A 223,731-nucleotide genomic window follows, 5' to 3' on the forward strand; every position below is an offset into this window, starting at 1 on the left:
TCGAATGGGCCCGCCAGGGCGTGACATGGCCGAACTGGCGCATGTGGATGGCGGCGGCCGGCATCAACGATTTCGACGACAGCCGCACCGTGGTCTTCGGCACATCGACGGATGCGGTGCAGGCAGCGCTCGACGGCAATGCCGTCGCGCTCGCCGATTTCGCCATGGTGGCAAACGACCTGTCCGAGGGCCGGCTGGTGCGGCCCTTTGAGCTCAGCATCAGGGTTGCGCCGGAATACGCTTATTTCCTGGTTTATCCCCAGGCCATGGCCGACGATCCCCGCATTGTCGCCTTCCGCGAATGGATCCTAGAGGAAGTTTCCAGGACACGGACAGCGGACAAGGTGTAGTCCCTCAGGACCGGGCGTTGTGGCCGAAGATCATGCGTCGGTATTTCTTCACGTTCCATTTCAGCTTCTTGTAGAGCAGCGGCTGCATCTTGCCGGCGACGGAAGTCTGGAACGCACCGTTTTCGCTGCCTTGCTCGACGATTGGCCGCTCGAACCACAGCATCTCAACGCCCAGCTTTTCGTCCATCTGTTCGATCTGGTGGTCGATCACGGTGTAGATCTTGTGTTGATCGATCCAGGCACAACGGGCTTCGGCGACCGAACGGGTGATGAGATAGGAATCCGCGCACCTGGCATGCAGTGCCGGGTAGAGCCTCTGGCCCCTGCGCAATTTCCAGCTCGGCGTGTAGTAGTTGCTGCCGTTGCCGAAATAGATGACGGCCTTGCGCATCGGGCTGCCGAGTTCGGCCAGCCCTTGCCGGAATTTGGCGACGAAGTCGCGCGCGAGGAAGACGTCATCCTCGAAGACCAGGCAATAGGGCAGGTCGGTTTCGAGGAAGTCGCGCCAGATGCCGACATGCTTCAGCGCCAGCGAGACCTGCGCCGGGTGGACAAAATCGGGAGCGACCAATTCAGCACGGATTTCCGGGGTGATATCCGCCCTGTCCCAGTCGGTGTAGAAGGTGACCGGCACGCCGCGCCGGTCGAACTCGCGCACGATGTGCCGGCGCCGGTCGTCGTAGCCCTGCTTGACGTGACAGATCCTGGTGAACACCAGGTCGCGGGGAAATCCGGACTTATCCGCCATCGTCAACGCACCGTCAGCTTGCAGCGGCGCCGAACCAGCCGATCACCGCGCCGATGATCAACAGCACGCCAAGCCAGTGACCGCCGTCAATGACAGTCAGGTCCCAGCCGAAATTCTCGTAGCGATGGTTGACCGACAGCGTCGTGGCGACAAAACCCAGCCAAAGCACGAAACCGAAGATCAGTCCGGCCAGCCAGGTCGGCTCACCACCCGTCATCGCGCCGACGACCAGGGCCATGATGTAGGCCATCAGCAGTTCGGCGATGAAGGAGATGACGAAGGGCAGAGGCGATTTCTTCATCGTCGCCGGATCGAGCCTGGCGGCCTTCAGCCAGGGCTTGCTCAACGCCATGTACCAGGCGGCGCCGAACAGCCAGGCCACGACGGCGGCGGCGATCACCGCCAGCCAATTCACCGCTGAAAAATCCATGCGTTCCCCTCCTGTGCGGTTTTATGGAAACGCCTGTTCGGCGATGGCGTCAAGCAGTCGCCATACCGTGGTGCGTTTGACTTCGGCATCCTCCAGCGCCCTTGTCACCGGCACCTGATAGACGGCAAGCGGCTCCAGCCCCGATCGCGGCAGATAGGACCGGCCGGGATCGCCGACCAGAATGTCGGCGCCACGCCGTTTGAGCGTCGAAAACCACGGCATCAGCCGGTCGGCGAAGGGTTTGTCGTAGAAGACGTCGCCTGCCAGGACCACGTCCCAGCCCGCATCGGTGCCCACACAGTCCGTGCCGAGGAACGCGATGCCGACGCCGTTGGCCTCGCTGTTGAGGCGGATCGCGGTGGCGCAGAACGGGTCGATGTCGGCGGCGGTTACCTCGGCAGCGCCCGCCTTGACGGCGGCGATGGCGACGAGTCCGGAGCCCGAAGCGAAATCGAGCACGCGCTTGCCTCGGACCATATCGGGATTGTCGATGACATAGCGGGCGAGGCCCTGGCCGCCCGCCCAGGCAAACGCCCAAAAGGGCGGCGGCAGGCCGATCTCGACAAGTTCGTCCTCTGTTCGCTGCCAGAGATCATGCGCTTCGTCGGCGAGGTGAAGGCGAATTTCTGGCACATGCGGCGGCGCCATCAGCGCCGTGTTGTCGAGAATGAATTGCTTGGCGCTATCGGGTGTAAGTGCCGTCACGGCGCAGGCATCAGGCCGCCCATGCGGCAGACTTCCTTCCATTCGGCCGGGGTCACCGGCTGCACGGAAAGCCGTCCGAGCCGCACCAGCGCCATCTCGGCCAGTTTCGGATTGGCTTTGACTTCTTCCAGCGTCGGCGGGTTCGGCATGTCCCTGACGGCGCGGATGTCGACACACTCCCAGCGCGGATCATCCGACGTGGTGTCGGGATGGGCCAGCGCGCAGACCTCGGCAATGCCGACCACGTTCAGGCCGTCGTTGGAATGGTAGAAGAAGCCGAGATCGCCGACCTGCATGGCCTTCATGTTGTTGCGGGCGGCGTAGTTGCGCACGCCGTCCCATTGGGTGCCGGCCTTGCCCTTGGCCTTCAACGCCTCGAAGGAGAAAACCGAGGGTTCGGATTTGAACAGCCAGTAGTTCATTTTCTCTCCTCCTTGCGGCCCAGTCGCGGGCGCCGCGAATTAACTAGCCGCCGGCTTGTTGAACGTCCAGTTCCACTGGCGGATTTCGACGCTTTCGAACAGGCCGGCCTTGGCGTAGGGGTCGGCGGCCGACAGAGCCTGCGCGCTGGGCAGATCGGGAGCCTCGACCACCACGAGGCTGCCGTTGGGCTTGCCGTCGGCGTCGAGGAACGGACCGGCAAAGGCCAATTTCTTGTCGCCGTTCAGCCCTTCGAGAAAGGCGACATGCTCGGGCCGCGTGTCGAGGCGCACCTGCAGGCCTCCGGGCTTGTCCTTGCAGATCAGAGCAAACAGCATGGTCTTTCTCCTGGGTGGTTGGATCAGAGTGTGGGATCAATCGTTGGTTTCGGTCTTCAGCGGCCGGGTCATCAGCGCCGTCACGGCCTGCCCGATGGTGATGGTGCCATCCAGTATGGCGGCGACCGCGGCGATGATCGGCGCATCGATTCCGCGCTCGGCGGCGATGCGGGCGGCGATCGCCGCGGTCGGCACGCCCTCGGCCAGCGGCAATCCGGAAAGTGCCTTGCCCTGTCCGAGCGCCAGCCCATAGGCGAAATTGCGCGACTGCGCCGACGAGCAGGTAAGCAGCAGGTCGCCAAGCCCGGAAAGCCCCATCAGGGTCTCGGGCCTGGCGCCGAAGGCGGCACCGATGCGGCGCAGTTCGACAAAGCCGCGCGTCACCATGGCCGCCTGTGCGCTGGCGCCGAGCCCGGCCCCGGTGACAGCGCCGGCGGCGATGGCGAAGACGTTCTTCAAGGCGCCGCCGATCTCGACGCCGATCAAGTCGTCGCTCGAATAGCAGCGCAGGTTTTCAGCCGAAAATCGGGCGGCAAGGTTGGCGGCAAGCGCCTCGTCGCCGGCGGCCACCACCACCGCCGTTGGCAGGCCGCGGGCGACATCGCTGGCAAAGCTCGGCCCCGACAGCGCTGCGACCGGGTTTGGCGGCAAGACTTCGGCAGCGATTGCCGACAGCAAGGCGCCGGTGTCGCGCTCGATGCCCTTGGCGCAAAGCACAAGCGGAATGCCGGCCGGCATATGGTCCTTCGCGGCAGCCAGCGTGGCCCGCAACGCCTGCGCCGGTGTCACCGTCAGCACGCAATCGGCCCCAGTGAGGGCTGCCTCCATGTCGCTCGTCGCCTCGATGCCGGGCGCGATGGCGATGCCCGGGAGATAGCGTGGGTTCTCGCCCCGGCCGATCGAGGCCACGGTTTCAGGGTCACGCGCGAACAGCCGCACCGTATGGCCGGCGCGCAGCATGGCCAGCGCCAGCGCCGTGCCCCAAGCGCCGCCGCCCAGCACGGCGACATGCCAGCCGCTTTTGCCCGGCCCCCCGCTGTTCATGGTTCGATCGGTCATGCCTTGGCTCCGCGACGGCCGGAGCCGACCATTGGCGCCGAGACGCTGTCCAGCGGCCAGCGCGAGCGCGGCACGAAATCGAAGCCGTTCTCCTGCGCCATGCCTTCTCGCAGGCGTTCGATACCGGCCCAGGCGATCATCGCCGCGTTGTCGGTGCAAAGCTTCAGTGGTGGCGCGACGAAGCTGAAACCGGCGTCAGTGCAAAGCCGCTCCAGCGTTGTCTTGACCGCTCGGTTGGCGGCGACGCCGCCGGCGACGACCAGCGCCGGGTTTTTCGTGCTAGGGAATGTTTCGCGAAAGCGTTCCAGCGCGCGAGAAACACGGTCGGCGAGCGCATCGGCGACGGCCGCCTGGAACGAGGCGCAGATGTCGGCGACATCCTGGTCGCTCAAGGGCTCGATCGCTGTCGCCGCCTGACGCACCGCGGTCTTCAGGCCGGAGAAGGAGAAATCGGGCTGCGCCGAGCCTTTCATCGGCCGTGGGAAGGCAAAACGCGACGCATTGCCCGACAGCGCTGCCTTCTCGACATTGGGACCGCCGGGATAGGGCAGGCCGAGCATCTTGGCGGTCTTGTCGAAGGCTTCGCCGAGCGCGTCATCGATGGTGGTTGCCCAGCGCTGGTAGTCGCCAACGCCGCGCACGGCCAGAATCTGCGTATGGCCGCCGGAGACCAGCAGCAAGAGATAGGGGAATTCGAGCCCGTCGGTCAGCCGCGCCGTCAAGGCGTGGCCTTCGAGGTGATTGACGGCGATCAGCGGCTTGCTGGCCGCCGCGGCGATCGCCTTGGCCGTCATCAACCCGACGATCAGTCCGCCGACGAGGCCTGGTCCGGCGGTCGCGGCGATCGCATCGAGCTCGGCCAGCGCCACGCCCGCATCGGCGAGTGCGGCCTCGATAATGCCGTCCAGTGCCTCGACGTGGGCGCGCGCGGCGATCTCCGGCACGACGCCGCCGAAGGCGGCATGTTCCTCGATCTGGGAGAGCACGATGTTGGACATGATTTTCGGCGCGGCATCGCCCTCCAGCGCCACGACGCTGGCGGCGGTCTCATCGCAACTCGTCTCAATGCCCAGAACGCGGATCAATTCGTCGCTGTCTCCAGAGATTGTATGTCAGGGCGTTCCTCGTTAGGAGAGTGCCCGGAAACGCAAAGCCAGCCGGGGGTTATCACGGACCGCGCGCCATGCAAACAATCTTGAAAATCGGAACACGCGGCAGCCCGCTGGCATTGGCGCAGGCGCATGAAACACAGGCGCGCCTGATGGCCGCGCACGGCATGCCGGCGGAGGCGTTCGAGGTCGTCGTCATCTCGACCAGCGGCGACCGCATCCAGGACCGGCCGCTGTCGGAGGCTGGCGGCAAAGGCCTGTTCACCAAGGAAATCGAGGAAGCCCTGCTCGCCGGCGCGATCGACATCGCCGTGCACTCGTCAAAGGACATGCCGACGCAATTGCCGCCCGGCCTGGAACTCTCCGCCTTCCTGCCGCGCGAGGATGCGCGCGATGCCTTTGTGGGCAGGGCGGCGAAGACGATCGCGGAACTGCCGCAAGGGGCGAAAGTCGGCTCCTCGTCGCTGCGGCGGCAGGCGTTGATCCGCCGCATGCGGCCGGACCTCGACGTGGTGATGTTCCGCGGCAATGTGCAGACGCGGCTGCGCAAGCTCGACGAAGAGGTCGTGAGCGGCACCATCCTTGCCTATGCCGGCCTGAAGCGGCTGGGCCTGGAAGATGTTGCCACCGATTTGATGCCGCTAGACAGCTTCCCGCCGGCACCAGGCCAGGGTGCGATCGGCATCGAGACACGGATCGGCGACCGCGATGTCGGGAAGATGCTGGTGGCGATCCACGATGTGGCGACAGGGCAGGCACTCGCCTGCGAGCGCGCTTTCCTGGCGGCGCTCGATGGTTCCTGCCGCACGCCTATCGCCGGCTATGCCGCGATCAAGGCCGGAAAGCTCTCTTTCGCCGGGCTGATCATCTCGCCCGACGGCACGCAGTCGCACGCGGTCGAGCTACAAGGGCTGGCACAGGACGCCGCCCGCATCGGTGATGAAGCGGCCCGGACGGTGCGTGCCAAGGCCGGCGAAAAGTTCTTCCACGGCTGGCTCTGAAGATGCTCCGCGTGCTGGTCACCAGACCGGAGCCGGGTGCGTCGCGCACCGCGCGAAAGCTGGAGGAGATGGGTTTTGAGCCTCTTCTCCTGCCCTTGACGGAGACGAAGGCGTTGCCGGTCGATGCCAAGGCGATTCCGGAAGACGTGGCAGTCGTCGCCATCACCAGCGCTAATGCGGTGCGCCACGCCCCCAGAGATCTGATTGCGGTGCTGTCCAATCTGCCTTGTCATGCTGTCGGCAGGAGGACCGCGGAGGCCGCGCGCAAAGCCGGCTTTCTCTCGGTCAATGAGGGGCTCGGCGATGCCGAGGCGCTGGCCGACGGCATGGCAATCGCGTTTTCCGGCAAAACAATCGTCTATTTCTGCGGGCGCGTGCGATTTCCCGCCTTCGAGCAGAAGCTGGAAGCAGCTCACGCCCAGGTCCATGCCGTCGAGACTTATGACACGCTTGCGGTGAGCTATTCGGACGAAGCGATCCTTCCTCTGATATCCGGTCAATCCGTCGATGCGGTGCTGCTCTATTCGGCCATGGCCGCTGCCGAAATGCAGACACTGGCCAGGCGACTTACCTTGCAGCAGGCCTTTGAAAAGACCCGTTTTTTTGCTCTTTCCGCGCGCATTGCCGCCGCTTTCGGCGACGGCACCGGCAAAGCAATGCACGTTGCCGCGCGGCCCGACGAGGAGGCGCTGCTGGCACTTTTGCGGGCACGGCCCTGACCCGCGTCATCACACCGCCCCTTTTCACCGCTTGGTGATGTGCTAGACCCTTTCTGAACCATCACGCGCCGCCAGGCGTTGAGACGAAGCGAATTTGCGGAGCCCCTGCATGGTCAAGACGCCGAAGATGCGACACTCGAAAGGCCGCCGCGAGCCGGTGACCATCGATCTCGATCCGGGCGCCGTCTCACGCATCGTCGACGAGGATGCCGCCAAGAATATCGCCCAGACCGACGAGGCGAAGGCCGAGGAAGCGGCGAACGCCTCGCGGTCAGAGCCGCCGGACGAGCCGGTACATGCCGATCAGGCGGATCTCGAACCTTGGGAGCATGGCGATGCAGCCGCCGGGCAGCCTGGCACCGACGCGTCACCGCAAGCCGAGGCCAAATCCACTGAGCCGGAAATGCCTTATCCCGGTTCGGATACATCCCCCAACCGCGCCAACGCTTCCGACTACAATTTCGAGGATGCAACCGCCAAAACCGCGGAGACCAAGGCGGCTTCCGGTAAAACCGACGCAAGGAGCGAACCGATGGCCACGCAGCCGAAGCGGGGCGGCCTCAACGGCATCGCCGCCGGTATCATCGGTGGTGTCATCGCCCTGGTCGGCGCCGGTGGCCTGCAATTTGCCGGCCTGCTCGGTGCGCCGGGTGCCGCTCCCGGTGTCTCGCTCGACGGCGTCAATGGCGAGATCGCCTCGTTGAAAAGCGAAATCGCGGATATGAGGGAAGCCGGCGGCAGCGGCGGTGCATCGGCCAAGGTCGACGGCCTGTCGTCGGCGCTGGATCAGGTCAAGAGCGATGTCGCGGCGCTGAAATCAGCGGTCGAACAGGGTGGCGCGGGCGACAATGCCGGGCTTGCCGCGATGGGCGACAAAGTCAAGCAGATCGAAACCTCGGTGGCCGCCCTCGGCAAGGCCGGCGGCGCGGCGCCTGTCGATCTCGGCCCGCTCAACGAAAAGCTGGCGGGTCTCGATGCGCTGGTGAAGTCGACGGGCGAGGCGGCGAAGGCACAGGAAGGCCGTCTCTCCGCGTTGGAGCAGTCGGTGTCGCAGCTTTCCAGCAAGGTCGATGCGCAGGCGTCGCAGCCAAAGATCGCACTCGCCATCGCGGCCTCGGCGCTGAAGGCGGCGCTCGATCGCGGCGCGCCGTTTTCGGCCGAACTCGATACGCTGGCCGCGATTTCGCCTGATGCGCCCGAACTCGCGACCTTGCGGCCCTATGCGGAAAAGGGCGTGCCGACCCGTACCGAGATCGCCTCGCAGATGGACGCCGCCGCCAATGCCATGGTCGCCGCCGCGACCCCGGTCGATCAGAATGCCGGCTTCCTTCAGAACCTGATGTCGAGCGCTGAATCGCTGGTCAAGGTCCGGCCGATCGGTGCCGTCGAAGGCCCCGGCGCACCGGAAACCGTGGCGCGCATGGAGGTTGCGGTCACGCAGGGCGACTATGCCAAGGCACTCAGCGAATATGACACGCTGCCGGAAGCCGCGAAGGCCGCGGGCGCCGACTTTGCCGGCAAACTGAAGGCGCGCATCGAGGTCGAAACCCAGGTCGACGCGCTGATCTCCGGCGCGATGAAGGCATGAGGGCAACACGATGATCCGCCTGCTCGCCTTCCTCATCGTCGTCTTCGCGCTCGGGCTGGGCTTTGCCTGGCTGGCCGATCGGCCGGGCGACATGGTCGTTACGTTCAACGGCTATCAGTACCAGGTGAGCCTCATGGTGGCGGCGGTTGCCGTCGTCGCTGTCGTCGCCGCAGTGATGATTGTCTGGTGGCTCATCAAGTCGCTGTGGAACAGTCCCTACACCATCTCGCGCTATTTTCGCGTGCGCCGCCGCGACCGTGGCTATCAGGCGCTGTCGACCGGCATGATCGCCGCCGGCGCCGGCGACGGGGCGCTGGCCCGCAAGAAGACCAAGGAAGCGGCCAAGCTGATCCGCTCCGACCAGGAGCCGCTGATCCATCTGCTCGAGGCACAGGCATCGCTGCTCGAAGGCGACCATGAAGGCGCGCGCCAAAAATTCGAGAGCATGCTCGACGATCCCGAAATGCGGCTGCTTGGCCTGCGTGGGCTTTACCTGGAAGCCGAACGACTGGGCGACCGCAACGCCGCCCGGCACTATGCCGGCCGTGCCGCCGCAGTAGCGCCGCAACTGGCCTGGGCGGCCGAATCGACGCTGGAGGAACTGACCGCGCGCGGCGACTGGGATGGCGCGCTGAAACTGGTCGACGCGCAAAAGTCGACGCGGCAGATCGAGCGTGACGCCGCCAACCGCCGCCGCGCCGTGCTGTTGACCGCCAAGGCGCAGTCGCTCGCCGACAGCGATCCCGCGGCTGCCAGGACAGCGGCGATCGAGGCCAACAGATTGCAGCCGGATTTTGCCCCCGCCGCCGTTGCCGCCGCCGCGGCGCTGTTCAAGCAGAACGACGTGCGCAAGGGTTCGAAGATCCTCGAAGCAGCGTGGAAGGCCGACCCGCATCCCGAGGTTGCCGAGCTCTACACCCATGCAAGGCCGGGTGACGCCGTGCTCGATCGGCTCAACCGGGCAAAGAAGCTGCAGGAGATGAAGAAGAACCACGCTGAATCGTCAATGACGGTGGCGCGTGCCGCGCTCGACGCGCAGGATTTTTCAACCGCCCGCCGCGAGGCAGAGGCCGCGATCCGGATGGACCGACGCGAGGGCGCCTATCTGCTGCTCGCCGACATTGAGGAGGCCGAGACCGGCGACCAGGGCAAGGTGCGGCAGCTGCTGTCCAAGGCGGTGCGAGCCCCGCGCGATCCGGCCTGGGTCGCCGACGGCGTCATCTCCGAGCGCTGGGCGCCGGTCTCGCCGGTCACCGGCCGGCTCGACGCCTTCGAATGGCGCGCGCCGATGGAGCGGCTTGGCCAGCTGATCGACAGCCACGATGAGCCGGACGTCCCGGCAGTGGCCATCGAGGCGCCGGGCAGGCCGGAAAGGCCGGTCGAGGTGATCGATCACGCCGCACCGGGCGACGAGGCGACGGGCAAAGACGCCGAAAGCCGCGAGGATCATGTCGCCCCGGTCACGGCCGCCGCCTTTGCCGCGGTGCCCGCCGACGCCGAGGCCGTCGAGCCGGCGGAAGAACTGGCGCGGCTGCCGGACGATCCAGGCGTCGATCCGGACGACGAGGTGGAAAAGTCGCCCCGCCGGTTCCGGCTGTTTTGATTTTGGGCAGGCCGTTGGGCCGTTTGGGAATGAATTGATGTTCGAGCGCGTTCTGTCGTTTCTCAGGGATTTGCCGGCCGGCTCCGGCAGCCATGCCAGCACGGACGATCCGCGCGTCGCGGCCTCGGCGCTGCTCTATCACGTGATGAATGCCGACGGCGTGCGCCAGGATGTCGAATGGGAGCGGTTCAAGGCGGTGCTGGCGCAAAGCTATTCGATCAGCGGCGCCGAACTCGAAGCACTCGCCGCCGCCGGCGAGCGGGCCGACAACGAGGCAATCGACCTCTACGCCTTCACCAGCGTGCTCAAGCGCCACCTCGACGCGGAGGGGCGCAAGGCGTTCATCGGCCTGATGTGGGAGATCGTTTATGCCGATGGCGAGCTGCATGAGCTGGAGGACAACACGGTGTGGCGTGTCGCCGAGCTGATCGGCGTCGAACGCCACGATCGCGTCGAGGCGCGCCGCAAGGCGGCGGCGCACGCGCCGGGCGCCACTGGAACATCCTCGGACGAATAGGATTTTCGCCGTCCCATGCCGCGCCAGACGAGGTCGAAACCAAAAGTCCTGATCGTGCTGCATCAGGAGAATTCGAGCCCCGGACGCGTCGGTCACATGCTGCTCGAAGAGGGCTTCGATCTCGACATCCGCCGCCCGCCGCTCGGCGACGCCTTGCCGGAAACGCTGGATGGCCACGCCGGCACGGTCGTCTTCGGCGGTCCGATGAGCGCCAATGACGAGGACGAGTTCGTCCGTCGCGAGACCAACTGGCTGCAGATTCCACTCAGGGAGAACCGGCCACTGCTCGGCATCTGTCTTGGGGCGCAGATGCTGGCCAATCATCTCGGCGGCAAGGTCGAGGGCCATGGCGAAGGGCTGGTCGAGATCGGCTGGTATCCCCTGAAAGCGACCGAGGCCGGCAAGAAACTGATGCACTGGCCAGAGATGGTCTACCAGTTCCATCGTGAAGGCTTTTCGCTGCCGAGCGACGCGACGCTGCTGGCCACGAACGAGACCTATCCCAACCAGGCCTTCCGCTATGGCGATAATGCCTGGGGCATCCAGTTCCACGGCGAACTGACCCGAGTGATGATGCAGCGCTGGGTGGTGCGCGGCGCCCACCGCTTCGAGCTGCCCGGTGCGCAGCCCGGCCGCGACCATCTCGGCGGCCGGCTGATCTGGGACATGCATTTGAAGCGCTGGCTCGACGAGTTTTTGCGCACGATTTTTGGCGAGCCTGTGGCGCGGTAGTGCCGGGCCGGTGCTCTGAACCGCCGACGCCTAAAAACTAGTCCGAAAACGTTACGCTCACGCCGCGCTGCCGAAAATAAGCCTGCATCAACTTGCGGCCCGAGCGGTTGCTCTGCGCCAATTTGGCAGGATCGAACACCGCCTGTTTTATCCCCTCTCGCGCCAGCGCTGCCTTGAGCGTCGCGATATGGGCGTCGATGTCGGCATTGTCCGCCCTGAGCGACGCGTAGATATTTTCGGTCGCTTCGGCCACGGTCGGTTCGCTCACTTGTGTCGTCCTTTGGTTGGTTCGGCGGCGGCTTAGCATAGATTCGCTGCCCCGTCAGTTTCGTCCTTTGAGGTGCCTCACCTTGCGCAGCGCCGGGAACAGATAGGCCCACAGGCCGGCAACCGCGACGGCGCCGATGCCGCCGATGACCACCGCCGGAACCGTGCCGATCAGCGCCGCCATGGTGCCGGCGCGAAATTCGCCGACTTCGTTGGAGGCGCCGACGAAGACCTGGTTGACGGCGTTGACGCGGCCGCGCACCTCGTCGGGCGTCCACAGCTGGATCAGCGTCTCCCTGATGTAGACACTGAACATGTCGGTGGCTCCGAGCAGGGCAAGTGCTACGATCGAGAGCCAGGTGAGCGTCGACAGGCCGAACAGCACGGTGCAGGCGCCGAACGCCGCCACGAAGCTCAGCATGATCTTGCCAGCACGGTCGCGGATCGGATGGCCCGCAAGCCAGACGGCGACGCAGGTGGCGCCGATCCCCGGTGCCGAGCGCAGCAAGCCGAGGCCCCAAGGTCCAAGCTGCAGAATGTCACGCGCATAGACCGGCAGCAGCGCCGAGGCGCCGGACAGAAGCACGGCGAAGAGGTCGAGCGAGATGGCGCCAAGCACGATCTTCTCGCTCCAGATGTAGCGGAAGCCGGCAAACAGCGTCTCCATTGTCGGCTTGTCGGTGGCGGTCTGTTGCGCGGGCTTGGGAATGGTGAAGATCAGCAACGCGGCGGCGAGCATCAGGACTGCGGCCGTCGCATAGGCCACTTCCGCCGACACGCCATAGAGCAAGCCGCCGGCGACCGGGCCGACAATCGTCGCGGTCTGCCAGGCGGAGGAGTTCCAGGCGATGGCATTGGCGAAATCGCGCTGCGGCACGAGATTGGCGAACAGGGAGGACGAAGCCGGCCCGTAGAAGGCGCGGGCAATGCCGAACATGACCAGCACGGCGAAGATCGGGAGCGGGGTTGTAAGGCCGCGCAGGGTCAAAAACAGCAGAGCCAGCGCGCAGGCGCCTTCGACCAAGGTCGCCAAGGTCATGATGAGCCGGCGGCCGAAACGGTCGGCGACGACACCTGTAACCAGCACCAGAAGCAGCGACGGCAGGAACTGGACGATGCCGACAATGCCAAGATCGAACGGATCGCGCGTCAGATCATAGACCTGCCAGCCGACGGCCACCGAAACGATCATGGTCGCGAAAGTGGTGAGAAAGCGCGCCGTCCAGTAGCTGAGGAAGGCTCTGTGCCGGAAAGCGGCATAGCGCTGCTCCGGCAAGGTTTGTTCTGGTATCATGAAGTGAGGCCCCGTTGCGGTGGGCATCGGCTCGCGGGGCACTTCCCGAATGGGCGCTGTTCGACCAATGGAACTTGGTAAAGTTCGGGGCGGATATGCTTTAAAATCAGATCCGGATCAAGGGACTTTCGATCCGCACCACCGATAGCACGCGGAATTTACTGCCGCAGCGCAGCTGAAATCGCGTCCAGCCCGCCTTTCAACTCGGCCTCCGTCGGCCAGCCGAAGCCGACGCGGAAGAAGCGCTTTTCCATTTCGAACCAGTGGCCGGGCCCGACATAGGTGCCGTGATCTTCCAGCAGCCTGACATAGAAGCGGTCGAGGTCGAAACCGGGCTCGACATCGAGGCGCGGGAAGCCGACGACACCGCCTTCGGGCCGCACCCAGTGGACCAGCGGCTCGCGGTCGATCCAGGCCTGGACGATGTCCCGGCGCCTGGCCATTTCGGGCAGCAGCTTTGCCAGGAAAGCGTCCCGGCCCTCCAGCACGCCGCGCGCTATGCCTTCGTCGATGACGCTGCCGCAGATGCCGATCTGCTCCTTGGCGGCCAGAAATGTCTCCTGAAGGGCCGCATCCCTGGTGATCAGCCAGCCGATGCGGATGCCGGGAATGCCGAAGGCTTTCGACAGCGACGAGACGCTGATGGCTTTTTTGCTCAGCGAGGCCGCCAAAGGCAGGCGCCTGCCATAGGAGAGATCGCGATAGGTTTCGTCGACCAGCAGATAGCAGCCGCTGGTCTCGGCGAGCGCGACCAGCGCGTCCAATTCGGCACGGCTCATCATGGTGCCGGTCGGATTGTGCGGGCAAGTAACGCTGATCAGCTTCGTGTTCGGCCGCATCGCGGCCCTGACGCGCTCGACGTCGATGGCGAAGCCTTCGTCGAAGGCGAGGTCGACAAAGCTGATGGCGCAGCCGATCGCCCGCGGCGTTTCGATGTTGGTGGCGTAGTTGGGCCTGATGACGACGAGGTGATCGCTGGCCGAGAGCAGCGAGGTGGAGATGATGAACAACGCGCCGGCCGCACCGGCCGTGACCAGCACGTCGTCGGGCGCGATGCCGGCATTGTGCGCGGCGATCAGCGCGCGCAATTCCCTGTCGCCGCGATGCTCGCCATAGAAGAGGGTCAGATCAGGCAGCGAGAGGCCGATGTCGGAGAGTTTCTGATCGGCGATCGAACTTTCGGAGAGGTTGTAACGGATGCGGTCGTAACCGTACTCCTCCGGCGCTTCTTTCTCGATCACCATCCTGGTGTAGTTCATGGCTTCCCCCAGATCGTCTTGTCCCAGGTTATCCAAGCCACAAAAGCACGAAGCCTGCCAAGGCGAATTCGCCGGCAGGCTTCTATTCCAGTCGTCCTAACAATTGGCTCAGCGTCCAAATCGCCTCAGGCCGAGACTTTGGCCTTTCGGCCCTTGCCTTTGACGGGGGCGACCACGGCGGCCTTGCGGCCGAGGCCGATCGACTTCGCCAGTTCGGAGCGCGAAGCCGCGTAGTTGGGGGCAACCATCGGATAGTCGGAAGGCAGGCCCCATTTGGCGCGATAGGCGTCCGGCGTCAGGCCGAAATGCACGCCGAGATGACGCTTCAGCGATTTGAATTTCTTGCCGTCCTCGAGGCAGATGATGAAATCCGGCGTCACCGACTTCTTCGGGTTGACGGCCGGGACCAGCGGTGCCGCCACCGGGGCGACCGGCTGGCCGAGCCCACTGATCGAGGCGCTGACGCTGGCGATCAGCTCGGGAAGGCCGGACGCAGGCAGGCGATTCTTCTCGACATAGGCCGATACGATATGGGCCGTCAGCTCGAGAAGGTCGAGTGTCTTGCTGGCGTGGCTGTTTTCGTCGGTCAATCTATTTCCTCCATCCATGGCGCATAACCTCGAAAATGGGGCCGTTTTCAAAAAGGATGATGCGCAAAATTAAAGTGGGTCGTCTTCGTGCGTCGCGCGCGACGCGATGTAGTGGGGCTGACTTCCTAGTCGGCAAATCTGCGCAATGCAATCTATCGCCGCGACATAACACGGCATTTTGAACAACTATACTAAGCTGTAATAATATCAGACGATCAGCGCCTTGTCGCGCCACAGACGAAATCCGCCTTCAAAGGCGCGTGTGTTGTCACCGCGCCTGGAGTCGGGGGGCAATTCGTCGAGCTTGTCGACATTGCCGCCGCCGATGACGACATAGTCTGGCTGCAGGGCGGCGCGCAGCCGGTTGACGACGTCGAAGACATGACCGCGCCACTTCTTCTTGCCGCGCTTTACGAGGCCACGTTCACCGACATAGTCCTCGAAACTCTGGCCTTTTCTGTAGGGAAGGTGGGCGAGTTCCATCGGCTGGCCGACATTGTCGAGGACCATCGCGGCACCGAGGCCGGTTCCGAGGCCGAGGAACAGCATGCGCCCGCCCTCATAGCTGCCGAGGGCCTGCATCAGCGCGTCATTGACCACCTTGACCGGCTTGCCGAACTCAGCGGTGAAATCTAAGCCGGCCCAGCCCTTGCCGAGATTCATGGGATCGAGCACCGGCTTGTTTTGACGCACGGGGCCCGGATACCCCATCGAAATGACGTCATAGGACAGGCCGTCGGCGAGCTTCTTCACCTTGTCGATCATCTGCCTTGGCGTCAGGTCAGGCCCGGAATCGGTCCGGCGCTCGGTGCCACCGTCGCTGGTCAGGATCTTGACGTGCGACCCGCCAATGTCGATCGAAAGGACTACCTGCCCGGTGTCCGACGCAGCCTTCTTAACCACCTTGGCCATCTCGTCCCCTCCACTCATGCGACCGGGTCGATCCAGCCATTGGGCGGCCCGAAGCCGGCCATGGCGTCCGCTGGCCCCCACGTCTTCGGCTCGTAAAGATGCGGCGGCGTGGTGTCGCCGAGCACCCGACCGACGATGCGCCAGGCGAGTTCGGCGGCGTCCTGGCGGGTGAAGAGCTGGCCGTTGCCGTTCATGGCGTCGCCGATCAGCCGTTCATAGGGCGGCATGTCGCCCTTCGAATCGTCGAGCGCGGTGAGTTCCACCTGCTCGCCAATCATGTCGTCGCCCGGCGCCTTGCGCTGGGCGCCGATGGCGATCATCACCTGCGGGTCGATGCGGAAGCGGACGTAATTCTGGTCGGCGGGCTTGATCGGGTCGAAGACGTCGAGCGGCGGCCGTTTCAGCCGCACCACCACCTCGGTGACATGCACCGGCATGTTCTTGCCGGCGCGGATGAAGAACGGCACGTCCTGCCAGCGCCAGGTGTCGACGAAGAAGCGCACCGCCGCGAAGGTCTCCACCGGCGAGTTCGGCGCCACGCCGGGCTCGGCGAGATAGCCGGTGAACTGGCCGCGCACGACATCGTCTTTCGTCAATGTCCGGATGGCGCGCAACACCTGCACCTTCTCGTCGATCAGGTCGTCGGCGGAGCGGCCGACCGGCGGCTCCATGGCCAGGAGCAGCAGGATGTTGAGCAGATGGTTCTCGATGACGTCGCGGATGGCGCCGACATCGTCATAGAACCGCCCGCGCCCCTCGACGCCGAAATCCTCGGCCATGGTGATCTGCACGCTCTCGACGTAATTGCGGTTCCAGATCGGCTCCAGCAGGGAGTTGGCGAAGCGGAAATAGAGCAGGTTCTGGATCGCCTCCTTGCCGAGATAATGGTCGATGCGGAAGATCGACTGTTCGTCGAACACCAGGTGCAGCACTCGGTTCAGCCAGCGCGCCGACTGCAGATCGTGGCCGAACGGCTTTTCGACCATCAGCCGCGCGCCGTGCGCGGTGCCGGATTGCTCCAGCCCTTGCACGACGGTCTCGAACATGGACGGCGGCACCGCCATGTAATGCAGCGGCCGCTGGGCGCTGCCGAGTGCCGTCTTCAGCTTCTCGAAGGTCGTGGGATCGCGATAGTCGCCGCTGACATAGCGCAGCAGCGACGCGAACTTGGCGAAGACCGTCTCATCGATGGCGCCGAGGGCATGGACGATGCCGTCGCGGGCGCGGTCCTGCAACTGCTTCAAATCCCAGGCGTCGAAGGCGACGCCGATCACCGGTTCGGTGAGCGTGCCCTTGGCGACCATCTGGTAAAGCGCTGGAAATATCTTCTTGTGGGCGAGGTCGCCGGTCGCTCCGAAGAGCACCAGCGTATCGGACCGTTCCTGGCTCATGCGTGCGTCTCCCCTGTCGCCGTCACTTGCCGCCCTTCGGCTTTTCGATGTGCCCGCCAAAGGCATAGCGCATGGCAGACAACAGCTTGTCGGCGAATTCGGATTCGCCTTGCGAGGAGAAGCGGTCGAACAGGGCCGACGACAGCACCGGTGCCGGCACGCCGGTGTCGATCGCCGCCTTCAGCGTCCAGCGGCCCTCGCCGGAATCCGAGACCCGGCCGCCGAATTGCGCCAGACCCGGATCGCTCTTCAGCGCACCGGCGGTGAGATCGAGCAGCCAGGAGCCGATGACGCTGCCATGCCGCCACACCTCGGCCACCTGCGGAAGGTCGATGTCGAACTGGTAGTATTGCGGGTTTTCCAGCGGGCTTGTCTCGGCGTCCGCCGTCCGCTGCCGTTTGCCGGCATTGGCCGACTTCAGGATGTTCATGCCTTCGGCATAGGCGGCCATGACGCCGTATTCGATGCCGTTGTGCACCATCTTGACGAAATGGCCGGCGCCGCTCGGTCCGCAATGCAGGTAGCCATAGGGCGCGGTGCTGGCGGTCTTGTCCGGGGTGGGCGCTCCGGCATCAGCGCCAGGCGCCAGCGTGGCAAAGACCGAATCGAGGTGCTGCACGGCCACGTCGGGACCGCCGATCATCAGGCAGTAGCCGCGCTCCAGCCCCCAGACGCCGCCACTGGTGCCGACATCGACAAGATGCATGCCCTTGGTGGCCAGTTTCGCGGCCTGGTCGACGGCGTCGTGATAATACGAATTGCCGCCGTCGATGACGATGTCGCCGGGCTCCATCAGCGCCGCGACCTGATCGATGATCCTGCCGGTGATCGCCGCCGGCAGCATCAGCCAGACACAGCGCGGCTTGGCCAGCTTGCCGACGAATTCCTCCAGGGATGCCGCCCCCAAGGCGCCGTCGCTCACAAGCGCCGCGACGCTGGCCGGGTTGATGTCATAGACGACGCATTCGTGGCCGTCGCGCATCAGCCGCCGCACCATGTTGGCGCCCATCCGGCCCAGTCCCATCATTCCGATCTGCATGGTTTCGTCCCTGTTCCTAGAGATTTTCTGGCGTTGTCGAGGAAGGATCTACTGGCTGTCCTGAGTGCCTGACATGATGGAGAAGTCGACATTCTCCCAATCGCCGGTTCCGGGCCAGAAAAAAGTGAAGATCAGCGTGCTTCCGTTGGGGAGGCTGGCCGTGGGCAGATCGACAAGATGAAGGCCGAAAGCGTTTTCCGCTGTCCGGCTGTCGTGGGCGGTTGCCCAATTGTCCGTGCTCCAGTGGATGGTGGCCGCCGTCAGCAGCTCGACGCGCAATGTCTTGCCCTCGGGCAGTGCGCGGATCTTGTTGTTGAAGCGCCATGCCCTGAACGACGATACGGTCTTGTCCTGGATGTAGCGCTTCACGCCTTGCGGCGGCATATCGAAGACGGCGCCGTCGCGTAGCGAGCGCAGCAGCTTGATGTGTTCGGAATGCGCCCAGACCAGTGGCATGGCGCTCCCCGATGGCTTGCCATGCAGAAGCTCGCGTTCGGGAATATCGGCGCCGTCCCACACCTGTTCGGGCAGCAGGCCGCCAGGCCCGGCCGACCGCTCCAGCGCATCGAGCAAGCTGGCCGCCTTGTCCTTGCGCCCGGCGGCCAGCTCGTAATGCGCCCTTTCGCCGGCCAGCAGGGGCCACGGCCGGCCCTGGCCGGTGCCGTCGAAGGGCGTGCCATCCTCGTGCTCGCCATAGCCGTCGCTGTTATAGCGGTACCAGAGCGGCCCTTGCGGCAGTTCGCAGCGCAGCTGCGCGTCGATGATCTTGACGGTGTCGACGATGCGCGGATCGTCGGCGGCTCTCAGGCCAAAGCGCACCAGGGCCAGCGCGTCAGGGCTGACGATTTCCTCGGCCGGTCGGTCGGTGTCGCCGGGTGGCCGGTTCTTGATCGGCACATAGCCGTCCTTCGGCGAGCTGGCATCGGGGTCGTCTGGCGGCGCAATGCGGACGTAATAGCCGCCGACGCCGACGGCCTTGCAGATGGCGGTGCCGCTGACATAGGTCCAGCGCTCGACCTGGTCGTTCCAGCAGTCGGCTGTTTCGCGCAGGTAGGCCGCCTCCGCCGCTTTGCCGCAGGCATCGAGCAGGTCGGCGCCGGCAAGCAGTGCCGCGATCTCGACGGCCAGCGTGAACGGGCTGTAGCCGGCGTCTTCTTCCCAGCGGTCCTCGCCGGTGACCGGACCATTGCGCACGACATAGGAGGCGGCGCGCTCGATCATCGGCAGGAAGGCCTTCAGCCTGGCACGCGGCAAGTTGCCAGCGCGATGCAGGGCATCCGCCAGCAGCAAGGGAAAGGCGCATTCGTCCATCTGGATGCCGGGCCAATAGGCGGAGCCGTCGAGCCAGGCGTTCTGCGGCCAATGGCCGTCCGGCTGCTGGATGGAGCGGAGATATTCCAGGATCCGCAGTGCCGAGGCGGCATCGCCGGCGGCGAGAAAGCCGCCCGCTGTTTCGACCAGGTCGCGTGGCCAGACAAGATGGTAGCCGCCGAGATCATCGTCGCCTTTGTTGAACCCCCATGGGATCGACAGGCTGGCCACCGCCGCGCCGGGCATTGCCGACGACCGGTGGGTTGCCAGCACCGCGGTGGAGACGCGGTAGCTGTTCACTCCGGGGACCGCGTGGCGGTCCAGTGGCAGCAGCCCCGCCTGCCATTCGCGCCATTGTTCGACGTAGGATTTCGCCGCCGGTTCAAAACCCCGCTTCAGGCTGGCGAAGGCGTTTTCGGCGGCTTCGTCCGGTGTCGTCCCAAAACCCAGCGCCAGCACGGTTTTTGTGTTGGCGGCGGTGAAGCCGATCTCGCCGGTCAGCGCGACATTGCCGTCCTCGGCACGCCGGCAAGCCGTATCGAGCTTGCCGGTATTGTTGAGTTGCTGCCAGCCGTCGGAGAAGCCGACATAGCCGGCCGAGCAATCCCGCCAGGGCAGGGACGAGGCCAGCGCCAGGCAGGTGCCGCGCCCCGAGGCAAACAGGACGGGTTTTCCCTGGTACTCGCCGATCCAGGCGGTGTTGCCCATGCCGGCATTGACCAGATGCGGCGCCAGAAGCGCGTAGACGCGGTAGTCGGCCGCGGAGCCCTTGAGCGGACTGAAGGTGATTTCCTGCAGCACGGTCGGACGCGCCGGATCGGCCACGATGCGCTTCTCGATCCGGTAGGCGCCGTCGTCGGCTGTATTGACCAGCCTGTAGGCGGGCACGCCGTCCTCGAACGGCTCGATGCCGTGCGAGGCATCGCGCTTCTCCTCGGAGAAATAGCCATCCATGCCGGTGACGATCAGGCCGAGGTCGCGCGTGCAGGCGCTGTCGACGCGCGGATAGTACACCTCGTTCAGGATGCCGTGGCTGATGGTGAACCAGACGCGGCTGGACGGCGAAAGCGCCGAGCCGACTCCGCTCTTGGCGCTAGAGGTCCAGCGCGCGGGAATTCCCGGTGCGCCCGGCGGCACAGTCGGCGTCACTGCCATGCTTGTTCGCTCTCCTGGCCCGCATGCCTAGCCATCAAACGAAGCCATTTCAATCAGCGCACCGCAAGTTGATCGCCGGCGCACATCGGATTGCAGTTGACAGCCCGCCGGCCTTCTGCACTTTTGTCTGACAATAGATAAAAAACAGGATCTCAATCGCGAAATTCGTCGACAATCAAACTGATCAGCAACTCTCGGGAGGAGTATCACATGAAGAAACTATTGGTTCTCAGCACGCTTGCGGCGGTGCTCGCGGCCGGTACGGCTTTTGCCGACACCAGCGGCAAGAAGATCGCGTTCTCCAACAATTATGCCGGCAATTCGTGGCGGCAGGCGATGCTCGACAGCTATGGCATCGTCACCAAGAAGGCCGTCGACGACAAGATCGTCGGCGCGGCTGATGTCTTCACCACTGCCGACAAGGAGGTGCCGACCCAGGCCGCCCAGGTGCAGAACCTGATCCTGCAGGGCTATGACGCCATCGTCATCAACGCCGCCTCGCCGGATGCGCTCAACGGTGCCATCAAGCAGGCCTGCGATGCCGGCATCACCGTCGTCTCCTTCGACGGCACCGTCACCGAGCCCTGCGCCTACCGCGTCGTCGTCGACTTCAAGGACATGGGCAAGCAGGAAGTCGAGCAGATGGCCAAGTTCCAGCCCAAGGGCGGCAATCTGCTTGAAATCCGGGGGCTTGCCGGCACCTCGATCGATGATGCCATCCATGCAGGCATCCTCGAAGGCGTGGCCGCGCATCCCGAATTCAAGATCGTCGGTTCTGTCACCGGCGACTGGGACCAGACCACGGCTCAGAAGGCGGTGGCGACCATCCTGCCGTCGCTGCCCGACGTCGTCGGCATCGTCGACCAGGGCGGTGACGGCTATGGCGCCGCGCAAGCCTTCGCCGCCGCCGGCAAGCCGCGCCCGACCATCATCATGGGCAACCGGCAAGATGAATTGAAGTGGTGGAAGGAACAGAAGGACAAGGACGGCTACCAGACCTGGTCGGCTTCGATCGCGCCGGGCGTATCGACGCTCGCCTTCTGGGTGGCGCAGCAGGTGCTCGATGGCCGCAAGGACATTCCGCACGATCTGCTGGTGCCGTATCTGGCCTTCACCCAGGACGATTTCGAGGCGGCCCTGCCCAAGATCAAGGAGGGCGGTGTCGCCACCCACGAATACACGCAGGAAGATGCCATCGCGGCGATCAAAGCCAATATCAAGTGAAAGTCGCAGACGCGTTGCCGCGGGCATCACCGAGCGGATATCGTTGAGCATGGCTGCAGGCGACACGGACATCATCAGACCGGACGGCGCCGAAAACCAATTCGGCGCCGCCAGTGTTGACATCGTAAGACTTGACGGTGCCGAAAAGCATTTCGGCGCCGTCAGGGCGCTGGGCGGGGTGGATTTTCATGTCGGGCCCGGCGAGTGCGTCGGCCTCGTCGGCCATAACGGCGCCGGCAAGTCGACGCTGATGCACATGGTGGCCGGGACCTCGACGCCCGACAGCGGCACGATCACCGTGCATGGCGGCATCGAGGACAACTACTCGGTGTCGCGGGCGCAGCAGCGCGGCATACGCTGCGTGTTCCAGGAACTGTCGCTGTGCCCCAATCTCAGCGTCGCCGAAAACACGCGTATCAACCACGCGTCGCTTTCCGGCTTCGGCTGGCGGCGCAAGGCGGCAGAGCTGATCGCCGCCAAGCTGGACGAAATCTTTCCGGACCATGGCATCTCGGCCTGGGACATTGTCGGCGATCTGTCGATCGGCCGGCGCCAGATGGTCGAGGTGGCGCGTGCCTTCACCGTGACGCACGACCGGCTCGACCTGGTTATCCTCGACGAACCGACCTCGTCGCTCGACGCGCACACATCGGGCCAGTTGCTGGCCTTCGTGCGCCGCTTCGTCGCTGGTGGCAAAAGCTGCATCCTGATCTCGCACGTGCTGGGCGAGGTGCTGCGGAACGCCGACCGGATCGTGGTGATGCGCGACGGCAAGGTGGTGGCGTCGGACGCGGCTGGTGCCTTTGATCGCGACCGGCTGGTAGCCGTGATGGGCGGAGCCGAGGCGCGTGCGAAGACCGCCGCGCAGGCCGCCGCCGCCAAGACAGGCGCCAATCCGCTGCGCGTGCGGGCGCGGCCGGCCGGACAGGCGGATGGCAAGGACCTCGTCGCGCGCGCGGGCGAGATCATCGGCCTTGCCGGGCTGGCCGGTCACGGACAGACCGACTTGCTGCTGCGCATCTTTGATGCCGCCGCACGCGCCAAGACCGGCATCGAGGTGACGGCGCCGGTGGCCCTGGTGGCAGGCGACCGCCAGTCCGATGGCATTTTCCCGCAATGGTCGATTGCCGAAAACATCGGCATCCGCTCGCTGGCGCGCTTGCGCAACGGGCTGTTGATTTCACCCCAGCGTGAGGCCGAATTGGCCGCGTTCTGGCAGAAGAAGATCGGCATCCGCACGCCTGACATGAACAACAATATTTTCTCGCTGTCGGGCGGCAACCAGCAGAAAGCGCTGTTCGCCAGGGCGCTCGGCTCCGATGCCCAGATCGTGCTGATGGACGACCCGATGCGCGGCGTCGACATCGGTACCAAGCTGGAGGTCTACGATCTCGTGCGCGAGGAGGCGGGCCGCGGACGCACCTTCCTCTGGTACACGACCGAAACCGAAGAGCTCGACAATTGCGACCACATCTATGTCTTCAAGAACGGCCGCATCGTCGCCAATCTGACGCGCGACGAGCTGACCGAAGAGAAGATCATCCAGTCCTCCTTCGGCGATGCGGCCTGAGATGACGGCGACGCCAATCGACAATGGCTTCAAGGGATCGGCGGCACGCAATGCGGCGGCGCGGGCGCGGCTGTTGCGCGGCCTGCTGCCCGCGCTATCGCTGGCGCTGGTGTTGCTCGCGATCGCCTGGCTCAATCCGCGCGCCATCAGCTATTTCGGCTTCAGCCTGATGTTGAACCTGGCGATTCCGATCGCGCTGGCGACGATCGCGCAGATGTTCGTCATCGCCGGCAACGAGCTTGATCTCTCGATCGGCACCTTTGTCGGTTTTGTCGGTTGCGTCACCGCGACCTGGCTTAAGGATGCGCCGCTCATCGGCATCCTCATTCTCGCCGGATCGATCGGCATTTATGCGCTGCTCGGCGCGCTGATCCATCTGCGCAACCTGCCCTCCATCGTGGTGACGCTCGGCATGAGCTTCGTCTGGCAGGGCCTCGCCATTCTCGTCCTGCCAAAACCGGGCGGCAAGGCGCCGGACTGGCTGCTGGCGATCATGTCGTTCAAGCCGCCTTTCATTCCGTTTCCGATCATCGCCGCGCTGCTGATCGCGGCCGTCGTGCATTTCGGCCTGATGCGTACCTCCTACGGGGTGATCCTGCGCGGCTCGGGCGGCAATCCCGCGGCGCTCAAGCGCGCCGGCTGGTCGCTGCTCAAGACCAAGATCGTGCTGTTTGCGCTGGCCGGCCTGTTCGGCGTTCTGTCGGGCATGGCGCTGATCGGCATCACCACCTCGGCCGATGCCAATATCGGCAATGGTTACACGCTGCTGGCCATCGCCGGCGTCATCCTCGGCGGCGGCGAGTTCGTCGGCGGCCGGGTCTCGCCGATCGGCGCCGTCATCGGCGCGCTGACGCTGGCGCTGGCCGCCTCGCCGCTGCTCACCTTCATGCACATTCCGCCCGACTGGCAGGTGGCCGCCAACGGCGCCATCCTGATCATCGTGCTTGCGGCGCGGGTGCTGATCAGCCGCAGGGAAAGGTGAGCGATGGCTTCGCTGAAAACCCTGCTCACAAAACCCTGGATCTGGTCGTTTGTCGGTGCGCTGCTGGTGTGGTTGGCGACGATCGCCTTCACCGGGGGCTATGGCGGCGGCGGCATGGTCACGGCGGCATTGTCGCTTGCCGTGTTTACCGTCATCGTCGGCGTCGGCCAGATGTTCGTCATTACGCTTGGACCTGGCAATGTCGACCTGTCGCTGCCGGCCAATATCGGCCTCGCCAGCGCGGTCGCCATGAAGGTGATGGGCGGCAGCGATGCCATGATCCTGGTCGGATTGCTGGCGGCGCTCGCCTGTGGCGCCGCGATCGGGACCATCAACTATCTCTTGATCTGGGCGCTGCGCATTCCGCCGATCATCGCCACGCTGTCGGCGAGCTTCATCATCCAGTCGGTCGACATCAGCTATGGGCGCGGACTGCAGATCAAGCCGCCGCCTGGCTTCGCCGATTTCACCAACTGGCAGGTGCTGGGCGTGCCCGTGCTGGCGATCCTCACCGTGCTGTTCACCATCGGTGCGGCCATCGCCTTACAGCGCATGATCTATGGCCGCTCGGTGCTGGCGATCGGCCAGAACATCCGCGCCGCCTGGCTCGCCGGCGTCAATGTCGGGCGGATCCGTTTTCTCACCTATACGCTGTCGGGCGCGCTCGGCGGCATCGATGGCGCGCTGCTCGCCGGTTATTTCCGCGGCGCCAATGTCGACATCGGCAACGAATACCTGCTCGCTTCGATCGCCGTGGTCGTCATCGGCGGCACGTCGGTGGCGGGCGGCAAGGCGAATGTGCCGGGCGTCTGGGGCGCGGCGCTGTTCCTGGTTCTGCTGCTCACCATGCTTAACACATTCGGCGTCAGCGCCGGGGTGCGTCTCCTGCTGACCGGGCTTATCATCGTAGGGGTGATCACGGCTGCGGGCGGCGAGAAGGCGGTGCGCTGACCGCAACGTCTCCGGCGCGACCGCAGCCTGTCCGCCAACCATTGGACCAGCCGGTTTCCATTCGCGGCGTGGCCTTGTAAACCGGTCCCCAATCTCAGCCGGTCTTGGGAGGCCTCCACTTGTCCAGTTCTGTCAGCGTCGCGAACGAGGGTGGCGTCGCCATCGTCACCATCGACAATCCGCCGGTAAACGCGCTGAGTTTCCACGTCCGCGAACCGCTGATGCAGGCTCTGGTCGCTTTGCGCGATGACGCATCGGTCGCCGCCATCGTCATTGCTTGCGCCGGCCGGACCTTCGTTGCCGGTGCCGACATCACCGAATTCGGCAAGCCGATGCGACAGCCGGAATTGCGTTCCATCGTGGCGGTGCTGGAAGCCATTGCCAAGCCGACGGTCGCTGCCATCCACGGTACCGCGCTCGGCGGTGGGCTGGAATTGGCGCTCGGCTGCCATTTCCGGGTTGCCGATCAAGGCGCCAGGCTCGGCCTGCCCGAGGTGAAGCTCGGCATCCCGCCCGGTGGCGGCGGCACGGTACGGCTGCCGCGCCTAGTTGGCGCCGCCAAGGCATTGAAGATGATCGTTTCCGGTGCACCGATCGGTGCCGATGAGGCTTACGGCGCCGGCCTGGTGGATGCCGTTTTCGAAGGCGATCTGACCACCCACGCCGTGAATTTCGCCCGCGAAATGGCCCGCAAGGGCGGTCCGTTCACGCCGGTGCGCGACCGCGACGACGTCCTGAAGGAAACCGACCTTGCCGCCTTCGATGCGGAGGCCGCGGATATTGCCCGCAAAGCGCGTGGCCTCGAAGCGCCAATTGCCTGTGCGCGGGCGGTGCGCAATGCCGTCACGCTGCCCTTCGACGAGGCGCTGGCGGAGGAGCGGGCGCTGTTCGTCAAGCTTGTCGCCAGCGACCAGTCGCGCGCCCAACGGCACCTGTTTTTCGCCGAACGCGAGGCGGCCAAGCTTCCCGGCAAGGACGTCGTCAAGCGCAGGATCGCCCGCGTCGGCGTCATCGGCGCCGGCACGATGGGCGGCGGCATTGCCATGGCCTTCGCCAATGGCGGCTTTCCCGTCACCTTGCTGGAAACCAGCCAGGAGGCGCTGCGGCGCGGGTTGGCGACGATCGAGAAGAATTACACCGTCTCGGTTGCACGCGGCTCCTTGAGCGAGGATGCCAAGCGGCAGCGGCTCGCCCAGTTCAAAGGCACGATCGATCATGCCGATCTCGCCGAGTGCGACCTGATCGTCGAGGCAGCGTTCGAGGACATGGCGGTCAAGAAAGAAATCTTCGGGAAGCTCGACGCAGCGGCGAGGCCGGGCGCCATCCTCGCCACCAACACCTCTTATCTCGACATCGACGAAATCGCCGCCTCGACCTCGCGGCCGCAGGATGTGCTCGGCCTGCATTTCTTCTCGCCGGCCAACGTCATGAAACTGCTGGAGATCGTGCGCGCCGAAAAAACGGCGCCTGATGCGCTGGCGACCGTGATCGACCTTGCGCGCCGGATCGGCAAGGTGGCTGTCGTCGTTGGCGTCTGCCACGGCTTCGTCGGCAACCGTATGCTGGCCGCGCGCGGCTCGGAATCCGAAGCGCTGCTGCTCGAAGGCGCAACCCCCAGCCAGATCGACGAGGCGTTCACCGATTTTGGCTGGCCGATGGGTCCGTTCCAGATGGGCGACCTTGCCGGTCTCGACATCGGCTGGCGTAACCGCAAGGCGCGGGGCCTCACGGCCCCCATCGCCGACACGCTCTGCCAACAGGGGCGTTTCGGCCAGAAAACCGGCCGCGGCTTCTATCTCTACGAGAACGGCTCGCGCACGCCAGTGCCCGATCCAGAGGTCGAGGCGCTGATCCGCGACAAGGCGGCGGAAAAGGGCATCGTGCCGCGCACGATAGGCGCCGACGAAATCATCGAGCGAACACTCTATCCCCTGGTCAACGAAGGCGCGAAGATTCTGGAGGAGGGCATCGCGGCCCGTGCGTCCGACATCGATGTCGTCTGGGTCAATGGCTACGGCTTTCCCATCGGCAAGGGCGGCCCGATGTTCTGGGCCGGCCTCGAAGGCGCGGTCAGGATCGTCGGGCGACTCAGGTATTGGCATGAGCAGACGGGCAAGGATGTCTTTAAACCGGCGCCCTTGCTCGAGCGGATGGCCGAAACCGGCTCATGGAAGCCTGATCCAGCGTAGTCAGCGGCCTGTGGGAATCACCGGATCCGCGCGTCGATGATCTCGACAAAGCGGGCGAAAAGGCCGGCCTGCGACTTGATGTTGAGCTTGCGGTAGATGTTGCGGCGATGAACCTTCACGGTTCCCGGCACGATGCGCATGGCCCTGGCGATCGATTCCGTCGAATGGCCCTGCAGCACCAGATCGACGACGTGTTTTTCGCGCGGCGTCAGCGACAGGCTTTTCCAGATATGGGCGCGGTCGAACTCGTTGACCTCGGTGATTTCCTCGTCCTGCTTCGTCTCGGCCGGTTCGTCGGCGGGAAGAGTTGGCCAGCGCAGCCTGGTGAAGCTGATCACCGCCGGCGCCATGTCGCGCAGCAGCCTGGCATCGGCGGTGCCGAACGGACCGGAAGCGCTGAGCCGCATCAGCGACAGCACCAGCGCGTCCTTGCTCGGCAGCGGCACGAAGAAGCCGACTTCCTCGGCCAGCCTGGTCTGGCTGTAATAGGAGCGAAAATATTCGCTGGCGTAGAAGCGATCAGGAGCCAGTTCGCGCATGCGCCAGAACCCTTCCTTGCGCTCGACCGCCGCGTGATGGAAGGGGTCGAGCAGATAGGGGCCTTCCTGATAGAGCGCGACGAAGACGTGGCTTTCGGCCGGCGTGAAGGTCTCGAACAGCAGTGGCGGGCGCGCGGCACCCCGATAGCCGAAGATCACGCAATGGTCGAAGCCGACATGCTGCCGCAGCCAATCGACCATCGCTTGGCCGAAGAGATCGCCGCTCGTCTCCCGCGTCGCCGCGACAAGCGTCGCGAGCCGGCTGTATTCGTCGCTGCGGGAAGCGCTCAATCCAATACCCCCTTAAACGGGAAAATAGATCAGATATACCACCTGCGAGGTATATACTAGCTGCCATTAGCTCTGGTAGCGTCTTGAAATCGCATCGTCCTGGAGCCCGCAGCCTTGACCGCAGTGCCCGACATCGAATTTCGCGGCGTCGCCAAGCGCTATGGCGCGGTGACCGCGGTCAGCGGCATCGACCTTGCCGTGCCGCCCTCCGCCTTCGTTGCGCTGCTTGGACCGTCCGGCTGCGGCAAGACCACCTGCCTGCGCATGATCGGCGGGTTCGAACAGCCGAGCGAAGGCCAGGTGTTCATCCGTGGCCAGGACATGGCCGGCACGCCGCCCTACCGACGGCCTGTCAACATGGTGTTCCAGCAATACGCGCTGTTTCCGCATCTCGATGTCGAAGCCAACGTTTCCTACGGGCTGCGCCAGGCAAGGCCACGGCTGTCGTCGCGCGATATCGGCCGGCGGGCTGGCGAAGCGCTCGAAATGGTGCGGCTCGCCGGCTATGGCGGCCGCAAGATCCACGAACTGTCCGGCGGCCAGCAGCAGCGTGTCGCGCTGGCGCGTGCATTGGTCAACAAGCCGGCGGTGCTGCTGCTCGACGAACCGCTTGCGGCGCTGGACAAGAAGCTGCGCACCGACATGCAGATCGAGCTGCAGAACCTGCAGCGCGAGATCGGCATCACCTTCGTGCTGGTGACCCACGACCAGGAGGAAGCGCTGTCGATGAGCGATTTCGTCTGCGTCATGAATGGCGGGCGCATCGTCCAGCTCGGCCAGCCGAGCGAGATCTATGACGAGCCGGCCGACCTGTTCGTCGCCGATTTCGTCGGCAAGACCAATCTGTTGAGCGGCACCGTCGCCGGGCACACGGGCGACCTGGTGGACGTGGCGCTGGCGGACGGCACTGTGGTCGCGGCGCGCAAGCGAACCGCGCTTCGACAAGGCGAGACCGTCTCGGTCAGTCTGCGTCCCGAATCACTCAGCCTTGGCGCTCCCGAAAGCGGTCCGCTCAAAGGCATCGTCCGCAACCGGATATTCCTCGGCTCGACCGCGGAATACGCGATCGAAGTGCAGGGCATCGGCACTTTGCTCGCCAAGGCCGATCACCTGATCGGCCAAGGCAATCTCTTCAAGCCGGGTGAACCCGTCGCCATCGGCTATGCCATGGGAACGCCGCTGGCGTTTCCGGAAACCAAGAACAACGGGACCAACCAGAGGGTAAACAAACATGTCGAAATCATATCGTGACGGACTGCCGATAAGCCCCGAGAATTTCGTCGACCAGCTGATGCGCCTGAAGCGCGGCTCGATCGGCCGCCGCGACTTCCTTGGCCTCACCGGCCTTGGCATCGCAACGGCGGTGATGGCGCGCGAGATCGGCATCATGCCGACCCCTGCCTTCGCCGCCGAAAGCCTTGGCGACCGCATGTCGATCGCCACCTGGCCGAATTACCATGACCCGCAGACCTTCGAGAACTTCAAGAAGGACACCGGCGTCGCCGTCGAGGTCAACGTGTTCGGCTCCAACGAGGAGATGCTGGCCAAGCTGCAGGCCGGCGCCTCGGGCTGGAGCCTGTTCGTGCCGACCAACTATACGATCTCGACCTACAAGAAGCTCGGCATTATCGAGCCGCTGGAGATGGCGAAGCTCCCGAATTTCGACGGTACGCAGGAAGATCCGCGCTTCACCTCCGAGGGCACGATCGACAAGGTGATCTACGCCGTGCCGAAGAACTGGGGCACCACGGGCTTTGCAGTGAACACCAAGAAGCTGACCAAGCCGATGACGAGCTGGAAGGAGTTCTGGGATACCGCCGTGGCCGAGGGCGATGGCCGCACCATGGTGCACGACTACCAGCTCACCACCATCGGCAACGCGCTGAAATATTACGGCTATTCGTTCAATTCGCTGAAGCAGGACGAGCTCGCCAAGGCAGAGGAACTGCTGCTGAAGGTCAAGCCGCATCTGTTCGCCGTCTCGTCCGACTACCAGCCGGGTATGCGTGCGGGCGACGCGTGGATGACGATGTGCTGGACCAATGACGGCGCGCAACTGCATCGCGACATTCCCGAGATCGCCTATGTGCTGGGCAAGGAAGGCGGCGAGATCTGGACCGATTTTTATGCCATCCCGAAGGACGCGCCCAACAAGCCCGCCGGTTATGCGCTGCTCAACTATCTGATGAACCCGCAGGTCGCAGTGAAGGAGCACCTCGCCAACGGCGCGCCTTCGACGGATGCGCGCGTCAACAAGCTGCTGCCCAAGGAAGTGCTCGACAATCCGATCCTCTATCCGGCGGCGGAGCTGTTGACGCCGCTTGAATTCGGCGCGGCGGCAACGCTGACCGACCCGGGCCGTGCCGAACTGATGGCGCGCTTCAAATCGGCTTGAGACTGGCCTGGATAAAGACAATCGACCGGCGGGCCCATGCCCGCCGGCACCGGGGCGGTTTCGATGCACGGCAACAGATTTCGGCGTAATTTCCTGACCGCCTTGCTGCTCGCGCCGGCGACGGCATGGCTGGTGGTGTTCCTGGTGCTGCCATTCATCGCCATCGCCGTGTTCAGCGTCGGCGAGCGGGCGCCGGAGGGCGGCTACCAGGCAGCCTTCACGCTGGCGCAATATGCCAATCTCCCGGCACGGGCGACCGCGTTCTGGAACACGATGGTGCTGGCGCCAGTGGGCGCGCTCGCCTGCCTGCTTGTCGCCTATCCGGTCGCCTATTACCTCGCCTTGCAGGCGCCGCAGCGCTGGCGGCTGATCCTGCTCGCGCTGGTCGTCATTCCGTTCTGGACCAGCCTTCTGATGCGGACCTATGCGTGGATGTACATTCTGGGTGGACGCGGCATCCCTGCGCTGCTCGCCTTTGCCGGCATCGAGGATGTCAGGTTGATCAACACGCCGGGCGCGGTCCTGCTCGGCATCGTCTACGGCTATCTGCCGCTGATGATCCTGCCGATCTATGTCAGCCTCGAACGGCTCGACCGAAGGCTGCTGGAGGCCTCCGCCGATCTCGGCGCGAGGCCGTTGTCGACCTTTCTCGGCGTGACCCTGAAGCTGTCGCTGCCGGGCGTGATGACCGGCTTCTCGCTGGTCATGATCCTGCTGCTCGGCGAATACCTGATCCCGACGCTGCTTGGCGGCGGCAAGGTGTTCTTCATCGGCAACGCGCTGGTCGACCTCTTCCTGCAATCGCGCAACTGGCCGTTCGGGTCGGCCATCGCGATCACGCTGGTGCTGGTCTCGGTGGTGGTGCTGATTGTCGCCAACCGCATTTCGAACCGCGTTGCGGGCGCTCGCCGGGTGGACCTCATCTGATGCGCGCCTTCGTCATTGCCGTCTTTGCGTTCCTTTATCTGCCGATCGTGCTGGTCGTGCTGTTTTCCTTCAACGCCGGCCACCATGCCAGCGAGTTCACCGGTTTCTCGGTGCAGTGGTATGGCAAGGCCCTGTCCAACCCGTTCCTGGTCGAGGCGCTGAAGAACAGCCTGTTCATCGCCACCACCAGCGCCCTGCTGGCGGCGGTGTTCGGCACCGCGGCGGCGCTTGGCCTGGCGCGTGTCGGCGCCAGAACCCGCGCCGTCTTCGACGGGCTGCTTGGCGCGGCGATCGTCGTTCCGGGCGTCGTCATCGGCATCTCGACGCTGGTCGCGCTCGTTCAGCTGTTCGCGGTCGTCAATCCGTTCCTCGCCTCGGTCTGGCCGGGCGACCAGCCGCCGCGCCTGTCGCTCGGCTACGGCTCGATCATCGCCGCGCATGGCCTGTTCTCGATGGCGCTGGTGACGATGATCGTCGGCACGCGGCTCGGCAGCCTCGATCGCAATCTGGTCGAGGCCTCCAGCGATCTATACGCCACGCCGTTAACGACCTTCCGCTCGATCGTCCTGCCGCAGATCATGCCGGCGGTGGTCGCCGGTTTCCTGCTCGCCTTCACCTTCTCCTTCGACGACTTCATCGTCGCCTTCTTCGTCGCCGGCGCGCAGACGACGCTGCCGATCTATGTCTTTGCCTCTATCCGGCGCGGCGTAACGCCGGAGATCAACGCCATCGCGACGATCGTGCTCGTCGCCTCCGTCCTGCTCGTGGTGCTTGCCCAATGGCAACTGCGCCAGCGCAAGCCGTCAAACTGAAAGCCGCTCCATGATCCTCAAAGACCGCATCGCCGTGGTGACAGGCGCCGGCTCCGGCATCGGACGTGCCGGAGCCATGATCATGGGCAGGGAAGGCGCGGTGGTCGTTATCGCCGACAGGGATGGAGCCGCCGGCGAGGCAACGGCCGCGGATATCCGGGCGGCGGGCGGCCGGGCCGAGGCGATCGCGACCGACGTCTCGAACGACAATGCGATCGACCAGCTCATCGTCGGAACGCTCGACAGACATCAGCGCATCGACATCCTGCATAATCATGCCGGCATCCAGGTCGGCGGCACGCTGACCGAGGTCGAGACCGCCGGCATGGACGCCTCCTGGCGGGTCAATGTGCGGGCGCAATTCCTCGCGGCGAGGATCGTCATGCCGTCGATGATCGCGCAAGGCGGCGGCGTCATCCTCAACACGGCTTCGAATTCGGGTGTGTTCTACGACCGCGAGATGATCGCCTATGCGACGTCGAAACATGCCGTGGTGGCGATGACCAGGCAGATGTCGCTCGACTATGCCCGGCACAATGTGCGCGTCAACGCGCTCTGCCCGGGCTGGGTCGACACTCCATTCAACGAGCCGTTCATCGCCCAGATGGGCGGACGCGAGGCGATCGAAACCTATGTCCGCACCAAGATCCCGATGGGGCGCTGGGCGGTGGCCGAAGAGATCGCCGAGGCGATCCTGTTCCTGGTCTCGGACCGTTCATCCTTCATGACCGGGCAAGCGCTGGTGATCGACGGCGGCGAGAGCATCGGCTGACGCTGCTTTGATCGATCGACCTTTCCCAGTTCAGCCCCGCTTTTTCTGTCGTTTCGCGGGATGCCGGACGGCACAAGACCATGGTCTGGCGGGCATGGGACTTCAGTGCCAAGCCAGGTCAAAGCGGTATATTTCCTTGTCTTTTCAATTGGTTATTGATCCGATGCAGCGCGCGCTCTCGGATTGAGACCGCATTTGTCTAAAGTTTACCGGGTATGATTAGTGATTTCTCATACGCAGGTGGTTCAGCGGTGGGCGAGTGCGGCGATTCCCGAGGAGATTAGCATGACAAACCGGAAAACACTGTTCGCGGCCGTGGCCGCATTGGCGCTTCTGGCGTCTCCGGCGCTCGCCGGCAATGGGCATGGCAATGGCGGCGGCAATGCTGGAGGCAATGGCGGCGGCAACGGCAATGGCGGCGGCAATGGCGGCACCCATGGGAATGGCAACGGCAACAGCGGTGCTTCGCACGGCAAGTCATCGTCGGCACCGGGACGGGCAGCCAAGACGGACACGGACACAACGGCCGACGCCACGGTCGATACGAACACAAAGGTCTCGTCCGTGCCCAAGGAGAAGAATATCCACGCCAAGCTTGGCCGGCTGAATTCGCTGCAGCGCAACGTCAACGCCTATATGAACTCCAAGAGCAAGAAGTTCGCCGCCGTTCAGGCATTCGTGACGCAGTCCGCGAAAGCCAAGAACGCGCAGACCGCGGCTGCGGCGGCCGCTGCCACAGCTGCCGCGGCCCAGGCTCAACTGGATACGCTGAATTCGCAGTTGAGCGCACTGACGTCGCTGTCTCAGGCCGAAATCGACGCCATGACAGCCGAACAGCAGGCGGCCCTGCCCGGCCAGATATCGGCTCTGCAGGCTGACATCACTGCCCAGCAGGCGGTGGTCGACGCCGACAATACTGCGGCCGATGAGGCTGCGGCCGCGGCTGCGGCGGCAGCGGTCGGCACCGATGATGCATCGCTCGATGCGGCGCTGACCGACATGGCCAACAAGCCGGTCGACGCCGAGGTCACGGCCTGGGCCCAAGGTGTTCTTGCCGGCAAGATCGACCAGACGGCGGCCAAGCTTCAGGCGGGAACGACGCCGTAGCGGTTCGTCGCTGAAAAGGCAGTAGTCACCAAAGGAGATGCCGCTGGGCTTGGCCCGGCGGCATTGTTTTCCTCCTGGAGCCCTTCCGTTCAACCACAACGCAGAACCGCTCCTCGCTTCGACCTGATTGTCGGCGAAAAAAGCCGAGCGCGGCTTGTCGACTGGCTGGTGGCCCACAAGACCGGTGGTGAGCGCATCAGGGCGGGCCTGCCGAGAGGCTGGAAATGCGGCGACAAGACCGGACCGGCGAGCGCGGCAGTACCAATGAGCCGTTCCGGGTCATGCATCAACGTCTTCCGGCCGAAGCAATCGTTGCGCGAGCACCTCAATACACTCGACCATCTCGACAACCGGCGATATGAAATGGGTGCCGATCTGTTTCGCATCCACCTGCGCCTCTCCCGCAGCCGGCGGCCGCAGGCGGCTAGGCACGGGGCCGCACTGTTCGGCGTGATCAGCCGGCCGGATTGAAGAGGATGAATTGACGCGTAAAGCCAGCCCGACCATCGCGCTGTTTTCCAAGGCGGGCTCTGGCGCCGCGCTAAACTGCATTGGCATCGCACAGGCCTTGCCCGCCCGGGGCGCCCAGCCTTCATCCACCACGGCGGCAATAAAAGCTTTTGCGAGGCGCTGCGCTTCGGCGTGCCGTCGCTGATCATGCTCTATTGCTGGGACGACAATGCGCAACGCGCCGGAGAGACCGGCGATCATATCGGCTGCGACGGCTGGACCGAAGGGGGATTGAAGAGAGCCATTCTCGGCCTGCTGGCCGATGACGCCACGCCCGCCCGCCTCAGGGACAATTCAGCCGAGACGGCGCTGAAATCCGGAACGGACGTGGCCGCGCAAGCCATTCTCTCCCCGATACGGACATGAACGAAATGCTTGATAAGAACACGAATACCGCAATCAACGACCCCAAGGCCTGGCTCACGCAGCACGGCATCACCGAGGTCGAGTGCCTGGTGCCCGACATGAACGGCGTGTTGCGCGGCAAGGCGCTGCCGACCGCCAAACTCCTCAAGGCGCTGGAAGACCGCGCGCTCTACCTGCCGAGCAGCGCCTTCCTGGTCAGCATCGACGGTCGCTATTCCGGCTCTATCGACGAGGGTTTTGCTTATTCGGACCCCGACATGCGCATGGTGCCCGATGTCTCGACGCTGTGCCTGGCGCCGGGTGCGGGGGCGGGCAAGGCCTATGTCTTCGCCGACGCCTTCCACATGGACGGCAGGCCATGGATGGCCTCGCCACGCCATGTGCTGCGCGCCGTGCTCGATCTCTATCGCCAGCGCGGCTGGGGCGCGGTGGTGGCGCCGGAACTTGAATTCTATCTGACCGCACCGAATCCCGATCCGGACAAGCCCCTCACCGCCCCGGTCGGCGCCAATGGCCGCGCCGAGGGTGTGCAGCATCCCTATGACATGGCCGCGCTGGAAGAATTCGAGCCGGTGATCCGGCGCATCTACGACTATTCAGCGGCGGCCGGTCTGCCGCTCGATACGCTGATCCATGAATCGGGCACGGCGCAGCTGGAAATCAACCTGCTGCATGGTGACGCCCTGCCGCTGGCCGACCAGGTGCTTTTGTTCAAGCGGTTTACGCGCCAGGCCGCGCAGCAATGCGGCATGCATGCGACCTTCATGGCCAAGCCGATCGCGGCCCAGGCCGGCAGCTCGATGCATCTGCACATGTCGGTCGTCGACGAGGCCGGCAATGCGCTTTTCGCCAGCGGCGACGATGCCGACACCGGGATGTTCGGCCACTTCATCGGCGGATTGCAGAAATATGTTCCGGAAATCATGCCGCTGTTCGCGCCAAACGTGAACTCTTTCCGCCGCATAAGGCCCAACCACAGCGCACCCGCCAATATCGAGTGGTCACATGACAACCGCTCCTGCGGCCTGCGTGTGCCGGCGGGGGGACGCGCGGCGCGGCGGGTGGAGAACCGGCTGCCTGGGGCGGATTGCAATCCCTATCTGGCGATCGCCGGGTCGCTGCTTGCCGGCTATCTGGGCGTCGAGCAGAAATTGGCGCGCTCGGCCGAGGCGTCGGGCAATGCCTACAAGATCAGGAGCACGCTGCCTAAGACCATGGAGGAGGCGCTGGATCGTTTCGAGGCTTGTGCCCCGGTGCGAGAGCTGCTCGGCGAGGACTTCTTCCAGACCTATCTGCGCGTCAAGAGCGTCGAACTCGACCTATTCCAAAGCGTGGTAACGAGCTGGGAACGCGACCACCTCTTGCTGAAGGTGTGATCATGGCATCTTCAACGGGTTTCAATTCCGGTCTCGACATCGGCAAATCCTACTACGTCGCCACCGCCAATCCGGCGCCCGACCATCCGGCGCTCGTCGGCGATGCCGAAACCGACCTGGTCATCGTCGGCGGCGGCTGCACCGGGCTGTCGGCCGCCCTTCACGCCGCCGAACGCGGGCTGAAGGTGGTGCTGCTCGAAGGCGGCAAGATCGGCTGGGGCGCATCGGGCCGAAATGGCGGCCAGATGATCCCCGGCCTGCGCAAGGGCGCCAAGGGCCTGGTCAAGCTCTATGGAGCCGAGCGCGCCAAGGTACTGTTCGATCTCGCTTTCGAGGCGCGCGGCCTGGTGCTCGACATCATCGAGCGCAATGCCATCGAGTGCGATCTCAGGCTGACCGGCCATCTGGTCGGCGCGGTCAACGGATCCGACCTCAGGGATCTGGAAGAAGAGGCCAAGTGCCTCGAGAGCGTGATGAAATTCCGCGATGTCGAGATACTCTCGGCGGCGGCGGCTCGGGCCAAGGTCGACACGCCTTATCATGGCGCCATGTATGAGCCGCTCGGCGGCCACATGCATCCGCTCAACTGCACGCTTGGGCTTGCCCGAGCGGCTGTCGCGGCCGGCGTGGTCATCCACGAAAACTCGGTGGCCGTGAAGCTGGAGCGCGAACCCTCGATCCGGGTCTCGACGGCAAAGGGATCGGTGCGGGCCAGACATGTCGTGCTGGCGGGCGACGCGCTGCTCAACGGGCTGGAGCCGCGCGTCAACAGTCGCATCATGCCGGTCGGTAACTACATTGTCGCCACCGAGCCGCTGGAGGGCGCGCGCAACGTCATCCCGGCCAATGTCGCGGTGTCCGACACACGCTTCGTCGTCAACTATTACCGGATGTCCGCCGATGGACGCCTGCTGTTCGGCGGCGGCGAGCGCTACACGCCGTCACCGCCGGCCGACATTGCCGGCTTCGTGCGGCCGCACATGGAGAGCACCTTTCCGCAACTCAAGGGCTGCCGCATCGACCATGCCTGGGGCGGGCTGGTGTCGGTAACGACGTCGCGGCTGCCGCATGTCGGGCACTATGGCGAGGTCTATTTCGCGCACGGCTATTCAGGCAAGGGCGTCATCCTGTCGACGCTCTCGGGCAAGCTTTTGGCCGAGGCGATCACCGGCGATGCCTCACGGCTCGACCTGTTCTCGACGCTGACACCAATGCCGTTCCCGGGCGGCACGGCGCTGCGCGGGCCGCTCTATGTGCTGGGCATGCTGTGGTATGCGATGCGGGACCGGATCAAGCATTGAGGGCGCTATTTAGACGCTGGCGGGCCAACGCCAGGGAAGCCTAACAGGCCTCTATTAGACGACAAAGAAATCCTCGACACGCTGTCTGGCCTCAAGCAGCGCAGGCAAGATCTCCCGCTCCATATCCGCGACGGAAAACCGTGCCGACTGGGTCGAGACATTGATCGCCGCGACCGTGCGCCCAGCGCGGTCGCGGATCGGCACGGCGATGGAGCGCAGGCCGAGTTCCAGCTCTTCGTCGACGATGGCGAAGCCATCCGTCCTGGCTTTGGCAATGGCCTTTGCCAGCAACGGTCTTTCAACAATTGTCTTCGGCGTCCGCCGCTCGACCGTTGCTTTACGGAAGAAGGCGTCCAATTCCGCCGGTGTCAGCCCCGCCAGCAGCATCCGCCCCATCGAGGTGCAATAAGCGGGTAGCCTGGTGCCGACATCGAGCGATACGCTCAGGATCCGCCGGCCGGGAACGCGGGCGACATAGACGACATCTTGGCCCGACAGGATCGCTGCAGAGCAGGCCTCGTTCAGTTGCGCGGCGATGGCGCGCATGATGGGCGCGGCGAAGCTCCAGAGCGAGGCGCCGCCAAGCCAGCTGCGCGCAACGGTCAGCAGGCGCGGGGACAGGGAGAACAGCCGGCCGGATTGCGTGGCGTAGCCGGTCGCAACCAGCGTCAGCAGGAAGCGGCGCGCGCCGGCGCGGGTCAGGCCGGCTTGTTCGGCCATTTCGGTCAGGGTCATGCCGGAGGGATGGCGGGCCAATATCTCCATCACGCCGAGTCCGCGCTCGAGCGAGCCGACATGGTCACGGGAAACGGTCTCGTCGTCCATCTCATCTCTCGGTCCGGGCGATCTCGCCACGATTGACACCCCGGCTCAACGGAGTTTAGAAAGTATCGCATTCAATACATATGTTCGCAATACGAACTTTTGGACTCAGGGAGTCGCCGCGATGGTCAAGTTCCTGCCGCTCAAACAGGCCGTGGCGGAGAACCTGAACGATGGCGACACCGCTGCCTTCGAAGGTTTCACCCACCTGATCCCGACGGCTGCGGCGCATGAGGCGATCCGCCAGGGATATCGCGACCTGACCCTGATCCGCATGACGCCGGACCTGATCTACGACCAGATGATCGGCATGGGCATGGCCCAGAAAATCGTCTTCTCCTATGTCGGCAATCCCGGTGTCGGCCTGCTGCGGCGCGCCCGCGATGCGATCGAGAACGGTTTTCCCCGCTCGATCGCGGTCGAGGAACACAGCCATGCCGGCATGGCCAATGCCTATGAGGCGGGTGCGGCCGGCCTGCCCTGCGCGGTGTTCCGCGGCTATCGCGGCACGGGGCTGGCTGATGTCAATTCGAACATCAAAGTGGTGACCTGTCCGTTCACCGGCGAGATGCTGGCGGCCGTGCCTTCCATCCGGCCCGATGTCACTTTCATCCATGCGCAGAAAGCCGACCGGAAAGGCAATGTGCTGGTCGAAGGCATCATCGGCGTCCAGAAGGAAGCGGTGTTGGCGGCGAGGCGCGCGGTGGTGACGGTGGAGGAGGTGGTCGACAATTTCGACGATCTTCACCCCAATTTGACCGTGCTGCCGTGCTGGACGATCGCGGCGATCTCGGTCGTGCCCGGCGGTTCGCACCCCTCCTATGCTCATGGCTATTATGCGCGCGACAATGCCGCCTATCTCGAATGGGACGAGGTCGCGGCCGATCGCGAAAAATTCCGGGCCTGGATGCAGGCAAACGTGATCGAGAAAAGTCCCGACGATTTCGCGGCCCGGGTCTCGCATCTGCGGAACGCGGCATGAGCGACAATCAGCTGGGCTTCACCCCCAACGAGATGATGACGATCGCCGCGAGCCGGGCGCTGAGGAATGACGATGTCTGCTTCGTCGGCATCGGCGCGCCGTCCGCGGCATGCAACGTCGCGCGGCTGACGCATGCGCCCGACATCACCTTGATCTATGAGAGCGGCACGATCGGTACGGCGCCCGACGTGCTGCCGCTGTCGATCGGCGATGGCGAATTGTGCGAAACCGCCGTCACCACCGTCGCGGTGCCGGAGATGTTCCGCTACTGGCTGCAGGGCGGCCGCATTTCCATCGGGTTCCTCGGTGCGGCGCAGCTCGACAAGTTCGGCAACATCAACACCACTGTGATAGGCGACTATTTCCATCCCAAGACCCGACTGCCCGGCGGCGGCGGCGCGCCGGAGATCGCGACGTCGTCGAAGGAGATCTACATCACCATGGCGCAGACCAAGCGCGGCATGGTCGAGAAGATCGACTTTGTCACCTCCTTCGGCTATGGCGAGGGCGGCGATCATCGACAGCGGTTAGGCATCGAGACCGCTGGCCCCACGCTGCTGATCACCGATCTTGCCATCTGGAAGCCCGACCCGGTGACCAAGGAATTCACGGTCGTGTCGCTGCATCCCAGGGTCACCCGTCAGCAGGTGCAGGAGAGCTGTGGCTGGGTTGTCAAGTTCGCCGAGGCGCTTGACGAAACACCCGCGCCAAGCGAACTCGAACTGAAGACATTGCGCGACCTGCAGGCCCGCACCAAGGCGGCGCATGCGGGAACCGGAAAAACAAAGGCTGCATGAAATGGCCGAGGCCTATATCTGCGACTACATCCGCACGCCGATTGGCCGCTTCGGCGGTTCGCTGTCTTCGGTTCGTGCCGACGATCTTGCCGCCATCCCGCTGAAGGCTTTGCTCGAGCGGAATCCCGGCATCGACTGGCAGCGGATCGACGACGTCGTCTATGGCTGCGCCAACCAGGCCGGCGAGGACAACCGCAATGTGGCACGCATGGCGTTGCTGCTAGCTGGGCTGCCGAAGGAGATACCAGGCTCGACGGTCAATCGCTTGTGCGGCTCGGGCATGGACGCGCTGACCATCGCGGCGCGTGCCATCAAGGCCGGCGAGGCGGAACTGATGATCGCGGGTGGTGTCGAATCGATGAGCCGCGCGCCTTTCGTTATGCCCAAGGCCGACACCGCCTTCTCGCGCAATGCCGAGATCTATGACACCACCATCGGCTGGCGCTTCGTCAACCCGCTGATGAAGAAGCAATACGGCGTCGATTCCATGCCGGAGACCGGCGAGAATGTGGCGGAAGACTTCGCTGTTTCTCGCTCGGACCAAGATGCCTTTGCCGTGCGCAGCCAGGACAAGGCGGTCGCGGCCCAAGCCAATGGCCGGCTGGCGAAGGAGATCACCCCGGTGACCATCCCACAGCGCAAGGGAGATGCGGTCACTATCAGCAAGGATGAACATCCTCGCGCCGGCACAACCGTCGAGGCGCTGGCCAAATTGCCGACGCCGTTCCGGCAAGGTGGCACCGTGACGGCCGGCAATGCGTCGGGTGTCAATGACGGCGCTGCGGCGCTCATTGTTGCCTCGGAAGCGGCGGTGAAGACATACGGGCTGACGCCGATCGCCCGTATTCTTGGCGGGGCCGCCGCCGGGGTCGCGCCGCGCGTCATGGGCATCGGTCCGGCGCCGGCGACGCAGAAACTTTGTGCGCGGCTTGGCCTGACGCCGCAACAATTCGATGTCATCGAACTCAACGAAGCCTTTGCCTCGCAAGGCATCGCCGTGCTGCGCCAACTCGGCATTGCCGAGGATGCGCCGCACGTGAACCCGAATGGCGGTGCCATCGCACTTGGCCATCCCCTGGGCATGTCGGGCGCGCGCATCTCCGGCACGGCGGGGCTGGAGCTGCGCGAGCGCGGCGGCCGCTATGCGCTGGCCACCATGTGCATCGGCGTCGGCCAGGGCATTGCCATCGCGCTCGAACGGGCCTGAGCAATCGCTCTTCCTGGCAGGCCAGGAGAGTGGATATGCTCGATCCTGCCAAATTTGACCATGTGGACAAAAGTCCGGACCCGTTCCATAGTTCCCCGTCTGATTTCAGGAACGGCCGGCTCGACACGGCTGTCAAACAGAGGGGCACTTCAATGGAAGACCGGAAGAACAGATCTCATTCGATGCGCGAAGGGCTGTCGCGACGCAACGTGCTGGAGCTGGGCGCGCTTGGCCTGGCCGCGACGATGCTGCCGGGTGCGGCCTTCGCGGCGGGCAAAAAACTGAAGGTGGCGGCGATCTTCGCCACGCCGATCGAGGAACCCTGGGACAACCAGATCCACGTCGCCCTGCAGAAGGCGGAGAAGGAACTGGGCATAGAATATAAATGGTCGGAGAAGGTCCAGACCGCCGACTTCAGCCGCGTCATGCGCGAATATGCGCAGGGCGGCTACCAGCTGGTGCTGGGTGATGCCTTCGCCGCCGAGCGTGAATCGCGCCGCACGGCCAAGCAGTTCCCCAAGACAGCCTGGCTGTTCGGCTCCGGCGCCGGGCCGGCCGAGCCGAATTTCGGCGTGTTCGACAACTGGATCCACGAGCCCGCCTATCTCTCCGGCATGATCGCAGGCAAGATGTCGAAATCGGGCACGGTCGGCGCGGTGGCGGCGATGGGCATTCCGGAAGTGAACCGGCTGGTCAACGCCTTCTTCGCCGGCGCCAAGGAGGTCAACCCGAACGTCAAGAAGAAGGTCGCCTTCATCGGCTCCTTTTTCGATCCGCCGAAGGCCAAGGAAGCCGCGGTGGCGCAGATCGATGCCGGCGTCGATGTCATCTATGCCGAACGCTTCGGCGTCATCGAGGCGGCGGTGGAAAAGAAGATCTTCGCCATCTCCAACATGTCCGACCAGTCGAGCCTCGGCCCCGATACCGTCATCACCGGTCCGGTCTGGGACATGTATCCGACGGTCGAGCAGGCGATCAAGCTGGTCAAGGCCGGGGTCTACACCGCGCAGGACTATGGCGATTTCTCGCGCATGGCCAAGGGCGGTTCGTATCTGGCGCCCTTCCACAAGTTCGACAAGACTTTGCCCGCCGAGGTCAAGGATCTGGTCGAGAAGAAGAAGGCCGAGATCCTGGAAGGCAATTTCCGCGTCGACGTCGACGAGAACACGCCGGTTTCGGATTGACGCCATGATTGAGGGCTGGCGCGTGGCGCCCCCCTCTGGCCTGCCGGCCATCTCCCCCCTCAAGGGGGGAGATCAGATGTCACTTCGGTTTTCGCCAATCGCCGACCTTGAAACATAAGCGAAGTCGGCGAAGCTGCCAATCTCCCCACTTGAGGGGGAGATGTCCGGCAGGACAGAGGGGGGTACAGCGCCGCCCTCCGCAGCTAAGGCCGGATCGGAAAAATCAGGAGCATTCTTGTCCGCCCCTCTCATCGAAATGCGCGGCATCACCAAGAGCTTCGGCGTCGTCAAGGCAAACGAGGCTGTGGATCTCAGCGTGGCGCCGGGGGAAATCCTCGGGCTGCTCGGCGAGAACGGCGCCGGCAAGACGACATTGATGAACGTGCTGTTCGGTGCCTACGCGCCGGATGCCGGTGAGATCCTGATCCAGGGCCAGCCAGTCAGGATCACCAGCTCGGCCGATGCGCTGGCCGCGGGCATCGGCATGGTGCATCAGCATTTTCATCTGGCACCACGGCTCACCGTGCTGGAAAATCTGCTCATTGGCATTCCGGGCAAATCGGGACGGATCGACCACAGCGGCGGGCTGGCGCGGCTTGCTGAAATCAGCAGCCGGCACGGGCTGACGCTCGATCCCAATCTGCCGGTCTCGGCGCTGTCGGTCGGCGAGCAACAGCGGCTGGAGATCGTCAAGGCGCTGTTTCGCGGTGCCAAGCTCTTGATCCTTGACGAGCCGACGGCGGTGCTGGCACCGAGCGAGGTCGACGGGCTGTTTTCGGCGTTGCGGTCGATGGCGGCGCAAGGCCTGGGCATCATCTTCATCTCGCACAAGCTCAACGAGGTGCGGGCGCTGACGCATCGCTGCACCGTGCTGAGGCACGGCCGCGTCGCGGGCCGTGTCGACGACCCCGCCAACACGACGTCGGCTGCAATGGCTGAACTGATGTGCGGCCATGAGATCGTGCCGCCGGCAAGGGGATCGTCGACGCCCGGCGCCGATGTGCTGACGCTCGACGGCATTTCAACCTCGAAGCATTCCGGCACGGCGTTGCGCGACGTGTCGCTTGCGGTTCGTGCAGGCGAAATCCTCGGCATCGCCGGCGTCTCCGGCAATGGCCAGCGGGCGCTGGCGGAGATTATCTCGGGCACGCGCGCGCCCGACAGCGGTCAAATGACGATAGCCGGCAAACAGGTCGTGCAATTCTCGCCGCGCGAAGTGCAGGCACTCGGCCTTGGCCGCATCCCGGAAGATCGCATGACGACGGGGCTGGTTACCAATTTGCCGCTCGCCGATTCGATGGTGCTGCCGCGCATCGGCACTTCAGCCTTCTCCGCCAAGGGCTTGCTCAAGCCGGATGCGATCCGCGCTTTCGCCGAAGAACAGATCAAGGCCTATGACATCAGATGTCCCGGGCCGATGACGCGCGCCGGCGCGCTGTCCGGTGGCAATCTGCAGAAGGCGCTTTTGGCGCGCGAGCTTGCTTTTGATCCGAAGGTGCTGATCGTCTCACAGCCGACACGTGGCCTCGACATCGGTGCGGCGCGCTTCATCCATGAAAAATTCCTCGACATGCGCGCGAAGGGGTGCGGCATCATCGTCATCGGCGAGGATCTGGAGGAACTGCTGGTGCTGTGCGACCGCATCGCGGTGATGTATGAGGGCCGCATCGTCGGCACGCTGGACAGTGCCGATGCGACCGTCGCCCGGCTCGGCCTGCTGATGACCGGCGCGGAGGGCCACTGATGTTCCGCCTCGAAGTCCGCACGTCCACGCCCGCCTGGTTCAACCTCGCGCTGCCCTTGCTGGCGATTCTCGCCACGCTCATCCTGTGCAGCGGCCTGATCGCGCTGGCCGGGGCCGGGGTGTCCGAATCCTACGGCGTGATGTTCACGGCCTCGCTTGGCGACAGCTACGCCGTCACCGAAACGCTGGTCCGCGCCGCCCCGATGATCTTTACCGGGCTGGCGGTGGCGGTCGCCTTCCGCGCAAAGTTCTGGAACATCGGCGCGGAAGGGCAATTGCTGGCCGGCGCGGTGGCGAGCTGTTTCGTTGGTGCGATCCCGATGCCCGGACCGCTTGCCATGCTTTTCATGGCGCTGGCGGGGGCGGCCGCAGGCGCGGCGGTCGCGCTGGTGCCTGCGACGCTGCGGGTAAAGTTCAAGGTCGACGATGTCGTGAGTTCCTTGCTGCTCAACTCGGTCATCTATTATGCCCTGATGGCACTGATCGAGGGACCGTGGAAGGACAGCTTCAGCGGCTATCCGATCTCGCCGCCGATCGAGGATTCGGCGAACTTTCCGGTGCTGATCGAAGGCACACGGCTGCATCTCGGTGTCGTCGCGGCGCTGATCGCGGCCCCGGTTATCTGGTTCCTGATCGTGCGCACGACGCTGGGCTTCCGGATCAGGGTCACCGGCGAAAACCCGGAAGCGGCACGCTATGGCGGCATCCATGTCGAGCGCGTGCTGCTGTCGACGGCGCTGCTGTCGGGCGCGTTGGCGGGGCTGGCCGGCGTCGGTGAGGTCGGCGGCGTGCATTTCCAGGTGATGAGCGATATTTCGCCGGGCTACGGCTATTCCGGCATAGTCGTCGCCATGCTAGCGCGGCTCAACCCGCTCGGCGTCGTGCCGGCGGCGATCTTCCTTGCAGCCGTGATGACCGGCGCCGAGGCTATGTCGCGCGCGACCGGCGTGCCGGCCTTCCTCAGCGACGTCATCCAGGGCACGGCGCTGCTTGCCATGCTGGTGGCGCTGCTGTTCACGGCCTATCGCATCCGCCGCGTCGGAGCCATCGGATGAGCGCGGTGTTCGAGCAGATTTTTCAGGTCGGCTTTCTCGCCGCCATCATCCGCATCGCCACGCCGCTGGCCTTCGCCACGCTCGGCGAAATGTTCTCCGAACGGGCCGGCGTGCTCAATCTCGGCATCGAAGGCATCATGCTGCTTTGCGCCATGACCGGCTTCACCGCCACCAGCCTCAGTGGAAGCCTGTGGCTCGGTGTGCTGGTGGCGGTAGTGACCGGCATGCTGATGGGCGCGCTGCATGCGTTGTTCACGGTGGTGCTCGGTCTCAGCCAGCATGTCTGCGGTATCGGCGTCACCCTGTTCTCGTCGGGGCTGGCCTATTTCCTCTACCGGCTGATCTTCGGCCAGCAATCGGTGCCGCCGAGCATCAAGGGTTTTCAGACGCTGCCGATCCCGGTTCTCTCGGACATTCCCGTGCTGGGTCCTGCGGTGTTCAACCAGTTCGCGCTGGTCTACATGGCCATCCTGGCCATTCCTCTGGCGGGCTTCATCCTTTACCGCACCCCGTGGGGGCTGTCGGTGCGCATGGTCGGCGAGAACCCGCGCGCGGCCGACTCCGCCGGCGTCAGCGTCATCGCCACGCGCTTCCAGGCCGTCATTCTCGGCGGCGCCCTGATGGGGCTCGCTGGTGCTTTCCTGTCGATGGCGCAGTTCAACGCCTTCACCTTCGGCGTCGTTTCCGGCCGCGGCTGGGTGGCGATCGCGCTGGTCGTCTTCGGCCGTTGGGATCCCTGGCGCTCGGCAGGGGCCGCGCTGCTGTTCGCCTTCGTCGATGCCTTGCAATTGCGCATGCAGGCGAGTGGGCTTGGCCACATCCCCTACGAGGCGTTCCTGATGCTGCCGTTCATCTTCACCATCGTCGCCATGGCCGTCATGTCGCGCAACGCGGTGGCGCCCTCGGCGCTGCTCAAGCCGTTTCGGCGGGAGGAGCGATAGACGAGTAGGATTTGGTGCCCTTCCTATCCCTCCGGGACAGGAGAGGAAGGCGTCAAGCTGTCCCGGAATGAAGAAGCTTGACCTTGGGACGCCTCACATCGATGCCGCCGCGCTCTTCCGATCGGTGGCCGGGGCCTATGCCAACAGCAACTTCACACCAATTTTTGGCCATTTATGAGAAAATAATTCTGCCACTTGCACAAGAATAGCAATCGACAAAGTCTACAAGTTTTGTAGATTAAGCGGCGAGACGGAGGTCGACATGTCCTATTTCCAGAACGCCCAGACCGACAGCAACGGCCAGCGAGTGGCCAATGCCCAGGGCTTTCGCCCGGCCTATGCCGGCGCTTTCGCCTATCTCGTCTTTGCCCTTGCGTTCGTGTTCACCGGGGCAGTCGTGCTGGGCCTTATTCCCTAAGGCGCGGGATCGAAGGGGCTGCTGCCCCACAGCTTTCAGGCAATCGGAGTTGAACCGAATCCCGGGGCGTTTTCGCGCGCCTGAGGATTCGCATTTCACAGCATCAGTGATTCCAGTGATGGAGGAGATGACAATGCCGATCGAATTCACGCATGTACCCGGCAAGACCGCCGACGCGGCGGTTCCCTTTTTCTATGACTTCGCCGAGACCTCGACCAAGCTCGGGCTGATCGAGGACGGCGGGTTCCAGAAGATCGTCGTCGACGATTCGGCCGGGCTGCTGACCAACATGGATCTGGCCTCGCAGGTGCTCAACCGCACCGCTTCGCTGGAAGTGGTGCTCACCCACTGGGCCGGCGTGATCGAACCCACGGTCGCTGCCCGCCAGCTGGCGTCCATCGACAGGGAGAGCGGCGGACGGCTGACGCTCAGGATGATCAGCGAGCCCTTGAACGACGACGATGCCGAGACACGGCCGGTCGGACATGGCGTCGTCTGGCAGCGCATCGACGAATATCTGGTGCTGTTGAAGCGGCTGTGGTCGAACGACCGGCCCTTCGATCACGAAGGCGCGTTCTACAGCATCAAAAGCGGTTATGTGCCGCGCAAGGGCCCGCATGGCGCCGACCTCGTGGTCCGCATGGGCGGGCAATCCGGAACGGCGCTGAAGGTGGCCGGCCGGCATGCCGATGTCTTCGAACTGGCGCCGGGGCCGATCGACGATATCAGGCAATTGATGGAGCGGGCACGTGGCGCCGCGGCCGAACATGGCCGTGCGGGCAAACTGCGCTTCGCGCTTCCGGTCAGGATCCACCAGGGTGTTTCCGCCGCCGGCCACAAGGCGGTCGACTTATCCGGCCCGCCTGCTCAGGCCGCGCTGTCGCTGCTCGCCTATGCCGGGCTCGGGATCGATGAGTTCATGATCGTCGGCGTCGACACGCCGCGCGAGATCGCGACGGCCGGCCGGGAAACATTGGCGCTGCTGCGCAACTCCCTGGCGCGCCGGGAGGCCAGCGAGTTCCAGCCTGGAGCTTATGCGCCTCGCCCAGGATTGGAGACGCGAGCAGCGGGGTGAAGCCCATCAATCGTCTGCTGCTTCAGGCTGTCGCCAAGCCGCGACAGGCCTTCAATGACGGCGTCCGAATCGGCCAGCACGCCGAAGACGCCGTCCTCGACCGTCACCATGTGCAACGCCGCTTCATGCGCTTGTCTGTCGCCGCTGGCGCAGGCGTCCGAAATCGTCAGACACTGGAAATTGCGGTCACAGGCCTCGCGCAGCGTGGTGTGAACGCAGACATCCGTCGTGCATCCGGAAAACATCAGATGCGTGATGCCTTGCGCCCGCAGCACAAGCTCGAACTCCGTATAGGTGAAGGCGCTGTTGCAGGTCTTGTCGACGATGATGTCGTGCGGCGCGACGTCGATCTCCGGGACGATCTGGAACCCAGCGCCTGAGCGCAGCAGGACGTCGGTGCCGTCGAGGCCGGAACGCTTGCGGCGCCATTTCTCGTAGGGCGTCATGTCCGCCATGTCGGCGCGGTAACCCTGTCTTGTGTGGATGACCGTGACGCCGGCTTTGCGCGCGGCCGCGATCAGGCGGTTCACGGCGGGCAGGATCGCCCGCAGCGGCGAGGGGTCATACCCCTTCCTGGCGAAATAGCCCGATGTCGACAGGAAATCCTGTTGCAGGTCGATGACGACGAGCGCGGTGTTTTCGGCAACCAGCCTGCCGTCATAGGGGTAGTCGAAGGGTGTCGCCTTGATCATCCGGAGCTCCTTGCCGCCGGCTCACCCTAGCGTGTCCGCATCGATGCGGCGACATCGGATGCCGACATCGTGTGGCCCGGGACCGAGATCGCCGGCGCGGATCGGCCGGCTGCGCGGGTGAGGGCCCGTACGCGGCAACAATGGCACCTGCCCCGGAGCGTTTCAGGTTTTGCGGTGCATTCCCATCTTAAATCTTGACTAGTAATATCAAGTTTCATAGTCAACCGGGGACCTGCCTCCGCAGACAGGATCGGAATGCGGCGGCGGGGCTGGAGAAATGCCGTGACCATGGCCGAAGCCGATAGCCAGACCGCATTCGATATCGATGCCGTGCGTTTCGCCGTCGGCGAACGGACGCTGCTCGGTCCGGTCTCGCTCGAATTGCGGCGCGCGCGCGTCTACGGGCTGATCGGCCATAACGGTTCGGGCAAATCGACGCTGATCAAGCTTTTGGCGCGCCAGCAGCCGGCAAGCTCCGGCGCCATCACTTTCGCCGCACGGCCGCTATCGCAATGGGGCGCGCGCGAGCTGGCGCGGGCTCTTGCCTATCTGCCGCAGACGACGCCGGCGGCGACGGGCTTGACCGTGCGCGAGCTGGCAACGCTCGGACGCTATCCATGGCATGGTGCGCTTGGCCGTTTCGGCGCCGAGGACAGGCGCCATGTCGAGCAGGCCCTTATGCTGACCGACATGGAAGGATTCACTGAGCGGCTGGTGGATGAATTATCCGGCGGCGAGCGCCAGCGCGCTTGGCTGGCCATGCTGGTGGCGCAGAATGCCGGCGTCATGCTGCTCGACGAGCCGATCTCGGCGCTCGACATCGCGCATCAGGTCGAGGTGCTGGGCCTGGTCAGGGAGCTCAGCCGCAAGCGCGACCTGTGCGTCGTCGTGGTGCTGCACGACCCCAACATGGCGGCGCGCTACTGCGATGAGCTGATCGCGCTGAAGGACGGCAGGCTGCTGACGCGCGGCACACCGGGCGAGATCATGCTGAGCGATGTGCTCAAGGACATTTTCGGCGTCGAGATGGGTGTGTTCGCGCATCCCGTCACCGGCCAACCCGTCGGCTATGTGCAGTGAAGTCGTCGCCAGGGTTGCAGGAACCGGCGAGCGGCTGGCCGCCGTGAGAACAAGGAAGAAGCTCATGTCGAGATATGGTTTGTTGGCGGCGTTGGTCGCATCGCTTGTCCTGGGGGCGACCGGCGCCACGGCCCAGGAGCAACCGGCCGGCTCTTCTCCAGCGGTTGAGGCCCCTGCCGCGCCGGCACAAGCTGCACCGGCTGCCATGGCGCCCGCGCAACCAGCCGGCCAGCCGAGCGCGACAGCGCCGGCCGAGGCCGCGCCTGGGGGGGCGATGGACCTGAACCTGCCGCATGACCTGTCGCCATGGGGCATGTTCAAGGCCGCCGACATCATCGTGAAGGCGGTGATGACTGGACTGGCCTTCGCGTCGCTCGTCACCTGGACGATATGGCTGGCCAAGTCGCTGGAGATTTTCGGCGGCAAGCTGCGCCTCCGCCGTGCCGTCCGCGCGATCGGCGATGCCGCCACGCTGAAGCAGGCGAGCCGCGCGCTCGACCGCGGTGGCGATCCCGGCGCGCTCCTGGTGCGGGCAGCGGAAGAAGAGGCCGCGCTTTCGGCCAATGCGCTCGACCACGTCGGCGGCGACGGACTGAAGGAACGGGTCAGCTCGCGCCTGTCGCGCATCGAGGCGGCTGCGTCGCGGCGCATGTCGCGCGGCACCGGCCTGCTGGCGACGATTGGTTCCACCGCGCCTTTCGTCGGCCTGTTCGGCACCGTCTGGGGCATCATGAACGCCTTCATCGGCATCTCGCAGGCTCAGACCACCAATCTCGCCGTGGTCGCGCCGGGCATCGCCGAAGCGCTGCTGGCCACCGCGATGGGTCTCGTCGCGGCAATCCCAGCGGTGGTGATCTACAACGTCTTCGCCCGCTCGATAGCCGGCTACCGGCAGATCCTCGCCGACGCCTCGGCCGGCGTCGAACGGCTGGTCAGCCGCGACCTCGATTTCCGCACGATAGCGCCGGCGACAGCCTTGGCGGCGGAGTAGCGGGAGCGACGCCATGGGGAGCAGAATTCGACAGACCCTGGACGACGACCTCGAGGAAAGCCACGAGATCAACGTCACGCCCTTCATCGATGTCATCCTCGTGCTCCTGATCATCTTCATGGTCGCCGCACCGCTGGCGACGGTGGATGTCAATGTCGACCTGCCCGGCTCGACCGCGACGCCGGCGCCGCGACCGAAGACGCCGCTGTTCCTGACGCTGAAGAACGATCTCAGCCTGGCGATCGGCAACGATACGGTGCCGCGCCCGGCTTTTGCCGCCACGCTCGACAGCCGCACCAAGGGCGACAAGCAGACGCGGATATTCCTGCGAGCCGACAAGGCGGTCGCCTATGGCGAGCTGATGGAGGCGATGAACCTGCTGCGGGCCGCCGGCTACCTGAAGATCGCGCTGGTCGGCCTGGAGGCCGCGCCGGCAGGTGATATCGCCGCACCGGCGCCAGGCAAAGCGGCCGCTCCATGACGCCATCCGCCGCCTCGCCCACGGTGGTGCTGTCGCGCTTCGACTGGCGCGACCTTGGCCTATGGGCATGCGCGGCGGTGCTGATGCTTGGGGCTCATGTCGCGGTCGCGTATGCCGTGCAGAATTTCAATCCAGTCGACCTGTCGGATGGCGGACCGCCGCCGGCCCTAGTGGTCGAGATGGCGCCGATGATGGTGACGCCGTCGGTGCCCGAACAGGCCGCGATGCCCGACGCGGCCATTCCCGACCGGGCCGAGCCAGTCGAACAGACCGAGAAGGCCGCCGAGGCCGAGCCTGACAAGATGGTCGAGCAAGCGGAGCCTGTTACCGAGGCCGTGATGGTGCCGCCGAACGAGCCTACGGAGATGACGAAGGCCGAACCGGTCGAACAGCCGCCGCTGGAACAGGTCGTCCCCGATATTGTCGAGACCGTCGCGCCGGAGGCTGTCGTTCCGCTGCCGCGGGCAAAGCCGACGGAATGGCGCAAGGAAAAGAAACCGGCCGAAGCCAAGGTTAAAAAGCCGGTCGACAAGCCCAAGCCAAGGCCGAAGAAGGAAAAGGCCGAGCCACCGAAGACGGCAAGTGCCGCGAGAGCCGAGGCCAAGCCTGCCGCCAAGGCGGCGGCGCCGAGATCGGCGGCCGGGTTCTCGGGTGTCAGCCCGGCCAAATGGGAATCGCGGCTGACGGCGTGGATCAATCGCCACAAGCGCTATCCGAGCGCCGCGAAATCCCGGCGCGCGCAGGGCAATGTGAACGTGACTTTTACAATGGACCCATCCGGCCGGGTCCTGTCGGCCCGGGTCGCCCGTTCGTCCGGCGATGCCGAACTCGACCGAGCAGCACTTGCGGTGCTGCAGGGCGCGACCGTGCCGGCGCCACCGGCGGAACTCGGCCCGCGCGTCAGCCGTACAGCGCCATTCGTGTTCAGTTTGCGGGACTAATGCCCCTCAAATCCGTGCCAGCCGTCCCGCAAGCCCGACAATTGCATCGCGCTACGCTGTTCTTGGCTGAGCGTGGTTGTCTTTCGGGTGTGCCTTGGGGTGCATCGGATTGCCGCTGAGCTGCGCGTGTCGTGCCGGCCGTGCGCCGCGCAAGACGTCGAAGGCTTCGGCATAGGCCATACCGAGCAGATAGGAGATCATGGGGAAGCGGCTCGCTTCGGCCATCTGCACCAGCTCATTGGTCATCGTCGCGATATATTGGAGACTGTCGAGCTCTGACTGACGTAAGGCCTGATTTGACATGTTCTGCTCCTGTCATCGAATGAACTTTAGGGAATGCGTACTGGCTGCACTAGATGTACTACGCCGGCTAATTGATCGATCGACCGGCCGAATGCGGATCAAGTTCCGGGATTGAGAGGGTCAACGCATAGATGGGCGCGTCGGTGAGGCGGTCGACGCCCAGAAGGCGCTTGATCGCCGAATGGCTCAGCGCCGCCGTGGGGCAGGCCGACAAGCCGTACCTGGTTGCCGCCAACATCATGTTCTGGCCAATGTTCACTTTCTTGGTCATTTTCGTCCCGACCCCCAGGGATCTGTTGAAAGATCCCGGAAAGGGATCCGCGGGAAGAAAGGTAAGGTCGGAAGAGTTACTGGTTTGTTAAAACTGTAGTAAATCAGCTATGAGCTAAAATATCTTTCTTGGCTAGAAAGTCTAAAAAATCGATTTTACTCGGATATGGAGTAGGCAGTCGCTGGCATACGCTTTTTCGGGATATTCTTGTTCTTATTCAGCGTAAGCAAGCGGCTAACCCAGCCCGTCCCGAGCGAGGCTGACGACGAGCTGGTCGAGGCTGGGATCATCGAGCCTGACGACATGCGCCATGCGGATCGCATGCCTGGGCCGGATATTGGACCTATCCTGCCGCATGATGACCGACACGAATGCCGGCCCGGCTTCGGTCAGAAGCATGGCCTTGCCTGTCAGCACCGGTTCGGAGATAGGCGCCCATTGCACCGAGATCAGCGACGGCTCGCCTGTCTGGCGGCGGTTGACGCCGCTGAAATAGATCCAGTTAAGGCGCGAGATCGCCACGCCATAATGATTGCCGCGTGCCCGCGCCCATGTCGAGCCATGATGCTCCGACCATCCGGTGACCCTGCGGAACGTGACCAGCTCGGCTTCGCGACGCACGAAGGTGATCGCCCGCACCAGCAGATCGGATCTGCCGGGGATCGAAAAATAGGTGAAATAGGTGCCGCCCGCAATCGACGGAGCGGGCGGCCGGATCATCTGGGTGAACAGGCTTTCGGAGATCGGCGGCAGACCGGGAGCCGCGGGCGAGGGGGCGCCGGGGTCCCGGTACAGCTCGGCTTCGTCGACGCGGAAATAATCGCAGATCAGCTTGGCGGTGGCCTTGTTGGGCACGGTCTGCCCTTGCAGGTAACGCTCGAATTGTGTGCGGTTGATGCCAAGCTCGCGGCATACCGCGCTGACAGAAGCATGGTCCTTGCAGAGCCGCCTGAGATTTGCAGCAAGATTCTGGCGAATGGACACTAGTTTGCTTTCGCAGGCGGATACTTCATTTCGACTCGGAATCCGTATAGCGCTTTCGGTCGCCCCCGCCGAAACGCCCTGTCACAACACACAGAAAAAACTGATTTGAGAACGCCACTCTAATGGGACGGCTTCCAAAAAAAATAGCGCCAACCGGACACCGGCCATCGCCATAAGTCCAATTGACAACCATTTCGCCTTGGAAACGGCGAAATGCCATTTGGCCATTTTTGGGGGGATCGGGGCTACGCCTTGCATCGCGCCGTGGCGGATGCCGGTCGCGCCTTGCAGGAAGGGCCAAAAGCGCGACGATTATTCCGCTGGTGGAGCTGAGGAGGATCGAACTCCTGACCTCGTCATTGCGAACGACGCGCTCTCCCAGCTGAGCTACAGCCCCGTCCAGCGGATGGCGCATTTATCGGGCGCCGCGGTTTCCTGTCAAGGCGGCGCTTCACCGAAAACCGGCTGCCGGTCGCGTGGCGGAACCCTGCCCTTGCCGGTTTGGCGCGTAATGGCTACATGTCGGCAACAATCGGAGTCCGGCATGCTCGCCCTCATACAAACCATCGTCATGGCGCTCGACCTCTATTGGTGGGTGATCATCGCCTCGGCGATCTTTTCCTGGCTCTACGCCTTCAATGTCGTCAACTCGCGCAACCAGTTCGTCGGCAGCATCGGGAACATGCTCTACCGCCTGACCGAGCCGGCGCTGCGGCCGATCCGCCGCTTCATGCCCGACCTTGGCGGTATCGACATCTCGCCGATCATCCTGTTGCTGATCCTGTTCTTCCTCAGGCAGTTCATTCTCACCACGGTCGCGCCGCTGCTGCTGGCCTGACGATCGCATGAGCGCGCCGTTCCGCATGCGCGAGAACGGCGTCGATCTGTTCGTGCGGCTGACGCCGAAGTCTTCCGTGGACCGGCTCGACGTTGTCGAAACATTGGCGGACGGACGAAGTCACGTGAAGGCGCGGGTCCGCGCCGTGCCGGAAAATGGCGCCGCCAATCAAGCGCTGGAGAGGCTGGTCGCCAAGGCGCTGGGTGTTCCGGCATCGGCCGTTTCGGTCGTCGCCGGCGGTACAGCCCGCCTCAAGACGTTGCGAATATTGGGTGATCCGGAGGCGCTGGTAACAGGTGTCGAAGCGCTTTTCCAAAATTGAGATGCAGGCAGGACAGCGCTCCCCTCTGTCCTGCCGGACCCGGTCCTGCGCTGTCGCTCCGGGTGGTCGTCGTTCGGAAAGCCAAGCAATTGGCTTCCCGTCCGCCGCGCGGACCACTCCTTATCCCCGCTTGGGGAGAAATTGGCGGTTTCGGCGCCGGCTCGTCAATCGCCCAGCGGCAAACGCGGGTCGTCGACCTTCAGCGTGTTCACGCTCTGCTTGATGCGGCGCAGGTTCTCCAGCACCTTCGGTCCGCGTGTCTCGGCGACCGAGGTCACGATCATGTCGACGATCGCCAGCAACGCGTAACGTGACGATGTCGGCTTGTAGATGTTGCCGTCCTCGAACGGCTGCAGGTGGATGACAGTGTCGGCGACCTTGGCCAGTGCGGAGTCGGGCGCGGTGACCGCCACCGTGGCGGCGCCATATTGTTGGGCGACCTGCACCGCCTCGATGACCGAGCGCGCATAGCCGGAGACCGAGAAGGCGACCACCGTGGTGTCTGGCGTGGCAACGGCGGCATACATGCGCTGCAACTGTCCGTCGATCTGTGCCAGAACCGGCAGGCCGAGCCTGAACAGCCGGTTCTGCATTTCGGTCGCCATCATCGAGGAAATGCCACCCGAACCTATGCACAGCACATTGCCTGATGCCGCAAGGCGCGCGGCGACGTCGACCAGCGTCGTCATGTCGAGGTTCTCGCTGGCGCGCTGGATGGCTGTAACCGCCGCTTCGGTGATGGTCGAGGCAATGCGCTGTTCGCGGGCGTCGCGGCTCAGTGGCTCCGGCGACAGATACTGGCCGCCGATGGCGATGGCCTGGGCCAGGTAGAACTTGAAGTCGCGCAACCCCTCGCAGCCGAGATTGCGGCAGAAGCGGGTGACCGTCGGTTCGCTGACGCCGACCCGCGCGGCGATCTCGGAGATCGCGGCCTTGGAGGCGAAGTCGAGGTCGGACAGGACGAGGCTCGCCAGCCGGCGATCCGACTTGGTGCCGTCCTGCGACATCAGCTGCAGCCGCGTGATGATATCGGCCGGCGTCTTCATATCCGCGTTTCCGTCGTCATCTCAGCGGCAGGCCCGTCGCCGTGTCGAACAGATGGATGTTGCCGGGGTCGACCGAGACCGGCAGCAGGTCGCCTGGCCGCACCGGCACCCGGTCGCGGAACACGGCGCGCACCGTATCGGTGCCAATGGCGCCGTAGACATGGGTTTCGGAGCCGGTCGGCTCGACCACGTCAACCTTGAGCGTCATGGCGTCGGTGGCTTCACCGACGATGAAATGCTCCGGCCGGATCCCCGCCTCAACGGCACTGCCTGCCGGCACCGGGTCGCCGGCAAGGGCAAGCCGGCCGCCGCCGACCGACTCGAACCAGGTCGTCCCGGGCGTCGTCTTCAGTGCCCCGGATACAAAACTCATGGACGGCGAGCCTAGGAAGCCGGCGACGAACTTGTTGGCCGGCCTGTCATAGAGCTCCAGCGGCGGCCCGACCTGCTGAATCCTGCCGCGGTCCATCACGACGATGCGGTCGGCCATGGTCATGGCCTCGATCTGGTCGTGGGTGACGTAAACTATGGTGGATTTCAACCGCTGGTGCAGTGCCTTGATCTCGGTGCGCATCTGCACGCGCAACTGCGCGTCGAGATTGCTGAGCGGCTCGTCGAACAGGAACACCGAGGGTTCGCGAACGATGGCGCGGCCCATGGCGACACGCTGGCGCTGGCCGCCCGAGAGCTGGCGGGGATACCGGTCGAGATAGGAGAACAGGTTGAGGACGCCGGACGCCTTCTTGACCTTCTGGTCGATGGCGGCGCGGCTCTCGCCCCGGATTTTCGGACCGAAGCCGATATTGTCGGAAGCCTTCAGGTGCGGGAACAGCGCGTAGGATTGGAACACCATGGCGATGTTGCGCTGCTGTGGCGGCAGGTCGTTGGCGCGCGTGCCACCGATCAGGAGGTCACCGGAACTGATGGTCTCCAGGCCCGCCAGCATGCGCAGCAAGGTCGACTTGCCGCAGCCGGACGGGCCGACGAGCACGACGAACTCGCCGCTCTTGATGTCGAGGCTGATCTCCTCGAGGATCTTGTGCTGGCCGAAGGATTTCGAGAGGTTGCGAAACTCGACGTCGGTCATGGTCACGCTCCCAGTATGTCGTCGATGAACGGCAGGCAGCCGGCGGTCAGTCCCGCATCCACGGGCATCACCACGCCTGTTACGCCCGAGGCGCGGTCCGAGGCAAGGAAAGCCACCGCTTCGGCGACTTCCGAGGCGTTGACGATGCGGCCGAGCGGATAGAGCCGCTGCAGCTTGCCGATTATGTCAGGGTTCTTGGCAAGGCGATGGTCCCAGGCGGCGGTGCGAATCGATCCGGGGCAGACGACATTGGCGCGCACGCCGCTACGGCCGAGCTCGACGGCGATCGACTTGGCATAGGCGTTGATGCCGGCCTTGGCGGCGGCGTAGGCCGGATTGCCGAAATGCGCGATGGCGTTGACGGAAGAAATGAAGACGACGCTGCCCGAACCGCGTGCAGCCATCGCCTTAACCAGCGGGTCGGCGAAAGTCATCACACCGGTCAGGTTGAGGTCGAGCTCATGTTCGATCGTGTCCGCCGTCAGCGCATCGAGCGTTTCGGCGCGCGTCCAGCCGGCATTGTTGACCAGGATATCTGGCACGCCGTCCCGATCGAGAACGGCGGCGATCCCCGCCTCGATGGAAGCCCGGTCGAGAAGGTCGAAGACATGGCGCGAGGCAAGGTGCGGGCTCGCCAGCGCCTCCTCTGATTGGTCGCAGCCGACCACCCGCGCGCCCCTGCCGGCCAGCAGTGTGACGATCGCCGAGCCAAGGCCGCCACCGGCGCCGGTGACGACGGCGGTCCTGCCTTCGAATTCGGCTCTCGAAACCACGGCGCTTGCTCCTCCCGCAGGTCAGGCAGATGCCGGAGAGGCTAAAGAACAGGATGTAATTAAGCAACATATTAATCCGCTTGCGCGCGGCGAATTCATCGATAATGTAGGAAAGTCACATAAATCTTGTGCCGGCACCGGCTCAAGGAGCGCGAATGCGCGAAACAAATGGGAGAGATCGGATGAACCTTGCGAAATGGACTGCCGGCCTGATGGCCGGAATGGGCATTCTGGCCTTCGCGGCGCAGGCAGAGGCCGGCGAAGTGCGGGTTACCGTCGCCGAATACAGCGCCAAGACCGGTCCGTATTTCGAGCAGGTCAAGAAGGAATTCGAGGCGAAGAACCCTGGCATCACGGTCAAGTTCGAGGTGGTGCCGTGGGATGTGCTCTTGCAGAAGCTGACCACCGACATCACCGCCGGCACCAACGCCGATCTCTCCATCATAGGCACGCGCTGGCTGATCGACTTCGTCCAGCAGGACGTCGCCGAGCCGCTCGACAGCTACATCACGCCCGAATTCAAGGGTCGCTTCATCGACACCTTCCTGTCGCCCTCGATCATGGGCGGCAAGACCTACGGCCTGCCGATCGCCGCCTCGGCGCGCGCCATGTATTACAACAAGGAGCTGTTCGAGAAGGCCGGCATCGCCAAGCCACCGGCAACCTGGACCGAATTGCAGGAGGATGCTCGCAAGATCAAGGCGCAGGGTGCCTTCGGTTTCGGCCTTCAGGGCAAGGAGATCGAGACCGACGTCTATTACTACTACGCGATGTGGTCGCAGGGCACCGAGATCCTCAACAAGGACGGCACGTCGGGCCTGAGCACGCCGGGCGCGCTCGAAGCGGCCAAGCTCTACAAGTCGATGATCGACGAGGGGCTGACGGAGCCCGGCGTCACCTCCAACAATCGCGAGGACGTGCAGAACCTGTTCAAGCAGGGCAAGGTCGGCATGATGATCACGGCGCCCTTCCTGTCCAACCAGATCAAGGACGAGGCGCCGAGCCTCAAATATGGCGTTGCCGCCATTCCGGCCGGTCCGACCGGTGCGCGCGGCACCTATGGCGTCACAGACTCCATGATCATGTTCAAGAACTCCAAGAACAAGGACGAGGCCTGGAAGCTGATGGACTTCCTGTTCACCACGGAACAGCGCGCCAAGTTCACGCAGGGCGAAGGCTTCCTGCCGGTGAACAAGGAAGAGGCCAAGATGGACTATTACGTCAACAACGCCGACCTGGCCGCCTTTACCGCCCTGCTGCCGGATGCGCGTTTCGCGCCGGTCATCCCAGGCTGGGAAGAAGTTGCCCAGATCACGTCGGATGCCATGCAGAAGATCTATCTCGGCGGCGATCCCGAGGCAGGCTTGAAGGAAGCGGCGGCGAAGGCCAACGCTGTGCTGAAGAAGTAGGGGCCGCGCCCCACAAATAGGGCGTATCTCCCTGCGCCCGTGGCGCGCCCCCGACTCAGGTGGGGCGCGCCACATTTCCAAACAGACATTTGGCTGCGCTCCACGTAAATAACGAAGACTGACAAGCAACCACTTTGGACGAATTGTCGACGTCAGCGCCGCCCCTCATTGCCCTGCCGGGCATTTCTCCCCGTATAGAGACGGGGAGAAAGGGCGGCCGGCATCTCGGAGCCCTTTCTGGACGCTGGTGACTGGCGAAAGCGGTGATGAAAGCTCCCCTCTTCCCGTCTCTATACGGGAGAGGATGCCGGCGGGCAGGTGAGGGGCGGCGCCGACGCCGGGGAAGAGTTCGAAACCGAGCGCCTGGGAAGAACAGGTCAACTGGCCAACCAGTGCTACTGATGCCTCGCAACGCGGTGTAAAATCAGCCGATGCAAAATCGCTTCCTGCCTTACCTCCTGACCTTGCCCAGTCTGTTCCTGGCGGCGGTGGTCATCTTCTGGCCGGTCTGGGACCTGATCCAGATCGCCACGCATGACGTCAATCGCTTTGGTCAGCTGCGCGAGTTCAGCGGTCTTGCCAATTTCGCCGCGCTGGCCGCCGATCCCGACTTCGTCGCCGCGCTCTGGCGCACGGGGCTGTGGACGGTGCTGGTGGTCGGCGGCGCGCTGCTGCTCTCGGTCCCGGTGGCGATGATCCTCAACACCGATTTCTATGGCCGTGGCGTTGCCCGCGTCATCATCATGCTGCCATGGGCAGTGTCGCTGACCATGACGGCCGTGGTCTGGCGCTGGGCGCTGAGCGGTGAAAGCGGCATGCTGAATTCGGCGCTGATCGGACTTGGCCTGATCGACCATAACATCCAGTGGCTTGCGAGCGCCGAGACGGCGTTTCCGATGCAGGTGCTGATCGGCATATTTGTGACGGTGCCGTTCACCACGACGATCTTTCTCGGCGGTCTGTCGTCGATCCCGGACGATCTCTACGAGGCGGCGGCGCTCGAAGGGGCAACGCCGCTGCAGCAGTTCCGCGAGATCACCTTTCCGCTCCTGAAACCCTTCATCAACATCGCCATCGTGCTCAACACCATCTACGTCTTCAACTCGTTCCCGATCATCTGGGTGATGACGCAGGGCGGGCCGGCCAACTCGACCGATATACTGGTCACCCACCTCTACAAGCTGGCATTCCGCATCGGCAAGCTGGGCGAAGCCTCGGCGGTCTCGCTGGTGATGTTCGCCATATTGCTGATCTTCACCATGATCTATGTGCGCCTTGCCATGCGGGAGCAACGCGCATGAAGGCCAAGCTGAAGCGCACCATCATCGCCTGGCTGCTGCTGGCGCCCTTGATCGTGGTGACGATCTTTCCCTTCGCGGTGATGTTCCTGACAGCGGTCAAGCCGCGTACCGAAGTGCTGACGCCGACCTGGTGGCCGAGCGAGTTCCGGTGGTCGAATTTTGCCGACATGTGGGTGGCGACCGGCTTCGGCCGGGCGCTGGCCAATTCGCTCTATGTGTCTGTCATCGCCACCGTTGGCGCCATCCTCATCTCCGTCCCGGCGGCCTATGCCATGTCGCGCTTCCGCTTTGCCGGATATGGAGCGTTCCGCCAGTTCCTGCTGATCTCACAGATGATCTCGCCGATCGTGCTGGTGCTCGGCCTGTTCCGGCTGATGGCTGCCTGGGGACTGGTCGAATCGACCACCGCGCTCGGCTTCATCTACATGGCCTTCAACGTCGCCTTCACCGTGTGGATGCTGCAGAGCTATTTCGACACCATTCCGCGCGATCTCGAGGAAGCCGCCTGGATGGAAGGCGCCGGCCGCTGGCTGACGCTGCGAAAAGTGTTCCTGCCGCTCTGCCTGCCGGCGATCGCGGTGACGGCGATCTTCACCTTCATCAATGCCTGGAACGAATTCGTCGTGGCGCTCACCATGCTGCGCAGCCAGGAGAGCTATACGCTGCCGATCCAGGTGTTCTCGCTGGTTGCCGGGCGCTACACGATCGAATGGCACCATGTCATGGCGGCGACGCTGCTGGCGACGCTGCCGGTGGCGATCCTGTTCATCTGGCTGCAGCGCTATCTTGTCCGGGGCTTGGCGCTCGGGGCTGTCAAATAGCAATCCCAGCAATTCCAGGAAAAGTGCCCAGCGGTTATCCGTCCGGAATTGCGAAAACAAGAAGTCCACGGAGTTTTCATGCGTATCTTCACCGCCTCGCTGGCGACGGAAACCAACACCTTCTCGCCGGTGCCAACCGACCGGGCCTCTTTCGAGATGGCGTTCTATGCCGGGCCGGGCAAGCATCCGGAAACGCCGACCCTGTGCTCCTCGCCGATGGTGGCGCTGCGCCGCCGCACGGCCGCCGAAGGCCTGACCGTGATCGAAGGCACCGCCACCTGGGCAGAGCCCGGCGGCCTCGTGCAGCGGCAGACCTATGAGGCGCTCCGCGACGAAATCCTCGGCCAGCTCAAGGCCGCCTTGCCGGTCGATGCCGTCATTCTGGGCCTGCACGGTGCCATGGTGGCGCAAGGCTATGACGACTGCGAGGGCGACCTGCTTGAGCGCGTGCGTGGCATTGTCGGGCCTGAGGTGGTGATTGCCTGCGAGTTCGATCCGCACAGCCATCTGACACCGAAGCGCGTGGCGGCGTCCGACATCATGGCCTATTTCCTCGAATTCCCGCACACCGATTTCTACGAGCGCGGCGAGCATGTCGTCGAGCTTGGCCTGGCTGCGGCGCGCGGCGAGATCAAGCCGGTCATCTCGACCTTTGACTGCCGCATGATCCAGGTGCTGCCGACCAGCCGCGAGCCGATGCGCTCCTTCGTCGACCGCATCAAGGCGCTGCACGGCAAGGACGGCGTGCTGTCGGTCTCGGTCATCCACGGCTTCATGGCCGCCGACGTGCCCGAAATGGGCACGCGCATCCTTGTCGTTACCGACAATGACAAGGCCAAGGGCGATGCGCTGGCGGAGCGGCTTGGACGCGAGCTCTATGCCATGCGCGAAACGGCCGCGATGACGATGCTGAGTACGGCCGACGGCATCGATCGGGCGCTGGCCGTGCGCAAGGAAAGACCGGGCAAGCCGGTGGTCATTGCCGATATCTGGGACAATCCCGGCGGCGGCGTTCCCGGCGACGGCACCTTCGTGCTGCGCCAGATGCTGGCGCGGGGCCTGGACAAGTTCGGCGTGGCGACGATCTGGGATCCGATCGCGGTGACTTTCTGCCAGGCGGCCGGCGAGGGTGCCGTCATCGACCTGCGTTTCGGCGGCAAAGCCGGCCCGCAGGCGGGCGAACCGATCGATGCACGCGTCAAGGTACTAAAAGCGGTTGCCGAGGGCTGGCAGAGTTTTGGCCCGAGCCGGGTGACATTGGGGCCATCAGCGGTGGTGCGCATCGAGGGCACGGAAGTCGATGTGATCCTGAACACCAATCGCACCCAGACCTTCGAGCCGGATGTCTTCTCCAACATCGGCGTCGATCCGCTGTCGAAAGACATATTGCTGATCAAGTCGACAAACCATTTCTACGCCGGCTTCGAGCCGATCGCCGCCGAGATCATCTATGTCGCGGCGCCGAGTTCCTATCCCAGCAATCCGGCGGCGACGAATTACACGAAGCTGACGCGGCCGGTGTGGCCAAGGGTAAAGGATCCTTGGGTCGGCAGCCAAGGGTAACGAGGTGGACGTCGGCGCCGACTTCGGCGATTGCCTACACCAATCCGCGCTTGACCATCATCGCTTCCGGCGACGGCATTTTGCCGCGAAACGCCGTGTAGAGCTCTTCCGGATCCTTCGAGCCGCCGGCGGCGTAGATGTTCTTCCTCAGCCGCTCGGCCAGCGCCGGGTTGAAGGGGTCTCCGGTTTCCTCGAAGGCGGCGAAAGCATCGGCGTCCAGCACCTCCGACCACATGTAGGAATAGTAGCCGGCCGAATAGCCCTCGCCGTCGAAGACATGGCCAAAATGCGGGGTGCGATGGCGCATGGCGATCGTATCCGGCATATGCAGCGTCGCAAGCGTTTCGGCCTCGAAACGAAGCGGCTCTTCCGGCGCGTCGGGCCGTGCATGGTAGGCCATGTCCATCAAGGCAGAGGCGGTGAACTCGACGGTGGCGAAGCCGGCGCCGAAGGTGCGCGTGGCCAGCATCTTGTCGAGCAGCGCCTTCGGCATCGGCTTGCCGGTCTTGACATGCAGCGCGTGCTTTTCCAGAACCGCCGGCACCGTCAGCCAGTGCTCGTAGAGCTGCGAGGGCAGTTCGACAAAGTCGCGGCTGACCGAGGTGCCTGACACCGACGGCCAGGTGACGTCGGTCAGCATGCCATGCAGCGCATGGCCGAATTCGTGGAACAAGGTCTTCGCTTCGTCGACCGACAGCAAAGCCGGTTCGCCCGCTGGCGGCTTGGCGAAGTTCATGATGTTGTAGATCACCGGCTTCGAGCCATGGCCAAGCTTGTAACCGGACTTCAGCGCGCTCATCCAGGCGCCGGAGCGTTTTGACGGCCGCGCGAAATAGTCGGCGAGGAACAGGCCGCGCTCACTGCCGTCGGCATTTTTGACCACGAAGACGCGCGCGTCCGGATGCCAGGCGGCGATGCCTTTCTTCTCCTCGAACGTGACGCCGAACAACCGTGTCGCGACGTCGAAGCAGGCGTCGATGACGCGGTCGAGCTGCAGATAGGGTTTCAGCTCCGCCTCGTCGAAAGCGAACTTCTCGGCGCGCAGCTTCTCCTGGTAGAAGCGCCAGTCCCAGGCGGCGAATTTTTCGTTGCTGCCGGCCTCGGCAGCCAGACGCTCCAGCTCCTTCTGGTCGGCGGCGGCTTTTTCCAATGCCTTTTCCCAAACCGGGTCGAGCAGCGCGTGCACCGCCTTCGGTGTCTTGGCCATGGTGTCGTCGAGCTTGAGCGCGGCGAAGGAGGCGTAGCCGAGCAGCTTCGCCTTTTCGGCGCGCAGCTTCAGCATGTCGCGCACCACGGACGTGTTGTCTGACGCTCCGCCGTTCTGGCCGCGCATGGTGAAGGCGCGATAGGCGATCTCGCGCAGGTCGCGGCGTTCGGAGAAGGTTGTGAACGGCTCATAGATCGAGCGCGACAGGGTGACGGCGTAGCGGCCCTTCTGGCCGCGCATCTCGGCGGCCTCGGCCATCGAGCTTTTCACGAAATCCGGCAGGCCGGCGAGATCGGCCTCGTCGAGGAACAGTGCCCAGTCGCGCTCGTCGGCCAGCACGTTCTGACCGAAAGTCGTGCCGAGCGACGACAGCTCCTCGTTGATTTTGGCCAGCCGCGTCTTGCCGTCCGCGTCGAGCTTGGCGCCGGAACGGACGAAGCCTTTCCAGGTCTTCTCCAGGACGCGCAGCGTCTCGGGATCGAGGTCAAGGCTCTCGCGGCGCCGGTAGAGATCGTCGATGCGGGCAAACAGCTTCTCGTTCATCGAGATGGCCGAGAAGTGCCGCGACATCTTCGGCGAAATATCACGCTCCAGGGCCTGGATGGTTTCGTTGGTGTGAGCGCCGGCGCGGCACCAGAAGATCGATGAGACATGATCCAGCGCCTCGCCGCCGAGCTCAAATGCGGCAAGCGTGTTCTCGATGCTCGGCGCATCCTTGTTGCCTGATATCGCGTCGATCTCGGCCTCATGCGCCTTCAGCGCGGCGTCGAAAACGGGAGAAAAATCACCGTCGCCAATATGGGCGAAATCGGGCAGGCCGAGCGGCCCTCGCCACGCGGTCAACGGATGGGCGGCGAGATCGACGGCTTTCGGAGAGAGCATGGAGGGTCTTTCGCTGGCGTCAGGAAGGAGGGTGTCACCGATGTAGGGCGCGGTCCGCGGGCCCGCAATATGCCAGTTGGCCGCTCCGCCTCAGTAGCCCTCGCAGTTTTCAGCGATTGCCGCCTGCGAACTGGCGGTGATGCGGTTGTCGCTCACCGCGAAGGTCTCCTGCATCAACATATCATTGTCGGGGAAGTCGTAGCAGGCGATCACGGTGGTGACCCCGCCTTCGGTCTTCTCGATGCGGTGGCGGATCGCGGCTCCCGCAACCGCACCTTTCCATTCGTCGAGCGAGGCGATGAATTCCTGCTTGCTCTGGACAACGCCGAGGTCGTCGAGCTTGATGCGGACGTCGTCGGCGAGCAGGTCCGCCAGCTCGGTGCGATCGGCGACCAGCAGCGCCGAATACCAGCGGCTTATGATGGCGCGGTCATCGGCGCGAGCGGCAACGATCGCTATCATCAGCGCGGCCGCCGTGAAAACGACCGGCCGGACACTCATCGCCTGCCGCGCCGTACCGTTCATTCCAGCACCGGCCGCTCGAAATCGCCGGTCTCCTTGTTCATCACCCAGAGCTCGCCGGTCGAAATGTCGAACCAGGCTCCGTGCAATGACAGCCGCCCCTTGCCCTCAAGGATTGAGACGCAGGGAAAGGTCCTGAGATTGGCGAGGGAGTAGCGGATCGAGATGCGCTCCAGGGCCGTCTGGCGTTCCGTCGCCGTCATGAAGGTGCTGGCCGACACCGTCTCGGCGGCCGGCGCGATCAGGCTCATCCACTTGCCGATGAAGTCGCCGGGAGACAGCGGCGCGGAGTTGGTGTCGAGCGCGGCCCGGATGCCGCCGCAGCGGCCGTGGCCCATGACAACGATATTCTTGACCTTGAGGCTCTGCACCGCGAATTCGAGCGCGGCCGAGGTCGAATGGAACTCGCCGTCCGGCTCGTAAGGCGGCACCAGATTGCCGACATTGCGCAAGACGAAGAGTTCGCCGGGGCCGGCGTCGAAGATCGCCTCGGGCGCGGATCGCGAGTCGCAACAGGCGACGATCATGGTCTCGGGCGCCTGGCCTTCGCGGGCGAGCTCGCGATAGCGGCCGCTCTCGGTGAGGTAGCGGCCGTTCATGAAATTGCGGTAGCCGGCGAGGAGGTGTTCGGGAAGATGAGGCATGGGCGGCTAAGGCCTTTCCGGGTTGGAGGCGGCAGCTCGTTGCGGTCGAGGAAAGCCTCTAACGGCAAAAACCCGTTACGAGCAATGCAGAATTGTAGGGGCTAGCTATAAATGCCATGCGCCAGAGCGGGACGCCCGCCGACATTGTCACGCCCAAATGGCGACCGGTATGCCAAAACCGTCAGCGCGAGGCGGGTCGGGAAACGGCTTCGCGTCGCCGCTGGCGATGCGGCCGGCAATCAGCATCATGGCCGCCGCATCGAGGAAATCGTCGGCGGCCGCACCACGTGGCGGCAGCTGGTCGAGGAAATCCATGTCATAGCCGTGCCGGCAAAGCAGCGCCTTGCGCTCCGCCATGCCGGCCAGATTGACGCTGCCCTTGATCTTCTTCGGCAACCGCATGGCCTGATCGCCGTTCAGGCGACAGAAGGCGACTTCCGGATGCGATTCGAAGATGCGGCCGCGCAGTTCGGGCCGCGCGATCAGCAATGTGTCGATCTCGCGGATTTTCGAAAAGATGCCGAAGGCCTGGATGGAAACGCCGCGCGGCGGGTTGGATGTGGCCTTGGCCGCTTCGCTTGCCCTGATATGCGCCGCGTACCAGGCTTCGATCGTGGTGAAGCCGCTGGTGTCGGCATAGAGCGCGGCACGGGACGGAATCGAGAAGACGCTGGACTGGCGAGGGCCAAGCAGCGGCCGCACCAGCGCTTCCGGCCCGCGTCCGCCCTTTTGCGAAAATTCCGGTAGACCGATCGGCATGTCGACGGCGACGATCGCGTCATCGGGGATCGCCGCCAGCAGGGCGGCGAACGAAGGGAACACATCGACCGAAGGCGCCGTGTCTGGGTCACGACGTGTCGAACCGGGTTCGCTCCGCACGGCGATCCAGCCGGCCTTGCAGCCATCGGCGCCGACGAGCACGACCTTGGCCGGGGTCACGCCCGGCGGTCCCGCCCCGGATGCGTGAGGTGGCGAAGCTGGACCATGGCCATCGGGTGCGACAGGCTCTGCGCGTCGGTTTCGAGCTGCAACTCGTCGCCGCCGCGTTTTGCGGTGCGCGCCAGGATTTCGTAGACCGCCGCCGTCGTCGACTGCAGCGCCTTGATCGCCGGCTGGCCGGACAGGATGCGCGCCAGGTAGACCGCTGCCGTCAAGTCGCCAAGGCCGTTCGGCGGCTTGTCGATCAGGCGGTGTTCGGCCAGCAGCGCCTGGGTGCCGTCGAGCAGCAGATTGCCTGTGCCGCCTGACATCATCGACGGAGCCGAGGTGACCAGCATGGTCGACGGTCCGGCATGGAGTGCGGCCGAGATCACCGATTTCAGATCGGGCAGCGGCGCGCCGGCCATCCATTCCAGCTCATAGCGGTTGGGCGTGGCGATGTCGGCGATCGGCATCAGCCGGTCGCGCATGGCGGCGGCGGTGGGCTCGGGCACGTAGAGGCCGCCGGAATCACCCATCACCGGATCGCAGATATAGACGGCATCGGGCGTCCTCGCCTTGACCGCGGCGACCAGCGAGGCGACCGCCTCGGCCTGGCCGGCCTCGCCGAGATAACCCGACAGCACGGCCCCGACCTCACCCAGCCACGGCGCGCGCTCCAGATCGGCCATCAGCGCCTTGAACTGGTCGAGCGGCGGCACGATGCGGGTCGCGCGGCCATGGCCGGGATGCCAGGGCAGGGTGACCGTAGGTACGGCCCAGACCGGAAAGCCCAGTGTCTCCAGCGCGAAGACGGCCGCGCGGTTGCCGACGGAGCCGCGGGCGACATGGCTGGATATGACGATGACCGCGCGCGGCGCGTCGGCTTTTTCGGCGCTCATTGTCTCTTGATTCCTAGCTGCCCCGGGTGAGGAAAAGCACGAGCCAGACCATCAGGCCCAGCGCCAGAAGCAGGCCGAGTATCCTGCCAACACGCGTACCCCAGACTTCGATCGGATCCGTGCGATCGGCATCGGCCGCGGAGACGTGGTCGCGCATGCCTTTCGTCGTCCGTGCCACGAAAGAATTGCCGGCCGGATCGGTCTCCTGCGCGACGCGCTGGAGGATACGGCGCGATTCGCTGTCGCTGTCCTGGCGTTTCGCCATGATGATATCCCGTTCTGATCGAACCTTATCGCGTTCACCGGGCCAATCACAGGGCCTTGCGCGGGCACAATTCATGCCGAGCCTGCTTCAGAGGCCGAGGCCGTTTTCTTGCGCGCCGATTGTGGTAATGCTTCGGATGCAACTTCTATCGAGGGATCCCTTCATGCTTGCCCAGCGCCTTGCTCGACCATCGACATTTCGCACGTTGCCCGCCTTCCTGATGATGGCAATCGTGCTGCCGCTGCTTGCCGGCTGCGGCTACAACACGATCCCGACGGCGGAAGAAAACGCCAGGGCGGCATGGAGCGAGGTGTTGAACCAGTATCAGCGCCGCGCCGACCTCATTCCCAATCTGGTCGAGACGGTCAAGGGCTATGCCTCGCATGAAAAGGACACGCTCGACGCGGTTGTCCAAGCGCGCGCCAAGGCGACGCAGATCACGGTGACGCCCGAAACGCTGAAGGATCCGGAAGCCCTCAAGAAGTTTCAGGATGCCCAGGCCGGGCTGACCAGCGCGCTGTCGCGGCTGATCGCGGTGTCAGAAGCCTATCCCGACCTCAAGGCCAACCAGAATTTCCTGGCGCTGCAGGCGCAGCTCGAAGGCACGGAGAACCGCATCGCGGTGGCGCGGCGCGACTACATCCAGGCGGTCAGGGACTACAATTTGACGCTGAAGACCTTCCCGTCGGTACTGTGGGCGACATTCTGGTTCCGCGGCAACGAGCCCTTCGCCAACTTCACCGTCGACGAAGACAAGATGCAGCCGCCGAAGGTCGATTTCGGCACGAAGCAGGGCGGGTGAACGGCGACTGTCCTCGGAACGAATTCCCGAAAAGACGGACCGCCGGCGTGCAAACACTCCCCTCTGTCCTGCCGGACATCTCCTCCTCAAGGGGGGCGCTACGGAACGCCCACCTTTCCTTTCTTGGCCTTCTTGCCGGCATCCTCTTCCTCCCGTTCGCCGCCTTCGCCGCCGATCTTCCGGCGCTGACCGGCCGCGTCGTCGACAATGCCGGCATCATCGATGCCGGCACACGTGCGGCGCTGACCCAAAAACTCGCCGACTTCGAGACCAAGGGCTCGGACCAGATCGTCGTCGCCACCATTCCCAGCCTCGGCGGCGAGGAGATCGAGCCCTACGCCAACCGGCTGTTCCGCTTCTGGAAGCTCGGCCAGGCCAAGGAGAACAACGGCGTCCTGCTTTTGGTCGCGCCAAACGACCGCAAGATGCGCATCGAGGTCGGGTACGGGTTGGAAGGCACGCTGACCGACCTGCACACCAAGCTGATCATCGAGAACGACATGGTGCCGGCCTTCCGCGCCGGCGATTTCCCGGGCGGCATCTCCAAGGCCGTCGACGACATGATCATGGTGCTGGAGGGCAATCCGGAAGAACTGGAAGCGCGCGGCAAGCGCAACGAGCAGGCACCATTCAATTCCGACGACCTGTTCTTCGCCATTTTTATCGGCATCTGGGCGATCATTTTCTTCGGCAGCATCGCGGCCTCGGTCCTGCCGCCGATCTTCGGCCAGAAACTCGGGCCCGGACGCTATCGCTGGCTCGGCATGACCTTCGAGCCGCACCGGCGATCATCGTCCGGCGGCTGGTCGTCCGGCGGCGGCGGTTGGTCCTCCGGCGGAGGGTCCTCCGGTGGCGGTTTTTCGGGCGGCGGCGGTTCGTCCGGCGGCGGCGGCTCCTCGGGAGGCTGGTAAGGCCATGGCCAGAGCCAGAGCTGCCGTCCCTTCAATGCCCGGCCAATGCGCTTCGCGGCTGCGCCTGGCCTTAATCATCCTGGCGTCTCTGCTGCTTGCCTCGATCGCCGCCGTGGCCGCCGACCTTCCGGCTCTCACCGGCCGCGTTGTCGACAATGCCGGCATCATCGATGCCGGCACACGTGCCGCGCTGACGCAGAAGCTGGCGGACTTCGAAACCAAGGGCTCCGACCAGATCGTCGTCGCCACCATTCCCAGCCTCGGCGGCGAGGAGATCGAGCCCTACGCCAACCGGCTGTTCCGCTTCTGGAAGCTCGGCCAGGCCAAGGAGAATAACGGTGTCCTGCTTTTGGTCGCGCCAAACGACCGCAAGATGCGCATCGAAGTCGGCTATGGGCTGGAAGGCACGCTGACCGACCTGCACACCAAGTTGATCATCGAGAACGACATGGTGCCGGCCTTCCGCGCCGGCGATTTCTCCGGCGGCATCTCCCAGGCCGTCGACGACATGATCATGGTGCTGAACGGCAATCCGGAGGAGTTGGAGGCGCGCGGCCGGCGCAATCCCGCCGACAGCAGCACCCCCATGGATCCGGTCGTCGCGGTGTTCCTGATCCTGTGGGCGACGATGTTCTTCGGTGGCCTGGCAATGGCCTTCCTGCCGCCGATGTTCGGCACAAAGCTGTCGCCGGGCGTGTATCGATGGCTGGGCATGACGTTTCGTTATGGCCAGGGTGCGGGCGGATCATCCGGAGCCAGCGGCTGGACGAGGTCGTCGGGCGGCGGCTGGTCCTCGGGTGGTTCCGGCAGTGGCTGGTCGTCGGGGTCAAGCAGTGGCGGCGGGTTTTCCGGTGGCGGCGGCTCGTCCGGCGGTGGCGGTTCTTCAGGAAGCTGGTGAGACAAGATCATGGCGACACGACCGATCAGCCCGCAGGATCATGAGCGCATCGCCGCTGCGATCCGCGCCGCCGAAGCGCAAACCGACGGCGAGATCTACTGCGTCGTGGCGCATGCCAGCGATGGCTACTTAGCTCCCGCAGCCTTGATGGCGACCCTCGGCATGCTGGTCGTCAGCCTCGCGGTCGCCTATGGGCTGGAGGCCTGGTGGCTCACCATCCGCCTGCCACATTTCATCACCGCTCAGTTGCTGGCCATGGCCTGCGTGCTGGCCCTGTTGTGGACGCTGCCCGGCCTGCGCATCCATATGGTGCCGCGTCGGCTGCGCTATCAGGCTGCGCACGCCAATGCGGTCAAGCAGTTCCTCGCCCGCAACGTCCACCGCACCACGGCGCGCACCGGCGTGCTGATCTTCGTCTCGATCGCCGAGCGCTACGCCGAAGTGGTCGCCGATTCGGGCATCGCCGCCAAGGTCGGCCAGCATGTCTGGGATGGCGTGGTGCGCGATCTGACCGCGCATGCCGGCCACGATCGGCTTGCCGACGGTTTCGTCAAGGCGATCGAGGGGGTCGGGGCCGTGCTGGCCGAGCACTTTCCGGTTACTTCGGGCGATACCAACGAGCTCGACGACCATCTGGTCGAAATCTGAAAAGCCCTACCTGCAAACGCTACTCAGCCGGACGCCTGACGCGGCTTTCTGCGCTTCCGATGCCCACGGACCTAAAAGTCCGCTGGGTTTCGGTACTCGAAAGCCGCGCCATCCGCCTCGGCTGAGCGCGTTTTCAGGCTGGCTTTGGCCAATGTCGGCAGTGTCATGATCGTCTGTGCGAAAGCGGACCATCGGCCGCCGGGACTCTTGCAATCGGGCGATGCGGGTTTATGGTTAACAAATCATGAATACGCTGACGATCGACATTCGGAAGGCAGACCCGCGCGATGCCGGCGCCATCGCCGAAGTGCACCTCGAGGCTTGGCGCGGCGCGTATAGCGGAATCATTCCGCACCGCACGCTGACATCTATGATCAACCGTCGCGGAAGCGACTGGTGGGCCAACGCTATCCGCCGCGCCGCCACCGTCCTGGTCGTCGAGATCGGCGGCACGATCGCCGGCTACGCGACGATCGGCAAGAACCGCGCCAAGGAACTCAAGCAGCAGGGCGAGATCTACGAATTGTACCTGCGCCCGGAATATCAGGGCATCGGGCTCGGCAGGCGGCTGTTTTCGGCGGCCAGGGCACGTCTCGCCGACCACGGGCTGAAAGGCATGGTGGTGTGGGCGCTGGAAGACAACCAGAACGCACTTGCCTTCTATGCCGGGGCCGGCGGCCGCGACATCGCCGAAGGGGTCGAGATTTTCGAGCAGAAGGCGCTGAAGAAGGTCGCCTTCGTCTGGGAGTGACCGCCTGGGGATGATCGTGGGAGGCGCAGTCCCGGGCTCACGCACATCACGACGCTGAAACATCTTGTGCCGATGATTGAACGGGTCGACCGCCATCGCGTCTCGCCGGACGCCTGTAAGCACCATTCGCCGCATTGCACCATTTTGCGCCGCCCGCTATCTCCTGCCGACCGAGAGAGGGACAAAAGACATGCGCATCGAAGCCATAGCCACCGGAAAGAATCCGCCTGAGGACGTCAATGTCATCATCGAGGTGCCGATCGGCGGCGAGCCGATCAAGTACGAGATGGACAAGGAGGCCGGCACGCTGTTCGTCGACCGCTTCCTGCACACCTCGATGCGCTACCCCGGCAATTACGGTTTCGTGCCGCACACGCTGTCGGGCGACGGCGACCCGATTGACGTGCTGATCTGCAACACGCGCGCCTTGGTGCCGGGCTGCGTGATCAACGTGCGGCCGATCGGCGTGCTGATCATGGAAGACAATGCCGGCCAGGATGAAAAGATCATCGCGGTGCCGTCACCGAAGCTGACACTGCGCTACGAGAACGTCACCGAATACACGCAGCTGCCCGACATCACGCGCCAGCAGGTGCAGCACTTCTTCGAGCACTACAAGGATCTGGAACCCGGCAAATGGGTCAAGATCGAGGGCTGGCATGATTCCAAATACGCCAAGAAGATGATCATGGACGCTATCGACCGGGCGAAGGCGAGCAAGTAGCTCGCGGTCAGTTATCGACCCGGCCGAAAGCCGGCACGTCGCCAATCACCACGCGCTTGTCCTTGCCGCAGGCGAAGCCTTTCGCCTTCTCGTCGGCGATCTTGCGCGCCTGGTCGTTGGCGGCGGGGTTACCGGTGGCCAACACCAGGCCGACGGTGCAGCCGTCCCGGGCGTCCATCTGAGCGACCTTGGCGACGAGCAGCACCTCGGTCTTCTTGGTCTCGTCCTCGCCATTGCTGATCGAGCGGCGGTGGATGACCGCGAACGGCACGGCTTTGTCGCCATTGGTTTCGACACGCCACTCGACCTTGGCTCCGGACGAATTCAAGGCGGAAAAACTTTCCCAGGTGGACGTCATGTCGCCGCCGGGCGGAAAACCATAGAACAGCGATTCGCGGGCGTCGTCATATCCGACCAGCACGGGATAGCCGCGATAGCCGGAGCAGGCGAGGTCGGCCCAGTCGCCGTCGCCCTGCTCGGCCTGCGCATAGGTCACGCAGTCCTTCTTCCAGTCGAGGTCGGTGTAGGTGCTGGAAATGTCGCCGGCCTGTGCCGCCTGGCAAAGGCCGGCCAAGGTGAGCGGGATCAACAGGCTGCGCATGGCGGAGATCTCAGTTGGAGGTCGTCCCAGCGTATCGCCAATCGCTATTTCTTCAAGCTGGCTTCGATCAGCAGGTCGGCGTTGCGGGCAACCGACTGCGCGGGGCCGCCGAGGCCGAACAGTTGGCCGCTGATATAGGCGCCTTCGATAAGCAGCAGCAACCCGTCGCCCAGCGTGTCGGGGTCTTGCGCGCCCATCGCAGCCGCCATGGCGCGCAGGCGGCGGCGCAATTCCTGCTTGTTGGCCTCGCTGACGACGCGAGCCGGATGGCTGTGGTCGGGATATTCGACCGCCGCATTGGTCATGCCGCAGCCGCGATAGTCCGCCACTTGCGTTCGCTTGCCGATACGGGTCAGGAAAGCCTTGATCTGAGCGCGCGGGTCGCCGGGGTTGGCGGCGACGACCTCGTCGAAACGCTCCCAATATTCAAGATCGTATTGCCTGAGGTAGGAGGCGGCCAGCTCGTCCTTGGAGGGAAAGCTGCGATAGAGGCTTGGCTTGGTGACGCCGGCACGCTTGACGATTTCGTCGACGCCGATCGCCCGGATACCGCGCCGGTAGAACAGGTCATAGGCCACGTCGAGGATCTTCTTGGCGGCCTTCGGTGGCGCCGACGCATGACCGTCGCTGATGGTCAGTTCAATATTTTTGTCGCTTGGCATCATGGGACTCGATTGACAATGTTACCGATCGGTACGTATACATGCTCCTACCTTGCAACGTACCGGTCAGTAACATGATAGCTCAATCCCGTCCCTTTGGCCAGCGCTACGCTTTCGTGGTGGTGGGCGTCATCTTCCTCTGCCTGCTGATCGCGGCCGGCCTGCGCTCGGCGCCTTCAGTCATGATGCTGCCGCTCGAAAACAGCTTCGGCTGGCGGCGCGACGTCATTTCGCTGGCCGCGGGCGTCGGCATCCTGCTCTATGGGCTGACCGGTCCGTTCGCCGCGGCGCTCATGGAACGCATCGGGCTGCGCCGCACGCTGCTGGCGTCGCTGGTGGTGATGTCGGCTTCGACCACGCTCAGCCTGCTGATGACCAAGCCATGGCATCTGTTCATCACCTGGGGCGTTTTTTCCGGCATCGGATCCGGCGCTGTCGCCAGCGTCCTTGGCGCCACCATCGTCAACCGCTGGTTCAAGACCAATCGCGGTCTTGTCATGGGGCTGATGTCGGCCTCCAGCGCCACCGGCATGCTGATTTTCCTGCCGCTGATCGCCTCGCTCGCCCAGACAGGCGGCTGGCAGCCTGTCGTCATCGCTGTCGCGATCGCCACCGCGGCGTTGATCCCTCTGGTCTGGTTGCTGGTGCCGGAGCGCCCGGCCTCGATTGGCATGGTGCGTTATGGCGCCGAGGCGGATGATGTGCCGCCGACTTCGCCCGCGTCACAGGGCAATTTCCTGGCGCATACGCTCAGCACGCTGCGCCGCGCCGCTGGCACGCGGGTTTTCTGGTACCTGTTCGCCACCTTCTTCGTCTGTGGCTTCACCACCAACGGGCTGGTCGGCACCCATCTGATCGCCTTCTGCGGCGACATGGGCATCGGCGAGGTGCAGGCCGCCGGCCTGTTGTCGATGATGGGCATTTTCGACCTGATCGGCACCACGCTGTCCGGTTGGCTCACCGACCGCTACGATCCGCGCAAGCTGCTCGGCGTCTACTATGCCATCCGTGGCCTGTCGCTGATCTATTTGCCCTATTCAGGTTTCTCGGCAACCAGCCTGATCATCTTCGCGGTGCTCTATGGCCTCGACTGGATCGCCACCGTGCCGCCGACTTTAAGGCTCGCCAACGAAGCCTTCGGCGACCGCAGCGGGCCGATCGTGTTCGGCTGGATCGTGGCCGGCCATCAGGTGGGTGCCGCCACCGCTGCTGCCTTCGGCGGCACCATGCGCGAACTGCAGGGCAACTACGAACTGGCGTTCCTGATTGCCGGCATGACGGCGATCGCGGCGGCTTGTATTTCGCTCCTGATCAACACCAGCCGGCCGGCCTTCGATCCCGAACCGCAGGCGGCTTGAGGCGCGTCGATAATTCAGGTGAGGCCGGCCTGCAAACGGCGGATTCCTGCGCTTCTCCGTTCTACTGCGTCGCAGTAGAACGGAGCTCACGTACAAAATGTACGCTCCGCTCGGATTCTCGAAAACCATTATTTTCGGCCCGGCCTGACCTGAATCTCAACACACCTCAGCGTGTAAGAACGGGCGCGAACGGTCAGTCGGGGTAGCAGACCATTGGAATGTTGGGCCAGACCGCCGCGTCGCAGTTGGCGCTCGCCTGTCTCTGCTTGAAGGCGGCACTGACCGGCCCGGTCACCACGGGGTCGACGCCGTCGGGCGCGTCGGCAAAGGCCTGTTGTGCGGAAGGCGCATCAGCCGGCAGGACAGGGCGCGTTTCCTCCAGCGTCGCGGCCGACTGCGCGGCGTTGGCCGCCAGCAGCATCGCAAAGGCGGCGGAAGCGATAAGCGGCCAAAATCGGTTGAGTCTATCGGTCATCACGTTCGAACTGTCCGGGCCCTGAAAAGGTTCCCGCCTTGGTTAACAAAATCATTTCACACGCAGATGCTTAAGATTTGATGAGTATTTGGTGTCGCGCGTCCCCTTTCGCAACTGCGAAAAACCCTGTATGAGCCGCGCAACCGAAAGAGGCAGCGCCCTTGGCCTGCTGCCTGCAACGCTTCCGAGACCAGAATCATGAACCTCCGTAATATCGCGATCATCGCGCACGTCGACCATGGAAAGACCACCCTGGTCGACCAGCTTTTGAAACAGTCCGGCTCCTTCCGCGACAACCAGCGCGTCGCCGAGCGCGCCATGGATTCCAACGATCTCGAAAAGGAACGCGGCATCACCATCCTGGCCAAGGCGACCTCGGTCGACTGGAAGGACACGCGCATCAACATCGTCGACACGCCCGGTCACGCCGATTTCGGCGGTGAGGTCGAGCGCATCCTGTCGATGGTGGATTCGGCCATCGTGCTGGTCGACGCCGCCGAAGGCCCGATGCCGCAGACCAAGTTCGTGGTCGGCAAGGCGCTCAAGGTCGGCTTGAGGCCGATCGTCGTCATCAACAAGATCGACCGGCCGGACGCGCGCCATGTCGAGGTGGTCAACGAGGTGTTCGACCTGTTCGCCGCGCTCGACGCCACCGACGAGCAGCTCGACTTCCCGATCCTCTATGGTTCGGGCCGCGACGGCTGGGTGTCGGAAAATCCGGAAGGCCCGAAGGACCAGCAGCTTGCGCCGCTGTTCGACCTCGTCATCAAGCATGTGCCGGCGCCCACCGTTCATCCCGGCCCGTTCCGCATGATCGGCACTATCCTGGAAGCAAACCCGTTCCTCGGCCGCATCATCACCGGCCGCATCGAGAGCGGCACGCTGAAGTCCAACCAGGCGGTCAAGGTGCTGCACAATGACGGCACCCAGATCGAGACCGGCCGCATTTCAAAGATTCTCGCTTTCCGCGGCCTCGAGCGTCAGCCGATCGAAGAAGCGCAGGCGGGTGACATCGTCGCCATCGCTGGCCTGTCCAAGGGCACCGTCGCCGACACGTTCTGCGACCTGGCGGTGACCGAGGCGCTGCATGCACAGCCTATCGATCCGCCGACCGTGACCATGTCCTTCCTCGTCAACGACAGCCCGTTGGCCGGCACCGAAGGCGACAAGGTGACCAGTCGCGTCATCCGTGACCGTCTGCTGCGCGAGGCCGAAGGCAATGTCGCGCTGAAAATCGAAGAATCGCCCGACAAGGATTCGTTCTTCGTTTCCGGCCGCGGCGAATTGCAGCTCGCCGTCCTGATCGAGACCATGCGCCGCGAAGGTTTCGAGATCGCCGTCTCGCGTCCGCGCGTCGTCATGCAGAAGGGCGAGAATGGCGAATTGCTGGAGCCGGTCGAGGAAGTCGTCATCGACGTCGACGAGGAGCATGCCGGTGTCGTCGTGCAGAAGATGTCGGAACGCAAGGCCGAAATGGTCGAGCTGCGTCCCTCGGGCGGCAACCGCCAGCGCATCGTCTTCCATGCGCCGACGCGCGGCCTGATCGGCTACCAGTCGGAACTGTTGACCGATACGCGTGGCACCGCCGTGATGAACCGGCTGTTCCATGCCTACGAGCCCTACAAGGGCGAGTTGCCTGGCCGCACCAACGGCGTGCTGATCTCCAACGAACAGGGCGAGTCGGTGGCTTACGCCATGTGGAACCTTGAAGATCGCGGTCCGATGGTCATCGATCCCGGCGTCAAGGTCTATCAGGGCATGATCATCGGTATCCACAGCCGGGACAACGATCTCGAAGTGAACGTGCTGAAGGGCAAGAAGCTGACCAACATCCGCGCCGCCGGCAAGGACGAGGCGGTCAAGCTCACCCCGCCGATCCGCATGACGCTGGAGCGCGCGCTGGCCTGGATCCAGGACGACGAACTGGTCGAGGTGACGCCGAAGACCATTCGCCTGCGCAAACTCTATCTCGACCCGAACGAGCGCAAGCGTTTCGAGAAGTCGTCGAAGGCGGTCGGCGCGGCGTAAAGTTTCCCTTTCCGAGAGTTTGAGAGGGCGGAGCACTTGTTCTCCGCCCTCTTTCGTTCATCCACCAGCGGCCGAGATGATGGTCCGCCGGTCGGGCTCGCTGGCGAGATCGATGCGGATTGTCGCTCCCTCTCGGACCGGTTTGCGCAGGGCCTTTGCTCCATCCGGCTCGATGGTCAGCAGCCTCCGCTCGTCCAGCGCCCGAAGGCGCGACCGCGAGATGCCGAGTTCGTTGGCAAGCAGCCGGTCGAGCCTCAACGATACCGGTATTTCCAGACCAAGCCGGAGATCCAGCACCGTCGCGCCTTGCTTAATCCCGCCGATCACCTGCTTGCGCACGACGACGTCAGGGAACTCTTCGACGCGTCCCACCTGGTTGCGCAGGGCGACGATGTCGAAGGCATGGCTCCGGACCAGTGCCGGATCATTGCTTTCGAGCGCCGCCAGCAGTGCCGGCGCGATATCGCGCCGGTTGCAGCGCTCGAAAATGCCGAAATTCCAGGAATTGTCGCAGTCGACGCAGCGATAGATCAGCCACACGTCGATGCGCTTGCCGTTGGCGTTGACGCGGAATTTCTCGCTGCAGCGGTAGGCTTTCACGAAGCCACAGCGATTGCAGTTGATCAGGGGTCGTGGTGCGATTTCAGGCGCGATCGTCCAGTGGACGCGCAGGGCGCAAGACATGCCGGTAAGTCCTTCCCGTTGGGAAGTTCATCCGGTCGGCGCTATCGAGATGCCCATGCGGGCGCGGCGTGGCGGGTGGCTGCGGAGATTGTGACATCAGGTGTCGCTGGCGGTAAGCCGAGCGACAGCGGTTCAGCAGTGCCAAACCGGTCTCGAACCGCCGCCCAGAGGAACACATCAAAAACAAACAGGCACCGCTGATGCAGCGCCATGCAGGTGTGTCGGGGGAGTTGACGAGACCGGTGGTTACTGGGGCAAAGTGAAGCTCGAAATTGTTTCGCGGCGGCCCTTCTAGCGGCGTGACGCTGGGGCTGCAAGGGGCTCCGCAAGTCACGCCGTAGGGGTCGGCGCCCATGGCCCATATTGTCTTGCCTTTGCCAGAGACGCAGCTGTCGGGTTATTGTGGTTGGTGAAGCCCTGACGCGGAGACCCTTGCCATGCACCTCGCCTCGCTGCTGATTTTCGCCGCCGCCTTGTTCGTGGCCGCCGGTTCGCCTGGCCCATCGATCGCGGCGCTTGTCGCGCGCGTTATCTCGAAGGGGTTTCGCGATGTGTTTCCGTTCCTGCTTGCCATGTGGATTGGCGAAGGCATCTGGCTGTCGCTGGCGGTGTTTGGGCTGGCCGTGGTGGCGCAGACCTTCCATTTCGCTTTCGTCGTTGTGAAATGGATCGGCGTTCTCTACCTGGCCTATCTCGCCTGGAAGATGTGGACGGCGCCTGTCGACGCCAAGGAGGGCGAGATGCCGCGTGAGGATTCGGCCGGCAAGCTTTTTTTCGCCGGCATGGCCGTCACGCTCGGCAATCCCAAGATCATGATGTTTTACCTGGCGCTGTTGCCGACCATCATCGACCTCGCTTCGGTCAGTCTCGTCGGCTGGGTCGAACTGACGGCGACCATGGCGGTGGTGCTGATCGCCATCGATCTCGCCTGGGTGCTCGCCGCCTCGCAGGCGCGCAAGCTCCTCAGGAGCAAGCGCGCCATGAAGATCGCCAACCGCGTCAGCGCCACGACGATGGCCGGTGCGGCGGCGGCCATCGCGGCGCGGTAAGGCTATCTGGGCAAGACGCCGGCCGCAGGCATGGCGGCCGCCTTCGGCGCCTGCGGTCCGCCGGAATAGAATTTCGAGGCCGGGTTCTCCTGCATGAAATCGTAGGCGACCATGCCGAGCGGCCGCTTTTGCCGTTCCGATGCCGCCTGGTGCCAGGGGATCACCTGGCGCAGCGCCTCGAGCGCCGCGGTTGGCGCCTCGCCGAATTTCCGCTGCGGGTTCTGCGCTTTGCGGATTTCCATCCAATAGCTTGCCGTCAACAGGTCCTGCGCCAAGAGATGGAAGGATATGTCGACCGCCTCGCGGGCGCGTTGCGTCTTGATGCGGGTCTGCCCTTCCAGATCCTCGACGGTGGCGACGATCGCCTGGCCATTCGGCGTCACCGGCGTGCCGAGGTCGGCCAGTTCCTGCCAGAGATCGGTCGGCAGATAGCCATCGAAGGTCGGGATGTCCTTGCGCTCGTCGGGCTTCAGCACATCGATCGGCTTGATCACGGTAAAGAAGGGATTGCGGAAGCGCTCGATGCGCTGCGCCACCGCGACACCGAGATTGGTGAGAGAGATGGTGAAAGCCTCGACCTGATTGGCCATGGGATAGGGATCCCAGTTGGCGTTGGAGAAGATATAGCCGGACTTGCCGCCGCTCAGCGGCCCGCCCTTGATATAATATTTCATGAATTGCGGCGTGCTCAGCTCCGGCGAGCTCTGCGGCGTCAGGCCCGGCAGCACGGCCGGATTGTGATCCGACGAATTGATGGAGAGCAGCACGGATTGGCGCAGATCCGCCCAGGCCTGCCAGGCCGAGCCCTGGCGCTGGCTGGAGGCGCGCATGCTTTCCGGATCCTGGATGATGCGGGCCTGATCCTCGTCGAAGAGATAGCTGCCCTTGATCATGTCCATGACCCGCGCGGCATCCCATGTCAGCCATGGGTAAGGCCGCATGGATTGCACGGGTGCGGAAATCGGCGTCACGCTGGAATTCATGCCGTTCAGCCCCATGGCGTAGCTGAGGTCGGTCCACTCCAGCAGTTTTCGGGCGTCCTCCAGCAAAAGCACGGCCTGTGCCTGTGCGTAGGCGTTGGTGCTGATCAGCGCGGCCTGGTCGGCGGCGAAAGGCTCGAGAGGCTTCAGACCGGCCTGCGAAAGGGCCTGTGTGGCCGGCATGCGGACGCCATCGAGATAGGCTTCGCCTTCCCCGACCATGGCCGCGCCGATATTGCCCAGCGTCGCGAGGTCGCCTTCGCCGAGCGTGCCGCGCGATTGCACGACCGGCGTCACCCGCTTGTTCAGCATGTCGACCAGCATATGCGTCAGCTGCGGGCTGGCAGCCTCGTAGGACATGGTGTTGGCGCGGATCGCCATGATGGCGCGTACCAGCGCTTCTTCCTGCAGCTCCGGCCCGTAGCCTCTGTTGACGCCGCCCTTGAAGCGGGCGAGCTGCTGATCCTTGAGCAGCTTACTGTTTTCCGGCGTCGTCGGATCGCCCGAGAAGATCACCGTCTCGCGCTGGTCGCCGGCGCCACGGTTGAACCAGTAGATGGTGACACCTTCGGCAGCACCTTCGAGCAGCAGGCCATAAGCGTCCGCCGAACGTTGCAGCGCCTCGGGGCTGAGCTCGACCTTGGCGCCGTTGCGAGCGATGTCGATGACCTGTTCGACGGTCAGGTCATGGCCAGTCAGCGTTATCGTCTTGGCCGCGGCTGTCTCGAAAATGGGCTGGTAGGCTGTCACCGCCTCGAAGGCGTGGGCGGGTGGAGTGGCAAGCGCCAGCGTCATGGTCAGGGCGCGGAGAAAAACCCCGGGTTTGGCAATTGCATCAAGCATAGGGGGACTCCCATTCACGAAGCGTTGGCCTCGGGCATCAAGTTCACCCCTCGGAAATTTTGTTTCCCGGAAAACTAGCCGGCGGCATTCGCCTGTCAACGCTTGATGCGAATTAGGACCGATGGTGGAACGCGCGTGGCCCTATCGCGCCATGGCATGGTATTCGTCGTTCGGCCGCATGTCGATCGCGGCCGCGACACGGTTCGACATGTTGAAGAAGGCCGCGGTCGAGGCGATATCCCAGATGTCGCGATCGCTGAAGCCTGCCTGGCGCAGGGCCGCGCGATCGGCCTCGACGATCCTGGCCGGCTCCTCGGTCAGCTTGACGGCGAAGTCGAGCATTGCCGTTTGCTTCGGCGAAAGGTCGGCGGCGCGGAAATTCATCACCATCATCTCACCAAGCAGGGGATCGCCCGAGAGCTGGCGCACCGCCGCGCCATGCGCGGTCAAGCAGTAGTAGCAGTGGTTGATGGAGGAGACGGCGACCGCGATCATCTCGCGTTCCAGCTTCGACAGGCCGGACTCACCCAGCATCAAATCATTGTACATGTCGGTGAAGGCGCGCAGCTTCTTGTCGTCGAAGGCATAGGCCTTGAGCACGTTGGGGACGAGGCCGAGCTTTTCCTCGCATTTGGCGAAATAGGCTTTTGTCGGCTCGCTCAGCTCTCCGGCGGCCAGGTCTAGCGCGGTGATTTTGCCGGTCATCGTGTCATTTCTCCTCGTCATCGAAGCCTTGCCGCCGAATTCCGAGAATTCTTGGCAAGCCGTCAAACCTTTGTCGCCAAACAGCGGTCATCTGCTACCATAGTCGCAAAAGCATGCGACGGGAGGGAAGAAGCGTCATGGCCAGCGTAAAATCCGCAGCTAAGTCGAGGAAGAAGGCACCTGCGGCAAAGGCCGATGACAGGCCGGCCAGGCTCGCCGATTACCTGCTCGCCCGCGCGCCGGCGGAGGATATCGCCGCCTATGACGTGGCCGACCTCGAGCGTGCCGCCGATCTCGCCGGCCAGGCGGTCGCCGCCCACAAAAAGGGTGAGTGCGTCGTCGCCGTCGAAGCCGATTCGGGCGTGGTTCGCGAAGGCCGCCCGGTGACCGTCATCACGGTCGTCAACGACAACATGCCGTTCCTGTTCGATTCCATCCTCGGCGAGGTTACAGAAACCGCCGGTGAACCGACCCTGGTCACCCATCCGGTGATTACGGTCCGCCATGGCAAGACGGGTGTCGACGAAATCCTCGGCGATGGCAATTTCGCCAGGGATGACGGCAGCCACGACCGGCTGAGCGTGATCCATGTCCATATTCCCCGGCTGACGCCCGAACAAGCAAATGGCTTGACCGAGCGGCTGCGCAAGATGCTCGGCCAGGTGCATGCCGCCGTGAACGACTGGCGGCCGATGCTGGCCCGGCTCGATCAGGCCATTTCCGAATTCCGCTATTCGGCGGTGCCGCTCGACAAGAAGAGCGTCGCCGAGGCGATCGCCTTCCTGGAGTGGCTGCGCGACGACAATTTCACTTTCCTTGGCATGCGTGAATTCAAATACACCGGCGGCGAGGAAAGCGGCAATCTGGAGCGGGCAGAAAAACCCGGCCTCGGCATCCTGACCGACCCGGACGTGCTGGTGCTGAGACGCGGCACCGAGGCGGTGACGACGACGCCGGAAATCCGCGCTTTCCTGCACGGACCGGAGCCGCTGATCGTCACCAAGGCCAATGCCAAGTCGCTGGTGCACCGGCGCATCTATCTCGATTACATCGGCGTCAAGACCTACAGCGCCAAAGGCACGTTGGCGGGCGAACTGCGCATCGTCGGCCTGTTCACCTCGACCGCATACACACGCTCGGTGATGAAGATCCCGTATCTCAGGTCCAAGGCCGAAACCATCATCGCCAAGTCGGGGTTCGACCGTCACGACCACTCCGGCAAGGCGCTGATCAACGTGCTGGAAAGCTATCCGCGCGACGAGCTGTTCCAGGTTCCGGTGCCGATCCTGCGCAAGCATGCCGCTGCCATTCTGGGCCTGGTCGAGCGGCCGCGCGTGCGGGCGCTGGTGCGCGTCGACCAGTTCGACCGTTTCGTCTCGATCCTCGTCTTCGTGCCGCGCGACCGCTACGACAGCGTCGTGCGCGAGAAGATCGGCACCTATCTGAAAACCGCGTTCGAGGGCCGGCTGTCGGCCTATTACCCGGCTTTCCCGGAAGGCGGGCTGGCGCGCGTGCACTTCATCATCGGCCGCTCCGGCGGCAAGACGCCGAAGGTCGAGCAGGCGACGATAGAGGCGGCGATCCGCGACATCGTGCGCACCTGGGAAGATGCGCTTGCCGATGCGGCCGAAGCCAGCGGCAGCGACCCGGCGTTGAAAGCCATCGCCGCGCGGCTGCCAGAGAGCTACCGGGATACGTTCAGCGCTGGCGTGGCGCTGGCCGATGCCGGACGAATCGCCAAGATCAGCGCCGGCAATCCGATCGCCATCGATTATTACCGCCATGCCGAGCAGAAGCCGCACCAGGCGGCGCTGAAGATCTATCACCATGGCAGCCCGGTGGCACTGTCGCGGCGCGTTCCGGTGCTAGAGAACATCGGCTTCCGCGTCATCAGCGAGCGGACTTTCGAAGTCGGCGACGACCAGTCGGGCCTGGTCTTCATCCACGACATGGAACTGGAGAACAGCTACGGCAAGCCGATCGACCTCGCCGACGGCGGCGCGCTGTTCGAGGACGCTTTCCTGTCGGTGTGGCGGGGCGACGTCGACAATGACGGCTATAACGGCCTCGCCCAGACCGCCGGCCTGTGGTCGGGCGAGATTACCATCCTGCGTGCCTATGGCCGTTACCTGCAGCAGGTCGGCATCCCGCAGAGCCAGGATTTCATCGCCGCCGCACTCAACCGCTATCCCGAGATCGCGCGCGGCCTGCACGCGCTGTTCATCGCCCGGCTCGGCCCGACGGCCGAAACCGAAGGCGTGGTGGCGGCAAAGCACCTCAAGGCCAAGATCAAGGATGCGCTGGAGGATGTGCCCAACATTGATGACGACACCATCATCCGCCGCTACCTCAATTTGATCGAAGCCTCGCTGCGCACCAATCATTTCGTTGCCGATACGAAAGAAAAAGGCCAGTCGCTGGCGATCAAGCTCGAGTCGCAGGCGGTCGAGGGATTGCCGGCGCCGCGGCCATGGCGTGAAATTTTCGTCTACGGCTCGGAGGTCGAAGGCCTGCACCTGCGCTTCGGCCCGGTTGCGCGTGGCGGCTTGCGCTGGTCCGACCGCGCCCAGGACTATCGCACCGAGGTGCTCGGCCTGGTCAAGGCGCAACAGGTCAAGAACGCCGTCATCGTGCCGGTCGGCGCCAAGGGCGGCTTCTATCCCAAGAAACTGCCGATGAGCGCCGGACGCGACGCGATCTTCGAGGCCGGCACATCGGCTTACAAGAACTTCGTTTCCAGCCTGCTCTCGATCACGGACAATATCGGCCTGGACGGCGTCATTCCACCGGCAGGTGTCGTGCGCCGCGACCAGGACGATCCTTATTTCGTCGTCGCCGCCGACAAGGGCACGGCAACCTTCTCCGACACCGCCAACGCCATCTCCGAAAAGCACGGCTTCTGGCTCGACGATGCCTTCGCCAGCGGTGGTTCGGCCGGCTACGACCACAAGAAGATGGGCATCACCGCCAAGGGCGCCTGGGAAGCGGTCAAGCGGCATTTCCGCGAGATGAACCGAGACATCCAGACCTCGCCCTTCTCTGTCGTGGGCGTCGGCGACATGTCGGGCGACGTGTTCGGCAACGGCATGCTGTTGTCGCCGAAAACGCGGCTGATCGCCGCTTTCGACCATCGCGACATCTTCATCGATCCCGATCCCGACATGGCGGCCTCGATGGCAGAGCGCGAGCGCATGTTCGCGCTGCCGCGTTCGAGCTGGCAGGACTATGACAAGACCAAGCTGTCGGATGGCGGCGTCATCGTTTCGCGCAGCCAGAAATCGATCACCTTGCCGGCTGCCGCGGCGGCGGCGATCGGACTTGCCAAGACGACCGCCACGCCGGTCGAGATCATGACCGCCATCCTCAAGGCGCCGGTCGACCTCTTGTGGTTCGGCGGCATCGGCACGTATCTCAGGGCATCGACCGAGACCAATGCCGAGGTCGGCGACCGCGCCAACGACGCCATCCGCATCACGGCGCTCGACGTGCGCGCCAAGGTGATCGGCGAGGGCGCCAACCTGGGTGTGACGCAGCGGGCGCGCATCGAGTTCGGCATGAATGGCGGCCGCTGCAACTCCGATGCGATCGACAATTCGGGCGGCGTCAACTGCTCCGACGTCGAGGTCAACATCAAGATCGCGCTGGCGTCGGCAATGCGCAAGGGATCGCTGACGCGGCCGGCGCGCAACAAGCTGCTGGCCGAGATGACCGACGAGGTCGGCGGGCTGGTGCTGTCCAACAACTACCAGCAGACGCTGGCGCTTTCGATCGCTCGCAAGCGCGGCCTCGCCGACATTGCGCATCAGAGCCGCTTCATGACGGCGCTGGAAGCACGTGGCCTGCTCGATCGTGTCGTGGAAACACTGCCGTCGCCGGCAGCGCTTGCCGAGCGCGAGGCGCGCGGCGAGCCGTTGACCCGGGCCGAGCTCGGCGTGCTGCTCGCCTATGCCAAGATCGTGCTGTTTTCCGACATCGTCGCCAGCGACGTGCCTGACGATGCGCATTTCGACCGCGACCTGATGGGTTATTTCCCGGACCGGATGGCGAAGAAATACGCTTCCGAGATCCATGGCCACCGGTTGCGCCGCGAGATCATCGCGCGTGTCGTCGCCAACGATCTGGTCAATCGCGGCGGGCCGTCCTTCGTCAACCGGCTTCAGGAGGCGACGGGGCGCACCGCAGCAGATGTAGTGCGCACCTTCGCCGTGGTGCGCGATGGCTTTGCGCTGCCTGCGCTCTATCGCGAGATCGACGCGCTCGACAACCAGGTCGACGGCCAGGTGCAACTCGATCTCTATCAGATGGTGAGCCGGCTTATCTACATGAGCAGCGGCTGGTATCTGAAGAACGATGCCGGAACGGCACCGCTCGGCCAGCGCATCGCCGAACTGCAGGATGCGCGCAAGGCGCTGGAGCCCAAGCTCGTTTCGCTGCTGCCGGCTTTTTCGCGCGAGCGGATCGAGGAGAAGCGGCACGGGCTGTTCAAGGCGGGCGCACCGGAAAAGCTGGCCGAGCAGCTGGCGATGAGCGAGGCGGCGGAGCTCATCCCCGACGTCGCGCTGACGGCCCGCACCGCCGGCGCCGATATCGTCGCGGCGGCCAAGGCGTTCTTCGCCGTCAGCGATGCCTTCCGCATCCCGCGCGTCGAGGATGCGGCGCGCTCGATCACGCCATCGGACTATTATGACCAGCTCGCTCTGTCCCGCGCCACCGATACGATCGGCGCGGCGCGGCGCGGCATCGCTATCGCCGCGCTTACCGGCCATGCCGAGGCGGCCGATCCGGTGGCGGCCTGGCTCGAAGCTGGTGGCGAGCGGGTGGCGCGCATCCGCGAACGGCTGCAGGCGTTGACGGAGGGCGGCGACATCACCGTGTCGCGGCTGTCGGTTGCGTCGGGGCTGATGAGCGATCTGACGGGCATGTGAGCCAGCGGTTGTCCGTTTGCATGATCATTCGAAACATGCAGACATGGCGCCCGAAATGGGCGGAGCGGACGCCGGGGGAATCACTATGGCGGTAGAGACAGTGCAGCGGGCATCCGGGCGCGGCATCTGGGGGTGGATGTTCTTCGACTGGGCGGCGCAGCCGTTCTTCACGGTCGTCACCACCTTCATCTTCGGCCCCTATTTCGTTTCGCGCATGGCGGGCGATCCAACCACTGGCCAGGCCGTCTGGGGTTATGGCATCGCCGCGGCCGGGCTGGTCATCGCGGTGCTATCGCCGATCCTCGGATCGATCGCCGACCAGACCGGGCCGCGCAAGCCGTGGATCGCGTTTTTCGCGGCGATCAAGATCACCAGTCTCACCTTGCTCTGGTTCGCCGCGCCGGGTTCCAACCTGTTCCTGGTCGTGGCGCTGTTCTCGCTGGCCTCGGTGGCAGCGGAGTTCTCCACTGTCTTCAACGATTCCATGATGCCGCGGCTGGTGCCGAAGAGCGAGATCGGCCGCATCTCCAACGTGGCCTGGGGCCTCGGCTATCTCGGCGGCATGATCGCACTGATCTTCGTCGTCACCTGCCTGGCCGGCTCGCCGGAGACCGGCAAGACGATCATCGGCATCACCCCGCTGTTCGGGCTCGATCCGCAACTGGGCGAGGACGCTCGCGCCACCGGGCCGCTGTCGGCCGGCTGGTATTTCCTGTTCATCCTGCCGATGTTTTTCTTTACGCCCGACGCCATCAAGGGCATCCCGATCGGGCCGGCGGTGCGCGAAGGCCTGTCGGAGCTGAAATCGACACTGGCCGAGGTGCGCAAGCGCGGCGGCATCTTCCGCTTTCTCGTCGCCCGCATGATCTACCAGGATGGCGTCAATGCCTTGCTGGCGCTGGGCAGCACCTTCGCGGCGGGCATGTTCCACTGGTCGATCACCGAGATCGGGATGTTCGGCATCATCCTCAATATCGTCGCCATCTTCGGCTGCTGGGTCGCCGCCCGCCTGGACACCGCGCTGGGCTCCAAGGCGGTGGTGATGATTTCGCTGGTCATGCTGTCCATCGCCACTATCGGCGTGGTCTCGACCGGCCCTGGGTTCACGCTGCTCGGCCTGATCCAGCTTTCGACCGCCGATTCAGGCGGCCTGTTCGGTACGGCGGCCGAAAAGGCCTACATCATGTACGGCCTGCTGATCGGCCTGGCCTTCGGGCCGGTGCAGGCCTCGTCGCGCTCCTACATGGCGCGCAGCGTGACCGCAGCCGAATCCGGTCGCTATTTCGGCATCTATGCGCTGGCCGGTCGGGCGACCAGTTTCCTGGCGCCGTTCATGGTGGCGACGATTACCGCAACCAGCGGCTCGGCCCGGCTTGGCATGGCGGCGATTATTTTGTTCCTGGCCATTGGCATGGCGATCCTGGTTCGCACACCGTATCCGGCGGATCGGCCGGAGTAGATGCTTCGATAATTCACCCCACTGGCCGCCGAGCGGCAGGTTAGTGCCTGAAATGCCTAATGCCTGTGAACACCATGGCAATGCCATGTTCGTCGGCGGCGGCGATGACATCGTCGTCGCGCATCGAACCGCCCGGCTGGATCACGGCGGTGGCACCGGCTTCGATGGCCGACAGCAGGCCGTCGGCGAAGGGGAAGAAGGCATCCGACGCGACCACCGAGCCCTTGGTCAACGGCTCGGCCATGCCTGCCGCCTCCGCCGCGTCGATCGCCTTTCGCGCGGCGATGCGCGAGGAATCGACCCGGCTCATCTGGCCGGCGCCGATGCCGACCGTGGCGCCGTCCTTGGCGTAGACGATGGCGTTCGACTTGACGTGCTTGGCGACGCGGAAGGCGAATTTGAGATCGGCCATTTCACTAGGCGTCGGCGCGCGCTTCGTCACCACCTTCAGTTCGAGGTCGTCGACCACGGCATTGTCGCGGCCTTGGACCAGCAGGCCGCCTGAAACCGACTTGACCGTCGTGCCGGCCGTGCGCGGGTCCGGCAGGCCGCTGGTGACCAGCAGGCGCAAATTCTTCTTGGCAGCTATGATTGCAGCGGCCTCGTCGGTCGCGTCGGGCGCGATGATCACCTCGGTGAAGGTTTTCACGATTTCCTCGGCCGCCTCGGCGTCAAGGGTGCGGTTCAAGGCGACGATGCCGCCGAAGGCCGAGACCGGATCGCAGGCGAGCGCCTTGGCGTAGGCCGCTTTCAGCGATGTGCCTTCGGCTACGCCGCACGGATTGGCGTGCTTGATGATGGCGACGGCGGCCGAGCGATTGGGATCGAATTCGCCGGCCAGTTCGAAGGCGGCGTCGGTGTCGTTGATGTTGTTGTAGGATAGCTGCTTGCCCTGCAACTGCCGCGCCGTGGCGACGCCCGGCCGTTTGTCGCCATTGACGTAGAAGCCGGCGCCCTGGTGCGGGTTCTCGCCGTAGCGCATCACCTCGGCCAGCCTGCCGCCAAAAGCGCGCCAGGTTGGATGCTCGATTTCCAGCGCCTCGGCGAACCAGCCCGAGATCGCCGCATCGTAGGTGGCTGTGCGGGCGAAGGCCTTCGCCGCCAGCTTCTTGCGGAAATCCAACGACAGAGAGCCGATGTTCATCTCCAGCGCGTTGAGCACCGCGGCGTAGTCGCCGGGATCGGTGACGATGGCGACATAGGCGTGGTTCTTGGCCGAGGCGCGGATCATCGCCGGGCCGCCAATGTCGATGTTCTCGACGATCGCCGCGTAGTCGGCGCCGGAGCGGCGGACTTCCTCGAACGGGTAAAGATTGGAGACGACGAGATCGATCGGCTCGATGCCGTATTTGCGCATCGCCAATGCGTGCTCGGGGTCGTCGCGCACGCCAAGCAGCGCGCCATGCACGGACGGGTGCAGCGTCTTGACGCGGCCATCCATGATCTCGGGGAAGCCGGTGAGCTCGGAGACGTCGCGCACCGCCATGCCGGCCTCGGCGATCGCTTTTGCCGTGCCGCCGGTGGAGACCAGCTCGACGCCGGCCGCGGCCAGTGCCCTGGCAAAGTCGATCAAGCCCGTCTTGTCGAAGACGGAGAGCAGCGCACGGCGGACCGGAACGAGGTCCGGGGCGGGAATGTTCTTGGCAGGAACGGCCATGGCTGGCGGCCTTTCATGTCTGGAGGAGCGTGCCCGCGCCGTAGCACATGAGGCTCGGAAATCAAGCGTTGGCTTTTTCGCGGCATGCCATTGCCGCCGCAAGCTCAATTGTTTTCGGGATAACCGGCGATCTTTGTGCGGGTCAGCTGCCAGTGGACATCGGCAATTTCGGACGCCTTGAAGGCGAGTACGATCTGGCGGCTGCGGCGCGGACCGCCAAGACCGGCGAAATAGATCGATTCCTCAACTTCGGGCACCACTTCGCTGGAGGTGAACACCCAGGTATCGGCCTGATCGCCGGTCAGGACCAGCCGCTCCTGCTCGTCCTGCAGCAGATTGATGTCGGGGTGGATGTGAAAGCGCACGGTGATGAAATCGCGGCCATTGTTGCGGATCGCTGTGCTGCCCGGCCGCTGGAACCGGTCCCGGCCCGCCAGCACATTGCCGTCCGAGGAGAGTTTCAGCTCGCGCTCATGCAGGAAGCCGAAACGCTGGAGATAGCCGTCATGACGGGCGATGAAGCCGTGGACGCCCTTCTGGTCGATGCGCTTGCACTGCACTTGCTGCGGGCCGCCGATCAGCGGTGAACCCAACTGGTCGTTTACCCGCAGCGCGTGGGTGAAACGCGCCGAAGACGTGTCGTTGATGGTGGCCGTCGAATGCGCGGCGGTGGCGCGGGCCAGCGGCCGGAACTCGGCGGCGCCGTAGGTGTCGATGCCGGCATTGACGATGTAGTGCTGGCGGCCCGACGACAGTTCAAAGGCAAGGCAGCCGGCATGCGCTGCATTGGACACGTCGACCGGTGGCGGCAGGCCGGTATCGGCTATGACGGTGGTGCCGCCCATCGCCAGCCGCTCATAGCCCGAATGCGGCGCATGCAGCAGCGGTGCGCCGGCGGTGTCGTCATGGCGCAGGATGGTGGCGATGCGGTCATGGATGGTGGCGCCCATGCCGTTGAACCGGGCGAGGCTGCCGTCCTGGTGGCGGAAGAAACGCAATGCCGGCAGCATGCGGTCGATGGCACCGATCAGCGCCTGCGGCGGCGCTTCGGCCTGGTTGGCATAGGTCTGGCGCAGCGGCAGGAGGTCGGCGAGGATTTCCAGCACCGCCATTGGATTGCGCGAGATGTGACCGCCGTCGGCAAGGATCTGGCGATTGAGTTCCCCGGCGAGGTTGCGGGTGGCGCCGCGCAGCGCCGAGGCCGGCGCCGGCAGGGACAGCGCCGCGAAGGCCAGGGCGATGCGGGCGCGCAGCCGGTCCTTGCCGTCGGGCATTTCGCGCGCCATCGACCTGAGATAGCGGATCTGCATGGCCAGCGATTTCAGGAAAGCGCGGTAGAAGGGGAACTCGGCACCCTGCAGCACGATGGAGGAGTGCTGCAGCCAGGCAATGATGCGTTTGGCCGTCGTGCCTGGCTCCCAGGCAACGCCCGAAATATGATTGCCATGCATGGCGATCCAGTCCGAAACCAGGGCACGGGCGTTGGCGGCGGCAAGCTCGGTGCCGGCGGCGCGCATATGGCGCAGCCAGCGGAAGCCATGCAGCGTTTTCTGCCAACCGTGATTGGGGACATTGATCTGGAAAGGGGATTTGCCGCCGGTCTCGACCAGGTGGCCGGACAGGGGATAACGGCCGTAGTAGATCTCGAGCGCGATCTGCGGATCGGCGAGGCGCAGGTCCGGCGGTGCGATCAGGACACGTTCGGGCGTGCGGCCCGAATAGCGCCAGCGATAGATCGGCCCGGCGCGCAGGCGCCGGCGCGTCTTGCGCCAGAACTCCTTCGCGACCAGCGTCCACAGACGCGTCGTGTTGCCGGCAGCAAGTGCCAAAACCCCTCCTGGTCGTCCTCTATCCCAAGCACAAGCTTATATGATTCAAGAACTTATGCGAAGGCGGATTTCGCCTCGGTAAGGCGCGCAACGGGGCCGTGGCCGGGTCGCCCCTAAAAAAGTCACGTCTTTTCCGGGCCATACAGCCGGTTTTCCTGCGACTTATGTCTTCTTGCGGCGGCGGCCAAACGCGCTGGGCCAGCAGTTTTCGCGGTCCCGAAAGGGCCGCGGAACGCGGAAGGCATCGCCGATATGGACCCTCGTCGCGACCGTTAGATCGAATCGGTAGCCGCCGCAATTGCCTCGCGAACAGGATGCGCGGCTGAAACGGCGTGAGCAGATGGAGGTCGGTTTCCTATCCATAGGAAGGGGCCGAATGATAAGGTATTCTCCGGCCAAGGTCGAACCGATCCAGGTGATTGAAATGTCGGTATCAACGGATGAGCAGGCATTTCCGGACACCCCGCCGGTTGCCCTCACAGCTGACGGCAAGCTGCTGTCGACAATGCCGAACAGGCTCGGATACCTTTCCGCGACCGACCCGTCCGTCGGCATTGAAGCCATCCGGCATCTTTATGCGACCCAAGGCTATGTCTGGCTGAAGGGCCTTTTGCCCCGCAGGGAAGTGATCGATTTTCGTGGCTGGGTGCTTTCCCATCTTGCCGAGAGCGGGCTTTTGGAACCCGGGACGGATCCCTCGCTCGGCATCGCTTCGGATCGTGCCATCGACCGTCAGCTCGCCGAGCGCCGGCTGATGTCGGTGGTCCGGTCAACCGGTTATGAAGGCTTCTGCGCCCAGCCGCGCCTGTCGCGCTTGATGGATGGTTTCGTGGGCGGCCTATCCTATCTGCACAAACGCAAGATCATGCGCTTCACCTTGCCTGGAACGGCCACCGCGACGCCGGCGCATTACGATCTCGTTTATCTGCGCGGAGGCACCAACCGGGTGGTGACGACCTGGATACCGATCGGCGACACGACCATCGACATGGGCGGCCTGGTCTACCTGGAGGGATCACACGCCGTCGGCGCCGCCCTGGAGAGACAGTTCAACAAGGACAATTCCGCTCTCAGTCCGCAGGAGCGCATCAGTGCCTATAATCGCAACATGAGTGAGGGCGGCTGGGTGTCGAAGGACCTGCCCGATATGGCGGAGCGGTTCGACACGCGCTGGCTGATGGCGGATTTCGAAGCGGGCGACATCGTCCTTCACTCGCCCTACATGATCCATGCCTCGACGACCAACCAGAGCCTCGATGGGTTGATCCGGCTGTCGACCGATATCCGCTACCAGAATGTCGACGACGAAATCGATGCCCGCTGGGGCAATCATTGGAGCCTTGATGACATGCTTTAGAGTGGTACAGCGTTTGATGGGATCGCCGACCGTTCTAACTCTTTGTTATCACGCAATTCCGGACGGAAAATCGTCACACGCTTTTCCTGGATTGCTTTAGCCTGCGCGTCGCATGCGGGCCGCGTAGAAGCCGTCGAGACCGGAAATCGCGGGTGCGCCCAGCACCATGTCGGCGGGCGTGGTGCGCAGCGTGCCATCGGATGTGAGGAACGGGTCGAGACAGGCAGATTCACCCAGCCGGATCGGATCGGTGGTCACCCCCGGATTGTCGACCAGGAAGGCGCGGTAGAGTTCCTCGCCTTCCCGCGGATCGAGCGAACAATTGGAAAAGACGATCCGGCCGCCGGGCCTGACCAGCATCACGGCGCGGGCGAGCAGCCTGCGTTGCAGGTCGGCGAGTTTTTCGACGTCCGCCGCCGTCTTGGTCCACGGCACGTCGGGATGTCGCCGAACGGTGCCGGTCGAGGAACATGGCGCGTCGAGAAGCACGGCGTCGAACAACTCCGCCGGCTCGTATTTGAGCAGATCGGCCTGGACGATTTCGGCGGAGAGGCCGAGGCGGGCAAGGTTCTGCGTCAACCGCGCCAGCCGGTTCTTCGAAGTGTCGACGGCGGTGACCTTGGCACCGGCGAGAATGAGCTGCGCGGTCTTGCCGCCGGGCGCGGCGCAGAGATCGGCGACGCGCAATCCGCTGACATCGCCGAACAGTCTTGCCGGCAAGCTGGCGGCCGCATCCTGGACCCACCATGCACCCTCCGCGAAGCCCGGCAATTCGGTGACGGCGCCGGCAAGCTTCTCCACCCGAACCGTGCCCGTCGGCAGGACAATGCCGCCAAGCTTTTCGGCCCAGAGTTCGGGATCGGCCTTGACCGAGAAATCGACCGGCGCCTCGTGGCGGTGGGCAGCCAGGATCTGCCGGGCCTTCTCGGCGCCATAGGCGGCCTTCAGCCGGTCGGAAAACCATTTCGGCGCTTCGTCGGTGGCGGCAAGCGCGGCCGGAAGCTCGGATTCCTTGGCCCGCGCGAGCGTGCGCAGCACACCGTTGACCAGGCCGGAAAAGCGCTGCGTGCGGGGATCGGACTTGGCGTGCGTCACCGCGAGGTCGACGGCGGCGCTGTCGGGAATATCGAGGAACAGGATCTGCGCCGCCGCCACATGCAGGATATGCGACAAGGCGGTCGCGTTGGGCGGCAGCGGCTTTTCCAGGCGCCGCGCCAGGAGTCCCGCTATGGTCATGCGGTAGCGCAGCGCGGTGACCAGTATGGCGCGTACCAGGCCACGGTCGCGCAGATCGAGCGCCTTGTATTGCGGATGGCCGTTCTCGTGATCGGTCAGGCCGTCGAGCGGCGTGCGGGCGTCGATGACGGCGGCCAGCAGCCGTGCCGCCGCCTTGCGCGCGGCGAGGCCGGCAACGAATTCGCCGCCGGCATTGTGATCCTGATCGCCTGAAACCGTGCGTCGAGGTGCCCTGCCCGCGCTCACGACCACCGGCCCTTGGGCCCGGTCGGATTGCGACCCCACGGATTGGATTTTGGGCTGGCTGGCCCAGTCGCCGGTTCTGGCGCGGTTGGCTTGCCCCACGGTCCGGTCATCTCCGGCTCGTCAGCCTGCGTTGACATCGGCGCTTGGCGCTGCGTGGCTGGCGGAGCGCCTTCGCCCATCCGCTGTGCCATCGCCTGCAGCGCGGCGATGCGGTTGTCGGTGCTCGGATGGGTGGAGAACAGACTGTCCATGCGCTCGCCATGCAGGGGGTTGATGATGAAGAGATGCGCCATCGCCGGATTGCGCTCGGCATCGGGATTGGGAATGCGTTCGGCCCCGCGGGCGATCTTGTCAAGCGCGGAGGCCAGCCACAGCGGGTGTCCACAGATTTCGGCGCCGCGCCGGTCGGCCTCGTACTCGCGAGTACGGCTGACCGCCATCTGCACGATCATGGCGGCGAAGGGCGCCACGATCATCGCCGCCAGCACGCCGACAAAGCCGAACGGATTGTTGTTTTCGCGGCTGCCGCCGAGGAAAAAGGCGAAATTGCCGAGCATCGAGATGGCGCCGGCAAAGGTGGCGACGATGGTCATGGTCAGCGTGTCGCGGTGCTGGACGTGGGCGAGCTCATGCGCCATCACGGCGGCGACCTCCTCATGGGTCAGCCGCTGCAGCAGGCCGGTGGAGGCGGCGACCGCCGCGTTCTGCGGATTGCGGCCGGTGGCAAAGGCATTCGGTTGCGGATTGTCGATCAGATAGGTCCTGGGCATCGGCAGGCCGGCCTGCTTGGCCAGCGCCTGGACGATGGCGTAATATTCCGGCGCGTTTTTCTCGTCGACCTCGACGGCGCGATTCATCGACAGCACCATCTTGTCGGCGTTCCAGTAGCTGAACAAATTGGTGCCGGCGGCAATGACCAACGCGATCATCATGCCGCCCGAACCGCCGATCAAAAAACCGACGCCCATGAACAGCGCCGTCATGGCGGCGAGAAGCATGGCGGTGCGAATGGTGTTCATCGTCTGCTCCTGTCCGGATGGTGGTGAAAAAGGCTCGATCCTCGTGAGGTCATCGCTATATGATGGGAAACGCCCGTTCCCGTTTCAATCCACTGGAAATATCGCATGAACGACGAAACCAGTAAAACGCTGCCCGGCCCGGACGATGGCACGCCGCAACAGGAGCTGACGCCCGCCGCCCGCCGCGCGCTGCAGGAAGCCGAGGCAAGGCGGCAGGACTACCGCCGCAAGGAAGCAGCACTTCCGCGGGAGATCGGCGGCCGTGGCGGCAAGGAGCCCGGCCGCTATGGTGACTGGGAGGTCAAAGGCCTGACCAGTGATTTCTAGCGACTGATCTCAAGCAGCGTTGCGCTGCGGCTCGAGCGCAACCCAGCCTCGCTCGTCGACGCTGATGCCGATTGCGTCATAACCTGATATCGCGGCGTGCTGTGTTGCCAGGGGATGCTGGTGCGTGGCGTTGATCACCATGACCGAAGCGCCCGCCGCCTCCGCCGCCGCGATGCCGGCCGGGGCGTCCTCGAACACCAGGCAATCGTGCGCGTCGAAGCCAAGCCGTCTTGCGCCGAGCTGGAAGCAATCTGGCGCCGGCTTGCCGCGGGAAACGTCCTCCGCCGCGACGAGGACCGCGGGGACGGGAATGCCGGCGACCTTCATGCGTGCAAGCGCCAAGGAGCGTGGCGCCGAGGTTACGATCGCCCAGCGCTCCGGCGGCAGGGAATTGAGGAATGCCACGGCGCCGGCGATCTGGACGATGCCGTCGAGATCGTCGGCCTCGGCCTTCAGCAGCAGATCCGCTTCGTGTCTCGGGTCGACGCCCGGGAGCGCCAGGGCGGTAATGGTCTCGATCGCCCGTACGCCGTGGATCGTCGGCAGGAAGGCCGCGACGTCGAGGCCGTGGCGCCGCGCCCAATCGCCCCAGACCCGCTCCGCCGAGGCGATGGAATTGATGAGCGTGCCATCCATATCGAAGAGGAAGGCGGCGAATTTTCTGCCAGCAAACATGATTTTCCTTGAAGTGCGGGGAGGGGTCGAGGGAGGACGCAACCGTAACGCCAAGGCGGTGACATGGAAAGGCGCGCGAGCGCATTTGGGGAAAGGCGCGCGAGCGCATTTGGGGAAAGGCGCGCGAGCGCATTTGGGGCGCGATCCAGGGAACCACCGTCACCTTGCAACGTTTCAAACGTACAATTCCCACCCCGCGAACCAAGGGACGACGCCCATGCTGATACGCCTCGGCTATGAGATTGCCATCGAATGCGCCGAGGCCACTCCGGTGATTTCGCTGCTCGAGATTCACAAGGACAGGCAGGCCGACATCAAGCGGCAGACGCGTGTCCTGACCTCGCCTTCGGTGCCGACCAGACTCTATCATGACCTGCACGGCAATGCCTGCCGCCGCTTCACGGCGCCGGCCGGCGGCTTTCGCATCCTTTATGATGCGGTCGTGGAGGACAGCGGCGAGACGGATGAGGTCAATACGCTGGCCCGGGAAATGCCCGTCGCCGAGCTGCCCGACGAGGTGCTGTTCTATCTCCTGGGCAGCCGCTATTGCGAGACGGATCATCTGAGTAACCTTGCCTGGCAGCTCTTCGGCCATCTTCCTTCCGGCTGGGCGCGGGTGCAGGCGATCGTCGACTATGTCCATAACCGCCTGTCCTTCGGCTACGGCTATGCCCGTTCGACCCGCACCGCCGCGCAAGCGCACGAGGAACGTGTCGGGGTGTGCCGAGACTTTGCCCATCTGGCGATCACGCTCTGCCGCTGCATGAACATTCCGGCGCGGTACGTGAACGGCTACCTCGGCGATATCGGCGTGCCGGCGGATCCCGCGCCGATGGATTTCTCGGCCTGGATGGAAGCCTTCCTGGACGGCAAGTGGTATACGTTCGACCCGCGCCACAACCGGCCGAGGACCGGTCGCGTCGTCATTGCGCGCGGCCGCGACGCCACCGACGTTCCCTTGCTGCACAGTTTCGGCCCGCACCGGCTGAGCTTGTTCAAGGTATGGACCTACGAACAGGAAGGCAGGCTGTTCAATCCACCCTATCACGGCATCGACAGGACGGTCAGCGCGCGGATGCTGGCCTAGCTGCGTTGATATTCAGGTGAGGCCGGGCTGCAAATGGCTTGGCCTGACCTGAATCTCAACACACCTGGCCGGGTTTGTGCCTCGACATGCTTCGCAATCCTGGGACAGTTGGCCCGCTTCGGGACAGAGATGCTGTGCCGCAACAAGACGTCGCCGGACACCGGACCAGCACTTCGCTATGGGCATGGTAAGCGTCCGGTAAAGGTGCGCGCGGATACACGCTGACGTTTACCGACCGTTCACCTTCTTACCCCGTGAAAATCCAATAAAAGCAATGTTCTGCTGGTGAATTCCCGATCGCGGATCGGGTCGCCTCCCGTTCCGGCTGGAATCCTGCATTGCCCCCGATGCGGCGACGAGGCCGAGGCAAGTGGAGGCTGTTGGATGCGGAATTACGGGGGTCTTGTTCACGCGGTCGGCGGCTTCGCCAGAGACCGCAGTGGAAATTTCGCGGTCCTGTTCGGCTTTGCTGCCTCGGTCTTGGCGCTGGCCGCAGGCTTCTCGGTCAATATCACGCAGCTCTACAACGCCAGATCGAGCCTGCAGGGCGTGATCGACGCGGCAGTGACATCGACGGCACGTGACCTGACCACCGGCGCCATCAAGGAGGCCGACGCAAACAAATCCGTGCAGGCCTTTCTCGACGCCAACGGCACGGGGGGCATTCTGCACGCTGGCCAGATCGTGCTCGACAAGCTGATCGTCGACAGGACCGCCAACACGGTCCAGGCGGATGCCCACGTCGATGTCGGCCTCTATTTCCCGTTGTTCAGCACCGGTGACATGCAGCGCGTCGGCGCTTCCACCAAAGCGCTCTATTCCGACAAGCAGATAGAGGTGGCCATGATGCTCGACATAACGGGATCGATGGCCAAGCGGGGCAACGTCAACAAGATCGGCGATCTGAAAGTCGCTGCGACGAACGCCGTCAAGACGATGCTCGAGAACCAAGACCCGAAGAACCCCCGCGTCCGTGTCGCGATTGTGCCCTACGCATCTGGCGTGAACGCCGGAAAACTGGCCGAAAACGTCTATGCCGAGAAGCAAGGGAGTTCCGAACTACCACCCGTCGCCGGCAGTTCGCTTCTCGTTGCCAAGACGGGCAAAAATCTGCTGCCGACCTTCAGCGACTACGTCTCCATAGTTGGGGCGGCCATGCCACACCCGGATAATTGCGCCACAGAGCGCAAAAATAAGAACGGCGATGCCGACTTGAGCGCCGATGGCCCTGACACGGTTCGCACAGACAGGAACGGCAAGAAGTATTATGCCCTGGTGAATCGGGACGATCATCTCAGCGACCAGGGAATGAACAAGTGTCCTGACGCGCAAGTGATCCCGCTGACCGCGGATTCGGAGGCATTGCTTGATTCGATCGACGACTTCCAGGCCGATGGTTATACGGCCGGCGCGATCGCCATTCAGTGGACCTATTACATGCTGTCGCCGCAATGGCGCGCTGCGATCGAGAATGCCGGTCTCGGCAACGGCGCTTCGAACGCCGATGCGAAGAAGGTCGCCAAGGTTGCGATCCTGATGACCGATGGCCAGTTCAATACCGCCTTCGCGGGTGTTGCTGGGAGATACAACAGCCAAGGCAATCTTGCGCGCGGCAATGCTGAAACGCTGTGCGACAATATGAAAAATGACGACATCGAGATTTTCACCATCGGCTTCGACCTCAACGATAAGGATATGTCGGCAACCGAGAGGGATCAGGCAAAGGCGGTGCTAAAGGATTGTTCTTCGAAAGACGCCTCCGCCGCCGAGAGACATTATTTCGAGGTGTCCACCGGGCTGGAATTGGATAATGCCTTTCAGGAAATCATCCGCAACACCGAAAAGGTCGTACTGACCCAATAGACGTAAAAAGGAAAAGGCCGCCGCTTCTTTCAAAGCCGGCGGCCTTCCGTGTTTCCGTCCATGGCGCGGCTCAATGGTGGTGACGCTTACGTCACCAACCGCGCATCTCGCGCCTTAACGGGAAGACTGCTTCCCGAAAGTGCAATCCGCTGAGCCCACGTTCTGGAAAACGAAATCACTCGACATCGGATCACCTCCTTTCGATTTGTTGAACACACACTCATGATGGGGTGCGTTGCAGCAAATGACAAGATGCCGGGTGGAAAAAGCGTGACGTGCTTGCGATCCGCGGCCCAAAAGGACAACATCGCGTCATCGACCGCGGGGAAGGGCATGGACGCCACCGAAAGAGCTGCGCGCATCGTTCGAACGGTAGTCGAGGCGATCAAGCCCGGCTTCGCGGTCAGGCTGTGGACCGGCGAGCGGATCGGCCCCGCCACCGGCCCCGTGCTGATCATCAACGACCACGATATTGTCTGGCAGATCGTTCGCCGACCGTCCCTGTCGACCCTTATCGAGATGTGGATTTCCAAGGCAGTCGACATCGAGGACGGATCGCTGTTCGATTTCTATGCCCTGCCTTCGACGGGCAAGCTGCGGTCGAAGCTGAAGGCATTGCCGAAACGGGCGCTTCTGCGTGACTTGCCGGCGGTGCTGTTTTCGAGAAAGCAGATGGCGTCGCGGGTCGATCTCGCGGGGCGCAACCCGTTCGTCAGCGGCTCCAGCAAGGAGGCGATCCAGCATCACTATGACATCTCGAATGCCTTTTACGGGCTCTTTCTCGACGAGCGCATGGTCTATAGCTGCGGGTATTTCCAGGATTTCGCAAACGGCATCGACGAGGCGCAGGTCGACAAGCTCGACCATATCTGCCGCAAGCTTCGGCTGAAGCCCGGCGAAAGATTGCTCGACATCGGCTGCGGCTGGGGCGCGATGCTGATCCACGCCGCGAAAAACTATGGTGTCGTCGGACACGGCGTCTCGCTCTCGCAAGCCCAGACCTCACTAGCGCGCGAGCGCATTCGCGCCGAGGGTCTGGAGGACAAGATCACCATCGAGATAAAGTCCTATGCGGAGCTCACCGGCACCTTCGACAAGATATCGTCCATCGGCATGTTCGAGCATCTGGGCCTGGCAAACCATGCCGCTTATTTCTCCGCTGTCCACCGGCTGCTGAAACCGGGCGGCATCTATCTGCATCACGCCATCACCAGGCGCAGCAAGGGCGACGTCAAGAAGACCCTGCGCAAGGGGCCGGAATACAAGGCGCTGATCAAATACATTTTCCCGGGTGGCGAACTCGACACGATCGGCATGACATCAAGCAATCTCGAAGCACACGGCTTCCTCGTCTATGATGTCGAGAATTTGCGCGAGCACTATGCCCGCACCTGCAGGCTGTGGGCCGAGCGTCTGCAGGCGCGGTTCGACGAGGCGATCGCCGAGGTCGGCGAAGCCAAGGCGCGGCTGTGGCTGCTTTACCTGAGCGGCTGCTCCATCACCTTCGAACGCGCCTCGGCGCAGATATTCCAGACTGTCGCCACCAAACGCGCGCGAGGCCCGAGCGGCCTGCCACCGACGCGGGCGGATCTTTATCGATAGGCTTGGGCCGGAAGGTCAGACGAACCGCATCGGCGCGCCGGTCTCGACACGACCGGGCCGGTCGACGGTGCAGTAGACGCCGAGGTTGTGGGCGTTGTGGCGGACCAGATTGCGCAGGATGGCGGGGTCATGGTCGAAACCATCCTGGGCGATGATGGTGAAGCCGCAGCGGCGGCACGGCTCGGAGATGGTCAGGACGAGGTCGCCGATGGCGAGCTTCTTGCCGATCCATTCGGTTTCAGGAAACGAGCCGTCGACCGAGGCCATGTCGACGACGATGTTGGGACGGAAGCGGCGCGGATCGGCGACCCCCTCCGGATGGAGCGCCTCCAGCCGTGCCAGCGAGGCCGTGGTCAGGAGATGGATCGGCGCCTTCCGGTAGCGCTCCGCGGTCAGCGGCCCGGCATAGCCGGCCGCGTTCTCCCCGCGGAACGGCCGGATCGAGGCGCGGAAGCCGAGATACGCCGACACGACGCGGTCGCATTCGGGGCCGGGGGCGGCGAGCCAGTCGCCATCGGGGACGGCGATTTCCAGTTCGCTGTCGCGGCTCAGCCGGGTGCGGATGCGCGGCACCTTGTGCCACTTGGCGTCACGATCGGGCCGGGCGATCTCATTGTCCGAGGCATCGACAAGGCCGAACAGGCGGTCGCCCTCGACGCCAACCGGTCCAACCAGGATGGTGTCCCGGCGCTCGCCGGCGAGCGAACTTGCCGGATAGCGCCACAACTGGGTGACGGTGCCCAATGCCGCGTCTTCCCGCATCAGCCCTTCTTGTTCTGCCTGTTGGCAACGAGGTCGTCGACCACGGCCGGATCGGCAAGCGTCGAGGTGTCGCCGAGCGCGGAAAAATCATCCTCGGCGATCTTGCGCAGGATGCGGCGCATGATCTTGCCCGAACGCGTCTTGGGCAGGCCCGGCGCGAACTGGATCTTGTCAGGCGTGGCGATTGCGCCGATCTCCTTGCGGACATGGGCGACAAGCTCCTTGCGCAGATCCTCGCTCGGCTGCCCGCCGGCCATCAGGGTGACGTAGCAATAGATGCCTTGCCCCTTGATATCATGGGGATAGCCGACGACGGCGGCCTCGGAAACCTTGTCATGGCTGACCAGGGCCGATTCGACCTCGGCCGTGCCCATGCGGTGGCCGGAGACGTTGATGACGTCGTCGACGCGGCCGGTGATCCAGTAGTAGCCATCGGCGTCGCGGCGGCAGCCGTCACCGGTGAAGTATTTTCCTTTGTAGGCGGAGAAATAGGTCTGCACGAAACGGTCGTGATCGCCATAGACGGTGCGCATCTGGCCGGGCCAGGAATCGGTGATGCAGAGGTTGCCGTCGGCCGCACCGTCCACCACCTTGCCCTCGCTATCGACCAGCTGCGGCTTGATGCCGAAGAAGGGCCGTGTCGCTGAACCCGCCTTGAGGTCGGTGGCGCCCGGCAGCGGCGTGATCAGGATGCCGCCGGTCTCGGTCTGCCACCATGTATCGACGATCGGGACCCTGCCGTCGCCGACGACGTTGAAATACCACTCCCAGGCTTCCGGGTTGATCGGCTCGCCGACCGAGCCCAGCACGCGCAGCGACTTGCGAGAGGTCTTCTTCACATGCGCGTCGCCGGCACCCATTAGCGCGCGCAGCGCCGTCGGCGCGGTGTAGAAGATGTTGACCTTGTGCTTGTCGATGACTTCCCAGAAGCGCGACTGAGAGGGGTAGTTCGGCACGCCTTCGAACATCAGCGTGGTGGCGCCGTTGGCGAGCGGCCCGTAGACGATGTAGCTGTGGCCGGTCACCCAGCCGACATCTGCGGTGCACCAATAGATGTCGCCGTCATGATAGTCGAAGACATATTGGTGCGTCATCGACACATAGACGAGGTAGCCGGCGGTGGTGTGCAGCACGCCTTTCGGCTTGCCGGTCGAGCCCGACGTGTAGAGGATGAACAGCGGATCCTCCGCCTTCATCTTCTCCGGCTTGCAATCAGACTTAACCGTCGCGACTTCGTCGTGATACCAGACATCGCGTCCCGGCGCCCAGCCGATCTTGCCGCCGGTGCGGCGCACGACCACAACGGTCTTGACCTTGACATGGTGCTTGGCGGCGATGTCGATCGCCTTGTCGGTGTTTTCCTTGAGCGGAATAGGTTTGCCGCCGCGCAGACCCTCATCGGCGGTGATGACGAAGGTCGATTCGCAATCGACGATGCGACCGGCCAAGGCGTCCGGCGAAAAGCCGCCGAAGACGACCGAATGGATAGCGCCGATACGCGTGCAGGCCAGCATCGCGTAGGCCGCCTCCGGGATCATCGGCATGTAGATGGTGACGCGGTCGCCTTTCTTGACGCCGTGCTTCTTCATCACATTGGCGAGCCGGCAGACGTGCCCGTAGAGTTCGTTGTAGGTGATTTTCTTGTCGTCGTAGGGGTTGTCGCCTTCCCAGATGATGGCGGTCTGGTCGCCGCGCTTCTTGAGGTGGCGGTCGATGCAATTGTACGAGACATTGGTCTGGCCATCCTCGAACCACTTGATCGAGACCTTGCCGTCGAAGGAGGTGTTCTTGACCTTGGAGAAGGGCTTGAACCAGTCGATGCGCTTGCCGTGCTTGCCCCAGAACTTGTCCGGGTTCTTCACGCTGTCGGCATACCATTTGAGGTAGGTGTCATTGTCGATCAGGGCGTTCTTCTTCCACGCCGGCTGGACGCGATGGACATGAACCTCGGACATTTCTTGGCTTTCCTCCCGAACCAGTCCGCCGGCTTGAAACGCCCGCGGGATCGCGGCGACGCAGCCGCGAATTCGGCGGCATTATTACCAGTTCCGTCGCGACGGCAACATTAGACGTTGGATTCGCGCGGCGGGATGCCGCAGGGGCGCTTTCCGGAACTGTCAGCACTCGACGCGGTTCGCTGCTAACCGCATGTTTTTACGCGAAAAGTTCCCTTTGAGATCAACAAAAATCAATAGACAGTTAAGTAACGGCGCGCACAATTGGCAGCTGGGAGGAAAGGAGAATCAACCAGGGGACCGCCCAAGGGGACCATAATGCACCACCATCTTGAAATGGACCTGATGCTCAAAGGCTACGGCCTGACCACGGCCAAGATTCTTTATCATTTCCCCGACCACCCGCATCTCCTGCAGAGCTTCGTCTGGCAGGACTACGACATCGCTCCGAGGTTTCCGGTGCTGATCCGGTTCATCGAATTCTGGAAAGCCAAGCTCGACGGGCCACTGCATTCGGTGGTCTACACGCACCAGAAGCTGATCGCGCCGAATGAATGGCGCAAGGTGGATGGCGAGTTCGTGCTGCATTGAGCGGTGATACAGCTGATCTCCCCCCGCAAGGGGGGAGATTGGCAGCTTCAACGCCAGCGCGGCTCAAACCGCCGGCGGGTTGAGGCGGGCGAAGCCTTCCTGGCGGCGATAGGGAAAGTACGGGTAGGGCGCGGTGACTTCGCTTGCGGCATCGAGTTTCTTCAACTGCTCCGGCGTCAGCGTCCAGCCGACGGCGCCGAGGTTCTGGCGCAGCTGCTCTTCATTGCGGGCGCCGATGATGACGGAGGAAACGGTCGGGCGCCGCAGCAGCCAGTTGATGGCGATCTGCGGAACCGTCTTGCCGGTTTCCTGCGCCACCGCGTCGAGCTCATCCATGACCCGATAGAGATGCTCGTCCCCGACCGGCGGCCCGAAATCAGCCGTCTCGTGCAGCCTGCTCTTTTCCGGCAGAGGCTGGCCACGGCGGATCTTGCCGGTCAGGCGGCCCCAGCCGAGCGGGCTCCAGACCAGCGCGCCGACGCCCTGGTCGAGGCCAAGCGGCATCAGTTCCCATTCGTAATCGCGGCCGAGCAGCGAATAGTAGACCTGATGCGCGGCGTAGCGGGGATAGCCGTGCTTCTCCGCCAAGCCGAGCGACTTCATCACTTGCCAGCCGGAGAAGTTGGAGGCGCCGACATAGCGCAGCTTGCCCGAGCGAACGAGGTCATCCAGCGTCGACAGCACCTCATCGATCGGCGTGCCGGCATCGAAGGCGTGCAGTTGTAGAAGGTCGATATAGTCGGTGCCGAGGCGCTTCAGCGCGGCGTCGACCGACTTGATCAACCGCGAGCGCGAGGAGCCGTAGTCGCCCGGCCCGTCGCCCATCGGCAGCGCTGTCTTGGTCGAGATTAGCACCGCATCGCGACGGCCCTTGATCGCTTCGCCGAGCACCTCCTCCGAGGCGCCGTTCGAATAGACGTCCGCCGTGTCGAACAGGTTGACGCCGGCCTCGAGACAGATGTCGATCAGCCGCCGCGCTTCCTGCGCATCGCTGTTGCCCCAGGCGCCGAACAGCGGGCCGGAGCCGCCGAAGGTGCCCGCGCCGAATGAAAGCGCCGGGACTTTCAGGCCCGATGCGCCGAGACGTCGATAGTCCATTTTCTTGCTCCTGGTGGTTTGTGAAGAGGTCGAGAGGATTCGGGTGCCGGCTGGCGTCACGACCGGACGGAGACAGGCGCACCTGATGTGGTGCCACCATCAAGGTGCAGCGCCAGTCCAGCCACGGCGAGCGCCGCGAGCGGCAGCAGGGCGGCGACCCAGGTGAGCGAACCCAGTCCAAGGCCATGGGCGATGACCGCGCCGCCAAGCCAGGCGCCGGCCGCATTGCCGAGATTGAAGGCGGCGATGTTGAACGATGAGGCCAGGCTCTGGCCGGCGCCTTGCGCCTTTTCCAGCACCCACATCTGCAGCGGCGCCACTGTGGCGAAGGCGGCGGCGCCGAGCAGGCCGACATAGATCACGGCCATGACCTGGCTGTGGATGGCGAAGCTCATCGTGGCAAGCACCAGCGCCAGCACCACGAGGCTGCCGAGCACCGCCGGCACCAGCCAGCGATCGGCGATCTTGCCGCCGGCGAGATTGCCGGCGATGAGGCCGCCGCCAAAGACGAGCAGGATCGGCGATACAGCGGCTTCGCTGAAGCCGCTGATCTCGGTGAGCAACGGGGCGATGTAGGTGAAGACGGCGAAGACGCCGGCATAGCCGAGCACCGTGGTGGCGAGGCCGAGCAGGACGGGCGTGCGGCGCAGAACGGCGAGATCGGCGCGCAGATCGCTCTTCTCGGGCGCTGCCTGGCCGCGCGGCACCAGGGCGAGGATGACGGCGAAGGCCGCCAGGCCGACGGCGGTCACCGCCCAGAAGGTCGCACGCCAGCCAAAGGCTTGGCCGAGCCAGGTGCCGAAGGGCACGCCTAGGATGTTGGCGATGGTCAGGCCGGTGAACATCAGCGCGATCGCCGAAGCCTTCCTGTTGGGCGCGACCAGACCAGTGGCGACGACCGAGCCGACGCCAAAGAAGGTGCCGTGGGCGAAGGCGGTGATGATGCGGGCACCCATCAGCGTCCAGTAATCGGGCGCCAGCGCACAAGCGAGGTTGCCAATCGTGAAGATCGCCATCAGCGCCAGCAGCACGGTTTTGCGCGGCCAGTTGCCCGTGGCAATGGTCAACAAGGGTGCACCGATGACGACACCGAGCGCATAGGCAGAGATCAATTGGCCGGCGGCGGAGATCGACACGCCGAGGTCTTTGCTGACATCGATAAGCAGGCCCATGATGACGAATTCGGTAACACCGATGCCAAAAGCACCGGCGGCGAGGGCATAAAGAGCAAGAGGCATGGCGATGGTCCCATCTGTCGGCGAAGGACGCTCAGTCCGCGCCCCGGCCCTGAAGATCATGATCCGCGATGTTGTGAACCAGACTTGCCCAAGGCACACTTCTTGTGAAATAGATTCACAGATGGCTAGGCCCGACATCAACCGTTCCGGCGAGATCGAAGTCTTCGTGCGCGTCGTCGAGGCGGGTAGTTTTTCGGCCGCGGCGCGGCGGCTGCGGATGACGCCATCGGCGGTGAGCAAGCTGATAGCACGGCTCGAAACCCGGCTTGGGGCGCGGCTTGTCAGCCGCTCGACGCGCAAGCTCCAGCTCACGCCGGAAGGGACGGCGTTCTACGACAGCGGCGTGCGCGTGCTCGCCGACATGGATAAGGCCGAGCGTGAAGCGGCGGCAGGAGCCGCGCCGCGCGGCAGGCTGAGAGTTAACAGCTACGTGCCGTTCGGCCAACACCGGCTGATGGAACTGCTGCCGCGCTTTCTGGAGCGCTATCCCGAAATTTTCGTCGAGGCTGTGCTGACCGACAGCGTGGTCGACCTGCTGGAAGAGCGGGCCGATGTCGCGATCCGCGCCGGGCCGCTGCGCGAATCGAGGCTGGTGGCGCGCAAGCTCGGTCAAAGCCGAATGGTGGTGGTCGCGGCACCTTCCTATCTCGAAGCACATGGCACGCCGCGCACGCTGTCCGATCTCGGGCGTCACAACATGCTCGCCTTCAGTTTCGCGCGGCATATCGACGGCTGGCCTTTTATCGATCCGGCAGGCGCGCCGGTGATCACCCCGGTTGTCGGAAACCTGGCATTGACCGATGGCGAGGCGATGCGCCAAACGACCGTCGCCGGGGCCGGCATTGCCCGACTGGCGCGCTGGCATGTCGAACCCGACATTGCCGCCGGCCGGCTGGTGCCGCTGCTGGAACATTTCAACCCCGGCGACGAAGAGCCGACGCATGCCGTCTATGTCGGCCAGGGCAAACACCTGCCGGCACGTGTGCGGGCCTTTCTCGACTTTCTTGTCGAGACCGTTCGGCTGTAATCAACGCCGCGCGTCGATGAGACGCGCGGCGTTGAAGGACCGATTTGCCAGCGGTACGCGCTATGCCTTCGGCACGAAAGGCCCCGGACGACGGCCGGCGCCCTGGCGTTCGACCATCCAGCTGGGATATTCGGCGGGCAGTGCGCTCACTTCGTCAAGCCTGGCGAGATCGTCGGCATCGAGCTTGAGGCTGGTGGCGGCAAGGTTCTGCTCGAGCTGGTCCATGCGGCTGGCGCCGATGATCACGCTCATCACGAAAGGCTTTGCCAGGACATAGCCGAGCGCCACGGTCGCGACGCCGACATCATGCTTCTCGGCGACCTCCCGCATGACGGCGACCGCCGCCCAGGCGCGGTCCTCGTTGACCGGCGGGAAGTTGAAGGACGCGCGGCGGCCCTCGCCATTGCCCGGCGCGCCGGGCCCATATTTGCCGGACAGCAGCCCGCCAGCCATCGGCGACCACACCATCAGGCCGAGCTTCTCCTCGTTGATCAGCGGCACGATCTCGCGTTCGAGGTCGCGGCCGGCGATCGAATAATAGGACTGGACGGTCTCGAAGCGGGCAAAGCCCTTGCGGTCGGCGATGCCGAGCGCCTTGGCGATGCGCCAGGCCTGCCAGTTGGAGACGCCGACATAGCGGACCTTGCCGCTGGAGACGAGATCATCAAGTGCCCGCAGCGTCTCGTCGATCGGCGTCACCGCATCGGTGCCGTGCAACTGATAGAGATCGATATGGTCGAGCTGCAGCCGCTCCAAGCTGGCGTCGACCGAATCCATGATATGGCCGCGCGAGGAGCCGCGCTGGTTTGGTCCCTCACCCATGGCGCCGTGGACCTTGGTGGCGATGACCACGTTTGACCGGGTAACACCGAGATCCCTAAGCGACTGACCAAGCAGGCGTTCGGACTCGCCGACGGAATAGACGTCGGCCGTGTCGAAGAAGTTGACGCCGGCGGCGATCGAGCGGCCGACGATCTCGTTGACGCCCTTCTGGTCGAGGCTGGCGATCAGGCCCCATTGGGCGTTCTGGCCGGCGGCGCCGAAGGTCATGGTGCCGAGGCAAAGTTCGGAGACGAATAGCCCCGTGTTTCCAAGCTGATTGTAACGCATCGTGAGACTCCAGGAGGATGTGCGGTGACATCAAGGCAAATAGGAACGGCACGTTTCGTTTCAAGCGCTGGCATAATGGTGCTTCTGGATCAGGCCCAGCGATATGCACGGCAAGCTGGAAATTCGGACTACCGGCTTCCAAAAATCGCCGAACCGACCCTGACGCTGGTGGCGCCAAAGGCGATCGCGGTCTCGAAGTCGCCGGACATGCCCATCGACAGTTTGGCGACCCCGGCTTCCTTGCCGAGTTTCTCCAACAAGGCGAAGTGGGGGCCGGGGTTCTCGTCCGCCGGCGGGATGCACATCAGGCCTTCGATGCCGAGGCCGTGCACTTCCCGGCAGCGTCTGACGAAGGCGACCGCCTCGCTCGGTTCGATCCCGGCTTTCTGCGGTTCGGAACCGGTGTTCACCTGGACATAGAGTTTTGGCGCGCGGCCTTGCCGGACAATTTCCTTGGCGAGCTCCGCGGCGATCTTGTCGCGGTCGACCGTCTCGATGACCTCGAACAGCGCCACCGCTTCCCTCGCCTTGTTCGACTGCAGCGGACCGATCAGGTGCAGTTCGATGCCAGGGAAAGCTTCCTTCAGGTCAGGCCATTTGCCTTGCGCTTCCTGCACGCGGTTTTCGCCGAAGACGCGCTGGCCGGCCTCGATGACCGGGCCTATGTCGGCGGCGTCGAAGGTCTTGGAGACTGCCACCAGCGTCACCGCGCCGGCTTTACGGCCGGCCTCCCGCTCGGCGGCGGCGATCTTCGCCTTGACCGCGAAAAACTGCTGAACGGTGTCGCCCATATGCAAATCCCGCTGTTTTGACCCGCGTTTTTGTCAGCCGCCATGCCCATATGGTTGACGGGTTTGCCAAACCATGGTGAACACCCGGACCACATTTCATGAACTGCCGGGCTCTTGCCCGCAGTCCGTATGCTTTTAAGTGAAAAACGTCCCATGGCAACCGAACGATACAACCCGCGCGCGTCAGAACCCAAATGGCAGAAGGCCTGGGCCGAGAAGAAGCTTTTCGAAGCGCACAATGACGATCCGCGTCCGAAATACTACGTGCTGGAAATGTTCCCCTATCCGTCGGGGCGCATCCATATCGGCCATACCCGCAATTACACGATGGGCGACGTGGTGGCCCGCTACAAGCGCGCCAAGGGTTTCAACGTGCTGCATCCGATGGGCTGGGATGCCTTCGGCATGCCGGCTGAGAACGCCGCGATGCAGAACAAGGTGCATCCCAAGGAATGGACCTACCAGAACATCGCCGCCATGCGCGAGCAGCTCAAGGTAATGGGCCTGTCGCTGGACTGGGCGCGCGAATTCGCCACCTGCGACGTCGATTACTACCACCGCCAGCAGATGCTGTTCCTCGACTTCGTCGAGAAGGGGCTGGTGACGCGCAAATCCTCCAAGGTCAACTGGGATCCGGAGGACATGACGGTGCTCGCCAACGAGCAGGTCATCGACGGGCGCGGCTGGCGCTCCGGTGCGCTGGTTGAACAGCGCGAGCTGACGCAATGGTTCTTCAAGATCACCGACTTTGCCCAGGATTTGCTGGATTCATTGGACGGTCTCGACGAGTGGCCCGAAAAAGTGAAGCTGATGCAGCAGAACTGGATCGGCCGTTCGGAAGGCCTGCTGATCCGCTGGCCGCTGGCCTCGGAAATCGCCGGCGAGCATGAGCTGGAAGTCTACACGACAAGGCCGGACACCATTTTCGGCGCCTCGTTCATGGCAATCGCCGCCGATCACCCGCTGGCCAAGAAGGCCGCGGCGACCAATCCGGCCCTGGCGAAGTTCATCGACGAAGTGCGCCATATGGGCACTTCGGTGGCGGCGCTCGAGACGGCCGAGAAGAAGGGCTTCGACACCGGCATCCGCGTCGTCCATCCCTTCGACGACAGTTGGACGCTGCCTGTCTACGTCGCCAATTTCGTGCTGATGGACTACGGCACCGGCGCCATCTTCGGCTGCCCGGCGCATGACCAGCGCGACCTCGACTTCGCCAACAAATACGGCCTGCCGGTGGTGCCGGTGGTGATGCCTGACGGTGCCGATGCCAAGACGTTCCAGATCGTCGACGAGGCCTATGTCGACGATGGCGCGATGATCAATTCGCGGTTCCTCGACGGCATGGCGCCGGACAGCGCTTTCGATGAAGTCGCCAGGCTGCTGGAGCAAAAGACCATCGGCAACCGGCCAATGGCCGAGCGCAAGGTGAATTTCCGCCTGCGCGACTGGGGCATTTCGCGCCAGCGCTACTGGGGCTGCCCGATCCCGATGATCCATTGCGAGGATTGCGGCGTGGTGCCGGTGCCGAAGGCCGATCTGCCGGTCAAGCTGCCCGACGATGTCGATTTCGACCGGCCAGGCAATCCGCTCGACCGTCACCCGACCTGGCGGCATGTGAAGTGCCCGCAATGCGGCAAGGACGCGCGGCGCGAAACCGACACGATGGACACGTTCGTGGATTCGTCCTGGTATTTCGCCCGCTTCACCGCGCCCTGGGCGCATGAACCGACCGATCCCAAGGCAGCGAACGAGTGGCTGGCGGTCGACCAATATATTGGCGGCATCGAGCATGCGATCCTGCATTTGCTCTATTCGCGTTTCTTCACCCGCGCCATGCGCGAGACCGGCCATGTTGCCCTGGCCGAGCCGTTCAAAGGCCTGTTCACGCAAGGCATGGTGGTTCACGAAACCTACCGTGTCGGCTCGGCGTCGAATGGGCGCTGGCTGGCGCCGACCGAGGTTCGTCTGGAGGACGTCGACGGCAAGCGCCGCGCCATCGACGTCGCCACCGGCGAGGCGGTCACCATCGGCCCGCTCGAGAAGATGTCGAAGTCGAAGAAGAACACGGTGAGCCCGGAAGACATCACCGATGGCTACGGCGCCGACACGGCGCGCTGGTTCATGCTGTCGGATTCGCCGCCCGAGCGCGACGTCGAGTGGACCGACGACGGTGCCGCCGGCGCGCATCGCTTCATGCAGCGCATCTGGCGGCTGGTGTCGACGGCGGCCGAGACGTTGGCAGGGGTCACGCCCAAGGCGGCCGATGACGGCGAGGCCGGGGCGGTTTCCAAGGCCGCGCACAAGATCCTGAAGGCGGTTGGCGAAGACATCGAGAAGCTCGCCTTCAACCGCGCCATTGCTCGCATCTATGAACTTGCCAACGCGTTGACAGCCCCGCTCAACGAAGTGGCGGAAGGCAAGGCCGTTCCGGCGCTGAAAAGCGCCTGCCGCGAGGCGGTCGAGATCATGGTGCATCTGATCGCGCCCGTGATGCCGCACCTGGCCGAAGAGTGCTGGGAGACGCTGGGCGGCGTCGATCTGGTGGCCGAACGGCCGTGGCCGGTCTTCGATCCGGCACTGGTCGTCGACAACGAAGTCACCTATCCGGTGCAGGTCAACGGCAAGAAGCGGGGGGATTTGACAATTGCCCGCGACGCGGACCAAGGTGCGGTCGAAAAAGCGGTCTTGGCTCTCGACTTCGTGCAGAAAGCACTTGAAGGTAAGGCTCCGCGCAAGGTGATCATCGTGCCGCAGAGGATCGTCAATGTCGTTGCCTGATCGGGAAAAGACAGAGCTGGGCCGTCTGCTGCGCCGCATCGCGCTTGCCGGCCTCGTCGGTTCGCTGGCGCTCATTTCGGCCTGCCAGGTGCGGCCGCTCTATTCGAGCGCGCCGTTGTCGACGGGCTCGACCGCCAATGCCGAGATGGCATCGATCGCGGTCAAGCCGGTCCGGACGCGCTATGCCCAGCAGGTGCGTAACAATCTGATCTTCGGGTTCGGGCGCGGCGCCGGCGAGCCCGCCTCGCCGCTTTATTCGCTCGACCTCGGCGTGACCGAAGGCGTTGAATCCTCGGCGCTGGTACAGAATGGAACCGATCAGGACGAGCCGACCGCCGGTTCGGTGACGCTGACCGCGGGCTACACGCTGACCGATGTGAAAACCGGCGCGGTGATCGCCGTCGGCAAGCGGGCGATCACCTCGTCCTTCGACAGGCCGCGTCAGGAGTTTGCCTCCTACCGGGCGCAGATCGACGCCGAGAACCGCGCCGCGCGCGAACTTGCTGAAGCCCTGCAACTGTCGATCGCCCAAGATCTGGCCCGGCACGGCAAGGCGGCCAGCTAGCGCGTTCGCCGTCTCAAAAGAGGGCCGAACGCCCTCTCTCATTCTCTAGATATCCTGATCCTGTGTCCGGCGATGGAAACGCGCCGGCAGCCGGGCTTTTGGCGCCATGTGAATGCTGCCGGGGTTTTCACGTGACCAAGGTTCGCTCCGCTTTTCCAGCCCAGCGCTTCGCCGCGAAAGATGCGTCTCGATCGCTCCAGCGACGCTGACGGGAAGCAACTGTTAACCACTCGCTCCCTATTGCTCGGCAGTCGTTTCACAGTGAGTCTTGAGCATGGAAGCCAGGCGTTTTTCTCGGATCAATTCGTTGCACACAGCTGCGCCCGATGACCCCCAAGGAGAGCGTTCCGGCGGCCCGCGCGGCAAGGTCGATGTCCGCCAGTCCGGCGCTTCTTTCCCGCAGGGTGGCGACACCGAAAGCCCGGCATGGCAAGAGTATTTTTTCCTTGCACCCAATGTGCGTTTTACACGCACGCCGGACTATGAGCCAAAGCACCGCCAACCGCAGGACGACGTTGCCGAGCAGGACGCACGGCAGGCGCTCCCGACACAGCAGGTCGGCCCTGGCGCCGTCATGCATCGCGGACCGGCACCGGCCGGGCCCGCTCAGCCGGCGCGTAGCGGGGAGACGGCGCAAGGCGTTGCGCCGGCGGCTCTAAAGGTGCCAGCAACGGCAGCCACGCGGCCGGCGCCCGTTGTCGGGAATGGCGCGCCGGTCAAAGCAGCCCCCGCTGAAAAAGCCCGGCGGCCCTATCTTTCGGATCATGCCTTCTTCGAGGGCTTGGCGCCGCTTCTGGTCGACGTGACGCCGGCCCGCCAAGTCAGCCCGGTCCCGCGTGCACCGGTCCCGGCTCCGCCGGTTGCCACCGCGCGGGCCGATGTCTCCGGACCGGCGATGGCCGATGTCACCGCCTTGTTCCGTGTCATCGAATGGCTTCCTGGCCAGGTTCCACCTGCCCTGCCGGACGTCTTTCCGGCCAACTCCAACAAGGTGGTGGTCGAGCCGGCCGTCCCGGCGGGCAGAGCCGCCCGGCTGGGTCGGACAACGGCCGCGACGGCGCCTGCCGCAGCCAGCGCCGCCCCGGCGCCACTTTTGCAACGCGTGGAGGAAACCGTTCCCGCCGTGCGTTCGCCGTCGCTGCCCATGGCCGGAAAGGTTGTGCAGCCGGTGACGGGCGAAGGCTACGCGCTTCCCTCGGAGGAGCTGCTGCAGCAGCCGCCGGAAGGGCAGGGCTTCTACATGTCGCAGGAGCGGCTTGAGCAGAATGCCGATCTCCTGGAAAGCGTGCTGGAGGATTTCGGCGTGCGCGGCGAAATCATCCATGTTCGCCCCGGCCCGGTCGTTACCCTCTATGAGTTCGAGCCGGCGCCGGGCGTCAAATCCTCCCGCGTGATTGGTCTTGCCGACGATATCGCCCGCTCCATGTCGGCGGTCTCGGCGCGCGTCGCCGTGGTGCCCGGCCGTAACGTCATCGGCATCGAGCTGCCGAACGAGACACGCGAGACCGTCTATTTCCGTGAACTGATCGAATCGCAGGGCTTCCGCAAGACCAGCTGCAAGCTGGCGCTTTGCCTTGGCAAGACGATCGGCGGCGAACCTGTCATCGCCGAGCTGGCGAAAATGCCGCATCTGCTCGTCGCCGGCACCACCGGATCCGGCAAGTCGGTCGCCATCAACACCATGATCCTGTCGCTGCTCTACCGGTTGAAGCCGGAAGAATGCCGGCTGATCATGGTCGACCCGAAGATGCTCGAGCTGTCAGTTTACGACGGTATCCCGCACCTTCTGACGCCCGTCGTCACCGATCCCAAGAAGGCGGTTACCGCGCTCAAATGGGCGGTGCGCGAGATGGAAGACCGCTATCGCAAGATGGCGCGGCTCGGCGTGCGCAACATCGACGGCTACAATGAGCGTGCCGCCACTGCCCGCGACAAGGGCGAGACGGTCGTCATGACCGTGCAGGCCGGCTTCGAGAAGGGCACCGGCGAGCCGCTGTTCGAACAGCAGGAGATCGACCTCGCGCCGATGCCCTACATCGTCGTCATCGTCGACGAGATGGCCGACCTGATGATGGTCGCCGGCAAGGAGATCGAAGGCGCCATCCAGCGCCTGGCGCAGATGGCGCGCGCCGCCGGGATCCACCTGATCATGGCAACGCAGCGGCCTTCCGTCGACGTCATCACAGGCACGATCAAGGCCAACTTCCCGACCCGCATCTCCTTCCAGGTCACCTCCAAGATCGACAGCCGCACCATTTTGGGCGAGCAGGGTGCCGAGCAACTGCTCGGCCAGGGCGACATGCTGCACATGATGGGCGGCGGGCGCATCGCCCGCGTGCACGGCCCCTTTGTGTCCGACGCCGAGGTCGAGCATGTCGTGGCGCATTTGAAGGCGCAGGGCCGCCCCGAATATCTGGAGACCGTAACGGCCGACGAGGATGAAGAGGAAGAGGAAGACGACCAGGGAGCGGTCTTCGACAAGGGAGCCGTTGCCGCCGAGGACGGCGATTCCAGCTATGACGAGGCGGTCAAGGTGGTGTTGCGCGACAAGAAATGTTCGACGTCCTACATCCAGCGCCGCCTTGGCATCGGCTACAACCGCGCCGCTTCACTGGTCGAGCGGATGGAGAAGGAGGGTCTGGTCGGCGCACCGAACCATGTCGGCAAGCGCGAGATCATGGCGGGCAAGCGCCCGCCGGCAACCATACCTGGGGATGACGGCACGGATCGATCGGCCCCTTGATCCGCAACGCATAAAAAGGCCGGTTGCCCGGCCTTTTTCGTATCGGGCATAAGCTCGCTCAGCCGATTTTCTGGCCGGTCTTTGCCCAGTCGGCGAGGAAGGCGGCAAGGCCCTTGTCGGTCAGCGGGTGATTGACCAGCGCCTTCAGGGTCGCGGGTGGCGCGGTGACGATATCGGCGCCGATGAGCGCCGCCTGCTTCACGTGGTTCACTGTGCGCACGGAAGCGGTCAGGATCTCGGTCTGGAAATCGTAATTGTCGTAGATCTGACGGATCTCCTGGATCACTTCCATGCCGTCAGAGCCGGTATCGTCGATGCGGCCGACGAAGGGCGAGATGAAGGAGGCGCCTGCCTTGGCGGCGAGCAGCGCCTGGTTGGCCGAGAAGCACAGCGTGACGTTGACCATGCGGTTCATCTCGGTGCGGATCGTCTTGCAGGCCTTCAATCCGTCCAGCGTCAACGGCACCTTGATGGCGACATTCGGTGCGATCTTGGCCAGCACCTCGGCCTCGGCCATCATCTGCTTGTATTCGGTCGCCACGACTTCCGCGGAAACCGGGCCTTCGACGATGTCGCAGATCTGCTTGGTGACCTCGGCGATTTTGCCGCCCGATTTCAGGATCAGCGACGGGTTGGTGGTGACGCCGTCGAGCAACCCCAGATCGATCAGTTCACGGATTTCCTTGATATCGGCTGTGTCGGCAAAAAATTTCATGGCGGTCTCCTGACGATTTCGTGGCGCCTGCGAAGGCACGTTCAGCGTTGCCCTTTGATCTAGAGCAAAGTCGGGGCAAGGTCACGCCTCATGATCGAAGATTCGCCCTTTGTCGCAGCCGCACCGGTGCTGGTGCCGATGCCGGCCGAACGCCCCTACACCTATGCCGTGCCGGCCGGCATGTGGGTGGTGCCGGGTTCGATCGTGCGCGTGCCGCTCGGGCCGCGCCAGGTCGCGGGCATCGTCTGGGACGGCGTGGTCGAGCAGGTCGATGCGAGGAAATTGCGCCCGATCGAACAGGTTTTCGACTGTCCGCCGATCGATCGCGCCATGCGCCGCTTCGTCGACTGGGTGGCGCAATACACGCTGTCGGCGCCGGGCATGGTGGCGCGCATGCTGTTGCGTGCGCCGGAAGCCTTCGATCCCGAACCCTGGATCGAAGGGCTGCAGCGGACGCTCGTCATGCCCGATCGGATGACGGATGCGAGGACGCGGGTGCTGGAGACAGCCGAAGGCGGGCTGGCCTGGACGCGCTCGGGGCTGGCGCATGCCGCCGGCGTGTCGTCGACGGTGATCGAGGGGCTGAAAGCGCAAGGCGTGTTCGAAACGGTGATGATCCCGCCGCGCCCGGTGGTGGCCGCACCCGACCCAAGCTATGCCGTGCCGGACCTGATGCCGGACCAGAACGACGCCGCGTCGATGCTGCGCGCCAATGTGGCGGCCGGTGCGTTCAACGTCGCGCTGCTCGACGGCGTCACCGGATCCGGCAAGACGGAGGTCTATTTCGAGGCGGTGGCGGCCGCGCTCGATCAGGGAAAACAGGTGCTGATCCTGCTGCCGGAAATCGCGCTGACGCATGCTTTCCTCGAACGCTTCCAGCAGCGCTTCGGCGCCAAGCCGGGGGAATGGCATTCCGATCTGCCGCCCAGGATGCGCGAAAAAGTCTGGCGGCAAGTGGCGGAAGGGGGCGTGCGTGTCGTCGCCGGCGCACGCTCGGCGCTGTTCCTGCCGTTCAAGGAACTTGGCCTGATCGTGGTCGACGAGGAGCACGACCCGGCCTACAAGCAGGAAGACCGTGTCTTCTACAATGCGCGCGACATGGCTGTCGTGCGCGGGCATATTGGCGGCTTTCCGGTGGTCCTGGCGTCGGCGACGCCGTCGGTCGAAAGCCGGGTCAACGCAAGCCAGGGCCGCTATGCCAGGGCTGTTCTTTCCGCCCGCTTCGCTGAGGCGGCACTTCCCGATCTCAAGTCGATCGACATGCGCCGCGCGCCGCCGGCCCGTGGCGGCTTCCTGTCGCCGGTGCTGATCGACCATATGCGCAAGACGCTGGAGAAGCAGGAACAGTCGCTGCTGTTCCTCAACCGGCGCGGCTATGCGCCGCTGACGCTGTGCCGGGTCTGCGGCCATCGCTTCGGCTGCCCGGTGTGCTCGGCCTGGCTGGTCGAACACCGCTTTCGCGGCCAGTTGGTGTGTCATCATTGCGGTCACAATGAGCGCCGTCCGGAAGCCTGCCCCGAATGCGGCACGCTCGACCACCTGGTCGCTTGCGGGCCGGGGGTCGAGCGCATCGCCGAAGAGGTCGTCACGCATTTCCCGGACGCGCGTACCATCGTGCTGTCGTCGGATATAATGGGGGGTGTACGACGGTTGCGGCTGGAACTGGAGGCTATCGCCAACGGCGAGGCCGATATCGTCATCGGCACGCAACTGGTCGCCAAGGGTCATAATTTCCCGAACATGACGCTGGTCGGCGTCGTCGATGCCGATCTGGGCCTTGCCAATGGCGATCCGCGCGCCGCCGAGCGCACCTTCCAGCTGCTCAGCCAGGTGACCGGCCGTGCCGGCCGCACCGGCAAGAAGAGCCTTGGCCTGCTGCAGACCTTCCAGCCCGACCATCCGGTGATGCGGGCGATCGTCTCCGGCGATGCCGAGTCTTTCTACCAGCGCGAGATTTCAGAGCGCGAACGCGCTGCCTTGCCGCCCTTCGGCCGGCTGGCAGGCGTCATCGTCAGCGCGGTGACGCGGGCGGAAGCGGAAGGCCATGCACGCGGCCTGCGCCGCTCCGCACCGGAGGCGCCGGATCTGTTCGTGCTCGGGCCGGCGGAAGCGCCATTATCGTTGCTCGGCGGTCGCCACCGCTTCCGCCTGCTGATCCAGGGCGAACGGCGCGCCGACATGCAGAGCTTCATCCGCACCATGCTGGCCAACGGGCCGAAACAGCGCGGCTCGGTTCGGGTGCAGGTCGACATCGACCCGCAGAGCTTTTTGTAAGCTCGCTGAACATCTCGTTAGGCGCCGAGTTCGGCCTCAAACGGATTCAGACTTGCGACCTTCAGAGCGTCGAAATGGCGGTTGTTCGCGGTAAGGATCGTCAAATCGTGCACAAGCGCGGTAGCAGCGATCAGGATATCGGGAAGACCTGGGTTGCGCCCAAGAGCAATCGCCATATCTTCCATTTCTCCCGCCCGTCTGGCGATGGCGGAGCCTACCGACAGGAGCCGTTCATCAAATTCATCCAGCAGACTGTCCAGCCAGCGCTCCAGTCGTTCCGCTCGCTGAGTGCCCCCGGCACGCCTCAACTTGGCAACGCCCTTCTGGACTTCAGCCGCTGCTATAGCCGGAATATACCAAGTGTGGCGCCGCCCCGTATGCGACAGCCAAGTCTGGAAAGCGGGCGGAAGTGCAGCACGATCGGGAGCGAACACCGACAACACCGACGTGTCGAGAAGATATCCGTTCAAAAATCAAAATCCCTGAGGATCGATTGATCTCTTTCAAGCACGATGCCGCCCGGATATTTGAGAAGGAAGTCGATGAAGGCGTCGTTACGATCCGGGTAGAGCTTGCGGGCCTCTTCGATCGGTACAACCGCCGCGGCAGGTTTGCCATGCTTTGTGATGATTGTAGGCTCGCCGTTTTCGGCAGCTTCCACGAGCGCGGAGAAACTTGCTTTGGCCTCTCGTACCTGCATTGTCTTCATGGCCGAGCTCCTTGTGGTCTCATGGGGTCATAATATAGAAATCGTACGGGAAAGGAACAGCCCGTCATGAAAACCCTCGGCCTGCTCGGGGGCATGAGCTGGGAATCGACCGCCATCTACTACCGCCTGCTCAACGAGATCGTGCGCGAGCGGCTGGGCGGTCTGCATTCGGCGAGGCTGCTGCTCTGGTCGTTCGATTTCGCCGAGATCGCCGAACGGCAGCATGATGGCGACTGGGACGGTGCCGGTGCACTGCTGATCGATGCCGCACACAAACTTGAGGCCGGCGGTGCGGAGGGCCTGCTTCTGTGCACCAACACCATGCACAGACTGGCCGACCAGGTGCAGGCGGCTGTGTCGATCCCGCTGATCCATATCGCCGACGCCACCGCGGCCACGGTCAGGCAGGCCGGCCTGCGGCGGCCGGCGCTGCTGGCAACGCGGTTCACCATGGAGCAGGACTTCTACAAGGGCCGGCTTGCCGACAAATATGGCCTGTCGCCGGTGGTGCCGGATTCGGCCGGGCGCGACATGGTGCATCGCGTCATCTACGAGGAACTCTGTCAGGGCATCGTCACCGAAGCCTCGAAGGCGGCCTATGTCGCCGAGGCAAACCGCTTGCGCCGCGACGAAGCCGCCGACAGCCTGATCATGGGCTGCACCGAGATCACCATGCTCATCGGCCAGGATGATTTCGACATCCCGGTTTTCGACACGACGCGCATCCATGCCGGGGCGGCGGTGGAATTCGCACTCGGTTGATGCGCGTCTCCTAAAGTGGCTGAAGCCATCTGGCGCCGGCTCTTTCCTTCGCTAGAATGTCGGCGATTTTTCAAAACAGGCATTTCGAGGGGACACGATGGATTTTGCGCTTCCATGGCCGACGAGCCAGGGCGAATGGCTGGCCTGGTCGAGCGCGGTCTTCACCGTGCTGCTCGGTCTTCTGTTTTTCCTGGCGCCGGGGCTGGCGTTCCGTATCCTGCGCCTGCAGGCGAAACCCGAGAAGGCGGCGGCGATCGCCGAGGGGCGCGGCCGCATGTCGGGCTTCTATCTCGGAGTCGGCCTGTGCTGCATCCTGCTCGCGCAGCCGCTGGTCTACATGGCGCTCGGATTTTCCTGGCTGTTCACCGCCTTCGGCCGGCTGCTGTCGATGATGTCGGACGGCGCCAATACACCTTTCAATTGGGTTTCCATTGTGGTGGAATTGGCGCTCGCGGCCTTACCGCTCGCCTTTGCCTTCGGCTTTGTGCCCTGAATCCTGGGGTATTCAGGCGCGCAGGACGCTGATCTTTCGCCGGATGCGACAATAGTGCCTGAAAACCATGCGGAACGACGCATTGCGGTCTTAAAATGCCTGTGCTAGACGGCAATCGACTTTCGGCCGGGGATAGCGGAAGCCGCGCCTCCGTGCTTGAAAAAATGCAGTAAGGTCAAAGATTTAGCCAGAGTTTTTGCTCGCGCCAACAATCTGCGGCCTGTCAGACAAGAGAAAAGACGGTCCGTGGCTCAATCGTCATCGCCAATCTCAGGTGTCGCAGAACGCTATGCCGGTTCGCTGTTCGAACTGGCATCGCAGGCAAATTCCGTGGCCAAGGTCGAGGCCGACCTCACCAGTTTCGAGGCCATGCTCGCGGGCAGTGCCGACCTGACCCGGCTGATCAACAGCCCGGTATTCTCCAGCGAGGACCAGGCCAAGGCCATCGGGGCGATCGCCGACAAGGCCGGCATCACCGGCCTGACCGGCAATTTCCTGCGCGTGGTCGCCAAGAACCGCCGCCTGTTCGCGGTGCCCGGCATGATCAAGGCGTTCCGCCAGATCGCCGCTGAACACCGTGGCGAGGCCGCCGCCGAGGTGACGTCGGCTCATGAGCTGACCGCGGCCCAGCAGGCCGAACTCAAGGCGGCGCTGAAGGGCGTTGCCGGCAAGGACGTGACCATTTCCGTCACCGTCGATCCGTCACTGCTCGGCGGGCTGGTGGTCAAGATGGGCTCGCGCCAGATCGATACGTCACTCAAAACCAAACTCAATTCGCTCAAGCTTGCACTGAAAGAGGTCGGCTGATGGACATCCGCGCCGCGGAAATTTCCGCAATTCTGAAAGACCAGATCAAGAATTTCGGCAAGGAGGCCGAGGTCTCCGAAGTCGGACAGGTGCTGTCCGTCGGTGACGGTATCGCCCGCGTTTATGGCCTCGACAATGTCCAGGCCGGCGAAATGGTCGAATTCCCCGGCGGCATCCGCGGCATGGCGCTCAACCTCGAAGCCGACAATGTCGGCGTCGTCATCTTCGGCGCCGACCGCGACATCAAGGAAGGCGACATCGTCAAGCGCACCGGCGCCATCGTCGACGTTCCCGTCGGCCCCGGCCTGCTCGGCCGCGTCGTCGACGCGCTCGGCAACCCGATCGACGGCAAGGGCCCGATCAAGGCGACCGAACGCAAGCGTGTCGACGTTAAGGCGCCGGGCATCATTCCGCGCAAATCGGTCAACGAGCCGATGTCGACCGGCCTCAAGGCCATCGACGCGCTGATCCCGGTCGGCCGCGGCCAGCGCGAGCTGGTCATCGGTGACCGCCAGACCGGCAAGACCGCCATCATCCTCGATACAATGCTCAACCAGAAGTCGGTGCACGACAACGGCCCGGAAAAGGAAAAGCTCTACTGCGTCTACGTCGCCGTCGGCCAGAAGCGTTCGACCGTCGCGCAGTTCGTCAAGGTTCTGGAAGAGCGCGGCGCGCTCGAATACTCGATCATCATCGCCGCCACCGCTTCCGACCCGGCGCCGATGCAGTTCCTGGCGCCGTTCGCCGGCTGCACCATGGGCGAATATTTCCGCGACAACGGCATGCATGCGCTGATCAGCTATGACGATCTGTCGAAGCAGGCCGTCGCCTATCGCCAGATGTCGCTGTTGCTGCGCCGCCCGCCGGGCCGCGAAGCCTATCCCGGCGACGTCTTCTACCTGCACTCGCGCCTGCTCGAGCGCGCTGCCAAGCTCAACGACGATCTGGGCGGCGGATCGCTGACCGCCCTGCCGATCATCGAGACGCAGGCCAACGACGTGTCGGCCTATATCCCGACCAACGTGATCTCGATCACCGACGGCCAGATCTTCCTCGAAACCAACCTGTTCTTCCAGGGCATCCGTCCGGCCGTCAACGTCGGCCTGTCGGTCAGCCGCGTGGGCTCGGCCGCGCAGATCAAGGCGATGAAGCAGGTTGCCGGCTCGATCAAGGGCGAGCTCGCGCAGTACCGCGAAATGGCTGCCTTCGCGCAGTTCGGTTCGGATCTCGACGCCGCCACGCAGCGCCTGCTCAACCGCGGATCGCGCCTGACCGAACTCCTGAAGCAGCCGCAGTTCTCGCCGCTGAAGACGGAAGAGCAGGTCGCGGTGATCTTCGCCGGCGTCAACGGCTATCTCGACAAGCTGCCGGTCAACCAGGTCGGCAAGTTCGAGCACGGCCTGCTCAGCCACATGCGTGCGGCGGGCAAGGACGTTCTCGACGCCATCCGCAAGGAAAAGGCGCTTTCGGACGATCTGCGCGCCAAGCTCAAGGCCGAGATCGACGCCTTCGCCAAGACCTTCGCCTAAGCGAAGCGCCAGTCCGGATGAGACAAGACGGGATCAGGTTTGAAGCATGCCTTCATTAAAAGACCTTCGTAACCGTATCGCCTCGGTCAAGGCGACGCAGAAGATCACCAAGGCGATGCAGATGGTCGCCGCGGCGAAGCTGCGCCGTGCGCAAGAGGCGGCGGAAGCGGCGCGTCCCTATTCGGAGCGCATGGGTTCCGTGCTGGCAAACATCACCCAGGCGATCGGCGGTGGCGGCGATGCCCCGGCGCTGATGACGGGCACCGGCAAGGACGCCGTGCATCTGCTCGTGGTCTGCACCGCCGAGCGCGGCCTGTGCGGCGGCTTCAATTCGCAGATCGCCCGTCTTGCCCGCGATCACATCCGCCGGCTTCTGGCCGACGGCAAGCAGGTCAAGATCATCTGCGTCGGCAAGAAGGGCTTCGACATCCTGCGCCGCGACTATGCATCGATGATCATCGACCGTGTCGATCTGCGCGAGGTCAAGACGCTCGGCTTCGTCAATGCCGATGCGATCGCCAAGAAGGTCATCCATCTCTTCAACGAGGGCGCCTTCGACATCTGCACGCTGTTCTATTCGCAGTTCAGGTCGGTGATCAGCCAGATCCCGACCGCGCAGCAGATCATCCCGGCCAGCACCGCTTCGGCTCCGGCCGCGGCGGTGGATGGCGGCAGCGCCGTCTATGAATATGAGCCGGAGCCGGGCGAAATCCTCTCCGACCTCATCCCGCGCAACATCTCCGTGCAGGTTTTCCGGGCGCTGCTCGAAAACGCCGCCGGCGAAATGGGGGCCAAGATGAGCGCCATGGACAATGCGACGCGCAACGCCGGCGAGATGATCAACAAGCTGTCGATCACCTACAACCGCCAGCGGCAGGCGCAGATCACCAAGGAACTGATCGAAATCATTTCGGGCGCCGAGGCGCTCTAGGCGCGGTCCGCGGGTGACTGTCCCGCGAACCGGACCGCGTGAGAAACAAAGGACGAAAAGGGTAAAGACGATGGCGAAAGCAGCGACCCCCCAGAAGGCAACTCCGAAGGCGGCAGCCCCCAAGGCAGCAGCCCCCGTGAAAGCGGCCAGGGCTCCGGCAGCGGCCGCAAAGGCTGCTCCGGCCAAGGCAGCAGCGGCGCCGGCCAAGGCCGTGGCCGCCAAGACGCAGGCCGTGGCCACGAAAGCCACCGGCGTTGTCGGCAAGGTTCGCCAGGTCATCGGCGCCGTTGTCGACGTGCAGTTCGGCGATCACCTGCCGGCGATCCTGAACGCGCTCGAGACGACCAATGTCGGCAACCGCCTGGTGCTCGAAGTAGCCCAGCATCTGGGTGAAAACACCGTGCGCTGCATCGCCATGGACTCAACCGAAGGTCTGGTGCGCGGCCAGGAAGTGCGCGACACCGGCGCTCCGATCACCGTGCCGGTCGGCCCGGGCATGCTCGGCCGCATCATCAACGTCATCGGCGAGCCGGTCGACGAAGAAGGCCCGGTCGACGCAAGCGAAATGCGCTCGATCCATCAGCCGGCTCCGACCTATGTCGAGCAGTCGACGGAAGCCCAGATCCTGATCACCGGCATCAAGGTGCTCGACCTCTTGGCGCCTTACGCCAAGGGCGGCAAGATCGGCCTGTTCGGCGGCGCCGGCGTCGGCAAGACCGTGCTGATCCAGGAACTGATCAACAACATCGCCAAGGCACATGGCGGCTATTCGGTGTTCGCCGGCGTCGGCGAGCGCACCCGCGAAGGCAACGATCTCTATCACGAGTTCATCGAATCCGGCGTCAACAAGAAGGGCGGCGGCGAAGGCTCCAAGGCAGCGCTGGTGTACGGCCAGATGAACGAGCCGCCGGGCGCGCGCGCCCGTGTCGGCCTGACCGGCCTGACGGTCGCCGAATATTTCCGCGACCAGGGCCAGGACGTGCTGTTCTTCGTCGACAACATCTTCCGCTTCACGCAGGCGGGTTCCGAAGTGTCGGCTCTGCTCGGCCGCATCCCGTCGGCCGTGGGCTACCAGCCGACGCTCGCCACCGACATGGGCGCGCTGCAGGAACGCATCACCACCACCACCAAGGGCTCGATCACCTCGGTGCAGGCGATCTACGTGCCGGCCGACGACTTGACCGATCCGGCGCCGGCGACCTCGTTCGCTCACCTTGACGCGACGACGACGCTCAACCGTTCGATCGCAGAGAAGGGCATCTATCCGGCCGTCGATCCGCTGGACTCGACCTCGCGCATGCTCGACCCGCTGGTCGTCGGCGACGAGCATTATGGCGTCGCCCGCCAGGTGCAGTCGATCCTCCAGCGCTACAAGTCGCTGCAGGACATCATCGCCATCCTGGGCATGGACGAGCTCTCGGAAGAGGACAAGCAGACCGTGGCCCGCGCCCGCAAGATCGAGCGCTTCCTGTCGCAGCCCTTCTTCGTCGCCGAAGTGTTCACCGGCGCGCCGGGCAAGCTGGTCGACCTCGCCGACACCATCAAGGGCTTCAAGGGCCTTTGCAACGGCGATTACGACCACCTGCCGGAAGCCGCCTTCTACATGGTCGGCGGCATCGAGGAAGCGGTCGAGAAGGCACAGCGCCTGGCGGCTGAAGCGGCGTAAATAAAGCGAATAGGGAGTAGTCAGTAGTCAGTAGTGAATAGCAGCTGGGCGAGTCGGATAGTTGTTCTCTCGCCTTACTTCCTACTCACTATTCCCTACTCACTAAATTGACATGGCTGAAGCTTTCAAGTTCGAACTGGTTTCCCCGGAGCGCCTGCTGGTTTCCGCCGAGGTCGAGTCGGTCGTCATCCCGGGCGCCGAAGGCGAGATGACCGTCATGGCTCATCACGCGCCGGTCATGACCACGATCAAGCCGGGTGTCGTCACGGTGAAGAGCGCCTCGGGCAGCGAAGAACGCTATGTCGTGTTCGGCGGCTTCGCCGACATCGTCCCGGCCGGCTGCACGCTGCTGGCGGAATCGGCTGTCGCGGTGAAGGATGTCGACCGCGCCGATCTCGCCCGCCGCATCCAGGAAGCCAAGGAAGATGCCGCCGACGCCAAGGACGACCAAGCGCGCAGCAAGGCCGAACAATTCCTTAGCCAGCTCACAACGCTGGAAGGCGCCATCCTGCCGGCCTGAAACTCGTCGCGGGACAACGGGTTGAAGCGGGGCCTTGCCCCGCTTTTTTGTTTGTCGGGATATTATGGCGTGAGAGTGGGTGTGGCGGCGGTGCTGGAGTTGCGTGCCGACATCAAGGTTCTCAACCGCTCGCGCCTTACTGTCCTTCGGCTTCTATGCCGAGCGCGGCGAAGGCCAAAGTCGGGCCGTCTCGTCGCAGGTGGACGAGATGGACGGCCACGAGTTCGATCAGCGTCTGGCGCTCGGCGTGATCCCGGGCGAAGCCGGCCATGTCAAACACCGCCGTCGCGGTTTCGTTCGCCGGCAGCTGCTGGTCCAAAAGCGCGGTCATCGGCGCATCGAGCGGATCGGTGAAATGGCCTTCCGGCAACGTCTTTCCGCGCGCCGCGCAGGCGGCGATCCAGGCAGCCACCACCAGCGTGAGATGGACCAGCTCGGTGCCGGCTTCGAGGCACTCGACAGCCGAGGCGATAATGCGCTGCGGCAGTTTCTGGCTGCCGTCATTGGCGATCTGCGCCGTACGGTGGGCAAGTGCCGTGTTCGAAAAACGCTCGGCAAGCTCGGCGGTATAGGCTGATGGGTCGAGGCCGGCGTCGTCCGGCAATGTTGTTATGGCCTCTTGCCATAGCGCGTCGACGAACCGCCGGATCGCCGGATCGGCGAAGGCACTGTCGACCGTCGCATGGCCACAGAGCAGGCCGAGATAGGCGATGCCCGAATGCGCGCCGTTGAGCAGCCTCAGCTTCATGTCCTCGAAGGGAGCGACATCCCCAACCATGGTGACGCCGAATTTTTCCCAGGCCGGACGGCCCGTCGGGAAATCGTCCTCGATCACCCACTGGCGGAAGGGTTCCGTCATCACGGGCCAGGCGTCGTCGATACCAAGCTCGCCCGCTATCCGCGCCCTGTCGGCGTCGGTCGTGGCCGGCACGATGCGGTCGACCATGCTTGAGGGAAATGCGACGTGACCGGCGATGTGGGCGGCCATTCCGGCATTGCCCGCCGAACCGGCACTGCCATCGCGCAACGCAGCGAATTCGATCAGCAGCCGGTGCAAGGTGGCGCCGTTGGCCGGCAGGTTATCGCAACAAAGCACGGTAAAGGGCGCGGTGCCGGCAGCCAGCCTCCGGGCGAGCGCTTCGGTCAGAAAACCATGCGCCGTCTTCGGTGTTCGCGGATTGGCCAGGTCGTGGACGATGTCGGCATGCGCCGCGTCCAATCCGCCGCCGGCCGCCCGCAAATAGGCTTTCTCGGTGATCGTCAGCGTCACGATGCGGGTACGCGGATCGGCCAGCACCGCCAGAACCGCTTCCGGGTCTTCCGGCGCCACCAGCAGCGAGCCGATCGAGCCGATGACATGCAGCTTCTCGCCGCCGCTGCCACGCACCGCCAAGGTGTAGAGCCCGTCCTGCGGCGCCAGCGCGTCGCGCGTATCGGCGCTGCGCAACGACACGCCTGATATGCCCCAGTCCGTTTCGCCGGCCGCCAGGCATTCATCGATATAGGCTGCCTGGTGTGCGCGGTGAAAGGCGCCGACGCCCAGATGCACGATGCCCGGCGTGATCGCGCCACGATCATATCGAGGCGCGGCGACCTTGGCCGGCAATGCCTGCGCCGTGCGGTTGGAAAGGCGGCGGTCTGTCATCGGTGGGCACTCATCTCGTGGAACGATTTGCGGGGTAACACTGACGGCGTCCGCCGACAATGCTCAGCTTCGCCTAGGAGTCATCATACAACAATCCAATTTTTGTATGTTGACATTATTTCTGACCGATCCTACCCATGGAGCCGGAGGATGGCCGTGGCACTGACCAATACGGATTTGCTATTTTCAGCCGAGGCGCGTCCTCTATCGATCGCCCGCGCTCTCTATGCCGGCATCAAGGATCTGCCCATCATCAGCCCGCACGGCCATACCGACCCGCGCTGGTATGCGCTGAACGAGCCGTTCCCCGATCCCGCGCAACTGCTCATCGTGCCGGACCACTATATTTTTCGCATGCTGTTCAGTCAGGGCGTGCGGCTGGAGGCTCTCGGCGTGCCGACCCTCGATGGGGAGCCCGTCGAGACCGACGGCAGGGCGATCTGGCGGTTGTTCGCCGAACACTATTACCTCTTTCGTGGCACGCCGACCCGATTGTGGTTCGACCATGTCCTTGCGCATCTGTTCGGCATCGAAGAGCCGTTGAGTGCCGCGACCGCCGACCGCCATTACGATACGATCGCAACGCTGCTGCAGTGGGAGAACTTCCGCCCTCGCGCGCTGTTCGAGCGCTTCAACATCGAGGTCATCGCGACGACGGAAGGCGCGCTCGACGATCTCAAATGGCACCAGATGATCCGCGACAGCGGCTGGGAGGGCCGTGTCGTCACTGCCTATCGGCCAGACGCCGTCGTCGATCCCGATTTCGAAGGCTTTTCGGCCAATCTCGATCGGCTCGGCGAGATCACCGGCTGCGACACCGGGATCTGGGCTGGTTATCTCGACGCACATCGCCAGCGGCGCGCCTTCTTCAAGAGCTTCGGCGCGACTTCGTCGGATCACGGGCATCCGACGGCGGAGACCGCCAATCTTTCCAACGCGGCGGCGCAGGAGCTGTTCAACCGGGTCCGCGCCGGCTCGCAGGATGAGCGCGAGCGAAAATTGTTTCGCGCGCAGATGCTGACCGAGATGGCCAAGATGAGCCGGGACGACGGGCTGGTCATGCAGATCCATCCCGGCTCCATGCGCAATCATTCGGCTTCCGCTTTCCAGAAATTCGGCAGGGACAAGGGTTTCGATATCCCGACCCGGACCGACTATGTCACGGCATTGAAGCCATTACTGGACTGCGTCGGGCTGGAGCGCGACCTGACCGTCATCCTGTTCACGCTGGATGAAACCAGCTACGCGCGCGAACTGGCGCCGCTGGCCGGCGTCTATCCGGCGCTGAAGCTCGGGCCGGCCTGGTGGTTCCACGACAGCCCGGAAGGCATGCGCCGGTTCCGCGAGATGACCACCGAGACCGCCGGCTTCTACAACACGGTCGGCTTCAACGACGACACGCGCGCCTTTCCGTCGATACCGGCCCGCCACGACGTGGCGCGGCGGGTCGACTGTGCGTTCCTAGCGCGTCTCGTCGCCGAGCACAGGCTGCGTGAGGACGAGGCGCATGAACTCGCGAAGGAGCTTGCCTACACGCTTGCCAAGAATGCGTACCGGCTCTGAGCCGGGCGTTTCGATTTTCAAAGGGAGGAAGTCATGTTGCATTTTTCGAAATTGACGGCGGCGGCGACATTCGCCATCGGTTCGCTGCTGATCGGCGCTGCCAACGCCGAAACCGTGCTGCGATCCTCGGATACCCATCCGGACGGCTACCCGACCGTCGAGGCGGTCAAGTACATGGGCGACCTGATCAAGCAGCGCACCGCCGGCCGCTATTCGATCGAGGTCTATCACTCGGCGCAGCTCGGCGAGGAAAAGGACACAATCGAGCAGACCCAGGCCGGCGTCATCGACCTCGACCGCGTCTCGATGGGACCGTTCAACGGCATCGTGCCGGAGACCGCCGTGCCGTCGCTGCCCTACATGTTCCGCTCCGTCGAGCACATGCGCCACGTCATGGACGGCGCTGTCGGCGACCAGATCCTGAAGGCGTTCGAGGCGCATGATCTCGTCGGCCTCGCCTTCTACGATTCCGGTGCTCGGTCCTTCTACAACACCAAGAAGGACATTACCTCGATGGCGGACATGAAAGGCATGAAGTTCCGCGTCATCCAGTCCGATGTGTTCGTCGACATGGTCAACGCGCTTGGCGCCAACGCCACGCCGATGGCCTATGGCGAAGTCTATTCGGCGCTGCAGACCGGCGTCATCGACGGCGCCGAAAACAACTGGCCGAGCTTCGAATCCGCCAAGCACTACGAAGTGGCCAAGCATTACACGATGGACGAACACCAGATCGTGCCGGAAGTGCTGGTCATGTCGAAGGCAAGCTGGGACAAGCTCTCGCCGGAAGACCAGGCGATCGTGCGCCAGGCAGCCAAGGACAGCGTCATCAAGATGCGCGAACTGTGGGACGCGCAGGAGAAGAAGTCGCGCGGCATCGTCGAGGCCGCGGGCGTCAAGGTCAGCGAGATCGACAAACAGCCGCTGATCGACGCGATGAAGCCCGTCTACGACAAGTACTTGTCGACGCCCGAACTGAAGGACCTGGCCGCCCGCATACAGGCCGAGAAATGAACGGCAGGGGCAATGGATCGAGCAGCGCGGAGGCCCCCGCGCTGCCTTCGGACGTGTCGGCCATGCGAGGATTCTGGCTGGGTGCGGAGCGGGTCCTGTCAGGGCTTGCCAGGCTGGCGCTTTGGATCAGCGGCGCCGGCCTGACGCTGATGACGATCATCATCTTCTGGCAGGTCTTCTCGCGCTATGTGTTGAACCGTTCGCCGAGCTGGACGGAATCCTTCTCGGTTCTGCTGATGGGCTGGTTCATTTTTCTCGGCGCCGCCGTCGGCGTGCGCGAACGCACCCATCTTGGCTTCGACGTGCTGCTCTATGTCCTGCCTGTTTCGGCCAAGGCGGTACTGCGCAGCATTTCCGACCTTGTCGTGCTGGCCTTCGGCGCCGGCATGATCGTCTATGGCGTGCAATTGGCCAGGCTGACCTGGAACACGGTCATGCCGTCACTTGCCCTGCCGGGCGGCGTCAGCTTCCTGCCGGTCATCCTGGGTGGGGCGCTGGTCTGCCTGTTTTCGCTGGAACGGCTGGCCGGGCGCTTTGCCGGCCTGCCCGTCGACGCCGACATACATGCAACCGGCGAGGAGCCGTGAACCATGGCCCTGATCGTCCTCTTCGGCACCTTCGTGTTCCTGCTGGTCATCGGCACGCCGATCGCCTTCTGTCTCGGCGTTGCCAGCTTTGCCACGATCCTCACGCTTGGCTTGCCGCCGGTCGTGGTGTTCCAGCGGCTGAATTCCGGCGTCAGCGTCTTTTCGCTGATGGCCATCCCGTTCTTCATCTTCGCCGGAGACCTGATGGTGCGCGGTGGTATCGCCGCGCGGCTGGTCGCGCTGGCAGGCTCCCTGGTCGGTCATTTGCGCGGCGGTCTGGGGCAGGTCAACATCGCCGCATCGACCATGTTCGGTGGCATCTCCGGCTCGGCGGTGGCGGATGCGTCGGCGGTCGGCGGGCTGATGATCCCGCAGATGAAGGCGCGCGGCTACGGCGTCGACTATGCCGTCAACATCACCTCGGTCGGGGCCATCATCGCGCTTCTCATTCCACCGTCCCACAACATGATCATCTATTCGATCTCCGCCGGCGGCCGGATCTCGATCGCCGACCTGTTCACGGCTGGCGTGCTGCCCGGTCTGCTGCTGGCGTTGTCGCTGATGATAACGGCCTATTGGGTCGCCAGCCGCCGGGGATATCCGACGGAGCCCTTCGCCGGCTTCGGCCGGGCCTTGCAGCTGCTTGTCGCGGCCATTCCCGGGCTCATCCTGATCGCCATCATCTTCGGTGGCGTCAGGTCCGGTGTCTTCACCGCGACCGAGAGTTCCTGCATCGCCATCGTCTACGCCTTCCTGGTGACGCTGATCATCTACCGCTCGATGAGCTGGGGCGACTTCGTCGCGGCGACGACGGCGTCGGTGCGCACCACGGCCATGGTGCTGATGATCATCGGCTGCGCGGCGGCCTTCGGCTGGTTGCTCGCCTATCTTAGGGTACCGGCGGCACTGGTCGCCTTTCTGCAGTCGGTGTCCGACAACAAGCTGGTGATCCTGCTGCTGATCAACGTCGTCCTGCTCATTCTCGGCACCTTCATGGACATGTCGCCGCTGATCATCATCACGACGCCGATCTTCCTGCCTGTCGTCATGGCCTATGGGGTCGATCCCGTGCATTTCGGCGTGATCCTCATCCTCAATCTCGGCATCGGGCTTTGCACGCCACCGGTCGGCGCTGTTCTGTTCGTCAGCTGCGCCATCGGGCGAATTCCGATCTGGACCGCGATGCGCTCGATCTGGCCATTCTACGGCGCCGCCTTCGCCGTGCTGATGCTTGTCACCTATGTGCCGGAAATCTCATTGTGGCTGCCGGGCCTGTTCCATTAGAGCGGTTCGGCGATCGTTGGAATCGTTGAACCGCTCTAACTCTTTGTGTTTACGCAATTCCACGCGGAAAGCCGCTACGCACTTTTCGTGGAATTGCACTAGGAGGTTACCGAGGTGTCCGATACCGCAAACGACCTCAGGGTCGAGAGAAAACCCAAGCTGTCGGAAACCGTCGTGGGGGCGATCCGCAAGCAGTTGCAGGCGGGCGAGATCCTGCCCGGCCACAAGCTGCCGACCGAGGGCCAGCTGACCGAAACCTTCGGCGTCAGCCGAACCGTCATCCGCGAGGCGCTGGCCAAGCTTGCCGCCGACGGTCTGGTCGAGCCGCGACAGGGCGCCGGGGTGTTCGTCACAGAGCATATTTCGACCATGTTCGGGGCGCTCGCCGCCGACATGGGAGCCAAGGATTCGGTCGCGCTCAACGTGCTCGAGGTGCGGCTGGCGATCGAGATCGAATCGGCTGGGCTCGCTGCCATCCGTCGCAACGCCGCGCAGGAGGCGGCGATCCAGGAAGCCTTCTTCGAGTTCGAGCGGCTGCTGCTCGACAGCCAGCCGACCGGTCCGGCCGACCTCGCCTTCCATCGCGCCATCGCCAGCGCCACCAATAACCCCTTCTATGTCGAGATGCTCGACGTGCTCGGCCGGCGCGCCATTCCGTGCGACGTGACCTCGCCCTGGTCGACCGAACTGGCGCAGTCCGACAGCTACCAGCGCGGGCTGCAGCGCGAGCATCTGGTGATCCTGAACGCGATCACGGCAGGCGATGCCGAAGCCGCGCGCGAGGCGATGCGCACCCATCTCGGCGCCAGCCAGCAGCGTTACCGCGAGCGGCTGCAGGCGCGGCAGGCCTACTACGCCAGCTCGGTCAAGGCGGCCGCAGGCGAATGATCCACCGAAAGCCAGGACAGAAATGAGCCAGAACCACACCGACTACACATCGCGCTTCGCCATCGACCCGGCGGCGGCGGCCGCCATGGGAACGGATGAGCTGCGCCATAATTTCCATATCGAGGATCTCTTCCAGCCCGGGCGCATCAGCCTGACCTACACGCACTACGACCGCATGATCGTCGGCGGCGCCGTGCCTGCGGCAACGGCATTGCCACTGGAAGCGATCAAGCCGACCGGCACCAAGGGGTTTCTCGACCGGCGCGAATTGATCGCCGTCAACATCGGCGGTGCCGGCACGATCGAAGCCGGCGGCCAGTCCTTCGACCTGCGGGCGCGCGACATGCTCTATCTCGGCATGGGCACCTACACGGTTTCCTTCGCTTCTGCCGATAGGAACGACCCCGCCAAGTTCTATCTGCTCAGCGCCCCGGCGCATCAGGCTCATCCCAGCCGGCTGATCCGCCTCGATGACGCCAAGCGCCTCGATCTCGGCAGCAAGGAGGCCTGCAACGAGCGCTCGATCTTCCAGTTCATCCATGCCGGGGGAACAAAAACCTGCCAGCTCGTCGTCGGCATGACGCAGCTGGCGCCGGGCTCGATCTGGAACACCATGCCATGCCATGTGCATGACCGGCGCATGGAGGCCTACCTCTATTTCGACCTGCCCGAGGCGGCCCGCGTCTTCCACTTCATGGGCGAGCCGGACGAGACACGTCACATCGTCATGCGCAACGAGGAGGCGGTGCTGTCGCCGGGCTGGTCGATCCACTCAGGCGCCGGCACGTCCAACTATGCCTTCATCTGGGCGATGGCCGGCGACAATGTCGACTACACCGATGTCGATCCGGTGGCGATGGACATGCTGCGGTGAGCGACCTCTCCGCCTTCAGCCTGGCCGGCAAGCGCATCCTGGTGACCGGCGCCAACACCGGCATCGGCCAAGGCATTGCCATCTCGGTCGCGCGCGCCGGTGGCGCCGTGATCGGCGTCGGCCGCTCATCGATGGACGACACCGCGAGCAAGGTCGGCGCGGTGGGCGGCCAATTCGAGGCGGTGAGCATCGATCTTGCCGACACGGCAGCAGTCGGACCGATGCTGGACCGCGTCTGGGATCAAAACGGTCCGATCGACGGGCTGGTCAACAATGCCGGCATCATCCGGCGCGCCGATGCCGTCGATCTCGGCGAAGCCGATTGGGACGACGTGATCGACGTCAATTTGAAGTCCGTCTTCCTGCTGTGTCAGTCCTTTGCGCGGCGCCTCCTTGCCGGTGGACGCCAGGGCAAGATCGTCAACATCGCCTCGGTGCTGAGTTTCCAGGGCGGCATCCGCGTCGCGTCCTACACGGCGTCCAAGCATGGCGTGCTCGGCATCACCAGGCTGCTCGCCTGCGAGTGGGGGGCGAAGGGCATCAACGTCAATGGCATAGCGCCGGGCTATATCGACACCAACAACACGCAGGCGCTGCGCGCCGATCCCGACCGCAGCGCGGCCATCCTCGGGCGCATTCCCGCCGGCCGCTGGGGCGAGCCCGGAGACATTGGCGATGCCGCCGTCTTCCTGCTGGCGCCGGCCTCGAACTATATGCATGGCGCGGTGGTGCCGGTGGATGGGGGATGGCTGGCGCGATGAGGAGAAGACGATGACCGAGCCGAAGATTTTCGCGCATGCCGGCCAGGGTGCCTGGACGCCGACCCCCGACGGCAATCGCCGGCGGGTTCTCCTCTCCACCGACGAACTGATGATGGTCGAATTCGGTTTCGACAAGGGTGGTGTCGGCGCCTTGCACTCGCATCCGCATGTGCAGGCGAGCTATGTCGCCGAAGGCCGTTTTGAGGTGACCATCGGCGGCCGGACCGAAATCGTCGAGACCGGCGGCAGCTTCATCGTGCCGTCCGGCCTGGTGCACGGCGTCAAGGCGCTCGAGGCGGGGCGGCTGGTCGACAGTTTTACGCCGCACCGCGCCGATTTCCTCGCCTGACCGGGTCGCCGACGATTTCTCGGCCAACGAAAAACCCGCGCCTCCAGGGAAGCGCGGGTTGTTGCCTGGGCGCCAATGGCGCCGCGGTACTCAAAACATCACCGCAGAGTGCGAAAGCTGCCGCATCATGGTGAAGATAGACTTAATGCGCGTCAGGTGATGCGCCTGAGCAGGCCGAAAAGCCGTTCGAACGTCTTGCCGTAGGGCGGCCGCAGAAGGCTCCCTGCGCTCAAGCGCGACTGCAGGAAGACCGGTTTCTCCTTGCTGAAGGTGCGGAAACCCCATTCGCCGTGATAGGCGCCCATGCCGCTGGCGCCGACGCCGCCGAAGGGCTGGTTCTCCTGCACCAGATGCAGCATGCAGTCGTTGATGGTGACGCCGCCGGCGACCGTCTCGCGCAGGATGCGCTGGCGGTTGCCCCTGTCATTGCCGAACCAGTAGAGCGCCAGCGGCCGGTCGGCCTGGTTCACATAAGCGATCGCGTCGTCGAGCGTGGCGTATTCGACGATCGGCAGCACCGGGCCGAAAATCTCCTCGCGCATCAGCTTCAGGTCCGAGCCTGCGTTGCTGACCAGGGTCGGCGGAAGCTTCCGGCCCGCATTGCCGAGGTCCTCGCCGGCCGGGTTGATCTCGGTGACATCGGCACCCGTGTCGCGCGCTTCCGCGATCATGGCGCGCAGACGCTGGTAATGCCGATCGCTGATGATGGCGGTATAGTCGGGGTTGTCGCGCAGCGAGGGGTAGAGCCGCGCCATGGCGATTGCGAGCTTCGCGGCGACCGTACCTGCTTGTCCCTTCGGCACCAGCAAATAGTCCGGCGCGATGCAGGTCTGCCCGGCATTCAACAGCTTGCCATAGGCGACGCTGGCAACCGCGGTGTCAAGATCGCAGGAGGGGTCGAGGATCGCCGGCGACTTCCCGCCGAGTTCGAGCGTGACCGGGGTCAGGTTGGCGGCGGCGGCGATCGCAACCTGGCGTCCGACCGCCGTCGAACCGGTGAACAGCAGATGATCGAACGGCATCGAGACGAAGGCTTTCCCCGTATCGGCATCGCCGGCGATGACGCTGAGTTCATCCGGGGCGAAATGTTCGCCAGCCAGCCTGGTCAGCAGCCCGGAAAAAGCCGGCGTCAGTTCGGAAGGCTTGACCAGCACGCGGTTGCCGGCGGCAAGCGCGGCCGTAACCGGCGCGACGGCGAGCTGAAAAGGATAATTCCAGGGAGACACGATACCGACGACGCCGAGCGGCTGCGGCACGAGGCGGTTCCTGCCTGGCAGAAACGGCAAGGTGGTGGCAACGCGGCGCTCCCGCATCCAGCCGCCGACATGGGCGAGCGCATGGCGAATGCCGGCGCGCACGACGAACAGTTCGGCCAGGCGGGTCTCATGCGCCGAGCGGCCGCCGAAGTCGGCATCGATCGCAGCGCAGATTTCGGTCTCGTGCCGCTCGGTCAGCGCCAGCAGGCGCCTCAGCCGGTCCTTGCGGACGCCAAGGTCGGGAAAGGGTTGTGCCTTGAAGGCGGCGCGCTGCAGCCGGAACCGCTCGCCCAGCAAATCCTGTCTCACCTGCAGCATCGCGCCCTCCGTGGCGTATCGGCGAGGGCAAGCTTACATCGCAACGCGGCGGAATCCATCAGGGGTGCGTGTGCCGCTGGGGAAGGCGTCGCCGGCGGTGTTGCCGAGGGCATTGAGAGGGCTGTTGTGATGGGATGAGCGGTGAGCTACTCCAAGGCCTCACAAGGAGTTGCCCTTGACCGTCTTCCCCGATCTCTCCCGTACGCGAAAAATCGCTTGCCGCCAGGTGACTGTCTGATGCCGGCTCAGGCGGCGGGCATCAGGGCCGGGGATCCCAAGCGGCGCGTCCTGAAGGAGGTGTTCGGCTTCGACGATTTTCGCCCCGGCCAGGCCGACGTGATGGATACACTGCTTAGCGGGCGCCATGTGCTGGCCGTCATGCCGACGGGCGCGGGCAAATCGCTCTGCTACCAGGTTCCGGCGCTGGTTCTGGGCGGGCTCACCCTCGTCGTCTCGCCGCTGGTGGCTCTGATGCAGGACCAGGTCGCGGCGCTGCGGCTTGCCGGCGTGGCGGCCGATACGATCAATTCCTCGCTCGACCGCGAGGCCAATGTCGCGGCCTGGCGCCGTGTGGCATCTGGCCAGACGCGGCTGCTCTATCTGGCGCCGGAGCGGCTGATGACCGAGCGCATGCTGGACGCCCTTTCCAGGCTCCACGTCAGCCTGATCGCCATCGACGAGGCGCATTGCATCTCGCAATGGGGTCCGGCGTTCCGGCCCGAATATGAGGATCTGTCCCGGTTGCGCGGTATCTTTGCCAATGTGCCGATCATCGCGGTGACGGCGACTGCCGATGAGAGCACGCGTACCGACATCGCCGCCCGCCTGTTCGCTGAGCAGGTCGAAACGCTGGTGCTCGGTTTCGACCGGCCCAACATCAAGCTGGCCATCGCGCCCAAGCAGGACAGCAAGCGCCAGCTGCTCGGCTTCATCGAGCGCCATGCGGGCAAGAGCGGCATCATCTATTGCTTGTCGCGCAAGAAAACGGAAGAGATCGCGGCCTTTCTGAAGCGCAACGGCGTCACCGCGCTCGCTTACCACGCCGGCATGAGCAAGGAGGCGCGTGAAGCCAATCAAAACGCCTTCATGACCTTGTCCGGCGTCGTCATGGTGGCAACCATCGCGTTCGGCATGGGCATCGACAAGCCTGATGTCGCCTTTGTCTTCCACACCGATATGCCGGGCAGCCTGGAAGCCTATTATCAGGAAATCGGCCGTGCCGGCCGCGACGGACGCGAGGCCGAGGCGCATATGCTTTACGGCCTTGGCGACATCCGCATGCGCCGGCTGTTCATCGACGACGAGGATGCCTCGTCAGAGCACAAGAGGCGGTCGCACCGCCGGCTCGACACGCTGATCGGCTATTGCGAGACGGCGCAATGCCGCCGCCAGGTGCTGCTCGGTTATTTCGGCGAAGAGGCCCAGGCCTGCGGCAATTGCGACAACTGCCTCGACCAGGCGCCGCGCGCCGATGGCAGTGCCGAAGCGCGGAAGATCCTGGCGGCGGTTGCAGAGAGCGGCGAGCGCTTCGGCGCGGCCCATATCATCGATATCCTGCTTGGCCACGAGACCGAGAAGGTGCTGGCGAGAGGTCATCAAACACTCAGCAGTTTCGGCACCGGCGCCGCGCACAGGAAGACAGTGTGGCTGTCGCTGATCCGGCAACTGGTGGCCGGCGGGTTCCTGATGCCGGATCCCGAGGGCCATGGCGGCCTCGCCATCTCCGAAAGCGGCCGCGTGCTCGGCCGTGGCGAGATTGCATTCCAGTATCGCGTCGAGACGCGGGACCCTCTGGCGCGCGGCAGGAAGCGTTCCGGGGAAGGCGCCGGCGCCGGAGCCGAGGGCGTCGATGCTTCGCTGCTGGCGGCGCTCAAGTCGCTGCGGCTACGGCTCGCCAAGGAGCGCCAGGTGCCGGCCTATGTGGTGTTTTCCGACCGCACGCTCATCGACATGGCCGACCGCCGCCCGCGCGACCTCGACGCGTTTGCCGAAGTGAATGGCGTGGGAGCGGCGAAGCTCAAGGAGTTTGGCGCGGTTTTTCTGGCCGCGATCGCGGCGCATCAGGCTGGCTGAAAGCCTGATGGCGAGCGGTAGGGCTGATCAGGCTGGTCGAATGAGCAGTAAAAGCCAGGTCATCAAAGTTGGGAGCGCAGCCTGCTGGCCAGCCAGTCCGAAATTTTTTCCCGCAGGGGACGCGCTTCCCATTCAGCCAGGGTGATCTGCCGGGATCTCCCAAGGTCTTGGTTGAACAGGTCGATCTGCGTGTTCGCGAAATCCCTGCCGTAGACGTTCAGACTGGCTTCATCGTTCAGCCGCAAGGAGCGTTCGTCCAGATTGGTGGAACCAAAGCTCGTCCAGATGTCGTCAACGATTAGCAGCTTGGGATGATACATGGTGGGCTGAAACTCGTAGATACGCACTCCAGCTCTAAGCAAGTCGCCCCAGAAATAGCGCGAGCCCTTCCGAACCAACGGCACGTCCGTGAGCGCATTGGGAACAATGACATCGACAGACACGCCTCGCTTCCTGGCGTCCAGGATCTGCTGGAGGGCGATGTCGTCGGGAACGAAATAGGCCATTCCGATTCGCAGGTGATCCCTGGCGGCGGCTATCGCGGCCAGCATCATCAATTCCATGTTCTCCGAGCCATTTGGCTGCGAAGAAAGTATCAGTTGGGCGCCGAGCGACCCTGCCGGTTCGGGCGGAGGGTAGAACTTCCGACCCTGCAATGTCTCACCGGTCGTCTCCAACCAATTTTCGGCAAAGGCTGCCTGGAAAGCAGGTACGGCGGTCCCTTCGATCCGATAGTGCGTATCGCGCCATTCATCCGGATTGCGGGCGTCTCCCCGCCATTTGTCGGCGATGCCGACGCCGCCCGTAAAGGCCACCCGTCCGTCGACGATGAGCAGTTTGCGATGGGTCCGGTTGTTCACACGGTCCAATGTGTACCAATGGATCGGCCGGTAGCGCTGGAACCTCACGCCGGCTCCGGTCATGATGTGGATCAGGTTTTCATCGAAAGGCAGGCTGCCGACCCAGTCGACAAGCACGCGGACCTCCACACCTTGCCGCGCCTTGGCCGCCAAGGCTTGTGCGAATTCATATCCGACGGCCCCAGACCAATAGATATAGGTCTCAAAATCGATGGTGGACCGGGCCGCGCCGATTGCCCGGAGCATCGAAGGAAAAATCTCGTCGCCGTTCACAAGGGTCTGCACCGCGTTCGCGTCGGACATCTGTCCCAGCGAGTAGCTGCTCATCGACCTCGCGAACTGCGGATCCGATGCGTCGAAGCGATGCGGGACAATCGTCCGCAAAACCCGCGGTTCAGGGGTCAGGTTTATGGCAGCCAACGTGGCCAGACCGGCGACAACCGCAACGGCCACATAGCTTAATCCCTTGAGCAGCGGGCTGAATTTTCGACCCAACCGCGTTGGCTTCGCGCCCCTCAGGAACGCCACGAGACCGGCAGCGCGCATGTCAGTCGCCCTGCTGCTTGCGATCGCGATGTTTCTCGATGTCCTCGGGCTCTTCATCGTCGATGCGGGTGATGGTCGAAGCCGAACTGTTTGATCTCAGCATTTCGTCCAACTTGGCATGAATGGCCTGGGTATCGCGATGTTCAGCCCGCTGAATGAAGAGCGTCATGGCCCAGGTGAGGAGCGTGGCCGCGCCATGCCAGTTCAAGCTTTGCCGGTCGAAAACGATCCAGAAGATCGCATAGGCCAGCAGGACCAGGAATGCTGCCGGACGAGAGGTCCACGTGCCGATCGAGGTGAGCGCGCCGGTAATGGGGTGATTTGCCATCAGCAGGAACTTTCCACGGTAACGCAGGTTCCCGCGAGCGCGTCGGCGAGGCTGCCGTACGGCACAGTTGTCTGCAGAAAGCGCCGTCAGGCCCTGACCATCCGTCTGGGTTGGGCGTTGTCTCGAACGGCTGCAGCGTCAGAGGCTGCAATGGGAGCCTTGCGATCGCGGGCCTGTCTCGGAGCGCCGCAGCGTCGGGACGTCGTCAAGCAGGCAGCCCGGCGAGTACTGCGCCAATACCCTTTCCAGACGCGCCAGAAGGACTTTCCTCGACTTTATCTCGTACCCCAACCGCAATGTGCCTCCCATGCTTTTGCGGTTGGTGGTCAACTCCTGCTGGAGGATGCCGATGCGGATGCGTACCTCATCGGCCTGTGCTCGAAGTGCTGCCTTGATTGGCCCTCGACCTTGCATGCTGAACTCGATCTCCCCTGGAAACGGATATCGAACTTGAGGGACATGCTTTGGTTCCTCGGCATCGCTTCTTATTTTCCGACCCGCGACAGCCGGTCGCGTCCCGCCGCACGCATGTCAGCGCCTGTCGGCGATCATTATCGCCGAGGATGGGGACGAACCCGCGAATTGGCGGTAGCCGATGCCGCCGGCATTTTCTATTTGGGGGAATGGCGGAGAGGGAGGGATTCGAACCCCCGATGGGCTTGCACCCATGCCGCATTTCGAGTGCGGTGCATTCGACCACTCTGCCACCTCTCCGCGGTCATGGTCGGCCGTTGCCGGCGCGGCGCACTAGATAACGGCTGAACGGGCAGGTTACAAGGCCAAATCCACCGGAAATTCAGCTTCCTGTCCGGGCCTCGTTCGGAGTGCCACGCTCCGTCCTGGGCAGGAGTCTCGCCCGCATGGCAGGGAACCCGGCCCGTTTGCCTTGACTCCCACGCAACCTTCGGTTAGGGACAGCGCGCAATCGGCGTGGAGGGTTCTTCCACGCCGCTTGTTTTTGAACCCGCAGACTGACAAAAAGACGGCCGAACCGCCAGAGGCGGTTCATCAAGGCCGACCGAACAGCGAAAGGCAAAAAATGTTCGCAGTCATTAAAACGGGCGGTAAGCAGTATCGCGTTGCCGCCAACGATCTCCTGAAGATCGAAAAAGTCGAAGCCAATGTCGGCGACATCGTCGAGATCGACCACGTGCTCGCTCATGGCGAGGGCGAGAATGTCACGTTCGGCGCGCCGTTCGTCGATGGCGCCCTGGTGACCGCCGAAGTCGTCGAGCAGGGCAAGAACCGCACGGTCATCGCTTTCAAGAAGCGTCGCCGCCAGAATTCGCGCCGCAAGATCGGCCATCGCCAGCTTTTGACCACCGTGCGGATCTCCGAGATCCTGCTGGGTGGCGCCAAGCCCGCCAAGAAGGCGGCCGTCAAGGCGGAAGCCAAGGCTGAGGTCGCTCCCGAGGCCGCGCCGAAGGAAGCCAAGGCCAAGAAGGACGCCGCCCCCAAGGAAGACGCGAGGGCCGAGGCCGTCGCCGCGCCGCTGTTCAAGGCGCCGAAGGGCGAGCCGGACGACCTGACCGTGATCAAGGGCATCGGCCCGGTCGCCGCCAAGGATCTCGCCGAGCAGGGCATCATCACCTTCGCGCAGCTCGCCAAGCTGACCGAGAAGGACGTTGCCAAGATCGACGAGAACATGCCGTTCAGCGCCGACCAGATCAAGGACTGGCGCGAGCAGGCCAAGGAGCTGGCCAAGAAGTAAGGCGAACCGGCGCGAAACGTCGCCGGATCGGACTTGAAACGGAACGCGAACGCGTTCATAAGACCATTCAAGCGCCCATGGGCGCATCGGAGTTAGTTAGATGGCACACAAGAAAGCTGGCGGCTCGTCGCGCAACGGTCGCGACTCGCATTCCAAGCGTCTGGGCGTGAAGAAGTTCGGCGGCGAAGCCGTCATCCCGGGCAACATCATCATTCGTCAACGCGGCACCACCTGGCATCCCGGCGTCAATGTCGGCATGGGCACGGACCACACCCTTTTCGCGCTCGAAACCGGCGCCGTGACGTTCAACAAAAAAGCCAACGGCCGAACCTACGTATCGGTCAACCCGATTACCAAAGCCGCGGAGTAGCCGGTTCCGCACTAGAACACCGGCGCCCATCTCGGGACCGGTGTCTGGCAAAACCAGGAAAAGGATCAGGGGAGATGGGTTTCCATCTCCCCTTTTTCTTGTGCCTGGAGGACTTCAAATGGTTGCCGAAGCGGAAGATTCAGAAGACGAAAGTTACGCGATAGATTGCCCGGTGCTGGTCACCGAGCGGCTGGTGATGCGCGCTCCCGATGAGCGGGATACCGCGCAACTGGTCGAACTTGCCGACAACCGTCACGTTGCCGAGATGCTGGCGCGCATGCCGCACCCCTATGGGGAGGCCGAGGGACGTGCTTTCCTCGCCATGACCAAGGCGCGGCGCGCCGGCATCGCCTATGCCTTGACGCTGGCCGGCACCGACACTTTCGTCGGCTGCGCCGGGCTGAACACCACCGATCGCGGCCTTGAGCTCGGCTACTGGATCGGCGAGCCCTACTGGAAGAAGGGCTACGCCACGGAAGCCGCGCACGCGCTGGTCGACCTCGCCTTCCAGAAGACGTCGATCCAGGTGCTGCAGGCCTCGACCAGGGTCATCAATCCGGCTTCACGCCGCGTCATCCACAAATGCGGCTTCCAATATGCCGGCCAGGGCATGCTGAATTCGATCGTCGCCGGCCAGGTGCCGGTCGAACGTTATCGGCTCGACAGGAAAACCTGGACGAGCCTGCGCAATTGGATCCACTTCTAGGTGCGTCGATATTCAGGTGAGGCCGGCCTGACCTGAATATCGGCAAACCTTGGCGCGTGGGGCGAAACAGTACAAATCAGCTCGGGACCGGACTTGGGCTTAGCCCAGTTCGACCCAGACCGGCCGGTGGTCGGAACCGACTGATTGTCTGTCGACCCACAGGCGCTTCAGCGTCCGGGCAAGCGACGCGCTGGTGAAGACGTAGTCGATGCGCTTGTGGCGGCTGGCGTTGGTGGGGTCCTTGGGATCGACCCAGGAGACGAGATCGTCGCCGGCGACATCGAGGCGCAGGGCGGCATCGACGGCGAAGTCGGCGGTCAGCGGCATGCCGAATTCATGGTCCGGCCGGCCGGCCAGTTCGACATATTCGGGCGAGCCGGCCAGCATGTTGAAATCGCCCATGCCGACAAAGGCTTCCGGATGCGGCAGTTCCGGCAGGCCGATCTCGGCGACGCCGGACAGCGCGCCGCCTTCGAGCGCATAATTCAACAGGCGCTGGCGCAGGAACTGGATCTGGCTGGCGCGTTCGACCGGGCTGCGGTGATCGAGATGGATGGAATAGAAGCGGATGAAACCAAGCGGCGTCTCGATCAGGGCTTCCAGCGCGCCGCGCTGGAAGTTCATCATCTCGAAGCTGCGGCTGCGCGGCAACAACAGGTTGCGCGACAGATGAATGGGCGTTTTCGACAAGACCATGTTGCCGAGCTGGAAAGTCGTGGTGATGGCGCGGCCGTCCTCGATGCGCGAGCCGATATTGGCCTCGAAATTGCTGCCATAGACGGCGAAATGATCGGGCAGCGCCTCGCCGATCTCGGCCACCATGTCGCGGCTGCCGTTCCGGGGATTGTTGCGGGTGACCTCCTGCAGCGCGATTACGTCGGCGCCGCGCACCGCGTCGGCGATGCGCCCGAGATCGTAGCGTCCATCGAGACCGATGCCGTACTGGATGTTGTAGGTTACAAGCTTCATTCCGACGTCTCTCCGGCCAACCCCGCGCGGCCATCGTCACAAAACGGCCTCGCCCTTCGCCGCGCCTTGGTTTAGAGCAAGGCCCAAGGTTTAGAGCAATGCCGCAAGGCCAATAAAAGAAACTGCAGTCCCATGAAATTTCTCGATCAAGCCAAGGTCTATGTCCGCTCGGGTGACGGGGGCGCCGGTTCGGTGTCGTTCCGGCGCGAGAAGTTCATCGAGTTCGGTGGCCCGGATGGCGGCGATGGCGGCCGCGGCGGCGATGTCTGGCTGGAAGCGGTCGACGGGCTGAACACACTGATCGACTATCGCTACCAGCAGCATTTCAAGGCCAAGACCGGCGTCCACGGCATGGGCCGCAACATGACCGGCGCCAAGGGCGCCGATGTGACGCTGAAAGTGCCGGCCGGAACGCAGGTCTTCGAAGAGGACAATGAGACGCTGATCTGCGACCTGACCGTCGTCGGCCAGCGCTTCCTCCTTGCCAAGGGCGGCAATGGCGGCTTCGGCAACCAGCATTTCAAGACCTCGACCAACCAGGCGCCGCGACGCGCCAATCCCGGCCTCCCCGGCGAAGAACTCAACATCTGGCTCAGGCTGAAGCTGATTGCCGATGCCGGTCTGGTCGGGCTGCCCAATGCCGGCAAGTCGACATTCCTTGCCGCCGTCACCGCGGCAAAGCCGAAGATCGCCGACTATCCGTTCACGACCCTGCATCCGGGCCTCGGCGTCGCCCGCATCGATGCGCGCGAATTCGTCATCGCCGACATTCCAGGTCTGATCGAAGGTGCCCATGAGGGCGTCGGCATCGGCGACCGCTTCCTCGGCCATGTCGAGCGCACGCGCGTGCTGCTGCACCTGGTCTCCGCGCAGGAGGAGAACCCGGGCAAGGCCTACAAGACCGTGCGGGCCGAGCTCGAGGCCTATGGCCACGGCTTGACCGACAAGGCCGAGATCCTGGCGCTGAGCCAGGTCGATACGCTCGACGCAGACGCGCGCAAGAAGAAGGTCGCCTCGCTGAAGCGTGCCGCCGGCCGCGCGCCGATGCTGCTGTCGGCGGTCACCGGCGAGGGCGTCGAGGCGGTGCAGCGGGCGTTGATGGCTGTCATCGCGGAGGCGCGTGCGCGGATCGCCGCGCCGGTCGAGTCGCGCTGGGAAAAGTAAGGCCATGCAGCCGCTCAGGAAATACCGGCGCATCACCGTCAAGATCGGCTCGGCATTGCTCGTCGACCGCGCGAGCGGCCTGAAGCGCGACTGGCTGGCCTCGCTCGCCGACGACATCGCGGTGCTTGCCCAGGGAGGAGCCGAAATCCTCGTCGTGTCGTCGGGCGCCATCGCGCTCGGCCGCACCATCCTTGGCCTTGGCAAGCGCGCCCTGAAGCTCGAGGAGAGCCAGGCCGCCGCCGCCGTCGGGCAGATCGCACTCGCCGGCGCATGGTCTGACGCGCTCGGCAAGGGTGCCTTGAAATCGGGCCAGATCCTTTTGACGCTCGGCGATACCGAGGAGCGCCGGCGTTATCTCAACGCGCGGGCCACCATATCGACGCTGCTCAAGATGAAGGCGGTGCCGGTCATCAACGAGAACGACACGGTGGCGACCTCCGAAATCCGCTATGGCGACAATGACCGGCTGGCGGCCCGCGTCGCCACCATGATGGGCGCGGACCTGCTGGTGCTGCTCTCCGACATTGACGGGCTCTACGACGCGCCGCCAGCTTCGGACCCCGGTGCCAAGTTCATTCCGGTGGTCGACCGCATCACACCAGACATCGAAGCCATGGCGGGAGCCGCCGCGTCCGAGCTGTCGCGCGGCGGCATGCGTACCAAGCTCGACGCGGGCAAGATCGCCAATGCGGCGGGCACGGCGATGATCATCACCTCCGGCACAAGGCTGTCGCCGCTGATGGCTATCGAGCGCGGCGAGCGCGCGACATTCTTCAAGCCCAGCGCCAATCCGGTGAAAGGCTACAAGACCTGGATCGCCGGCCAGCTCGAACCGGCGGGGCGGCTGACCGTCGATGCCGGCGCCATCGGCGCGCTCGTTTCGGGCAAGTCGCTGCTGCCGGCCGGCGTCAAGCTGGTCAGCGGCAATTTCTCCCGCGGCGACACGGTGGCGATCCTGTCGCCCGAGGGCCGCGAGATCGCACGCGGGCTGGTTGCCTACGATGCCGCCGATGCCGTAAGGATCGCAGGCCTGAAGACGGCCGAGATCGAGACGGTGCTCGGTTACGAGGCGCGTTCGGCGATGATCCACCGCGACGATCTCGTCGTAAGTCACGCCGGAAGCGACACAAGCGGAGGATGAGCCATGCTGAAGCTGCATGAAAAATCCGGGGACGACACCGTGGCGCTGATGGCCGATATCGGGCGCCGCGCCCGCGCTGCCGCCCGACCGCTGGCCATCGCCACCGCCGCCGCCAAGAACGCCGCTCTTGTCGCTATGGCCGACGCGATCATTTCCCGCGCGCGGGACATTCTCGACGCCAACGCCATCGATGTCTCGAATGGCCACGAATCCGGGCTTTCCGGCTCTTTCATGGATCGGCTGAAGCTCGATCCGGCACGCATCCGCGCCATGGCGGACGGTATTCGCGAAATCGCTGCCCTGCCCGATCCAGTCGGTGATGTCATCGCCGCGTGGGAGCGGCCGAACGGTCTGCGCATAGAGCGCGTACGTACGCCGCTCGGTGTTGTCGGCGTCATCTATGAAAGCCGGCCGAACGTGACGGCGGATGCCGGCGCTCTCTGCCTCAAGGCCGGCAATCCGGTCATCTTGCGCGGCGGCTCGGATTCACTCAATTCCTCCTCGGCGATCCATGCCTGCCTGGTCGAGGGACTGAAGGCGGCCGGTCTGCCCGGGGATGCCATCCAGCTGGTGCCGACCACCGACCGCGCTGCGGTCGGCGAGATGCTCAAGGGGCTTGGCGGCAATCTCGACGTCATCATTCCGCGCGGCGGCAAAAGCCTGGTCGGGCGGGTGCAGAGCGAGGCGCGGGTGCCGGTCTTCGCCCATCTCGAAGGCATCTGCCATCTCTATATCGACCGCTCCGCCGAGCTCGACATGGCGGTGCGGATCGCCGTCAACGCCAAGATGCGGCGCACCGGCGTCTGCGGTGCCGCCGAAACGCTGCTGGTCGACCGTGCTGTCGCCGCCACCCATCTGGTGCCGATCCTCGACGCGCTGCGCGCCGCCGGCTGCGAGATCCATGCCGATCAAGAAGTGATGAAAATGTTCTTCGACGCCAAGCCGGCGATCGACGCCGACTGGGTGACCGAATATCTCGACGCGATCATCGCGGTGAAGCTGGTCGACGGGATCGCTGGTGCGATCGATCACATCGAAACCTTCTCCTCGCATCATACCGAGGCGATCGTCGCCGAGGACGCGAAGGCGGTCGAACGGTTCTTCAACGAGATCGATTCGGCGATCCTGCTGCACAACGCCTCGACGCAGTTCGCCGATGGCGGCGAGTTCGGCATGGGTGCCGAGATCGGCATCGCCACCGGCAAGATGCACGCGCGCGGGCCGGTCGGCGTCGAGCAGTTGACCTCGTTCAAATATCGCGTGCGCGGGTCGGGACAGGTGAGGCCTTGAAGCCTTTTGCTGCTAGAGCGTGAAGCGTTGCGCCCAGCCACCCCCCTCTGTCCTGCCGGACATCTCCCCCGCAAGGGGGGAGATTGGCTGTCATCTGCGATTTCGCCAATTTCTAACCTCGCAGGATTTGCGCCGTCAGTGAAGTCGCCGATCTCCCCCCTTGCGGGGGAGATGCCCGGCAGGGCAGAGGGGGGTGCCTAGCGCATGCTTTCGCTATCCGAGCCCGCCATCCCCTCCAGCTATCTGAAAATGCCGCATGCCGAGAAGGGGCTGGCCGTCGGACTGTTTGGCGGTTCGTTCAACCCGCCGCATGCCGGCCACGCATTGGTCGCCGAAATCGCTTTGCGGCGTCTGGCGCTGGACCAGCTTTGGTGGATGGTGACCCCAGGTAATCCACTGAAGAGCACGCGCGAACTGGCGCCGCTGGGCGAGCGCATCGTGCTTTCCGAGAAGATCGCCAAGAACCCGAAGATCAAGGTCACCGCCTTCGAGGCGGCACACAATGTGCGCTACACCGCCGACACGCTGGCGCTGGTCAAGGCGCGCAATCCCGGCGTCGACTTCGTCTGGATCATGGGCGCCGATTCCCTGAGGGACTTCCATCGCTGGCAGCGCTGGCGCGAGATCGTCATGACCTTTCCGATCGCGGTCATCGACCGCCCGGGCGCGACGCTGTCCTTTCTGTCGTCGGTTGTCGCCAAGACCTTCGATTACGCCCGCATCGACGAAGGCGACGCGCCAAGGCTTGCGCGGATGAAGGCGCCGGCCTGGACCTTCATCCACGGTCCGCGTTCCTTGCTGTCGTCGAGCGCGATCCGGAAGATGGCGAAGGGTTGAGCGTCGTCCGTCCGGCCATGTCGTTTTTACAGCGGCGTCCGCCTGACCCATGGGCGATGCTGACCAGCCATGGCGATTCACAAGAAAACCCATCCCACGATCGATCCCGACCAGGGCAGCACGCCTGCGCCGCTGATCGCGATTGCCAGTGTCATCGTGTCGATGGCGCTGATTGCCATCGGCAACGGGCTGATGTTCGCCTATATCCCCGTCCGGCTCGGCGTCGAAGGGTTCGATCCGGTCTGGGCAGGGCTGATCGTCACCGGCCTGTCGGCCGGCGGCCTCGCCGGCTGTATCCTGACCGGTCCGCTGGTGCGCCGGGTCGGCCACGCCCGCGCCTTCATGGTGCTGTCGGCGCTGATCGCGCTGTCCAATGCCGCCATCGGCGCCGGACCGCACCCGCTGCTGTGGATCGTGGCGCGCGCGCTTTACGGCTTTGCCATATGCGGCCTGTTCATCGTCGCGCAAAGCTGGCTCAACGACGCGCTGCCGAACGCCGTACGGGGCCGGGTGATGGCCGTGTTCTACGTCGCCTACATTGCCGGTCTTGGGGTCGGCTATGCGACGCTTGCCGTGATCGACATCCACACGGCCGCCGCGTCGCTGATCGGCATCGCCTTTACCGCTCTGTCGATCCTGCCTGTCGGCATGACACGCCTTGCCCAGCCGCCGGCGCCGCAAGCGGCTTCGGTGGCTCTGCGCCAAGCCTGGCGGATTTCGCCGGTCGGCGTCGCCGGCATGCTGGCGGTCGGCGGCCTGTCGATGATCATTTCCGGCTTCGCGCCCATCCACGCGACGGCCAAGGGCTACAGCCAGGCCGATGTCGCGCTGCTGCTGTCGGCAATGCCGGTCGGCACGCTGATCCTGCAGATACCGCTCGGCTGGCTCTCCGACCGTACTGATCGGCGCTACGTGCTTGCCGGCGCCGCGGCGCTGGCGGTGGTTGCGAGCGTGCTCGCCATCGCCTTCGACGGCGGTGCGCTGATGGCGCTGGTGGTGATCTACCTGATCTGGGACGGGGCGGCGGAATCCATCTACGCGCTCTCCAGCGCGCATGCCGCCGACCGCGCCAGGAAGGATGAACTGCTGGCGCTGTCGAGCTCGATGCTGTTTGCCTGGTCGCTCGCCGGCTTCATTGTGCCGGGCATTGTCACGGCGCTTTCCGCCGTCTTCGGCACGGCAACCTTCATCTACGTCGGCATCGTCATCGCCTCGGTATTCTGCCTTTTCGTGCTGTGGCGGGTGATCGCGGCGGGCCGCGTTCCGGCGGCCGCCACGGGCAGTTTCGCGCCGATGTCGGCGCAAGCGCCCTTGCCGGTCGAACTCGCCTTCGCGCCGGACGAAGTGGTCCGCCACAGGGGCGACTGATTACTGCTTGCGGGCCTCGGGTGGCGATGCTTCCGGAGGCGGCTGCGGGATCGAGATGCCTTCGCTGTCGAAGACCTGCTTGGCGCGTTTCGTCATGTCGATCTGGGTGGCGAAATGGTCCGCCGCCGCGGTCCAGTAGCGCAAGGTGAGCGAAACGGTCGTATCGCCGAGCCCGGCCACGAAGGCGATCGGCGCCGGTTCGCGGCGGATGCGCTTCTCGGCACCGGCAATGGCAAGCAATGTCTTCTGGGCGCCGTCTATGTCGTTCCAGGAGCCGATGCTGAGCGTGATGTCGGTGCGGCGCACGCCGTTGCGGGTGAAATTGCGCACCGGCTGATTCCACAGCGTCGAATTCGGCGCCAATATGTAGATGCCGTCGGCGGTCCTGAGCTTGGTGGCGAAAAGGCCGATTTCCTCGACCGAACCGGCAATGGAACCGACCTCAACGGACTCGCCAATGCGGAATGGCCGCAACGCGAGCAGCATGATGCCTGCGGCGATGTTCTGCAGCGTGCCTTGCAGGGCGAGACCGATGGCGAGGCCGATGGCGCCGATCGCGGCGATGATCGATGCAGTCTGCACGCCGAACTGGCCGAGCACCATGATGACGACGAGGATCAGAATGGCGTAGCGCCCGATCTTTGAAAAGAAATGCCGCAGCGTCGCGTCGAAACCATGGATATGGCCGAGGCCAGCCGAGATCGAGCGCTCGGCAAGGTTGGCAACGATGTAGCCGACCACCAGGAGGATGACGGCGCCGATGGCGGAAAAGGAATAGGAGACGATCAGCGTACTCAGCTGCGCGAGGCCGGTCTGGACGGTGAGAAGGGTGTTTTGCGGGTCGATCGGCATGGCGGGATTCCGGTTGGTCGGTCAGCCGGTAACCGCTGTGGAAGGCCTGGGTTCCGATGTTTTTGCGTCACCCGTGGAACAACATTCCACTCGGCGAGTTCGCGTCCATCGGGGCTCCGTCTTGAAACTGCAACGGAACTCTGCCTATCTAAGTGGTGTCACCTGCTTTAAGGGGTGATTTGGTTGTTCTTGCTGCGAAAGGAAATACACTGAGAACAGCACTGCGGAAGAAGGCCGACATCGTGCCTTCGCCGGCCAGGATCAGCGTAGACGACGCCGTGTCCCGTGCCATCAAGACAGTCCTTGCCAGTCTGGAAGACTCCAAGGCCGAAAATATTGTCTCAATCGACATTCAGGGGAAATCGAGCCTCGGCGACTACATGGTCGTTGCGTCGGGCCGATCGCACCGTCATGTCGCGGCTGTCGCCGACCATCTCCTCAAGGCGCTCAAGGATGCCGGTCTGGGCACCGCGCGCGTCGAGGGACTGTCAGGCGCCGACTGGGTCCTGATCGATTCTGGCGATATCATCGTCCATGTCTTCCGCCCCGAAGTCCGCGAATTCTACAATCTCGAAAAGATGTGGCAGGCGCCGGATCTCGAGGAAGAGACCCTCCACTAAGCCCTTCGCGGGGCTTATAGAGGCGAGGATGAAGATTTCAGTTCATGCCGTGGGCCGAATGAAAGCCGGCCCCGAGCGGGAGTTGGCCGACCGCTATTTCGAGCGGTTCGCCAAGAGCGGACCCGGCGTGGGGCTCGAATTCGCCGGAATCACCGAGATCGTCGAGGGCCGCGCGCAGAGCGCCGCCGAGCGCCAGCGCGACGAAGGTTCGCGGCTGCAGGCACAGCTGCAGCCAGGTACGGCCCTCATCCTGCTCGACGAGCGAGGCAAGAGCCTGTCTTCACAGGATTTCGCCGGCCGTCTGGGACAGTTGCGCGACGGCGGACGCAAGGCGCTGGTCCTCGCCATTGGTGGCGCCGACGGCCACGATCCGTCGCTGCGCGGCCAGGCCGAGCTGGTGATGTCGTTCGGGGCGCTCACCTGGCCGCATCAGCTGGTGCGGGTGATGCTGGGTGAACAACTCTACAGGGTGGCGACGATCCTGTCGGGTCATCCCTACCACAGGTCCTGAAAGCCGCCGGATCGCACCGAATTTGGCCCCAAATGCCGCGCAAGATTCGACGTGGGCCTGTTTTTCCGTCGCATTGCGTTATTGCGAACCCTTTGGGCGACAGGCGCTAACATGGTTGATGATTCGTTAACGAAGGCGCGGATAGAATCGATCGCGAATGTCTGAAGGCTGGAAATCGACGACGGGCCCATCGACGGGGGGCTCCTGGCGCGTGCGCTGCGGTATCGCCGCAGCGGCGGTGCTTCTGTCGCTGCATGCTGTGCGGGCCGAAAACACGCTCGACATGGCGCCCGATCCGGACCAGAGCCGTGCCGAATACGAGCAGGTTTCGAAGGAAATAACGCTGTCGTCCGAACGGCTGGCCAAGCTCGCCGCCGATATCGCAACGGTCAAGAAGGACCACGCCTCGATCACCGCGGCACTCATCCAGTCGGCGATGACCGAGCAGAAGCTCGGCCAGGACATCGAGGACATCGGCGCCAAGCTGGAAGGGCTGAAGGGCCAGCAACAGAAGATCCGTACTTCGCTGGCGGCGCGGCGCGACGTGCTGGCCGAAGTGCTGGGCGCCCTGCAGCGCATGGGGCTCAACCCGCCCCCGGCGATCCTGGTCAAGCCGGAAGATGCGCTGTCGTCGGTGCGCAGCGCCATCCTGCTCGGCGCCGTGGTGCCGGAACTGCGCCAGCAGACCGACAGCCTGCTGGCCGATCTCAAGGAGCAGACCCGGGTGACGGCTTCGATCGAAGCCGAACGGGCGCGGCTGACGGCGGCGGTCGGCGATCAGACGGCGGAAAAGAAGCGGCTCGGCATGCTGCTCGAAGCCAAGCAGAAGCTCGAGACCGACACCAAGGCGCAGATGGCGGCCGAACAGCAGCGTTCCGAGCAATTGGCGGCCAGAGCGAGCAGCCTGAAGGATCTGATCGCCTCGCTCGAAGCGCAGGCAGACAAGAACCGCAAGGCGGCGGATGCCGCAAAGGCAGCCGCCGCTGGCCAGGCCGGCGGCACCGACCCCGGTGGCGACCAGACAGCATCGCTGCCGGTTCCCGAAGGCAACAGGTTGACCGCCGCGGCGCCTTTCTCGGCACTGCAAGGACAGGTCGCCCTGCCGGTCACCGGCCGCATCAAACGCAGGTTTGGCGCCGACGACGGTAACGGCGCCTTGATGCTTGGGGACATGGTTGCGACACAATCGGGAGCCATCGTTACCGCGCCGGCGGATGGGAATGTGCTTTATGCGGGGCCGTTTCGCTCCTACGGTCAACTCTTGATCCTCAATGCCGGCGACGGTTATCATGTCGTCTTGGCTGGGATGAGCAGAATCAGCGTCGCGACTGGCCAGTCGGTGCTCGCAGGAGAGCCGGTCGGCGCGATGGGAGAAGCCCGGGTGGCGAGCACCTCGGTTTCGAAGAATGGAAATGCCACGCCGGAGCTCTATGTCGAGTTCCGCAAGGATGGAAAACCCGTCGATCCGGCCCCATGGTGGGCGGACCGTTTTTCTGGAAGGACGTGAAATGATGCGGAAACTGTCGCTTCTGTTTGCCGGTGCGCTGATGGGCGCGTCCGCCATGAGCCTTGTCTATGGCGCACCCGGCTCGGCGGCGAACGCTGCGGGGTCGGAGACTTACAAGCAACTGGCGATCTTCGGCGACATCTTCGAGCGGGTGCGGGCGCAGTATGTGACCCCGCCCGACGACAAGTCGCTGGTCGAGAACGCCATTAACGGCATGCTTTCCTCGCTCGACCCGCACTCCTCCTACATGAACGCCGAACAGGCGCAGGACATGCGCGTGCAGACCAAGGGCGAGTTCGGCGGCCTCGGCATCGAGGTCACCATGGAGAACGACCTGGTCAAGGTGATCACGCCGATCGACGACACGCCGGCCGCCAAGGCTGGTGTGCTGGCCGGCGACTATATCGCCAAGATCGACGGCGAGGAGGTTCGCGGCCTGACGCTCAACGACGCGGTCGACAAGATGCGCGGCCTGGTCAACACGCCGATCAAGCTGACCATCCTGCGCCAGGGCGCCGACAAGCCGATCGAGCTGACGGTGGTGCGCGACATCATCAAGGTCAAGGCGGTCAAGTTCCGGGTCGAGAACGATATCGGCTACATGAAGATCACCTCCTTTACCGAAAAGACCTATGACGACCTCGAGAACGCTATCGAGACCATCAAGAAGCAGGTGCCGGACGACAAGCTGAAGGGCTATGTGCTCGACCTGCGCCTCAATCCGGGCGGCCTGCTCGACCAGGCGGTGAGCGTGTCGGACGCCTTCCTCAAGCGCGGCGAGATCGTCTCGACGCGCGGACGCGATCCAAAGGACGTCACCCGCTTCGACGCCAAGCCCAAGCAGACCGACGACATCAACGGCAAGCCGATGATCGTGCTCGTCAATGGCGGCTCGGCCAGCGCTTCGGAAATCGTCGCCGGCGCGCTGCAGGACCTGCGCCGCGTCACGGTGGTCGGCACGCAGTCCTTCGGCAAGGGCTCGGTCCAGACCATCATCCCGCTCGGCGAGAATGGCGCGCTCAGGCTGACGACGGCGCTCTATTACACGCCATCGGGCAAATCGATCCAGGGCAAGGGCATCACGCCCGACATCAAGGTCGACCAGCCCCTGCCGCCCGAACTGCAGGGCAGGGACCTGACGCGCGGCGAATCCGATCTCAAGGGCCATATCAAGGGCGCCGACGAGAGCAAGACCGGCTCGGGCTCCGCGGCCTATGTGCCACCGGATCCGAAGGACGACCTGCAGCTCATCTATGCCGAGCAGTTGCTGCGCGGCCAGAAGACCGATCCGGCCTTCCCGCCCAATCCGGAAAAGGCCGTGCTCAACCAGTAAGGCAACCGGTCTGGCCGGTTGAACGAAGCAATGCGATGCTGCCGGGACCGAAAGGTTCCGGCAGTTTGATTCGGGGGGCAGGACCAGGCCTCCAGATATGGCGCCCAGGCGCCAGGATTGATGAATTCGTGCATGTGTTGCCGAAGGAGGTCGCCTTCGGAACCGTGCATCGGGGACAGGGCTTGGCTGATATCGGCAAGGACATCGAACGCCCGCTTGGACAGGCCGTCCGGGCGCCTCGCGGCGCCGGCAAGATCAGCGTCGGTGTGATCGCGGCGAGCGCGATCGTGCTTGCCGTGGTCGGCGTCTCGGCCGCGATCGCGTTCAGGGAAAAGCCGTTTCGAAAGCCGCAGGAAGTCGCCGTCTCGACGCCGAAAGTGACCGCGGCGGCCGAGCCCGCCGCGTCGCCTCCCGCATTGGCTCCGGCGGCGACGCCAAAGGTGGGGATGCCGGCCAAGACGGGCGGTCCGCAGATTATTCATGTGCAGACCGAAGAAGGCGATGGCCCGCCAAAGGCGACAATCGTCATTCGCGATCCATCGACCGTCGGCCAGAATCTCAAGATCGCGCATATTCCCGACAAGGCGCTGATCGAAACCAGTGAAACCGGGCCCTTGCCGATGCGCTCCGCCGACGGAAGGCGACCGTTCGACGTCTATGCGCGGCCATGGTCCGGCACGCGTGGCGCGCGTGTGGCGATCATCATCGGCGGGCTCGCGGTTTCACAGACTGGTACCCAGGCGGCGATCGCCAAGCTGCCGGCGGAAGTGACGCTGGCCTTCGCGCCACAGGGCAACAGCATCGGCCGCTGGATGCAGGCTGCAAGGCAGAGCGGCCACGAGGTCGTCATGCAGGTGCCGCTCGAGCCGTTCGACTATCCCAAGGTCAACCCCGGCCGCAACACGCTGACGGTGGCGGCGAGCGCGGAAGAAAACCTGAAGAACCTGCACTGGGCGCTGTCGCGGACGACGAACTATACCGGTGTCATGAACTATATGGGCGCGCGGTTTTCCGCCGACTCCGCGGCGATGGAGCCGTTCATGGCCGAACTTGGCAAAAGGGGCCTCGCCTATATCGACGACGGCTCGTCGGCGCGCAGCTTGGCTCCGGACATGGCGCTGAGGAATGGCGTCCCTTTCGTCGCCGGCGACACGGCGATCGATGCGGTGCAGGATCGCGGCGCCATCCTGAAGAAGCTCGACAGTCTCGAAGCGACCGCGCGTGCCAAAGGCACGGCCGTCGGCATCGGCTCGGCTTTCGACCTGACGGTCGACACGGTCTCGTCATGGGTGGCCGAGGCCAAGAAGCGCGGCATCGAGATCGTGCCGATTTCAGCGGTGGCCGTCGATCCGCAAAAGGGTTAGCCAAGGCCTTCGGAAGGCGACTGGAGAGACTGAGTGATGCCGCAGACGAAAAAAGTCGACCGCGAAACGCTGCCCTACCGACCCTGTGTCGGGCTGATGATCCTCAATGGCGAGGGGCTGGTCTGGGTCGGGCATCGCATTGCCGAACCCGACAGCGAGTTCGCCGGCACGACGCAGCTCTGGCAGATGCCGCAAGGCGGCATCGACAAGGGCGAGGAGCCGTTGCAGGCCGCCGAGCGTGAGCTCTACGAGGAGACCGGCATGCGCAGCGTCTCGCTGTTGGCAGAAGCGCCGGACTGGATCAACTATGACCTCCCGGACCATCTGGTCGGTATCGCCTTCAAGGGGCGGTATCGCGGCCAGACGCAGAAATGGTACGCCTTCCGCTTCCATGGCGATGCCAGCGAGATCCAGATCAATCCGCCGCCGGGCGGCCACACAGCCGAATTCGACAAATGGTCATGGCGGCCGATGCAAGACCTGCCCGACCTGATCGTGCCGTTCAAGCGCAAGGTCTATGAAGAGGTGGTGGGGGCGTTCCGTCACCTTGTGCCATAGCTGGACGGGCTCCGGCCGCGGTTCAAACGCCCGCGGTTGCCGCGCCGGTTCGACCGCCGTATTGATTTGATGTCTGTCCGTCACAAGAAGGGCCGCCATGTACGACGCCCCCAAAAGATCACTGTCCGAGGAAGCCGACGCCCCGAGCGAGGCTGCTGCCGGGGCCATCCTCACCATCGATCTTGGCGCGATCCGTGAAAATTACCGGCGACTGAAGGCGCGGCTGGGCGGCGTGCGCTGCGCGGGCGTGGTCAAGGCCGACGGCTACGGTCTGGGTGCGAGCCAAGTGGCATCGACGCTGATGAAAGAAGGCTGCGACATCTTCTTCGTCGCTCTGCTGGCCGAAGGAATCGCGCTCCGCAAGGCAATCGGGGCCGGACCCGAGATCTATGTGCTGAACGGTCTGCCGCCAGGTTCCGAGGGGGAAGCGGTCGCGTCCGGTCTTTGCGCGGTCATCAACAGTGGCGCACAGTTGAGAGCCTGGCGCGCGGCGGCCCATCGCGTTGGCCAAAGACTTCCGGCCGCGATCCAGATCGACAGCGGCATGTCGCGGCTTGGCATGGCGCCGCCCGAAGTCGAGGCCTTGGCCGGCGACACCGCCGCGTTCGATGGCATCGCCATCAGGTATGTAATGAGCCACCTGGCCTGCGCCGACGAGCCGCACCATCCCGCCAACGAACAGCAGCGGCGGGCCTTCGAGCGGTTGCGTGCCATGCTGCCCGGGGCACCCGCCTCGCTCGCCAATTCCTCCGGCATCTTTCTGGGACCGTCCTACCATTATGATCTCGCCCGCCCTGGCGCCGCGCTCTATGGCATCAATCCGACGCCTACCGAACCCAACCCGATGCTGCCCGTGGTGCGGCTGCAGGCCAAGGTGGCGCAGACGCGCAGCGTCGAAAAGGGCACCGGCATCGGCTATGGCCACACCTACCATGCGGAAGGGCCGCTCAGCCTGGCGACGATCTCGTTCGGCTACGCGGATGGCTGGCTGCGCCGGTCCGCGTCGGCCGCCTGGTTCGAGGGCGCGCGCCTGCCCTTCCTCGGACGCGTGTCGATGGATTCGATCATTCTCGACATCTCGGCCTTGCCGCCCGGCAAGCTTCGCGAAGGGGATCTCGTCGAACTGCTCGGCCCTTCACAGAGCGTCGACGATGCCGCCGGCCATGCCGGCACCATCGGCTACGAAATCCTGGCCAGCTTCGGAACGCGGTTTCACCGGCGCTATGTCGGCGGCTGAGCGGTTTGGCCGCGCTTGACAAGCGGACGCCTGTCGGCAAGGTTCGGCGCATGAGCAACCTCGCTTATAGCACAACCTTGTTCAGGGTCTGCCCGATCGCGGGATCGTAGCCCCGGCGCGGCCGCCTTCTGGCGTCCGTCCGTACCGGGGCATCCATACATCCACAAGCGCAAGCCGAACAGCCCTTCGCGGCTGCCGGCCTTTCATCACGCCGCCATCAGTGCGGCGGCAGGCGCGCATCCGTTCGATGCGCCGATCCATGAGGTTTGCCATGCAACATGCAAAAGAACTGCGTCCAAACAGCCATATTCTGATCAGCGAAGCCGACCATGACAGGCTGACCGGCCTGGCGAGAGCGTTGCTCGATCGCGCGCCCGAGACGGCCGAGGAGCTGCTTTCGGAAATGGACCGGGCCGTCGTCACGAACGCGGCGGCGATGCCGGCCGGTGTGGTGCGAATGGGCTCGACGGTTATGGTGCGCGGCGAAAGCGGGGACACCCAGCACATCATGCTGGTCTACCCGGGCGAGGCCGACATAGCCGAGAACCGGATCTCGGTGCTGACGCCGATGGGAACCGCGCTCATCGGCGCGAGCGTTGGGCAGGCGGTTTGCTGGAGCGGTCGTGGTGGTCGGGAACTGTCAGTGACCGTCGAAGCCGTCGATACGCCGGCTTCCGGCCCGCAACGAGCTTGATAACGGAGGCGGTGATGACGAGCACGAATTGCTGCCTGACCACGAAGGACTTTGCCGTTCTCGAAGTCATGCTGGAGCGCCGGCGGGCATTCGCGGATCCGATCGTGCGCATGCTCGAACACAAGCTTTCATGCGCCGATGTCGTGCCGATCGATTCGGTAGGCCCCGACATCGTCACGCTGAACAGCAGGGTGGTGTTCGGCGTCGATACCGGTCCCGCAGAGACGCGAACCCTGGTGCAGCACGAGGTGCGCGGGCCGGTCGGCTCCAGCCTGTCGGTCGCAACGAGGCGCGGGCTCTGCATGCTTGGCATGGCGCAAGGCCAGACTGCAATGGTCGAACACGCCGACGGCCGGCGGGAGTCGATCCTGATCCGGGCCGTGCTTTACCAGCCGGAGGCTGCCCGGCGCACGGTCAGGCAGAAACACCAGGCTGACGCGCAGCGACCGCACGGGCTCAGGCTCGTCTACAGTGCCGCAGCCGATTGGAGGCCTCTTGGCGAGACGGCCGGAATGCGGCAGACAGAAGACGACGACCCCGGTCCCTCGGCGGCGTGAATGGGCAACAGCGCGTGGTCTCGAAGATCGGCATCGATTTTCGCTCGGGATCATGCGCAAATCGAAAAATACGGCTGCGTCCACGGGCGTCCTGAGGACGCTCGGCGCGGCAAGGAGTGAATGATGAAAATCATGGTGCTGGGCAGTGGCGTGATCGGGGTGACCACGGCCTACTATCTCGCCGAGGCCGGCCACGAGGTGACGGTGATCGACCGCCAGAAAGGGCCGGGGCTGGAAACCAGCTTTGCCAATGCCGGCGAGATTTCGCCCGGCTATGCCTCGCCCTGGGCCGGCCCCGGCATCCCGCTCAAGGCGATCAAGTGGCTCTTGATGAAGCATGGTCCGCTGGTGGTGCGGCCGGCCTTCGATCCGCACATGTGGACGTGGCTGGTCAAGATGCTGCGCAACTGCACCGCCGAGCGCTACGCGATCAACAAATCGCGCATGGTGCCGCTGGCGGAATACAGCCGCGACACGCTGAAGGCGCTGCGCGAGGCGACCGGCATCGCCTATGACGAGCGGACGCAGGGCACGCTGCAGCTGTTCCGGACGCAAAAGCAGCTCGACGGCACCGGAGGCGATGTCGAGGTGCTGAAGAAATATGGCGTGCCCTATGAGGTCCTTGATCCCAACGGCTGCATCGCGGCGGAACCGGCGCTGGCGGGGGTGCGTGAAAAATTCGTCGGCGGCCTGAGACTGCCGGGCGACGAGACCGGCGACTGCAAGATGTTCACCGACAGGCTGGCCGAGCTCTGCGTGGCGCGCGGCGTCAAGTTCGAATACGACACGACGATATGGCGCGTCATCCGCAGCCGCAACCGCGTCAACAATATGAGCACCAGCAAGGGCTGGCTGACCGCCGACGCCTATGTGATGGCGCTGGGCAGCTATTCGGCTGGTTTCATGCGCCGGATGAAGCGACCGATCCCGGTCTATCCGGTCAAGGGCTATTCGATCACGGTGCCGATCAAGGACGCCGCCGCCGCGCCCGTGTCGACCGTGATGGACGAAACCTACAAGGTCGCGATCACCCGGCTCGGCGACCGCATTCGCGTCGGCGGCACGGCCGAGATTTCCGGCTTCGACCTCAGGCTGCATGAATCGCGCCGGCGCACGCTCGAACACTCGGTCGGCGACCTGTTTCCGGGAGCCGGCGCGATGCGCGATGCGACGTTCTGGTGCGGGCTGCGGCCGATGACGCCTGACGGACCGCCGTTGATCGGCCGCACGGAGCTGTCCAACCTCTATCTCAACACCGGCCATGGCACGCTCGGCTGGACCATGGCCTGCGGCTCGGCCAAGGTTCTGGCCGACATCATCTCCAACCGGGTGCCCGATATCGACGTGCGTGCCTTGGCCCAGGAGCGTTACCTGAAATAGCCGCCGCGCGTCTCGCGCTTTATTCTTTGCTTATGTCGTTGCCCCGGAACCGGGGCGATATCAGAACGCCTGCCTGACCCACGCCTCGTCGAACAGCAGCCGGTAGGCCCACGGGATCGTCACATTGGTGGCGACCGGGTTCGAGTGGACGAGGTAGTCGTCATAGACCGGCTTCATCCTGGCGTAGAAGGCGGGGTCGAGCACCATCATGCCGTTCTCCGAATCGTGGAAGAAGCTGCGGTTGTTGAGGTTGACCGAGGAGATGGCAACCAGCCTTTCATCGATCATCATGATTTTGGAATGCAGCACCACGTCAGGCGCCTTGAACTCGCGGATATCGATACGGTCGCCATATTTCTCGACGAACAGCTTGTTGAGCGCGGTGAGAAACCTGCCCCCGATATCGCCCTTGAGGTCGATGCGGCCGACAACGTCGATCCTGACGCCGCGGGCGAGCGCCCGGTCAAAAGCCTTGGCGAGGCTCGGCGTCAGATTGAGGTAGGGGTTGACGATCTGGATATGGTGCCGGGCGGCATCGACCAGTTCGACGAAATAGGCCTCCAGCGCATGGTCATCCTCATAGGGCATCGAGATGAAATGCCGGGCATTGCCCCGGGGGCCATCTCCGCGGACCGGGATGGAGAAGGGGCGCGCCAGGTTGGTGTCGGCGTCGCGCAGCCATATCGTCGACAGCTGCGCGGCGAGCGTCTCGACCGTCGCCCGGTCGGCGAACTCGATGTCGAAGTCGCTCCAGTTCGAGTAGTAATTCAGCGAAAACCCGTCGGTCTTGCCGTATTGCTCGAGGTCCGGATAGCGCGACAGATCGATCGGCTGGTGGAACAGGAAACCGTCATGGATGTTGCGGCCGCCGATGATGACGCGCGAGCGCGCGGGGTCCTGCGCCAGCGTGGCCAGCATCTTGACATGATGGACCTTGTGCAGTTGTGAAATCTGCTCGTCGATCGGCGCGCCGTGGTCCGCCCGCCAGCGATATTCCTGCAGCTCCACATTGGGGAATTCGGCGGCCAGCCGGTGCAGCATGGCGTCGTCCTTTTCGCGCTCCAGCACGTCGGTGACCATGATGCGCACCTTGGTGCCAAGCGCGGCATGATGGCGGATCAGCCGTTCGATGACCCGGCCGGAAAAATCGGCCTTGAATTCCAGCGAGGACAGATAGATCAGCTTCAGCCTTGGCGCCTTCGAGAAATCGAGCGGCAGTTCCGGATCGCCCCTGTCTATTGCCGCATCGGTCAGCGGCGCGCCCATCAGCGCCTCGACCTTGGCGTTGAAGCCGTCGCGCGACTTGCGCAGCAGCCTGGGCTCGCCGATCGGCATGGCGCAGGTCTGCGACAGCCAGCGGCTGGCATAGAAGGCGCGCTCGAGCGCATCGAGGCCTGCATCGCCGGGGACTGGGCAGCGCTGGTAGCGGCTGTCCAAGCTGGCAAGCGCCGGATCCGCGGTTTCTTCACGCCGGATGGTGAGCGGTGTACCGGTGGGCGCAAGGCTGGAGCGGATCCTCGCCGTGCACCGGTTCAGGCCGTCGCCCGGGAACAGGCTGACCGTGTCGTCCTCGCCGGAGAGGTGAAAACCGAATGCCGCGCCGGCGGCGATGGTGCGTGAGGCTCCGCCAGCGCGGAGCGCCACTGCGCCGTCGCAACTGCCTTCGATGTCGGCCGGCTGTTTGCCCGCCTGGCGCACGACGATCTCGGTGCTGCGTGCCTGCAAGCCGGAGAAATCGAAAATCCCGGGGGCCGAGGGCCGCGCCGCCGCATCGATATAGAGCGTCTGCCGCGACACCCGCCAGCGGCCGTCGAAATAACCGTCGCCGCTGCCCCCACCGGTCGGCGGCAGATGAGCGTTGGCGACTGGTCCGGCCAGGTGCTGGAGCGTCGAATAGGTCTCCTGGAAATCGCGGTTCTGGACATCGAGGCGGTTGCGCCCGAAGGGGCCCGTGCCGTTGGCGCGGTCCATGGCGCCGAGCTGGTGGTGGGCGAGCAGTGCCAGGAACCGTCTTTCATAGTCGCTGCCGCCGTCATTGCCGAAGAACTGCTCAGCCGCGACCCGCGACCCGGGCGTGCCAGCCGACAGCGAGGGCCGTGCGCAAGCCTCCTGCCCGGCCGATAGTTCGCAGGCATTGCGGCCCGCACCGCAGCCGGCAAGGGCGGCCAGCCCGAACAGGGCGAGGATGGCCGTGCGGATGTTCACCCCGTCGCCCCGGCCTTCATGACGCTCAACTGCGCCGGGTCGCGGGGCGGCATGAAACCTTGCGGGAAAACCTTGCAGACAGGGATGGCGAAGGTGGCGATTAGCAGGTCCGCCTCGCCGCGCATCTTGCGGGGCGCCGTCATGTCATCGCGGATCGCCCTCGCCGAGGCGACAAGGGCGCCGTCGCAGTCGCAATGGTTGCGGCGGGCGATGTAGCAGGCATCATGGGTTCGGCAAACGGCGTCGAGGCGATCGACAGGCCGGGCCGACAGATCGCCGGTGCGGGTGCCGGGACCGCAGTAATTGCCGATGACGAAAGGCGAGGGACGCGCCATGGCGTAGCGGATCGGTTTCGGCAATTCGGCTTCCGGAACTTTTGTCCATGGGTTGGCGCATGCGGAGACGAACAGCAGCGGCAGGATGGCAAGAACGGCTCGCATGTCTATCCGCGCCAGCTTTCTGAAAGATTTCCCCACCCGACCTGTCCCATGGCCGGCGACCGCACGCCTGATGCCACACTGGTCGGTTTTGTGGCAAGGAAAAGGCGGCGTGCCTGATCCAGGCCCGCGTTATTGTGATCTCGGCACCCTGCCTGAAGGGCGCGAAACCCGCAGGCATCTGGGCGAAATCAGGTAAACAACCCCCGCTCCCGTTCCACCGCCTTGGTGATGAAGCCGGCGACGATCTGGACGCGGCGCAGCGGCCTCACCGATTCGTGATAGACCAGCCAGTAGGCGCGGCGGATGGGCGCGACCACATCGACAGCCACCAACTCCGGCATCGAGCGGGCGACGAAGGTGTGCAGGATGCCGATGCCGGCGCCCGAGCGCACGGCTTCGGCCTGGCCGAGTGCGGAGGAGATGGCAAAGCTGGTCCGCCAATCGGCGCTGAATTCGGCGGCGTAGTCGAGCGACGGGCTGACGATCAGGTCAGGCACATAGCCGATGAGGGTGTGCTGGCCAAGCTCGGCGGCGGTTTTGGGCAGGCCATGCGCGTCGACATAGCCGCGGGAGGCAAACAGCCCGAGCGAGTAGTCGACCAGTTTTCCCGCCACCAGCCGGCCTTCGGTCGGCCGCTCGACGGTTATGGCAATGTCGGCCTCGCGTCGCGACAGGGAGAAGGAGCGCGGCACCGGGACGAGCTGGATGGTGAGTTCGCGGTGCTGGGCGGTGAGTTCGCCCAGCCGCTTGGCCAGGAAAGCGACGCCGAAGCCGTCAGGCGCGCCGATGCGCACGGTTCCGGACACGTCGTCGCCTTCGCCCGATATGGTCGAGCGGGCGGCGATCATGTCGCCCTCCATGCGCTCGGCGATGTCGAGGAAGCGCTCGCCGGCCGGGGTCAGTTCGCTGCCGGTGGTCAGCCGGCGGAAGAGTTTCGTGCGTAACGCGTCTTCAAGGGCCGCGATGCGGCGCGAGACCGTGGCGTGGTTCAGCTCCAACCGCCTGGCGGCGCCAAGGATCTGGCCGGCCCGCGCCACGGCGAGAAAGATGCGGACGTCATCCCAGTTCATGGCGTTCCCCTGATGGAGATCTCGGGCGAGTATTTGCGAGAATTGATGCTCACGCGTCAATCGATATCTATTTTACGCACAACGGTTGCGTTCTCCCTCGCGTTGCCATCGGCCGGCCAAAGGCGGACAATGCGACATCACAACCCAGGGAGAGAAATCATGATCGACTACGGTCATTTCATCGGCGGCAAGCGTGTCGCCGGCACCAGCGGCCGCAAGCAGGACGTCATGCAGCCGATGGACGGCACTGTGCGCGGCACGGTGGCGCTGGCCTCGCAGGCGGAATTGCGCGCGGCGGTCGAGAACGCCAAGGCCGCACAGCCCAAATGGGCCGCGACCAATCCGCAGCGCCGCGTGCGCGTGCTGATGAAGTTCCTCGAACTGGTTGCCCGCGACTACGACGAACTGGCTGAGATTCTTGCGCGCGAACATGGCAAGACCATCGCCGACGCCAAGGGCGATATCCAGCGCGGCCTGGAAGTGGTCGAGGTCTGCATCGGCGCTCCGCACATGATGAAGGGCGAGTTCACCGACGGCGCCGGCCCCGGCATCGATGTCTATTCGATGCGCCAGCCGCTCGGCGTCGTCGCCGGCATCACGCCGTTCAATTTCCCGGCGATGATCCCGCTTTGGAAGATCGCGCCGGCGATCGCCTGCGGCAACGCCTTCATCCTGAAGCCTTCGGAGCGTGATCCGGGTGTGCCGATGCGCATTGCCGAACTGTTCATCGAGGCCGGTCTGCCGGCCGGCATCCTCAATGTCGTCAACGGCGACAAGGATGTCGTCGACGCCATCCTCGACGATCCCGACATCAAGGCCATCGGTTTTGTCGGCTCGACGCCGATCGCGCACTACATCTATTCGCGCGGCACGGCGGCCGGCAAGCGCGTGCAGTGCTTCGGCGGCGCCAAGAACCACATGATCATCATGCCCGACGCCGACATGGACCAGACCGTCGACGCACTGATCGGCGCCGGTTACGGCTCGGCCGGCGAGCGCTGCATGGCTATCTCGGTGGCCGTTCCGGTCGGCAACGACACCGCCAACCGGCTGATGGAAAAGCTGATCCCGCGCGTCGAAAGCCTGAAGGTCGGCCCCTCGACGGATTCGGCAGCGGATTTCGGCCCGCTGGTTACCGCCCAAGCGCTTGAGCGCGTCAAGGGCTACGTCGACACCGGTGTCAAGGAAGGCGCCAAGCTTGTCGTCGATGGCCGCGGCTTCAAGATGCAGGGCTATGAGGACGGCTACTATATGGGCGGTTGCCTTTTCGACAATGTCACGGCCGATATGCGCATCTACAAGGAAGAGATCTTTGGGCCGGTGCTCTCGGTGGTGCGCGCGCCGACTTATGAGAACGCCATCAAGCTCGCCAACGACCATGAGATGGGCAATGGCGTCGCCATCTTCACCCGCGATGGCGACGCCGCGCGCGACTTCGCCAGCCGTGTCCAGGTCGGCATGGTCGGCGTCAACGTACCGATCCCGGTGCCGATCGCCTATTACACTTTCGGCGGCTGGAAGGCGTCTTCCTTCGGCGACCTCAACCAGCATGGCCCGGACGCGTTCCGCTTCTACACCAAGACCAAGACGGTTACCTCGCGCTGGCCGTCCGGCATCAAGGACGGCGCCGAGTTCGTTATCCCGACGATGAACTGACGGGCGCTTTTTTATCTGGCCTTCCTCGCTGCAAGGCGGATGAGAAGATCGATTGAACCTGAGGCCTAAGTCCCCGGACTTAGGCCTTTTGTTTTTGCAAACGCTAATGTGATGGAACCGGTGGGGGATTGCGCGACTTAGGGCTGCGATCCTGCCGTGGAGGAGGCGCGGCAGACAACCAGGGCGCCGACGGCGGGCCGGTGGCATTGCATCGTCCGGCGCAAGGAGGTGTCAAATGACACGACGTCTTACGGCGACAATGTTCGTTGCGGCGATGGCGATGTGCTCGGGCGCTGCTCAGGCAAATGCAGCTGGGCAATGCGCACCACGCGCCGATATCGTGAAGGCGCTCGGCGAGAACTTCCACGAAAGCGAAGCCGGGCGCGGCCTGATCAACCCCAATGTGGTCCTCGAGGTCTTCGTTTCGGAACAAGGCAGCTGGACGGTCCTAGCTTCCGACACGAAAGGCCAGAGTTGTATCCTGTCGGTTGGCGAAGGCTGGGACAGCCCGACACTCAAGGCGGCCTTGCCGGGCGCCTGAGCGATTTGCCTTCGCGCTCTGCAACTAGCGCGTGGCGGCGACCTCGGCATGGCCGCGCAGCAGTGCCATCAGTTTCTTGGCGTCCTTGGCGGCGCCTTCCTCATCGCCGTCCAGGATCGAGCGGATCAATGCAACATGGTGCTCGGCGGATTCCGCCAGCCCGGTGTCGGCCTTGTAGCGGAACCAGAAGCGGCGGCTGTGTGTCTGCAGCGGGGCGGCCAGCCGGGCGGCGAACGGGTTGTCGGCGGCCAGCGCCAGCGCCTCGTCGAGCGCCTTGTCGGCCTGGATGAAGGCGAGCACATTGCCTGATATCACTGCTTTCTGCATGGCGAGCGCCGCCTCGTGGAACAGGTCGGCGGCCTCGCGGGTGACGAAGCGTGCGGCCGAACGGGCGAGCACCACCTCGACGCCGCGCCTTGCGTCGAGCACGCGCAGCCAGTCGCCGGGGTGCAGTGGCGCGATCGCGATGCCGGCGCGGGGCCTGACGTCGAGCAATCCCTCCCAGGCAAGCCGTTGGATCGCCTCGCGCACCGGCGTGCGGCCGAGCGCCAGCCGCTCGATCAGGGAACCCTCGGTGACAAAACTCGCCGGGGCCAGTTCGAGCGTGACGATCATGTTTTCGAGGACGCGATAGGCCTTGGTCGCCGCGGGCTCGGACACGATGCTTGCTTCCATGGATATCAAAGGCTCTCTCCTGATATATCTAGAATATATCATAACAGATTCCGCATTGACAGCAGCTTTCCTAACAGATATACGGCTGATATATCAGATGGAGAGATAGCTATGTGGACCGGAGTTTTCCCCGCCGTCACGACCAAATTCACCGCCGACGACCGGCTCGATCACGCCGAGATGGAGCGCTGCTTCGGCCTGCAAATGGATGCCGGCTGCGATGGCATCATCGTCTGCGGCTCGCTGGGCGAGGGACCGATGCTGTCGCCTGACGAGAAGATCGAGGTGCTGAAGACCGCGCAGAAGATCGCTGGCAAGAAGCCGGTGCTGCTGACGGTCAACGAGGCCGGCACCCGCGAGGCCGCCAGTATCGCCAAGCGCGCCGCCAACGAAGGCGCCGATGGCCTGATGGTGGTGCCGAGCCCGATCTACCACACCAACGCGGAAGAGACGGTGGCGGCGCTGCGCGCGGTGGCGGAAGCCGGCGACTTGCCGGTCATGATCTATTCCAACCGCCTCGCCTACCGCGTCGATGTCAGCGTCGACCAGATGGAGGAGCTGGCGTTGGACAAGCGCTTCGTCGCCATCAAGGAATCCTCCGACGACATCCGCCGCTCGACCGAGATCATCAACCGCCTGGGCAGCCGCTACGACCTGTTCACCGGCGTCGACAATCTGGCCTTCGAGGCGCTGTCCGTGGGTGCCATCGGCTGGGTGGCTGGTCTGGTCACCGCCTTCCCGCGCGAGACTGTCGCCATCTACCAGCTGATGAAGCAGGGGCGCCGCGAAGAGGCGCTCGCCATCTACCGCTGGTTCCGGCCGCTGCTCGACCTCGATGTCTCGACCTATCTGGTGCAGAACATCAAGCTTGCCGAAGTGTTCGCAATCAACACCAATGACCGCGTGCGCATGCCGCGCATGCCGCTGTCGGGCGAACGCCGCAAGGCTGTCGAGAAGATCATCAAGGATGCGCTGGCGGCGCGGCCGACACTGCCGCAGTTCTAAAGAGGGTGGCGGCAGCCAGATGAGAGGCAGCGCCCAGGTGCAAGGAAAGTCCAAATCGACAGACAAGGGGCGGCGCTCCTCATCCGCCCTGCGGGCACCTTCTCCCCGTGAACGGGGAGAAGGGAGAGACATCGCCATCGTCGGTGGCGGCATCATCGGCATTTGCGCGGCTGCCTTCCTTGCCGAGGCGGGACTGGACGTCACGCTCTTCGACCGCACGGGTATCTGCGAGGAGACGAGCTCCGGCAATGCCGCCGCCTTTGCCTTCTCCGACGTGTTGCCGCTGGCGCACAAGGGCGTGATCCGGCAGCTGCCAAAATGGCTCGCCGATCCACTCGGCCCGCTCAGCATTCCGCCCGCCTACCTGCCGAAGCTGCTGCCTTGGCTGATCCGGTTCTGGCGCGCCGGCGCGCCTGGGAAATACGAGGCGAGCCTGACCGCGCAGGCCGGCATGATGAAGCTTGCCGAGGCCGAATGGATGGATCTGCTCGATCGTTCCGGCACCCGGCCGATGCTGCGCGAGGACGGTTCGCTCGAACTCTACGAAGGCGAGGCCGAGTTCCGCGCCTCGCTGTCGGGCTGGGCGGCGCGCGAGCGCTTCGGCATCGGCTTCCGCCATGTCGAGGGCGAGATCCTGGCGGACCTGCAGCCGGGGCTGTCACCGCGCTTCGTCAAGGGCACTTTCGTGCCTGGATGGAAGACGGTCGCCGATCCAAAACTGCTCGGCAAGGCGGTGTGGGCGTACGCGCAGTCCAAGGGCGCCCGCTTCGAGATGGCCCGCATCGACCGCGTCGCCGCGGATCAGTATGGCGCGACACTGACGCTGGCCGACGGCACGAGCAGGCAAGCCGGTCACATAGTCATTGCCGCGGGCGCCTGGTCGCATCTGCTGGCGCGGCAACTCGGCGATCGCATTCCGCTGGAGACCGAACGCGGCTACAACACGACGCTGCCGACGAGCGCCTTCGACGTGAGGCGACAGTTGATCTTTTCCGGCCATGGCTTCGTCATCACCCCGCTCGAAACCGGCCTGCGTGTCGGCGGTGCCGTGGAACTCGGCGGCATCGAGCGGCCGCCCAATTTCAACAGGTCGAAGGCGCTCTTGCGGAAAGCGCGGGAATTCCTGCCGGGGCTCGATCCCTCGGGCGGGCGCGAATGGATGGGGTTCCGGCCCTCCCTGCCGGATTCGGTGCCCGTCGTCGGCAAGGCGGCGCGAAGCCAGTCCGTGATCTACGCCTTCGGCCACGGCCATCTCGGCCTGACGCAGGCCGCGGCAACCGGGCGGTTGATCAGGGAATTCGTTCTGGGGCAGACTTCATCCGTTGATCTGGCCCCCTTCAGTCCACAACGGTTTTGATCTCGAGGAGCGACATGGCCAAGAAATCCTTCTTCTGCATCGACGGCCACACTTGCGGCAACCCGGTGCGGCTGGTCGCCGGCGGCGGCCCGCTGCTGCAGGGCTCGACCATGATGGAGCGACGGGCACATTTCCTGGCCGAATACGACTGGATCCGCACCGGCCTGATGTTCGAACCGCGCGGCCATGACGTGATGTCAGGCTCGATCCTCTACCCGCCGACGCGCGAGGATTGCGACATCGCCATCCTGTTCATCGAGACGTCCGGCTGCCTGCCGATGTGCGGTCACGGCACCATCGGCACGGTGACGATGGCGATCGAACATGGGCTGATCAAGCCGAAGACGCCGGGTGTGCTGCGGCTCGACACGCCCGCCGGCCTGGTCATCGCGGAATACAAGCAGGTCGGCGAGTATGTCGAGGAGGTGCGCATCACCAACGTGCCGTCCTTCCTTTATGCTGAAGGACTGGCGGTAGAATGTCCGGGGCTCGGCGAGATCACCGTCGATGTCGCCTATGGCGGCAATTTCTACGCCATCGTGGAGCCGCAGGCGAACTATCGCGATATGGCCGACTATTCCGCCGGCGACCTCATCGCCTGGAGCCCAGTGGTGCGGCAGCGGCTCAACGAGAAGTATTCCTTCGTGCATCCGGAGAATCCCGGGATCACCGGGTTGTCGCACATGCTGTGGACCGGCAAGCCGACGGTCGAGGGAGCCGATGCCCGCAATGCCGTCTTCTACGGCGACAAGGCGATCGACCGCTCTCCATGCGGCACCGGCACCTCGGCGCGCATGGCGCAACTCCATGCCAAGGGCAAGCTCAAGGCGGGGGATGCGTTCGTCCATGAATCGATCATCGGCTCGCTGTTCAAGGGCAAGGTTGAAAAGGACGTCACCGTCGCCGGCAAGCCGGCCATCATCCCTTCGATCGGCGGCTGGGCCCGCATGACTGGATTGAACACGATCTTCATCGACGACCGCGATCCGTTCGCGCATGGTTTCGTGGTCAAGTAGGAGAATCCTGACCCTGCGGAAAGGAGTGTGACGAAAAAACGAACCGTGTCAGGAATGCAACGATTCCTCCCATCACCTAATTTTGACGGTGATTTCTTCGAAACGGAGCGCATGATGCGGCTCAATCGTCAAAGACATTGCGTTATGCCAATGATAGGGTCCGCGATAGTCCAGGGGCTGGGTGCGAAAAGCGGGCGATCGGGAAGACGTGACTTGCAAACACGCGGAGCGGTCAAAAAAATCACGTTGCAATCCGGGCTCGAAACTTTACGACTAGGGGAAATACGAAAAGGAATGCGTCTGCATGGGCGACATTCCAGGGGAGCCATGTACACATGCAGTACTTTGTCCAGCAGCTTATCAATGGGCTGACGCTGGGATCGATCTATGGGCTGATCGCGATCGGCTACACGATGGTCTACGGCATCATCGGCATGATCAATTTCGCCCATGGCGACATCTTCATGGTGGGCGCTTTCACGGCGCTGATCGTCTTCCTCATCCTCGGCGCGCTGTTTTATTCGGTGCCCGTGGTCATCGCGCTGCTGGTCATGATGATCGTGGCGATGCTGCTCACCAGCCTCTACAATTGGACGATCGAGAAAGTGGCCTACCGGCCGCTGCGCGGTTCGTTCCGGCTGGCGCCGCTGATCACCGCCATCGGCATGTCGATCGCGCTGTCGAACTTCGTCCAGGTGACGCAAGGCCCGCGCAACAAGCCGATCCCGCCGATGGTCAGCCAAGTCTACAACATCAACGGCGTCAGCGTTTCGCTGAAGCAGATCATCATCGTCATCGTCACGGCTTTGCTGTTGGCGCTGTTCTGGTACCTGGTCAACAAGACCTCGCTTGGCCGGGCGCAACGCGCCTGCGAGCAGGACCGCAAGATGGCCGCACTGCTGGGCATCGACGTCGACCGCACCATCTCGATCACGTTCATCATGGGCGCCGCTCTTGCCGCTGTCGCCGGCACGCTGTTCCTGATGTACTACGGCGTCATCGCCTTCTCGGACGGCTTTACCCCCGGGGTCAAAGCATTCACGGCGGCGGTTCTTGGCGGCATCGGCTCATTGCCAGGTGCGGTGCTGGGCGGCCTCCTGATCGGCTTCATCGAGAGCATGTGGTCGGCCTATTTCTCGATCGACTACAAGGACGTCGCCGCGTTCTCGATCCTGGCAATCGTGCTGATCTTCCTGCCTTCCGGCATATTGGGCCGGCCAGAAGTCGAAAAGGTCTGAGACCATGGCCGTGACCGTATCTCCAGAGCGCGACACCGTCGCCAGCCCCATGCAGCGCGCGCTGCGCGAGGGCTTCTATGCCGGCGCCATCTCGCTTGGCCTGTTCGTGCTGTTCATCGGCCTCAAGACAGACCAGAACATCTCCAATGAACTGGTCCTGGTGAAGCGCTGGGGCCTCTTGGCCGCCGTGGTGATCGCCACGGCTATCGGCCGTTTCCTTTATGTCGCCTATGGTCAACCCTTCATGGCCAACCAGAAGATCGCCGATGTCGCCACCGGCCTGTTGCCGGCCAGTGCGGCGTCGCGCTTCTTCCTGTTGCCGGCGTTTGTCGTGGCGATCATCGCGGTGGTGCTGCTGTTCGTGTTCAACGGCTCGCTTCCCGGATGGATAGGAGCAGAGGCGGCCGGCTATCTGCAGTTCCTGCGCGCGCTCGCAATCATCTATGCGCTGGCCTGCGTGATCTACTACTACCGCGGCTTCATCCACGCCAACTTCACCAAGCTCGGCATTGCCGCGCTGGTGCTCTATCCGATCCTTGTCATCGTCGTCCTGTCGCTGATGTCGTGGTCGGTCGCCACCGGATTGCAGGGCTCGCTGAAATGGGTCGACAATTTCGGCATCCAGATCCTGATCTACGTGATGCTGGCCTGGGGGCTGAACATCGTCGTCGGCCTCGCCGGCCTGCTCGATCTGGGCTACGTCGCCTTCTACGCCGTCGGGGCCTACGCCTATGCGCTGCTTGGCACAACCTACGGCCTGTCGTTCTGGATCCTGCTTCCGGCGGCCGGCGCCATGGCCGCGTTCTGGGGCGTGCTGCTCGGCTTTCCGGTGCTGCGCCTGCGCGGCGATTACCTGGCGATCGTCACCCTTGCCTTCGGGGAGATCATCCGCCTGGTGCTGATCAACTGGCGCGATGTGACCAACGGTTCGGCCGGTATCTCCGGCATCCCGAAAGTCACCTTTTTCGGCTTGATGACCTTCAACGTCTCGGACCCCAACTACATCGCCAAGGTCCTGCACCTCGCGACCTCGAGCGCCTACTATAAGATCTTCCTCTATTACCTGATCCTGGCGCTTTGCATGCTCACCGCCTTCGTCACCATCAGGCTGAGGCGCATGCCCGTCGGGCGTGCCTGGGAAGCGCTGCGCGAGGACGAGATCGCCTGCCGCTCGCTCGGCATCAACACCACCACGACCAAGCTGACGGCCTTTGCCACCGGTGCCATGTTCGGCGGTTTTGCCGGGGCATTCTTCGCCGCGCGGCAAGGCTTCGTCAGCCCGGAATCCTTCGTCTTCCTGGAATCGGCCATCATCCTGGCCATCGTCGTCCTTGGCGGCATGGGGTCGCTGGTCGGCATCGCCGTCGCCGCGATGGTGATGATCGGCGGCACCGAGGCGCTGCGCGAGCTCGACTTCCTCAAACAGGTCTTCGGGCAAGATTTCACCCCCGAACTCTACCGCATGCTTCTGTTCGGCATGGCCATGGTCATCGTCATGCTGTGGAAGCCGCGGGGCTTTGTCGGCAGTCGTGAACCGACAGCCTTCCTCAAGGAGCGAAGGGCTGTCTCAAGCTCCTTCACCAAGGAGGGTCACGGCTGATGAATGCGAACGCACAAATGAACGACGCCATCCTGCAGGTCGATCATCTGTCGATGAAGTTCGGCGGCCTAGTCGCCATCGGCGACCTGTCCTTCACTGCCAGGCGCGGCGAAATCACCGCGCTGATCGGCCCCAACGGCGCCGGCAAGACCACCGTGTTCAATTGCATCACCGGCTTCTACAAGCCGTCGGAAGGCATGATCACGCTCAACCGGGCCGACGGCTCCAGTTACCTGCTGGAACGGCTGCCCAACCATGAGATCCCCGCGCGCGCCAAGGTGGCGCGCACCTTCCAGAATATCCGCCTGTTCTCGGGCATGACGCTGCTGGAGAACCTGCTCGTCGCCCAGCACAACAAGCTGATGAAGGCGTCCGGGTATACGATCCTGGGCCTGTTCGGCTTCAGCGGCTACCGCAAGGCCTCGGCCGAATCGGTGGAGCTTGCCAAGCACTGGCTGGAAAAGGCCGATCTCGTCGATCGCGCCGACGATCCGGCCGGCGACTTGCCCTACGGCGCACAGCGGCGGCTCGAGATCGCGCGCGCCATGTGCACCGGTCCCGAGCTTCTGTGCCTCGACGAACCGGCGGCCGGTCTCAACCCGAAGGAATCGGCGGCTCTCAACGAACTGCTGATGGGGATCAAGCACACGACAGGCACCTCGATCCTCCTGATCGAGCACGACATGTCGGTGGTCATGCAGATCTCCGACCATGTCGTGGTGTTGGAATATGGCCGCAAGATCTCCGACGGCAATCCGCAGTCGGTGCGCACCGACCCGCGCGTTATCGCTGCCTATCTTGGCGTCGACGACGAGGAGGTCGAGACCGTACTTACCGAAGTCGGCGACGAGGACGTCATCGAACAGCTCGACATCGGCCCCGATTCCGCGCATGGCCCGGGGACATCGTCGTCGTATCTGGCCGGGCCGGTGAGCGACACCGTCGGCCATAGCCAAGGCGAACGCGTAACCGTGTCGAAAGGCGCCTCGAAGGCAGCGCAGGTCGATGCCCGCGTCGCCAGCGTGGCAAGCAGGCCTGTTGCCCCGACACCGGCGCCGGCCAAGCCCGCCGCGAAGAAAGCGGAACCACGGAAAACGGCCGCCAAGGCGCCTGCCGCGAAGGCCGAAGGCGTTTCGAACCGCCTCGCTGCCCCCCGTGGCGGCAAGGCCGACAATCTGACCCGCATCAAGGGCATCGGCACGGTCAACGAGAAGAAGCTCAACGAACACGGCATCTTCCACTTCGACCAGATCGGCGCCTGGAAGAAGGCAGACGTCGAGGCGGTCGAGGCCTATCTCGCCTTTGACGGACGCATCGCGCGCGAGGAGTGGGTCAAGCAGGCCAAGCTGCTCGGCCAAGGCAAGGATACGGAATTCTCGCGCCGCGTCGATGCAGGCAAGGTGGCGACCAGTCACGTGTCCGGCAAAGCCAAGGCGAGCACAGCCAAGCCCGTTCAGGGCAAGCGTGGAGGGGGCAAGTGATGGCCACGACAACGCTGCTCGATATCAAGGGCGTGGAGACCTATTACGGCAACATCCGTGCGCTGAACGGCGTCAATGTCAGTGTCAAGCAAGGTGAGATCGTGGCGCTGATCGGCGCCAACGGCGCCGGCAAGTCGACGCTGATGATGACCATCTTCGGGGCTCCACGCGCCCGCACGGGCACCATCACCTTCAACGGGACCGATATCACCCAGTTGCCGACACACGAAATCGCGCGCATGCGCATTGCCCAGTCGCCCGAGGGCCGGCGCATCTTTCCGCGCATGACGGTGATGGAAAACCTGCAGATGGGCGCCAGCCTCGACAACCTCAAATATTATGGCGAGGACGTCGAGAAGGTGTTCACGCTGTTCCCCAGGCTGAAGGAGCGCATCGCCCAGCGTGGCGGTACGCTGTCGGGCGGCGAACAGCAGATGCTGTCGATCGGACGCGCACTGATGGCGCGGCCGAAACTGCTTCTGCTCGACGAGCCGTCGCTGGGTCTGGCGCCGCTGATCGTCAAGCAGATCTTCGATGCCATTCGTGAGTTGAACCGCACCCAAGGGCTGACCGTGTTCCTGGTCGAGCAGAACGCGTTCGGCGCGCTCAAGCTCGCCACGCGCGGCTATGTCATGGTCAACGGCAATGTGACGATGAGCGGCACCGGCAAGGAGCTGCTCGCCAATCCGGAAGTGCGCGCCGCCTATCTCGAAGGCGGACATCACTGAGTTCAGGAGACTTCCCATGCAAGGCATTCTCTACGAGGAACCGTCGATCTGGCAGTTCTTCTTCGTCACCTGCCTGCTCGGCGGATGGGCGGCATGGATGACCGGCAAGGCCAGTGCCCAGACATGGCGCAGCTTCATCCAGCTGTTTGCCTATCTGCTCGGGCTCGGCATCGGAATCCGCTTCATCCATCACGCGCTGTTCGACGGCACGATGTTCTCGCTGCATTACTATATCGTTGACACCATCGTGCTGATGATACTGGGCTTCGTCGGCTATCAATACACACGAACCAACCAGATGGTCACACAGTATAATTGGCTCTACGAAAGAGCTTCAATCTTGAGCTGGAAACCGAAAGGTTGACGTTCATCATTAACGCCGCGTCAGGGATGAATCGGCGTGACAAGTGCCTGAAAATCGGCAAACTATGCTTTCTGCGATAAGGGTGGGCATCGCATGAAAGCTTCATCCACGCCCACTCCGTTAATGGGAGCGTTTAAATGAAAAAGTCACTTTTGTCCGCCGTGGCCCTGACCGCGCTCGTCGCGTTCGGCGGCAACGCGTGGGCTGATGTAATGTTCGCCGTCGCCGGGCCGATCACCGGTCCGAACGCGGCCTTCGGCGCACAGCTGCAGAAGGGCGCCGAAGCGGCGGTCGCCGAGATCAATGCCAAGGGCGGCATCAATGGCGAGCAGATCAAGCTCGAAGTCGGCGACGATGTCTCCGATCCGAAGCAGGGCATCTCGGTCGCCAACAAGTTCGTCGGCGACGGCGTCAAGTTCGTGATCGGCCACTTCAACTCGGGCGTGTCGATCCCGGCCTCCGAAGTCTACGCCGAAAACAACATCGTCGAAATCACGCCGGCCGCAACCAACCCGAAGTTTACCGAGCGCGGCTTGTGGAATGTGTTCCGTACCTGCGGACGCGACGACCAGCAGGGCAGCATCGCTGGCGCCTATATCGCCGCGAACTTCAAGGATGCCAAAGTCGCCGTGATCCATGACAAGACCCCTTATGGCCAGGGCCTCGCGGACGAAACCAAGAAGGCGATGAACGCCGCCGGCATCAAGGAAGTGATGTATGAAGGCGTCAATGTCGGCGACAAGGACTTCTCGGCGCTGATCGCCAAGATGAAGGAAGCCGGCGTCACCCTGATCTACTGGGGTGGCCTGCATACCGAAGCCGGTCTGATCATCCGTCAATCGGCGGACCAGGGCCTCAAGGCGCCGATGATGTCGGGTGACGGCATCGTGACGGACGAACTCGCCGCCATCGCGGGCGACGCTGTCGCTGGCACCCTCAACACGTTCGGCCCCGACCCGCGCCTGATCCCGGCCAATAAGGAACTCGTCGAGAAGTTCCGCGCGCAGGGTTTCGAGCCGGAAGCCTACACGCTCTACGCCTATGCCGCCGTGCAGGTGGTGGCCGAGGCGGCCGCTGCCGCCAAGACGAACGATCCGCAGGCCGTCGCCAAGGCGATGCATGAAAGCGGCCCGTTCCCGACCGTTCTGGGCGATCTCGCTTATGACGCCAAGGGCGATCCGAAGCTGCCGGGCTACATCATGTACGAATGGAAGAAGAAGGACGACGGGAAGTATTCCTGGTTCCCGAAGTCGTAATTCATTCGGATCCGAAACCAACGATGCCCGGCGCCTCGCGCCGGGCATTTTCTTTTGATGCGCGGCGGCAGCCGGGTCACGTCACGGTGAGCCCCCTTAACCAGGAAGATCGCATCCAGGATCGAAATTGTCGCCATTGTTCCGTCCGTTCGAACCGATGCATGCGAGTGTTGGCCGGACAATCGATCTAAATCGGTTTAAATCAGCGTCGATTTTGTTTGCACTGCAGCATTTTCGCGCTAATCATTGCCCCGATTTCCCGTTCCTTCCGCTGCTGGAGCCCAGTCCTTGGCCATCACGAAGATCCTCGTCGCCAACCGGTCAGAAATCGCCATCCGCGTCTTTCGCGCGGCCAACGAGCTGGGCCTCAAAACCGTGGCGATCTGGGCCGAGGAAGACAAATACTCGCTGCACCGCTTCAAGGCCGATGAGAGCTACCAGGTCGGGCGCGGCCCGCATCTCGGCAAGGACATGGGTCCGATCGAGAGCTATCTGTCGATCGAGGAGGTGATCCGCGTCGCCAGACTTTCAGGCGCCGATGCCATCCACCCCGGCTACGGGCTGCTGTCGGAAAGCCCCGAATTCGCCGAGGCCTGCGCGCAAGCAGGCATCACGTTCATCGGTCCCAAGCCCGACACGATGCGCCGGCTGGGCAACAAGGTTGCCGCGCGCAATCTAGCCATCGAGGTCGGCGTGCCCGTGGTGCCGGCGACCGATCCGTTGCCGGACGATATGGAGGCGGTCAAGGAACTCGCCAAGACGGTCGGTTATCCGGTCATGCTGAAAGCCTCGTGGGGTGGCGGTGGCCGCGGCATGCGCGCCATTCGCTCCGAGGCCGACCTCGCCCGCGAGGTCATGGAAGGCAAGCGCGAGGCGAAGGCCGCCTTCGGAAAGGACGAGGTCTATCTCGAAAAGCTGATCGAGCGCGCCCGCCATGTCGAGGTGCAGGTGCTTGGCGACACACATGGCAATGCAGTGCACCTGTTCGAGCGCGACTGCTCGATCCAGCGCCGCAACCAGAAGGTCGTCGAGCGCGCGCCGGCGCCCTACCTTAGCGAGGACCTGCGCCAGGAACTTTGCGGCTACGCGCTGAAGATCGCGCGCGAGACCAGCTATATCGGCGCTGGCACCGTCGAATTCCTGCAGGACGCGGATACCGGCAAGTTCTACTTCATCGAGGTCAATCCGCGCATCCAGGTCGAGCACACCGTCACCGAAATGGTGACCGGCATCGACATCGTGAAGGCGCAGATCCACATCCTCGACGGTTTCGCCATCGGCACGCCGGAATCGGGTGTGCCGGCGCAGAGGGACATCCGGCTGAACGGCCATGCCTTGCAGTGCCGCATCACCACGGAAGATCCCGAACACAATTTCATTCCGGACTACGGCCGCATCACCGCCTATCGCGGCGCCACCGGCTTCGGCATCCGCCTCGATGGCGGCACGGCCTATTCCGGCGCGGTCATCACCCGCTTCTACGATCCGCTGCTGGAGAAGGTCACGGCCTGGGCGCCGACGCCGGCCGAGACGATCGCCCGCATGAACCGCGCTCTGCGCGAGTTCCGCATCCGCGGCGTCGCCACCAACCTCACCTTCCTCGAAGCGATCATCAATCACCCGAGCTTCGCCGACAATTCCTATACGACCAGGTTCATCGACACGACGCCGGAGCTGTTCCAGCAGGTCAAGCGCCAAGACCGCGCCACCAAGCTGCTCAACTACCTGGCCGACGTCAGCGTCAACGGCCATCCCGAGACGCGCGGCCGGCCGACGCCAAAGGCCGACGCGGCGCCGCCCGTGGTGCCCTATCTCAACGGCAATGTGCCGAGCGGCAGCAAGCAGAAGCTCGACGTGCTCGGGCCGGAAAAGTTCGCCGCCTGGATGCGCGAGCAAAAGGAAGTGCTGGTCACCGACACGACGATGCGCGACGGCCACCAGTCGCTGCTCGCCACCCGTGTGCGCACGCATGACATTGCCGGCATCGCCGGCACCTATGCGCGCGCCTTGCCGCAGTTGCTGTCGCTCGAATGCTGGGGTGGGGCCACTTTCGACGTCGCCATGCGCTTCCTCACCGAGGATCCATGGGAGCGGCTGTCGCTGGTGCGGGAAGCCGCCCCCAACCTGTTGCTGCAGATGCTGCTGCGCGGCGCCAACGGCGTCGGCTACACCAATTATCCCGACAATGTCGTGCAGCATTTCGTCAAGCAGGCGGCGTCGGGCGGCGTCGACCTGTTCCGCGTCTTCGACTGCCTGAACTGGGTCGAGAACATGCGCGTCGCCATGGACGCGGTCGGCGCCGAGGGCAAGCTGATCGAAGCGGCGATGTGCTATACCGGCGACATCCTCGATCCGGCGAGGGCCAAGTACGACCTGAAATACTATGTCGGGCTCGCCAGGGAATTGCAGGCCGCCGGCGCCCATATCATCGCCGTCAAGGACATGGCCGGCCTGTTGAAGCCGAGTGCTGCCCGCGTGCTGTTCAAGGCGCTGCGCGAGGCGACCGACCTGCCGATCCATTTTCACACCCACGACACATCGGGTCTGTCGGCGGCAACCGTGCTGGCGGCCGTGGAAAGCGGTGTCGACGCCATCGACGCGGCGATGGACGCCTTCTCCGGCAACACCTCGCAGCCGTGCCTGGGTTCAATCGTCGAAGCGCTGAAAGGCACCGAGCGCGATCCAGGCCTCGACCCGCAATGGATCCGAAAGATCTCGTTCTACTGGGAAGCCGTTCGCAATCAGTACGCTGCTTTCGAGAGCGACCTGAAAGGCCCGGCTTCCGAGGTCTATCTGCACGAAATGCCGGGGGGGCAGTTCACCAATTTGAAGGAACAGGCGCGTTCGCTGGGGCTGGAGACACGCTGGCACGAGGTGGCGCAGACCTATCACGACGTCAACCTGATGTTCGGCGACATCGTCAAGGTGACGCCGTCCTCCAAGGTCGTGGGCGACATGGCGCTGATGATGGTGAGCCAGGACCTGACCGTTGCCGATGTCGAGAACCCGGCCCGCGACATCGCCTTCCCGGACTCGGTGGTTTCGATGCTGCGCGGCGATCTTGGCCAATCCCCTGGCGGCTGGCCGCAGGCGTTGCAGAAGAAGGCACTCAAGGGCGACAAGCCGATCACGGCGCGGCCCGGCTCATTGCTCAAGCCGGCCGACCTCGAGAAGAGCCGCAAGGAGATCGAGGACAAGCTCGAGCGCAAGCTGTCGGAATACGAGTTCGCCTCGTGGCTGATGTATCCGAAGGTGTTTTCCGACTTCGTCGCCGCGCAGGAGACCTACGGCCCGGTCAGCGTTCTGCCGACGCCGACCTATTTCTACGGCATGAAATCGGAAGACGAGATTTTCGTCGATATCGAAAGGGGCAAGACCTTGGTCGTGCGCTGCCAGGCGTTTGGCGATGTCGACGACAAGGGTATGGTCACGGTGTTCTTCGAGCTCAACGGCCAGCCGCGGCGCGTGAAGGTGCCCGACCGCGCGCATGGTGCGTCGGCGGCCAAGGCGCGCCGCAAGGCGGAGCCCGGCAACGAGGCGCATGTTGGGGCGCCGATGCCGGGTGTGGTTTCCGCACTTTCGGTCGCAGCCGGCCAGGCGGTCAAAGCCGGCGACGTGCTGCTTTCCATCGAAGCGATGAAGATGGAGACGGCGCTGCACGCCGAGCGCGACGGCACCGTCGCCGAGGTGCTGGTGAAGGCCGGCGACCAGATCGATGCGAAGGATCTCCTGATAGCCTTCAACTGAGAGCTCGCAAGGAACGGGCAGGCTGTCGGCTCATGACGGCAGGCCTTGGCGAGCTGTTCGATAACGGCTTGACCCGCCGGCTCCGGTCGGGCATCGAACCGCTGAAATTCGTCGCGGCACGTTCCCCGAGTCGCGGCGCGGAACCGATTTGGAGAAAACATGGCCGACGATATCACCGAGACCAGCCAGACTGTTGCCGCCGGCCAGCTGCGTGCCTTGATCGAGCGCATCGAGCGGCTCGAGGAAGAAAAGAAGACGATCTCCGACGACATCAAGGAAGTCTTCGCCGAAGCCAAGGGCACCGGCTTCGACACCAAGGCAATCCGCACCATCATCCGTCTGCGCAAGAAGGACCAGGCCGAGCGCCAGGAGGAGGACGCCATCCTCGATCTATACATGGCCGCCCTCGGCATGGTGTAAGACTAACCGGCCGGTGCCCGACGCGGTTGCCGGAGATACGGTTCGAACCATGAGCGAATTCGACTTCGGCGGCCGCCGCGCCTCGGAATTCCGCCATCGCGGCTTCTGGTTGCTGTTTGCCGAACGGCATCCGGAAGAAAGAGCCCGGCTGGCGCGGCGCGGGCCCTGGTTCTGGCAGCGAGGACTGCCCGATTTCGCTCTGGTGCTTTCCATGTATGTCGCGCCGGCGCAGAACCATGTCGGCGTCTTCTTCGGCCGCAACGAGAAGTTCGGCGCCACGCAAAGCTGGTCGCGGCTGGGGCCGTTCCGGCCGGCGATCGAAGACAGGCTGAAGCTCAGGCCGGAACAAAGCTGCGAAGGCCTTGGCATCAATTCGATGTGGCGCGTCAACTGCTTTGCCGAGGACAACTGGCCTGCCATGACCGACTGGCTGGTGACGGAATGCTCGCGGGTCGAGTGCGCCGTGACCGAAGTGCTGAGGCAGGGGTAAGTGATCGCGGATTTCTTCCGCTCGCGTTGGCTTGGCGAGGTGCCGATCGACCGGCTGTTCTGGCGCGACATGATGCTTGTCGGAACCGCGATCAATATTGGGTCGTCTGCCGCGGCGCTGATCCTGCTTGGGCTGAAGATGCCGCTCGGCCTCGTCCTGGCGGTGCATTTCGCACCGGTGCCCTACAGCATCTTCCTGGCTTTGGCGGTCTGGCGCACGGCTGACAAGGCCGGTGGTGCCAAGGCTTCGCTCTTCATGCTGGGATCAGCACTCTGGCTGATCGCCACGATCGTCGTCTGACGAAGCTGCCCGTACGAAAAAGGGCGGCCGGAGCCGCCCTTGGCAAGCATGACGCCTTGTTCAGGCGGCCGGCTCGAATTTCAGCGCTACGCCATTGATGCAGTAGCGCAGGCCGGTCGGCGGCGGGCCATCCTCGAAAACATGGCCGAGATGGCTGCCGCAACGGGCGCAATGGCATTCGGTGCGGACCATGCCGTAGCTGCGGTCGACGGTGTTCTCGACCGAGCCCGGCACGGGATCGTTGAAGCTCGGCCAGCCGGTGCCGCTCTCGAATTTCAGCGTGGATTGGAACAGCGGCTGGTCGCAGCCGACGCAGGAAAAAGTACCGGCGCGCTTCTCGTACAGCAGGGCACAGCTTCCCGGCCGCTCGGTGCCATGGTTGCGCATGACGGCGTATTGCTCCGGCGTCAGCCGGGCGCGCCATTCGGCGTCGGTGCGGGTGACGGGGTAGGTGTGGGTGTCCATTTGATCTCCTCAGCCTTGGCGGCTCGTTCTTGGTTGCAACCGGATATTCGCAACAAGATAGGGGTTTGTTACAGACCTGCCCAGTCCGACCGCTCCGGATATCTCAATGTTTGCGCGACAATTGCCTCGTGGCGCCCTCCAGTCCGGCCAGTGTCAACGGGAACATGCGGCCGCCGAAGATGTCACGGATTATCGCGATCGAATGAGTAAAGCCCCAGTTCTTCTCGTTCTCGGGGTTAAGCCACACCGCGTTCGGCCATTGCCGCAGCAGCCGGCCGAGCCAGACGGCTCCGGCCTCGGGGTTCCAGTGTTCCACCGAGCCGCCTGGGTGGGCGATCTCGTATGGGCTCATCGAGGCATCACCGACGACGATGACCTTGTAGTCGGGGCCATATTTGTGGATGAGATCGAAGGTCGAGATCGTCTCGGCATGGCGGCGGCGATTGTCCTTCCACACGCCTTCGTAGAGGCAGTTGTGGAAATAGAAATATTCGAGCTGGCGGAATTCGGCGCGGGCGGCGGAAAACAGCTCCTCGACGCTCTTGATATGATCGTCCATCGAGCCGCCGACATCGAAGAACATCAGGAGCTTCACCGCATTGCGGCGCTCGGGCCGTGTCTGGACGTCGAGATAGCCGTGCTCGGCGGTGGCGTGGATGGTACCGGGCAGGTCGAATTCTTCCTCGGCGCCCTCGCGCACCCAGCGGCGCAGGCGCTTCAGCGCGATCTTGATGTTGCGGGTGCCGAGTTCGACCGCATCGTCGAGATTCCGGAACTCGCGCTTGTCCCAGACTTTCACCGCGCGACGGTTGCGGCTTTCGTTCTGGCCGATGCGCACGCCTTCGGGGTTGTAGCCATAGGCGCCGAAGGGAGAGGTGCCGCCGGTGCCGATCCATTTCGAACCGCCCTGGTGGCGGCCCTTCTGTTCCTCGAGCCGCTGCTTTAGCGTCTCCATCAGCCTGTCGAAACCGCCCAGCGCCTCGACCAGCTTTTTCTCTTCCTCGGTCAGGTGCTTTTCGGCGAGCCGGCGCAGCCATTCCTCGGGAATATTGGCGACGTCGACCGCATCCGGCCCGCCCAGTGCCTCGACGCCCTTGAAGACATGCGCGAAGACCTGGTCGAAGCGGTCGATATGGCGTTCGTCCTTCACCAAAGCGGCACGGGCGAGATAATAAAAACCCTCGACGTCGTAATCGACCAGCCCGGCGGCCAGCCCCTCCAGCAGAGAGAGGTATTCCCTGAGCGAGACGGGAACGCGCGCTGCCTTCAGCTCGAGGAAGAAGGGGATGAACATGGCCGGTTACAGCAAATCATACTCGATAAAGCCCGTCCTGCGCGCGACATGGTCGTAGAGCTTGCGGGCGGTGGCATTGGTTTCGTGCGTCATCCAATAGACGTTCTTCACGCCGATTTTGCCGGCCTCCTGCTTCACCGCCTCGATGAGGGCCGCGCCGATGCCCTTTCCGCGCACATCCGGGTCGGCGAACAGATCCTGCAGGTAGCAGTTGTTTTTCTCCGACCAGCCGGAGCGATGGTAGAGATAATGGGTGAGGCCGACGGCCTTGCCGCCCGATGTGGCGATAAAACCCTTCGGCTCGAACTCGCCTTCGGTGAATAACCGTTTCCAGGTGATGGCATAGACCTCTTCCGGCAGCTTGGTTTCGTAGAAGGTCAGATAATCGGTCCACAGGCGGTGCCAGTCGGCGTGGTCGGATTGCGCGAGCGGGCGGACAACGATCTCAGACATTTTATCTCCTCCGAAGGGTTCTGGCCGAAGCTGACCTTCTCTTCGGCCCGCGGCAACGGTCCACAGCCGGGGAAAGCGCTGCCCTATTGCTGTCTTCTCGCCATGAAGGCCAGCCGCTCGAACAGATGCACGTCCTGCTCGTTCTTCAACAGGGCGCCATGCAGTCTGGGCAATGCGTTCTTCGGGTCGGCGCGCAAATCCTCCGGCGCGATGTCGTCGGCGACCAGCAGGCGGATCCAGTCGAGCGCCTCGGAGGTCGATGGCTTCTTCTTCAAGCCTGGCACGTCGCGGATTTCATAGAACTGGGTGAGGGCCGCGCGCACCAGGTTCTGCTTGATGCCGGGATAGTGCACGTCGACGATTCTGTGCAGCGTGTCGACGTCGGGAAAGCGGATGTAGTGGAAGAAGCAGCGGCGCAGGAAAGCGTCCGGCAACTCCTTCTCGTTGTTGGAGGTGATGATGACGATCGGGCGAACGGCGGCGCGGATGGTCTCGCCGGTCTCGTAGACGAAGAACTCCATCCGATCGAGTTCCTGCAGCAGGTCGTTGGGGAATTCGATGTCGGCCTTGTCGATCTCGTCGATCAGAAGCACGACCTTCTTGTCGGCCGCGAATGCCTCCCAAAGCTTGCCTCGCTTGATGTAGTTCTTGATGTCGTTGAACCTGACATCGCCGAGCTGGCTGTCGCGCAGCCGTGACACCGCATCGTATTCGTAGAGGCCTTGCTGCGCCCGCGTCGTCGATTTGACGTGCCACTCGATCAGGTCGAGGCCGAGTGCCGCCGCCACCTGGCGGGCGAGTTCCGTCTTGCCGGTGCCGGGCTCGCCCTTGACCAGCAAAGGCCGCTCCAGCGCGATCGCCGCGTTGACCGCCACCATAAGATCCTTGTCGGCGACATAGGCCGCGGTGCCTTCGAAACGCATTTTTGCTCCTTGGTTGGTCGTCGCGACCGTAAGGACGCCGCCGCGGCTGTGCAAGGGTGCGGTGCGGATGGCGAATAAAGCCGCCGAGACTGCCTGCGTCACTGGCGCTTGAGCCACCAGCAGCCTATATTGGAAAAGACGGTCTGTGCTTCCCGGCAGGAGAACATTTTCCCCGGGGCCTTAACGATCCTTAGGGAGCTGTCCCTGGGAAGACCCGTGGGTTTTCTCACACGGCGCCCACCTACTTTGTAGGTTCCCGGGATCGCTCTCTCCACCGGTTGTGTGGATCGTCACTTGTCGCAACGTATCCACGCATCTGGTGGATGATGCGGTGGAAAACGTCGCACTTGAGACCCCGCACAGCTCTGACCTTTTCTACCTTGGCCGCATGACCTCTCCCAAAGACTTGAAGAAAAAGCTGCGTCTCGAGGCACTCGCCCGCCGCGACGGTCTCGATGCATTCTGGCGGGTGGAGGCTGCGCTCGAAATGGCGGAGACGGCGCGCGACCATCTGGAGATCGGGCCCGGTCAGATCGTCTCCGGTTTCTGGCCGATGCGCTCGGAGGTCGATGTCAGGCCGCTGATGTTCGCCTTGCGAGAGAAGGGCGCACGGCTCTGCCTGCCTGCCATTCTCGACAAGACCACCATCGTCTTTCGTGAACTGGTTCGCGGCGCACCGATGGTCGACATGGGCTTTGGCACGGTCGGGCCGCATGCCGAGGCCGAAGTTCTCGATCCTTCGGTCATGCTGGTGCCGCTCGCCGCCTTCGATGCGCGCGGTCACCGCATCGGATATGGCGCCGGCTATTACGACCGGGCGATCGCGAAGCTCGTCGAGCAGGGGCTCGCGCCCCGGCTGATCGGCATCGCCTTCGACTGCCAAGAAGTTTCGCAAGTTCCAGACGAGCCCCATGACGTGGTCATCCCGGAAATACTCACCGAGAGCGGGTTGCGCCGCTTTGCGCCAAAATTGTAGATAGTTCTTTGAAACGCATGATCTTTGCCGAAAAGTCATGCAACTTTTCGGGATCAGGCATAGATGCGACTTCTTTTCCTCGGGGACATGGTCGGCAAGACGGGCCGCACCGCGGTGTGGGAACAACTGCCTGGCCTGATCTTCGACTTCAAACTCGATTTCGTCATCGTCAACGGCGAGAACGCGGCCGGCGGCTTCGGCATCACCGAAGAGATCTTGCGTGAGACGATCGCGGCGGGCTGCGATGTCGTGACCACCGGCAACCATGTCTGGGACCAGCGCGACGCGCTGGCCTTCGCGCCGCGCGAGCAGCGGTTTCTGCGGCCTTCCAATTTCCCCAAAGGCACGCCCGGGCGCGGCTCCGGTGTCTACATCGCCAAAAACGGCGCGCGCGTGCTGGTCGCCAACATTATGGGCCGGGTGTTCATGCACCCGGAACTCGACGATCCCTTCCAGGCTGGCGAACGCGAGCTTGCCGCCTGTCCGCTCGGCGAGCAGGCGGATGCGGTGGTGATCGACTTCCATGCCGAGGCAACCTCGGAAAAAATGTGCTTCGCGCATTTTGTCGATGGCCGCGCCAGTCTCGTCGTCGGCACCCACACGCACCAGCCCACCGCCGACCACCAGATCCTCAATGGCGGCACCGGGTACCTGTCGGATGCCGGCATGTGCGGTGACTATGATTCCTCGCTCGGCATGGACAAGGAAGAACCGCTCAACCGGTTCCTGTCGAAAGTGCCGAAAGGGCGTTTCGAGGCAGCGACGGGACCGGCGACGTTGTGCGGCGTCGGCGTCGATATTTCCGACCGCACGGGGCTGACCGAGAAGATCGCGCCGTTTCGTCGCGGGCCAAGGCTGGAAGAAACGGCTCCGTCCTTCTGGGCGTGACATTGATATAGGGGGTCGCAGTACCTAATTGCCGGCGACACTGCTCTAGATCGTAGGGGACGACCTCCATGCAGCTTATCGAATTCCTGGCGCCGCATTTTCAATTCGTTTCGGACCCGACCGCCTGGGTCGCGCTGCTGACGCTGGTGGTGCTCGAGATCGTGCTCGGCATCGACAACCTGATCTTCATCTCGATCCTCACCAACAAGCTGCCCGTGGAGCAGAGAGCTCGCGCGCGGCGTCTTGGCATCTCAGCGGCGCTGGTCATGCGCCTGGTGCTGCTCGCCACCATTTCCATCATCGTTCAACTGACGACGCCGGTCTTCACGGCGTTCGGCCACGGCTTCTCCTGGCGCGACCTGATCCTGATCGCCGGCGGTCTGTTCCTGGTGTGGAAGGCGACCAAGGAGATCCACCACACGGTCGATCCCGACGACCATCAGGACACGATGCTGGGCGAAACGCTCAAGATCTCGCTTGCCGGCGCGATCTTCCAGATCCTGCTGCTCGACCTCGTCTTCTCCATCGATTCCATCATCACCGCCGTCGGCATGACCGACGAGATCGCCATCATGTATATCGCGGTCATCGCGGCCGTGACCGTGATGATGCTGGCGGCCGGACCGCTGGCGGACTTCATCGCCAAGAACCCGAGCATCGTCATGCTGGCGCTGGGCTTCCTGCTGATGATCGGCATGACGCTGATCGCCGACGGCATGGGCTATCATGTGCCCAAGGGCTACATCTATGCGGCGATGGGTTTTTCGGCGCTGGTCGAGGGGCTCAACATGCTGGCGCGGCGGCGCAAGAAAGCGAAAACCGGCGACGGCCACTGATACTAGTCGGCCGGGGCGAGCCTAGTGCCCCGGAACACCCTTCGGATGGCGGTCACCCATCAAGCCGAGCGTCAGGCCCTGTTCCAGCCAGGCCTTGGCGCCGGCGAGCACAAGCGCAAAGCCGTCGGTTGAGCCGACCGCTTGTTTCACCTGCTCGTCGCCATTGCCGGCAAAGCCGAAATTGTGGACCTCGAGGAATGTCGCTTCGCCAGGCATTTCGGTGAAGGTCCAGACCACCGTGGTCGGCGGATCGCTCCACGTCATGACGATCTTCTTGTCCCTGGCGATCTCGCTGACCTCGACTGTCGTCGAGACCCCATACATGCGCCACTCCCACTGAACCGGTTTGCCGCCATCAAGCCGGCCGCTGCCATGGGTGAACCAGAATTTGGTCGTGATCGCCGGATCGACGACGGCTTCGAAAACCTCAGCGACCGGCCGCCGGATCAGCATGGCGGCTTCGGCTGTCGGTGTCTCACGGATTTCCATGGCGATCTCCTTTCGAATACGCCCTCACCAGGCGTCGGGTTCGCGCACCATATGGATGATGCCGGCCGGATTGGTGATCCAACCACCTCGGAAACCCGCGTCCAAGGGCTCGACGGCATCGCAACGCACAATTCCCGCCTTGGCCAGATGATCCGCGGCGCCCGGAAAATCCCGCGTGAAAAGCTCCAGCCAGATCTCGGCCTGGCTCATCGTCGGCGCCTCGTCGATCCAAAGCCTGTTGGGGCCGAGCTCGAAGCCGATGGCCGGCGCCTTGGCTGTGAACGGCTTGAGGCCGACGACATCGCGGTAGAAGGCGATCGTCGCTTCGTACTGGTGCGATGGCACCTTCATGGCGATGTTGATGCCGCCGGTGATCTTCGCGGTCATGGCTGGGCTCTGTTTTCAAATGTTGTTTTCGCTGGCGGGTTCGCCCTTCATCTCGCTGCGGTAATAGCCGTCGCGCAGATTGATGCCGTATTCGACATAGGCCTTCATGCAGGCCAGCATCTGCGACCAGCCCTCGCAATTCAGGTAGGACTTCTTCAGGCCGACCGCGCCTTCCTGCCAGCCGCTCTCGGCGATGGTGACGAAGGTGCCGCCATCGTCGAGCGGCTCGAAATTCATCTCGATGCGCGTCTTGTAGGCGGGCTTGCCGTTGGCATCGGTGGCATCCCAGCGCAGCACGATGCGGCTGTCCTTGACCACTTCGTCGACCTCGACCGGCACCTTGCCCCACCAGACGACACCCGAACCGGCGACCAATGGCGCGCTGGCACCGCCGATGGTGGTGAAATAGCCGCTCAGTTTCTTCGGGTTGACGACCGCGTCGAAGACTTCGGAGACCGGTTTGCCGATGCGCCCTGAAACGCTGAATCCAAGAGACATATCCACAGCTCCTTGCTTGAACGAGCCAACAATATGTTATATAAACATAACATGTCAAGCCGATCGCAGGACGACCATGTTTTCAAGGCGCTGGCGCATCCGCGCCGGCGCGAAATGCTGGATCGGTTGAAAGACGAGCCAAAGACCACCGGCATGCTGTGCGAAGCCTTTCCCGACATCGACCGCTGCACGGTCATGCTGCATCTCAAGGTGCTGGAGGAGGCGGACCTGATCGTCGCGCGCCGCGACGGACGCGAGCGCTGGAACCATCTCAATGCGTTGCCAATCAAGCAGATTCACGACCGCTGGATCAGCCAGTATGCCGGCCATGCGCTCAGCATCATTGACCGGCTGAAGTCCGATCTGGAAGGGTAGGACAGCCTGCTTGCCGGGCCGCCGCATGCCGAGTGCCCCGGCAACGCGGCGCGGCTGGACGAATTGAGCCGATTTATCTATAAGCCGGCCATTCCGACACAGGGCGCCGTACGTTCACCCGGACGCATCGGGACGCTCTGAAATTGAATTCGAGCCTTTTGCAAAGGCGAGATGACGCATCTCGCGGCAAGACGCTCTAGCCGAACACGACAGGGGTGCCATGGCTGGCCATTCACAGTTCAAGAACATCATGCACCGCAAGGGCCGTCAGGACGCGGTGCGGTCGAAAATGTTTTCCAAGCTGGCGCGCGAAATCACCGTCGCCGCCAAGAGCGGAACGCCGGACCCATCGATGAACCCGCGCCTGCGCCTGGCGATCCAGAACGCCAAGGCGGTGTCGATGCCCAAGGACAACATCCAGCGCGCCATCAACAAGGCCTCGATGGGCGACGCCGAAAACTACGAAGCGGTGCGCTACGAAGGGTATGGGCCTGGTGGCGTCGCCGTGATCGTCGAGGCGCTGACCGACAACCGCAACCGTTCGGCGTCCAATGTGCGCGCCGCCTTCACCAAGGCCGGCGGCGCGCTCGGCGAAACCGGATCGGTGTCGTTCATGTGGGACCGCGCCGGCGAAATCTACTATCCGGCCTCGGCCGGCAGCGCCGACAAGATCATGGATGCGGCGATCGAAGCCGGCGCCGACGATGTCGAATCGGACGAGGAAGGCCACACGATCTATTGCTCCTTCGAGACTCTCGGCGAGGTGTCTAAGGCGCTTGAAACCTCGCTCGGCGAGGCCGAATCGGTCAAGGCGATCTGGAAGCCGCAGAACAATGTCCCCGTCGACGAAGAGCGGGCGCAATCGCTGATGAAGCTGGTTGCCACGCTCGAGGATGATGACGACGTGCAAAGCGTCTACGCCAACTTCGAAGTCGACGACGAGACGATGGCGAAGCTCAGCGCGGCGTGAGCGAAGGTCGTCCGATATGAGCAAAGCTCAGTTGCCGGCCATCCGCATTACCTACTGCACGCAATGCCAGTGGCTGTTGCGTGCCGGCTGGATGGCGCAGGAGCTGCTGTCCACCTTCGGTACCGATCTCGGCGAGGTGACGCTGGTGCCGGGCACCGGCGGCATCTTCACCATCTCCTGTAACGATGTGCTGGTCTGGGACCGCAAGCGCGACGGCGGCTTCCCTGACGCGGCCAAACTCAAGCAGCTGGTCCGCGACGTGATCGATCCGGATCGGGATCTCGGTCACGCCGACCGCAAAGGCCACAAGGGTGACACGCAGAAAGACCTCGCCTGAGCGGAGTTTTTTGCGTCTCGTTAGACCTCTTCAGAGCAATGCGAAGATAAAGCACGCCATCGCCACGATGGCGGTGACGGTGCGGACGTGGTTCCACATCACCCATTGGCTCAGATGGTTCGCCCACACGGCAGCGCCGTTGCTGCTGGCCGGGTCGACGGCGGCGAGAGCATCGTTGAGCGGCACGTTGAAGACCATGGTCACGATAGGGTTGCCGACCAGATAGATCACCGCGCCGGCCAGTAACCAGTACGAGCCGGACTGGCTCCAGCCCAAGAGAGCGGCGGCAATGAGAACGAGGCAGATGAGGCCGGTGCCAAACAGCGCTGTCATGAAGGTCGGGGTGATCACCGTGACATTGATCGAATTCATCGCGGCGATGCCCGCTGGGACGGGCAGCCGGGCAAGGGCCGCCATGACGAAGTTGGAAAAGGCGAAGAATACGCCACCGACGACGCCCGCGCCGATCGCGGCAATGAAGGTGAGGGTTGGAAGAAGCTTGATCATCTCAGTTGCTCCAGACGCCGGTTGCGGCGGTTTGCTCTCTAAAATGTGAGCATATCTCACATTTGCAAAACGTGATAAACCCTCGTATTTTGTAAGTCAAGTCGTTCCCGGCGATTTTGCCGGGCGCGTTTGTTGGAGACGGTCATGGAAGGCACGCAAACCAATGAGCGGATCGGTTCGCCGCGCCGGGCGCCAAGCCAGCAGCGCAGCCGCGAGCGGGTCGAGCGCATGCTGGCCGCCGCCTCGGCGCTGATTGCCGAACAAGGCAGCGACGCAATGCGCATGGGCGAGGTGGCGGAGCGGGCTGGGGTGTCGATCGGCTCGCTCTACCAGTTCTTTCCGGACAAGAGGGCGATCGTCTGGGCGCTGGCCGAACGCTACACAGCGGAAAGCCAGGCTTGTATCTCGGCGGCACTCAGGGATGTCAGCGACGCCAAAGGCCTGCGGCAGGCTTTCTCGGAGCTGGTCGATATTTACTACGAGCTGTTCCTGGCCGAGCCGGTGATGCGCGACATCTGGTCGGGCACGCAGGCCGACAAGGCGCTGCGCCAGCTCGAACTCGCCGACAGCCGCGCGAACGCGGAATTTCTGATCGCGGTACTCAAGCGCCTGCGGCCCGATGCCGATCCGGTGGCGCTCGACACGACGGCATTCTTGGTGTGGCAGATGGGCGAGGCGGCCATGCGGCTGGCGATCTCGGTCGACAGGCAGGAGGGCGACAGGCTGGTCGCGGCCTACAAGCGCATGGCACTCAGGGAATTGCTGGCCGAATAGGGCCGAAGACCCAGCCTTCGGCCAAGCAACAAAAAACCCGCCACAAGGGCGGGCTCTTGATCCGCGAAAAAGCTCTTCGCCTTAGAGGCCGAAACCTTCGAAACGCTTCTTGAACTTCGACAGGCGGCCGCCGCGGTCGAGCAGGGTCTGCTGGCCGCCGGTCCAGGCCGGGTGCGTGGTCGGGTCGATATCGAGGTTCATCGTATCGCCTTCCTTGCCCCAGGTCGAACGGGTCGTGTATTCGGTGCCGTCGGTCATGACGACCTTGATGGTGTGGTAGTCGGGATGGATTGCGCTCTTCATGGCTCTGTTCCTGGCTTGCCGGCGCGGCGGACGGGCATAAGCCTGCGTCGATGCGCCTCTTTTTAAAACTCGAAGCCGCAGCTATTGAGGAGTCACGGCTTCTAAAACGGTCGGCGTGCCTATACATCAGCCGGAATTGAATCACAAGGCCGCGGCAAGCGCATGTTGAGGCGCATATAAGCTGAAGTGGCTAGAGGAAACACCGAGATGGCGCAATCAAGCAGCGCAGACGAGCGCCGACGCTCGCTCAAGCCGCTCAGGCGCCTGTTTCCGTATATCGCCGGATATCGCACGCTGGTCGTCGGCGCCCTTATCTCACTGGCCATCGCGGCGGCAACGACATTGGCACTGCCGCTGGCCGTCCGGCGCATGATCGACCACGGTTTCTCGTCGGCCAGCACCACCTTCATCGCCGAATATTTCGGCGCCCTCGTGGCGATGGCCGCCGTGCTGGCCGCGGCGTCGGCCGGCCGTTACTATTTCGTCATCACGCTCGGCGAGCGCGTCGTCGCCGACATCAGGCGCGATGTCTTTGCCCATGTGACGACGCTGTCGCCTGCCTTCTTCGACACCGCCCAGTCGGGGGAAATCGTGTCACGGCTGGCCGCCGACACCACGCAGGTCAAGTCGGCGGTAGGCGCCACGGCTTCGGTGGCGCTGCGCAACGTCATCCTCGGCCTCGGCGCGGTGGGCATGATGGTCGTCACCAGCCCGAAACTCTCCGGCCTGGTCATCGGGGCGATCCCCGTGATCGTGCTGCCGCTGGTCGCCTTCGGCCGCTCGGTGCGGCGCAAGTCAAGGCAGGCCCAGGACACGCTTGCCGACGCGACGGCCTATGCCAGCGAGCAGATCGGCGCGGTGCGCACGCTGCAGGCCTTCACCAATGAGAGACTGGTCACCGGACGATTCTCGGGCGCGGTGGAAGCGGCCTTCGAGGCAGCGCGCGCTTCGATCTTCGCGCGCTCCTTCCTCACCTTCTTTGCCATCTTCACCATTTTCTCCTCGGTCGTGGCGGTGCTGTGGTTCGGCTCGCGCGACGTGCTCGACGGCACGATATCGCCTGGCACGCTTGGCCAATTCCTCCTTTATTCGGTGTTCGCCGCTGGCGCGCTCGGCGCGCTGTCGGAAGTCTGGGGCGAACTCGCGCAAGCCGCAGGTGCCGCCGAACGGCTGACCGAGATTCTGGCCGAGACGCCGGCGATCCAGGCGCCGGCCGATCCGAAGCCGCTGCCGGCGGTTGCCAAGGGCGCGATCGCCTTCGAGAATGTTTCCTTCTCCTATCCGGCGAGACCCGATCGCGCCGCCGTCCACGGCCTGAGTTTTCAAGTCATGCCCGGCGAGACGGTGGCCATCGTCGGCCCCTCGGGTGCCGGCAAGAGCACGGTGTTCTCGCTGATCCTGCGCTTCTACGATCCGGAAACCGGCAAGATCCTGGTCGATGGCGTCGACGTGCGCGAAGCCGATCCCGTTTCGGTCAGGCAGCGCATCGCCATCGTGCCGCAGGACGTCACCATCTTCGCGGCGAGCGCGCGCGACAATATCGGCTTCGGCCGGCCAGGCGCCAGCGAGGCCGAGATCGAGGCCGCGGCCAAGGACGCACTGGCCGACGAGTTTATCCTCAGGCTCGAGAACGGCTATGACAGCCAGGTCGGCGAGCGTGGCGTGACGCTGTCCGGCGGCCAGCGCCAGCGTGTGGCGATTGCACGTGCCATCCTGCGCGACGCGCCGATCCTGCTGCTCGACGAGGCCACCTCGGCCCTCGACGCCGAAAGCGAGACGCTGGTGCAGACCGCGCTCGAGCGGCTGATGCGGGGGCGCACCACCATCGTCATCGCCCACCGGCTGGCGACGGTGCTGAAGGCCAACAGGATCCTGGTGATGGATGGCGGCCGCATCGTCGAGGAAGGCACGCATCAGAGCCTGGTCGCCAAGGGTGGCATCTATGCACGGCTCGCCAAGCTGCAGTTCGAGACCGGCGCCAGCGCCTTCAGGGGCGCGGCGGAGTAGCAGGTTCAGTTCGCCTCGGCGCAACGAAAATTGTCGTCTCAGGCGGCATCTCAGCCGCCGTAGCGCTGCCTCAAATGGTTGACGAAGTACGTGGCGTTGAGCTTCTCGCCGGTGGCGCGCTCAAGCAGGTCCGGCGTCGACCAGCGCGACCCCTGCGACCAGATTTTCTCGCGGCGCCAACCGTTGATCGCCTCGAAATTCCCCTTTGCAAGGTCTTCGTCGGCTGAAGGATGCTCGCGCGTCAGCGCGGTCCATTGCTGCGCCGCCATCATCGCGCCCAGCGTATAGGACGGGAAATAACCGAAGGCGGCACCCGGCCAATGGACGTCCTGCATCGGCCCGTCGGCGGGGTTGTCGATGGTCGAGAGACCAAGATAGTCGCGCATCCTGGCATCCCAGGCTTCGGGCAAATCAGCCACTTCGAGGCTGCCCGAAACAAGCTCCTGCTCCAGTTCGTAGCGAAGGATGACGTGCAAAGGATAGGTCACCTCGTCGGCGTCGACGCGGATCAGGCCACGTTCGACACGATGCACATGCGGCAGGATATCGTCGAGCGACCAGGCTTCGCCGAGATGCTTCTCCACCACCGGCAGCGCCCAGCGCCAGAAGGCAGGATTGCGCCCGATCTGCTTTTCGACGAACAGGCTCTGGCTCTCATGCACGGCCATGCCGCGGGCCTTGCCGAGCGGCCAGTGCGCCCACGCCTTGGGCAGGTTCTGTTCGTAGAGCGCATGACCGGTCTCGTGCAGCACGCCCATCAGCGCCGACAGGAAATCCGAGGTCTTGTAGCGCGTGGTGATGCGCACGTCGCTGGGCACGCCGCCGCAGAACGGATGGTGCGACACCGACAGTGAGCCGTGCGTCAGGTTGAAGCCGACCGCCGCCATCATGGCAAGGCCGAGTTCGCGCTGCCGGTCGATGGCATAGGTACCCGAAAGCGGTTTCAGCGGATGCTTGCGCAGCCGCGCTTCCTGGATCGCCAGCGCCTCCGGCACGAAACCCTTGAGGAAGGCCTTGAGGTCGGCGAAGACGGGCGTGATGTCGGCCGTGCGATTGCCGGGATCGTATTGTTCCATCAGCGCGTCATAGGGGGCAAGGCCGAGCACGTCGGAGCGCAGGGCGGCCTCTTCGCGCACCAGCGCCACCACGCCTTCAAGCGCCGGCTGAAAACCCGCCCAATCGTTCTTGGCGCGCAGGGCACGCCACAATTGCTCGCAGCGCATGCGCGCCGTCGTCTGGCGCTCGACGAATTGGACCGGCAGGCAGGTCAGGTTGGTGTATTGCCGCCGCAGCTCGGCGAGAGCCGCCCGCTGCTCATCGTCCAATGCCTCGCCTTCGGCCGCGGCGATCCAGTCCGATATTTCCGGCGCGGTCGCCCTGGTGTGATACATGCCGGCAAGGGCCGCCATCGCCTCGGCGCGCTTCTCGCCACCACCGACGGCCATGTGGGTCGCCTCATCGGCGCCGAGGATGGCCAGCGCATGCTCAAGCGCTTCGAGCTTGTGGCCGAGATCGTCGAGTTTGTGAAAGGACATGGCGGCTTCCGTGGTTGAGGACGGGGCGAAAAGACACCAACGCAAAAGCATTGGCAACCCTCGGATGCCATCCGGCAGATGCAGCTTGCGCAAGCGAGGTTGGGCATGAAATGCTGCCGGCGACGGATGAAGGGGGAGCAGAATGATCGGCAACATCCTGGTCGGGCTGGTGGCCTTGATCCATGTCTACATCGTCTATCTCGAGATGGTGCTTTGGGACACGCCGCGCGGGCACAAGACATTCCGCCTGACGCCGGAATTCGCCGGTGCCTCCAAAGTGCTCGCCGCCAATCAGGGTCTCTATAACGGCTTTCTCGCCGCCGGCCTGATCTGGGGGCTTTACCTCGGCGCCGCCGGTTTCCAGGTCGAGGTCTTCTTCCTGTTGTGCGTGACCATTGCCGGTCTCTATGGCGCGGCGACGGTCGGCCGCAAGATCCTGTACATCCAGACCGTGCCGGCGGTGGTCGCCCTGGTCGCGGCCTGGCTCGGTTGGTAGGCAGGATGGGCTGGTAAGGAAAGAAAAAGGACGCCAGCGGGATTGGGGTCCCGAAGGCGTCAGTGGGTCCCTTCCTTCAGGACGTTTCCAGGCCGGAATAGCCTCAGCCGTTCGGATAGTTTCCGCCGTCGGCGCCATCACCCATCAGGAAACCGCTGCCGGTGTCGACCATCAGACGTTGATCCACATTGTCGAGCCGGCGCAGCAGGTCATGGTATTGCGCGGCCGGGATCCTGCCGTGATCCGACGCGGCTATTCTCTCGGCGACCTGACTGATGCGGGCGGTGCGCATTTCCAGGCGCTCCGCGACGGCCGGGGTGATGTGGTTGGCTTGCCTGGCGTCGACGATGCCCTGATGAACACCCTGGACCTGCTGAACGAGCGCCTCGACACGGGGGCCTGCCATGTCGGTGGGGGCGGTCGCATCGAGAGCACCCTTGTGGTGGCCCGCGGCATAGGCGCCGGCAAGCGGGACGGCAATGAGAATTGCGGCAAGCGTTGCAGTCTTGAGAGATGCTGATGAGCGCATGGGGCGCTTCCTCCTGCTGGGAAGGGAGAGCGGCCGCGCCGCCTCGCCTCCCGACCATTTTGGGTCGTCCAGTCCCGTCGCGTCGCGATGGGAGGCATCGCCGGCGGTTCTCGGCCCTGCGCAGCAAGCTAGGAGCGCTTCGGCGCGAAGTGTAATTAAAAAAAGATAATCTTTTCAGGCCTTGCCGGCGGATGCCTGCGCCCTAGAGTTGAGCCGGCGAACAATTTCGCGTGAGTTCGCGTGATGATGGATCAACGTTCGGTGAGCTTCAGTTCAATGCGGCGGTTCTTGTTGCGCGCCTCTTCGGTGTCGGCGGGATCGAGCGGCTGGAATTCCCCGAAGCCGGCGGCGACGAGCCGGTTGGCCGGCACGCCATTTTCGATCAGGAACTTGACCACCGAGGTCGAGCGCGCCGTCGACAGTTCCCAATTGTCGCGATAACGGCCGGTGCCGGACAGCGGCTTGTTGTCGGTGTGGCCGTCCACGCGCAGCACCCAGTTGATCTCCGGCGGGATCTCTTTCTGCAGTTCGATGATGGCGTCGGCGAGCTTCTTCATCTCGACCTTGCCGGCATCGTTGATCACTTCGGATCCGGTCGGGAACAGAACCTCCGACTGGAACACGAAGCGGTCGCCGACGATGCGGATGTTCTCGCGATCGGCCAGGATTTCGCGCAGACGTCCGAAGAAATCGGAGCGGTAGCGGTTCAGCTCCTGCACACGCTGCGCCAGCGCCACGTTCAGGCGACGGCCGAGATCGGCGATCTTGGTGTTGGAATCGCGGTCGCGCGTTTCGGAGACGTTGAGGGCATCCTCGAGCGCGCCGATCTGCTTGCGCAATGCCGCGATCTGCTGGTTGAGGATCTCGACCTGGCTCAGCGCCTGCTGGCTGATCTGGCGCTGGCTGTCCAGTTCGCCGCCCAGCGCCGCGGCTCGCTGGTTGGCGGCGTCGCCGGCACCCGCACCTTGCGCCAGCAACTGTTCGAGCCGGCTCTTCTCCGCCTCCGCCGCCGACAGCGACGCCTGCAGGTTGGCCAGCGAATCGTCCTTGTCCTGTGCCGTCGAGCGCTCCAGCGCCAGAAGCTGGGTCAGTTCGTTGATCTGCGAATTGAGGCGCGACAGCGCCGTATCCTTGCCGGAGATTTCGCGCCCGAGCAGGAACTGCGCCAACACGAAGACGGTGAGCAGGAACATGATGGCGAGCAACAGCGTCGAAAGCGCGTCGACGAAGCCCGGCCAATAGTCGATGCGGCGATCGGTACGCCGGCCCCTGGCAAGCGCCATGCTAGTGCACCCCGGGCTTCTTCAGCGCGTCGGCGATCTTTTCCAGCGTGTTGCGCATCGCCTTTTGTTCGTCCGACTGGGCTTCGACCCAGTCGCGCATGATCTGCTGTTCGGAGCGCATGTTCTTGACCAAGCCGGAAATGCCATCGGCGAGATTGGCCATGGCGGTGGCGACGCGCGGGTTGGAGCCGCCGCCATTTTCCTGCATGCTGCGCAGCCGCTCCGAGAGGACGCGGATCTCGTCGGAAGAGTCGGCCTTGGCCGGGTCGGAAACGACGATGTCGGACGACAGATCCGTGACCGAGGACAGCCAGTTCTCGAGCTCGGTGTAGAAACGTGTCTGGGCGCGGCCGGCCTGCAAGTCGAGGAAGCCGAGCACGAGCGAGCCGGACAGGCCGAACAGCGAGGACGAGAAGGCGGTGCCCATGCCGGCCAGCGGCGCCGACAAGCCCTGTTTCAGCGAATCGAGCACCGCGGCGGCGTCACCCGTGCCGGGATCCAGCGATTCGATGGTCTCGCGGATCGAGCCGATCGTATTCAGCAGACCCCAGAAAGTGCCAAGCAGGCCGAGGAACACCAAAAGGCCCACAAGGTAGCGCGAGGTGTCGCGGCTTTCGTCGAGGCGGGTGGCGATGGAATCGAGCATTGTGCGCATCGATGAGGTCGAAAAGGCCATGGACGAGGAACGGCCGATCATCGCCTTCATCGGCGCCAGCAGCACCGGTTCGGTGGTTTCGGAGCCGGCCCGGAAAGAGTTGACCCAGCGGACCTCGCGAAACAGCCGCCCGACCTGCGTGAAGGCCAGCAGGATACCGACGACGAGCACGCCGACGATCAGGCCGTTGAGGCCCGGGTTGGTGACGAAAGCGGTGGTGACCTGGCGGGTCAGGATGGCGGCGATGAAAGCGACGATGGCCAGGAAGATGACCATGGTCAGCAGGAAGACCTGCGGACTGGACAGTTTATGCGGGTCGTAGATCAGCACGTCGGAGCGCCTGCCCATGCCGAAGGATCTGAGAAAAGCCATCCGTGCCCCGTTTCCGATGCCGCTGCCGCCGATCACGTAGTTGGCAACTCTAAACGGAATTATGACCAAATTGAATGGTGCTTGGCAATATTGCCACAGGCGGCCTTTGGAGCCGGCGCATCAGAGGCGGTTGATGACGAGGCAGTCGACCATGGCCGCCAAATGCAGGCCGGCGCCGGTGACGACGAAGCCGTGCCACAGTGCGTTGTGGAAGCGCAGCGCCTTCCAGGCGAAGAAAATCACGCCACAGGAATAGACGACGCCACCGGCGACGATGAGCACGATCGACGTGGTCGGCAGCGTCTCGATGAGCGGCTTGACGAGAACGATGCCGCTCCAGCCGATGGCGAGATAGAAGACGATCGCCAGCCTGTCGAAACGGCCGGGGAAAAACACCTTGATGGCAATGCCCGTTGCGGCCGCGGCCCAGACCAGGACGATCATCCAGCGCGCCAGCGCAGAGTTTCCCAACTGGGCGAGAAAGGGTGTGTAGGTGGCGGCGATCAACAGATAGATCGCGGCATGATCGAAGCGCCGCAGGATCCATTTCGCGGGCGAGGTCACCGGCCACAGATTGTAGGTCAGCGATACCGAGAGCACGGTGAGCAGCGACACGACATAGAAGGCGGCGGCGATATATTCGCCGGGCCCGACCCGGAAGGCGGCGAGCGCCAGCAACGCCGAACCGGCCGTGATCGCCAGCACGATCCCGACAGCATGGACGATCCCGTCGGCGATCATCTCGGCGCGCGAATAGTGCCAGCGTCCGATGAACGGAATCTCGATCTGTGGCGAGGTGTTGGTCATCTACCGTCCTGCATCACCCCATATCTGGGCAACCGACGGACAGTATTTCAAGCTTTGTTTGCGGTTTTACGACGACGCGCTTTGCCTTGACGCAATGCCGGATGCAAAACCGCGAACATTTTTCCCGGATTGCTTCAGCGCGGCGAGAGCGGCTTTTTCACCGTCTTCAGCAATGCGCGCTGGATGATCTCGTTGCCGGCGACGACCGTGCCGGTGTCCAGCATGTCCTGTCCGCCATCCATGTCGGAGGCGAAGCCGCCCGCTTCGCGGATCAAGAGCAGGCCGGCGGCCATGTCCCAGGCCGACAGGCCCACTTCCCAGAAGCCGTCCATGCGGCCGGCGGCGACATAGGCAAGATCGAGCGAGGCGGAGCCCATGCGGCGGACGCCGGAGACCTCGGCCATGACGTTGCGCAGTTCGACCAGGAAATTGCCATGATGGCCGCGGCCGAGATGCGGCACGCCGCAGCCGATCACCGTGTCGACAAGCTTGGTGCGGCCGGCAACGCGCAGGCGGCGATCATTCATGAAGGCGCCGCCGCCGCGCTCGGTGGTGTAGAGCTCGTCCATGGCGGGATTGTAGACGACGCCCGCCACGATCTGGCCTTGGCGCTCCAGTGCGATCGAGACGGCGAAAAGCGGGATGCCGTGCAGGAAATTGGTGGTGCCGTCGAGCGGGTCGACGATCCAGCGGTGCTGGCTGTCATCGCCGGCGACGGCGCCGCGCTCTTCCATCAGGAAGCCGTAGCCAGGACGTGCCTTCGACAGTTCGGCGAAAACGATGTCCTCGGCCTTGCGGTCGGCCTGGCTGACATAGTCGCCGGGGCCCTTCATCGAGACCTGCAGGTTCTGGACCTCGCCGAAGTCGCGCGACAGCGAGCGGCCGGCCTTCATTGCGGCCTGGACCATGACGTTGAGGAGGGCTGAGCGTGCCATAGTGCTTCTTCCTGGTGCGGCGCTTTAAATTCTGTCTCGATGCATGCCGGTGACCCAAACCGGGGCCGTTTCCCGGCGACATGCATGCATCAGTCGGCGCGGCGCACGTAAGTGATTTCGTTGGTGTCGACGATGATGCGTTCGCCGGCACCGATGAAGGGTGGCACCAGCACGCGAATGCCATTTTCCAGCACCGCCGGCTTGTAGGAGGATGCCGCCGTCTGGCCCCTCACCACGGGATCCGCCTCGGTGATGGTCAGCGTCACGTAATCGGGCAGCGAAATGCCGATCGGCCGCTCCTCGTAGAGCTGAACCGTCACCATCATGCCGTCCTGCAGGAACGCGGCGCGGTCGCCGACGAAATCCTTGTTCAGTTCGAGCTGCTCATAGCTTTGGGTGTCCATGAACACCAGCGCGTCGTCCTGCTCGTAGAGGAAGGAAAAGTCCTTCAGGTCTAGCCGGATCTGCTCGACCGTCTCGGCCGAACGGAAGCGCTCGTTGAGCTTGGTGCCGTTGATGAGGTTCTTCAGCTCAACCTGGTTGTAGGCGCCGCCCTTGCCGGGCTTGACGGTGTTGGTCCTGACCGCCACCCAGAGGCCGCCATCGTGTTCGATGACGTAGCCGGGGCGGATTTCGTTGCCATTGATCTTGGCCATGATGATGGGATCCGGGATGCTGCCAACGGCCGGGCCATTGGTATGGGATGTTCGCCGACAGGCGATTTAAGGCTCCAAGACCACAAATCGCCCGGAGAGGCAAGGGAGGGCGGGTTGCGGCTGAGCAACGGGGGCGGGCACCGGCCGGTTCCGCCTACCGCCATCAGGGCAGGCGGTTGGCCTTCTGCAGGGCCTGCTTGGTCTGGTCGTCGCTCAGCCCTTGCAGGAAATCGTCCATCTGCTGATCGATGAGACCGGCGCGGCGGGCGACGATGTACCAGGCGCCGGCGAGCACGAGGTCGGGATCGGTGCCGATGCCTTGCATATAGAGTTTTGCCAGCCGGTTCTGCGCCGCGACATTGCCGCCTTCGGCGGCTTGCTTCGTCCAGCCGAAGGCCGATTTCAGGTCACGCGCGCCGCCGCGGCCCTCGATCATCCAGGCGGCGAGATCGATCTGCGCGGTGTCGTAGTTCTGACGGGCGGCCTGCGCCAGCAGCCGCCGTGCCTGTGCATCGTCGCGCGGCTTGCCGCCGACGCCGTTGGCATAGATCTGCGACATGGCGTACTGCGCGTCGGCAAGACCGGTCGCGGCGGCGCGCTCATAGTAGGAAACCGCCTTGGCCAGGCCGGCGTTGCCGGGATCCTGCTGGACCAGCATCTGCGCGAAATTGAACTGCGCAAGCTGATTGCCGGCTTCGGCGGCGGCCTGCATCAGGGCGTAGGCTTCCTTCGCGTCCTTCTTGACGTAGCGGCCGTCGAGCAGCATCAGCGCATATTGGAACTGCGATTCCGGCACACCCTGCTCGGCGGCAAGCGCGTACCATTTCGCGGCTTCGGCCGCGTTCAACGGCACGCCCAACCCACGCGACAAGATCTCGGCCACCAGCGTCTGCGCCGCCGGATCGCCATTCTGCGCGCGGACCAGCGCCAGATTATAGGCGGTCTTGTAAAGACCACGCTGGAAGGCACCATAGGCAGCGTCCGCCGGCTTGGCGCCAAAGCGGTCGGGATTGACGCTGTCGGCCGACGGCAACGGCGCGGGTTCCGATGTAGTGGCGGGCTGCGGCAGCTGCTTTTCGATCGGCTTGTCGGTGTGCACGCCGGTTTCAGGCTTGGGCTGCGGCAAGGGAACGGTTTCGGCGGCGGCGGCCTGGATCATCACCGCCGCGAGCAGGGCCTGAAGGGAAAGCCTTGCCAGGAACACGTCAGTCCTCAAGGCGCGGCGCTGTTTCGTCGAGCAGCGCATTGGCCCGGGCGATCGCCACCTTCGGATCGATGCCGTCGGCGAACACGGCGCTCGACAGCGCGACGAATTCGGCGCCGGTGGCGGCCACGGTTTCGACAGAGGCAAGATCGGAACCGGCCTCGACGATGCAGGGGATCTGGATCATCTGCGCCCACCATTGCCCCAATGACAGGTTGCGCGGATGCGGCTCGGGCTTGTTGTCGTAGCCGAACCGGCCGAAGAAAATGTAGTCGGGCCGGGCTTCGCCGAGTTCGAGCGCGTCGTCACGCGTCTTGGCGCCGCCGGCGCCGACCGTCATTTTCGCCTGGAAATGTTCGATCGTCTCGGCGAGTTCGGCCTTGGAGACCTCGACATGGATGCCGTCGGCCTGGACGCGGCCCGCGATGCGGGTGTCGCCAGCGATAATGACGGCCACTCCGGCGGCCTGCGCGGCCGGCACGATACGCTCGGCGAAGGCCTGGAAGGAGGCCTCGTCCATGCCGTTCTCGGGCAGGATCAGCGAGGCGACATCGCCGCCGTCAAATGCGGCCGTGATCCGATCCGCCGACACGCCGGACGGCGCGATCAGCACGATGCGGCAGCGGTTGGGGGGCGTTGCGTCATTCATGGTCTTCGATCCCGGGTTTCGCCTATGCCGGGCGAAGATGGTTGGATTGCGGCATAGAGCAAACTGCCCGCTTTGAACAGGCGGGCAGCCGGATCGCGATTTTTGATCCGCCGGGCAGCCGGCGCGTCGCCTTACCTGATCGGCTCGGGGCTCGCGGCGGCCGGTCTCGGTTTCCACAATGTCCAGCCGAGGTTCATGCCGGCGGCCGCGATCAGGATGGCGGCGGCGCCGGCGACCTGACTGAGGTGCAGCCGGTGGCCGAAGGCGGTGACATCGACCAGGATGGCAACGACCGGATAAATGAAGGACAGCGACCCCTGCAGATGCGTCGGCAGCTTCTGGATGGCGCCGTACATAAGGATGTACATCAGGCCGGTGTGGACGATGCCGAGCGTTGCCAGCATGGCCCAGCTCCATGGATCGCCGGGGAGATGCGCGAAATTGGCGAAGGGCGCGAGCATGACGACGCCGACGCAGACCTGAATCAGCGCGATCAGATGCGGTGGCGTGCCCTTGAGCTTCTTGGTGACGATTGCCGCGACGGCCCAGAAAAAGGCGGCGGCCAGAGCCATCAGGATGCCGGCGAAATAGTTCGTGCCGACATCAGCGGCATCGGGAGCAGCGGCGACGATCAGCAGCATGCCGGCGAAGGCGATTGCCAGCCATGTCAGCTTGGTCAATGTCAGCCGCTCGGCGAACAAGAGCGCGCCGAAGCCGACCAGCATGAAAGGCTGCGTGTTGTAGACGGCGGTGGCGATCGAGATCGACGCGCGCGAGAAGGCGCTGAACAAGAGCAGCCAGTTGATGACGATCGCCGCACCCCCAAGCGCGGCAAGGCCGATGACGCGCAACGACAGCCTGTTGCGCAGTAATCCAAGCGAAGCGCAGATGAAGAGCAGCGTCAGCGCGCCGAACGCGCAGCGCCAGAACACGACATCCATGATCGGCTGACCGGACATGATGACGAACCAGCCGATCGTTCCCAGGATCGCCATTGCGGCCGACATTTCGACCGTGCCTCGTACCGTATCGTTCATAATAAGCCTCTGAACCCGTTGAGGCGGCATAATCTCATGTGAGGTCTGGGCTATCCATCTCCTAGGAAAGGCAATATAATGATAGTGCCTAATTAAATTAGGCATCCGCTCGAAATCAACGAGAAATAGAAAATGCTGGATGATTTAGACCGAAATCTGCTGGAAATCCTGGTCAGGGATGCGCGAACCTCGCTGAAGGATCTGGCGGCCCAGGTCGGGCTATCGTCGCCGAGCGTTTCGGAGCGGCTGCGGCGCCTCGAGGAGCGCGGCGTCATCCGGGCGTTCACCGTCGAGATCGATCCGCTGGCGCTCGGCTATACGCTGCAGGCGATCGTGCGGATCAAGCCTCTGCCGGGCAAGCTGCACATCGTTCAGAAATTGATCGAGGAGATTGAGGCGTTTGGCGAATGCGACAAGGTGACCGGCGACGACTGCTTCGTCGCCCGGCTGTTCGTGCGCTCGATCGGCGACCTCGACGGCATTCTCGATCGCATCGCCGACAAGGCCGAGACCAGCACCGCCATTATCAAGGCACAGCCGATCCGGCGGCGACCGCCGCCACTGGGGTTGCCGGCGGCCTCGTAGGCTTGACACGGCATGGCAGTGGTGGAAAGGCGCGGCCAGTCCACCATCTGTCAGTCTTCCGCCGGATGACCGTCCGAGGAGCCAAAAAAAGATGGCGCAGAACATTTATGATCAACCCGATTTCTTCGCGGGCTACAGCCAGCTTGGCCGCTCCGTCGAAGGCCTGGATGGTGCCGCCGAGTGGCCGGCGTTGCGCGCGATGCTGCCCGATGTCGGTTGCCTGAGGGTCGTCGACCTCGGCTGCGGCTTTGGCTGGTTCTGCCGCTGGGCACATGAAAATGGAGCGAGGGAAGTCCTTGGGCTGGACCTGTCGGAGAAGATGCTGGCCCGTGCGAGAGCGGCCGGCCCGGACACCGGCATCACCTACGAGAGAGCCGACCTCGACCAGCTCAGCCTGCCGCAAGGCGGCTTCGACCTCGCCTACAGTTCGCTCGCCTTGCATTACGTCGAAGACATTGAGCGCCTGTTCGGGGCCGTGCACGAAGCCCTGTCGCCCGGCGGGCATTTCGTCTTCTCGACCGAGCATCCGATCTACATGGCGCCGACCAATCCGGGCTGGTCGATCGATGGGGAGGGGAAAAGGACCTGGCCTGTCGACCAGTATCTGGTGGAAGGGCCGCGCAAGACCAACTGGCTGGCCAAGGGGGTGGTGAAACATCACCGCACCATCGGCACCACGCTCAACGCCCTGATCCGCGCGGGTTTCACGATCGAGCATGTCGAGGAATTCCGTCCGACGGACGCGCAGATCGCGGCCAGACCGGACCTGGCGGAAGAACTCGAGCGGCCGATGTTCCTGCTGGTTTCGGCGTGCCGATAGAATAGGGGCATGGCGAGGCGCGCGGGTTGCTTTTGCTGTCGCTCGACTCAAGATTGTGGGCTATTCAGGCGTCGACGCGCTTTCCCTCCAGATCAGTTCCTCCTCATGTCAGGCCTGCTTCTCGATCCGTGGTTCTACGCGGCCGCCATTCCGGCGGTCATCCTGGTCGGCCTGTCCAAGGGCGGCTTCGGCGGCGCGGTTGGTTTCGTCGGCGTGCCGCTGATGGCGCTGACCATGCCGCCGGTTCAAGCGGCCGCCATCCTGCTGCCCATCCTGTGCCTGATGGACATCGTCTCGGTGTGGACATGGTGGGGCGTGTACGACCGCAAGATGCTGGTCGACATGATGCCGGGCGCCATCGTGGGCATCGGGCTTGGCTGGCTGACGGCGGCACTGGTCACCGAGGAAGCGGTGCGGCTCATCGTCGGCGCCGTTGCCATCATCTTCGTGCTGCGCTGGCTTTACCTGCAATTTCGTCATGGTTCCGACCATGCGGCCGCACCTAATCGCGTGGCCGCGGCCATATGGGGCACGGTCGCAGGCTTCACCAGCTTCGTCGCCCATGTCGGCGGCCCGCCCTTCCAGGTCTATGCCTTGCCGATCCGGCTCGACCCCAAGGTGTTGTCGGGCACGGCAGCGATCTTCTTCGCCGCTACCAACGCCCTGAAACTCATCCCCTATTTCGCGCTCGGCCAGTTCGACACCGCCAATCTGACGGCGTCCGCCGTGCTGATGCCGCTGGCGCCACTGTCGACCATCGCCGGTGCCTGGCTGGTGCGGCGGATGCGGCCAGAAATTTTTTATCCCTTCACCTATGCGACCGTGGCGGTCGTGGCAGTGAAGCTTCTGTGGGACGGGATCGCCGGCATCATGTAGCGCTCCAGCCGCGTCAGGCGGCGCTGGGCACCATGCGTCTTGGCCGGCTGAGCGCCATTGTGGCACCGGCGGCAAGGACCACCACCATGCCGGCGAGAATCCCGACGTCGTGCAGGGTAGGCTTCAGAACCATGTCGGTGATGATGATGAGCATGACCGCATAGTCGAAGCGCGCCGCCCGCAGGATGCGCTGTCCATAGCCAAGTGCCGCAGGCGTCACGCCATCCCTGGCGATCATCGCGCCCATGCGGTCGGCGGTCGGCTTGAAGACGAACATGCCAATGCAGAAGGTCGTGGCGTATCCGGCAAGCCCGATCAGGACCCAGAGATCGGAGAAGCCGACCCAGAACGAGCACATGATCAATCCGAAGACCAATGTCAGCATCGACATCGGAGCGAAGAAGCGGTTGCCCAGTTCGCCAGTGGCGCGCATCGCCTGCAGCGTTCCCTGGATGTTGCCGGCGCGATCCGCCAGCGTCGCCAGCACCATCAGCGTGAAGCCGCCGCCGACCCAAAGCATCGCCGAAAGGATGTGCAGCAATTTGATGATGGAATACCAATCCATGGCTTTTTCCCCGATGTCCAATGGTTGCTGGCGAGGCCGCGCCATTGCCCGCCCGCCGCTTCGATGCCGCAGCGTTTAGCGCCGCGGCTGTTTCAGGACGATGTCGTGGAAAAACCGGCTGTGTTTCAGGCTGCCGGCTAACGAAAGGAGAGACTAATATGATGAACCCACCGCCCGGTTTTCTGCTATCGTCGGCAGCGTCGGGGAGCGACATCGTCCGGAAACACTGCCGATGCTAGTGCCGACGCCGGAAGTCCGGCGGCGACAGCGCTCGCCTGACGATCAACCCATTCCCAGCTTGGGAAAAAGGCAATTCGGGGGACTAATATGCAAGGGGTAGCACGGAATTTCTTCACGCTGGCGATCATCTACGCGTTGTGCGGCATGGCGCTCGGCATCCACATGGCGATCAGCGAAGACCACGGCCAGATGCCGACCCACGCCCACACGATGGTGGCCGGTTGGTTGATGTCGGCGGTTTTCGCGTTCTTTTACCACCTGTTTCCGGCTGCCGGGCAAAAGACGCTGGCCCTTGTCCATTTCTGGCTGACGGCAATCAGCGGCATCGGGCTGATGATCGGCCTTTATATACTGCTTGCCGGAAATCCGGGGATCGAGCCGTTGCTGGGGATATCTTCGATCGGCTTCTACGCAGGCATGCTGCTGTTTGCCTTCATCGCCTTGCCGGTGGTGTGGAAAAAAAGCCTGAGTGAAGGCTGAAACCCAGCCGGTGCGGCTGTGTTGTTACGGCACAGGAGCACGGTGTTGGGTAAAAAAACATCAGAGCCGTTAAGGGTTCATTAAGCTTTACAGGCGTTTACTATGTCCATCCAGTGATCTGGATTCTTACCGAGTGGTTGGAGCCACTTTGTTTGACGCCTCCCTGTTAAACTCCTGAGAGCCGCCTTATCCGCGGCTCTTTTTTTGTCCGCACCCAGGCGGCATTCCGCACGGCCGAACGCCGTTAACCTTCTGTTAAACATGTGCTTGCCTTCACCCCGGACGAAGCGCATTTTCAAGCTTCAGTTTTATAGGGTCACGGGTGTATCGGCAGAGAGCCGAATCGGCCGGTCGCAAGTGCAGGGGCGTATCAATGAACGAGCCTTCGAAGGGCATTGCGAAAACCGTCAAGCTGGCGGAACGCCGGGTGTTTTCGCACTCCTTCAAACCGCTTTACCAGGAAGGCATGGGCCTGGTCGAACAGGCGGCGGAGTATCTCGACGGCAAGGGCCGGGCAGAGGCCAAGAAACTGTCGCGGCTGGCGGCCACGCTCTACGCGGCCGAATCGATGCGGCTGACCACCAGGCTGATGCAGGTTGCCTCGTGGCTGCTTTTGCAGCGTGCGGCGAATTCCGGCGAGATGACGCGCGATCAGGTCGCTTCGGAAAAATCCAAGGTGCGTCTCGACACCGCTTCCGCCCATGACGAGGCGGCCGGCTGGGCTGAACTGCCGACCGATTTTCTCGATCTCGTCAACCGGTCGTTGCGCCTGCAGGCATTGGTGCGCCGCATGGACGAAGAGATATATGGCGCAGGCGCCGTGGTCGACATGCAGCCCGTGGCTCGCCGGCCCAATCCGGTATCGGACCAGATCAGCTTGCTCAACACGGCGTTCGCTCGAAACTGAGAACGTCGAGGCCTTCCCGGTTGGTCGGGCAAATGTTTCCGGTTTGTTCACTTTTCGCTGGCATCGCTGTCCGCCGGAGGTACACTCACGGCATGGGGGACGCGATTCGCATCATCGGGATCGATCCGGGGCTCAGGCGCACCGGCTGGGGCATCGTCGAGAGCCTCGGCAATTCCTTGCGCTTTGTTGCTGCGGGCACCGTGCGCTCGGAGGACAAGGCGGCGCTGGCGACGCGGCTTTGCCAGCTGCATGACGGGCTTGCCGAGATCCTGCATCGGGCGATGCCGCATGAAGCCGCGGTCGAACAGACCTTCGTCAACAAGGATGCCGTGGCGACGCTGAAGCTCGGCCAGGCGCGCGGCATCGCTATGCTGGTGCCGGCGCGCGCCGGCCTCGTCGTCGCCGAATATGCGCCGAACGCGGTGAAGAAAGCGGTGATCGGCGTCGGTCATGGCGACAAGAAGCAGATCCACATGATGGTGAAGGTGCTGTTGCCGAAAGCGATCTTCGACACCGAACATGCCGCCGACGCGCTGGCCATCGCGATTTGTCACGTGCATCACCGGCAAAGTGCCGCTTACCGAATGGCGCTTGCCGAATAGCAATGTTCTTGACTTGTTCACGCTGCGCGCGTAGTAATACCCTAGAGGTATTACCATGCGCGTGACCACCAAGGGCCAAGTCACAATCCCCAAGCCGATAAGGGACCATCTGGGCATCGGACCGGGCTCCGAGGTTGAGTTCGTGGCCACCGAGGAAGGGGCTCGGCTCGTTGCCGTCAATGAAAACCTGTCCGATGAAGAAGTCGCGCGCAGGTTCAGGAATATTCTCCACGGCATGGCGGGCACACTGGATCTGGGAGGCATGACCGCCGACGCTTACATGGAGTGGTTGAGAGGCCCGCGTGAAGATCTCGACGTTGATTGACACCAATGTCCTCATCGACGTTTGGGGGCCAACCGGGCCGCTGACGGAATGGTCAGCGTCTGCAATCGTTTCATGTCGTAGCGACGGCGCATTGGTCGTCAATACAATCGTCTGGTCTGAGCTCGCGCCGCTGATCCCGACGGAGACGGCGCTTCGAAGAGCCGTCGACATGCTCGAAATGGATCGCGAACTTGTACCTTGGGACGCGGCATTCCTTGCGGGCGTCACGCATTCCCGCTATCGCCGGGCCGGCGGCGTTCGGGAACGCATCTTGCCTGATTTCTTTATTGGTGCTCATGCGGCTGTTGCCGGACATCGTCTTTTGACCCGCGACGCCGCGCGCTATCGCAGTTATTTCCCCGATCTCGATATCATCTCTCCGGAAACGCACCCATGAGGGGCTTATCTCCCATGAAAGATCTGGCATGATCGGCAAGCTCAAGGGTACGCTCGACGAGGTCGACGAAGACCATTGTCTCGTCGATATCCACGGCGTCGGCTACGTCGCGTACTGCTCGACCCGCACGCTTGCCGCGCTGCCTTCGCCTGGCGAAGCGGTGGTGCTGTTCATCGAGACCTATGTGCGAGAGGACATGATCCGGCTCTATGGTTTCCAGTCGCAGCTCGAGCGCGAATGGTTTCGGCTGCTGATGAACAATGTGCCGGGTGTCGGCGCCAAGGTGGCGCTGGCCATCCTGTCGACGCTGGCGCCGGCTGACCTTGCCAATGCCATTGCACTGCGCGACATCGCCATGGTTTCCCGCGCGCCCGGCGTCGGCAAGAAGGTGGCCGAGCGCATCGTCACCGAATTGAAGGCCAAGGCGCCGGCCTATGCGGGCACCACCGGCACCATTGGGCTCAAGCAGGAACTCGGCGAAGGCGTAGCGCCGGCGCCGATCACCGACGCCGTCTCGGCGCTGGTCAATCTCGGCTATTCCCGCGACACCGCCGCCAATGCGGTGTCAGCAGCGCTGAAGACGGCGGGCGAGGGCGCCGATGCGTCCAAACTGATCCGTTTTGGGTTGAAGGAACTGGCACGGTGAGCCATCGCTTGTCCGGGGCGCTGCCCTGTGCAAGGAAGGTCCCATGAGCCTTTCCCCCCGCCTCATTGCACCGGAAAAGCGCGGCGAGGATGCCGAGCAGACCCTGCGGCCGCAAACGCTTGACGATTTCGTCGGCCAAGCGGCGGTGCGGGCCAATCTCAAGGTCTTCATAGAGGCCGCCAAGGGCCGCAAGGAAGCGCTCGACCATGTGCTGTTCGTCGGACCGCCGGGGCTGGGCAAGACGACGCTGGCGCAGATCATGGCGCGCGAACTCGGTGTCAATTTCCGCTCGACCTCCGGGCCGGTCATCGCCAAGGCCGGCGATCTCGCGGCATTGCTTACCAATCTCGAAGAAGGCGACGTGCTGTTCATCGACGAGATCCACAGGCTCAACCCGGCGGTGGAGGAAATCCTTTATCCGGCGATGGAGGATTTCCAGCTCGACCTGATCATCGGCGAGGGTCCGGCAGCGCGTTCGGTGAAGATCGACCTAGCGCACTTCACGCTGGTCGCCGCCACCACGCGGCTCGGCCTGCTCACCAATCCGCTGCGCGACCGCTTCGGCATCCCGGTGCGGCTCAACTTCTACACCGTCGAGGAGTTGGAGCAGATCGTGCGGCGCGGCGCGCGCATCCTGCAGATGCCACTCGGCGACGACGGTGCGCTGGAAATCGCGCGGCGCGCGCGCGGCACGCCACGCATTGCCGGACGGCTGCTGCGGCGCGTGCGCGATTTCGCCTCGGTGGCCGGCGACGGCCATGTCGACCGCCTGATCGCCGACGAGGCCTTGACCCGGCTCGAAGTCGACGCGCTTGGCCTCGACGCCCTCGACCGCCGCTATCTCAGCATGATCGCCCGTAATTTCGGCGGCGGTCCGGTCGGCATCGAGACCATCGCCGCCGGCCTGTCCGAGCCGCGCGATGCCATCGAGGACATCATCGAGCCCTATCTGATCCAGCAGGGGTTCATCCAGCGCACACCACGCGGACGCATGCTGACCGCCAATGCCTGGCGCCATCTCGGCCTCGATGCGCCGAAGGATTTGGCGCAGCAGCAGATCAATCTGTTCCAGGAAGAATAGCCACGCAAGCGATCAGGCGCGGGTTTCGCGGACTAGCGATCAAGCATCAGTGAACGGGCCTGCGCAAATTCTCCTCATCTTCGCCGGCTTACCGGCGTATTGCTGGATTGTATCGGGTTCGCTGCATCCATGCATGTCCTCCTCCCGACCGAGATCGCTTTTGGGCGACATGTAGCAGCGCATGCCGAAATGAGGTGCCGGAGCCACTTGATGATAACCAGACGCGGGTTCCTGCGCTTTATCGGCGGGTCGTTCCTGTCGGTCGCCTCCTTCAGCGCCTACGCCGTCGGTATCGAGCCGATGCTGCTGACGCATGTGAAGCGCTATGCGCTGACGCCACCGCATTGGCCGGCCGGATTGAAGCTGCGCGTCGTCGCGCTCGCCGACATCCATGCTTGCCGGCCGTGGATGACGCCGGAGCGGATCGCTTCGCTTGCCGAAGAGGCGAATGCCTTGCAGCCGGACCTGATCGTGCTGCTCGGCGACTACATAGCCGGCATGCGCCTGGTGTCGCAAAGGGTGACGCCGCCGGAATGGGCTGGCGCCCTGTCGGGCCTCAAGGCGCCGCTCGGCGTGCTGTCGATCCTCGGCAATCACGACTGGTGGGCCGACGGCTTCGCGCAGCGGGCCGAAGTCGGCCCGACGATCGCGCGCAAGGCTCTGGAGAAAGCCGGCATCCCGGTGCTGGAGAACGACGCCGTGCGTCTGGAAAAGGACGGACATGGCGTCTGGATCGCGGGCCTCGCCGATCAGTTGGCGCTGTTGCCGAAAAAGAAGCACGAGCCTCCCAGGGGATTGGACGATCTCGACGGCACGCTGGCCAAAATCAGCGACGCCGCGCCCGTCATCCTGCTGGCGCACGAACCGGACATTTTTCCAAAAGTTCCGTGGCGTGTGTCGCTGACGCTATCGGGACACACCCATGGCGGGCAGGTGCGGCTGTTCGGCTATTCGCCGATCGTGCCATCCCAGTTCGGCAATCGCTACGCCTATGGCCATGTCGTCGAGAACGACCGCAACCTCATCGTCTCGGGCGGGCTTGGCTTCAGCAATTTGCCGATCCGTTTCGGAATGCGCCCGGAAATCCTGCAGATAGACCTCGGCTGACCGGCGCGTCATGGCAGGCTTCGGGTCATGGCAGGCTTCGGATTGTGTCCAGCACGTCAGGCTCGGCCTTGTCGCCATTGAACGCGTCGACGATACCGAAAGCCCCGCCATAGCTCCACACCGACCATGAGAAGCCATGTGCTTCGGCCCGAGCGATCATGTCCCTGACATAGGCGGCCCGATACTCGGCCGGCATCACATAGGCATTGCCATACTCCTGGCGGATCATGCCGAACTCGCCCAGCGTGATGTCTTCCGGCTTGATGCCGTTGGCCCTCGCCCAAGCCTCGACAGCCTTGAACGGCGCATCCATCAGGCCAAGCAGCTTGTCGGCGCTGTCCATGCTGGCGACCTGCTCGTCGAGATAGGCAAGCAGGCCATGCTGCCGTGTCCACGGCGCCTCGGCCTTGATCCGGGCGCGGATGGTGTCCAGCGTCACATCAAGCTGCGCCTTCGGCACCGCGGTCAAAGGATAGGGCAGGCCGGTCACATAGGGAATGAAGTCGCTGGCCCAGGTCGCGCCCTGATGAGTGAGCAGGAACGGGTCATAGGAGTGGAAGGTCCAGATGACGTTGTCGTCGGGGATCGTCTTGGGGTCGATCTTTTCCAGAGACGAAGCAGCGGAATAGCAAGCTCCGGTCAGGATCAGCGTCAGTTTCGTCGCCGAGGCGCGCGCCGCCGCGAACAGCTTGCGCTGGCGGTCGGGCCACAGGCTGGTGCCGTCGCTGTCGCAATCGACGATCGGCTCGTTCATGGGTTCGAAAGCGACCTTCTCGGGATCTTCGGCGGCCAGCGTGCGCGCCATGCCGCGAACCACCTCGACATAGCGGTCGAAGGTCGCGGGGTCGTCCATCACTTCGCCCATGCCGATCTTGCGGCCGCCGCCGGCCGGGGTCAGGTGCATGTCGACGATGACCTTCAGTCCGGCGCGATTGATCATGCGCGCCGAGTCCAGCACGCTGGCATTGAGTTGGTCACGAAGGTCCGTTGTCTTGTCCGAGAGAAAAGGCGACGGATCGACCGGCATGCGCAGGAAATCGAAGCCGGCATCCTTCAGCGCCTTGAGGTCGTCCTCGTTGAGGAATTTGCGCCATTCCGGGTAGGGCAGGATGGCCTTGGCATCACCCCACTGGTCCTCGCCGGGCCAGGTGACCCACTGGTCGAGATTGAGACCGCGCTTCATGGAGAAGGTCGCCGCCCCACCCGAGAGTGTAGAAGCGGCCAGCGCCAGCACGACCGCCATCAAGGTCTTGATCATCGTCGTCAACAGTGCCATCGGGTTCATCCGCCAAAAAATACCTGCCGCGTCGGCATCCAAAAGGGAAGCGCAATGGGCGATCATGGTGAATCCGCGGCATTGCTGGCAGGGCTTTCCGGTGCGCTGACCGCGTTCGGCCACCGGCTGATGGCGCGGGTCTATTATGCCGATACCGATTTCTCGGGTGTCGTCTATCACGCGCGCTATCTGGAATTCCTCGAGCGCGGCCGCTCCGACTATCTCAGGCTCACCGGCGTGCATCACACCGAACTCGCCGACGGCAAGCACGGCGAGAAGATCGTGTGGGTGGTGCGCCGCATGGAGATCGACTTCCGCATCCCGGCCCGTATCGATGACATCCTGACCGTCGACACCCGCACCGAGACCATCTCCGGCGCGCGTATCTTCATGGCGCAGCAGCTCAAGCGCGGCGAAGAGGTGCTGGTCGAGGCCAAGGTCGAGGCGGCGATCATCGGCGAGAACGGCCGGCCGAGGCGTTTTCCCAGGGAATGGGTGGCGGCGTTCATGCCCAAGGTCGTTCCCCAGGACTGATTGGACGGATCGCGTGCCGACTTCGCCAGCGCCGCCGCTGGGGCGCGGCAATGCGCCGCGCCTTACGGACTAACCCATCCTTAACCATAACGGTTCATGAAGAGATTGGTGAAGATTGGCGTTATCCAGCGCCTTCCTTTCACCAATATTTGCCCCGAAAAGGCCGCTAACGGCACGGTTTGGGGTGTCCGGTAGCTTCGTGCGAACCGACCACAAGGGATGCCATGGGCCAGCCGCCAGCTTCGCCCGGAAAATCTTAAGGACGTAACGATGGAAAATATCGCACTCGCCGAACCGGGCGCGCAATTGTCGATTTGGGCCTTGTTCATGCAGGCCAGCTGGGTGGTCAAGCTGGTCATGATCGGGCTGCTCTGCGCCTCGGTGTGGACCTGGGCGATCATCGTCGACAAGCTGGTTGCCTATGGCCGCATGCGCCTGGCGCTGAACCGCTTCGAGCAGGTTTTCTGGTCCGGGCAGTCGCTGGAGGAGCTCTATCGCACCCTTGCCGACCGCAAGACGACAGGCATGGGCGCCATCTTCGTCGCCGCCATGCGCGAATGGAAGAAGAGTTTCGAGAAGGGCGCCAAGTCGCCGCTCGGCCTGCAGACCCGCATCGACAAGGCCATGGACCTGGCGCTGACCCGTGAGATGGAAAAGCTGGAGGGCCGCCTCGGCTTTCTTGCCACCACCGGCTCGGCGGCACCTTTCATCGGCCTGTTCGGCACCGTCATCGGCATCATGACCTCGTTCCAGGCCATCGCCGGCTCAAAGAACACCAGTCTCGCGGTGGTCGCGCCCGGCATCGCCGAGGCGCTGCTGGCGACGGCCATCGGCCTGCTCGCCGCCATTCCGGCGGTCATCGCCTATAACAAGCTGTCATCGGATGCGAGCAAGATCGCCGTGCGGATGGAGGGGTTCTCCGACGAGTTCTCCGCCATACTCTCGCGCCAAATCGATGAAAAAGTCGCGCCGAAGGCCTGAGGGACGATCATGGGAATGTCTGTAGGCGCAGGTGGTGGACGTGGCGGCAGGGGTCATCGACGGCGCGGCCGTCACCATGCATTGATGTCGGAGATCAATGTTACGCCGATGGTCGACGTGATGCTGGTGCTGCTGATCATCTTCATGGTCGCCGCACCGATGCTGACGGTCGGCGTGCCGATCGACCTGCCCGACACGCAGGCCAAGGCGATGAATGCCGACACCCAGCCGATCACCGTCTCGATCGATGCGACCGGCAAGATCTTCCTGCAGGAAACCGAGATTCCGATCGAGGAGCTGGTGGCCAAGCTGCAGGCGATTTCGAAGACCGGCTATGAAGAGCGCATCTTCATCCGCGGCGACAGGTCGACGGACTACGGCACGGCGATGAAGGTGATGGCCCGCATTTCGGCCGCTGGCTACAAGAACATCGGCCTGGTTTCACTGCAGGAACAGGATCAATAGACACACGATGAGGACCGGCCTCACCACATCGGTGATCTTGCATACGGCGGTGCTGGCCTTCGGCCTGTTCACGCTGTCGGCGCCGGCCGCGCTTCCGTCCGCCGATGTCGAGTCCGTCGCGGTCGATATCGTGCCGATGGAAGCCATTGCGCAGACCCTGCAGGGCGACAAGAAGGCCGTGATGCATGAAAAGCCGGCGCCGTTGCCGACGCAGCGTCCCGATATCGTGCCGAATGCACAGAAGGTCGGCGAAAACAGCGTCGACACCGACAAGCCGATAACGCCTGAAGCCAAGCCGAAACCCGTCGACACGACCTCGGCTCCGGCGCCAGCACCGACCCCGAAGGAAATCCCGAAGACCGAGGACGTGCCGAAGCCGCAGGAAAAGCCCAAGCCCATTCCGGCGACGGAAGTGGCGCCAGCGCCGACGCCCAAGGAAGAGGTCAAGCCTGAGCCGGTCAAGCAGACCGAGCCAAAGCCCACTCCGGCAAAGCCCGCGCCGACACCGCCGCCGCAGGACAAGACCGCCGCCATCGATCCGACGCCCGAGGTCAAGCCCGACGCCGTCGCCGAGGCCATAGCCAAGGACCCGCCCACCGAGGAGACGCAGTTGCCGAATTCGGCGCCCGCGCCGGAGGCCCGGCCGAAGCCGCAGCCGGCACAGGCCGAAAGCGCCAAGGCGCCGGAACGCAAGGATGCCGACAAGCCAGTCAAGGAAGCCTCGTCCAAACCAAAGTCGGACGACAAGCAGTTCAACGCCAACGAGATATCGGCGCTGCTCGACAAGCAGAAGCCGTCCGGCGGCGGCGCCAAGCGCTCGACGCAGCAAGCGTCGCTCGGCGGCGACAAGGATCAGGGCCAGAAGCTGTCGAAGTCGGAGCAGGGCGCCCTGGAAAGCCAGCTCGGCGGTTGCTGGACCTTGCCGGCCGGGCTTGAAGGTTCGGAGAATTTCGTCGTCGTCGTCCGTTTCAACCTGAACAACTCCGGCAAGCTCGACGGCCGTCCTTCCGTTGAAACGTCGAGCGGCAACAGGCAGTTCGACGAGAGCGCGGTGCGCGCGGTTCAGAAATGCGACATGGCCGGCCTGCAGGTTCCCGCCGGCAAGCAGGACATCTGGAACGACATCCGGGTCACATTCGACCCAAGGGAGATGCTCGGCCTCTAGGCCCTGATATCCGAAGATCAGTATGAGAAGCGAGAAGACATGAAATCAATCCTCAAGCCGCTCCTGACGATTGCAGCCATGGCGCTGGGCATGACGGCCATCGTTCCGATGCCTGCCTGGGCGCTGGTCGAACTCAACGTCAACAAGGGCAATGTCGAGCCGTTGCCGATCGCCATCACCGATTTCCAGGGCGGCGACGCACTTGGCGCGCAGATTTCCCAGATCGTCACCGCCGACTTGAAGCGCTCCGGCCTGTTCGCGCCGATCGACAAGAGCGCCTTCATCGAGAAGATCGCCAATCCGGACGCAACCCCCCGCTTCGACGACTGGAAGGTGATCAATGCGCAGGCTCTGGTCACCGGCAGCGTCAGCAAGGAAGCAGACGGCCGCATCCGCGCCCAGTACCGGCTGTGGGACACATTCGCGGGGCAGCAGATGGCCGGCGAGCAGTTCTTCGCCAACGACGCCAATCAGCGCCGCGTCGCCCACATCATCGCCGACGCCATCTATGAACGGCTGACCGGCGAGAAGGGCTATTTCGACACGCGTGTCGTGTTCATCGACGAGTCCGGCGCCAAGAACGCGCGCAAGAAGCGCCTCGCCATCATGGACCAGGATGGCGCCAACGTCCGCTACCTTTCGGACGGCAGGTCGATCGTGCTGACGCCGCGCTTCTCGCCGAACCGGCAGGAAATCACCTACATGTCCTATGAGAGCGGCCAGCCCAGGGTCTATCTCCTGCAGATCGAGACCGGGCAGCGTGAGCTGGTCGGCAATTTTCCAGGCATGACCTTTGCACCGCGCTTCTCGCCCGACGGCCAGAAGGTGATCATGAGCCTGCTGCGCGACGACGGCAATTCCAACATCTTCGCCATGGACCTGCGCAGCCGTTCGACGACGCGGCTGACCAACTCGACCGCCATCGACACCTCGCCTTCCTACTCGCCCGACGGCAGCAAGGTGGTGTTCACCTCCGACCGTGGCGGTCGCGCGCAGATCTACGTCATGGGCGCCGACGGATCGGGCCAGACCCGCATCTCCTTCGGCGACGGCGTCTATTCGACGCCGGTGTGGTCGCCGCGCGGCGACCTCATCGCTTTCACCAAGCAGAGCGGTGGCGAATTCCAGATCGGCGTCATGAAGACCGATGGCTCGGGCGAGCGCATCCTGTCGTCCGGCTTCCAGCAGGAAGGCCCGACCTGGGCGCCGAATGGCCGCGTGCTGATGTTCTTCCGCGACGCCAATGGCGGCCCGAAACTGGTTTCCGTCGATCTCACCGGCCGCAACGAGCAGCCGATCCCGACGACGAATTTTGCTTCGGATCCGGCTTGGTCACCGCTGCTGGAATAGAACGGGAATTGGCGAACTGAAGAATTGAAGAGATGGTGAAAGCAGAGGGCTACGTTAAGCGAGCAAAGGATCTAGAGGTCTACAAGCGCGCTTACGTGGTCTCTCTGGCGGTTCACAAGGCCACCCTCGCTTTTCCCAAGATAGAGCAATACGCGCTGGCCGATCAGTTGCGGCGTTCCAGCAAAGGGATTTGCGCCAATCTGGCCGAGGGATTTGCAAAACAGACCCACTCCAAAGCTGAATTTGCCCGGTTCATTTCGATGGCCATAGGATCGTGCAGTGAAGTGGAGACGTGGATTTCATACGCGTTCGATCTCGAATACATCTCGCAGGCGCAACGGGACGAGTGGCTACAATCGTATGGCCAGGTGTACGGAATGCTGGTGAACCTCAGAGTGAAGCTAGGGTGAACATCCTTCTTCAATTCTTCAGTTCTCCAACTCTTCAATTCCCCCTTACATTCCCCTTTTCCATGCCTTCGTCGCGTTTTGGCCGCATTTCCGCCTAGGGTCCGCGCCAACTGTGGCCTATGACAAAACAGCTGCGGACGGGCAGCCTAAACCAAATTTTAACCGTGTTTCTTGAATGCCGGTTAACCCAAACGTGGTTACTGGGTGATCAACGAAATCACTCGAAACATGATCACTCGAATACGAAGGAGAGGCGGCATGGGCCGTATCGCAGCACTGACCAGAAACCCGGCCATGATCGCGCTGGTGGCGATGCTCGCCATCACCGGTTGCGCTTCGAAGAAGACGCCGAACAGCGCCGCTGACCTTGGCCTCAATGGCGCGGGTGCCGCAACACCCGGCTCGGCACAGGACTTCACCGTCAACATCGGCGACCGCATCTTCTTCGATACGGACTCGACCTCGATCCGTGCCGACGCACAGACGACGCTGTCGCGCCAGGCACAGTGGCTGAACCAGTACAAGCAGTATGCCATCGTCGTCGAAGGCCATGCCGACGAACGCGGCACGCGCGAATACAATCTGGCGCTCGGTGCCCGCCGTGCCGCCGCCACGCGCGACTTCCTGGTTTCCAAGGGCGTTTCGGCGAGCCGTCTCAAGACGATTTCCTACGGCAAGGAACGTCCGGTCGCCGTATGCGACGACATCTCCTGCTGGTCGCAGAACCGCCGCGCCGTCACCACGCTCAGCGGCGCTGGTTCCTGAGGCGTCGCGCGCCGAAAGGCGCGCACGGCACAGATGGCAAAAATACAACACCTCTTTGCGAAAGGCGGTCCTCGGGCCGCCTTTTTCATGTCCTGACACCCGAAACAAAATTTGGCCGAAGTCTCGCGCCCTGCTATGAGCCGAGGGCGCTTGGCTGGTCTCACATCGATTGGAAGGCGCGAACAAGCTAACGATTGGACGGCGAGAGACACATGCATTTGAGATCGGTTCTGAGCGGCACGCTGGCGCTGCTGCTCCTATCAGGCGTAACCGCTTCGGCGAGCGGTACAGGGCAATCAGCCGAGACCGGCTTTTCCTTCCATCTGCCGACACTCGAGTTGCCCAGCCTTTTCGGCGAGAAGAAAAAGCAGGATCAAGTCCAGCTCGCGCAGTCGAGCGGCGCCGGCGTGACCGGGCTCGAGGACCAAATGCGGCAGCTGACCGGCAAGGTCGAGGAACTCAATTTCCAGATCCTGCAGATGCAGGAGCAGATCCGCAAACAGCAGGAAGACAACGAGTTCCGCTTCCAGCAGCTTGAAGGCGGCTCGCAAGGTGGACAACCGCCGGCGCAGAAGAAATCAGATGCCACCACCGGAACCAACACCGACGTGGCCTCGGCCCCGGCAACCCAGGCGCCGGCCGATGCCGGGGCCGCGCCGGGCGGCGATCAATCCACAGGCGGCAAGACGGTCGAGGACGTCATCGTCGAATCACCCGACGGTGACCCCGGCAAGGTGATCCCCGGCAAGGGAGCGCCCGAAAAGACCTTTGGGTCCATCACTGTCGACAAGAACGGCAATGTGATCGATGCCGACGGCAGCACGCAGGCAACCGCGCCGGCACAGGACACGGCACCAGCCGCCAGCGCGCCGGCCAAGGCCGGCAAGTCCGGCGGCACGGTGGTCGCGGCGCTGCCCGCGACCAACAATCCCGAAGAGCTTTATCGCAACTCCTACCAGTTCATCCTGTCGGGTGACTACGGCACCGCCGAACAGGGTTTCCGCGATCATATCTCGCGCTTCCCCAAGGACGCGAAGGCGGCGGACGCGCATTACTGGCTGGGGGAATCGCTGCTTGGCCAGCAGAAATACCGCGATGCGGCGGAAGTGTTCCTCGCCGCCAGCAAGGATTATCCCAAAGCCAAGAAGGCGCCCGACATGCTGTTGAAGCTGGGCGTGTCGCTGGTCGGTCTCAAGCAGCACGATGTTGCCTGCGCCACCTTCAGCGAGGTCGGCAAGCGCTATCCCGATATTTCCAGCACACTCAAGGAACGCGTCAAGCAGGAGAAGGCCCTGGCTGCGTGCTGATTTTTTCTGGGGGTCTCGTAGTCCCAAAACCGGGACCGCTTTTTGGCGACATGGATTGATGCTCGATACCGGGCCTGATCTTTCGACCGGACTCTTTTCGCATATCGATTTTTCCAACGGCGCCGTAGCGGCCGTATCCGGGGGCAGCGACTCGACTGCGCTCCTTCTCCTTCTCAAACAGCATCTCGACAAAACCGCACCGTCCGCGAAGCTGCTCGCGGTCACAATCGACCACGGCTTGCGGCAAGGTTCGGCTGATGAGGCGCGGACCGTGGCGAAGCTTTGCGCGGATCGCGACATCGCCCACCGCATGCTGGCCTGGTCCGGCGCCAAGCCGTCGACCGGCCTGCCGGCGGCGGCGCGCGAGGCGCGCTACCAGCTGCTGGCCAGCGCCGCCCGGGCGGAAGGCATCGGCCTGATCGTGACCGGACATACAGCGGACGACCAGGCCGAGACGGTGCTGATGCGGCGCGATCGCAACGATGCGACCCGCGACGAGGGACGGGGCCTCGCCGGCATGGCGCCCGCCACCCTGCATGACTGGCGCGACTGGATCGTGCGACCGCTTCTTAGCGTGCGGCGCGATGCGCTGCGCGATTTCCTGCGGCGCCAACAGGTCGGCTGGGCCGAGGACCCGACCAATGCCGATGAAGCCTTCGAGCGGCCGCGCATGCGCGCAGCCCTTGCCGGGGAGGCCGGCGCGCAGCGCATGAACGACGCGCTGGCGTTGGCCGCGCGGCAGGCCGGCGACCGGACGCGGCTTGGCGGTGAGGCCGCCCGTCTGATCGAGCGCTTTGCCAGCCAGCCGGCGGCGGGCCTCATCCGGCTCGATCCGGCCCTGCTCGGCGCCGGCGCCGATCGGGCGGCCGTATACGCACTGCGCGTTCTCCTGGCGACGTCAGGCGGGATTGCCTTCCTGCCGGACCAAGCCCGCGGCGAGGCGTTGTTCGCCCGGCTGAAAGCCGGATTTCTTTGCGCCACATTGTCGCGGACAGTGGTCGACTTCCGGCGCGCCGGCATCTTCCTGCGTCGGGAGATGCGCGGTTTGCCGGCGGCGGCGGCAACGATCGACGGCGCCATCTGGGATGGGCGCCGCCAAATCACATTGAACGACGCCGGCGGCGCATTGTTGATCGCGCCATTCGGGGCAATGGCGGCGAAGCGGCTGGCTGTAGGCCGGGACGAAACCCCGCCAAGCCTGCTGCGCGCGGCATTGGCGGCGGAACCAGGATGGCTGCAAGCCGTCGAGAAGGTGGGTCCGGAGCCTGATAGGCCGACATCGCAAGGGTTCGCGGCCTCGCCGGTCGTTGCTCCCTTTGCC

At 64.0% G+C, this 223,731-nt stretch carries 221 protein-coding genes, 2 tRNA genes, 1 other RNA gene and 1 pseudogene (2 of these 225 running past the window's edge); 141 read left to right on the forward strand and 84 right to left on the reverse strand.

Annotated elements, in window-relative coordinates:
• Positions 1–350: the end of a transcriptional regulator GcvA gene (gene gcvA, locus FJ543_RS07915; RefSeq protein ID WP_015315059.1), read on the forward strand. 583 nt of this gene lie to the left of the window's left edge; only the last 350 of its 933 coding nucleotides appear in the window; its start codon lies beyond the left edge, outside the window; its stop codon occupies positions 348–350.
• A gap of 4 nt (positions 351–354) precedes the next feature.
• On the opposite strand, the gene FJ543_RS07920 is transcribed toward gcvA, so the two are convergent.
• From FJ543_RS07920 to tsaD, 7 genes are read right to left on the reverse strand one after another with little or no spacing between them, the layout of a single operon-like run.
• Positions 355–1,098 (reverse strand): glycosyltransferase family 25 protein, encoded by a 744-nt coding sequence (locus tag FJ543_RS07920; protein ID WP_015315060.1) that lies wholly within the window; start codon positions 1,096–1,098, stop codon positions 355–357.
• 13 nt (positions 1,099–1,111) lie between these two features.
• Positions 1,112–1,528 carry a DUF1761 domain-containing protein gene (locus FJ543_RS07925; RefSeq protein ID WP_015315061.1) on the reverse strand — a complete coding sequence of 139 codons (417 nt, stop codon included), beginning with the start codon at positions 1,526–1,528 and terminating at the stop codon, positions 1,112–1,114.
• Between the two features lie 21 nt (positions 1,529–1,549).
• Positions 1,550–2,275 (reverse strand): methyltransferase, encoded by a 726-nt coding sequence (locus FJ543_RS07930; protein ID WP_174361965.1) that lies wholly within the window; start codon positions 2,273–2,275, stop codon positions 1,550–1,552.
• The gene (locus FJ543_RS07935; protein WP_015315063.1) at positions 2,230–2,655 is read right to left on the reverse strand and encodes an EVE domain-containing protein; all 426 of its coding nucleotides are present in this window, start codon (positions 2,653–2,655) and stop codon (positions 2,230–2,232) included. The genes FJ543_RS07930 and FJ543_RS07935 overlap by 46 nt, the downstream gene beginning before the upstream one ends.
• A gap of 39 nt (positions 2,656–2,694) precedes the next feature.
• On the reverse strand, positions 2,695–2,991 hold the full coding sequence (locus tag FJ543_RS07940; RefSeq protein ID WP_140874593.1) for a YciI-like protein: 297 nt from the start codon (positions 2,989–2,991) through the stop codon (positions 2,695–2,697).
• A gap of 36 nt (positions 2,992–3,027) precedes the next feature.
• On the reverse strand, positions 3,028–4,050 hold the full coding sequence (locus FJ543_RS07945) for an NAD(P)H-dependent glycerol-3-phosphate dehydrogenase (protein ID WP_140874595.1): 1,023 nt from the start codon (positions 4,048–4,050) through the stop codon (positions 3,028–3,030).
• Positions 4,047–5,132 (reverse strand): tRNA (adenosine(37)-N6)-threonylcarbamoyltransferase complex transferase subunit TsaD, encoded by a 1,086-nt coding sequence (tsaD, locus tag FJ543_RS07950; protein ID WP_181173972.1) that lies wholly within the window; start codon positions 5,130–5,132, stop codon positions 4,047–4,049. Before tsaD ends, FJ543_RS07945 begins: the two co-directional genes overlap by 4 nt.
• A gap of 101 nt (positions 5,133–5,233) precedes the next feature.
• Between tsaD and hemC the strand changes: the two genes are divergently transcribed.
• The 6 genes from hemC to FJ543_RS07980 all read left to right on the forward strand — a co-directional run bounded on the left by hemC (position 5,234) and on the right by FJ543_RS07980 (position 11,319).
• The gene (gene hemC, locus FJ543_RS07955) at positions 5,234–6,160 is read left to right on the forward strand and encodes a hydroxymethylbilane synthase (RefSeq protein ID WP_140618384.1); all 927 of its coding nucleotides are present in this window, start codon (positions 5,234–5,236) and stop codon (positions 6,158–6,160) included.
• A gap of 2 nt (positions 6,161–6,162) precedes the next feature.
• Complete coding sequence (locus FJ543_RS07960; RefSeq protein ID WP_140618386.1) at positions 6,163–6,879, forward strand: uroporphyrinogen-III synthase; 717 nt, start codon at positions 6,163–6,165, stop codon at positions 6,877–6,879.
• 109 nt (positions 6,880–6,988) lie between these two features.
• Positions 6,989–8,467 (forward strand): COG4223 family protein, encoded by a 1,479-nt coding sequence (locus FJ543_RS07965; RefSeq protein WP_140874599.1) that lies wholly within the window; start codon positions 6,989–6,991, stop codon positions 8,465–8,467.
• A 10-nt stretch (positions 8,468–8,477) separates the two neighbouring features.
• The gene (locus tag FJ543_RS07970; protein ID WP_140874601.1) at positions 8,478–10,070 is read left to right on the forward strand and encodes a heme biosynthesis protein HemY; all 1,593 of its coding nucleotides are present in this window, start codon (positions 8,478–8,480) and stop codon (positions 10,068–10,070) included.
• Between the two features lie 37 nt (positions 10,071–10,107).
• Complete coding sequence (locus FJ543_RS07975) at positions 10,108–10,587, forward strand: TerB family tellurite resistance protein (protein ID WP_015315071.1); 480 nt, start codon at positions 10,108–10,110, stop codon at positions 10,585–10,587.
• Between the two features lie 15 nt (positions 10,588–10,602).
• Positions 10,603–11,319 carry a glutamine amidotransferase gene (locus FJ543_RS07980; protein WP_015315072.1) on the forward strand — a complete coding sequence of 239 codons (717 nt, stop codon included), beginning with the start codon at positions 10,603–10,605 and terminating at the stop codon, positions 11,317–11,319.
• Between the two features lie 37 nt (positions 11,320–11,356).
• Here the strand turns inward: FJ543_RS07980 and FJ543_RS07985 are convergent, their stop codons facing one another.
• The 8 genes from FJ543_RS07985 to FJ543_RS08020 form a co-directional block, all read right to left on the reverse strand.
• The gene (locus tag FJ543_RS07985) at positions 11,357–11,626 is read right to left on the reverse strand and encodes a hypothetical protein (protein WP_051041236.1); all 270 of its coding nucleotides are present in this window, start codon (positions 11,624–11,626) and stop codon (positions 11,357–11,359) included.
• Between the two features lie 15 nt (positions 11,627–11,641).
• Positions 11,642–12,880 (reverse strand): MFS transporter, encoded by a 1,239-nt coding sequence (locus tag FJ543_RS07990; RefSeq protein ID WP_140874603.1) that lies wholly within the window; start codon positions 12,878–12,880, stop codon positions 11,642–11,644.
• A 158-nt stretch (positions 12,881–13,038) separates the two neighbouring features.
• Complete coding sequence (locus tag FJ543_RS07995; RefSeq protein WP_140874605.1) at positions 13,039–14,139, reverse strand: aminotransferase class I/II-fold pyridoxal phosphate-dependent enzyme; 1,101 nt, start codon at positions 14,137–14,139, stop codon at positions 13,039–13,041.
• Between the two features lie 125 nt (positions 14,140–14,264).
• Positions 14,265–14,729: a MucR family transcriptional regulator gene (locus FJ543_RS08000; RefSeq protein ID WP_140874607.1), complete on the reverse strand. Its 465-nt coding sequence runs from the start codon at positions 14,727–14,729 to the stop codon at positions 14,265–14,267.
• Between the two features lie 207 nt (positions 14,730–14,936).
• Positions 14,937–15,641 carry an ROK family protein gene (locus tag FJ543_RS08005; protein WP_140874609.1) on the reverse strand — a complete coding sequence of 235 codons (705 nt, stop codon included), beginning with the start codon at positions 15,639–15,641 and terminating at the stop codon, positions 14,937–14,939.
• Positions 15,642–15,655: 14 nt separating this feature from the next.
• Positions 15,656–17,032 (reverse strand): glucose-6-phosphate dehydrogenase, encoded by a 1,377-nt coding sequence (gene zwf, locus FJ543_RS08010; protein ID WP_140874611.1) that lies wholly within the window; start codon positions 17,030–17,032, stop codon positions 15,656–15,658.
• Positions 17,033–17,054: 22 nt separating this feature from the next.
• Entirely contained in the window at positions 17,055–18,071 is a 1,017-nt protein-coding gene (gene gnd / locus FJ543_RS08015; protein WP_140874613.1) for a phosphogluconate dehydrogenase (NAD(+)-dependent, decarboxylating), read from the reverse strand.
• 48 nt (positions 18,072–18,119) lie between these two features.
• The gene (locus FJ543_RS08020; protein WP_140874615.1) at positions 18,120–20,537 is read right to left on the reverse strand and encodes a glucan 1,4-alpha-glucosidase; all 2,418 of its coding nucleotides are present in this window, start codon (positions 20,535–20,537) and stop codon (positions 18,120–18,122) included.
• Positions 20,538–20,747: 210 nt separating this feature from the next.
• Between FJ543_RS08020 and FJ543_RS08025 the strand changes: the two genes are divergently transcribed.
• From FJ543_RS08025 to FJ543_RS08045, 5 genes are all read left to right on the forward strand, one after another.
• Positions 20,748–21,761, forward strand: coding sequence for an ABC transporter substrate-binding protein (locus tag FJ543_RS08025; RefSeq protein WP_015315081.1), 1,014 nt, complete (start codon positions 20,748–20,750; stop codon positions 21,759–21,761).
• Between the two features lie 49 nt (positions 21,762–21,810).
• Positions 21,811–23,331 carry a sugar ABC transporter ATP-binding protein gene (locus FJ543_RS08030; RefSeq protein ID WP_224622401.1) on the forward strand — a complete coding sequence of 507 codons (1,521 nt, stop codon included), beginning with the start codon at positions 21,811–21,813 and terminating at the stop codon, positions 23,329–23,331.
• A gap of 1 nt (position 23,332) precedes the next feature.
• Positions 23,333–24,313: an ABC transporter permease gene (locus FJ543_RS08035; protein WP_015315083.1), complete on the forward strand. Its 981-nt coding sequence runs from the start codon at positions 23,333–23,335 to the stop codon at positions 24,311–24,313.
• Between the two features lie 3 nt (positions 24,314–24,316).
• On the forward strand, positions 24,317–25,264 hold the full coding sequence (locus FJ543_RS08040) for an ABC transporter permease (protein ID WP_015315084.1): 948 nt from the start codon (positions 24,317–24,319) through the stop codon (positions 25,262–25,264).
• A 119-nt stretch (positions 25,265–25,383) separates the two neighbouring features.
• Positions 25,384–27,453, forward strand: a complete 2,070-nt coding sequence (locus FJ543_RS08045; RefSeq protein ID WP_140874617.1) for a 3-hydroxyacyl-CoA dehydrogenase NAD-binding domain-containing protein — start codon at positions 25,384–25,386, stop codon at positions 27,451–27,453.
• Between the two features lie 17 nt (positions 27,454–27,470).
• Here FJ543_RS08045 and FJ543_RS08050 read toward each other — a convergent pair whose 3' ends face one another.
• Complete coding sequence (locus tag FJ543_RS08050; RefSeq protein ID WP_140874619.1) at positions 27,471–28,283, reverse strand: LuxR C-terminal-related transcriptional regulator; 813 nt, start codon at positions 28,281–28,283, stop codon at positions 27,471–27,473.
• A 114-nt stretch (positions 28,284–28,397) separates the two neighbouring features.
• Between FJ543_RS08050 and FJ543_RS08055 the strand changes: the two genes are divergently transcribed.
• From FJ543_RS08055 to FJ543_RS08080, 6 genes are all read left to right on the forward strand, one after another.
• On the forward strand, positions 28,398–29,534 hold the full coding sequence (locus tag FJ543_RS08055; protein WP_015315087.1) for an ABC transporter ATP-binding protein: 1,137 nt from the start codon (positions 28,398–28,400) through the stop codon (positions 29,532–29,534).
• Entirely contained in the window at positions 29,515–30,678 is a 1,164-nt protein-coding gene (locus FJ543_RS08060) for a spermidine/putrescine ABC transporter substrate-binding protein (RefSeq protein ID WP_140712319.1), read from the forward strand. Before FJ543_RS08055 ends, FJ543_RS08060 begins: the two co-directional genes overlap by 20 nt.
• Before the next feature lie 63 nt (positions 30,679–30,741).
• Complete coding sequence (locus FJ543_RS08065) at positions 30,742–31,605, forward strand: ABC transporter permease (RefSeq protein ID WP_140660488.1); 864 nt, start codon at positions 30,742–30,744, stop codon at positions 31,603–31,605.
• Positions 31,605–32,417 carry an ABC transporter permease gene (locus tag FJ543_RS08070; protein ID WP_023771844.1) on the forward strand — a complete coding sequence of 271 codons (813 nt, stop codon included), beginning with the start codon at positions 31,605–31,607 and terminating at the stop codon, positions 32,415–32,417. The genes FJ543_RS08065 and FJ543_RS08070 overlap by 1 nt, the downstream gene beginning before the upstream one ends.
• 10 nt (positions 32,418–32,427) lie before the next feature.
• A complete protein-coding gene (locus tag FJ543_RS08075; protein WP_140874621.1) occupies positions 32,428–33,189 on the forward strand; it encodes a glucose 1-dehydrogenase in 762 nt (253 codons plus the stop codon).
• Positions 33,190–33,474: 285 nt separating this feature from the next.
• A complete protein-coding gene (locus tag FJ543_RS08080) occupies positions 33,475–34,296 on the forward strand; it encodes a hypothetical protein (protein ID WP_140719804.1) in 822 nt (273 codons plus the stop codon).
• Positions 34,297–34,575: 279 nt separating this feature from the next.
• Here the strand turns inward: FJ543_RS08080 and FJ543_RS31425 are convergent, their stop codons facing one another.
• Positions 34,576–35,007 (reverse strand): hypothetical protein, encoded by a 432-nt coding sequence (locus tag FJ543_RS31425; RefSeq protein ID WP_181173942.1) that lies wholly within the window; start codon positions 35,005–35,007, stop codon positions 34,576–34,578.
• Here FJ543_RS31425 and FJ543_RS32280 point away from each other — a divergent pair.
• The 3 genes and pseudogenes from FJ543_RS32280 to FJ543_RS08105 form a co-directional block, all read left to right on the forward strand.
• Positions 34,888–35,172: pseudogene (locus FJ543_RS32280) on the forward strand (glycosyl transferase family 1); the annotation flags it as partial. The gene FJ543_RS31425 and the pseudogene FJ543_RS32280 overlap by 120 nt on opposite strands.
• 5 nt (positions 35,173–35,177) lie before the next feature.
• Positions 35,178–36,548, forward strand: a complete 1,371-nt coding sequence (locus FJ543_RS08100) for a glutamine synthetase family protein (protein ID WP_140875507.1) — start codon at positions 35,178–35,180, stop codon at positions 36,546–36,548.
• Between the two features lie 2 nt (positions 36,549–36,550).
• Entirely contained in the window at positions 36,551–37,849 is a 1,299-nt protein-coding gene (locus FJ543_RS08105; RefSeq protein ID WP_181173943.1) for an FAD-binding oxidoreductase, read from the forward strand.
• A 54-nt stretch (positions 37,850–37,903) separates the two neighbouring features.
• Here FJ543_RS08105 and FJ543_RS08110 read toward each other — a convergent pair whose 3' ends face one another.
• A complete protein-coding gene (locus FJ543_RS08110; protein ID WP_140874623.1) occupies positions 37,904–38,674 on the reverse strand; it encodes an IclR family transcriptional regulator C-terminal domain-containing protein in 771 nt (256 codons plus the stop codon).
• A 121-nt stretch (positions 38,675–38,795) separates the two neighbouring features.
• On the opposite strand from FJ543_RS08110, the gene FJ543_RS08115 reads away from it, so the two are divergent.
• From FJ543_RS08115 to FJ543_RS08155, 9 genes are all read left to right on the forward strand, one after another.
• Positions 38,796–39,653, forward strand: a complete 858-nt coding sequence (locus FJ543_RS08115; protein WP_140874625.1) for a CoA transferase subunit A — start codon at positions 38,796–38,798, stop codon at positions 39,651–39,653.
• A complete protein-coding gene (locus FJ543_RS08120) occupies positions 39,650–40,450 on the forward strand; it encodes a CoA-transferase subunit beta (protein ID WP_140874627.1) in 801 nt (266 codons plus the stop codon). The genes FJ543_RS08115 and FJ543_RS08120 overlap by 4 nt, the downstream gene beginning before the upstream one ends.
• Before the next feature lies 1 nt (position 40,451).
• Positions 40,452–41,657, forward strand: a complete 1,206-nt coding sequence (pcaF, locus tag FJ543_RS08125; protein WP_140874629.1) for a 3-oxoadipyl-CoA thiolase — start codon at positions 40,452–40,454, stop codon at positions 41,655–41,657.
• Between the two features lie 152 nt (positions 41,658–41,809).
• The gene (locus FJ543_RS08130; RefSeq protein WP_140662476.1) at positions 41,810–42,841 is read left to right on the forward strand and encodes a BMP family protein; all 1,032 of its coding nucleotides are present in this window, start codon (positions 41,810–41,812) and stop codon (positions 42,839–42,841) included.
• 235 nt (positions 42,842–43,076) lie between these two features.
• Positions 43,077–44,585 (forward strand): ABC transporter ATP-binding protein, encoded by a 1,509-nt coding sequence (locus FJ543_RS08135; protein ID WP_140874631.1) that lies wholly within the window; start codon positions 43,077–43,079, stop codon positions 44,583–44,585.
• Positions 44,585–45,640, forward strand: a complete 1,056-nt coding sequence (locus tag FJ543_RS08140) for an ABC transporter permease (protein WP_140874633.1) — start codon at positions 44,585–44,587, stop codon at positions 45,638–45,640. The genes FJ543_RS08135 and FJ543_RS08140 overlap by 1 nt, the downstream gene beginning before the upstream one ends.
• Positions 45,637–46,581, forward strand: coding sequence for an ABC transporter permease (locus tag FJ543_RS08145; protein ID WP_140874635.1), 945 nt, complete (start codon positions 45,637–45,639; stop codon positions 46,579–46,581). The genes FJ543_RS08140 and FJ543_RS08145 overlap by 4 nt, the downstream gene beginning before the upstream one ends.
• Before the next feature lie 262 nt (positions 46,582–46,843).
• Entirely contained in the window at positions 46,844–46,999 is a 156-nt protein-coding gene (locus tag FJ543_RS08150) for a hypothetical protein (protein ID WP_015315103.1), read from the forward strand.
• Between the two features lie 133 nt (positions 47,000–47,132).
• Entirely contained in the window at positions 47,133–48,074 is a 942-nt protein-coding gene (locus tag FJ543_RS08155) for an LLM class flavin-dependent oxidoreductase (protein ID WP_140874637.1), read from the forward strand.
• Here the strand turns inward: FJ543_RS08155 and FJ543_RS08160 are convergent.
• Entirely contained in the window at positions 48,032–48,766 is a 735-nt protein-coding gene (locus FJ543_RS08160; RefSeq protein ID WP_140874639.1) for an isochorismatase family cysteine hydrolase, read from the reverse strand. The genes FJ543_RS08155 and FJ543_RS08160 overlap by 43 nt on opposite strands.
• 288 nt (positions 48,767–49,054) lie before the next feature.
• Here FJ543_RS08160 and FJ543_RS08165 point away from each other — a divergent pair, with 288 nt between their 5' ends.
• The 4 genes from FJ543_RS08165 (at position 49,055) to FJ543_RS08180 (ending at position 52,259) form a co-directional block, all read left to right on the forward strand.
• On the forward strand, positions 49,055–49,846 hold the full coding sequence (locus FJ543_RS08165) for an ATP-binding cassette domain-containing protein (RefSeq protein ID WP_181173973.1): 792 nt from the start codon (positions 49,055–49,057) through the stop codon (positions 49,844–49,846).
• Between the two features lie 64 nt (positions 49,847–49,910).
• On the forward strand, positions 49,911–50,837 hold the full coding sequence (gene exbB / locus FJ543_RS08170) for a tonB-system energizer ExbB (RefSeq protein ID WP_140874643.1): 927 nt from the start codon (positions 49,911–49,913) through the stop codon (positions 50,835–50,837).
• Positions 50,838–50,850: 13 nt separating this feature from the next.
• Positions 50,851–51,318 (forward strand): TonB system transport protein ExbD, encoded by a 468-nt coding sequence (gene exbD, locus FJ543_RS08175; protein WP_015315108.1) that lies wholly within the window; start codon positions 50,851–50,853, stop codon positions 51,316–51,318.
• Positions 51,315–52,259, forward strand: a complete 945-nt coding sequence (locus FJ543_RS08180; protein ID WP_140874644.1) for an energy transducer TonB — start codon at positions 51,315–51,317, stop codon at positions 52,257–52,259. The genes exbD and FJ543_RS08180 overlap by 4 nt, the downstream gene beginning before the upstream one ends.
• Before the next feature lie 51 nt (positions 52,260–52,310).
• On the opposite strand, the gene FJ543_RS08185 is transcribed toward FJ543_RS08180, so the two are convergent.
• The 4 genes from FJ543_RS08185 to FJ543_RS08200 form a co-directional block, all read right to left on the reverse strand.
• Positions 52,311–52,562: a hypothetical protein gene (locus tag FJ543_RS08185; RefSeq protein WP_015315110.1), complete on the reverse strand. Its 252-nt coding sequence runs from the start codon at positions 52,560–52,562 to the stop codon at positions 52,311–52,313.
• A gap of 67 nt (positions 52,563–52,629) precedes the next feature.
• Entirely contained in the window at positions 52,630–52,833 is a 204-nt protein-coding gene (locus tag FJ543_RS08190; RefSeq protein WP_224591854.1) for a nitroreductase family protein, read from the reverse strand.
• 234 nt (positions 52,834–53,067) lie between these two features.
• A complete protein-coding gene (locus FJ543_RS08195) occupies positions 53,068–53,817 on the reverse strand; it encodes a helix-turn-helix transcriptional regulator (RefSeq protein WP_140719830.1) in 750 nt (249 codons plus the stop codon).
• A gap of 321 nt (positions 53,818–54,138) precedes the next feature.
• Positions 54,139–54,214, reverse strand: a tRNA-Ala gene (locus FJ543_RS08200).
• Between the two features lie 147 nt (positions 54,215–54,361).
• Between FJ543_RS08200 and FJ543_RS08205 the strand changes: the two genes are divergently transcribed.
• Complete coding sequence (locus FJ543_RS08205) at positions 54,362–54,655, forward strand: YggT family protein (protein WP_015315112.1); 294 nt, start codon at positions 54,362–54,364, stop codon at positions 54,653–54,655.
• 7 nt (positions 54,656–54,662) lie between these two features.
• Positions 54,663–54,977 (forward strand): DUF167 domain-containing protein, encoded by a 315-nt coding sequence (locus FJ543_RS08210; RefSeq protein WP_015315113.1) that lies wholly within the window; start codon positions 54,663–54,665, stop codon positions 54,975–54,977.
• A 164-nt stretch (positions 54,978–55,141) separates the two neighbouring features.
• On the opposite strand, the gene FJ543_RS08215 is transcribed toward FJ543_RS08210, so the two are convergent.
• The 3 genes from FJ543_RS08215 to FJ543_RS08225 are packed head-to-tail and all read right to left on the reverse strand — an operon-like array spanning position 55,142 to position 57,883.
• A complete protein-coding gene (locus FJ543_RS08215) occupies positions 55,142–56,023 on the reverse strand; it encodes a MurR/RpiR family transcriptional regulator (protein WP_140662492.1) in 882 nt (293 codons plus the stop codon).
• A gap of 16 nt (positions 56,024–56,039) precedes the next feature.
• Entirely contained in the window at positions 56,040–57,110 is a 1,071-nt protein-coding gene (locus tag FJ543_RS08220; RefSeq protein WP_140616538.1) for an ABC transporter ATP-binding protein, read from the reverse strand.
• Positions 57,111–57,112: 2 nt separating this feature from the next.
• The gene (locus FJ543_RS08225; protein ID WP_140874646.1) at positions 57,113–57,883 is read right to left on the reverse strand and encodes an SDR family oxidoreductase; all 771 of its coding nucleotides are present in this window, start codon (positions 57,881–57,883) and stop codon (positions 57,113–57,115) included.
• A gap of 182 nt (positions 57,884–58,065) precedes the next feature.
• Between FJ543_RS08225 and FJ543_RS08230 the strand changes: the two genes are divergently transcribed.
• From FJ543_RS08230 to FJ543_RS08250, 4 genes are all read left to right on the forward strand, one after another.
• Positions 58,066–59,292 (forward strand): sugar ABC transporter substrate-binding protein, encoded by a 1,227-nt coding sequence (locus tag FJ543_RS08230; RefSeq protein WP_140662496.1) that lies wholly within the window; start codon positions 58,066–58,068, stop codon positions 59,290–59,292.
• A 431-nt stretch (positions 59,293–59,723) separates the two neighbouring features.
• Positions 59,724–60,593, forward strand: coding sequence for a sugar ABC transporter permease (locus FJ543_RS08240; RefSeq protein ID WP_140874648.1), 870 nt, complete (start codon positions 59,724–59,726; stop codon positions 60,591–60,593).
• Complete coding sequence (locus FJ543_RS08245) at positions 60,590–61,414, forward strand: carbohydrate ABC transporter permease (protein ID WP_015315119.1); 825 nt, start codon at positions 60,590–60,592, stop codon at positions 61,412–61,414. Before FJ543_RS08240 ends, FJ543_RS08245 begins: the two co-directional genes overlap by 4 nt.
• Before the next feature lie 78 nt (positions 61,415–61,492).
• Positions 61,493–62,977: a M81 family metallopeptidase gene (locus FJ543_RS08250; RefSeq protein ID WP_140874650.1), complete on the forward strand. Its 1,485-nt coding sequence runs from the start codon at positions 61,493–61,495 to the stop codon at positions 62,975–62,977.
• 34 nt (positions 62,978–63,011) lie between these two features.
• On the opposite strand, the gene FJ543_RS08255 is transcribed toward FJ543_RS08250, so the two are convergent.
• The 6 genes from FJ543_RS08255 to FJ543_RS08280 form a co-directional block, all read right to left on the reverse strand.
• A complete protein-coding gene (locus tag FJ543_RS08255) occupies positions 63,012–65,066 on the reverse strand; it encodes a M3 family metallopeptidase (RefSeq protein WP_140874652.1) in 2,055 nt (684 codons plus the stop codon).
• 90 nt (positions 65,067–65,156) lie between these two features.
• Positions 65,157–65,591, reverse strand: a complete 435-nt coding sequence (locus FJ543_RS08260) for a nuclear transport factor 2 family protein (RefSeq protein WP_140662500.1) — start codon at positions 65,589–65,591, stop codon at positions 65,157–65,159.
• Positions 65,588–66,232 (reverse strand): carbonic anhydrase, encoded by a 645-nt coding sequence (locus FJ543_RS08265; protein WP_140616544.1) that lies wholly within the window; start codon positions 66,230–66,232, stop codon positions 65,588–65,590. Before FJ543_RS08265 ends, FJ543_RS08260 begins: the two co-directional genes overlap by 4 nt.
• A gap of 147 nt (positions 66,233–66,379) precedes the next feature.
• Positions 66,380–67,171, reverse strand: a complete 792-nt coding sequence (locus FJ543_RS08270; protein WP_140874654.1) for a DUF429 domain-containing protein — start codon at positions 67,169–67,171, stop codon at positions 66,380–66,382.
• Positions 67,168–68,052: a pyridoxal kinase PdxY gene (gene pdxY / locus FJ543_RS08275; RefSeq protein WP_015315125.1), complete on the reverse strand. Its 885-nt coding sequence runs from the start codon at positions 68,050–68,052 to the stop codon at positions 67,168–67,170. The genes FJ543_RS08270 and pdxY overlap by 4 nt, the downstream gene beginning before the upstream one ends.
• Positions 68,053–68,065: 13 nt before the next feature.
• Positions 68,066–68,317, reverse strand: coding sequence for a hypothetical protein (locus tag FJ543_RS08280; RefSeq protein ID WP_015315126.1), 252 nt, complete (start codon positions 68,315–68,317; stop codon positions 68,066–68,068).
• Between the two features lie 163 nt (positions 68,318–68,480).
• On the opposite strand from FJ543_RS08280, the gene FJ543_RS08285 reads away from it, so the two are divergent.
• From FJ543_RS08285 to ppa, 6 genes are all read left to right on the forward strand, one after another.
• Positions 68,481–69,119, forward strand: coding sequence for a LemA family protein (locus tag FJ543_RS08285; RefSeq protein WP_015315127.1), 639 nt, complete (start codon positions 68,481–68,483; stop codon positions 69,117–69,119).
• A 140-nt stretch (positions 69,120–69,259) separates the two neighbouring features.
• Complete coding sequence (locus tag FJ543_RS08290) at positions 69,260–70,030, forward strand: YgcG family protein (protein WP_224592212.1); 771 nt, start codon at positions 69,260–69,262, stop codon at positions 70,028–70,030.
• Between the two features lie 4 nt (positions 70,031–70,034).
• Positions 70,035–70,928 carry a YgcG family protein gene (locus FJ543_RS08295; RefSeq protein ID WP_181173944.1) on the forward strand — a complete coding sequence of 298 codons (894 nt, stop codon included), beginning with the start codon at positions 70,035–70,037 and terminating at the stop codon, positions 70,926–70,928.
• A gap of 9 nt (positions 70,929–70,937) precedes the next feature.
• On the forward strand, positions 70,938–71,576 hold the full coding sequence (locus FJ543_RS08300) for a TPM domain-containing protein (protein WP_140719844.1): 639 nt from the start codon (positions 70,938–70,940) through the stop codon (positions 71,574–71,576).
• A gap of 244 nt (positions 71,577–71,820) precedes the next feature.
• A complete protein-coding gene (locus FJ543_RS08305; protein WP_015315131.1) occupies positions 71,821–72,327 on the forward strand; it encodes a GNAT family N-acetyltransferase in 507 nt (168 codons plus the stop codon).
• A 190-nt stretch (positions 72,328–72,517) separates the two neighbouring features.
• On the forward strand, positions 72,518–73,051 hold the full coding sequence (gene ppa / locus FJ543_RS08310) for an inorganic diphosphatase (RefSeq protein WP_140616548.1): 534 nt from the start codon (positions 72,518–72,520) through the stop codon (positions 73,049–73,051).
• 7 nt (positions 73,052–73,058) lie between these two features.
• Here ppa and FJ543_RS08315 read toward each other — a convergent pair whose 3' ends face one another.
• Together FJ543_RS08315 and FJ543_RS08320 are read right to left on the reverse strand one after the other, a co-directional pair.
• Positions 73,059–73,652: a hypothetical protein gene (locus FJ543_RS08315; protein WP_015315133.1), complete on the reverse strand. Its 594-nt coding sequence runs from the start codon at positions 73,650–73,652 to the stop codon at positions 73,059–73,061.
• A gap of 44 nt (positions 73,653–73,696) precedes the next feature.
• Entirely contained in the window at positions 73,697–74,314 is a 618-nt protein-coding gene (locus FJ543_RS08320) for a TetR/AcrR family transcriptional regulator (protein ID WP_140874656.1), read from the reverse strand.
• Between the two features lie 74 nt (positions 74,315–74,388).
• Between FJ543_RS08320 and FJ543_RS08325 the strand changes: the two genes are divergently transcribed.
• Complete coding sequence (locus FJ543_RS08325; RefSeq protein WP_181172862.1) at positions 74,389–75,672, forward strand: MFS transporter; 1,284 nt, start codon at positions 74,389–74,391, stop codon at positions 75,670–75,672.
• Positions 75,673–75,865: 193 nt separating this feature from the next.
• On the opposite strand, the gene FJ543_RS08330 is transcribed toward FJ543_RS08325, so the two are convergent.
• Positions 75,866–76,147 (reverse strand): hypothetical protein, encoded by a 282-nt coding sequence (locus FJ543_RS08330; protein WP_140874660.1) that lies wholly within the window; start codon positions 76,145–76,147, stop codon positions 75,866–75,868.
• 198 nt (positions 76,148–76,345) lie between these two features.
• On the opposite strand from FJ543_RS08330, the gene typA reads away from it, so the two are divergent.
• A complete protein-coding gene (typA, locus tag FJ543_RS08335) occupies positions 76,346–78,175 on the forward strand; it encodes a translational GTPase TypA (protein WP_015315136.1) in 1,830 nt (609 codons plus the stop codon).
• A gap of 57 nt (positions 78,176–78,232) precedes the next feature.
• Here typA and FJ543_RS08340 read toward each other — a convergent pair whose 3' ends face one another.
• Complete coding sequence (locus tag FJ543_RS08340) at positions 78,233–78,859, reverse strand: DUF1062 domain-containing protein (protein WP_140874662.1); 627 nt, start codon at positions 78,857–78,859, stop codon at positions 78,233–78,235.
• A 437-nt stretch (positions 78,860–79,296) separates the two neighbouring features.
• Between FJ543_RS08340 and FJ543_RS08345 the strand changes: the two genes are divergently transcribed.
• Complete coding sequence (locus tag FJ543_RS08345; RefSeq protein ID WP_140616554.1) at positions 79,297–79,908, forward strand: LysE family translocator; 612 nt, start codon at positions 79,297–79,299, stop codon at positions 79,906–79,908.
• Between the two features lie 2 nt (positions 79,909–79,910).
• Here FJ543_RS08345 and FJ543_RS08350 read toward each other — a convergent pair whose 3' ends face one another.
• Together FJ543_RS08350 and FJ543_RS08355 are read right to left on the reverse strand one after the other, a co-directional pair.
• A complete protein-coding gene (locus FJ543_RS08350) occupies positions 79,911–81,731 on the reverse strand; it encodes an aromatic amino acid ammonia-lyase (protein WP_140874664.1) in 1,821 nt (606 codons plus the stop codon).
• A 141-nt stretch (positions 81,732–81,872) separates the two neighbouring features.
• Complete coding sequence (locus tag FJ543_RS08355) at positions 81,873–82,436, reverse strand: peroxidase-related enzyme (RefSeq protein ID WP_140662516.1); 564 nt, start codon at positions 82,434–82,436, stop codon at positions 81,873–81,875.
• Positions 82,437–82,573: 137 nt separating this feature from the next.
• On the opposite strand from FJ543_RS08355, the gene FJ543_RS08360 reads away from it, so the two are divergent.
• A complete protein-coding gene (locus FJ543_RS08360) occupies positions 82,574–87,361 on the forward strand; it encodes an NAD-glutamate dehydrogenase (protein WP_140874666.1) in 4,788 nt (1,595 codons plus the stop codon).
• An 85-nt stretch (positions 87,362–87,446) separates the two neighbouring features.
• The gene (locus FJ543_RS08365; protein WP_140874668.1) at positions 87,447–88,820 is read left to right on the forward strand and encodes an MFS transporter; all 1,374 of its coding nucleotides are present in this window, start codon (positions 87,447–87,449) and stop codon (positions 88,818–88,820) included.
• Positions 88,821–88,860: 40 nt separating this feature from the next.
• Here FJ543_RS08365 and purH read toward each other — a convergent pair whose 3' ends face one another.
• Positions 88,861–90,477: a bifunctional phosphoribosylaminoimidazolecarboxamide formyltransferase/IMP cyclohydrolase gene (purH, locus tag FJ543_RS08370; RefSeq protein WP_140616559.1), complete on the reverse strand. Its 1,617-nt coding sequence runs from the start codon at positions 90,475–90,477 to the stop codon at positions 88,861–88,863.
• A gap of 104 nt (positions 90,478–90,581) precedes the next feature.
• On the reverse strand, positions 90,582–92,306 hold the full coding sequence (locus tag FJ543_RS08375; protein WP_140874669.1) for a heparinase II/III family protein: 1,725 nt from the start codon (positions 92,304–92,306) through the stop codon (positions 90,582–90,584).
• 424 nt (positions 92,307–92,730) lie between these two features.
• Here FJ543_RS08375 and FJ543_RS08380 point away from each other — a divergent pair, with 424 nt between their 5' ends.
• A complete protein-coding gene (locus FJ543_RS08380) occupies positions 92,731–93,663 on the forward strand; it encodes a phytanoyl-CoA dioxygenase family protein (protein ID WP_140875510.1) in 933 nt (310 codons plus the stop codon).
• A gap of 96 nt (positions 93,664–93,759) precedes the next feature.
• Here the strand turns inward: FJ543_RS08380 and FJ543_RS08385 are convergent, their stop codons facing one another.
• A complete protein-coding gene (locus tag FJ543_RS08385; protein WP_181173945.1) occupies positions 93,760–95,151 on the reverse strand; it encodes an RsmB/NOP family class I SAM-dependent RNA methyltransferase in 1,392 nt (463 codons plus the stop codon).
• Entirely contained in the window at positions 95,142–96,164 is a 1,023-nt protein-coding gene (htpX, locus tag FJ543_RS08390) for a zinc metalloprotease HtpX (protein WP_015315147.1), read from the reverse strand. The genes FJ543_RS08385 and htpX overlap by 10 nt, the downstream gene beginning before the upstream one ends.
• Positions 96,165–96,269: 105 nt before the next feature.
• Here htpX and FJ543_RS08395 point away from each other — a divergent pair, with 105 nt between their 5' ends.
• Complete coding sequence (locus tag FJ543_RS08395; RefSeq protein ID WP_140874673.1) at positions 96,270–96,491, forward strand: DUF1674 domain-containing protein; 222 nt, start codon at positions 96,270–96,272, stop codon at positions 96,489–96,491.
• 9 nt (positions 96,492–96,500) lie between these two features.
• On the opposite strand, the gene FJ543_RS08400 is transcribed toward FJ543_RS08395, so the two are convergent.
• Positions 96,501–97,166 carry an HAD-IA family hydrolase gene (locus FJ543_RS08400; RefSeq protein WP_140874675.1) on the reverse strand — a complete coding sequence of 222 codons (666 nt, stop codon included), beginning with the start codon at positions 97,164–97,166 and terminating at the stop codon, positions 96,501–96,503.
• Between the two features lie 217 nt (positions 97,167–97,383).
• Between FJ543_RS08400 and FJ543_RS08405 the strand changes: the two genes are divergently transcribed.
• The 3 genes from FJ543_RS08405 (at position 97,384) to FJ543_RS08415 (ending at position 101,718) form a co-directional block, all read left to right on the forward strand.
• A complete protein-coding gene (locus FJ543_RS08405; RefSeq protein WP_015315150.1) occupies positions 97,384–98,253 on the forward strand; it encodes a transglutaminase family protein in 870 nt (289 codons plus the stop codon).
• Between the two features lie 384 nt (positions 98,254–98,637).
• Complete coding sequence (locus FJ543_RS08410) at positions 98,638–100,116, forward strand: TadE/TadG family type IV pilus assembly protein (protein ID WP_140875512.1); 1,479 nt, start codon at positions 98,638–98,640, stop codon at positions 100,114–100,116.
• A 333-nt stretch (positions 100,117–100,449) separates the two neighbouring features.
• Positions 100,450–101,718 (forward strand): cyclopropane-fatty-acyl-phospholipid synthase family protein, encoded by a 1,269-nt coding sequence (locus tag FJ543_RS08415; RefSeq protein WP_140874677.1) that lies wholly within the window; start codon positions 100,450–100,452, stop codon positions 101,716–101,718.
• A 15-nt stretch (positions 101,719–101,733) separates the two neighbouring features.
• On the opposite strand, the gene FJ543_RS08420 is transcribed toward FJ543_RS08415, so the two are convergent.
• Both FJ543_RS08420 and acs read right to left on the reverse strand, forming a co-directional pair.
• Positions 101,734–102,480 carry an MOSC domain-containing protein gene (locus tag FJ543_RS08420; protein ID WP_140874679.1) on the reverse strand — a complete coding sequence of 249 codons (747 nt, stop codon included), beginning with the start codon at positions 102,478–102,480 and terminating at the stop codon, positions 101,734–101,736.
• Positions 102,480–104,435, reverse strand: a complete 1,956-nt coding sequence (gene acs / locus FJ543_RS08425) for an acetate--CoA ligase (protein ID WP_015315154.1) — start codon at positions 104,433–104,435, stop codon at positions 102,480–102,482. The genes FJ543_RS08420 and acs overlap by 1 nt, the downstream gene beginning before the upstream one ends.
• Positions 104,436–104,753: 318 nt before the next feature.
• On the opposite strand from acs, the gene FJ543_RS08430 reads away from it, so the two are divergent.
• Positions 104,754–105,026, forward strand: a complete 273-nt coding sequence (locus FJ543_RS08430) for an aspartate-semialdehyde dehydrogenase (RefSeq protein WP_140874681.1) — start codon at positions 104,754–104,756, stop codon at positions 105,024–105,026.
• A 63-nt stretch (positions 105,027–105,089) separates the two neighbouring features.
• Here FJ543_RS08430 and FJ543_RS08435 read toward each other — a convergent pair whose 3' ends face one another.
• A complete protein-coding gene (locus FJ543_RS08435; RefSeq protein ID WP_140874682.1) occupies positions 105,090–106,124 on the reverse strand; it encodes an aldo/keto reductase in 1,035 nt (344 codons plus the stop codon).
• Between the two features lie 56 nt (positions 106,125–106,180).
• The gene (locus FJ543_RS08440; RefSeq protein ID WP_140719877.1) at positions 106,181–107,362 is read right to left on the reverse strand and encodes an MFS transporter; all 1,182 of its coding nucleotides are present in this window, start codon (positions 107,360–107,362) and stop codon (positions 106,181–106,183) included.
• Positions 107,363–107,483: 121 nt separating this feature from the next.
• Here FJ543_RS08440 and FJ543_RS08445 point away from each other — a divergent pair, with 121 nt between their 5' ends.
• Positions 107,484–108,389 carry a LysR family transcriptional regulator gene (locus tag FJ543_RS08445; RefSeq protein WP_140874684.1) on the forward strand — a complete coding sequence of 302 codons (906 nt, stop codon included), beginning with the start codon at positions 107,484–107,486 and terminating at the stop codon, positions 108,387–108,389.
• Between the two features lie 60 nt (positions 108,390–108,449).
• Here the strand turns inward: FJ543_RS08445 and FJ543_RS08450 are convergent, their stop codons facing one another.
• Together FJ543_RS08450 and FJ543_RS08455 are read right to left on the reverse strand one after the other, a co-directional pair.
• Positions 108,450–109,499, reverse strand: a complete 1,050-nt coding sequence (locus tag FJ543_RS08450; RefSeq protein ID WP_140874685.1) for an aldo/keto reductase — start codon at positions 109,497–109,499, stop codon at positions 108,450–108,452.
• Positions 109,500–109,627: 128 nt separating this feature from the next.
• Positions 109,628–110,290 carry a YggS family pyridoxal phosphate-dependent enzyme gene (locus FJ543_RS08455; RefSeq protein WP_140712415.1) on the reverse strand — a complete coding sequence of 221 codons (663 nt, stop codon included), beginning with the start codon at positions 110,288–110,290 and terminating at the stop codon, positions 109,628–109,630.
• 153 nt (positions 110,291–110,443) lie between these two features.
• Here FJ543_RS08455 and leuS point away from each other — a divergent pair, with 153 nt between their 5' ends.
• From leuS to FJ543_RS08470, 3 genes are all read left to right on the forward strand, one after another.
• Positions 110,444–113,068, forward strand: a complete 2,625-nt coding sequence (leuS, locus tag FJ543_RS08460) for a leucine--tRNA ligase (protein WP_140874687.1) — start codon at positions 110,444–110,446, stop codon at positions 113,066–113,068.
• Positions 113,055–113,633, forward strand: coding sequence for an LPS assembly lipoprotein LptE (lptE, locus tag FJ543_RS08465; RefSeq protein WP_140874689.1), 579 nt, complete (start codon positions 113,055–113,057; stop codon positions 113,631–113,633). The genes leuS and lptE overlap by 14 nt, the downstream gene beginning before the upstream one ends.
• A gap of 274 nt (positions 113,634–113,907) precedes the next feature.
• Entirely contained in the window at positions 113,908–116,376 is a 2,469-nt protein-coding gene (locus FJ543_RS08470; protein WP_140874691.1) for a DNA translocase FtsK, read from the forward strand.
• Positions 116,377–116,434: 58 nt separating this feature from the next.
• Here FJ543_RS08470 and fsa read toward each other — a convergent pair whose 3' ends face one another.
• Positions 116,435–117,091 (reverse strand): fructose-6-phosphate aldolase, encoded by a 657-nt coding sequence (gene fsa / locus FJ543_RS08475; protein WP_015315164.1) that lies wholly within the window; start codon positions 117,089–117,091, stop codon positions 116,435–116,437.
• A gap of 90 nt (positions 117,092–117,181) precedes the next feature.
• Between fsa and FJ543_RS08480 the strand changes: the two genes are divergently transcribed.
• Positions 117,182–119,365 carry a primosomal protein N' gene (locus FJ543_RS08480; protein WP_140874693.1) on the forward strand — a complete coding sequence of 728 codons (2,184 nt, stop codon included), beginning with the start codon at positions 117,182–117,184 and terminating at the stop codon, positions 119,363–119,365.
• 17 nt (positions 119,366–119,382) lie between these two features.
• Here FJ543_RS08480 and FJ543_RS08485 read toward each other — a convergent pair whose 3' ends face one another.
• Positions 119,383–119,835, reverse strand: a complete 453-nt coding sequence (locus tag FJ543_RS08485) for a type II toxin-antitoxin system VapC family toxin (protein ID WP_140874695.1) — start codon at positions 119,833–119,835, stop codon at positions 119,383–119,385.
• Positions 119,832–120,074: a type II toxin-antitoxin system Phd/YefM family antitoxin gene (locus tag FJ543_RS08490; RefSeq protein WP_140822670.1), complete on the reverse strand. Its 243-nt coding sequence runs from the start codon at positions 120,072–120,074 to the stop codon at positions 119,832–119,834. Before FJ543_RS08490 ends, FJ543_RS08485 begins: the two co-directional genes overlap by 4 nt.
• A 66-nt stretch (positions 120,075–120,140) precedes the next feature.
• On the opposite strand from FJ543_RS08490, the gene FJ543_RS08495 reads away from it, so the two are divergent.
• The 7 genes from FJ543_RS08495 to FJ543_RS08525 all read left to right on the forward strand — a co-directional run bounded on the left by FJ543_RS08495 (position 120,141) and on the right by FJ543_RS08525 (position 126,782).
• Positions 120,141–120,836 (forward strand): aspartate/glutamate racemase family protein, encoded by a 696-nt coding sequence (locus FJ543_RS08495; RefSeq protein ID WP_140874697.1) that lies wholly within the window; start codon positions 120,141–120,143, stop codon positions 120,834–120,836.
• A 97-nt stretch (positions 120,837–120,933) separates the two neighbouring features.
• Positions 120,934–121,329 (forward strand): DUF4345 family protein, encoded by a 396-nt coding sequence (locus tag FJ543_RS08500; protein WP_127275645.1) that lies wholly within the window; start codon positions 120,934–120,936, stop codon positions 121,327–121,329.
• Positions 121,330–121,575: 246 nt separating this feature from the next.
• A complete protein-coding gene (locus tag FJ543_RS08505; protein ID WP_140874699.1) occupies positions 121,576–122,136 on the forward strand; it encodes a F0F1 ATP synthase subunit delta in 561 nt (186 codons plus the stop codon).
• On the forward strand, positions 122,136–123,665 hold the full coding sequence (gene atpA, locus FJ543_RS08510) for a F0F1 ATP synthase subunit alpha (RefSeq protein WP_015315171.1): 1,530 nt from the start codon (positions 122,136–122,138) through the stop codon (positions 123,663–123,665). The genes FJ543_RS08505 and atpA overlap by 1 nt, the downstream gene beginning before the upstream one ends.
• A 46-nt stretch (positions 123,666–123,711) precedes the next feature.
• Positions 123,712–124,596, forward strand: coding sequence for a F0F1 ATP synthase subunit gamma (locus tag FJ543_RS08515; RefSeq protein WP_140662549.1), 885 nt, complete (start codon positions 123,712–123,714; stop codon positions 124,594–124,596).
• 70 nt (positions 124,597–124,666) lie between these two features.
• A complete protein-coding gene (gene atpD / locus FJ543_RS08520; protein WP_181173946.1) occupies positions 124,667–126,262 on the forward strand; it encodes a F0F1 ATP synthase subunit beta in 1,596 nt (531 codons plus the stop codon).
• 112 nt (positions 126,263–126,374) lie between these two features.
• Complete coding sequence (locus FJ543_RS08525; RefSeq protein ID WP_140874701.1) at positions 126,375–126,782, forward strand: F0F1 ATP synthase subunit epsilon; 408 nt, start codon at positions 126,375–126,377, stop codon at positions 126,780–126,782.
• A gap of 136 nt (positions 126,783–126,918) precedes the next feature.
• Here FJ543_RS08525 and FJ543_RS08530 read toward each other — a convergent pair whose 3' ends face one another.
• Positions 126,919–128,427 carry a mannitol dehydrogenase family protein gene (locus FJ543_RS08530; RefSeq protein ID WP_140874703.1) on the reverse strand — a complete coding sequence of 503 codons (1,509 nt, stop codon included), beginning with the start codon at positions 128,425–128,427 and terminating at the stop codon, positions 126,919–126,921.
• Between the two features lie 150 nt (positions 128,428–128,577).
• Here FJ543_RS08530 and uxaC point away from each other — a divergent pair, with 150 nt between their 5' ends.
• The 8 genes from uxaC (at position 128,578) to FJ543_RS08570 (ending at position 135,747) form a co-directional block, all read left to right on the forward strand.
• Positions 128,578–129,990, forward strand: a complete 1,413-nt coding sequence (gene uxaC, locus FJ543_RS08535) for a glucuronate isomerase (RefSeq protein WP_181173947.1) — start codon at positions 128,578–128,580, stop codon at positions 129,988–129,990.
• 33 nt (positions 129,991–130,023) lie between these two features.
• The gene (locus FJ543_RS08540) at positions 130,024–131,004 is read left to right on the forward strand and encodes a TRAP transporter substrate-binding protein (protein ID WP_140874705.1); all 981 of its coding nucleotides are present in this window, start codon (positions 130,024–130,026) and stop codon (positions 131,002–131,004) included.
• 62 nt (positions 131,005–131,066) lie between these two features.
• A complete protein-coding gene (locus FJ543_RS08545) occupies positions 131,067–131,591 on the forward strand; it encodes a TRAP transporter small permease (protein ID WP_041163297.1) in 525 nt (174 codons plus the stop codon).
• 3 nt (positions 131,592–131,594) lie between these two features.
• Positions 131,595–132,875: a TRAP transporter large permease gene (locus FJ543_RS08550; RefSeq protein ID WP_140712427.1), complete on the forward strand. Its 1,281-nt coding sequence runs from the start codon at positions 131,595–131,597 to the stop codon at positions 132,873–132,875.
• A gap of 114 nt (positions 132,876–132,989) precedes the next feature.
• Positions 132,990–133,763, forward strand: a complete 774-nt coding sequence (locus FJ543_RS08555; protein WP_140874708.1) for a FadR/GntR family transcriptional regulator — start codon at positions 132,990–132,992, stop codon at positions 133,761–133,763.
• 22 nt (positions 133,764–133,785) lie between these two features.
• Positions 133,786–134,637, forward strand: a complete 852-nt coding sequence (gene kduI, locus FJ543_RS08560; protein WP_140874710.1) for a 5-dehydro-4-deoxy-D-glucuronate isomerase — start codon at positions 133,786–133,788, stop codon at positions 134,635–134,637.
• Positions 134,634–135,398 (forward strand): 2-dehydro-3-deoxy-D-gluconate 5-dehydrogenase KduD, encoded by a 765-nt coding sequence (kduD, locus tag FJ543_RS08565; protein WP_140822660.1) that lies wholly within the window; start codon positions 134,634–134,636, stop codon positions 135,396–135,398. Before kduI ends, kduD begins: the two co-directional genes overlap by 4 nt.
• Positions 135,399–135,408: 10 nt before the next feature.
• Positions 135,409–135,747 (forward strand): cupin domain-containing protein, encoded by a 339-nt coding sequence (locus tag FJ543_RS08570; RefSeq protein ID WP_140712433.1) that lies wholly within the window; start codon positions 135,409–135,411, stop codon positions 135,745–135,747.
• A 152-nt stretch (positions 135,748–135,899) separates the two neighbouring features.
• On the opposite strand, the gene FJ543_RS08575 is transcribed toward FJ543_RS08570, so the two are convergent.
• A complete protein-coding gene (locus FJ543_RS08575; protein WP_140874712.1) occupies positions 135,900–137,321 on the reverse strand; it encodes a coniferyl aldehyde dehydrogenase in 1,422 nt (473 codons plus the stop codon).
• 237 nt (positions 137,322–137,558) lie between these two features.
• Here FJ543_RS08575 and recQ point away from each other — a divergent pair, with 237 nt between their 5' ends.
• Entirely contained in the window at positions 137,559–139,394 is a 1,836-nt protein-coding gene (recQ, locus tag FJ543_RS08580; RefSeq protein WP_140874714.1) for a DNA helicase RecQ, read from the forward strand.
• Between the two features lie 62 nt (positions 139,395–139,456).
• Here the strand turns inward: recQ and FJ543_RS08585 are convergent, their stop codons facing one another.
• The 3 genes from FJ543_RS08585 to FJ543_RS08595 form a co-directional block, all read right to left on the reverse strand.
• Positions 139,457–140,800 carry a phospholipase D-like domain-containing protein gene (locus tag FJ543_RS08585; RefSeq protein WP_210243701.1) on the reverse strand — a complete coding sequence of 448 codons (1,344 nt, stop codon included), beginning with the start codon at positions 140,798–140,800 and terminating at the stop codon, positions 139,457–139,459.
• Position 140,801: 1 nt separating this feature from the next.
• Complete coding sequence (locus tag FJ543_RS08590) at positions 140,802–141,128, reverse strand: low affinity iron permease family protein (RefSeq protein ID WP_015315187.1); 327 nt, start codon at positions 141,126–141,128, stop codon at positions 140,802–140,804.
• Positions 141,129–141,752: 624 nt separating this feature from the next.
• Positions 141,753–141,842: transfer RNA gene (locus FJ543_RS08595), tRNA-Ser, on the reverse strand.
• 325 nt (positions 141,843–142,167) lie between these two features.
• On the opposite strand from FJ543_RS08595, the gene FJ543_RS08600 reads away from it, so the two are divergent.
• The 3 genes from FJ543_RS08600 (at position 142,168) to FJ543_RS08610 (ending at position 143,915) form a co-directional block, all read left to right on the forward strand.
• Complete coding sequence (locus FJ543_RS08600) at positions 142,168–142,839, forward strand: 50S ribosomal protein L21 (protein WP_140874718.1); 672 nt, start codon at positions 142,168–142,170, stop codon at positions 142,837–142,839.
• 100 nt (positions 142,840–142,939) lie between these two features.
• A complete protein-coding gene (gene rpmA, locus FJ543_RS08605) occupies positions 142,940–143,209 on the forward strand; it encodes a 50S ribosomal protein L27 (RefSeq protein WP_015315190.1) in 270 nt (89 codons plus the stop codon).
• A 118-nt stretch (positions 143,210–143,327) separates the two neighbouring features.
• Positions 143,328–143,915, forward strand: coding sequence for a GNAT family protein (locus FJ543_RS08610; RefSeq protein ID WP_140874720.1), 588 nt, complete (start codon positions 143,328–143,330; stop codon positions 143,913–143,915).
• A gap of 99 nt (positions 143,916–144,014) precedes the next feature.
• On the opposite strand, the gene FJ543_RS08615 is transcribed toward FJ543_RS08610, so the two are convergent.
• A complete protein-coding gene (locus FJ543_RS08615) occupies positions 144,015–144,884 on the reverse strand; it encodes an endonuclease/exonuclease/phosphatase family protein (RefSeq protein ID WP_140874722.1) in 870 nt (289 codons plus the stop codon).
• 132 nt (positions 144,885–145,016) lie between these two features.
• Between FJ543_RS08615 and obgE the strand changes: the two genes are divergently transcribed.
• The 5 genes from obgE (at position 145,017) to FJ543_RS08645 (ending at position 150,684) form a co-directional block, all read left to right on the forward strand.
• Positions 145,017–146,048, forward strand: coding sequence for a GTPase ObgE (gene obgE / locus FJ543_RS08620; protein WP_140822653.1), 1,032 nt, complete (start codon positions 145,017–145,019; stop codon positions 146,046–146,048).
• 4 nt (positions 146,049–146,052) lie between these two features.
• Complete coding sequence (proB, locus tag FJ543_RS08625; protein WP_140874723.1) at positions 146,053–147,189, forward strand: glutamate 5-kinase; 1,137 nt, start codon at positions 146,053–146,055, stop codon at positions 147,187–147,189.
• A gap of 3 nt (positions 147,190–147,192) precedes the next feature.
• Entirely contained in the window at positions 147,193–148,479 is a 1,287-nt protein-coding gene (locus tag FJ543_RS08630; RefSeq protein ID WP_140874725.1) for a glutamate-5-semialdehyde dehydrogenase, read from the forward strand.
• Positions 148,480–148,728: 249 nt separating this feature from the next.
• Entirely contained in the window at positions 148,729–149,316 is a 588-nt protein-coding gene (locus FJ543_RS08640; RefSeq protein ID WP_140662744.1) for a nicotinate-nucleotide adenylyltransferase, read from the forward strand.
• 69 nt (positions 149,317–149,385) lie between these two features.
• Positions 149,386–150,684: an MFS transporter gene (locus tag FJ543_RS08645; protein ID WP_140616596.1), complete on the forward strand. Its 1,299-nt coding sequence runs from the start codon at positions 149,386–149,388 to the stop codon at positions 150,682–150,684.
• On the opposite strand, the gene FJ543_RS08650 is transcribed toward FJ543_RS08645, so the two are convergent.
• A complete protein-coding gene (locus FJ543_RS08650; protein ID WP_140874727.1) occupies positions 150,685–151,536 on the reverse strand; it encodes a mechanosensitive ion channel domain-containing protein in 852 nt (283 codons plus the stop codon).
• 242 nt (positions 151,537–151,778) lie between these two features.
• Here FJ543_RS08650 and rsfS point away from each other — a divergent pair, with 242 nt between their 5' ends.
• The 10 genes from rsfS (at position 151,779) to FJ543_RS08700 (ending at position 161,297) form a co-directional block, all read left to right on the forward strand.
• On the forward strand, positions 151,779–152,156 hold the full coding sequence (gene rsfS / locus FJ543_RS08655; protein WP_015315198.1) for a ribosome silencing factor: 378 nt from the start codon (positions 151,779–151,781) through the stop codon (positions 152,154–152,156).
• Positions 152,157–152,184: 28 nt separating this feature from the next.
• Positions 152,185–152,667: a 23S rRNA (pseudouridine(1915)-N(3))-methyltransferase RlmH gene (gene rlmH, locus FJ543_RS08660; RefSeq protein ID WP_140616598.1), complete on the forward strand. Its 483-nt coding sequence runs from the start codon at positions 152,185–152,187 to the stop codon at positions 152,665–152,667.
• 157 nt (positions 152,668–152,824) lie between these two features.
• Positions 152,825–154,174 (forward strand): murein hydrolase activator EnvC, encoded by a 1,350-nt coding sequence (locus FJ543_RS08665; RefSeq protein ID WP_140874729.1) that lies wholly within the window; start codon positions 152,825–152,827, stop codon positions 154,172–154,174.
• A 1-nt stretch (position 154,175) separates the two neighbouring features.
• Positions 154,176–155,507, forward strand: a complete 1,332-nt coding sequence (locus FJ543_RS08670; protein ID WP_015315201.1) for a S41 family peptidase — start codon at positions 154,176–154,178, stop codon at positions 155,505–155,507.
• A gap of 182 nt (positions 155,508–155,689) precedes the next feature.
• Positions 155,690–156,871 carry a divergent polysaccharide deacetylase family protein gene (locus FJ543_RS08675; protein ID WP_140875520.1) on the forward strand — a complete coding sequence of 394 codons (1,182 nt, stop codon included), beginning with the start codon at positions 155,690–155,692 and terminating at the stop codon, positions 156,869–156,871.
• A 36-nt stretch (positions 156,872–156,907) separates the two neighbouring features.
• Complete coding sequence (locus FJ543_RS08680) at positions 156,908–157,429, forward strand: RNA pyrophosphohydrolase (protein WP_140662582.1); 522 nt, start codon at positions 156,908–156,910, stop codon at positions 157,427–157,429.
• 97 nt (positions 157,430–157,526) lie between these two features.
• Positions 157,527–158,666, forward strand: coding sequence for an alanine racemase (gene alr / locus FJ543_RS08685; RefSeq protein WP_140874731.1), 1,140 nt, complete (start codon positions 157,527–157,529; stop codon positions 158,664–158,666).
• Between the two features lie 271 nt (positions 158,667–158,937).
• Positions 158,938–159,360 (forward strand): nucleoside diphosphate kinase regulator, encoded by a 423-nt coding sequence (gene rnk, locus FJ543_RS08690; RefSeq protein WP_140875522.1) that lies wholly within the window; start codon positions 158,938–158,940, stop codon positions 159,358–159,360.
• Between the two features lie 14 nt (positions 159,361–159,374).
• Entirely contained in the window at positions 159,375–159,917 is a 543-nt protein-coding gene (locus tag FJ543_RS08695; RefSeq protein ID WP_140874733.1) for a nucleoside-diphosphate kinase, read from the forward strand.
• Between the two features lie 123 nt (positions 159,918–160,040).
• On the forward strand, positions 160,041–161,297 hold the full coding sequence (locus FJ543_RS08700) for a D-amino acid dehydrogenase (protein WP_140662589.1): 1,257 nt from the start codon (positions 160,041–160,043) through the stop codon (positions 161,295–161,297).
• Between the two features lie 60 nt (positions 161,298–161,357).
• Here FJ543_RS08700 and FJ543_RS08705 read toward each other — a convergent pair whose 3' ends face one another.
• The 3 genes from FJ543_RS08705 to FJ543_RS08715 all read right to left on the reverse strand — a co-directional run bounded on the left by FJ543_RS08705 (position 161,358) and on the right by FJ543_RS08715 (position 165,012).
• Positions 161,358–163,502, reverse strand: a complete 2,145-nt coding sequence (locus FJ543_RS08705; RefSeq protein WP_140874735.1) for a phosphatidylserine/phosphatidylglycerophosphate/cardiolipin synthase family protein — start codon at positions 163,500–163,502, stop codon at positions 161,358–161,360.
• Positions 163,499–163,942 carry a hypothetical protein gene (locus FJ543_RS08710; RefSeq protein WP_015315209.1) on the reverse strand — a complete coding sequence of 148 codons (444 nt, stop codon included), beginning with the start codon at positions 163,940–163,942 and terminating at the stop codon, positions 163,499–163,501. Before FJ543_RS08710 ends, FJ543_RS08705 begins: the two co-directional genes overlap by 4 nt.
• 188 nt (positions 163,943–164,130) lie before the next feature.
• Positions 164,131–165,012, reverse strand: a complete 882-nt coding sequence (locus FJ543_RS08715; protein WP_023784246.1) for a LysR family transcriptional regulator — start codon at positions 165,010–165,012, stop codon at positions 164,131–164,133.
• A 159-nt stretch (positions 165,013–165,171) separates the two neighbouring features.
• Here FJ543_RS08715 and FJ543_RS08720 point away from each other — a divergent pair, with 159 nt between their 5' ends.
• Entirely contained in the window at positions 165,172–166,668 is a 1,497-nt protein-coding gene (locus FJ543_RS08720; protein ID WP_027141740.1) for a CoA-acylating methylmalonate-semialdehyde dehydrogenase, read from the forward strand.
• Between the two features lie 235 nt (positions 166,669–166,903).
• Complete coding sequence (locus FJ543_RS08725) at positions 166,904–167,209, forward strand: hypothetical protein (RefSeq protein WP_140874737.1); 306 nt, start codon at positions 166,904–166,906, stop codon at positions 167,207–167,209.
• 24 nt (positions 167,210–167,233) lie between these two features.
• Here the strand turns inward: FJ543_RS08725 and FJ543_RS08730 are convergent, their stop codons facing one another.
• Positions 167,234–167,926, reverse strand: coding sequence for a GntR family transcriptional regulator (locus FJ543_RS08730; RefSeq protein ID WP_051041241.1), 693 nt, complete (start codon positions 167,924–167,926; stop codon positions 167,234–167,236).
• Between the two features lie 69 nt (positions 167,927–167,995).
• Here FJ543_RS08730 and FJ543_RS08735 point away from each other — a divergent pair, with 69 nt between their 5' ends.
• The 13 genes from FJ543_RS08735 (at position 167,996) to FJ543_RS08795 (ending at position 182,886) form a co-directional block, all read left to right on the forward strand.
• Complete coding sequence (locus FJ543_RS08735) at positions 167,996–168,889, forward strand: dihydrodipicolinate synthase family protein (RefSeq protein WP_140874739.1); 894 nt, start codon at positions 167,996–167,998, stop codon at positions 168,887–168,889.
• Between the two features lie 19 nt (positions 168,890–168,908).
• On the forward strand, positions 168,909–170,246 hold the full coding sequence (locus tag FJ543_RS08740) for an FAD-binding oxidoreductase (RefSeq protein WP_181173948.1): 1,338 nt from the start codon (positions 168,909–168,911) through the stop codon (positions 170,244–170,246).
• A 14-nt stretch (positions 170,247–170,260) separates the two neighbouring features.
• Complete coding sequence (locus FJ543_RS08745; RefSeq protein ID WP_015315216.1) at positions 170,261–171,262, forward strand: 4-hydroxyproline epimerase; 1,002 nt, start codon at positions 170,261–170,263, stop codon at positions 171,260–171,262.
• Between the two features lie 335 nt (positions 171,263–171,597).
• Positions 171,598–172,500, forward strand: coding sequence for a branched-chain amino acid ABC transporter permease (locus FJ543_RS08750; protein ID WP_015315217.1), 903 nt, complete (start codon positions 171,598–171,600; stop codon positions 172,498–172,500).
• 4 nt (positions 172,501–172,504) lie between these two features.
• Complete coding sequence (gene livM, locus FJ543_RS08755; RefSeq protein ID WP_015315218.1) at positions 172,505–174,100, forward strand: high-affinity branched-chain amino acid ABC transporter permease LivM; 1,596 nt, start codon at positions 172,505–172,507, stop codon at positions 174,098–174,100.
• Complete coding sequence (locus FJ543_RS08760; RefSeq protein WP_140874741.1) at positions 174,100–175,581, forward strand: ABC transporter ATP-binding protein; 1,482 nt, start codon at positions 174,100–174,102, stop codon at positions 175,579–175,581. Before livM ends, FJ543_RS08760 begins: the two co-directional genes overlap by 1 nt.
• The gene (locus FJ543_RS08765; RefSeq protein ID WP_015315220.1) at positions 175,581–176,309 is read left to right on the forward strand and encodes an ABC transporter ATP-binding protein; all 729 of its coding nucleotides are present in this window, start codon (positions 175,581–175,583) and stop codon (positions 176,307–176,309) included. The genes FJ543_RS08760 and FJ543_RS08765 overlap by 1 nt, the downstream gene beginning before the upstream one ends.
• A gap of 16 nt (positions 176,310–176,325) precedes the next feature.
• The gene (locus FJ543_RS08770) at positions 176,326–176,673 is read left to right on the forward strand and encodes a DUF6867 family protein (RefSeq protein ID WP_013892487.1); all 348 of its coding nucleotides are present in this window, start codon (positions 176,326–176,328) and stop codon (positions 176,671–176,673) included.
• A 137-nt stretch (positions 176,674–176,810) separates the two neighbouring features.
• Positions 176,811–177,929: a branched-chain amino acid ABC transporter substrate-binding protein gene (locus FJ543_RS08775; RefSeq protein ID WP_015315221.1), complete on the forward strand. Its 1,119-nt coding sequence runs from the start codon at positions 176,811–176,813 to the stop codon at positions 177,927–177,929.
• 288 nt (positions 177,930–178,217) lie between these two features.
• A complete protein-coding gene (pyc, locus tag FJ543_RS08780; RefSeq protein ID WP_015315222.1) occupies positions 178,218–181,676 on the forward strand; it encodes a pyruvate carboxylase in 3,459 nt (1,152 codons plus the stop codon).
• A 159-nt stretch (positions 181,677–181,835) separates the two neighbouring features.
• Entirely contained in the window at positions 181,836–182,096 is a 261-nt protein-coding gene (locus FJ543_RS08785; RefSeq protein ID WP_015315223.1) for a DUF2312 domain-containing protein, read from the forward strand.
• Positions 182,097–182,145: 49 nt separating this feature from the next.
• Complete coding sequence (locus FJ543_RS08790) at positions 182,146–182,586, forward strand: hypothetical protein (RefSeq protein WP_140874743.1); 441 nt, start codon at positions 182,146–182,148, stop codon at positions 182,584–182,586.
• Positions 182,587–182,886, forward strand: a complete 300-nt coding sequence (locus FJ543_RS08795; RefSeq protein ID WP_140793057.1) for a hypothetical protein — start codon at positions 182,587–182,589, stop codon at positions 182,884–182,886.
• 60 nt (positions 182,887–182,946) lie between these two features.
• Here FJ543_RS08795 and msrB read toward each other — a convergent pair whose 3' ends face one another.
• The 4 genes from msrB to FJ543_RS08815 all read right to left on the reverse strand — a co-directional run bounded on the left by msrB (position 182,947) and on the right by FJ543_RS08815 (position 186,021).
• Positions 182,947–183,351, reverse strand: coding sequence for a peptide-methionine (R)-S-oxide reductase MsrB (gene msrB, locus FJ543_RS08800; protein ID WP_140793055.1), 405 nt, complete (start codon positions 183,349–183,351; stop codon positions 182,947–182,949).
• Between the two features lie 103 nt (positions 183,352–183,454).
• Positions 183,455–184,645 carry a VWA domain-containing protein gene (locus FJ543_RS08805; RefSeq protein ID WP_140719972.1) on the reverse strand — a complete coding sequence of 397 codons (1,191 nt, stop codon included), beginning with the start codon at positions 184,643–184,645 and terminating at the stop codon, positions 183,455–183,457.
• A gap of 6 nt (positions 184,646–184,651) precedes the next feature.
• Positions 184,652–185,098: a GNAT family N-acetyltransferase gene (locus tag FJ543_RS08810; protein ID WP_015315228.1), complete on the reverse strand. Its 447-nt coding sequence runs from the start codon at positions 185,096–185,098 to the stop codon at positions 184,652–184,654.
• A gap of 83 nt (positions 185,099–185,181) precedes the next feature.
• Entirely contained in the window at positions 185,182–186,021 is an 840-nt protein-coding gene (locus FJ543_RS08815) for a MoxR family ATPase (protein ID WP_140662610.1), read from the reverse strand.
• 137 nt (positions 186,022–186,158) lie between these two features.
• Between FJ543_RS08815 and ssrS the strand changes: the two genes are divergently transcribed.
• The 4 genes from ssrS (at position 186,159) to FJ543_RS08835 (ending at position 188,721) form a co-directional block, all read left to right on the forward strand.
• A non-coding RNA gene (gene ssrS / locus FJ543_RS08820) (6S RNA) lies at positions 186,159–186,314 on the forward strand.
• A 95-nt stretch (positions 186,315–186,409) separates the two neighbouring features.
• Entirely contained in the window at positions 186,410–186,997 is a 588-nt protein-coding gene (locus FJ543_RS08825) for a 5-formyltetrahydrofolate cyclo-ligase (protein WP_140875526.1), read from the forward strand.
• A gap of 63 nt (positions 186,998–187,060) precedes the next feature.
• Complete coding sequence (locus tag FJ543_RS08830; protein ID WP_140874745.1) at positions 187,061–187,885, forward strand: YmdB family metallophosphoesterase; 825 nt, start codon at positions 187,061–187,063, stop codon at positions 187,883–187,885.
• A gap of 68 nt (positions 187,886–187,953) precedes the next feature.
• Positions 187,954–188,721: a TerC family protein gene (locus tag FJ543_RS08835; RefSeq protein ID WP_015315232.1), complete on the forward strand. Its 768-nt coding sequence runs from the start codon at positions 187,954–187,956 to the stop codon at positions 188,719–188,721.
• 21 nt (positions 188,722–188,742) lie between these two features.
• Here FJ543_RS08835 and FJ543_RS08840 read toward each other — a convergent pair whose 3' ends face one another.
• From FJ543_RS08840 to FJ543_RS08850, 3 genes are read right to left on the reverse strand one after another with little or no spacing between them, the layout of a single operon-like run.
• Positions 188,743–189,210 (reverse strand): SRPBCC family protein, encoded by a 468-nt coding sequence (locus tag FJ543_RS08840; RefSeq protein WP_015315233.1) that lies wholly within the window; start codon positions 189,208–189,210, stop codon positions 188,743–188,745.
• A gap of 24 nt (positions 189,211–189,234) precedes the next feature.
• The gene (locus FJ543_RS08845; protein WP_015315234.1) at positions 189,235–189,597 is read right to left on the reverse strand and encodes a glyoxalase/bleomycin resistance/dioxygenase family protein; all 363 of its coding nucleotides are present in this window, start codon (positions 189,595–189,597) and stop codon (positions 189,235–189,237) included.
• Between the two features lie 15 nt (positions 189,598–189,612).
• Positions 189,613–190,095, reverse strand: a complete 483-nt coding sequence (locus FJ543_RS08850) for an SRPBCC domain-containing protein (RefSeq protein ID WP_140874747.1) — start codon at positions 190,093–190,095, stop codon at positions 189,613–189,615.
• A 51-nt stretch (positions 190,096–190,146) separates the two neighbouring features.
• Between FJ543_RS08850 and FJ543_RS08855 the strand changes: the two genes are divergently transcribed.
• The 3 genes from FJ543_RS08855 (at position 190,147) to FJ543_RS08865 (ending at position 191,777) form a co-directional block, all read left to right on the forward strand.
• Entirely contained in the window at positions 190,147–190,470 is a 324-nt protein-coding gene (locus tag FJ543_RS08855; RefSeq protein ID WP_140712567.1) for a helix-turn-helix domain-containing protein, read from the forward strand.
• Between the two features lie 220 nt (positions 190,471–190,690).
• Positions 190,691–191,440, forward strand: coding sequence for a YebC/PmpR family DNA-binding transcriptional regulator (locus FJ543_RS08860; RefSeq protein ID WP_015315237.1), 750 nt, complete (start codon positions 190,691–190,693; stop codon positions 191,438–191,440).
• A gap of 16 nt (positions 191,441–191,456) precedes the next feature.
• A complete protein-coding gene (locus FJ543_RS08865; RefSeq protein ID WP_015315238.1) occupies positions 191,457–191,777 on the forward strand; it encodes a SelT/SelW/SelH family protein in 321 nt (106 codons plus the stop codon).
• 30 nt (positions 191,778–191,807) lie between these two features.
• On the opposite strand, the gene FJ543_RS08870 is transcribed toward FJ543_RS08865, so the two are convergent.
• Entirely contained in the window at positions 191,808–192,284 is a 477-nt protein-coding gene (locus tag FJ543_RS08870) for a DUF1772 domain-containing protein (protein WP_015315239.1), read from the reverse strand.
• 144 nt (positions 192,285–192,428) lie between these two features.
• Between FJ543_RS08870 and FJ543_RS08875 the strand changes: the two genes are divergently transcribed.
• Entirely contained in the window at positions 192,429–193,058 is a 630-nt protein-coding gene (locus tag FJ543_RS08875) for a TetR/AcrR family transcriptional regulator (RefSeq protein WP_140616624.1), read from the forward strand.
• Positions 193,059–193,139: 81 nt separating this feature from the next.
• On the opposite strand, the gene rpmE is transcribed toward FJ543_RS08875, so the two are convergent.
• A complete protein-coding gene (rpmE, locus tag FJ543_RS08880; RefSeq protein WP_010912060.1) occupies positions 193,140–193,361 on the reverse strand; it encodes a 50S ribosomal protein L31 in 222 nt (73 codons plus the stop codon).
• 207 nt (positions 193,362–193,568) lie between these two features.
• Between rpmE and FJ543_RS08885 the strand changes: the two genes are divergently transcribed.
• A complete protein-coding gene (locus tag FJ543_RS08885; RefSeq protein ID WP_140874749.1) occupies positions 193,569–195,368 on the forward strand; it encodes an ABC transporter transmembrane domain-containing protein in 1,800 nt (599 codons plus the stop codon).
• Positions 195,369–195,418: 50 nt separating this feature from the next.
• Here FJ543_RS08885 and FJ543_RS08890 read toward each other — a convergent pair whose 3' ends face one another.
• Positions 195,419–196,903 (reverse strand): carboxypeptidase M32, encoded by a 1,485-nt coding sequence (locus FJ543_RS08890; RefSeq protein ID WP_140874751.1) that lies wholly within the window; start codon positions 196,901–196,903, stop codon positions 195,419–195,421.
• A gap of 142 nt (positions 196,904–197,045) precedes the next feature.
• Here FJ543_RS08890 and FJ543_RS08895 point away from each other — a divergent pair, with 142 nt between their 5' ends.
• Entirely contained in the window at positions 197,046–197,399 is a 354-nt protein-coding gene (locus FJ543_RS08895) for a DUF1304 domain-containing protein (protein ID WP_015315243.1), read from the forward strand.
• Positions 197,400–197,502: 103 nt separating this feature from the next.
• On the opposite strand, the gene FJ543_RS08900 is transcribed toward FJ543_RS08895, so the two are convergent.
• The 9 genes from FJ543_RS08900 to FJ543_RS08940 form a co-directional block, all read right to left on the reverse strand.
• Complete coding sequence (locus FJ543_RS08900) at positions 197,503–197,928, reverse strand: hypothetical protein (protein ID WP_140793042.1); 426 nt, start codon at positions 197,926–197,928, stop codon at positions 197,503–197,505.
• Positions 197,929–198,179: 251 nt separating this feature from the next.
• On the reverse strand, positions 198,180–199,211 hold the full coding sequence (locus FJ543_RS08905) for a peptidoglycan -binding protein (RefSeq protein ID WP_109664719.1): 1,032 nt from the start codon (positions 199,209–199,211) through the stop codon (positions 198,180–198,182).
• A 1-nt stretch (position 199,212) separates the two neighbouring features.
• The gene (locus tag FJ543_RS08910) at positions 199,213–200,238 is read right to left on the reverse strand and encodes a MotA/TolQ/ExbB proton channel family protein (RefSeq protein ID WP_041163650.1); all 1,026 of its coding nucleotides are present in this window, start codon (positions 200,236–200,238) and stop codon (positions 199,213–199,215) included.
• Positions 200,239–200,358: 120 nt separating this feature from the next.
• On the reverse strand, positions 200,359–201,045 hold the full coding sequence (locus FJ543_RS08915) for a hemolysin III family protein (RefSeq protein WP_140874753.1): 687 nt from the start codon (positions 201,043–201,045) through the stop codon (positions 200,359–200,361).
• Between the two features lie 134 nt (positions 201,046–201,179).
• Positions 201,180–201,980 (reverse strand): inositol monophosphatase family protein, encoded by an 801-nt coding sequence (locus FJ543_RS08920; RefSeq protein WP_140874755.1) that lies wholly within the window; start codon positions 201,978–201,980, stop codon positions 201,180–201,182.
• 89 nt (positions 201,981–202,069) lie between these two features.
• Positions 202,070–202,636, reverse strand: a complete 567-nt coding sequence (gene efp, locus FJ543_RS08925; RefSeq protein ID WP_015315249.1) for an elongation factor P — start codon at positions 202,634–202,636, stop codon at positions 202,070–202,072.
• Between the two features lie 163 nt (positions 202,637–202,799).
• The gene (locus FJ543_RS08930) at positions 202,800–203,840 is read right to left on the reverse strand and encodes a tetratricopeptide repeat protein (protein ID WP_181173949.1); all 1,041 of its coding nucleotides are present in this window, start codon (positions 203,838–203,840) and stop codon (positions 202,800–202,802) included.
• A gap of 1 nt (position 203,841) precedes the next feature.
• Positions 203,842–204,489: a thiamine phosphate synthase gene (locus FJ543_RS08935; RefSeq protein ID WP_140719987.1), complete on the reverse strand. Its 648-nt coding sequence runs from the start codon at positions 204,487–204,489 to the stop codon at positions 203,842–203,844.
• Positions 204,490–204,620: 131 nt separating this feature from the next.
• A complete protein-coding gene (locus FJ543_RS08940) occupies positions 204,621–205,526 on the reverse strand; it encodes a DMT family transporter (protein WP_140874757.1) in 906 nt (301 codons plus the stop codon).
• Positions 205,527–205,658: 132 nt separating this feature from the next.
• Between FJ543_RS08940 and FJ543_RS08945 the strand changes: the two genes are divergently transcribed.
• The 3 genes from FJ543_RS08945 to FJ543_RS08955 all read left to right on the forward strand — a co-directional run bounded on the left by FJ543_RS08945 (position 205,659) and on the right by FJ543_RS08955 (position 207,807).
• A complete protein-coding gene (locus tag FJ543_RS08945) occupies positions 205,659–206,111 on the forward strand; it encodes an Lrp/AsnC family transcriptional regulator (RefSeq protein WP_015315253.1) in 453 nt (150 codons plus the stop codon).
• Positions 206,112–206,202: 91 nt separating this feature from the next.
• Positions 206,203–206,931: a class I SAM-dependent methyltransferase gene (locus FJ543_RS08950; protein WP_140874759.1), complete on the forward strand. Its 729-nt coding sequence runs from the start codon at positions 206,203–206,205 to the stop codon at positions 206,929–206,931.
• A gap of 105 nt (positions 206,932–207,036) precedes the next feature.
• Positions 207,037–207,807 (forward strand): sulfite exporter TauE/SafE family protein, encoded by a 771-nt coding sequence (locus tag FJ543_RS08955; protein ID WP_015315255.1) that lies wholly within the window; start codon positions 207,037–207,039, stop codon positions 207,805–207,807.
• Positions 207,808–207,820: 13 nt separating this feature from the next.
• Here the strand turns inward: FJ543_RS08955 and FJ543_RS08960 are convergent, their stop codons facing one another.
• Positions 207,821–208,372 carry a DUF2269 family protein gene (locus FJ543_RS08960; protein ID WP_140616634.1) on the reverse strand — a complete coding sequence of 184 codons (552 nt, stop codon included), beginning with the start codon at positions 208,370–208,372 and terminating at the stop codon, positions 207,821–207,823.
• 327 nt (positions 208,373–208,699) lie between these two features.
• On the opposite strand from FJ543_RS08960, the gene FJ543_RS08965 reads away from it, so the two are divergent.
• From FJ543_RS08965 to FJ543_RS09000, 8 genes are all read left to right on the forward strand, one after another.
• Complete coding sequence (locus tag FJ543_RS08965; protein ID WP_015315257.1) at positions 208,700–209,092, forward strand: hypothetical protein; 393 nt, start codon at positions 208,700–208,702, stop codon at positions 209,090–209,092.
• 373 nt (positions 209,093–209,465) lie between these two features.
• A complete protein-coding gene (locus FJ543_RS08970) occupies positions 209,466–209,999 on the forward strand; it encodes a DUF1465 family protein (RefSeq protein WP_015315258.1) in 534 nt (177 codons plus the stop codon).
• Positions 210,000–210,091: 92 nt separating this feature from the next.
• Positions 210,092–210,601, forward strand: coding sequence for a crossover junction endodeoxyribonuclease RuvC (gene ruvC / locus FJ543_RS08975; protein ID WP_015315259.1), 510 nt, complete (start codon positions 210,092–210,094; stop codon positions 210,599–210,601).
• Positions 210,602–210,656: 55 nt separating this feature from the next.
• A complete protein-coding gene (locus tag FJ543_RS08980; protein WP_015315260.1) occupies positions 210,657–210,926 on the forward strand; it encodes an AbrB/MazE/SpoVT family DNA-binding domain-containing protein in 270 nt (89 codons plus the stop codon).
• Positions 210,904–211,323, forward strand: a complete 420-nt coding sequence (locus FJ543_RS08985) for a type II toxin-antitoxin system VapC family toxin (RefSeq protein ID WP_140822584.1) — start codon at positions 210,904–210,906, stop codon at positions 211,321–211,323. Before FJ543_RS08980 ends, FJ543_RS08985 begins: the two co-directional genes overlap by 23 nt.
• Before the next feature lie 28 nt (positions 211,324–211,351).
• Positions 211,352–211,969 (forward strand): Holliday junction branch migration protein RuvA, encoded by a 618-nt coding sequence (gene ruvA, locus FJ543_RS08990; protein ID WP_140874761.1) that lies wholly within the window; start codon positions 211,352–211,354, stop codon positions 211,967–211,969.
• A 43-nt stretch (positions 211,970–212,012) separates the two neighbouring features.
• Positions 212,013–213,050, forward strand: coding sequence for a Holliday junction branch migration DNA helicase RuvB (gene ruvB / locus FJ543_RS08995; RefSeq protein ID WP_015315263.1), 1,038 nt, complete (start codon positions 212,013–212,015; stop codon positions 213,048–213,050).
• 210 nt (positions 213,051–213,260) lie between these two features.
• Positions 213,261–214,157 (forward strand): metallophosphoesterase, encoded by an 897-nt coding sequence (locus FJ543_RS09000; protein ID WP_140874763.1) that lies wholly within the window; start codon positions 213,261–213,263, stop codon positions 214,155–214,157.
• A gap of 25 nt (positions 214,158–214,182) precedes the next feature.
• Here FJ543_RS09000 and FJ543_RS09005 read toward each other — a convergent pair whose 3' ends face one another.
• Positions 214,183–215,433 (reverse strand): cellulase family glycosylhydrolase, encoded by a 1,251-nt coding sequence (locus tag FJ543_RS09005; RefSeq protein ID WP_140874765.1) that lies wholly within the window; start codon positions 215,431–215,433, stop codon positions 214,183–214,185.
• Positions 215,434–215,487: 54 nt separating this feature from the next.
• Between FJ543_RS09005 and ybgC the strand changes: the two genes are divergently transcribed.
• The 9 genes from ybgC to tilS all read left to right on the forward strand — a co-directional run.
• Entirely contained in the window at positions 215,488–215,967 is a 480-nt protein-coding gene (ybgC, locus tag FJ543_RS09010; protein WP_015315266.1) for a tol-pal system-associated acyl-CoA thioesterase, read from the forward strand.
• Between the two features lie 270 nt (positions 215,968–216,237).
• Positions 216,238–216,948, forward strand: coding sequence for a protein TolQ (gene tolQ / locus FJ543_RS09015; protein WP_015315267.1), 711 nt, complete (start codon positions 216,238–216,240; stop codon positions 216,946–216,948).
• Between the two features lie 9 nt (positions 216,949–216,957).
• Positions 216,958–217,413, forward strand: coding sequence for a protein TolR (tolR, locus tag FJ543_RS09020; RefSeq protein ID WP_015315268.1), 456 nt, complete (start codon positions 216,958–216,960; stop codon positions 217,411–217,413).
• 7 nt (positions 217,414–217,420) lie between these two features.
• A complete protein-coding gene (locus FJ543_RS09025; protein ID WP_015315269.1) occupies positions 217,421–218,578 on the forward strand; it encodes a TonB family protein in 1,158 nt (385 codons plus the stop codon).
• A 78-nt stretch (positions 218,579–218,656) separates the two neighbouring features.
• On the forward strand, positions 218,657–219,928 hold the full coding sequence (tolB, locus tag FJ543_RS09030; RefSeq protein WP_224531044.1) for a Tol-Pal system beta propeller repeat protein TolB: 1,272 nt from the start codon (positions 218,657–218,659) through the stop codon (positions 219,926–219,928).
• 32 nt (positions 219,929–219,960) lie between these two features.
• Positions 219,961–220,338: a four helix bundle protein gene (locus tag FJ543_RS09035; protein ID WP_140662648.1), complete on the forward strand. Its 378-nt coding sequence runs from the start codon at positions 219,961–219,963 to the stop codon at positions 220,336–220,338.
• A 258-nt stretch (positions 220,339–220,596) separates the two neighbouring features.
• A complete protein-coding gene (gene pal, locus FJ543_RS09040) occupies positions 220,597–221,103 on the forward strand; it encodes a peptidoglycan-associated lipoprotein Pal (protein WP_015315272.1) in 507 nt (168 codons plus the stop codon).
• Between the two features lie 212 nt (positions 221,104–221,315).
• Positions 221,316–222,410: a tol-pal system protein YbgF gene (gene ybgF / locus FJ543_RS09045; protein WP_140874767.1), complete on the forward strand. Its 1,095-nt coding sequence runs from the start codon at positions 221,316–221,318 to the stop codon at positions 222,408–222,410.
• Between the two features lie 58 nt (positions 222,411–222,468).
• Positions 222,469–223,731: the 5' portion of a tRNA lysidine(34) synthetase TilS gene (gene tilS / locus FJ543_RS09050; RefSeq protein ID WP_140875530.1), read on the forward strand. It continues 105 nt past the right edge of the window; 1,263 of the gene's 1,368 nt are visible here — the first part of the coding sequence; it begins with the start codon at positions 222,469–222,471; its stop codon lies beyond the right edge, outside the window.

The sequence above is a fragment of the Mesorhizobium sp. B2-5-7 genome (assembly GCF_006440875.1).
Lineage (GTDB): Bacteria > Pseudomonadota > Alphaproteobacteria > Rhizobiales > Rhizobiaceae > Mesorhizobium > Mesorhizobium australicum.

Excerpts from the sequence above, each read along its gene's own strand:
- FJ543_RS07920 (WP_015315060.1), bottom strand. The coding sequence starts at position 1,098 with ATGGCGGATAAGTCCGGATTTCCCCGCGACCTGGTGTTCACCAGGATC.
- FJ543_RS07925 (WP_015315061.1), bottom strand. The coding sequence starts at position 1,528 with ATGGATTTTTCAGCGGTGAATTGGCTGGCGGTGATCGCCGCCGCCGTC.
- FJ543_RS07930 (WP_174361965.1), bottom strand. The coding sequence starts at position 2,275 with ATGGAAGGAAGTCTGCCGCATGGGCGGCCTGATGCCTGCGCCGTGACG.
- FJ543_RS07935 (WP_015315063.1), bottom strand. The coding sequence starts at position 2,655 with ATGAACTACTGGCTGTTCAAATCCGAACCCTCGGTTTTCTCCTTCGAG.
- FJ543_RS07940 (WP_140874593.1), bottom strand. The coding sequence starts at position 2,991 with ATGCTGTTTGCTCTGATCTGCAAGGACAAGCCCGGAGGCCTGCAGGTG.
- FJ543_RS07945 (WP_140874595.1), bottom strand. The coding sequence starts at position 4,050 with ATGACCGATCGAACCATGAACAGCGGGGGGCCGGGCAAAAGCGGCTGG.
- hemC (WP_140618384.1), top strand. The coding sequence starts at position 5,234 with ATGCAAACAATCTTGAAAATCGGAACACGCGGCAGCCCGCTGGCATTG.
- FJ543_RS07960 (WP_140618386.1), top strand. The coding sequence starts at position 6,163 with ATGCTCCGCGTGCTGGTCACCAGACCGGAGCCGGGTGCGTCGCGCACC.
- FJ543_RS07965 (WP_140874599.1), top strand. The coding sequence starts at position 6,989 with ATGGTCAAGACGCCGAAGATGCGACACTCGAAAGGCCGCCGCGAGCCG.
- FJ543_RS07970 (WP_140874601.1), top strand. The coding sequence starts at position 8,478 with ATGATCCGCCTGCTCGCCTTCCTCATCGTCGTCTTCGCGCTCGGGCTG.
- FJ543_RS07975 (WP_015315071.1), top strand. The coding sequence starts at position 10,108 with ATGTTCGAGCGCGTTCTGTCGTTTCTCAGGGATTTGCCGGCCGGCTCC.
- FJ543_RS07980 (WP_015315072.1), top strand. The coding sequence starts at position 10,603 with ATGCCGCGCCAGACGAGGTCGAAACCAAAAGTCCTGATCGTGCTGCAT.
- FJ543_RS07985 (WP_051041236.1), bottom strand. The coding sequence starts at position 11,626 with ATGCTAAGCCGCCGCCGAACCAACCAAAGGACGACACAAGTGAGCGAA.
- FJ543_RS07990 (WP_140874603.1), bottom strand. The coding sequence starts at position 12,880 with ATGATACCAGAACAAACCTTGCCGGAGCAGCGCTATGCCGCTTTCCGG.
- FJ543_RS07995 (WP_140874605.1), bottom strand. The coding sequence starts at position 14,139 with ATGAACTACACCAGGATGGTGATCGAGAAAGAAGCGCCGGAGGAGTAC.
- FJ543_RS08005 (WP_140874609.1), bottom strand. The coding sequence starts at position 15,641 with ATGGCCAAGGTGGTTAAGAAGGCTGCGTCGGACACCGGGCAGGTAGTC.
- zwf (WP_140874611.1), bottom strand. The coding sequence starts at position 17,032 with ATGAGCCAGGAACGGTCCGATACGCTGGTGCTCTTCGGAGCGACCGGC.
- gnd (WP_140874613.1), bottom strand. The coding sequence starts at position 18,071 with ATGCAGATCGGAATGATGGGACTGGGCCGGATGGGCGCCAACATGGTG.
- FJ543_RS08020 (WP_140874615.1), bottom strand. The coding sequence starts at position 20,537 with ATGGCAGTGACGCCGACTGTGCCGCCGGGCGCACCGGGAATTCCCGCG.
- FJ543_RS08025 (WP_015315081.1), top strand. The coding sequence starts at position 20,748 with ATGAAGAAACTATTGGTTCTCAGCACGCTTGCGGCGGTGCTCGCGGCC.
- FJ543_RS08030 (WP_224622401.1), top strand. The coding sequence starts at position 21,811 with ATGGCTGCAGGCGACACGGACATCATCAGACCGGACGGCGCCGAAAAC.
- FJ543_RS08035 (WP_015315083.1), top strand. The coding sequence starts at position 23,333 with ATGACGGCGACGCCAATCGACAATGGCTTCAAGGGATCGGCGGCACGC.
- FJ543_RS08040 (WP_015315084.1), top strand. The coding sequence starts at position 24,317 with ATGGCTTCGCTGAAAACCCTGCTCACAAAACCCTGGATCTGGTCGTTT.
- FJ543_RS08060 (WP_140712319.1), top strand. The coding sequence starts at position 29,515 with ATGTCGAAATCATATCGTGACGGACTGCCGATAAGCCCCGAGAATTTC.
- FJ543_RS08065 (WP_140660488.1), top strand. The coding sequence starts at position 30,742 with ATGCACGGCAACAGATTTCGGCGTAATTTCCTGACCGCCTTGCTGCTC.
- FJ543_RS08070 (WP_023771844.1), top strand. The coding sequence starts at position 31,605 with ATGCGCGCCTTCGTCATTGCCGTCTTTGCGTTCCTTTATCTGCCGATC.
- FJ543_RS08075 (WP_140874621.1), top strand. The coding sequence starts at position 32,428 with ATGATCCTCAAAGACCGCATCGCCGTGGTGACAGGCGCCGGCTCCGGC.
- FJ543_RS08080 (WP_140719804.1), top strand. The coding sequence starts at position 33,475 with ATGACAAACCGGAAAACACTGTTCGCGGCCGTGGCCGCATTGGCGCTT.
- FJ543_RS31425 (WP_181173942.1), bottom strand. The coding sequence starts at position 35,007 with ATGATCGCCGGTCTCTCCGGCGCGTTGCGCATTGTCGTCCCAGCAATA.
- FJ543_RS08100 (WP_140875507.1), top strand. The coding sequence starts at position 35,178 with ATGCTTGATAAGAACACGAATACCGCAATCAACGACCCCAAGGCCTGG.
- FJ543_RS08105 (WP_181173943.1), top strand. The coding sequence starts at position 36,551 with ATGGCATCTTCAACGGGTTTCAATTCCGGTCTCGACATCGGCAAATCC.
- FJ543_RS08110 (WP_140874623.1), bottom strand. The coding sequence starts at position 38,674 with ATGGACGACGAGACCGTTTCCCGTGACCATGTCGGCTCGCTCGAGCGC.
- FJ543_RS08115 (WP_140874625.1), top strand. The coding sequence starts at position 38,796 with ATGGTCAAGTTCCTGCCGCTCAAACAGGCCGTGGCGGAGAACCTGAAC.
- FJ543_RS08120 (WP_140874627.1), top strand. The coding sequence starts at position 39,650 with ATGAGCGACAATCAGCTGGGCTTCACCCCCAACGAGATGATGACGATC.
- pcaF (WP_140874629.1), top strand. The coding sequence starts at position 40,452 with ATGGCCGAGGCCTATATCTGCGACTACATCCGCACGCCGATTGGCCGC.
- FJ543_RS08130 (WP_140662476.1), top strand. The coding sequence starts at position 41,810 with ATGGAAGACCGGAAGAACAGATCTCATTCGATGCGCGAAGGGCTGTCG.
- FJ543_RS08140 (WP_140874633.1), top strand. The coding sequence starts at position 44,585 with ATGTTCCGCCTCGAAGTCCGCACGTCCACGCCCGCCTGGTTCAACCTC.
- FJ543_RS08145 (WP_140874635.1), top strand. The coding sequence starts at position 45,637 with ATGAGCGCGGTGTTCGAGCAGATTTTTCAGGTCGGCTTTCTCGCCGCC.
- FJ543_RS08150 (WP_015315103.1), top strand. The coding sequence starts at position 46,844 with ATGTCCTATTTCCAGAACGCCCAGACCGACAGCAACGGCCAGCGAGTG.
- FJ543_RS08155 (WP_140874637.1), top strand. The coding sequence starts at position 47,133 with ATGCCGATCGAATTCACGCATGTACCCGGCAAGACCGCCGACGCGGCG.
- FJ543_RS08160 (WP_140874639.1), bottom strand. The coding sequence starts at position 48,766 with ATGATCAAGGCGACACCCTTCGACTACCCCTATGACGGCAGGCTGGTT.
- FJ543_RS08165 (WP_181173973.1), top strand. The coding sequence starts at position 49,055 with ATGGCCGAAGCCGATAGCCAGACCGCATTCGATATCGATGCCGTGCGT.
- exbB (WP_140874643.1), top strand. The coding sequence starts at position 49,911 with ATGTCGAGATATGGTTTGTTGGCGGCGTTGGTCGCATCGCTTGTCCTG.
- exbD (WP_015315108.1), top strand. The coding sequence starts at position 50,851 with ATGGGGAGCAGAATTCGACAGACCCTGGACGACGACCTCGAGGAAAGC.
- FJ543_RS08180 (WP_140874644.1), top strand. The coding sequence starts at position 51,315 with ATGACGCCATCCGCCGCCTCGCCCACGGTGGTGCTGTCGCGCTTCGAC.
- FJ543_RS08185 (WP_015315110.1), bottom strand. The coding sequence starts at position 52,562 with ATGTCAAATCAGGCCTTACGTCAGTCAGAGCTCGACAGTCTCCAATAT.
- FJ543_RS08190 (WP_224591854.1), bottom strand. The coding sequence starts at position 52,833 with ATGACCAAGAAAGTGAACATTGGCCAGAACATGATGTTGGCGGCAACC.
- FJ543_RS08205 (WP_015315112.1), top strand. The coding sequence starts at position 54,362 with ATGCTCGCCCTCATACAAACCATCGTCATGGCGCTCGACCTCTATTGG.
- FJ543_RS08210 (WP_015315113.1), top strand. The coding sequence starts at position 54,663 with ATGAGCGCGCCGTTCCGCATGCGCGAGAACGGCGTCGATCTGTTCGTG.
- FJ543_RS08215 (WP_140662492.1), bottom strand. The coding sequence starts at position 56,023 with ATGAAGACGCCGGCCGATATCATCACGCGGCTGCAGCTGATGTCGCAG.
- FJ543_RS08220 (WP_140616538.1), bottom strand. The coding sequence starts at position 57,110 with ATGACCGACGTCGAGTTTCGCAACCTCTCGAAATCCTTCGGCCAGCAC.
- FJ543_RS08230 (WP_140662496.1), top strand. The coding sequence starts at position 58,066 with ATGAACCTTGCGAAATGGACTGCCGGCCTGATGGCCGGAATGGGCATT.
- FJ543_RS08240 (WP_140874648.1), top strand. The coding sequence starts at position 59,724 with ATGCAAAATCGCTTCCTGCCTTACCTCCTGACCTTGCCCAGTCTGTTC.
- FJ543_RS08245 (WP_015315119.1), top strand. The coding sequence starts at position 60,590 with ATGAAGGCCAAGCTGAAGCGCACCATCATCGCCTGGCTGCTGCTGGCG.
- FJ543_RS08250 (WP_140874650.1), top strand. The coding sequence starts at position 61,493 with ATGCGTATCTTCACCGCCTCGCTGGCGACGGAAACCAACACCTTCTCG.
- FJ543_RS08255 (WP_140874652.1), bottom strand. The coding sequence starts at position 65,066 with ATGCTCTCTCCGAAAGCCGTCGATCTCGCCGCCCATCCGTTGACCGCG.
- FJ543_RS08260 (WP_140662500.1), bottom strand. The coding sequence starts at position 65,591 with ATGAACGGTACGGCGCGGCAGGCGATGAGTGTCCGGCCGGTCGTTTTC.
- FJ543_RS08265 (WP_140616544.1), bottom strand. The coding sequence starts at position 66,232 with ATGCCTCATCTTCCCGAACACCTCCTCGCCGGCTACCGCAATTTCATG.
- pdxY (WP_015315125.1), bottom strand. The coding sequence starts at position 68,052 with ATGAGCGCCGAAAAAGCCGACGCGCCGCGCGCGGTCATCGTCATATCC.
- FJ543_RS08280 (WP_015315126.1), bottom strand. The coding sequence starts at position 68,317 with ATGGCGAAACGCCAGGACAGCGACAGCGAATCGCGCCGTATCCTCCAG.
- FJ543_RS08285 (WP_015315127.1), top strand. The coding sequence starts at position 68,481 with ATGCTTGCCCAGCGCCTTGCTCGACCATCGACATTTCGCACGTTGCCC.
- FJ543_RS08295 (WP_181173944.1), top strand. The coding sequence starts at position 70,035 with ATGGCCAGAGCCAGAGCTGCCGTCCCTTCAATGCCCGGCCAATGCGCT.
- FJ543_RS08300 (WP_140719844.1), top strand. The coding sequence starts at position 70,938 with ATGGCGACACGACCGATCAGCCCGCAGGATCATGAGCGCATCGCCGCT.
- FJ543_RS08305 (WP_015315131.1), top strand. The coding sequence starts at position 71,821 with ATGAATACGCTGACGATCGACATTCGGAAGGCAGACCCGCGCGATGCC.
- ppa (WP_140616548.1), top strand. The coding sequence starts at position 72,518 with ATGCGCATCGAAGCCATAGCCACCGGAAAGAATCCGCCTGAGGACGTC.
- FJ543_RS08315 (WP_015315133.1), bottom strand. The coding sequence starts at position 73,652 with ATGCGCAGCCTGTTGATCCCGCTCACCTTGGCCGGCCTTTGCCAGGCG.
- FJ543_RS08320 (WP_140874656.1), bottom strand. The coding sequence starts at position 74,314 with ATGCCAAGCGACAAAAATATTGAACTGACCATCAGCGACGGTCATGCG.
- FJ543_RS08325 (WP_181172862.1), top strand. The coding sequence starts at position 74,389 with ATGATAGCTCAATCCCGTCCCTTTGGCCAGCGCTACGCTTTCGTGGTG.
- FJ543_RS08330 (WP_140874660.1), bottom strand. The coding sequence starts at position 76,147 with ATGACCGATAGACTCAACCGATTTTGGCCGCTTATCGCTTCCGCCGCC.
- typA (WP_015315136.1), top strand. The coding sequence starts at position 76,346 with ATGAACCTCCGTAATATCGCGATCATCGCGCACGTCGACCATGGAAAG.
- FJ543_RS08340 (WP_140874662.1), bottom strand. The coding sequence starts at position 78,859 with ATGTCTTGCGCCCTGCGCGTCCACTGGACGATCGCGCCTGAAATCGCA.
- FJ543_RS08345 (WP_140616554.1), top strand. The coding sequence starts at position 79,297 with ATGCACCTCGCCTCGCTGCTGATTTTCGCCGCCGCCTTGTTCGTGGCC.
- FJ543_RS08350 (WP_140874664.1), bottom strand. The coding sequence starts at position 81,731 with ATGCTTGATGCAATTGCCAAACCCGGGGTTTTTCTCCGCGCCCTGACC.
- FJ543_RS08355 (WP_140662516.1), bottom strand. The coding sequence starts at position 82,436 with ATGACCGGCAAAATCACCGCGCTAGACCTGGCCGCCGGAGAGCTGAGC.
- FJ543_RS08360 (WP_140874666.1), top strand. The coding sequence starts at position 82,574 with ATGGCCAGCGTAAAATCCGCAGCTAAGTCGAGGAAGAAGGCACCTGCG.
- FJ543_RS08365 (WP_140874668.1), top strand. The coding sequence starts at position 87,447 with ATGGCGGTAGAGACAGTGCAGCGGGCATCCGGGCGCGGCATCTGGGGG.
- purH (WP_140616559.1), bottom strand. The coding sequence starts at position 90,477 with ATGGCCGTTCCTGCCAAGAACATTCCCGCCCCGGACCTCGTTCCGGTC.
- FJ543_RS08380 (WP_140875510.1), top strand. The coding sequence starts at position 92,731 with ATGTCGGTATCAACGGATGAGCAGGCATTTCCGGACACCCCGCCGGTT.
- htpX (WP_015315147.1), bottom strand. The coding sequence starts at position 96,164 with ATGAACACCATTCGCACCGCCATGCTTCTCGCCGCCATGACGGCGCTG.
- FJ543_RS08395 (WP_140874673.1), top strand. The coding sequence starts at position 96,270 with ATGAACGACGAAACCAGTAAAACGCTGCCCGGCCCGGACGATGGCACG.
- FJ543_RS08400 (WP_140874675.1), bottom strand. The coding sequence starts at position 97,166 with ATGTTTGCTGGCAGAAAATTCGCCGCCTTCCTCTTCGATATGGATGGC.
- FJ543_RS08405 (WP_015315150.1), top strand. The coding sequence starts at position 97,384 with ATGCTGATACGCCTCGGCTATGAGATTGCCATCGAATGCGCCGAGGCC.
- FJ543_RS08410 (WP_140875512.1), top strand. The coding sequence starts at position 98,638 with ATGCGGAATTACGGGGGTCTTGTTCACGCGGTCGGCGGCTTCGCCAGA.
- FJ543_RS08415 (WP_140874677.1), top strand. The coding sequence starts at position 100,450 with ATGGACGCCACCGAAAGAGCTGCGCGCATCGTTCGAACGGTAGTCGAG.
- FJ543_RS08420 (WP_140874679.1), bottom strand. The coding sequence starts at position 102,480 with ATGCGGGAAGACGCGGCATTGGGCACCGTCACCCAGTTGTGGCGCTAT.
- acs (WP_015315154.1), bottom strand. The coding sequence starts at position 104,435 with ATGTCCGAGGTTCATGTCCATCGCGTCCAGCCGGCGTGGAAGAAGAAC.
- FJ543_RS08430 (WP_140874681.1), top strand. The coding sequence starts at position 104,754 with ATGCACCACCATCTTGAAATGGACCTGATGCTCAAAGGCTACGGCCTG.
- FJ543_RS08435 (WP_140874682.1), bottom strand. The coding sequence starts at position 106,124 with ATGGACTATCGACGTCTCGGCGCATCGGGCCTGAAAGTCCCGGCGCTT.
- FJ543_RS08440 (WP_140719877.1), bottom strand. The coding sequence starts at position 107,362 with ATGCCTCTTGCTCTTTATGCCCTCGCCGCCGGTGCTTTTGGCATCGGT.
- FJ543_RS08445 (WP_140874684.1), top strand. The coding sequence starts at position 107,484 with ATGGCTAGGCCCGACATCAACCGTTCCGGCGAGATCGAAGTCTTCGTG.
- FJ543_RS08450 (WP_140874685.1), bottom strand. The coding sequence starts at position 109,499 with ATGCGTTACAATCAGCTTGGAAACACGGGGCTATTCGTCTCCGAACTT.
- FJ543_RS08455 (WP_140712415.1), bottom strand. The coding sequence starts at position 110,290 with ATGGGCGACACCGTTCAGCAGTTTTTCGCGGTCAAGGCGAAGATCGCC.
- leuS (WP_140874687.1), top strand. The coding sequence starts at position 110,444 with ATGGCAACCGAACGATACAACCCGCGCGCGTCAGAACCCAAATGGCAG.
- lptE (WP_140874689.1), top strand. The coding sequence starts at position 113,055 with ATGTCGTTGCCTGATCGGGAAAAGACAGAGCTGGGCCGTCTGCTGCGC.
- FJ543_RS08470 (WP_140874691.1), top strand. The coding sequence starts at position 113,908 with ATGGAAGCCAGGCGTTTTTCTCGGATCAATTCGTTGCACACAGCTGCG.
- fsa (WP_015315164.1), bottom strand. The coding sequence starts at position 117,091 with ATGAAATTTTTTGCCGACACAGCCGATATCAAGGAAATCCGTGAACTG.
- FJ543_RS08480 (WP_140874693.1), top strand. The coding sequence starts at position 117,182 with ATGATCGAAGATTCGCCCTTTGTCGCAGCCGCACCGGTGCTGGTGCCG.
- FJ543_RS08490 (WP_140822670.1), bottom strand. The coding sequence starts at position 120,074 with ATGAAGACAATGCAGGTACGAGAGGCCAAAGCAAGTTTCTCCGCGCTC.
- FJ543_RS08495 (WP_140874697.1), top strand. The coding sequence starts at position 120,141 with ATGAAAACCCTCGGCCTGCTCGGGGGCATGAGCTGGGAATCGACCGCC.
- FJ543_RS08500 (WP_127275645.1), top strand. The coding sequence starts at position 120,934 with ATGGATTTTGCGCTTCCATGGCCGACGAGCCAGGGCGAATGGCTGGCC.
- atpA (WP_015315171.1), top strand. The coding sequence starts at position 122,136 with ATGGACATCCGCGCCGCGGAAATTTCCGCAATTCTGAAAGACCAGATC.
- FJ543_RS08515 (WP_140662549.1), top strand. The coding sequence starts at position 123,712 with ATGCCTTCATTAAAAGACCTTCGTAACCGTATCGCCTCGGTCAAGGCG.
- atpD (WP_181173946.1), top strand. The coding sequence starts at position 124,667 with ATGGCGAAAGCAGCGACCCCCCAGAAGGCAACTCCGAAGGCGGCAGCC.
- FJ543_RS08525 (WP_140874701.1), top strand. The coding sequence starts at position 126,375 with ATGGCTGAAGCTTTCAAGTTCGAACTGGTTTCCCCGGAGCGCCTGCTG.
- FJ543_RS08530 (WP_140874703.1), bottom strand. The coding sequence starts at position 128,427 with ATGACAGACCGCCGCCTTTCCAACCGCACGGCGCAGGCATTGCCGGCC.
- uxaC (WP_181173947.1), top strand. The coding sequence starts at position 128,578 with ATGGCCGTGGCACTGACCAATACGGATTTGCTATTTTCAGCCGAGGCG.
- FJ543_RS08540 (WP_140874705.1), top strand. The coding sequence starts at position 130,024 with ATGTTGCATTTTTCGAAATTGACGGCGGCGGCGACATTCGCCATCGGT.
- FJ543_RS08545 (WP_041163297.1), top strand. The coding sequence starts at position 131,067 with ATGCGAGGATTCTGGCTGGGTGCGGAGCGGGTCCTGTCAGGGCTTGCC.
- FJ543_RS08550 (WP_140712427.1), top strand. The coding sequence starts at position 131,595 with ATGGCCCTGATCGTCCTCTTCGGCACCTTCGTGTTCCTGCTGGTCATC.
- kduI (WP_140874710.1), top strand. The coding sequence starts at position 133,786 with ATGAGCCAGAACCACACCGACTACACATCGCGCTTCGCCATCGACCCG.
- FJ543_RS08570 (WP_140712433.1), top strand. The coding sequence starts at position 135,409 with ATGACCGAGCCGAAGATTTTCGCGCATGCCGGCCAGGGTGCCTGGACG.
- FJ543_RS08575 (WP_140874712.1), bottom strand. The coding sequence starts at position 137,321 with ATGCTGCAGGTGAGACAGGATTTGCTGGGCGAGCGGTTCCGGCTGCAG.
- recQ (WP_140874714.1), top strand. The coding sequence starts at position 137,559 with ATGCCGGCTCAGGCGGCGGGCATCAGGGCCGGGGATCCCAAGCGGCGC.
- FJ543_RS08585 (WP_210243701.1), bottom strand. The coding sequence starts at position 140,800 with ATGCGCGCTGCCGGTCTCGTGGCGTTCCTGAGGGGCGCGAAGCCAACG.
- FJ543_RS08590 (WP_015315187.1), bottom strand. The coding sequence starts at position 141,128 with ATGGCAAATCACCCCATTACCGGCGCGCTCACCTCGATCGGCACGTGG.
- FJ543_RS08600 (WP_140874718.1), top strand. The coding sequence starts at position 142,168 with ATGTTCGCAGTCATTAAAACGGGCGGTAAGCAGTATCGCGTTGCCGCC.
- rpmA (WP_015315190.1), top strand. The coding sequence starts at position 142,940 with ATGGCACACAAGAAAGCTGGCGGCTCGTCGCGCAACGGTCGCGACTCG.
- FJ543_RS08610 (WP_140874720.1), top strand. The coding sequence starts at position 143,328 with ATGGTTGCCGAAGCGGAAGATTCAGAAGACGAAAGTTACGCGATAGAT.
- FJ543_RS08615 (WP_140874722.1), bottom strand. The coding sequence starts at position 144,884 with ATGAAGCTTGTAACCTACAACATCCAGTACGGCATCGGTCTCGATGGA.
- obgE (WP_140822653.1), top strand. The coding sequence starts at position 145,017 with ATGAAATTTCTCGATCAAGCCAAGGTCTATGTCCGCTCGGGTGACGGG.
- proB (WP_140874723.1), top strand. The coding sequence starts at position 146,053 with ATGCAGCCGCTCAGGAAATACCGGCGCATCACCGTCAAGATCGGCTCG.
- FJ543_RS08630 (WP_140874725.1), top strand. The coding sequence starts at position 147,193 with ATGCTGAAGCTGCATGAAAAATCCGGGGACGACACCGTGGCGCTGATG.
- FJ543_RS08640 (WP_140662744.1), top strand. The coding sequence starts at position 148,729 with ATGCCGCATGCCGAGAAGGGGCTGGCCGTCGGACTGTTTGGCGGTTCG.
- FJ543_RS08645 (WP_140616596.1), top strand. The coding sequence starts at position 149,386 with ATGGCGATTCACAAGAAAACCCATCCCACGATCGATCCCGACCAGGGC.
- FJ543_RS08650 (WP_140874727.1), bottom strand. The coding sequence starts at position 151,536 with ATGCCGATCGACCCGCAAAACACCCTTCTCACCGTCCAGACCGGCCTC.
- rlmH (WP_140616598.1), top strand. The coding sequence starts at position 152,185 with ATGAAGATTTCAGTTCATGCCGTGGGCCGAATGAAAGCCGGCCCCGAG.
- FJ543_RS08665 (WP_140874729.1), top strand. The coding sequence starts at position 152,825 with ATGTCTGAAGGCTGGAAATCGACGACGGGCCCATCGACGGGGGGCTCC.
- FJ543_RS08670 (WP_015315201.1), top strand. The coding sequence starts at position 154,176 with ATGATGCGGAAACTGTCGCTTCTGTTTGCCGGTGCGCTGATGGGCGCG.
- FJ543_RS08680 (WP_140662582.1), top strand. The coding sequence starts at position 156,908 with ATGCCGCAGACGAAAAAAGTCGACCGCGAAACGCTGCCCTACCGACCC.
- alr (WP_140874731.1), top strand. The coding sequence starts at position 157,527 with ATGTACGACGCCCCCAAAAGATCACTGTCCGAGGAAGCCGACGCCCCG.
- rnk (WP_140875522.1), top strand. The coding sequence starts at position 158,938 with ATGCAACATGCAAAAGAACTGCGTCCAAACAGCCATATTCTGATCAGC.
- FJ543_RS08695 (WP_140874733.1), top strand. The coding sequence starts at position 159,375 with ATGACGAGCACGAATTGCTGCCTGACCACGAAGGACTTTGCCGTTCTC.
- FJ543_RS08700 (WP_140662589.1), top strand. The coding sequence starts at position 160,041 with ATGAAAATCATGGTGCTGGGCAGTGGCGTGATCGGGGTGACCACGGCC.
- FJ543_RS08710 (WP_015315209.1), bottom strand. The coding sequence starts at position 163,942 with ATGCGAGCCGTTCTTGCCATCCTGCCGCTGCTGTTCGTCTCCGCATGC.
- FJ543_RS08715 (WP_023784246.1), bottom strand. The coding sequence starts at position 165,012 with ATGAACTGGGATGACGTCCGCATCTTTCTCGCCGTGGCGCGGGCCGGC.
- FJ543_RS08720 (WP_027141740.1), top strand. The coding sequence starts at position 165,172 with ATGATCGACTACGGTCATTTCATCGGCGGCAAGCGTGTCGCCGGCACC.
- FJ543_RS08725 (WP_140874737.1), top strand. The coding sequence starts at position 166,904 with ATGACACGACGTCTTACGGCGACAATGTTCGTTGCGGCGATGGCGATG.
- FJ543_RS08730 (WP_051041241.1), bottom strand. The coding sequence starts at position 167,926 with ATGATATATTCTAGATATATCAGGAGAGAGCCTTTGATATCCATGGAA.
- FJ543_RS08735 (WP_140874739.1), top strand. The coding sequence starts at position 167,996 with ATGTGGACCGGAGTTTTCCCCGCCGTCACGACCAAATTCACCGCCGAC.
- FJ543_RS08740 (WP_181173948.1), top strand. The coding sequence starts at position 168,909 with ATGAGAGGCAGCGCCCAGGTGCAAGGAAAGTCCAAATCGACAGACAAG.
- FJ543_RS08745 (WP_015315216.1), top strand. The coding sequence starts at position 170,261 with ATGGCCAAGAAATCCTTCTTCTGCATCGACGGCCACACTTGCGGCAAC.
- FJ543_RS08750 (WP_015315217.1), top strand. The coding sequence starts at position 171,598 with ATGCAGTACTTTGTCCAGCAGCTTATCAATGGGCTGACGCTGGGATCG.
- livM (WP_015315218.1), top strand. The coding sequence starts at position 172,505 with ATGGCCGTGACCGTATCTCCAGAGCGCGACACCGTCGCCAGCCCCATG.
- FJ543_RS08760 (WP_140874741.1), top strand. The coding sequence starts at position 174,100 with ATGAATGCGAACGCACAAATGAACGACGCCATCCTGCAGGTCGATCAT.
- FJ543_RS08765 (WP_015315220.1), top strand. The coding sequence starts at position 175,581 with ATGGCCACGACAACGCTGCTCGATATCAAGGGCGTGGAGACCTATTAC.
- FJ543_RS08770 (WP_013892487.1), top strand. The coding sequence starts at position 176,326 with ATGCAAGGCATTCTCTACGAGGAACCGTCGATCTGGCAGTTCTTCTTC.
- FJ543_RS08775 (WP_015315221.1), top strand. The coding sequence starts at position 176,811 with ATGAAAAAGTCACTTTTGTCCGCCGTGGCCCTGACCGCGCTCGTCGCG.
- FJ543_RS08785 (WP_015315223.1), top strand. The coding sequence starts at position 181,836 with ATGGCCGACGATATCACCGAGACCAGCCAGACTGTTGCCGCCGGCCAG.
- FJ543_RS08790 (WP_140874743.1), top strand. The coding sequence starts at position 182,146 with ATGAGCGAATTCGACTTCGGCGGCCGCCGCGCCTCGGAATTCCGCCAT.
- msrB (WP_140793055.1), bottom strand. The coding sequence starts at position 183,351 with ATGGACACCCACACCTACCCCGTCACCCGCACCGACGCCGAATGGCGC.
- FJ543_RS08805 (WP_140719972.1), bottom strand. The coding sequence starts at position 184,645 with ATGTTCATCCCCTTCTTCCTCGAGCTGAAGGCAGCGCGCGTTCCCGTC.
- FJ543_RS08810 (WP_015315228.1), bottom strand. The coding sequence starts at position 185,098 with ATGTCTGAGATCGTTGTCCGCCCGCTCGCGCAATCCGACCACGCCGAC.
- FJ543_RS08815 (WP_140662610.1), bottom strand. The coding sequence starts at position 186,021 with ATGCGTTTCGAAGGCACCGCGGCCTATGTCGCCGACAAGGATCTTATG.
- FJ543_RS08825 (WP_140875526.1), top strand. The coding sequence starts at position 186,410 with ATGACCTCTCCCAAAGACTTGAAGAAAAAGCTGCGTCTCGAGGCACTC.
- FJ543_RS08830 (WP_140874745.1), top strand. The coding sequence starts at position 187,061 with ATGCGACTTCTTTTCCTCGGGGACATGGTCGGCAAGACGGGCCGCACC.
- FJ543_RS08835 (WP_015315232.1), top strand. The coding sequence starts at position 187,954 with ATGCAGCTTATCGAATTCCTGGCGCCGCATTTTCAATTCGTTTCGGAC.
- FJ543_RS08840 (WP_015315233.1), bottom strand. The coding sequence starts at position 189,210 with ATGGAAATCCGTGAGACACCGACAGCCGAAGCCGCCATGCTGATCCGG.
- FJ543_RS08845 (WP_015315234.1), bottom strand. The coding sequence starts at position 189,597 with ATGACCGCGAAGATCACCGGCGGCATCAACATCGCCATGAAGGTGCCA.
- FJ543_RS08850 (WP_140874747.1), bottom strand. The coding sequence starts at position 190,095 with ATGTCTCTTGGATTCAGCGTTTCAGGGCGCATCGGCAAACCGGTCTCC.
- FJ543_RS08855 (WP_140712567.1), top strand. The coding sequence starts at position 190,147 with ATGTCAAGCCGATCGCAGGACGACCATGTTTTCAAGGCGCTGGCGCAT.
- FJ543_RS08860 (WP_015315237.1), top strand. The coding sequence starts at position 190,691 with ATGGCTGGCCATTCACAGTTCAAGAACATCATGCACCGCAAGGGCCGT.
- FJ543_RS08865 (WP_015315238.1), top strand. The coding sequence starts at position 191,457 with ATGAGCAAAGCTCAGTTGCCGGCCATCCGCATTACCTACTGCACGCAA.
- FJ543_RS08870 (WP_015315239.1), bottom strand. The coding sequence starts at position 192,284 with ATGATCAAGCTTCTTCCAACCCTCACCTTCATTGCCGCGATCGGCGCG.
- FJ543_RS08875 (WP_140616624.1), top strand. The coding sequence starts at position 192,429 with ATGGAAGGCACGCAAACCAATGAGCGGATCGGTTCGCCGCGCCGGGCG.
- rpmE (WP_010912060.1), bottom strand. The coding sequence starts at position 193,361 with ATGAAGAGCGCAATCCATCCCGACTACCACACCATCAAGGTCGTCATG.
- FJ543_RS08885 (WP_140874749.1), top strand. The coding sequence starts at position 193,569 with ATGGCGCAATCAAGCAGCGCAGACGAGCGCCGACGCTCGCTCAAGCCG.
- FJ543_RS08890 (WP_140874751.1), bottom strand. The coding sequence starts at position 196,903 with ATGTCCTTTCACAAACTCGACGATCTCGGCCACAAGCTCGAAGCGCTT.
- FJ543_RS08895 (WP_015315243.1), top strand. The coding sequence starts at position 197,046 with ATGATCGGCAACATCCTGGTCGGGCTGGTGGCCTTGATCCATGTCTAC.
- FJ543_RS08900 (WP_140793042.1), bottom strand. The coding sequence starts at position 197,928 with ATGCGCTCATCAGCATCTCTCAAGACTGCAACGCTTGCCGCAATTCTC.
- FJ543_RS08905 (WP_109664719.1), bottom strand. The coding sequence starts at position 199,211 with ATGGCGCTTGCCAGGGGCCGGCGTACCGATCGCCGCATCGACTATTGG.
- FJ543_RS08910 (WP_041163650.1), bottom strand. The coding sequence starts at position 200,238 with ATGGCTTTTCTCAGATCCTTCGGCATGGGCAGGCGCTCCGACGTGCTG.
- FJ543_RS08915 (WP_140874753.1), bottom strand. The coding sequence starts at position 201,045 with ATGACCAACACCTCGCCACAGATCGAGATTCCGTTCATCGGACGCTGG.
- FJ543_RS08920 (WP_140874755.1), bottom strand. The coding sequence starts at position 201,980 with ATGGCACGCTCAGCCCTCCTCAACGTCATGGTCCAGGCCGCAATGAAG.
- efp (WP_015315249.1), bottom strand. The coding sequence starts at position 202,636 with ATGGCCAAGATCAATGGCAACGAAATCCGCCCCGGCTACGTCATCGAA.
- FJ543_RS08935 (WP_140719987.1), bottom strand. The coding sequence starts at position 204,489 with ATGAATGACGCAACGCCCCCCAACCGCTGCCGCATCGTGCTGATCGCG.
- FJ543_RS08940 (WP_140874757.1), bottom strand. The coding sequence starts at position 205,526 with ATGAACGATACGGTACGAGGCACGGTCGAAATGTCGGCCGCAATGGCG.
- FJ543_RS08945 (WP_015315253.1), top strand. The coding sequence starts at position 205,659 with ATGCTGGATGATTTAGACCGAAATCTGCTGGAAATCCTGGTCAGGGAT.
- FJ543_RS08950 (WP_140874759.1), top strand. The coding sequence starts at position 206,203 with ATGGCGCAGAACATTTATGATCAACCCGATTTCTTCGCGGGCTACAGC.
- FJ543_RS08955 (WP_015315255.1), top strand. The coding sequence starts at position 207,037 with ATGTCAGGCCTGCTTCTCGATCCGTGGTTCTACGCGGCCGCCATTCCG.
- FJ543_RS08960 (WP_140616634.1), bottom strand. The coding sequence starts at position 208,372 with ATGGATTGGTATTCCATCATCAAATTGCTGCACATCCTTTCGGCGATG.
- FJ543_RS08965 (WP_015315257.1), top strand. The coding sequence starts at position 208,700 with ATGCAAGGGGTAGCACGGAATTTCTTCACGCTGGCGATCATCTACGCG.
- FJ543_RS08970 (WP_015315258.1), top strand. The coding sequence starts at position 209,466 with ATGAACGAGCCTTCGAAGGGCATTGCGAAAACCGTCAAGCTGGCGGAA.
- ruvC (WP_015315259.1), top strand. The coding sequence starts at position 210,092 with ATGGGGGACGCGATTCGCATCATCGGGATCGATCCGGGGCTCAGGCGC.
- FJ543_RS08980 (WP_015315260.1), top strand. The coding sequence starts at position 210,657 with ATGCGCGTGACCACCAAGGGCCAAGTCACAATCCCCAAGCCGATAAGG.
- ruvA (WP_140874761.1), top strand. The coding sequence starts at position 211,352 with ATGATCGGCAAGCTCAAGGGTACGCTCGACGAGGTCGACGAAGACCAT.
- ruvB (WP_015315263.1), top strand. The coding sequence starts at position 212,013 with ATGAGCCTTTCCCCCCGCCTCATTGCACCGGAAAAGCGCGGCGAGGAT.
- FJ543_RS09000 (WP_140874763.1), top strand. The coding sequence starts at position 213,261 with ATGATAACCAGACGCGGGTTCCTGCGCTTTATCGGCGGGTCGTTCCTG.
- FJ543_RS09005 (WP_140874765.1), bottom strand. The coding sequence starts at position 215,433 with ATGGCACTGTTGACGACGATGATCAAGACCTTGATGGCGGTCGTGCTG.
- ybgC (WP_015315266.1), top strand. The coding sequence starts at position 215,488 with ATGGGCGATCATGGTGAATCCGCGGCATTGCTGGCAGGGCTTTCCGGT.
- tolQ (WP_015315267.1), top strand. The coding sequence starts at position 216,238 with ATGGAAAATATCGCACTCGCCGAACCGGGCGCGCAATTGTCGATTTGG.
- tolR (WP_015315268.1), top strand. The coding sequence starts at position 216,958 with ATGGGAATGTCTGTAGGCGCAGGTGGTGGACGTGGCGGCAGGGGTCAT.
- FJ543_RS09025 (WP_015315269.1), top strand. The coding sequence starts at position 217,421 with ATGAGGACCGGCCTCACCACATCGGTGATCTTGCATACGGCGGTGCTG.
- tolB (WP_224531044.1), top strand. The coding sequence starts at position 218,657 with ATGGCGCTGGGCATGACGGCCATCGTTCCGATGCCTGCCTGGGCGCTG.
- FJ543_RS09035 (WP_140662648.1), top strand. The coding sequence starts at position 219,961 with ATGGTGAAAGCAGAGGGCTACGTTAAGCGAGCAAAGGATCTAGAGGTC.
- pal (WP_015315272.1), top strand. The coding sequence starts at position 220,597 with ATGGGCCGTATCGCAGCACTGACCAGAAACCCGGCCATGATCGCGCTG.
- ybgF (WP_140874767.1), top strand. The coding sequence starts at position 221,316 with ATGCATTTGAGATCGGTTCTGAGCGGCACGCTGGCGCTGCTGCTCCTA.